Here is a 230,686-nt window from a genome sequence, read left to right on the forward strand (position 1 = left end):
GCCGTACTCGATGATCGAGCCGGTGCGCGAGATGCTTGATGCCGGTTTCCAGTCCGACCTGGACGACCAGGACGAGCGTTGGGTCAAGGCCTTGCGCGAAGACTTGCTGGACGTCGACGTGCCGCTGAGCGCCACCGTAGCCCGTCGCCAATTGCGCCTGCGGGATATTTTGCACATGCAGCCGGGAGACATCATCCCGGTCGAATTGCCGGAAGAAATGATCATGCGCGCCAACGGCGTGCCGTCGTTCAAGGTCAAGCTGGGTTCCCATAAGGGCAACCTGGCGCTGCAAGTGGTTGAGCCGATCAACCGTCGCTGATGCATCCCCTATTTATGAATGTTTGCTCCGCCGAGGACATGTAATGGCTACCGAACACGAAAACACTTCCGCCGAAGACCAGGCTCTGGCTGACGAATGGGCTGCGGCCCTGGAAGAAACCGGCGATGTTGGCCAGGACGATATCGACGCCCTGCTGGCCGCCGATGCCGCCACTGCCCCCGCAGGTAACCGCCTGCAGATGGAAGAGTTTGGCAGCGTGCCGAAGAACAACGACCCGGTGACCCTCGATGGGCCGAACCTGGACGTGATCCTCGACATCCCGGTGTCGATTTCCATGGAAGTGGGCAGCACCGACATCAACATCCGCAACCTGCTGCAACTCAACCAGGGCTCGGTGATCGAGCTGGATCGCCTGGCGGGTGAGCCCTTGGACGTGCTGGTCAACGGCACCCTGATTGCCCACGGTGAAGTGGTGGTGGTCAACGAAAAGTTCGGCATCCGCCTGACGGACGTGATCAGCCCAAGCGAACGCATCAAGAAGTTGCGCTGATATGAAGCGGCTGATGGTGGGACTGTTGGTCGCGCTGCCATTGGGCGCTTGGGCCGCAGAGCCGGTGGCCCAGGCGGCCGCCGCGGCGGCGCCGGTCGGCAGCGGCCTCGGTGGCCAGTTGACCCAACTGGTGCTGGGGCTGTTGCTGGTGGTTGGCCTGATCTTCGTGTTGGCCTGGCTGTTGCGCCGCGTACAGCAGGTGGGTCCGGGTAACGCGCAGGTGATCGAGATGATCGGCTCCCGCGCCCTCGGCCCGCGTGATCGGCTGGTGCTGGTGCAAGTGGGTGAAGAGCAGATCCTGCTGGGCCTCACTCCTGGCCGCATCACCCCGTTGCATGTGCTCAAGACCCCGGTGAACGTGGATCAGTCCAAGCCCGCCACGCCCGAATTCGCTCAGCGCCTGATGGAACTGTTGGGCAAGGATCAGAAGGATAAGAAGTAATGCGCGTGTTATTGACGCTCATGCTGTGGCTGGCGGCGCCGTTGGCGTTTGCCGCCGACCCGTTGTCGATCCCGGCGATTACGCTGGGTACCAACGCGGCCGGGGCCCAGGAGTATTCGGTCAGCCTGCAGATCCTGCTGATCATGACCGCGCTGAGCTTTATCCCGGCGTTTGTGATGCTGATGACCAGCTTCACGCGGATCATCATCGTGTTCTCGATCCTGCGTCAGGCCCTGGGCCTGCAACAGACGCCGTCGAACCAGATCCTCACCGGCATGGCGTTGTTTCTGACCATGTTCATCATGGCGCCGGTGTTCGACAAGGTGAACCAGCAAGCCCTGCAGCCCTATCTGGCGGAAACCATCACCGCCCAGGTGGCGATTGACCGGGCACAGGTCCCTATCAAGGATTTCATGCTGTCGCAGACCCGCTCCAGTGACCTTGAGCTGTTCATGCGCCTGTCCAAGCGTACCGACATCGCGACCCCGGACCAGGCGCCGCTGACCATTCTCGTACCGGCCTTTGTGACTTCCGAGTTGAAGACCGCGTTCCAGATCGGCTTCATGATCTTTATCCCGTTCCTGATCATCGACCTGGTGGTGGCGAGCGTGCTGATGGCCATGGGTATGATGATGCTGTCACCACTGATCATCTCGTTGCCGTTCAAGATCATGCTGTTTGTGCTGGTAGACGGTTGGGCGCTGATTATCGGCACCCTGGCCGGCAGTTTCGGCGGGGTATAGCGCAATGACGCCAGAAGTAGCCGTCGACCTGTTCCGAGAAGCGCTGTGGCTGACCACCATGATGGTTGCCGTGCTGGTGGTGCCGAGCCTGTTGGTGGGCCTGCTGGTGGCGATGTTCCAGGCTGCCACCCAGATCAACGAACAGACCTTGAGCTTCCTGCCGCGCCTGCTGGTGATGCTGATCACCCTGATCGTCGCCGGCCCGTGGCTGGTGCAAACCTTTATGGAATACATCCTGCAGCTGTACGGCAGTATTCCTCAGTTGATCGGCTGATCGGGTGAATTCCCTGCTGGCATTGACCGACACCCAGATCAGCACGTGGGTGGCGTCGTTCATCCTGCCGTTGTTCCGCGTGACCGCCATGTTGATGGCCATGCCGGTGTTCGGCACGACCCTGGTGCCACGCCGGGTGCGCCTGTATTTGGCGGTGGCGATCACGGTGGTGCTGGTGCCGGGCTTGCCGCCCATGCCGTCGGTGAATGCCCTGGACCTGAGTGCCCTGATGCTGATCGCCGAACAAGTCCTGATCGGTGCCATGTTGGGTTTTTCCCTGCAACTGTTCTTCCAGGCGTTTGTGATTGCCGGGCAAATCATCTCGATCCAGATGGGCATGGGCTTCGCCTCCATGGTCGACCCCACTAACGGTGTGTCGGCCGCGGTGATCGGGCAATTCCTGACGATGCTGGTGACCTTGCTGTTCCTGGCGATGAACGGGCATCTGGTGGCGTTCGAGGTGCTGACCGAAAGCTTCACCACGCTGCCAGTGGGGTCGGGGTTGGTGGTCAATCACTTCTGGGAAACGGTCGGGCGCCTCGGTTGGGTGCTGGGGGCTTCGCTGTTGCTGGTACTGCCGGCGATTACCGCATTGTTGGTGGTCAACATCGCGTTTGGCGTGATGACCCGTGCGGCACCGCAGTTGAACATCTTTTCGATTGGTTTCCCGTTGACCCTGGTATTGGGCATGGGGATTTTCTGGATCGGCCTGGCCGACATTCTCAATCAGTATCAACCGCTGGCGACCGACGCCTTGCAGTTCTTACGTGATCTGGCACGGGCGCGCTGAGCCATGGCCGAGAGCGAGAGTGGTCAGGACAAAACAGAAGACCCCACGGAGAAACGTAAAAAGGACTCCAGGGAAAAGGGCGAGATTGCGCGCTCCAAAGAGCTCAATACCGTTGCGACGATGATGGCCGGTGCCGGCGCCTTGCTGATCTACGGCGGTGGTTTGGCGCTCGACTTGCTGGAGCTGATGAAGCACAACTTCACCTTGCCTCGTGAGGTGTTGCTCAACCCGGATGCGATGGGGCAATACCTGTTGCACTCGGGCAAGATCGCGATCCTGGCGGTGCAGCCCATCCTGATTACCTTATTGCTGGCCGCGCTGATCGGCCCGGTAGCCCTCGGCGGCTGGCTGTTCGCCGCGAGCAGCATGGCGCCCAAGTTCAGCCGCATGAACCCGGGGGCCGGGCTCAAGCGCATGTTCTCCGCCAAGGCCCTGGTGGAGCTGCTCAAGGCCCTGGCCAAGTTCATCCTGATTCTGTTTGTGGCGCTGATGGTGTTGTCGTCCGACATCGACGACCTGCTGCGTATCGCCCACGAACCGTTGGAGTCGGCGATCATCCACAGCGTGCAGGTGGTCGGCTGGAGTGCGCTATGGATGGCCGCCGGGCTGATCATCATTGCGGCAGTGGATGCGCCGATCCAGCTGTGGGAAAGCCACAAGAAACTGCTGATGACCAAGCAGGAAGTGCGCGACGAACACAAGGATCAGGAAGGGCGGCCCGAGGTCAAGCAACGCATCCGCCAGCTGCAGCGGGAAATGTCCCAGCGCAAGATGATGGCGTCGGTGCCCGACGCCGACGTGGTCATCACCAACCCGACCCACTACGCCGTGGCCCTCAAGTACGACCCGGAGAAGGGTGGCGCACCGATGCTGCTGGCCAAGGGTAGCGACTTTACTGCGCTGAAAATCCGCGAAATCGCCGTGGCCCACGACATTCTGTTGCTCGAATCGCCGGAACTGGCGCGGTCGATCTTCTACTCCACCGATCTCGATCAGGAAATCCCCGCCGGGCTTTACCTGGCCGTGGCTCAGGTGTTGGCGTATGTCTATCAGATCCGCCAATACCGCGCGGGCAAGGGCAAGCGTCCGGACCCGCTCAAGGATCTGCCGATCCCGCCGGAATTGCGCCGCGATTCCTGATTATCAGCTGCCCCGAACTCTCCCTCCCGGCTCCATTCTTCCCCCTACCACTCGTCGTTGTCGGTCGTCTACCTGTCAACTTTGACAGTAGCTGCCGTCCCTTTATCGCGGTTCCATAACACTGGGTTTTCCACGCACATTGCTGTGCGTGAGGCAGAGGGTGTTGCAATGGAAGTGGTTAAAGGGACGGTCGAGGAATACGACCGCAAAACAGGGGAGGGAGTGATTGCAATGGATGGCGGCGACGAACACGTGTTGGTGGATCTCACGAGTTCTGCAGGGATTTGGCTCAGAGAGGGCCTAAGGGTGCAATTTACGAGGATCCACCGCCCTGAGGGCGTATTCGCGTCCCATATCAAGATTATCCAGTGAGTCTCGTGTGGTGTGCTGAGCGAGGTCAGGAGAGCGGCAATGTCGACAGGTACGGTGAAGTGGTTTAACGGGGAAAAAGGCTATGGCTTTATCAGTCAGGATGGTGGGGGAGATCTCTTCGTCCACTATTCGGCGATCAAGGGCGAGGGCTATAAAACCCTTGAGGAGGGGCAGAAAGTGGAGTTCAAAGTAGAAACAGGTCAAAAGGGTGATCAGGCTACCGAAGTGCAAATCGTCAGTTGAATTGCCCGGCTTGATAGTGCTCCAGCGTGCTTGGGAGCAATCCGCGTTTTTTAAAGCAAAAGTTGGAAGGCTTCTTGCAATACCGCCTCCAGGACGCCTTCCGGCGTCAAAAGTTTGCTTCAAGGAAACGAGGAATACCGGTGGTGGATCGCTCTCAAATGCTCGGCACGGCCCGTACGACCCTGACTGACCTCTCGCGGGGCAATCTGGGTGTGCCGTTGTTGTTGCTGGTGATGCTGGCAATGATGATGTTGCCGATGCCGCCGTTCCTGCTGGACGTGTTCTTCACCTTCAACATTGCGTTGTCGGTCGTGGTTCTGTTGGTGTGCGTTTACGCCCTGCGGCCGCTGGACTTTGCGGTATTCCCGACGATCCTGCTGGTGGCGACCCTGCTGCGGCTGGCGCTCAACGTGGCGTCCACCCGCGTGGTCATGCTCCACGGCCAGGACGGCCACGCGGCCGCCGGTAAGGTGATCCAGGCCTTCGGTGAGGTGGTGATCGGCGGTAACTACGTGGTCGGTATCGTGGTGTTCGCGATCCTGATGATCATTAACTTCGTGGTGGTCACCAAGGGCGCCGGGCGGATTTCCGAGGTGAGCGCACGCTTTACCCTCGACGCCATGCCCGGCAAACAAATGGCCATCGACGCCGACCTCAACGCCGGTCTGATCGACCAGAATCAAGCCAAGACCCGCCGCCTGGAAGTGGCCCAGGAAGCCGAGTTCTACGGCTCCATGGACGGTGCCAGCAAATTCGTGCGCGGTGACGCCATCGCTGGCCTGTTGATTCTGTTCATCAACCTGATCGGCGGCATGGCCGTCGGTATCTTTCAGCACGGCATGACCTTCGGCGATGCGGGCAAGGTGTACGCCTTGCTGACCATCGGTGACGGTTTAGTGGCGCAATTGCCATCACTGTTGTTATCTACAGCTGCAGCCATCATGGTGACCCGTGCGTCGGGCTCCGAAGACATGGGCAAGCAGATCAGCCGGCAGATGTTTGCATCGCCCAAGGCGTTGGCCGTGGCGGCGGGCATCATGGCGATCATGGGTATCGTCCCGGGCATGCCCCATGTGTCGTTCCTGAGCATGGCGGCCATGGCGGGCGGTGGTGCCTACCTGTTCTGGAAGAAGCAAAACGCGGTCAAGGTCCAGGCCCTGCAAGAAGTTGCGCGTCAACAAGAACTGCTGCCATCGCCAGCCCGCGCCCAGGAAACCAAGGAGTTGGGCTGGGACGACGTGACCCCCATCGACATGATCGGCCTGGAAGTCGGCTATCGCCTGATCCCGCTGGTGGACCGCAACCAAGGCGGCCAATTGCTCGCGCGGATCAAGGGTGTGCGCAAGAAGCTCTCGCAGGACCTGGGCTTCCTGATGCCCACCGTGCACATCCGCGACAACCTCGATCTGGCTCCGAGCGCCTACCGCCTGACCCTGATGGGGGTGATCCTGGCCGAAGCCGAGATCTATCCGGATCGCGAGTTGGCGATCAACCCAGGCCAGGTGTTCGGCAGCCTCAACGGCATTACCGCCAAAGATCCGGCTTTCGGCCTGGAGGCGGTGTGGATCGAAATCAGCCAGCGCAGCCAGGCGCAGTCACTGGGCTATACCGTGGTGGACGCCAGCACGGTCGTCGCGACCCACCTCAACCAGATTCTGTACAAGCACTCTCACGAGCTCATCGGCCACGAAGAAGTCCAGCAATTGATGGGCTTACTGGGCAAAGCCTCGCCAAAACTGGCGGAAGAGCTGGTGCCCGGCGTGCTGTCGCTGTCGCAATTGCTCAAGGTGTTGCAGGCGCTGCTGGCCGAACAGGTGCCGGTACGCGACATTCGCAGCATTGCCGAGGCCATCGCCAACAACGCCGCCAAGAGTCAAGATACCGCCGCGCTGGTGGCTGCGGTGCGTGTCGGATTGTCCCGTGCAATCGTGCAAAGCATTGTAGGGCTTGACTCCGAGCTGCCTGTGATCACCTTGGAACCAAGGTTGGAACAAATATTGCTCAATAGTATTCAGAAGGCAGGACAAGGCCAGGAAGAGGGCGTTCTGCTGGAGCCAAGCATGGCTGAAAAGCTGCAGCGTTCGTTGATCGACGCTGCACAGCGTCAGGAAATGCAGGGCCAACCGGTGATTCTGCTGGTGGCAGGTCCGGTCCGCGCGATGTTGTCGCGGTTTGGACGCTTGGCAGTACCGAATTTGCACGTTTTGGCTTATCAGGAAATTCCTGACAACAAGCAAGTGACTATCGTCGCGACAGTAGGGCCCAACGGCTGAGGGTAGTGGGTTATGCAAGTTAAGCGTTTTTTCGCCGCCGATATGCGTCAGGCCATGAAACTGGTCCGTGATGAGCTGGGCGCCGACGCCGCGATTATCGGTAACCGTCGTATTGCCGGCGGTGTCGAGCTGACGGCTGCCCTGGATTACACCCCCTCGGCGCTGGCGCCGCGTGTACCGAACATGGAGCTCGAAGACGAGCTGCGCAAGACCGCTTCGCGCATCGTCTCGGCCCAGGCTGAGCTGAGCATGCGTGGCGACAGCGATACCACCACCAATCGCCAGTTGTTCGCCGGGCTGCCGCTGACCGCTGCCGAACCATTGGTTGAGCCGACTTTCGTCGAGCCGCCGCGTCCTGCCGCGCCAGCCCCGGCCGCCGCAGTTGACCAGCGTGTGTTCGACTCGATGCGCTTTGAGCTCAACGGCCTGCGCGAACTGCTGGAAGTGCAGCTCGGCTCGCTGGCCTGGACGCAGCTGCAAGGCAGCAAACCGCAACAGGCCAACCTGTGGCGTCGCCTGCAACGCATTGGCTTGTCCGGCCCGTTGTCCCGCGACCTGCTGGCCCTGACCACCGAAATCGAAGAACCACGCCAGGCCTGGCGCATGTTGCTGGCCCACCTGGCGCGGATGATCGCTACCCCGGAAATCGAACCCCTGGAAGAGGGCGGTGTGATCGCCATGGTCGGCCCCGCCGGCATGGGCAAGACCACCACCCTCGCCAAGCTGGCAGCGCGTTATGTGCTCAAGTACGGCGCGAATAATATCGCGCTGGTGAGCATGGACAGCTACCGGATCGGCGCCCAGGAGCAGCTCAAGACGTTGGGCCGCATCCTCAATGTACCGGTGACCCACGTCGACCCGGGCCAGTCCCTGGCCAACGCCCTCGATCCGCTGCTGCGCAAGCGCGTGGTGCTGATCGACACCGCCGGCTTGCAAGCCAGCGACCCGGCGTTGCGCATGCAACTGGAAACCCTGGCCGGGCGTGGCATCAAGTCGAAAAATTACCTGGTGCTTGCAACCACCAGCCAAAAACAGGTTCTTACCGCTGCGTACCATAGCTACAAACGCTGTGGCCTGGCCGGTTGCATCCTCACGAAACTGGATGAAACCGCCAGCCTGGGTGAAGTGTTGAGCCTGGCTATCAGTCATGAATTACCGGTTGCCTACCTGACCGACGGGCCGCGGATCCCGGATGATCTTCATCTGCCGCGCCGTCATCAGTTGGTCAGCCGTGCCGTCAGCGTGCAAATGCAAGAAGAGCCTAGCGAGGAAGCGATGGCCGATATGTTCGCCGACCTCTACCACAACCCGGCAAAACGGGTCGGTTGAAGTCAGGATGAACACCGTGAAATGTACCTACATTGATGGTCTGCAAGCGATTCACGCGGCCAAGCCATGTAGCCTGCGTCTAAGCAAGACAAGGTAAAGAAATAAAATGGGCAGCATGCATCCCGTACAGGTGATCGCGGTGACCGGCGGCAAAGGTGGCGTCGGAAAGACTAACGTGTCAGTGAATTTGTCCCTGGCCCTGGCAGAGCTTGGCCGTCGCGTCATGCTGCTGGATGCTGACCTGGGGCTGGCGAACGTCGACGTTCTGCTGGGACTGACGCCCAAACACACCCTTGCCGATGTGATCGAGGGGCGCTGTGAGCTGCGCGACGTGCTGCTCCAGGGCCCTGGCGGGATCCGCATCGTGCCGGCTGCCTCCGGTACCCAGAGCATGGTGCACCTGAGCCCGGCGCAGCATGCCGGCCTGATCCAGGCATTCAGTGATATCGGCGACAACCTCGACGTGCTGGTGATCGACACCGCCGCCGGGATCGGCGAGTCCGTGGTCAGCTTCGTGCGCGCCGCGCAGGAAGTCCTGCTGGTGGTCTGCGATGAACCCACCTCGATCACCGACGCCTACGCCCTGATCAAACTGCTTAACCGTGACTACGGCATGAACCGCTTCCGCGTCCTGGCCAACATGGCCCAGAGTCCGCAGGAAGGGCGCAATCTGTTCGCCAAGTTGACCAAGGTCACGGATCGCTTCCTCGATGTCGCCTTACAATACGTCGGCGCAGTTCCCTACGACGAGTGCGTGCGCAAGGCTGTGCAAAAGCAGCGTGCAGTCTACGAAGCGTTCCCTCGTTCCAAATGCGCATTGGCGTTCAAGGCTATTGCCCAGAAGGTCGATACCTGGCCGTTGCCCGCCAACCCTCGTGGGCATCTGGAGTTTTTCGTCGAGCGATTGGTACATCAGACGAGCGCAGGACCGGTGCTATGACAGCGAATGGCTACAACGCCTACAAGAAATCTGCCCGTGACAGTCAGGGTGAGTTGATTGAGCGCTATGCGCCGCTGGTCAAGCGTATCGCCTATCACTTGCTGGCTCGCCTGCCCGCCAGCGTGCAGGTCGAGGACCTGATCCAGGCCGGCATGATCGGCTTGCTCGAAGTGTCGACCAAATACGACGCCAGCAAAGGCGCGAGTTTCGAGACGTATGCGGGTATCCGTATCCGTGGCGCGATGCTTGATGAGGTGCGTAAAGGTGATTGGGCGCCGCGTTCGGTGCACCGAAATACGCGCATGGTCAGCGACGCAATTCGTGCAATTGAAGCAAAAACCGGTCGCGACGCTAAAGATCATGAAGTTGCGGCCGAACTCCAATTGAGTCTCGACGATTATTACGGGATTTTGAACGATACCTTGGGCAGCCGCCTGTTCAGTTTCGACGACCTGTTGCAGGACGGCGAACACGAAGGGCTGCACGAGGACGGCGCGAGCGCGCATATGGAACCGTCACGCGACCTGGAAGATGAACGCTTCCAGGGTGCATTGGCGGACGCCATTGCCAACTTGCCCGAGCGCGAGCGGTTAGTGTTGGCGCTGTATTACGACGAAGAGCTGAACCTCAAGGAAATCGGTGAGGTCCTGGGGGTCAGCGAATCGCGTGTCAGCCAGTTGCACAGCCAATGCGCAGCCCGCTTGCGGGGGCGTTTGGGAGAGTGGCGAGCGCGCTGACAGGCAGTGTGGGGAGCATTGCAAAGCGATACCGCGAAGGTGATAGGCCTTCGTGGGTTCGATCCGTGGTGCCCCCGGCAGTCCTTTTTGTGTAATGCCTGTTGATTGAAATGGCGCGTCCAGGTGCTGGGCGCGTTTAAGACTGCTTGGAGGTCGAATTGGACAAGAACATGAAAATCCTCATCGTTGATGACTTCTCAACGATGCGGCGGATCATAAAAAACCTGTTGCGTGACCTTGGGTTCACAAACACGGTCGAGGCGGATGACGGCCTTACGGCGATTCCGATCCTCAACAGCGGGAGCATCGACTTTCTGGTAACAGACTGGAACATGCCGGGCATGACCGGTATCGACTTGTTGCGCCACGTGCGTGCCGACGAAAAACTGCGCAGCCTTCCCGTGTTGATGGTGACCGCCGAAGCCAAGCGTGAACAGATCATCGAAGCCGCCCAGGCCGGGGTCAACGGTTACGTAGTCAAGCCATTCACTGCACAGGCCTTGAAAGAGAAGATCGAAAAGATCTTTGAACGCATCCACGGCTAATGCCATCGCGGGGGAGCTATGGAGCATAAAGAAACGTCACAGGGAGACTTTGAGTCGACCCTGAAAAAGCATGCTCACCAGTTGGTCGACAGCCTTGAAAAAGGCCACTTCGGCGACGCGGTGCAGTTGATCCATGAGCTCAACCAGACCCGTGACCGCGGCCTGTACCAGGAAGTGGGCAAGCTCACACGCGAGCTGCACAGTGCGATCGTCAATTTTCAGATTGACCCGCACATGCCCCAGGCCGAAGAAATCTCGCAGATCACTGATGCCACCGAACGCCTGTCCTATGTGGTCAGGCTGACCGAAGCCGCGGCCAACCGCACCATGGACCTGGTGGAAAATGCCACGCCTCTGGTCAACGGCATGGCCAATGAAGCCCAGGCCCTCAGCGTTGACTGGGGCCGCTTCATGCGTCGCGAAGTCGGGGCTGAAGAGTTTCGTGAATTGGCCCGTCGGGTCGACGGTTTCCTGTCGCGCAGCGAACAGGAAAACCGCACTGTTTCTAGCAACCTCAATGACATTCTGCTGGCCCAGGATTACCAAGACCTCACCGGTCAGGTGATCAAACGTGTAACCCAGTTGGTTACCGAAGTGGAAAGCAATTTGCTCAAATTGGTGCTCATGGCTGGCCAGGTAGACCGTTTTGCCGGCATCGAACATGACCGCGAAGCGATCCTCTCTGAAAAAGATCCACAAAAACATCTCGCCAAGGGTGAAGGTCCGCAGATTCATGCCGATAAACGTGAAGACGTTGTGTCAGGTCAGGATGACGTAGATGACCTGTTATCCAGTTTAGGCTTCTAAGGAGCACCCACATGAGCTTCGGCGCCGATGAAGAGATCCTTCAGGATTTCCTTGTAGAGGCCGGCGAAATTTTAGAGCAACTGTCCGAACAACTGGTCGAGCTGGAAAGCCGACCGGATGATGCGAACCTGCTCAATGCAATTTTTCGCGGTTTTCATACTGTAAAAGGGGGCGCCGGCTTCCTCCAGCTCCATGAGCTGGTGGAGTGCTGCCACATCGCCGAGAACGTGTTCGACATCCTGCGCAAGGGTGAGCGTCACGTTGATTCGGAATTGATGGACGTGATTCTCGAAGCACTGGATGCGGTCAACGGCATGTTCAGCGAAGTTCGCGAACGCGCCCCGATCACGGCTGCCACCCCGGAACTGCTGGCCGCCCTGGCGCGCTATGCAGAGCCAGCCGACACCACGGCAGCGCCGGTGGTTGAGGCCGCGCCTGAGCCGGTGGCGGAGCCTGAAGCGGATGTGACGGACAATGAGTTCGAACAACTGCTCAACTCCCTCAGTGCCGTCAAGGCCGAAGCTGAAGCACCGGCCGCCGTTGCCCCGGCAGCGGCACCGACCAGTGAAGACATCACCGACGCCGAGTTCGAATCCCTGCTCGACCAGTTGCACGGTAAAGGCCAGTTCGCCGCCGATGCGGTGGCGCCTGTCGCGGCTGCCGAAGCGCCTGCGGCCCCGGCCAGCACCGACATCACCGATGACGAATTCGAAGCCTTGCTTGACCTGTTGCACGGCAAAGGCACGTTTGCGGTCGACGCCCTGCCGGAAGTGGCGGCAGCGCCTGCTGCTGCTGCGGCGGCTGCCAGTGCCAAGCCTGCGGACGATGGGTTGATCTCTGATCACGAATTCGAAGCGCTGCTGGATGATTTGCACGGCAAGGGCAAGTTCAGCGAAGTCGCCCCAGCGGCTGCAGTCGCCACGGCAGCACCGGCTGCTGCTAAAGCGGCTGCGCCTGTGGCAGCGGCCAAGCCCGCAGCCCCGGCTCCAGCTCCTGCGCGTGCGGCTGCGCCACCACCGGCGGAAAAACCCGCCAGTGAAGCCGAAACCACCGTGCGGGTTGATACCGCGCGTCTGGACGACATCATGAACATGGTCGGCGAGCTGGTACTGGTGCGTAACCGCCTGGTGCGCCTGGGCTTGAGCAGTGGCGATGAAGCCATGCAGAAGGCCGTATCGAACCTCGACGTGGTGACGGCTGACCTGCAAACCGCGGTGATGAAAACCCGGATGCAGCCGATCAAGAAAGTCTTCGGCCGCTTCCCGCGCCTGGTTCGTGACCTGGCGCGCCAGCTGAAGAAAGAGATCAACCTGGAACTGGTGGGTGAAGAAACCGACCTCGACAAAAACCTTGTCGAGGCCCTGGCCGACCCGCTGGTCCACTTGGTGCGCAACGCTGTCGATCACGGCGTCGAAACCCCTGAAGAACGCGAAGCCTCGGGCAAGTCCCGTGGCGGCAAGGTGATTCTGGCGGCGGAGCAAGAGGGCGACCACATCCTGCTGTCGATCACCGATGACGGCAAGGGCATGGACCCGGCGATCTTGCGCAATATCGCCGTCAAGCGTGGCGTGATGGACAAGGACGCCGCCGACCGCCTGACCGACACCGAGTGCTACAACCTGATCTTCGCCCCTGGCTTCTCGACCAAGACCGAGATTTCCGACGTGTCGGGCCGTGGCGTGGGCATGGACGTGGTGAAGACCAAGATCAGCCAGCTCAATGGCTCGATCAACATCTACTCGACCAAGGGCCAGGGCTCCAAGATCGTCATCAAGGTGCCGTTGACCTTGGCGATCATGCCGACCCTGATGGTGATGCTGGGCAACCAGGCGTTCGCCTTCCCGTTGGTCAACGTCAACGAGATCTTCCACCTCGACCTGTCGCGCACCAACGTGGTGGACGGTCAGGAAGTGGTGATCGTGCGTGATAAAGCGCTGCCGTTGTTCTACCTCAAGCGCTGGCTGGTTGCATCGGCTGCCCATGAGGAGCAGCGCGAAGGCCATGTGGTGATTCTCTCGGTGGGCACTCAGCGGATCGGCTTTGTCGTCGATCAACTGGTTGGCCAGGAAGAAGTGGTCATCAAGCCTTTGGGCAAAATGCTGCAGGGAACCCCGGGCATGTCGGGTGCGACCATTACCGGTGACGGTCGGATCGCGCTGATTCTCGATGTTCCGAGCATGCTCAAGCGTTACGCCGCACGGCGTATTTGATTCTGGCGGGGCAGGGCGGTAATGCCCGCCCCGCCTAACGGAGTGTTTATGGCAGTCAAGGTCCTGGTGGTGGACGATTCGGGTTTCTTCCGCCGCCGCGTCTCGGAAATTCTTTCCGCCGATCCAAGCATCCAGGTGGTCGGTACGGCCACCAACGGTAAAGAGGCGATTGATCAAGCCATTGCGCTAAAGCCGGACGTGATCACCATGGACTACGAGATGCCGATGATGGATGGCATCACGGCAGTTCGGCACATCATGCAGCGCTGCCCGACCCCGGTATTGATGTTCTCCTCGCTGACTCATGAAGGTGCCCGAGTGACCCTCGATGCGCTGGATGCCGGTGCGGTGGACTTCCTGCCGAAGAATTTCGAAGACATCTCGCGCAACCCCGATAAGGTCAAGCAACTGCTGTGCGAGAAAGTCCACAGTATTTCCCGCAGTAACCGTCGCAGCCTGTTCAGCGCCCCAGCACCCGCCCCGGCGCCGGTAGCTGCGCCGTCTGCGCCCACCAGTTCCTCGTTCAGTCGCCCGGCGCCTGCCCCGGTTACCCGGCCTGCGCCGCCGCCGGTACGCACGTCGGCACCGGCTGCCGCCCATGCCCATTCGCCAGCGCCCAAGCGCAAGGCTTACAAGCTGGTTGCCATTGGGACTTCCACCGGTGGCCCGGTGGCCTTGCAGCGCGTATTGACCCAATTGCCGGCCAACTTCCCGGCGCCGATTGTGTTGATCCAGCACATGCCAGCGGCGTTCACCAAAGCGTTTGCCGAGCGTCTGGACAAGTTATGCCGCATCAGCGTCAAGGAAGCCGAGGATGGCGACATCCTGCGCCCTGGCCTGGCGTTGCTGGCCCCAGGCGGCAAGCAGATGATGGTCGATGGCCGTGGCGCGATCAAAATCCTTCCGGGTGACGAGCGCCTCAACTACAAGCCGTGCGTGGACATTACCTTCGGTTCGGCGGCCAAGTCCTACGGTGACAAAGTTCTGGCGGTGGTGCTCACCGGCATGGGCGCCGACGGTCGTGAAGGCGCGCGCCTGCTCAAGCAGGGCGGCAGTGCGATCTGGGCCCAGGACGAAGCCAGTTGCGTGATCTATGGCATGCCCATGGCCATCGTCAAGGCTGACCTGGCCGACGCCGTTTACAGCCTGGACGACATCGGCAAGCATCTGGTGGAGGCCTGCCTCTGATGGATGTATTGAGCCTGATCGGCATCATCATGGCGTTTGTCGCCATTATCGGCGGCAACTACCTCGAAGGCGGCCACCTCGGCGCCCTGGCCAACGGCCCGGCGGCGCTGATCGTGATTGGCGGCACCGTGGGCGCTGCGTTGTTGCAGTCACCGATGAGCTCGTTCAAGCGTGCGATGCAGATCGTGATCTGGATCATCTTCCCGCCACGTGTCGACTTGGCCGGTGGCATCGACCGGGTGGTCAACTGGAGCCTCACCGCACGCAAGGAAGGCCTGCTGGGCCTGGAAGGCGTGGCCGATGCCGAGCCCGACAGCTACTCGCGTAAAGGCCTGCAGTTGTTGGTCGACGGTGCCGAGCCGGAAGCGATCCGCAGCATCCTGGAAGTGGATTTCTACACCCAGGAAAGCCGCGACATCAACGCCGCCAAAGTCTTTGAAAGCATGGGCGGCTACGCGCCGACCATCGGCATCATCGGTGCAGTCATGGGCCTGATCCACGTGATGGGCAACCTGGCCGACCCTTCGCAATTGGGCAGCGGCATCGCCGTGGCGTTCGTCGCGACTATCTATGGTGTGGCCAGTGCCAACCTGGTGCTGTTGCCGGTAGCGAGCAAGCTCAAATCCATTGCCATGCGCCAGTCCCGTTACCGCGAGATGCTGCTCGAAGGCATTCTCTCGATTGCCGAGGGCGAGAACCCGCGCTCCATCGAATTGAAGCTTCAGGGCTTCATGGATTGATGGGGAGTAATGCCAATGAGCCGTCGCCGTCGCGAGCCTGAGGAACACGTCAACCACGAGCGGTGGCTGGTGTCCTATGCGGACTTCATCACCTTGCTGTTCGCATTTTTCGTGGTGATGTACTCCATCTCGTCGATCAACGAAGGCAAGTACAAAGTCATTTCCCAGGCGCTGATCGGCGTGTTCAACGACGCCGACCGTTCGCTCAAGCCGATCCCCATTGGCGAAGAGCGGCCCAAGAGCGTCACCCCCGGCCAAGCCGCTGGTCAACGACAGCGACGAAACCGCTGCCGGCGTGGGCGGCACCAGCGATCCGCTGAAAAGCATCGCCGATGACATCAGTGCCGCGTTTGGCGACCTGATCAGCTCCAACCAGATGACCGTGCGCGGCAATGAGTTGTGGGTGGAGATCGAGCTCAATTCCAGCCTGCTGTTCGCCAGTGCCGATGCGTTGCCCAGCGACCAGGCGTTCACCATCATCGACAAGGTGGCGGCGATCCTCAAACCGTTTGAAAACCCCGTCCACGTCGAAGGTTTTACCGACAATGTGCCGATCAGCACCGCGCAGTACCCGACCAACTGGGAGCTGTCCTCGGCCCGTGCCGCCAGCATCGTGCGCATGCTCGCGATGCAGGGTGTGAACCCCGGGCGCCTGGCGTCGGTGGGGTATGGCGAGTTCCAGCCGGTGGCCAATAACGCCACCCTGGAAGGCCGCGCGCGCAACCGTCGGGTGGTGTTGGTCGTCTCACGCAACCTGGATGTGCGCCGTAGCCTGACCGGCACCGGCACCGCCAATGCAACACCGGATGCGGCCTTGAGGCGCGCTGGCACACAAACTGCACCGGCCCCTGCAAAGCCGCCGGTTCGGCAGAGTGCCGTCAATTCTCCGTCACCGGCTCAATAACCTATGCAATGTCTCGGTCGCGCACGTGCCCACCGGGAGGAACCATCCGAATGAGAGTCTGGGCAGTTGCCAATCAAAAAGGTGGAGTCGGCAAGACCACCACCTCCATCGCTTTAGCCGGCTTGCTGGCCGAGGCGGGCAAGCGTGTGGTCGTGGTCGACCTCGACCCCCACGGCTCGATGACCAGCTATTTCGGTTACGACCCGGACGCGCTGGAGCACAGCAACTATGACCTGTTCCTGCACAAGGGCAGCGTGCCGAGCGACTTGCCCGGCCAACTGCTGTTGCCGACCAGTAACGAGAGCATTTCCCTGCTGCCGTCCAGCACCGCGCTGGCCACCCTTGAGCGCCAGTCGCCGGGGCAGAGCGGCCTGGGCCTGGTGATCGCCAAGACCCTGGCGCAACTGTGGCAGGACTTCGATTACGCGATCATCGACAGCCCGCCGTTGCTCGGCGTGCTCATGGTCAATGCCTTGGCGGCCAGCCAGCAGTTGGTGATCCCGGTGCAGACCGAGCACCTGGCGGTCAAAGGCCTGGAACGCATGGTCAGCACCCTGGCGATGATCAACCGCTCGCGTAAACAGGCGCTGCCGTACAGCATCGTGCCGACCTTGTTCGATCGCCGTACCCAGGCGTCCCTGGGCACGTTGCGCGTATTGCGTGACGCCTATCCGCAGACCATCTGGAACGGCTACATCCCGGTGGACACGCGCCTGCGCGATGCCAGCCGCGCCGGGCTGACGCCTTCGCAGTTCGACGGTAAAAGCCGTGGTGTGTTGGCCTACCGCGCATTGCTCAAGCACCTGCTGTCCCAGCAGCTTGTTGCGCAGGTGGCGTGATGAATCGTCCTGTCGAACTCAAGACCCGGCCGCAACTGGCACTGGAATCCTACCTGGATGCCTTGTTGCAGGAAGCCACCGCAGAAGAATTGCCGGAACCGATCCTGGTCCTGGAACCTGCGGTAGAAGAACCGTCGTCCAGTACCCTGGATGAGTTCCAGTTGGCCGTATTGGAAGAGCAGGCGCGTGATGCCTACGTCGCGCCGGTGATCGTGCCGGTCGCCGTCCCAGTGGTCATGCCCGTCGCGCCGGTGGTGGTCGAGCCCGTGGTGGAAGTGCACCTGCCACCGAATATTACGCCGCCGCCCGTGAGCGGCGATGGTCGTCCCGCCTGGGCGGCGGAGCCTTTCGAATGCCTGCTGTTCGACGTCGCCGGCTTGACCCTTGCGGTGCCGCTGGTGTGCCTGGGCTCGATCTACTCCCTGTCCGGCCAGGAACTGACGCCGCTGTTCGGGCAACCGGAGTGGTTCCTCGGAATCCTGCCGAGCCAGGCCGGTAATCTCAAGGTGCTGGACACCGCGCGCTGGGTGATGCCCGATCGCTACCGCGACGACTTCCGCCAAGGCCTGCAATACGTGATCTCGGTGCAGGGTTACGAGTGGGGGCTGGCGGTGCATCAAGTCAGCCGCTCGTTGCGCCTGGACCCTAACGAAATCAAATGGCGCAGCCACCGGGGCCAGCGGCCTTGGTTGGCGGGCACTGTAATCGAACACATGTGCGCGTTGCTCGACGTCGCCGAACTGGCCGAGTTGATCGCCAGCGGTGCCGTCAAGTCGATGCCCGTGAACATACGCAGTTGATTGAACAATAAGGGCCGCACGCGAGTGCGGTCGACGAAGCACACACGCCGTTCGTAACGGCATTTGAAGGGGTCATGGGTATGAATAAGTCAGCATCTGCACAAGGTTTGGATGATCCGATCCTGCAATGGGTTACCTTCAAACTGGACAACGAAACCTACGGCATTAACGTGATGCGCGTGCAAGAAGTGCTGCGCTACACCGAGATCGCCCCGGTTCCAGGTGCGCCGAGCTACGTGCTGGGCATCATCAACCTGCGCGGCAACGTGGTGACGGTGATCGACACCCGCCAGCGTTTTGGCCTGGATACCGTCGAAGTCAGCGACAACACCCGCATCGTCATCATCGAAGCCGACAAGCAAGTGGTCGGGATCATGGTCGACAGCGTGGCCGAAGTGGTTTACCTGCGCCAATCGGAAGTGGAAACCGCGCCGAACGTGGGTAACGAGGAATCAGCCAAGTTCATTCAGGGCGTGTGCAACAAGAACAACGAACTGCTGATTCTGGTTGAGCTGGACAAGATGATGAGCGAAGAAGAGTGGTCGGATCTGGAGAACATCTGATTGTTCCTTGAAGCAGCAGTGATTGTCCTGGCCCTGCTGTGGGCCGGGACGCTGGCGTTTATGCTGCGCTATGTGCGCCAGCAGCGAGAATTGGCCATGCAACAGGCCGAGCGCGATGCGCTGCGCGACCGGCGCATTCTGGAGCTGGTCAAGCGGGTCGATCACTTCCAGCAAAGTGCGGTGAGGGTCGGGGATGAGGTGCATGAACTGCGCGCCATCCTCGCGCCGTTGCCGGACAAGCTGGCGCAGATTGAGCAGCGCGACCCTGCGAGCCTGTCGTTTGCCCAGGCAGCGAAGCTGGTGGGCATGGGCGCGACGGTGGATGAACTGACCCAATCCTGCGGTTTGACTCAGGCTGAGGCGCAATTGATGAGCAAATTGCACAAAAACTGAGGATTAATTTTTACACCTGAAAAACCGCTATAACCCTTGAGTTAGAGCGTTGCAATGTGACAGTCCTGGCGGTCTGCAGTGGCCGCTTTTGCGAATCAAGTCACAGTGCCATGTTTTGCTGGGGCACTTTTGTGTCGTTGTGGTGACAAAGCCTGCGCATGTAGGAAGTTTCACTCACAAGGATGCGAAATGTCTCTCGTCGCTGTATCTAGAACAAAACCATCAGTTTTGCTGCAGTCGTGCGTTTCCACCTGTACTGCAGTTGGTTTGCTAGCCAGCGCGGCTGCGTTTGCGGCCGAGCCGCAAGCGCCGGCCCAGCAATTGATCCAGCAGCAACAGCGCGAGCGTGCACAACGCGAGCAGCTGGAACCGTCGCCCGACGTTCGCCTGCAAGCGCCCCAAGACACCGAAGCCAGCCTGCGCCTGCCGCGTGATGAAACGCCGTGCTTCAAGATCGACCGCGTGGTGCTCAGTGGCGACCAGGCCGAGGATTTCCAGTGGGCCCTGCGTGCCGCCAACCCGTCCGATGATCCGGTGCAAGGGCGTTGTGTTGGCGCGCGCGGGATCAACCTGACCATGAAGCGCATCCAGAATGCGATCATCGCCAAAGGTTTTATTACCACCCGCGTGCTGGCCCAGGCCCAGGACTTGAATCAGGGCACCCTGTCGCTGGTGGTGGTGCCCGGCCGGATCAAACACATCCGTTTTGCCGCCGGCACCTCGGCCCGCGCCAACTATTGGAATGCGATGCCCGCGTCCGATGGCGATGTGCTGAACCTGCGCGACATCGAACAGGCGCTGGAAAACTTCAAGCGCGTGCCCACCGCCGAAGCCGACGTACAGATCACTCCCGCCGAAGGCGCCGATGCGCAGCCAGGTGAAAGCGATGTGGTAATCGCCTGGAAGCAGGCCGTGCCCGTACGGGTCAGCCTGTCGGTGGACGACTCCGGCAGCAAGCAGACCGGCAAGTACCAGGGCAACGTCGCGCTGTCGCTGGATAACCTGGCGACCCTCAACGACCTGTTCTACATCAGCTTCAACCACGACCTCGGCGGCGGCGAAAGCGGCGACCGTGGGTCCAAGGGCCACACCATTCACTACTCGGTGCCCTACGACTATTGGCAGTTGAGCCTGACCTCCAGCGAATACGACTACCACCAGACGATCGCCGGGGTTAACCAGGCGTATTCCTACAGCGGCCGCAGCCGGACCAATGAGGTGCAGCTGTCGCGCGTGATCTATCGCGACGCGGTGCGTAAGACCACCGTGTCCCTCGGTGGCTGGAGCCGTACCTCCAGCAACTACATCGAAGACACCGAAATCGAATTTCAGCGCCGGCGCATGGCCGGTTGGCAGGCCGGGATCAATCACCGTGAATTTATCGGTGCGAACACCCTCGACCTTGGCGTCGGCTATCGCCGTGGCACCGGTGCGCGCGATGCCTTGCGCGCGCCCGAGGAAGAAAACGGCGAAGGCACGTCGCGCTCGCAGATCATTACCGCCAACGCGCAATTGCAAGTGCCGTTCAGCGTCGGCCAGCAGAAGCTGCGTTACATCGGCGGCTGGCGCGGGCAATGGAACCGCACGCCGCTGATTCCCCAGGACCGCTTTTCAATCGGTGGGCGCTACACCGTGCGCGGCTTTGATGGCGAGCAGATTCTGTCGGCGGAACGCGGCTGGACCTTCAGCAACGACCTCGGCCTGAGCCTGGGCAACACCGGTCAGGAGCTCTATCTGGGCGTGGATTACGGCCAGGTTGGCGGGCATTCCACCGAGTACTTGCTGGGTCGCCGCCTGGCCGGTGCGGTGGTAGGCCTGCGCGGCGGCTACAAGCAGTTTTCCTATGACATCTACACCGGCAAACCTCTGGAAAAACCCAAGGGTTTCCAGACCGCCGACGTGACCAGTGGCTTCAGCGCCAACTGGTCATTTTGAAGGAGACCAGCATGTCGGATGACACCCTCGAAGTGCTCGCGCCCACCGGGCCCGACAGTCCCATCGACGAAGCCCAGGTGCTGGGTTCGGCGGTGTGGTTGTGGATGCACTCGGCGGCGCATCGCGATGCGCCATTGCACAGCCTGTCGACCCTGTTGCTGCCGGCGATCAAGCGCCGTCAGTTCATCCTGATCAGCGAAGCGGGGCGCCCGGTGTTTTTCCTGTCGTGGCTCAACCTCAGTGCCGAGGCCGAGGCGCGCTACCTGCGCGAACCAGCCGTCTGCCTGCCTGCCGCGGACTGGGACAGCGGCGACCGCCTGTGGATCAACGACTGGGTCGCGCCGTTCGGGCATACCCGACGAGTCAGCGGCCTGTTGCGACGGCGGCTGTGGCCCGGGCGGATCTTCCGTTCGCTGTACCACCGAGGCGATGAGCGCGGACTGCGCGTCATGAATTTCCAGGGTATCGCCGTCCTGGACCTGGAGGCGCAAGCCTGGTTTGCCACTCACCCGTTACCCAGCGACGCGCTCTGATCAGCCACCGCGCAAAGGACTTGCATGAATAAGCATCTGTATCGAATTGTTTTCAACCAGGCTCGCGGCCTGCTGATGGTGGTGGCCGAAAACGTCAAGAGCGCGTGCAAGGCTCCCGGCACGACCGGCGCCGTAGCGCGCCCGGGTACGGCGGTTGCCACGCTGACGCCGCTGCGGTTTGCGCTGATGCTGGGCATGGGCTGGGTCGCGCTGGCGGCGCCGGTACAAGCGCAGGTGGTGGTCGATGGCTCCGCGCCGGCGGGCCAGCGCCCGACCATCGGCGCCGCCGGCAACGGCACCACGGTGGTGGACATCACCCGGCCAAGCGGCGCGGGCGTGTCGCGCAACACCTACACCCAGTTCGACGTGGACAAGCGCGGGGTGATCCTCAACAACGGCGTGACCAACAGCCAGACTCAACTGGGCGGGTGGATCGAAGGCAACCGCAACCTGGCCAACGGCAGCGCACGGGTGATTCTCAACGAGGTCAATTCGAGCAACCCTAGTCAGTTGCGCGGCTTTGTCGAAGTGGGGGGCTCCAAGGCGCAGGTGGTAATTGCCAACCCATCGGGCATCACCTGTGAAGGCTGCGGGTTTATCAACGCCGACCGCGCGACCCTGACCACCGGGCGCGCGCAGTTCGAGAACGGCCTGATCAGCGGCTATGAAGTCTCGGGCGGCAAGATCAGCATCGGCGGCGAAGGCATGGACACCAGCCGCGCCGACTACACCGAAATCATCGCGCGCACGGTCGAGGTGAACGCGGGCATCTGGTCCAAAGACTTGACCATCAAGGCCGGCACCACCGGCGCGGCACCGACCGACACGCCAACCGTCGCCATCGACGTGGCGCAGTTGGGCGGCATGTACGCGGGCAAGATCACCTTGGTCGGCAATGGCGCAGGCGTGGGCGTGCGCAATGCCGGGCAGATCGGCTCCAGCGCCGGTGAAGTGGTGATCGGCACCGACGGCCGGATCGAAAACCACGGCCAGATCAGCAGCGCCACCGATTTGACCGCCCGCGCCGACAAGGGCATCGACAACGACGGCACGCTGTACGCCCAAGGCAACCTGGCCGTGCACACCGCTGGTGATATCGACAACCGTGGCATCGTGTCCGCCCAGGGCAATGCCGCGCTGACCGCCACCGGCGCCAATTCGGCTATTCGCAGCCACGCAGGTTCCGCATTGGCCGCGGGCGTGGACAGTACCGGCAAGCTCGGCAGCAGCGGTTCGCTGACGCTGACCTCGGCTGGCACCTTGACCGCCAAAGGCCAGAACCTCGCCGCGCAGACCCTCAAGGCCAGCGCCGCCCAGGTCGACCTGAGTGACAGCCAGACGTCCGCCCAGACCGTTGAGTTGACCAGCACCGCCGGCAATCTCGACTTGCGTCGCAGCCGCGTCACCGCCGGCCGCGCCCTCACGGCCGACGCTAACCAGGGCGTGCTCAGCGATGCTGCACAGGTAGGCGCTGCACAGATCAGCGTGACCGCGCTGGACCTGTCCAACGTCGGCGGCAAGTGGGTGCAGACCGGCAGCAACGGTATGCAGATGACCGTCGCGCGCAGCCTCGACAACAGTGGCGGTACGCTGTCCAGCGGTGGCGCCCTCGTCGTCAGCGCTGACACCCTGAACAACGCGGATGGCCTGGTGCAGTCGGGTGGCCTTGGCGACTTGTCCGTCACCGCGCGCCAGCACCTGAACAATCAGAAGGGCAAGCTGGTCACCGCCGCGCAATTGACCCTCAACGGCGGCACCCTGGACAACAGCAGCGGGCAGATCACTGCCGGCGGTGCGCTGGGGATCAAGGCCGCGCAGTTGAACAACGCCAATGGCACCGTCGCGGCCACGCAAACCTTGACGGTCAAGGCCGACAGCCTGCAGAACCAGGGCGGTACCCTCGGTTCGGTGGCCGCCGACCTGATCCTCAACAGCGACACTAGCGTGCTCGACAACCGTGGCGGGCGTCTGGAGGCAGCCAAGGCGCTGACCCTCAATGCACTCGGCCTGAACAACCAAGGTGGGGTGATCACCGGCGCGCAACTGCTGCTCAATACCCAGGGCCAGCAACTCGACAACAGTGCAGGCACCGTTAACGCCAGCGACACGCTGAGCGTCGACAGCGGCGCGTTGATCAACGACGGCGGCATCATGCAGGCCAAGTCGGACCTGCGCGTGGATACCCACGGCCAACAGCTGAGCAACCGCAATTCCGGCAGCACCGGCGGCATCCTCGGCCAGCGCGACGTCACCGTGCGCGCCGGTCAAGTGTTCAACGACCAAGGCTTTATCGGCAGCGCGCGCACCCTGGACATCAACGCCCAGCAACTGAGCAACCAGGCGGGCTTGTTGCGCGCCGACGGGCATCTGTTGCTGACCGCCGCGAGCGTGGACAACAGCGCGACCCAGGGCGCGAACCAGGGCATCAAGGGCCAGAGCGTCGATCTCGACACCGATACGCTGACCAACCGCGCTGGCTCAATCGTGTCCGACACCACGCTGAACGTGAAGGGCAGCGGCAGCGTGGACAACGACGCGGGCATCCTTTCGGCGGGCAGCGTGCTGACCCTGGCCGATCGCAACCCGGCGCAGAAAAGCCTGGCCATCAACAACGGCGCGGGCACCCTGATTGGGGGCCAGTCCGTGTTGCTCGACAGTGCCAATTACAGCGGCGCCGGCAAGGTCCAAAGCCTCGGCGACCTGACCTTCCGGTTGACTCAAAACTTCATCAACAGCGGCCTGGTGCAGAGCAACGGCGACCTGTCGCTGCAGACTGGCGGCACGATGACCAACCAGGGGGCGGTGCAGTCCGGCGCGCTGGTGCGCGTGGATGCCGGCGCTATCGACAACGGTGCCAACGGCGTGATCAGTGGGCGGCGTGTGCAGGCCAACGCGGTCAACCAATTCGACAACCGTGGCGTGGTCGACGGCGAGACGACCCGCCTCAGTGCTTCGACCCTGAACAACCTCGGCACCGGGCGCCTCTACGGTGATCATTTGTCGATCACCGCCGGTACGCTCAACAACATCCTCGAAGGCGCAACGGCGGCGACCATCGCGGCACGCAACCGCCTGGATATCGGCGCTCAGGTCATCAACAACCGTGAGCACGGATTGATCTTCAGCGCCGGCGATACGGTGATCGGCGGCTTGCTTGACGCCAACGACCAGGCCAGCGGCCAGGCACAGGTGCTCAACAATGCGAGCGCCACCGTCGAAGCGCTGGGCCATCTGAGCGTCAACGCCAAGCAGATCAACAACACCAACGAACACTTCGCAACCGACCGCGTGCTGGTGTCCAACCAAGTGCTGCAGGAGTACCTGCTGTCGGGCTCGACCAACCGTTACACGCCGGACCAGATCTCGCTGTACAACGACGAGGTGCTGCACCTGGTCACGCCGGAAGGCTACGGCACGCGCTGGAACCGCTATGACTACACACGCAGCGTCACCGAGACGCAAATTGTCAGCTCCGACCCTGCGCAGATGCTTGCCGGTGGCAACCTCACGTTGATCGCCGACCAGGTGCTCAACGACAAGAGCCGGATCATTGCCGGGCAGGCGCTCAACGGCAGCATCGGCCAAGTGATCAACACCGAAGTGACCGGCGAACGGGTCACGGCCGACAACGGCAGCGTGGCCAATTACTATCGCATCCAGCGCAAGGGCCGTGACCGCCAGGGCGTCGGCCTGACCGGTTATACGCCGGCGCCGCTGATCGAGCAGATCTCCCTTAAACCCACGGTGTACACCGAGTACGCGGCCATCAACGGCAGCGGCACCCAGGTTGGCGCGCTGGTTCTGGCCAACGTTACCGACAGCACTGCGGGTACCGGTGAGCTGGCGGGCGCTGGCCGCACCCACGCCGTGAGCCCGATCAGTGAAGTGAAGGCACTGACCCAACTGGACGCGGCAGGCGCGGTGGAGCAGATCCGCACGGGTGGTTTCAACCCCGACCTGCCCAACAGCAGCCTGTTCCAGACCAACCCGAACAGCACCGCCGGTTATCTGGTGGAGACCGACCCGCGCTTCGCTAACTACCGCAAGTGGTTGTCTTCGGACTACATGCTCGGGCGCCTGAACCTCGACCCGGCGGCCACGCAGCAGCGTCTCGGCGACGGCTTCTACGAACAGAAGCTGATCCGTGAGCAAATCGCGCAACTCACCGGCCGGCGCTTTCTCGACGGCTACGCCAGTGATGAGGAACAGTATCGCGGCATGATCGACAGCGCCGTGACCCTGGCGGATCAGTGGAAACTGATTCCTGGTGTCGCCCTGACCGCCGAACAAATGGCGCAGTTGACCAGCGACATCGTCTGGCTGGTGTCCAAGGACGTCACGCTGGCGAGCGGTGAAGTCCGTCAGGTGCTCGTGCCGCAAGTCTATGTGCGGGTTCGCGAAGGTGATCTGGATGGCTCCGGCGCACTGATGGCTGGGCGCACGTTGAACCTTGATGTGCGCGGTGATCTGGTGAACTCCGGCAGCCTGTCCGGGCGCGATGGCGTGAACATCAGCGTGCAGAACCTCGACAACCTCGGCGGCCGTATCCAGGGCAACGACGTGGCCCTGACCGCCAGCCAGGACATCAACAACATCGGCGGCCTGATCAGCGCCAACAGCCGTCTGGCCCTGAGCGCCGGCAACGACATCAATGTGCGCTCGGTCACCACCGACAGCGAGAGCGATCAGGGCACCCGCACCGGCTTGTCGCGGGTGGCGGGGTTGTACGTGTCGGCACCGGCGGCGAACCTGATTGCCACCGCCGGCAACGATATCAACCTGCAAGCCGCGCAAGTGAGCAACACCGGCGTCGGCGGCAAGACGTCGCTGGTGGCGGGCAACGACATCACCCTGACTACAGTGAAAGAGTCCTACACCCAGTCCAACCAGTGGGATGGCGACAACTGGCGCAAGGAAGCCGGACGCAATGAAGTCGGCAGTTCGGTGCAGGCCAACGGCGATGTTCGCGTGGGCGCCGGGCGTGACGTGCAGGTGCGCGGGGCGATGGTCAACAGCGACGCGGGGGCTGTTGCTGTGAGTGCGGTGCGCGACATCAATGTCGAGGCCGGCGAGCGCTTCAACAGCGCCGACGAAGCGCACAAGGTCAAGGGCAGCAACGGGATGTTTTCGAGCAAGACCACCACCACCCGCGACACGGTCAGCCAGACCACCGCACAGGCCTCGACCTTCAGTGGCGAGCAGGCGGTGATGCAGGCCGGCAACAACATCACGATTACGGGTAGCAACGTGGTTTCCACATCGGGCACGGTGCTGGCGGCGGGCAACGACATCAAGGTATTGGCAGCCACCGAGCAACTTGACGAAAAACACATGAAGGATGTGAAGACCAGCGGTATGTTCAGCGGGGGCGCCATTGCCGTCACCGTTGGTTCCAAGCAACAGACCAATAAAGACAGTAGTCAGCAGACTACGGCGGCCGCGAGCAACATTGGCGCAACCGACGGCAACGTGCTGATCAGCGCCGGCGGCGAATACCGTCAGGTGGGCAGCAATGTGAACGCGCCCAATGGCGATGTGTCGATCGACGCGTCCGAGGTCAATATCCTCGAAGCGCGCAACCTCAGTGCGCAGCAGCAGGAGCAGCGCTTCAAGCAGACCGGCGTGAGCCTGACCCTGACCAACCCGATCGTGAGTGCGGTACAGACCGGCCAGCGCATGAACAAAGCCGCTGAACGTACCGATGACAAACGTATGAAAACTTTGGCGGCGCTGAGTACTGTGTGGGCCGCCAGCGATGCGCACACTCAGGTCATGGCCGACCCGGCGGCGGCGGGCGGTATCAACTTGAGCATTGCCCTGGGCATGAACAAGAGCGAGAGCAAAAGCGAGCAGACCAGCAACACCGCAGCCGCTTCGACGGTCGCGGCGGGAGGGGATGTGACGATCGTATCCTCGGGCGGCACGCGCAACAACAACCTGACCGTGCAGGGCAGTGAGATCACGGCGGGCAACAATGCGTTGTTGAAAGCTGACGGCAACATCCTGCTGGCGGGTGCGCAGAACACCATCGAGCAACACAGCACCAACAAAAGCGTCAACGGCAGCCTTGGCATCGGCATCTCGTTTGGTAGCGAGAAAAACGGTCTGAGCTTCAACGCGTCCGCCTCTCAGAGCCGTGGCAATGCCGATGGCAATGACTTGGTGTGGAGCAATACCCACGTGACTGCTGGCAAAGAGGTCAGTCTGATTTCCGGTAAGGACACCACCCTGCGTGGTGCGGTGGTGTCGGGTGAGACGGTCAAGGCCGATATCGGCGGCGACCTGAATGTCGAGAGCCTGCAGGACACCAGCACCTTCGCGTCCGAGCAGAAGAGCATGAGCGCTGGGATCAGCATCTGTATCCCGCCGGTCTGTGCCGGTGCGGCGACCGCTAGCTTCAGCTCCACCAACGCCAAGCAGAAGTCCAACTTTGCCAGCGTGATCGAACAATCGGGCATACGTGCCGGCGACGGTGGTTTCGACATCAACGTGCGCGGCAATACCGACCTCAAGGGTGGCGTGATCGCCAGTTCCGACAAGGCCATTGCCGACGGCAAAAACAGCCTGACCACCGGCACGCTGACGGTGTCCGACATCCACAACGTGTCCGAAGCCAGCGCCAAAACTTCAGGCGTCGACCTGAGTTCGGACATGCTCGACGGCAAACTGGGCACGGCCAAGGCGCTGCTCGCCAACAGCATCAACAACGGCTCGGACTCCGACTCCGCCGACAGCGACACCCGCAGCGCGATCAGCGCCGGCACCTTGGTGATCACCAATGCCGAGCGCCAGCGTGTGGTTGGCGGCATGACGGTTGACCAGACAATTGCCAACCTGAACCGCAACACCGAGGCCGCCCATGTCGCCGTGGGACGGTTGGATGTGGCGGAAATGGGGCGCAAGGTAGCGGCTGAGCAGGAGATCAAGCGTGAGTTCTATCATCAGGTCTCGCTGCTGGCGGATGAGGCGTATCGCAAGATCTTTATCGAGAAGGCGCGGGTGTATGAGGTCTCGAAGGACAAGGAGGGCAAAGTTCAACGTCGCGAACTGAGCGACGAAGAGAAAATGAACCTCAAGAAAGGGCCGGACGGCAAAGTGCATATCGCCAACAATGGCATTTTCAACGATATCGATGGTGCGGCCAAATACGCCGAGCAGCACAGTTCGGCTGATAGCGGGCCGCAATACTTGATCCACTTCGAGCAAGCCAACAACTTCACTTCCGAGCTGATGATCGCTGCTTATCAGAAGAATCTGGAGAATGATTTCTGGGGGTTGTCCAATGCAACGGTGCAAACCAAAGACTACATGACGCAGTTCGGCCAGAGCGGGTTGCACATCGATGGTCACAGCCGGGGCACGTTGACCACTGGCAGCGCCATGGAGTCGCTGGCCCGTGATCCGGCCAACGTGGGCATTCTCGGCAAAACGTCGATGAACTTCTTCGGTGCTGCCTACAGCGTGCAGAAGGCCGACTCGTTGTTAGGGGTCTTACAGAGTCGTTCAGGGGTGAGCTCCGAATCACAGCGCGAGGCGATGGAGCTGCGCTACCAGAATCACAATCTCGATCCGGTTGCGCGCTTGCCGCTCGTAGGGTTCAACCCCGCTACGGGCGGTACGGTCCCGGACGGCAGCGTGCGTGTATGGGAATGGCTGAAAGTGCTTGGCGGCGATAAGACAGTGCACAACTGCTACGGCAATGGAGGGCCCGCCTGCAAGCCCTTCTGGAAAGATTCAACCGATGGCGTTCCACACTTTAAGCGCGCCGGAGAATAAGGAAGAACGTTATGTTGAGAAGTACGTTGCTGTTGACTATTGGCGCTGTGTTACTGACCGGCTGCACGGGGAGGGGCTTTCAACCGCCGCCGCCGGAATTCACCAATTGGAAAAAAAGTGGGGTCTCCCAAGAAGGCGTCAAGAGTGCGATGAGAGCTTGCGGGTATATCAACCTGACAGGCACGGGGGACACAACGCCTATTGACCAGGTACTCACACAGTTTTATTGCATGAAAGACTCGGGTTTCAAGCGCACAGATAACATTGACCTGTGCAAAGAAGGCCGCATTGGTGAATCACCGGTGTGCGAAGGCCGCCGTTAATCGATCACTGAAAGGTCGCAGGGAATGAACGATTTACGCAAACCTTAAGGAACACCCCTATGTCCAGGAGCGGGCTGCTGTTGAGTGTTTGCGCTGTACTGCTGGTCGGCTGCACAGGCAGGGGTTTTCAGCCGCCGCCGCCTGATTTTGTCTATTGGCAAAAGAGTGGGGTCTCTGTAGAGGGCGTCAAGAGCAGTATGCTCGCGTGCGGGTACGAGAATGTGGCGGGCACGGGCGGCGGCTCAATCGATGAGCGGCTTAGGAGCTTCAACTGCATGAAAGATGCGGGCTTCACACGCAAAGATAACTTGGACATGTGCAAGCTTGGCCGTATCGGCGAATCACCGGTGTGCGAAGGCCGTCGGTAACCCATCCCTAAAAGGAAGCAAGGAATGAACGATTTACGCAATGGACTGTACGGCGCCGCGCTGGCATTGGCGGCGACAGGGTTGGGCGGTTGCGCCTCGTCGATGACGGTCACCGGCGAGCCGGGGGTGAGGATGGGCCAGAGCTATGCACAGGTGCTCGCGGTGGTCAGCCGCAACAACGCCGTGACCAAGCAGGTCGATGGCGAAGGCTTCCGGGCGGAGGGTTACTCGTCGATGTTCAAGGACTGCCGCATCAAGTACTTCATCTTTCAGGGCGCCGATGGCTTGCAGCAGGTGAAGTACGAGCCTGCACCGCAGTTGTCGGTCAGCCAGAATTGCCGTCAGCCGTAAACAGCCCTTTATTCCTTTGCGAGTTGACTGCTGATGAGCGTTTTACGTGGGGTTCCCGTGGCGTTGCTGGTGCTGCTGACAGGCTGCGGCCAAGTGGCGAATATCCGTTCCTTGTCTACCGGCTACGTCGCACCAACGTCTGGCGAGACTGCCCGCGTGCGGTTGATCACCGATGGTCTGGTGCGCGCGGTGCCGGGGCGTGATTGCCTGGACTGGAATGTACCGGGCGCTGGGGTGATGGCGTCGACGAAAGCGGGCTTCCCCGATCACAACGGCGAGAGCCTGGGCATGCCTGGGCCGATTTACTCGTGGGCGGCTGCCGTATCGTCGGAGTTGGTGGTGCCGGCGAACACCCCGATCGCGTTTCATTACTTGGGGAAACTGCAGTATTCCCGGCAATGCTCCAGCACCATGACCTTTGTGCCTCGGCCGGGGATGGACTACATGGTGCAGGCGTCCATCTATGCGAGCTGTTCGTTCCAGCTGCACGAGCTGCCGCCGGGCGGTAAGCAATGGGTCGAGGTGGAGCCTGCGCCCAAGGGCAAGGTGTCGATGTGCAACGCGATGGATAATTTCTAGCGAGCCAATTATTTTTCGACCTTAATGACTTTTTCCTACTCCTCAAAGGTCAACATCCTTCAAGCACCATTGACTCCAGGAGTACGCCCCCCATGACCACCCCCAAGGCACTGTTGATCCTACACGGCAAGCAAGCCCTCAACGAGGACGTACGCGCGGCCGTGCTGGCCCGGCGCGAGTTGGGTTTGGAGCTGGCGGTGCGGGTGACGTGGGAGGGCGGTGACGCTCAACGGCTGGTCAAGGAGGCTGTGGACGGCGGTTACACCCACATCATTGCCGGCGGCGGCGACGGCACCTTGCGCGACGTGGCCGAAGCCATGGCCCAGGCCAAGAGCGACGCCAGCCTGGTGCTGATGCCCCTGGGCACCGCCAATGATTTTGCCAAGGCTGCCGGCGTGCCGTTGGAGCCTGCCCAGGCCCTGGCATTGCTGGATGTGCCCCCTAGGGCAATCGACCTCGGCCAGGTCGGCGGGCAGATTTTCCTGAACATGGCCACTGGCGGCTTTGGTAGCCAGGTCACGGCCAATACCTCCGAAGATTTGAAGAAAGTCCTCGGCGGCGCTGCTTATCTGTTTACCGGCCTGACGCGCTTCAGCGAGTTGAAGGCCGCCTACGGTGAGCTGGAAGGACCGGACTTTCACTGGAAGGGCGAGTTGCTGGCGCTGGGTATCGGCAACGGCCGCCAGGCGGGCGGGGGGCACATACTGTGCCCCGGCGCATTGGCCGATGATGGTTTGCTCGACGTCAGCATTCTGCCGGCGCCTCAGGAAGTGGTCGGCACGCTGCTCAATCTGGTGAGCGACGGTGGGATCGACAACATGTTCGTTCGGGCGCGCCTGCCGTGGGTCGATATCAAGGTGGCGCAGGGCTTGTACATCAACCTCGATGGCGAGCCGCTGGAAGGTGACGACCTGCACTTCGAGGCGTTGCCCAAAGCGCTTCGCGTGCATTTGCCGGTGGATTCGCCCCTAGTCGTCCAGGCTGATGATCTGCTCGCGCACAGCGAATAACACCAGGCCTGCCACATCAAATATCTGCAGACGCTTCATGATTTGCGAACGGTGGGCTTCTACGGTCTTGATGCTCAGGCCCAGGCCGTGGGCGATCTCACGGGTGGATTTGCCGCGCACGATCAGGCGCAGGATTTCCAGTTGGCGTGCCGTGAGGTTATGGCTTTGACCGGCGGGCGTGATCGGCCCCTGGCTGCGCACCAGCGCCTGGTTGATCACGGTGTGGGCGATCGCCGGGCTCAGGTAGCGCTCGTTGTTGCGCAAGGCCTGCAGCGCGTGTTCCAGCTCATTGGCGGTAGTGTCCTTGAGCAGGTAGCCATGGGCACCGGCTTGCAGCGCGCGCATGATCAACTCCGGGTCGGTGTGCATCGACAGGATCAGCACCTTGCTCTTGGGGTGCGCACTCTTGAGTTGCTTTAAAGCGTCGAGGCCGCCGGTGTGCTTCATCGACAGGTCCAGCAGCACAATGTCCGGCAACAAGCGATTGAACTGCTCCAGCAACTGGGCGCCATCGCTGGCTTCGCCCGTCACCGTGTAGCCGGGAATATCCTGGATCAGCGCACGCACGCCTGCCCTGATCAGGGCATGATCGTCCACCAGAAGTAATGTGCAGGTCACTCGATAACCTTAGGGGCGCTGGCCCGTTCGAGGGCGCGGGGCGCCCAGGGGAAGAGCGCTTCGATGCGCGTCCCGTTACCTGGCTGGCTGCTCACGGACAATGTGCCGCCAAGCTGATCAACCCGCTCGGACATGCCGGCCATGCCCCGCTGGCCTTCCAGGCTGGGATTGATGGCGGGCAAAAAACCCTGGCCGTCATCACAAATGCTCAGCGACAGGCCTTCGGGTAGACGTTGCAGGCGCACCAGCAGGTTGTGTGCCTGGGCGTGGCGCAGCATGTTGGTGACGGCTTCCTGGGTGATGCGAAAGGCCGCCACGGCCATTTCTTCCGGGATGCCGGTTAGCCGTTGCTGGCATTCCAGGCTCCAGTGTACCGGGGTGTTTTCCAGGGTCTTGAGCAGGTGCGCGCGCAGGCTGGCTTCCAGGCCCAGGCTGGCGAGCTGTCGGGGGTTGAGGATGGCAGAGACGTCGCGCACCTTGGCCAGGGTCTCGTTCAAGGTATTGCACAAGACGTTGCACTGGGTTTGCAGCTCATCCGGCATACGGCGCTTGAGCCATTCGCTTTGCAGCTTGGCGGCGGTCAACAGTTGCCCGATGTCGTCATGCAGTTCGCGGCTGAGGCGGTGGCGTTCGTTTTCCTGCACTTGCAGCAGGCGATCGGCCAATTCCTGGGGCTGGAACTTGATGGATTTGCGCGAGTACCACTGTTGCAGGCCTACCACTAATAAGGTGGCCAGGTTGAGCAGCAGTACCATCAGCGGCAGCGTTGCGGAATGGGCGTAGGCCCACAGGCTCAGCAGCAGTGAGCCAAGGCATAGCGTGAGGATCAAACGGCGTGCATTGCTGCGGGACGCGGACCTTGCGATGAATGTCTTGAGGCTGGCATGCATAGCGGATGGAGCCAATAAAGGTTCGCTGCGGGAAGACCGGTCGACACTGACCGGGCGCTGTTTGAGATACGTTATTGAATCGTTTTCAAAGTTAATAAATTCAATCACTTTGAGGGGGTGATAGTACCACTACTCTTACCGTCGGTCGCCAGGCGCCTGTCTGGCGGGATTATCTAAGCGCGCAAATATTCAGGGACGATAGTCCCAAAGTTAATGAAGGTGGGGATGTATTACTTCAACAGGAATGTAGGGGTTATGGCTAATTGATATCTACGCGTGCGCCATTCAGTTTCAATGGGTTGGTTAAACCTGTCGTTTTTAGAAAACTGCGCGTTATTTACGACCTCATAACCGCTCAGGACGAGGGGTGTAAACGCTGCTGCGGTTTATATCTGAAATCCTTTTGTGGGATTTGCAGTGTGACCGTAGCAATCAATGAGGTTTGTTCCGATTCATCCAGTGCCAATAGGCCTGTCTTTGCATCGATAAGCTCCAGTTGCCAGGCCAGCAGTCTCAGGCAATCTTCCAGGGCGCTCAGGGCCTGATCATGCAGCTGCAACGGGTTTTCGGCGTTGGCGATCACGTATTGGATATGCCGCGAAAATTCGCTGATCGCCTGTAGGGCCAGGCAATCGGCTTTTTCGGCGAGCTTGATCAGGCTGGCTTTCATGCAGTCGATGGCGTCGCTGTCGTTGCGAATCAGATGCAGGTGACTCAGGCACTCTTCCGACTTGGCCAGCAGGTTTTCAGCCTCGTGCAGGAATTCGGGAAGTGCAAGTTGCCACTCGTTACCGTCGTTCATCATGCAAGTCTCCACAACATAAGGTGGGGTGATGAGAGGTCGCATTGGGTGAGTGGCGTAAAACTACTGCTGAAAGATAACTGGAGTCTGTAGGTTGCTTCTGAGCGTTCAGTAGGACGTTTATTTGAATGATGGCGACGGCTGCGCGCGGCCCTCGTGAGCGGGCTCAATTGCACACCTTCAGTTGCCGCGACGTGAGTGTCTGGTAGACCCGTGGAACGAGGGCTTGGGATGGCAAACAAAGCCTGACTCCATTCATGCAATGAGAATGGCGTCACATTAATGACTATTAGATAAAGCGAATATCAGGTTGGGCCTGATTGCTTATAGGGGAATCCCTTACATGGCGGAACTTTACATCGCTTTGAATGTCCGGCAACGCCGATGTACCGCTGTCTGGAGAGGTTCATGCAGTAGAGCATGATGTCAGTGTGACATCAATGAATTTACGTGGCATTTTAGCAGGGGGTCAAGGTCTGGCTTTCGCCGCCGATAACAGCAGTAATGAATTGCACAATCCCTTCGCGCATCTAGCTGCGCACACCAGGAGCTTTTGATGGCCGGCATTCTCGACACAGTAGACCAACGCACGCAACTGGTGGGTGAGAATCGCCTGGAGATCCTCATGTTTCGCCTGGCCGGGCGGCAACTGTTCGCAATCAACGTGTTCAAGGTGCAGGAAGTCCTGCAACTGCCCAAGCTGACCCTGATGCCTCAGCGTCACCCCTTCGTGTGCGGCGTGGTCAACCTGCGTGGCCAGACCTTGCCGGTGATCGACCTGTCCCAGGCCATCGGCATGCGCCCACTGGTACCGGGCCCGAACAGCACCATCATCGTCACCGAGTACAACCGCTCGGTACAGGCGTTCCTGGTGGGTGGTGTGGACCGCATCGTCAACATGAACTGGGAATCCATCCTGCCGCCGCCGACCAGCGCCGGGCGTCAGCACTACCTGACCGCCATCAGCAAGGTCGATGACCAATTGGTGGAGATCATCGACGTGGAAAAAGTCCTCGCCGAGATCGTGCCCTATAACGCCAAAGTTTCCCGTGAAAAACTTGAAGACCCGGTGTTGGAACGTGCCCGTGGCCGCGAAGTGCTGCTGGTGGACGACTCCAACGTCGCCCTGTCGCAACTGCGCGACACCTTGGGTCAACTGGGTGTGAAGATGCACATCGCCAGCGACGGCCTCAAGGCACTGAACATGCTCAAGGCCTGGGCCGACGCCGGCCACGTGATGACCGACAAGCTCCTGATGATCTTCACCGACGCCGAAATGCCCGAGATGGACGGCTACCGCCTCACCACCGAAATTCGCAACGATCCACGCCTGCGCAAGCTCTACGTGGTGCTGCACACCTCGCTGTCGGGCAGCTTCAACGACTCGATGGTGAAGAAGGTTGGGTGCGACAACTTCCTGTCCAAATTCCAGCCCGACAAACTGGTGGATGTGGTGCGCCAGCGACTGATGCTGGACGAAGCCACCGCTTGACCTTAGGGTTGCATCTTTGCCCCTCAGGAATGCAGGCCCATGCTTCGTCTCAGCGCGTTGTACCGTTACCCCTTGAAGTCCGGCAAGGCCGAAACCTTGCAGCACATCGGCCTGGATAAACTCGGGTTGAATGGGGATCGACGCTGGATGCTGGTGGACGAGGCCAGCGGGCGTTTCCTCACGCAGCGGGCGGTGGCGAAGATGAGCCAACTCTCTGCGCTGTGGAACCGCACGGGCGGCCTGACCTTGAGTTCGCCTGGCTACGCGCCGCTGGACGTTGCGCTGCCCGGCAGCGACGCCGAGTTGCGCGGCGTGACCATCTGGCGCGACACCTTGCGCGTACCGGACGCCGGTGATGAAGCTGCCGCCTGGGTCAGCGACTTTATCGGCAAGACGACACGGCTGGTGCAGATGCCCTTGGACCGCGCCCGCACCACCCAGGCCGGTTTCGGGCGTGATGATGATCAGGTGGCGTTTGCCGATGGTTATCCGTTGCTGCTGATCGGGCAAGCGTCGCTCGACGACCTCTCGCAAAAAATCGGCCGCCCCATGGAGATGCTGCGCTTTCGCCCGAACCTCGTGATCGAGGGCGGCGAAGCTTTCGCGGAAGATGGCTGGAAGCGTCTGCGCATTGGTGATGTGGAGTTTCGCGCCGTGAAACCCTGCTCACGTTGCATTCTCACCACCATCGACCCGCAAACCGGTGAACGCAGCGCCGACCGTGAACCGTTTGTCACGTTGGAGGCTTATCGCAAGACGGAGGACGGCGCGATGTTCGGCCAGAACCTGGTCAACGATGGTAATGGTCGCCTGGAAGTGGGCATGCCAGTGACTATTCTCGAATAGCCTTCGGCGCCCATAAAAAATGCCCGTCTCCCACGAGACGGGCATTTTTTTGACCGGGCGAATGCTTAGCCGCGGTACTCGCACAGGTAAGCAGTATCCACGGCGACCTTCAGTTGGAACTTGCTGTTGGCCGGTACGTGGAACTGGCTGCCGGCGGCGAAGGTTTCCCACTCGCTGGCGTCAGGCAGTTTAACGGTCAGGGCGCCGGAGACTACGTGCATGATTTCACGCTGGGCGGTGCCGAATTCGTATTCACCCGGGGCCATCACGCCGATGGTCGCCGGACCTTCTGCGGTGCCGAAAGCGATCGACTTGACGGTGCCGTCGAAGTACTCGTTGACTTTGAACATGGGCGAATCCTCGGAAAAAGGGTCTGGAAAGGTCGGCCAGTATGCCCAAGGGCAGGGGAGCTGCCTAGACCGGTAAAATCAGCGGCAACAGGCGCGCGGTATTGCGTGCATCTTCCAGCGCCCGATGTTGCTGGCCATGGAACTGCATTCCCGCCAATTGAAGGGCGCCATTGAGGCCCAAGGGCTTGTCCAGGCGCCGGGCCTTGGCGAAGCGCTGCTTGAGGTTCACATGAGGTGTCTTGGCGAGTGCACTCACCAGGCTGTTGCGCTGCCATTCGAGCTCAAGCTGCGCGCGGTCATAGTCACCCCAACTCGCCCAGCCTTCCAGGCGCGGTTGATGCTGGCCCAGCCAGCGTTCGAACAGCGGCCACACCTCGGTGATGGGCGCGGCGGTGTCGATATTGGCCTGGGTGATATGGGTCAGCTGGCGGCAAAAGGGCGTCAGCAATGGGCGCCGCAATGGCCGCACAAAGCGCTGGAAGTGGTCCAGTTCGCGGCCCTGGCGGTTCACCAGGCTCGCGCCGATCTCGATGACTTCCATCTCCGTCACGGGCCAGCCGCCTTCATCCGTTGTGGCTTCAAGGTCAATAATCAGCCAATGAGGCATTGTGCAGGTTCCCGTACTCGTCCCTTCCTGATGGGGATAGAGCGTAGCCCGGCCCTGTAGTTCCGCCTAGGGACTATTCGATCTCCAGCAATACCTGCCGATTACGCACCTGATCGCCCGCCATTACCTGCACGGCCTTGATCACACCGTCGATGCCCGCCGTGAGCGGGTGCTCCATTTTCATGGCTTCAAGCACCAGCAGCAGTTGGCCTTTGCCGACACGCTCGCCTGCACGGACCCGCACATCGACAATGGCGCCATCCATCGGCGCCTTGACCGTGCCGCTGCTGGCGTCGGCCTGGCGGCGGGCGACCTGTTGGGTGCGGTTGGTCACGGTCAGGCCAGGTAGCCGTAATTGGTCGCCGTCGAGGTGGTAAGCGATACGGCGCCGGATCCCGTTGAGCACGCGCGTGGCGTAGCGGCCGTCGGTGCTGAGTTGCAGGTCGTCAACGGTGACCGTTTGAAGGTCGCCGTTGACCTCCAGGCGGTATGTCCAGGGGATGCTTGCGTTATTGCGCCATCCCGCCAGACCCAGGGCGTGCTGGTCGGCGCTGTGGTGATAAAACAGCGCGGCGGCCAGGGCAAGCTGTTCTTTCGACGCGGCGGGCGGCGGTATTTCGCGAAAGTGCTCGGCGATAAACCCGGTGCTGAAATGGCCGTCGATAAAGTCCGGTTGCTTGAGCAGGTCGGCCAGCAGTTGCTGGTTGGTATTGACGCCCAGCAGCACGGTGTCTTCCACGGCGCGCAGCAGCTTGCGCCGCGCCTCTTCGCGGGTGGCGCCGTGGGCGATGATCTTGGCTTGCATGGCGTCATAGAACGGGCTGATTGTTTGGCCTTCGCTGACGCCATGGTCAATACGTACGCCTGCGGCCGGCTCCCAGCGCAGCACCTCACCGGTTTGCGGGAGGAAACCTTGGGCCGGGTCTTCGGCGTACAGGCGCACTTCCATGGCATGGCCGCTCAGGGTCACCTCTTTTTGGCTCAATGGCAGTGGGTGGCCGGCGGCGACCAGCAGTTGCCAGGCCACCAAGTCCAGGCCGGTAATCAGCTCGGTGACCGGGTGCTCCACTTGCAGGCGCGTGTTCATTTCCAGGAAGTAGAACTGACCGTTGCGGTCGAGCAGAAATTCCACGGTGCCGGCGCCGACGTAATTCACCGCGCGCCCGGCCTTGAGCGCCGCCTCGCCCATGGCCTGGCGCAGTTCCGGGGTCATGACGGGGCAGGGCGCTTCTTCGATGATTTTTTGGTGGCGACGCTGGATCGAGCAGTCGCGTTCGCCGAGGTAGATCAGGTTGCCGTGGCTGTCGCCGAACAGTTGGATTTCGACGTGACGCGGGTCGATCAGTGCCTGTTCGAGGATCAGTTCGTCACTGCCGAAGGCGTTCTGCGCTTCGGAGCGGGCGGTGCGCAATTGCTCCAGCAAGTGCTCGGGTTTGTGCACCAGGCGCATGCCTCGGCCACCGCCGCCGGCGCTGGCCTTGATCATCAGCGGGTAGCCGATGCGGTCGGCCTGGTGTTGCAGGGTGGCGTCGTCCTGGGCGCTGCCCTGGTAGCCGGCGATGCAAGGCACTTCGGCTTCCAGCATGGCGAGTTTGGACCGGCGCTTGCTGCCCATCAGTTCGATGGCCTCGACGCTGGGGCCGATGAAGATCAGGCCGGAGTCTTGGCACGCGCGGGCGAAACCGGGGTTTTCCGAGAGGAAGCCGTAGCCGGGGTGTATGGCGTCGGCGCCGGTTTTTTCGGCGGCCTCAAGGATGGCCGGGATGTTGAGGTAGGACTGTTGTACCGGGGCGGGGCCGATGCGCACGGCTTCGTCGGCCATCTGCACGTGCAGGGCCTGGGCGTCGGCGTCGCTGTAGACGGCGACGGTGCGGTAGCCCAATGCCTGGGCCGTGCGCTGGATGCGGCAGGCGATTTCACCGCGGTTGGCGATCAGGATCTTGTTGAACTGCGGCATAGGTGTTTTCCCTGGGACTGAGTACATATCCGTTTCTTCGGTAACGGCAATCTATGGTTCCGCGCTTACAAAGGGTGGCCTTCGCCCCAACACTCGGTACCCGGCCGAGGCTCGGTGTGCCAGCTTGTTTGACTGGGCGATCGCAGTTCGAATGTGGGAGGGGGCTTGCTCCCGATAGCAGTGGTTCAGTTACACATCTGTTGGCTGATACACCGCCATCGGGAGCAAGCCCCCTCCCACATTTGGATCTCCACCTATCAGATAGGTCTCACCCTGCTTTTGACCTGCTTTTGATCTGACCCTTACATCCTTTTTGCTGACGAAGTCAGCGGTCTTTTGATCTTGATCTCAGGCGCCCCGTTAAACACGCTGGCCGCACACCGAGCCTGGGCGAGGTGCCGAGTGTTGGGACAAGAGCCTTTTGCTTGTGTGTGGCTGGGCTGGCATTCCGGCTCTTCCAAAAGTGAGTCGCCGTAAGGGCCAAACCATAGGTAGCCGTTACCCAAATAACGGATATACCCCCAATCAACGAGCCCATTCAGGCCGACGCCTCTGCAAAAAAGCCCGAGTCCCCTCAACTCCCTCCGCCCCGCTGACCGCCTCGGCAAACCACTGCGCCCCGCGATCCAACACAACCCCAATCGGCTCATCCACACTGGCCAACAACAACGCCTTGGTGCGCGCGTTGGCGCCTGGTGCGCAGCGCAGCACCTGCCCCAGGACTTCATCCAAACGCTCCGCCAACGCCTGCGGATCGCGCTCGGTGAAGTGCACCAGCCCCAGCCGTTCAGCTTCCTGCCCATCAAATCGCGCGGCGGTCAGTGCCAGTCTCCGCGCCTGGGTCAGACCGATCCGCTTGACCACAAACGGCGCAATCTGCGCCGGCAGCAACCCCAGGCTGGTCTCCGGCAAACCGAACTGCGCCTGGTGATCGGCAATCGCGATGTCGCTCACACAGGCCAAGCCAAACCCGCCGCCGAGCACCGCGCCTTGCAGCACCACGATGACCACTTGCGACACGGCTTCAACCTCTTGCAGCAACGTGCCAAAGGCCCGGTTCAGCGCCTGCAATTGATCGCCTGCGCTGACCAGGTCCTTCACGTCGGCTCCCGCGCAGAAATGCCCGCCGGCGCCGCTCAGAACCACCGCGCGGACTTGGTCGTCGAGTTGGGCCACTACCGATCGCAGTTCGTGGACCATCTCCAGGCTCATGGCGTTGCGGCATTCGGGCCGATTGAGGGTGATGTGCAGCACGCCGTTATGGGGCTCCAGCAGCAAGGTGCTCATGGTTTTTTCCCCGGTAGCGTGCCCATCAATTTGCAGATGATGCCCAGCATGATTTCGTCGGCACCGCCGCCAATCGATACCAGACGCACATCGCGATAAGCACGGGCTACGGGGTTGTCCCACATAAAGCCCATGCCGCCCCAGTATTGCAGGCAACTGTCGCTGACCTCACGGCCAAGGCGTCCGGCCTTGAGTTTGGCCATGGAGGCCAGGCGGGTCACGTCCTGGCCTTTGATGTATTGCTCGGTGGCCTGGTAAACCAGCGCCCGCAGGCATTCGATTTCGGTGGCCAGTTCGGCCAGGCGAAAGTGGATCACCTGGTTGTCTATCAGCGCTTTGCCGAAGGTCTGGCGTTCCTTGCAGTACTCGATGGTGCTGTCGATGCAGTACTCCAGGCCCTTGATCATATTGGCCGCGCCGAACAGGCGTTCTTCCTGGAATTGCAGCATCTGCATCATGAAGCCCGCGCCTTCGTGGCCGATACGGTTGCGCTGGGGGATGCGTACGTTGTCGAAGAACACCTGGGCGGTCTCGGAGCTGTGCATGCCGAGTTTTTCCAGGGGCGGGCTGACGCTGATGCCGGGGGTGTTCATCGGCAGCATGATCAGCGATTTGTTGATGTGCGGCTTGTCGTCCGAGGTGTTGGCCAGCAGGCACATGAAGTCCGCTCTGGGCGAGTTGGTGATCCACATTTTGCTGCCGTTGATCACGTAGTCATCGCCGTCCTTGCGTGCGTAGGTCTTGAGCCCGGCCACGTCGGAGCCGGCGCCGGTTTCCGAGACGCCGATGCAACCGACTTGCTCGCCGCTGATGGCCGGGCGCAGGAATTCGTCGCGCAGTGCATCGCAGCCGAAGCGGGCGAGGGCGGGGGTGCACATGTCGGTCTGCACGCCGATGGACATGGGAATGCCGCCGCAGCGAATGGTGCCGAATTCTTCGGCGGCGACGATCGAATAGCTGTAGTCCAGGCCCATGCCGCCGAACTGTTCGGGTTTGGAAATGCCCAGCAGCCCGAGGTCGCCGGCCTTGCGCAAGATCGCGTGGATGGGAAAGCGCCCGGCTTTTTCCCATTCGTCCACGTAGGGGTTGATCTCGCGATCGACGAAGGCGCGGACGGTGCGGCGCAGTTCCTGATGTTCCTGGGTGAAGATCATTGTTCTTGTTCTCCTGTTAGAAACGCGCCACACCGAAGCTGTTGGGCTGCAATTGCCGCACCTCGGCGTCATGGCAAATATCCAGCAAAAAGCCGAGCAACGTGCGGGTATCCCGGGGATCAATCAGCCCGTCATCCCACAGGTTTGCGCTGCCGTACAGGGCGGTGGATTGGCTGTCGAGCTTCTGCGCGGTGACCTGTTCCAGCATGTCCAGCACCTTGGGGTCGGGCACCAAGCCGTCTTTGAGCTGCTTGGCCTCGGTGACGATACGCAGCACCTTGCCCGCCTGCGCGCCGCCCATCACCGCCGTGCGGCTGTTGGGCCAGGCGAAGATAAAGCGTGGGTCCAGACCCCGGCCACACATCGCATAGTTGCCCGCACCGTAGGAGCCGCCGACCACCACGGTGAGTTTAGGCACCCGCGCATTGGCCACCGCCTGGATCATCTTCGCGCCGTGCTTGATTACGCCTTGTTGCTCTGACTCGGTGCCGACCATAAAGCCAGTGGTGTTGTGCAAAAACAGCAGCGGCGTGCGGCTCTGGTCGCACAGCTGGATAAACTGCGCAGCCTTGCTCGCGCCTTTGGGCGTGATGGGGCCGTTGTTGCCGATCACGCCAATGGCGCGGCCCTGGATATGCAGGTGGCCGCAGACGGTGTGGGCATCGAACTCGCCCTTGAATTCAAGGAATTGGGAACCGTCAGCCAGCCGCGCCAGGATCTCGCGCACGTCGTAGGGTTTTTTCGGATCATCGGGGATCAGCCCCAACAGTTCCTCGGCGCAGTACAGTGGTTCTTTGTAGGTGCGTTTTGGCGCAGACGGCAGGCGGTCATCCCAGGGAAGCAGGCTGACGATCTCACGCACGATACGCACGCCATCGGCGTCGTTTTCCGCCAGGTATTCGGCGGTGCCGGCCGTTTGCGCGTGCATCTCGGCGCCGCCCAGTTCCTCATCGGTGGCCACTTCGCCCGTCGCCGCCTTGAGCAGCGGCGGCCCGGCCAGGAACAGCTTGGCCTTGCCGCGCACCACCACCACGTAATCCGACAACCCCGGTTGGTACGCGCCACCCGCCGTGGCCGAACCGTGCACCACGGTGATCTGCGGCAGGCCCATGGCTGACATGCGCGCCTGGTTCGCGAAGCTGCGTGCGCCTTCGACAAAAATCTCGGCAGCATAGTTGAGGTTGGCGCCGCCGCTTTCGGCCAGGGTCACCACCGGCAATTTGTTCTCCAGCGCGATCTGCTGCAGGCGCAGGGATTTTTTCAGCCCGGTAGGAGAAATGGTGCCGCCCTTGATCGCGCTGTTATTGGCCACCACCAACATGCGCACGCCGCTGACGTAGCCGATTCCTGCGATCAACCCACCCCCGGCGGCGCTGCCGTCCTTGTCGTCGTGGAGTTTGTAGCCGGCCAGGCTGGCCAGTTCCAGGAACGGCGCGCCGGGGTCCAGCAGCAAGTTGAGGCGCTCGCGGGGCAACAATTGGCCCCGTTTGTCGAACTTGGGCTTGGCTTCCTGGGCCTTGCTCAGCAGGTTTTGCTCCAGTTGGCGCAGGTGCTGAATGCTGTCCAGCATGGCCTCACGGTTGCGTGCGAACGCTGCGCTGTGGGCGTCGATCAGGCTTTCAATCACCGGCATGATTTATTTCCCTTCCTTGAGCACGTCCGGCAGGTAAGCGCGGTGAAAACCATTGAACGGTTCGCTCGGCGGCTGGGCCTTGTGCAGCGGCCAGGCACGGCTGCCGAGGCTGGCGGCGCCGTCGATGCGCAGGGTGCTGCCGCTGATAAATGCAGCGGCGGGGCTGAGCAGGAACACAATGGCGGCGCTGACTTCCGATTCGGTGCCGATACGCTTGAGCGGCACGTGTTCACGCAGGGTGGGGATCACCGCCTTGAACGCGCCCTCGTAGGTGTCCATGCCGCTGGAGGCGATCCAGCCCGGCGCCACGGCGTTGACCCGAACCCCGGCGCAGCCCCATTCGAAGGCGGCGGTTTTGGTGAAGTTGTCCATGCCGGCACGGGCGGCGCCGGAGTGGCCCATGCCGGGCATGCCGCCCCACATGTCGGCGAGCATATTGACGATGGCGCCACCGTGTTTGCTCATGGATTGGTTGAACACTTCGCGGGCCATCAGGAAACCGCCCACCAGGTTGGTGCGCAGAACGGTTTCAAAGCCTTTCTGATTGATCGACGCGAGCGGTGATGGGTACTGGCCGCCAGCGTTATTCACCAAACCGTGGACCTGGCCGTGGTCATTCAGGATTTGGCTGACCAGCGTCTTCACCGCCTCTTCATCGCGAATATCGCAGGCGCTGCAATGGGCGATGCCGCCATCTTCGGCAATTTCCGCCGCGACCGCTGCGAGCTTGTCCGGCTTGCGTCCGACCAGGATCACCTGGGCGCCGAGCGCTGCCAGCTCATGGGCGGTGCAGCGGCCAATGCCACTGCCGCCACCGGTGACAATCACGGTGTGACCCTGGAATAGGTCGGCTTTGAAGATCGAGTCGAAGGCCACGGCAACGCTCCTGTTATTGGCATTGATCGGCAATGTGTTGCGGCACCGCAATGGGAATTTCCAGCAGTTGCTGGGCGAAAGCCTTGCCTTGGGGGTCGATGCGCAGGCTGGCAATGCCGCCGCCGCCCAACGCGTTTTCCAGCAGGAAATTCAGGCTGTGGCTGCCGGGCAGATACCAGCGCTCGACGCGGCCGTGCAGCGGGTCGAGCACGTGGCTCATCCAGTCGACGATCACCGCGGGCGTCAGCGCTTCGGCGATCCATGGCAGGTACTCGGGATCACGGGCGATCACGCCGATATTGCTGTGATTGCCCTTGTCACCGGAGCGTGCCACGGCGAGTTTCACGAGGGGCACGCTGGCGTCGGCGCGACCTTGGGGCTTGGGTGGATCCATCGGCGCGGCGGGCAGGGTTGGGGCATCGGTGATGGGTAGCGCGCAAGCGTGGCGTTCACCTTGGAAGTCGATCAGTAACTCGCATGAGGACTTGTCGATCAGAAACGAAAACAACCGAATCAACGGATACACCGTCGGGCGACCCCCTACGATTCCGGTCAACCCCGGCGCCATCCCGGTAGCGGCCTGGGCGATCTCGCGCGCGAACAGCACCAGCGCCTGCTTGCTCGGGTGTCGCACCGCCAACTTGACCACCACTTCACGACAGTCATGACGCATCGCATGTGCGCCATAGGTTGCTTCGCTGCCCAGCAGCTCGATATTCACCTCGGTGTACGGCGCCCAGCCGCGTTGGCTGAACAGTTGCGAGGTCTTGTTGATGATCGCCTGGCTGACCCGCTCGGCCTTGGCCACCGCGTCGATCCCGGCAATCAGGCAACTGGCGGTGCAACGCGAGCCATCGGGATACGTGGCGCTGACCTTGTACTGGTCGGTGGGTGGCGAACCCTTGGCGCCGTGCAGGTGCACGCGGTTTTTTCCCTGCTGCTGCAGTTTGACCTGGCTGAAATCGCAGATCACGTCGGGCAACAGATAGGCGCGTGGGTCGCCGATTTCATACAGCAACTGTTCGGCCACGCTGAGTTCGCTGATCAACCCGCCGGTGCCGTCGACCTTGGTTACGGTGAACTGGCCGTCGGCGCTGACCTCGACGATGGGGAAACCAATGTGTTCGTAGTCCGGCACATCGCGCCAATCGGTGAAGTTACCGCCGGTGCACTGGGCGCCGCATTCGATGATATGCCCGGCCAGGGCCGCTTGGGCGAGGCGGTCGTAGTCGTGCCAGGACCAGTCGAATTCATGCACCAGCGCTGCGCTGACCACGGCGCTGTCGACCACGCGGCCGGTGATAACGACATCGGCGCCCAGCGCCAAGGCTTGGGTGATGCCCGGTGCGCCAAGGTAAGCGTTAGCGGACACGCACACCGGCGGCAGCGGTGTGCCGCTGAACATATCGGTCGTGCCCGTGAGGTTTTTCAATTGGGGTTGCAGGTCATCGCCCAGCAGAACGGCTATTTTCAGCGGTACCTGGGCTTTATCGCAGGCCGCTTGCAGGGCTGCGGCGCAGCCTTGGGGATTAATGCCGCCAGCGTTGCTGATTACGCGGATGCCTTGGCCCTGGATATCGGCCAGCAGCGGCGTCAGCACCTCGACAAAATCCGTGGCGTAACCGGCCTGGGGGTCTTTCATCCGTGCGCCGGCAAGGATCGACATCGTGACTTCCGCCAGGTAGTCGAACACCAGGTAATCCAGCTTACCGCCGTGCACCAACTGGGCGGCGGCAGTGCAGGTGTCGCCCCAGAAGGCGCTGGCACAGCCGATACGAACCGTCTTGCTCATGAGAAATCCTTCCTCGAATGGCTGTTGGCGAGACTACCAAGCAAGCGCTTGGTTTGTAAACTCCAGTCACAAGTTTTAGCCAAGCGCTTGCTTGGTTGGCGGCCACGGCCTAAATTGCCGGCCAAGACGTCAGTAGAAGTAGAGGAGAGCAGCATGGATGAGCACAAAGCCCTGCGGGTGATGCGCACCATGGTCGATGGCGGCCAATTGACCGATCCCGACAGCGCCCGGGGCAAGTTGCTGCAAACGGCGGCCCACCTGTTTCGCAACAAGGGTTTCGAGCGCACCACCGTGCGTGACCTGGCCAGTGCGGTGGGCATTCAGTCCGGCAGCATCTTTCATCACTTCAAGAGCAAGGACGACATCCTGCGGGCGGTGATGGAGGAAACCATCCACTACAACACGGCGCTGATGCGGGCTTCGCTGGAGGAGGCGACAAACGTGCGCGAACGTGTGCTGGCGCTGATTCGCTGCGAGTTGCAGTCGATCATGGGCGGCAGCGGCGAAGCCATGGCAGTGCTGGTGTATGAATGGCGCTCACTGTCGGCGGACGGCCAGGCCCAGGTCCTGGCGCTGCGCGACGTGTATGAAGACCTCTGGCTGCAAGTGCTGGGCGAGGTCAAGGCTGCTGGCTACATCAAGGGCGATGTGTTTATCGCGCGCCGCTTCCTCACAGGCGCATTGTCCTGGACGACCACCTGGTTTCGCGCCGAGGGCAGCATGACGCTGGAGCAGTTGGCCCAAGAAGCTTTGTTGATGGTTCTGAAAGCCGACTGAGGCGCAAGCTATTAATTTGCTGGCGGAAAGTTGTCTCGCCAGACAAAAACGCCTAGCTTATCGCCATCAGAGTTTTGAACGGTGTGTGCCTTGATGTTTTCGCCATGGCGGCTGGCTGCAGGACTTACCTTTTGGGCACTGGGCACTGCGTGGTGGATGCCGGCGTCGGCTGCGCAATTGGTGCGCATCGGCGCGGCGCATTTCCCTCCTTATACGGTGCGCCCGGAGCAGGGCGCCGACACGGGATTGCTGCCGCAACTGGTGGAGGCCTTGAACGCCTCGCAAACCGACTACCAATTTGTGCTGGTGCCGACTTCCATTCCTCGACGTTTCCGCGATTTCGAGCAGGGCCGGATCGACATGGCCATCTTCGAAAACCCCGCGTGGGGCTGGCAGAAAATTCCCCACACCAGCGTCGACATGGGGCTGGAGGACGCGGAAATCTTCGTCGCTCAGCGTGAACCGGGTCGCGCCCAGGACTATTTCGCCGACCTTGCGGGCAAACGCCTGGCGGTGTTCAGCGGTTATCACTACGCCTTCGCCAGCTTCAACCCCGACCCCAAGAACATGGCCGAGCACTTCAACGCCACCTTGACCTATTCCCACGACAGCAACCTGCTGATGGTTGCGCGCGGGCGTGCGGACATTGCCTTGGTGACCCGTTCGTACCTGAGTGACTTCATGGTGCGCAATGCGGATATGGCCGCGCAGTTCCTGGTGTCTGAGCGTATCGATCAGGTTTATCACCATTACGCCTTGCTGCGGCCGAAGGCGCCGATCACGGGCCAGGCTTTTTCCGCGTTGCTCAAGCGTCTGCGCGATGACGGCGAGATGCTGAAGATTTTCGAGCCGTACCGCATCGACGTGATGCCGGTACCTTGATCGGCTAAATTTCCTCTCCCGGCTCACGTCACTTCTTTATCTGTCGACGGTTACCGTGAGCCCCTCCCATGTCCAATCTGAATGACCTGTCGGTCCTGCCGTTACCGGCCGGGCCTGCCTTGAATGCTGATGAAACCGAAAGCCACCTGAGCCTGACCCTGGAAGGCCAGCCGCTGGCGCGTTTGCGCCTGGAGCGTGGCGAGGACCTGCAGGTGCATTTGCAGACCCCCGCCGAGGTGCCTTCCCCCCGCGCCTTGTGGGCTGCCTGCTACTGGTTGTTTACCAAGGAGCCGACTCGGCAACGTCTGACCTGGCACCTTGAGCATGCGCCTGAAGACGCCTTGCGCAGTGGTTTGCTGGTGGCTAGCGAGATCGCCGGGCAGTACCGATGTGAGCGCACCCTGTTCTGGCAATTGCCCCAGCCGTGGTTGGGACTCTCGCCCAGTGGCAGCTACCCGCAGCAGATGATCATCAGTGCCGGCAAGCGCCACCCCGTCCGTGCGCCGAAGCCTCGGGGTGAGGTTTACCGGCGTTATGACGCACGTCTTGGGGCCTGGATTTCCCTGCGCACCGTTGAGGTCGATGTGGATTTGGCGCGCTTCAATCGCTGGCAGAACAGCACGCGCGTGGCGAGTTTCTGGCAGGAAACCGGCAGCCTGGAGCAGCACCGGGAATACCTGGATAAGCTCGCCGCCGATCCGCACACCCTCACGCTGATCGGCTGTTTTGATGACGAACCCTTTGCCTATTTCGAAGCCTACTGGGCCAAGGAAGACCGTATCGCACCGTTCTACGATGCCGCTGACTACGACCGTGGCATCCACATGCTGGTGGGGGAGGAACATCATCGCGGTCCGCACAAGGTCGCCAGTTGGCTATCGGCGCTGGTTCACTACCTGTTCCTGGATGACCCTCGCACCCAACGTGTGGTGGCAGAACCGCGCGCCGATAACGCGAAGATGATCGGCCATATGCACAACCAGTGTTTCCACTGTGAAAAGGAGTTCGATTTCCCGCACAAGCGTGCGGCGCTGATGATTCTGGGGCGGGAGCGGTTTTTTGAGCGGTGCGGGCTGGTGTGAGCGGTGGGGGCGGGCGTGCTCGCCCCCATTATGGGCAGATCCGTGTCGATCAGACGCGCCGTGCAAATGTATCGCTATGGCTGCCCGACACCTTGCGGCAGTGCACCAGCGCATCGCGAATCATGAAGTTCACCAGCGTTGGTGACACCCCCAACTCCTTGGCGATGTCCTTTTGCGGCACGCCGTGCAGACGGTACATCTCGAACGCGTAACGGGTGCGCTGGGGCAGCTCAGTCAGGGCGTCGGCGATGTTTTCCAGGGTGTTGAAATTGATGTGGGAGGTTTCCGGTGAAGCGCCGTGAATAACCACATTCAAGCCTTCCTCTTCCGTCCCGGAGTATTTGAGCTCCAGGGCCTGCTTACGGTAGTGATCGATGGCCAGGTTACGGACGATCTGGAACAGGTAACTCAATTGGGCCTTGAACGAGGATGTGATCGTCGGCGCCGATTGCAGGCGGAAGTAGGCATCCTGCACGACGTCTTCGGCGCGGGAGCGGCAGCCGGTAATTCGTGCTGCGATCTTCACCAGAATCAGTCGGTTGTCGACGAATGCCTGGAGAAGTGGTGAGTCGCACCTGCCTGTGGATACTTGTTCCGTCATGGAAATCACCTTGAAAAATAGGTTGGGGGAGGGCGTCCTTGCTGAGGCCTCCTACACATCGGGCAACAAATTAGGCTGAATGATAATGATTGTCAAATGAGAAGACGAACTAATCTTATGCTTTCTTGTTCGGCGTGAACCACGTCTCGCTCATGCCCGGCGACTAATTATTTGCCGGTGCCGTCCGTTCTTCTGGGTGAAAGGTCCGTTAGTCAGGCGGCCAAGGATCAGCACCCGCAGGAGGACGAGATGGGTTTTTATCGTGCATACAGCGTGTTTCAGTTTGGGGTCTTCGAGCGATGAGCGCGCCGACCCGACTGCGCCTGTTCTGCCTGCCCTATTCAGGCGCCAGCGCCATGGTCTATGCACGTTGGCGCCGGGTGTTGCCCGAGTGGCTGCAGGTATGCCCGCTGGAATTACCCGGTCGTGGCATGCGCATGGACGAGCCCTTGCAGCGCGATATCAAGGCCTTGGCTGCGCAACTGGCGGACGAAATCTGCCACGACTTGAGCGGCCCCTACGCGTTGTTCGGCCACAGCCTCGGCGGCCTGCTCGCCTTTGAATTGGCCCATGCGTTAAACGCACGCAACGTCCCTGCGCCGCTGGCGCTGTTCGCTTCCGGCACTGCCGGCCCGGCGCGTCGCGATGTCAGCGAATACGCCATCGAAAAGACGGATGAGCAACTGATCGCCCGTCTGCGCGAACTGCAGGGCACCGCCGAAGCGGCCCTGGCCAACCCCGAATTGATGCAACTGATGCTGCCGATCCTGCGCGCTGACTTCCTGCTGTGCGGCAGCTTCACCTACGGCGAGCGTGAGCCGCTGGGCATGCCGATCCATGTATTCGGTGGCAAGCAGGACAGCGTACGCGCCGACCAATTGCTCGACTGGCAACTCGATGCCGCCAGCGGCTTTTCCCTCGATATGTTCGACGGCCACCACTTCTTCCTCATGCAGCACGAAAGCACCGTATTGCGCTGCCTGCGGCGCTACGCCGACGAACACCTGGCCCGCTGGCGCAATGGCGCGGCGCGGCAGCTGGTCGCCGGCTGATAGCTACTCAATTTCCGAATTTCCCGTAAGCCGATTTCAGGCAGGAACCCCATGATGGACGCCTTCGAACTTCCCCGCACCCTGGTCCAGTCCCTTCAACGTCGCGCCGCGCAGACCCCGGACCAGGTGGCTCTGCGCTTCCTCGCCGAGTCCGCCGAGCACAGCGTTGTGCTCAGTTATCGCGACCTCGACCAACGCGCCCGCACCATTGCCAGCGCCCTGCAGGCCAATGCCGCGCTGGGCGACCGCGCAGTGCTGTTGTTCCCCAGCGGTCCGGATTACGTCGCGGCGTTTTTTGGCTGCCTGTACGCCGGGGTGATCGCAGTGCCGGCCTACCCGCCGGAGTCCACCCGCCGTCATCACCAAGAGCGTTTGCTGTCGATCATCAGCGACGCCGAACCGCGCCTGCTGCTGACCATTGCCAGTCTTGCCGATGGCCTGGCACAGATAGAAAATGCGCCGCCGGTGTTGAGTGTCGATACCCTCGATGCGCCAGTGGCCGATGCCTGGATCGCCCCCGACCTACAGCCCGACGACATCGCGTTCCTGCAATACACCTCCGGCTCCACAGCGCTGCCCAAAGGCGTGCAAGTCAGCCACGGCAATCTGGTGGCCAACGAAGTGCTGATCCGCCGTGGCTTTGGCATCGACCTCAACCCCGACGACGTGATTGTCAGCTGGCTACCGCTGTACCACGACATGGGTCTGATCGGCGGCCTGTTGCAACCGATCTTCAGTGGCGTGCCGTGCGTGCTGATGTCGCCTGCGTACTTCCTTGGCCGGCCATTGCGCTGGCTGGAAGCGATCAGCCAATACGGCGGCACCATCAGCGGCGGCCCGGATTTCGCCTACCGGCTGTGCAGTGAACGGGTCAGTGAGTCAGCCCTGGAACGCCTGGACCTGAGCACGTGGCGCGTGGCCTATTCCGGCTCCGAGCCGATCCGGCTCGACACCCTGGACCGCTTCGCCGAGAAATTCGCCGCCTGTGGTTTTAGCTCAGACAATTTCTTTGCGTCCTACGGCCTGGCCGAGGCCACGCTGTTTGTCGCTGGCGGCACCCGGGGTCAGGGCATCCCGGCGCTGCGCGTCGACGAGACGGCGCTGGCCGCCAACCGCGCCGAACCGGGGCAGGGCAGTGCGATCATGAGTTGCGGCACCAGCCAGCCGGAACACGCGGTGCTGATCGTCGATCCCCACACCTTGAGTGAGCTGCCCGACAACCGCGTCGGCGAACTCTGGGCCACCGGTCCGAGCATCGCCCACGGCTACTGGCGCAACCCCGAAGCCACGGCCAAGACCTTCGTCCAGCATGCCGGGCGGACCTGGCTGCGCACCGGCGACCTGGGCTTTATTCGCTTTGGTGAGGTGTACATCACCGGCCGCCTGAAAGACCTGTTGATCGTGCGCGGTCATAACCTCTACCCGCAAGACATCGAGCAGACTATCGAGCGCGAAGTGGAAGTGGTGCGCAAAGGCCGGGTTGCGGCGTTTGCGGTGAATGACCAGGGCCTGGAAGGCATCGGCATCGCCGCTGAAATCAGCCGCAGCGTGCAGAAAATCCTGCCGCCCGAGGCGTTGATCAAAGCCATCCGCCAAGCCGTGGCCGAAGCCTACCAAGAAGCGCCGAGTGTGGTGGTGTTGCTCAACCCCGGCGCATTGCCCAAGACCTCCAGCGGCAAGGTGCAGCGTGCGGCCTGCGCGCTGCGTCACGCCGACGGCAGTCTCGACAGCTATGCGCAGTTCCCCGATCTGCAAGGACTGGCGGGCGATGCTGCGCTGGAATCCGAACTGCAACAGCAGATCGCGGCGATCTGGTGCGAACAGTTGCAGGTCGCGACCGTTGCTGCCGACGATCACTTCTTCCTGCTCGGCGGTAACTCCATCACCGCTACCCAAGTGGTCGCACGCCTGCGTGAAACCCTCGGCCTGGAGCTGAACCTGCGCATGCTGTTCGAGGCGCCGACCCTGTCGACGTTTGCCGCCAATGTTACGCAATTGCAGCAGGACGGCGGCGTGGCCCAAGGTGCAATTCATGCCTTGTCACGCCAGGACGAACTGCCTCAGTCCCTGGCTCAGAACCGCCTGTGGATCACCTGGCAACTGGACCCTCAGAGCAGCGCCTACACCATTCCCGGCGGCTTGCGCCTGCGTGGCGAGCTGGACGAAGACGCAGTGCGCCTGAGTTTCCAGCACCTGATCCAGCGCCACGAAGCCCTGCGCACTCGCTTCTACGAGCGCAACGACCAGGCCTTCCAGCGTGTTGAAGCCAACGTGGCGTTCGACCTGCAAGTCATCGACCTCAGCGACCTGCCCGCTGCCGAGCGCGAAACCCGCGCGCAGCAGATCCGCGAAGACGAAGCACGCACTCAATTTGATCTGGAAAAAGGCCCGCTGCTGTGGGTGACACTGGTGCGCCTGGACGACGAAGACCATCAACTGCTGGTGACGCTGCATCACATCATTGCCGATGGTTGGTCGCTCAACATCCTTATCGACGAGTTCTCGCGCCTCTATGCCGCGGCCTCCCAGGGACAATCCCTGGAACTGCCGGCCCTGGCCCTGCAATACGCCGACTACGGCAGTTGGCAACGTCAATGGCTGGCCGAAGGTGAAGGTCAGCGCCAACTGGCGTACTGGAAAAACCAACTGGGGGACGAGCACCCGACCCTGAGCCTGGCCACCGACCATCCGCGCTCCGTGCAGCACATCCGCAGTGCTTCGCGCCATAGCGTGCGCCTGAGCGTCGGCCTCAGCGAAGCGATTCGCCAGACCGCCCAGGCCAATGAGTCCACGCCATTCATGCTGTTGCTGGCGGCGTTCCAGACCTTGCTCTATCGCTACAGCGGCCAGCGCGATATCCGCATCGGCGTGCCCAATGCCAACCGCCCGCGCCAGGAAACCCAAGGCCTGATCGGCTTTTTCATCAACACCCTGGTGCTGCGCGCCGAACTGGACGGGCGCCTGCCGTTCAACCAGCTATTGGCCGCCACCCGCGAGACCGCACTGGGTGCCCAAGCCCATCAGGACCTGCCCTTCGAACAACTGCTGGAAGCCTTTTCTCAGGCCCGCGAGCAGGGCTTGTTCCAGGTCATGTTCAACCACCAGCAACGCGACCTCAGCGCCTTGCGCCGCCTGCCGGGCATGCTCGCCGATGAGCTGCCGTGGCACAGCCGCGAAGCCAAGTTCGACCTGCAACTGCATACCGAAGAAGACCGCAACGGCCGCCTGAGCCTGGCGTTCGACTACGCCGATGAAGTGTTTGAAGGCGCAACCATCCAGCGCCTCGCCGAGCACTTCATCAACCTGCTGCACGCCATCTGCGAGCAACCCCAGCAAGCCCTCGGCGACCTGCGTTTGCTGCAAGCGGACGAACAGCAACCGTGGAGCCAAGCGCCGTGTGCGCCCGCCCAGCAGTGGTTGCCCGAGCTGCTCAATCAGCAGACTTCGGACAACACCGCGTTGGTCTGGCAGGACGGCAGCCTGACCTTCGCCCAACTGCATGCCCAAGCCAACCGCCTGGCCCATTACCTGCGCGACAAAGGCGTGGGCCCGGACGTGTGCGTGGCTATCGCCGCCGAGCGTTCGCCGCAACTGCTGATCGGCCTGCTGGCGATCATCAAGGCCGGTGGCGCCTACGTGCCGCTGGACCCGGATTACCCCGCTGAGCGCCTGGCCTACATGCTCAAGGACAGTGGCGTGCAACTGCTGCTGACCCAGACCGCAGTGTTGGAAAAACTGCCGAGCGCTGACGGCGTGTGTGTCATCGCCATGGACAGCCTGCATCTGGAAAGCTGGCCGACCCAGGCGCCGGGCCTGCACCTGCACGGCGACAACCTCGCCTACGTGATCTACACCTCCGGTTCCACCGGCCAGCCCAAAGGCGTCGGCAATACCCATGGGGCCCTGGCCGAGCGCTTGCAGTGGATGCAGGCCACTTACCAACTGAACGACACCGACGTGCTGATGCAAAAGGCACCGATCAGTTTCGACGTGTCGGTGTGGGAATGCTTCTGGCCGTTAATCACCGGCTGCCGCCTGGTGCTGGCCGGCCCTGGCGAACATCGCGACCCGCACCGCATCGCGCAGTTGGTGCAGGAACATGGCGTGACCACCCTGCACTTTGTGCCCCCGCTGTTGCAGCTGTTCATCGACGAGCCGCTGGTACCCGAATGCACCAGCCTGCGTCGCCTGTTCTCCGGCGGTGAGGCGTTACCAGCCGAACTGCGCAACCGCGTATTGGCTCAGTTGCCGGCGGCGCAGTTGCACAACCGCTATGGCCCGACCGAGACCGCGATCAACGTCACCCACTGGCACTGCACCGCTGAAGATGGCGAGCGCTCGCCGATTGGCCGCCCGCTGGGCAATGTGATCTGCCGCGTATTGGACGATCATCTCAACCTGTTGCCGGCCGGTGTGCCGGGCGAACTGTGCATTGGTGGCATTGGCCTGGCGCGGGGGTATCTGGGGCGTGCCGGTTTGACCGCCGAACGGTTTATCGCCGACCCGCTGGGCGAGGCGGGTGCGCGCCTGTATCGCACTGGCGACCGTGTGCGCTGGAATGCTGACGGCGTGCTCGAATACCTGGGGCGTCTCGATCAGCAGGTCAAACTGCGCGGCTTCCGCGTGGAGCCGGAAGAAATCGAAGCGCGCCTGCTGGCGCTGGACGGTATCGCCCAAGCCGTGGTGCTGGTGCGCAATGCCACACTGATCGGCTACTACACCGCAAGCAGAGCGCTGGACGAACAGGACGTGAAAGCCGCCCTGGCAGCCGAGCTGCCCGAGTACATGGTGCCTGCGCAACTGATGCGCCTGGACGCCATGCCCCTGAGCCCCAGCGGTAAGCTGGACCGCCGCGCATTGCCGGAGCCGGTGTGGCAAACCCGCGAACACATTGAACCCGAAACCCCGTTGCAACAGCAGATCGCCGCAATCTGGCGCGAAGTGCTCGGCCTGCCGCAAATCGGCCTGCGCGATGACTTCTTCGCCCTCGGCGGCCACTCATTGCTGGCCACGCAAATCATCTCCCGCACCCGCCAGGCCTGTGACGTTGAGCTGCCGCTGCGTACCTTGTTTGAAGCCAGTGAACTGGGCGCGTTTGCCGAGCAAGTCGGCCTGATCCAGGCCTCGGGCCAGCGCAACCAGCAAACCGCGATTGCCAAAGTCGACCGCAGCCAACCGGTGCCGCTGTCCTATTCCCAGCAGCGCATGTGGTTCCTCTGGCAGATGGAGCCGGACAGCCCGGCCTACAACGTCGGTGGCATGGCGCGCCTGCGGGGCGTGCTGGATGTGGGGCGTTTCGAGGCGGCGTTGCAGGCCTTGATCATGCGCCACGAAACCCTGCGCACCACGTTCCCCAGTGTCGACGGGGTGGCCTATCAAAAGGTCTCGCCGCAGACCGGCGTGCGCATGGACTGGCAGGATATTTCGGAGCTGAATGAAACCGAGCGCGAGCAGCGCTTGCAGCAGTTGGCTGATCACGAGGCCCACACGCCGTTCAACCTGGAAACCGGCCCGTTGCTGCGCGCGTGCCTGGTCAAGGCCGGCGAGCAGGAACACTACTTGGTGCTGACCCTGCACCACATCGTCACTGAAGGCTGGGCCATGGACATCTTTGCCCGTGAACTCAGCGCGCTGTACGAAGCCTTTATCGACGAGCGTCTGTCGCCACTGTCGCCGTTGCCGGTGCAATACCTCGACTACAGCGTGTGGCAGCGTCAGTGGCTGGAGTCCGGCGAGCGTCAACGCCAGTTGGATTACTGGACCGCGCAACTGGGCACCGAACACCCCTTGCTGGAACTGCCCGGCGACCGCCCACGACCACCGGTACAAAGCCACCAGGGCGAGCTGTACCGCTTCGATCTGAGCGACGCGTTGGCTGCCCGCGTGCGCGCCTTCAATGCCGAACGCGGCCTCACGCTGTTCATGACCATGACCGCGACCCTGGCCGTGTTGCTCTACCGCTACAGCGGCCAGACCGACCTGCGCATCGGCGCCCCCGTGGCCAACCGTATTCGCCCGGAAAGCGAAGGGCTGATCGGCGCATTCCTCAATACCCAGGTGCTGCGTTGCCAGCTCAACGGTCAGATGAATGTCGGCGAGTTGTTCGAGCAAGTACGCCACACCGTGATCGAGGGCCAATCCCACCAGGACCTGCCGTTCGACCATCTGGTGGAAGCCCTGCAACCTCCGCGCAGCGCCGCGTACAACCCGTTGTTCCAGGTGATGTGCAACGTGCAGCGCTGGGAATTCCAGCAGAGCCGTCAACTGGCCGGCATGACCGTCGAATACCTGGCCAACGATGCTCGCGCGACCAAGTTCGACCTCAACCTGGAAGTGACCGACCTCGACCATCGCCTGGGTTGCTGCCTGACTTACAGCACTGATCTGTTCGACGAACCGCGCATTGCGCGCATGGCTGAACATTGGCGCAACCTGCTGGAAGCGTTGATTGCAGACCCCGATCAACGCCTCAGCGAACTGCCGCTGCTGACCGCCACCGAACAACGCGCATTGCAGGACAGCCTGGGCGTTGAGGCCGGTTTGCATCGTCTCAACGGGTGCATTCATCAGCTGTTCAGCCAGCAGGCGCGAACGCGTGCAGAGGCTCCGGCGCTGACCTTTGCCGGCGTAACCCTCACTTACGCGGAACTCAATGCACGCGCCAATCGCCTGGCCTGGATGCTGCGCGAACGCGGCGTTGGCCCGCAGGTGCGGGTCGGCTTGGCACTGCCACGCTCCCTGGAAATGGTCATTGGCCTGCTGGCGATCCTTAAGGCCGGCGGCGCCTATGTACCGCTGGACCCGGAATACCCGCTGGACCGCCTGCACTACATGATCGAAGACAGCGGCATCGGCCTGTTGCTCAGCGACGCGGCGATGTTCGAAGCCTTGGGTGAACTGCCGGCCTCGGTGGCGTGCTGGTGCCTGGAAGACGACTCGCCAGTGCTGGTGAATTACCCGGCCGATGAGCTGCCATTTATCAGCCTGCCACAACACCAGGCGTACCTGATCTACACCTCCGGCTCCACCGGCAAACCGAAAGGCGTGGTGGTGTCCCACGGCGAAATCGCCATGCATTGCCAGGCTGTGATCGAGCGTTTCGGCATGCGCCCGGACGACTGCGAACTGCATTTCTATTCGATCAACTTCGACGCCGCCACCGAGCGTTTGCTGGTGCCGTTGCTCAGCGGCGCGCAGGTGGTCTTGCGGGCCCAAGGCCAATGGGATGCGGAGGAAATCTGTGGGCTGATCCGCACCCATCGCATCAATATCCTCGGCTTCACCCCAAGCTATGGCAGCCAGTTGGCGCAGTGGCTGGCGACTCAACACCAGACCCTGCCCGTGCGCATGTGCATCACCGGCGGTGAAGCCCTGACCGGCGAACACCTGCAGCGCATTCGCGCAGCCTTCCAGCCAGAGGTGTTCTTCAACGCCTATGGCCCGACTGAAACCGTGGTGATGCCCTTGGCCAGCCTGGCGCCGGAGCACTTGGAGGAGGGCGCCGGCAGCGTGCCGATCGGCAGCATTATCGGCGACCGTGTGGCCTACATTCTCGACGCCGACCTGGCCTTGGTGCCCCAAGGTGCGACCGGCGAGTTGTATGTCGGCGGCGCGGGCCTGGCCCAGGGTTACCACGAGCGTCCGGGCATGACGGCGGAGCGTTTTGTCGCCGATCCGTTTGCCGCCAATGGTGGCCGCCTGTATCGCACCGGCGACCTGGTGCGCCAACGCGCCGATGGTCTGGTGGAGTACCTGGGGCGTATCGACCATCAAGTGAAAATCCGTGGTTTCCGCATCGAGCTGGGCGAGATCGAAACCCGCCTGCTGGAGCACGAAGCTGTGCGCGAAGCGGTGGTGCTGGCGCTGGATTCGCCAAGCGGCAAACAGCTCGTGGCGTACCTGGTCAGCGACGCAGAGCACGGCCCGTTGCGCGAGGCGCTGAAGGCGCATCTCAAGGCGCAACTGCCGGACTACATGGTGCCCGCGCACCTGATCGTGCTCGACAGCATGCCGTTGACCGCCAACGGCAAGCTCGACCGCCGTGCCTTGCCGCAACCGGACCCCGAGGCCAATCGCCAACAGTACTTAGCCCCGCGCAACGAACTGGAAAGCACCTTGGCCGCGATCTGGTGCGCGGTGTTGAACGTGCAACAAGTCGGCCTGGACGATAATTTCTTTGAACTGGGCGGCGACTCCATCCTGTCGATCCAGGTGGTCAGCCGTGCGCGGCAGGCAGGAATTCATTTCAGCCCCCGCGACCTGTTCCAGCACCAGACGGTGCAAACCCTGGCCGCTGTGGCCACGCGCTCCGAGCAGGTCACGGCGGAGCAGGGCGTACTCACTGGCAGCTCGGGCCTCACGCCGATCCAGCATTGGTTCTTTGACACCGACATCCCGGCGCGTCAGCACTGGAACCAGGCGTTGGTCCTCAAGCCGCTGCAATTGCTCGAACCCCATCGCCTGGAGCAAGCGCTGCTGGCGGTGCTGGAGCACCACGACGCCTTGCGCCTGAGCTTCACGCGGCGCAATGCCCAATGGCATGCCGAACATTTGACCGTGCCCCAGGGCGGCGTGCTGATGCAGGCGCAAGTGCGCGATATGGCCCAGTGCACCGCGTTGTTCACCGACACCCAACGCAGCCTCGACCTTGAACACGGCCCGCTGCTGCGCGCCTTGCTGGTGGATGGCCCCGAAGGCCAGCAACGCCTGCTGATCGCGATTCATCACCTGGTAGTGGACGGCGTGTCGTGGCGTGTGTTGCTCGAAGACCTGCAGAACGTGTATCGCCAACTGAGCGAGGGCGAGTCCGTCAGCCTGCCGGCCAAGACCAGCGCCTTGCGTGACTGGGCCGCGCGCTTGCAGGCTTATGCCAGCAGCGAATCCCTGCGTGAAGAATTGAGCGTGTGGCAGGACCACTTGGCGGGCCCGACGGTGGCGTTGCCGGTGGACCGTGCACAGGGCACGTTGCGCAATCGCGATGCCGACACGGTCAGCGTGCGCCTGGATGCCGAACACACCCGTCAGTTGCTGCAACAAGCCCCAAGCGCATACCGCACCCAGGTCAATGACCTGTTGCTGACCGCCTTGGCCCGCGTGCTGTGCCGCTGGAGCGGGCATGACTCGGCGCTGATCCAACTGGAAGGCCATGGCCGCGAAACCCTGTTCGATGAGATCGACCTGACCCGCAGTGTCGGCTGGTTCACCAGTGCCTATCCACTGCGCCTGACGCCCGTGCAAATCGAAGAAGCGGCCGGGCAGGGCGCCTCGATCAAGGCGATCAAGGAGCAACTGCGGGCGGTACCCCACAAAGGGTTGGGCTATGGCGTGCTGCGCTACCTGGCGGACGACCTGTGCAAGCAGGCCATGGCCGCGCTGCCAACCGCCGACATCACCTTCAACTACCTCGGCCAGTTCGACCAGAGCTTCGGCAGCGAGGCGCTGTTCCACCCGCTGGATGAGTCGGCGGGCCTGGCCCATGACCCAGATGCGCCGCTGCCCAACGCCCTGAGCGTCGACAGCCAGGTGTATGGCGGTGAGCTGGTGCTGCGCTGGACCTTCAGCCGTGAGCGCCACGATGCAGACACCATCCGCGAGTTGGCCGAGGCCTACGTCGCCGAGCTGTACAGCTTGATCGCCCATTGCCTCAAGGATGATGCCGGTGGTCTCACACCGTCCGACTTCCCCCTGGCGAAATTGACCCAGCCGCAACTCGACAGCTTGCCGGTCCCGGCCAGTGCCATCGAAGACGTGTACCCGCTGACTCCGATGCAAGAGGGCCTGTTGCTTCACACTTTGCTGGAGCCGGGCACCGGTCTGTACTACATGCAGGACCGCTACCGCATCAACAGTGCCCTGGACCCTGAGCGTTTCGCCCAGGCCTGGCAAGCGGTGATCGCCCGTCATGAAGCCTTGCGTGCCTCGTTCTGCTGGAACGTTGGCGAAGACATGCTGCAAGTGATCCACAAACCCGGCAGCACGCCGATTGAATACCTGGACTGGAGCAACGATCCCGAGGCTGAGCAAGAGCCGCGTCTGCAAGCGCTGCTCAAGGCCGAGCGTGAAGCCGGCTTCGATCTGCTCAACCAGGCGCCGTTCCACCTGCGCCTGATCCGCGTCGGCGAAGCACGCTACTGGTTCATGATGAGCAACCACCACATCCTTATCGATGCGTGGTGCCGTTCGCTGCTGATGAATGACTTTTTCGAGATCTACATGGCCCTGGGCGAAGGCCACGACGCGCAGTTGGCCACGGCGCCGCGTTATCGCGACTACATCGCCTGGCTGCAACGCCAGAACCTGAATGAAGCGCGCCAGTGGTGGCAACAGAACCTGCAAGGCTTTGAGCGCACCACGCCGATCCCGAGCGACCGCCCGTTCCTGCGCGAACATGCGGGCCACAGCGGCGGCATGGTGGTGGGCGACTGCTACACCCGTCTTGATGCCCGCGATGGCGCGCAACTGCGTGAACTGGCACAGGCCCACCAACTCACCGTCAACACCTTTGCCCAGGCGGCATGGGCCCTGGTGCTGCGCCGCTTGAGCGGCGATCGCGACGTGCTGTTCGGCGTCACCGTCGCCGGGCGTCCGGTGGAAATGCCGGAGATGCAACGCACCGTCGGCCTGTTTATCAACAGCATCGCGCTGCGGGTAAAGCTGCCGGAAGACGGTCAACGTTGCAGCGTGCGCCAGTGGTTGAACGGCTTGCTCGACAGCAACATGCAATTGCGCGAGTACGAATACCTGCCATTGGTGACCATCCAGGAACACAGCGAATTGCCTAAAGGCCAACCGCTGTTCGACAGCCTGTTCGTGTTCGAAAACGCCCCGGTGGAAACCTCGGTGCTGGACCGCGCACAAAGCTTGAATGCCACCTCGGATTCCGGCCGCACCCACACTAACTTCCCGCTGACCGCCGTGTGCTACCCCGGCGATGACCTGGGCTTGCACCTGTCTTACGACCAGCGTTACTTCGACGAAACCACCGTGCAAAACATGCTCGGCGAGTTCAAGCGCCTGCTGTTGGCGCTGGTGCAGGGGTTCCATGGCGACATGGCCGACCTGCCGTTGATTGGCGAGCAGGAGCGTGAATTCCTGGTTGAAGGCTGCAACCAGAGCGCACACGCCTATCCGCTGGACCGTAGCTATATCGAGCTGTTCGAAGCGCAAGTGAGCGAGCATCCGCAGCGGATCGCCGCCAGTTACCTGGAACAGCAGTGGACCTATGACGAACTCAACCGCCGCAGCAACGGCTTGGGCCATGCATTGATCGCGGCGGGTGTCGGCCTGGATCAACCGGTGGCCTTGCTGGCCGAGCGTAACCTCGACCTGCTGGGCATGATCATCGGCAGCTTCAAGGCCGGTGCGGGTTACCTGCCGCTGGACCCGGGCCTGCCAAGCCAGCGCTTGAGCCGCATCATCGACATGAGCCGTACGCCGTTGCTGGTGTGCACCGAGGCGTGCCGCGAGCAGGCCATTGAGTTGCTCGACGGTTTTGACTGCCAGTTGCTGGTGTGGGAAGAAGTGCCGGCTCGTGGTGAGAACCCAGGCATCTACAGTGGCCCGGACAACCTCGCCTATGTGATCTACACCTCGGGCTCCACGGGCTTGCCCAAAGGCGTGATGGTCGAGCAGCGCGGCATGCTCAATAACCAACTGAGCAAACTGCCGTACTTGGACCTGAGCGCGGCGGACGTGATCGCGCAAACCGCGTCGCAAAGTTTCGACATTTCCGTATGGCAATTCCTCGCCGCGCCGCTGTTCGGCGCGCGGGTGGACATCGTGCCGAACACCATCGCCCACGATCCCCAAGGTTTGCTGGCCCACGTTGAGGCACAAGGCATTACCGTGCTGGAGAGCGTACCGTCGCTGATCCAGGGCATGCTGGCCCAGGACCGCATCAGCCTCGACGGCTTGCGCTGGATGCTGCCCACCGGTGAGGCGATGCCGCCGGAACTGGCGCACCAATGGTTGCTGCGTTACCCGCAGATCGGTTTGGTGAACGCTTATGGCCCTGCGGAATGCTCGGATGACGTGGCGTTCTTCCGCGTTGATTTGGCATCGACCCGTGGCACCTATCTGCCGATTGGCACGCCGACTGACAACAACCGCCTGTACCTGCTGGATGGCGCGCTGGAGTTGGTGCCCCATGGGGCTGTCGGCGAGTTATGTGTAGCCGGCACGGGGGTGGGGCGTGGTTATGTCAGCGATCCGTTGCGCACCGCTCAAGTGTTTGTGCCGAACCCGTTCGGCGCACCGGGCGAGCGCCTGTATCGCACCGGCGACCTGGCGCGTCGGCGCAGCGATGGTGTGTTGGAGTACGTCGGGCGTATCGACCATCAAGTGAAGATTCGCGGCTACCGCATCGAACTGGGTGAAATCGAAGCGCGCCTGCACGAGCAACCGCAAGTGCGCGATGCAGCGGTGGGTGTGCAGGAAGGCGTCAACGGCAAGCATCTGGTGGGTTATCTGGTGGCCGCTGATGAAACCCTCAACCCAAGCGAGCGCCTGGACCGCATCAAGCAACGCCTGCGCGCCGATCTGCCGGAATACATGGTCCCGCTGCACTGGCTATGGCTCGACCGCCTGCCGCTCAACGCCAACGGCAAACTCGACCGCAAGGCCTTGCCGGAACTGGAAATCGGCCAGTTGCACAGCCAGGATTACCTGGCACCGCGCAACGAACTGGAAACCACCTTGGCCGCGATCTGGGCCGAGGTGCTGAAAGTCGAAAGGGTAGGGGTACAGGACAACTTCTTCGAACTGGGCGGGCACTCGTTGCTGGCCACGCAGATTGCCTCACGGGTGCAGAAGACCTTGCAGCGCGATGTGCCACTGCGGGCGATGTTCGAGTGCAGCACGGTGTCGCAATTGGCCGAGTACATCGAGGGATTAGCGGCCAATGAGATCAGCGCGGAGAAGGTGGATCGGTTGAGTGATTTGATGGCGGAGTTGGAGGGGCTTTAATCTTCGCTGGGTTTGAGGGCCTCATCGGTATCTACACAACTTTCAGTGGTCTGTGCCCCAACACTTGGCACCTCGCTTAGGCTCGGTGTGCCCGAACGAAGGCTCTGGAGCCGACCGGAGTTGGGTCTGGTGTACTGGGTTAAAAATGTGGGAGGGGGCTTGCCCCCGATGAGGGGGTGTCAGTTGATGCATCTTTGGCTGACCCACTGCTATCGGGGGCAAGCCCCCTCCCACACTTGAATGTATTCACCAATAGAAATGTGTGAACCCAAACCACTGTGGGAGGGACGGTGCGACGATTCGACTTGCCCCCGATGGCGTCAGACCAGGCGCCGCTTACTTCGGCCCCATGATCTTCACCAACTTATCCGGCGACGGCGCACCCTGCTGTTGCTGCAGCCCACCCTTGTCATCCAGGTAGAAAATCGCCGGGGTGGCAGACAGTTCCAGTTCATCCATCAACTTCATATTGGCATCGAGCTTGGCTTCGATATCGGCCGGGATTTTCGGCAGTGCCTGCAATTTGCTGCTCTTGCCGGCGGCTTCGTGTTCTTCCAGGGTTTTTTGCGGGTCTTTGGCGGCGAACAGGGCGGCCGATTTCGCGGCGCTGTCTTCGCGGATGATGCCGACCATGATGTGGCGCAACTGCACCTTGCCGGCTTTGACCCACGGCCGGGCCTGTTCCCAGAACATGTTGCAGTACGGGCAGTTGGGGTCGCTGAAGAGGTAGACGATACGCGGTGCGTTTTTGTCGCCGTCCTGGATCCAGCTGCTTTTTTCCATCTTGGCCCAGACTTCCTTGGCCATCGGCGCGTACACCAGTTTTTCCAGCGGCGCGGTGCTCAGGTCATCGCCCTGGGCGTCGTACAGGTTGCCGGCGATCACGTGTTTGCCGTCGGCGGTCAGGTACAGCGCCATGCCGCGATTCTGGTATTGCGCGGCATAGCCGGTGAGGCCGCTGGGGGCGTCGAACTTGCCGATGATCTTGGCGCCCTTGGCTTCGATCTGTTTGATCGGTGCCGGCCAGTCATCGGCGTGGGCCAGGTTGGCTGCCAGCGTCAGTGGTAAGAGGCTCAACAGGTGGCGGAGGCTTCGCATGTGGGTTTCCTTGTGGCAGCAGGGGCGGTGTCGAAGGGTTCCATGGCACGGGCCAGGCTGGCCTGGGACAACTCGCCCAAGTGGCTGTTGATGAGGCGTCCATCAGCTTGGTAGAACAAGGTGGTCGGCAGGGCCATGGAGCCCACGGCCTGGCCGAGGCGACCGCTGGCGTCAAACAGCACGTTGTCCAGGTTCAGGCCTTGGGTGGCCAGGTAGGTGCTGACGCTTTGCATGCTTTCGGCCTGGTTGACGAACAGGAAGGTCACGTCAGGGCGCATGCGCTGGGCGCTTTCCAGCACCGGCATTTCGCGGCGGCATGGCGGGCACCAGGTGGCCCACAGGTTGATGACCAGAGGTCCGCCCTGGTAGTCCGCCAGTTGCACCACTTCGCCATTGGCGTTGCGCAAGGTGATGTCCGGCAGGCGTGTGCCTTTTTCATACACGCTCAAGGACAGGCTGGTCATGCCCCAGAACAGCAGGCCGGTGATGACCCCGGCGCTCAACGGCTTACGCAGCGCCGGTCGCCGCCAGCCGTAGAGCACTGCGCCGATGAGCAGGGCGATGATGCCGGGCCAGGCGAGAAAGCCGCCGTCGCGCAGGTCGACCATCTGCAGCCAGTCGCTGCTGTAGTAACTCCAGTACATCAGCACAAAGCTGACGCGGGCCGCGAGCATGCCCAGCAGAAACAGGCTGAACAGCACTGACTCCGGGTTTTCACCACCACGCTTGGCCACGCGCCAGCCCACCAGGGTGGCGAGAATCAACGCGCTGATCAGCAGGATGTGATTCAGCGCGATGGCGAAGGTGCCGATGGTCAGGGTCAGCATCAGAGGGCGTCCCGGGTTTGCGTCCAGCGTTGCAGGAAGGCATCGGCATTCACTTCGCCGGTGATACGTTGTGCGCGGCGTTCTTCACCGTCGGGGCCGATCCAGACAAAGCTCGGTGGCCCCGGCACCTTGTAGCGGCCCAGCAGTTCGCGGCTGGCGGCATTGTCGGCGGTGACGTCCAGGCGCAGCAGGCGCACGTCTTTCAGTGCGTCGAGAACTGCGGGTTTGCCGAACACCTGTTTTTCCATGATCTTGCACGACACGCACCAGTCGGCGTAGTAATCCACCAGCACCCATTGGCCCTGGGCCTTGGCGCTGTCGAGTTGGTTTTGCAGCACGGCGGGGTCACTGATGGTCATGAAGGCGTCATGGGCGGAGGGCGCCCCGGCGACCTTCGCGCCGCTGTACACCTTCAGCGGTTGCCACAGGTCGTCGCTGCCACCGGCCGCACCCACCACCAGCACCGCGCCCCACAGGCCCAGCACCAGGGAGCCGGCGCCGAATACCTTGGCCGCCAGGCCGTACTCGCGGGCGAGGGTCCAACCGCAGTAGGCCATCACCAGGGCCAATGCACCCCACAGGCCGACCCACAGGCTTTCGCCAACTACCGGGCGAATCATTAGTACGGCGGTGCCCAGGAACAGGAAGCCGAAGATGCCCTTGAGCACGTTCATCCAAGTGCCCGGCTTGGGCAGGAAGCGGTTGCCGACGGTCACCAGCAGCAACAACGGGATGCCGATGCCGATGCCCATGGCGAACAGGATCAAGCCACCGTGCAGGGCGTTGCCGCTTTGGGCGATATACAGCAGGGCGCCAGCCAGGGGCGCGGTCATGCACGGGCCGACCAGCAGGCCGGACAGCGCACCAAGCACACCGGCACCGATCATGCTGCCACCGCTTTGCTGGCGGCTGACGTTGTCCAGTCGGTCGCGCAGGAAGGCGGGCAGTTGCAGTTCAAAGAAGCCGAACATCGGCAGGGCGAGCAGCACAAACAGAGCGGCGAAACTGCCCAATATCCACGGCGTTTGCAGCAGGGCGGCGAGGTTGGCGCCGAGCAACGCAGCCAGTACGCCCAGCGCGGCATACACCAGCGCCATGCACACTACGTAGCTGCTGGCCAAGGCAAAACCACGGCGAGGGCTGGCGCCGCTGCCCACCACCAGGCCGGCGAGGATCGGCAGCATCGGCAACGAACACGGTGCAAACGCCAACAGCAGGCCCAGGCCGAAGAACACCAGCAGGCTCCAACCCAGGCTGCGCTGTTGCAGGCCGCTGGCCAGGCTCTGGTCCTGGGCTTGAGCGGTGGCCGCTACGGCAGGATTGCCACCCAGGTCCACGGTGATCGACTGCGGTGGGTAGCACAGGCCAGCATCGGCGCAGCCCTGCCAGCCCAGCTTGATCTGGCCGGTGGCGCCAGCAGGGAGCTTCACTTCCAGGCCCTGGCGGTACACTTCCTGCTCGCCGAAGAACTCATCGCTATGGGCTTCACCTTGCGGCAGTGCCGGCTGTGCGGTCAGGCCCTCGAACTTCATGCGCTGCTTGTACAGGTAATAACCGTCGGCAATCTGCCAATACAGCTGGGTCTCGCCACTTTCAAGACGTTCGGAGGTAAAGGTGAAAGCTTTGCCCACCGGGAGGAAATCGGGTTTGGTCTCAAACGGGTTGCCCGGCGCGGCTTGGGCCAACCCGGCGAACAACACCAGCAGAAAGGTAAAAAGATGCCGCATGGTCAAGCCTTAGTCCGATACAAGTGAGGCACACAATGTGTGGCGTTGATTAACCGATGATTAACCGGCGCTATTCTAAAGTGTAGGGATTATCTGAGCTTGCCTCTTTTCACGGCATAATCTGCGCTTAATCCGCTGCACCTTTAATCTCTCCCATCTTTTATGAAGGGTTCACCATGCACGTACTGGTCTGTGAAGACGACGAACTGATCGCCAGCGGCATCGTGGCCGGCCTCACCGCCCAGGGTTTTACCGTCGAGCGCGTGGCTACGGCTGCGGCTGCTCGTGCGATGCTCAAAGCGGCGACTTTCGACATCATGGTGCTCGACCTCGGCCTGCCCGACGAAGACGGCCTCAAGCTGTTGCAGCAACTGCGCAGCCAGGGCCTGGAGATTCCGGTGCTGATCCTCACCGCGCGGGACTCGGTGACCAACCGCGTCGACGGCCTGCAAGCCGGCGCCGATGACTACCTGCTCAAACCCTTCGACTTGCGCGAATTAGCCGCCCGCCTGCAAACCCTGCTGCGCCGGATGGCAGGGCGCAGCGTCAACTTGATCGAACACGGCCGGTTGACCTATGACCCCAGCAGCCGTGAAACCCTGTTGGGTGGCCAGCCGGTGGATTTGTCCCGGCGTGAGCAGGCGCTGTTGCAGGCCCTGCTGCACAACAAGGGCCGTGTGCTGTCCAGTGAGCAGCTCAAGGACAGCGTCTACGGCTTTAACGATGAGCTGGAAAGCAACGCACTCAACGTGCATATCCACCACCTGCGGCGCAAATTGGGCAATGGCATTGTCGAGACCGTGCGTGGTCTGGGCTATCGCCTGGGCCCGGCGGATGATGGAGAGAACGTTTCGTGAAGAGCCTGCGCCTGCGCCTGACGTTCAAGCTCGGCGCCGCATTCGTGTTGATCTGGGCCCTGGCAGCGGCCTGGATGCTCAACGACCTGCGCAACCAGATGATGTTCTCTCTCGACCAGCGCCTGGTGGCGTCGGCGCGCATGGTGGCGGGGCTGACCGAGCAGATGCCGGGCCTGGCCAGTGTCAGCGGCGGCGCGCATTTCAGTGCCGAGCAACTGCATGTGCCGGGCGGCATGGCCTGCCAGGTCAGCTCCTTGCGCGGGGAAATCCTCGCGCGAAGCCACACCACGCCGGATCAGGGCCTGGAGTCCCAACGCAGCGGTTTTCGCGACCAAGAGATCGACGGCGTGGGCTGGCGCAGCTTTACCCTGTCCCGTGGCGATCTGCTGATCACCACCGCCGACCGCCAGGTGGAGCGCGAGGCGTTGAATATGTCGATCCTGCTGGCGGCATCGGTGCCGGTGGGCGTGGCCATGCTCGGTTGCCTGTGCCTGCTGTGGTTGGGCATTGGCCAGAGCCTGCTGCCGCTCAACCGTATGCGCGATGCGCTGATGCGGCGCAGTGCGGACTCTCTTGAACCCCTTCAGATCCACCCGCTGCCCAGCGAACTCAAACCGCTGCTCGACACCCAGAACCAACTGTTGCAGCGTATCGCCAAGACCATTGAGCGCGAACGTCGCCTCACTGGCGACGCGGCCCACGAACTGCGCAGCCCGCTGACGGCGATCAAGACCCACCTGCAAGTGGCGCGCATGACCGAAGGTGCGGCCCGCGACCAGTCCCTGGCCCACGCTGAGGAGGGCGCCGACCGCCTGCATCGCACCCTGGAACAATTGCTGTTGCTGGCGCGAGTGGAAGGCAGCCTGTCGTTTGACGATGGCGTGCAGTCCAGCGCCGAAGACGTCGCACGGCTGGCGATCCAGGATGCCAATGCTGGCGATAACTCACGCATCGACCTGATCCTGCCGGACAACCTTTCCAACGCTCCGGTGGAAATGCCCGTTGGCCTGGCGGTTGCGGCCCTGCGCAACCTGCTGGACAACGCCTTGCGCCACACCCCGGCGGACACTCGCGTGGAACTTAGTCTGTTCACCCAGGCAGGCAACGTGGTGTTTCGCGTGCGTGACCACGGCAAGCAGATTTCCAGCGAAGACCTGCAGTACTTGACCCAACGCTTCTGGCGTAATGGCAACAGCGAAGGCTGCGGCCTGGGCTTGGCAATCGTGCAAGCGATTGTGCAGCGCTGTTCCTGCTCGTTGACGTTCGACAGCCAGGCGGATGGCCTGCGCGTCGAGCTGGGTATGCCGTTACGGCGCTGATCTTTTTTCATCTGCCAAATAGTTACCGCCCTCTTGAAGTTCAGCGCTTCAGGATGGCGGTAATTTTTTTGCACTTGAACGGGCCGAAGGACTCGGCCTGTACTGAAAAGGACAGTTCTTATGTTAGTCATCGATACCACTTTTCCTGCCAAAGGCTTCAATGAACGCAACGGTGAAACCGTGCGGCAGTTGATCCTGCATTACACCGCAGCTCCCTTCACATCCTCCTTGCAGACGCTGACGCAGGAGGGGGTCAGCGCTCACTATCTTTTGCCCGACCCGGATGAGCCTGGTTACCGCGCTGCCGGGTATGACGAACTGCGCGCGTTTCGCCTGGTGGATGAAACCAAGTCTGCGTGGCATGCCGGTGCGAGCCAATGGGCAGGGTGGGACAACCTCAATAGCCGCTCCATTGGCATCGAGATCGTCAACCTGGCACGGGACGATGCGGGTGTCTTTACCTTTCCTGAGTACTCGCACGAACAGATTGAAGTGTTGAGTGCATTGGTGCGCGACATCCTCGGACGCTACCCGCAGATCGGCCCGACCGACATTCTCGGGCATTCGGACGTGGCCTATTGGCGCAAGAGTGATCCAGGGCCTCGACTGCCTTGGCGGTGCTTGTACGACGCCGGTGTAGGTGCCTGGTTCGATGAGGCGGCGCGGGCGATGTATCAACGCCGATTTTGTGTAGGGCTGCCGCCGGAAGTGGAAGTGGAGCGTGCGTTTCAGCGATATGGGTATAGACCGGCGCAGAATCGACAGGCGTTTGAGCTGCGCACGCGGGCGTTTCAGATGCACTTTCGGCCGGGGGATTATCGTGGCGTATTGGATGCCGAGACGTGCGCGATCCTGTATGCCTTGAATGAGAAATACCGAGGACTTTGACGCAAAGCACCGTTCAACGGCATCAGTTAACGATCACCAGCCCTAAATCCCTCAGCCGCTGATGCGTTTCCAGAACAGGAAATCCGTGCGCATGCCCTTGGGCCAGACGCCAACGGATTGGCAGTTTGGTCACCATCATCAGCGTATTGAGGGATAGAGAGATGTCTGTCGCTACCAGCCGTATCGAAAGCGCCCCAGTGCATGTCAGCCCGGCGCCTGTGGAAACGCTCTACCAGTTCGACGAAACACCGCTGCTGGCCCGTCAGCGCCAGCAGGAATCCAATGCGCGCAGTTATCCGCGGCGTATCCCTTTGGCGCTCAAACGCGCCAAGGGCATCTACGTGGAAGACGTGGAAGGCCGCCAGTTCATCGACTGCCTGGCCGGGGCCGGCACCCTGGCGCTGGGGCATAACCACCCGGTGGTGATCGACGCTATCCAGCAAGTGCTGAGTGATGAGCTGCCGTTGCACACCCTCGACCTGACTACGCCGGTCAAGGATCAATTCGTGCAGGACTTGTTCGGTCTGTTGCCAGCCGAGTTGGCGCGGGAAGCCAAGATCCAGTTTTGCGGGCCCACTGGCACCGATGCGGTGGAAGCCGCGCTGAAACTGGTCCGTACCGCCACAGGGCGCAGCACCGTGCTGTCGTTCCAGGGCGGTTATCACGGCATGAGCCAAGGCGCTTTGAGCCTGATGGGCAGCCTGGGGCCGAAGAAGCCCTTGGGGGCGTTGCTTGGCAATGGCGTGCAGTTCCTGCCGTATCCCTACGATTACCGCTGCCCGTTTGGTCTGGGCGGTGCGCAAGGTGTGCGGGTCAACCTGCACTACCTGGAAAACCTGCTTAACGACCCGGAAGCTGGCGTGTTGCTGCCGGCGGCGGTGATTGTTGAAGTGGTGCAGGGTGAAGGCGGCGTAATCCCGGCCGACCTCGACTGGCTGCGCGGCCTGCGACGCATCACCGAGCAGGCGGGTGTGGCGTTGATTGTCGACGAAATCCAGAGCGGTTTTGGCCGCACCGGCAAGATGTTCGCCTTCGAACACGCGGGCATCATTCCGGATGTGGTGGTGATGTCCAAGGCCATCGGCGGTAGCTTGCCGTTGGCGGTGGTGGTGTACCGCGACTGGCTCGACACCTGGCTGCCGGGCGCCCATGCCGGCACGTTCCGTGGCAATCAAATGGCTATGGCGGCGGGTTCGGCGGTGATGCGCTACCTCAAGGAACACGACCTGCCCGGCCACGCAACAGTTATGGGCGAGCGCCTCGGCGAACACCTGCGCATTCTGCAACGCGACTTCCCGCAGTTGGGGGATATTCGCGGTCGCGGGCTGATGCTCGGTGTGGAACTGGTCGACCCGGACGGCACCCTCGATACCCAGGGCCACCCTCCGGTGCACCGCCAATTGGCGCCGCTGGTACAGCGCGAGTGCCTCAAGCGCGGGCTGATCCTGGAACTGGGTGGTCGCCATGGCAGCGTGGTGCGCTTCCTGCCGCCGCTGGTGATCACCGCCGCTGAAGTCGACCGTGTGGCCGAGATCTTCGGGCGTGCCCTGGCCGCCGCCGTGGACAGCCTCTAATTTTTCGATGGCTTGGTACGTTTCTACAGATATCAGTGCTGCGCGTGGTGCGCAGCCAGCTTTTTGCGATGGAGAACAGCAATGACCTCAGTATTTGACCGCGACGACATCCTGTTTCAGGTAGTGGTCAACCATGAAGAACAGTATTCCATCTGGCCCGACTATAAGGTCGTGCCGGAAGGCTGGCGCACCGTGGGCAAGAGCGGCATGAAGAAAGAGTGCCTGGCCTACATCGAAGAAACCTGGACTGATATGCGCCCGTTGAGCTTGCGCCAGAAGATGGATGGAGCAGCGCTCGTTTAAACATGGCGGTTTGTGTCAGGTAGTCAGGCTCTATGGGGTGAGCGCGCGTATTGTGGCAAGCGGGCCTGGTGCGGTGAGCGGGCTTGCCCCGCGCTGGGCTGCAAAGCAGCCCCACTCCAGCCACTGAGTTGTATCAGATACACCGCATTCCACCCGTTCAGGACCGCTTCGCGCTCCAGCGCGGGGCAGGCCCGCTCACCACAACAAGCCGCTCGGCAAAGGTGGGTGCGACGACTTCAAGCGTCCTTCTCTTTCTCCAGCCCACCCGAAGCTCCCGTCACCACCTGCACACTCAATCGAGGTGTTGCCAGATCCAACCCGGCCTCGTCCAGATGTCGTTTCAGCGACAGGTTGAACGCCCGTGACACTTCCCATTGCTTGATCGGCGCCGTCTTGAACCGGGCGCGCAGGATCGCGCTGCCTGACTCAAAGCTTTCCACCCCCTGGATCTCCAGCGGGGACCAGATATTGCGGCGCTGCAGCGGGTCATTGCGCATTTTCTGGCCGACATCACGGATCAGCTTGATCGCGTTATCAATGTCCATGTTGTACGGAATTGCCACCCGGAAGATCGCGTAGCCGAACTCTCGCGAGTAGTTCTTGATGCTCTTGATCTCGCTGAACGGAATGGTGTGCACAATCCCGTCGATGTCGCGCAGGCGCACGGTGCGGATGGTCAGGCCCTCGACGGTGCCGAGGTGGCCGCCTACATCCACGTAGTCATCAATCGCCAGGGAATCTTCGATGATGATGAACAGGCCGGTGATCAAGTCCGCCACCAGCGACTGCGCACCAAAACCGATGGCCAGCCCGATCACACCGGCACCCGCCAGCAGCGGTGTGACGTTCATGCCCATATTCGCCAGGGCGACGATGGCGGCAATGATGAATATCGTCACGAACAGTACGTTGCGGATCAACGGCATCATGGTCTGCGCCCGCGCATTGGCCAGGCCTTTGCGCGAGCGGGTGAGGGCGTGGTGGATCGCCGTGTCGCTGAGGATCCAGATCAGCCAGGCGAACAGCAGCGTACCGGCCAGGCCGAACAGTTTGACCGCGATTTCATGCCCCTCGCCTTCGGCAAAGCCAATCAGCGACAGGCCCCAGACCCGCAGGCCCAGCTCGATAAACACCAGCCATACCGCCAGGTGGGCCAGGGTGTAGATGAAGCTTTTCAAACGCTCGGAGTACAGCGCATGGCGCTTGTGCCCGCGTTGCGGCTTGAGAGCATGGCGGCGTACCAGGCCGTTGATGACCATGCACAACACCAGCAACACCGTGCACAGCAGCGATTGGCGCAGGGCGGTGCTGGTGTCGCCGGCAGAGACGAACGTGGCAAACAGCGAAATGCCCACCAACAGCAAGGCCGGGAGGTACCAGAACGAACCGATGATCGAGAGGGTGTCGCTGAGGGCGCGACGAGTGAGGCGGCGCGACAGCGGTTGGTTGCGTATCAGGTGGGCGATCGGGCGGCGAAACCGCAGGATAAACACGCCGGTGGACAACGCCGCCATCACATTGGCGACGGTTGCGGCGGTGTGAGACAGGTGTTGGCCGAGCGCGGTTACCAGGCGTGGGTCGCTCAGGGCTTCACCAAAAGCGGCAAAGCTGCCGATCCACCACAGCGGACGAAAGGCCTGGTGCCGCAGGATATACAGCGCACGATGGCGGTGCGGGCCGTCGAGCAAAGAGAACGCGATCACGCAGATGGCTGAGAAACAGGTACCGACCACCAGCGCGTAAGCCAACACCATCGCCAGGGATTTACCCAGGGAAGAGGGCAGTGCGTAGCTCATGTACACGGTGATCACCAGCGCGATCAGCCACGGCCCCAGTTTGCGCAGGGCAAAGCGCACCATGTCCCAGGTGCGCGGGTGTTGCGGCAGTTCTTCAGGCAGGCCGAACCGTTCGCGGACGCGGTGGCTGAGCCATATCAGCACGTAGGCCAGCAGGCTCCACACCGCGAGAATAAGCGCAAAGCCAAAAATGATTGGCAGCCATTCGTTGGCCGGCAGCATCAAAGCGTCGAGTTCGTCCTTGGCCTGGTCGATCTCATCGGACCAACGCCCCAGCGGGCTGTCGTTGCCGGAGAACTGTTGCTCCAGGGTCGACAGCGTGCTGCCGATCAGCCCAAGCACGCCCTGTTCGGCGGCCGGCTGGGCTTTTTGTGTGGCGGCGCGGAGTTTTTTCAGATCGCTCAGCAGTTGGGTGCGCTGCTGGTCGTTTTCCAGGGTCTTGATCACCTCGTCCAGCGATTGGCCGAGGGGCACTTCTGCCTGGGGCTGGGACTTGTTAGTGCTGCCGAGCAGGCCGGGCAAACCGACTGCTTGGGCAGAAGTCAGCGGCAGCAGGGTGAACAGGGCGATCAGCAGGTAGCAGGGCAGGGCAAACAGACGGGAAAGCACGAGGCGGTCAACCTTGGAAACGACGGGTTGAGCGAGTGTACGAGTGCACGCGTCATTCGGCCAGTTTGGCGAGGATCTTGTACACCACGGTGCCCAGGATCAGCAGCATACCGATCCACATGCCGAACACGCCGAGGGGCTTGTCGCGAAAGTTGAAGCCGACCGCGAGCATGATCATGCCGATCAGAATAGGGATAAGCATGGCGTGGAAGGAGGACATGGAGATCATGGTGCGACGGCCTTGTCGGAGTGGGAATACTGACAAGTCTAGGTCGGATTGCGGGAAGTGCAGGTGATATAGGTCAGGTGTACGTAAACCAAATGTGGGAGGGGGCTTGCCCTCGATAGCGGTCTGTCAGTCAGCTTGTTTTTAGCTGACCCACCGCATCGGGGGCAAGCCCCCTCCCACATTTCTGGCTGTATTCAGCCTTTGGATCAAGGCAGGTCGCGACTGGCGTAGAACGCACCCAGTACCTTCACCAGATGCGCCAGGTCATGGCTGCCGCACAGTTCACGAATGGAGTGCATGGCAAACGTCGGCAGGCCGATGTCCACGGTACGCACGCCCAGGTGGCTGGCGGTGATCGGGCCGATGGTCGAGCCGCAGCCCATGTCGCTGCGCACCACAAAGCTCTGTACCGGCACTTCTTCGGCCATGCACAGGTGGCGGAAGAACCCGGCGGTTTCGCTGTTGGTCGCGTAGCGCTGGTTGCTGTTGACCTTGATTACCGGGCCGGCATTGAGCTTGGGGCCGTGGTTGGCGTCGTGCTTGTCGGCGTAGTTCGGGTGCACACCGTGGGCATTGTCCGCCGATACCAACAGGGATTTCTGAATGGTACGTACGAATTCATCACCTTCCGGTAACAGGCGTCGCAGGGTCTGTTCCAGCATTGGGCCATCGGCACCGCAGGCCGAGCAGGAACCGACTTCTTCGTGGTCGTTGCACACCAGTACGCAGGTTTCGTCGGTCTCGCTGGTGAGCAGGGCTTGCAGGCCGGCGTAGCACGACAATAGGTTGTCGAGGCGCGCGCCGGCGATGAAGTCGCCATTGAGGCCAATTACAGCTGCACTCTGGGTGTCGTAGAAGCTCAGCTCGTAATCGAGCACCACATCAGCGTTCAACCCGTGCTCGCGCGCCAGTTGCTCGGTGAGCACGGCTCGGAAGTCCACGCGCTCGTCACCGGCAAACTGCGCGAGGATCGGCGGCAGTTCGGTCTGGGCGTTGATTGCCCAGCCCTGGTTGGCTTCGCGGTTCAGGTGAATGGCCAGGTTCGGGATGATGGCGATGGGCAGCTTGAAGTCGATCAGTTGGCTTTCGACTTTGCCGTCGCGGCGGAACGTCACGCGGCCTGCCAGGGACAAGTCGCGGTCAAACCACGGCGCCAGCAAGGCGCCGCCGTAGACTTCCACGCCCAACTGCCAGAAGCCCTGGCGTTGCAGCTCGGGCTGGGGCTTGACCCGCAGGCACGGGCTGTCGGTATGGGCGCCCACCAGGCGAATCCCGCCCTGCAGCGGCGAGTGACGGCCGAGCTTGAAGGCGATGATCGAGGAGTCGTTGCGGGTCACGTAGTAGCGACCGTTGGCTTCGGTGGCCCAGGTTTCGCGCTCGTCGAGACGCTGGTAACCGGCCGCTTCCAGGCGCTGGGCCAGGGCGGCAGTGGCATGAAAAGGAGTAGGGGAGGCCTTGAGGAAGTCGATCAGGCCTTGATTCAACGCTTCGCGCATAAATAGCTCCAGACAGCAATGCGCGGAGTTTACCGTTCGGTGACGGGAAGTGCACAGTACAAATGTGGGAGGGGGCTTGCCCCCGATTGCAGTGGGTCAGTCAACAATACAGTGACTGATTCTCCGCCATCGGGGGCAAGCCCCCTCCCACATTTGTTCTGTGTTCACAGCTTTAGAAGGGCGCTGGGCACTCGAAGCGCAAACGCTCGCCACTCTGCGGATGAGTAAAGCTCAGCATGCTTGCGTGCAAGCACAGGCGCGGCCACGCAGCCAGGGCTTGCTCATGGGCATACAGGCCGTCGCCGAGCAACGGATGACCGATCGACAGCATGTGCACGCGCAACTGGTGTGAGCGCCCGGTGATCGGCGTCAGCTCCACACGGCACCAGTCGCCGCAACGTTCCAGCACCCTCCAGAAGGTCATCGCGTGTTTGCCGAACTCGTGATCCACCACATGCCGTGGTTTGGTCGGCGGGTCGTAGCGCAAGGGCAGATCAATGCTGCCGCTGTCGAGCTCCGGCTGGCCCCAGGCCAATGCGGTGTAGGCCTTCTCGGTTTCACGGTCGTGAAACTGGCGGGACAGTTCGCGATGGGTATCGGCATCCCGGGCGAGCAGGATGATCCCCGAGGTTTCCCAGTCCAGGCGATGGACGATGCGGGCTTCGGGGTAGCCGTTTTCCTGCAGGCGGGTGATCAGGCAGTCCTTGTTGTCGTCAGCGCGGCCAGGCACCGAGAGCAGCAGGGTCGGCTTGTTCACCACCAGGACAGCGTCGTCCTGATGCAGGATATGGATATTGGACAGCGGCATTAAACAGCCTCGTAACAAACGCCAACGGCGGCTCGCCCACCCGGTTCCCGCTATGGGATCAAGGTGTGCGAGCCGCCGTGGCGGCCGCCTGTTCGATCAACGATCAGGCAGGGTGATATTGAGTTCCAGAATCGAGCAGCTGCCGTCATTTTCCAGAGCGACATGCACGTCATCGTTGCCGATGTTGACGTACTTGCGGATCACCTCGACCAGTTCCTTCTGCAAGGCTGGCAGGTAGTCCGGGGTGCTGCGTTGGCCGCGTTCGTGCGCCACGATGATCTGTAGACGCTCTTTCGCGACCGACGCGGTGCTTGGCTTTTTGTTGGCGCGAAAGAAGTCGAGAAATTTCATTGTTTAGTTGCCTCCAAAGATACGCTCGAAGAATCCCTTCTTCTTAACATCGAGGAAGCGATGTTCCACGGTCTTGCCCAGCAAGCGATCAACCGCATCGCTGTACGCCTGGCCGGCGTCGCTCTGGTCGTCAAGAATAACCGGGACACCCTGGTTGGAAGCCTTCAGGACGGCCTGGGATTCCGGGATCACGCCCAGCAGGGTCACCGCGAGGATGTCCTTGACGTCCTCGACACCGAGCATTTCGCCGTTGCTGACGCGCTCAGGGTTGTAGCGGGTGAGCAGCAGGTGCTCCTTGATCGGGTCTTCACCTTTCTCTGCGCGCTGGGACTTGCTGGCCAGCAGGCCGAGCATGCGGTCCGAGTCACGTACGGAGGACACTTCCGGGTTGGTTACCACGATGGCTTCATCGGCGAAGTACATCGCCAAATGAGCACCGGTTTCGATGCCGGCCGGGGAGTCGCAGACGACGTATTCGAAGGTTTCCTTCAGTTCAGCGAGGACTTTGCCTACGCCTTCTTTGGTCAACGCATCTTTGTCACGGGTCTGGCTGGCGGCCAGTACGTACAGGTTCTCAAGGCGCTTGTCCTTGATCAGGGCCTGTTGCAGGTTGGCTTCGCCGTTCACCACGTTGACGAAGTCGTACACCACACGGCGTTCGCAGCCCATGATCAGGTCGAGGTTACGCAAACCGACGTCGAAGTCGACGATGACTGTCTTGTGGCCGCGCAGAGCGAGGCCGGTACCGATAGCGGCGCTGGTGGTGGTCTTACCCACACCACCCTTGCCGGATGTAACCACGAGAATCTTGGCCAAGGTGTTTCACCCCTAAGGAAAAAGGACTTTTCAGTCCCTGAAAAACATCTCTTGGAACTCGCTGCAGGCGGACGGTCTTTGTAGGAAAAAGACGGGTTAGCGTAGGAAAAACGCCAACCTTCAGATGTTCCTACACAAGTATTGCCGGTTTCGCTGTGCTATCAGAGTCTAGAGATGCTTGGAAAATGCGGCAGTATCCGTTAAAGACGGATGATGTTCAACACATCGCCCGACAGGCTGACCTGCACCCCGGCCCCCCACAGCGGATCACGGCGCAAATCTTCGGAAACCTTGTACTGGCCTGCGATGGACACTAGCTCAGCGGTCAACTGCTGGCAAAAAATACGGGCCTTGGTATCACCCTTGATGCCGGCGAGGGCACGTCCGCGCATCGGGCCGTATACATGGATGTTGCCATCGGCGAGAAGTTCCGCGCCGGGACTGACCGAGGAGATGACAACCAGGTCGCCGCCTTGGGCGTAAATTTGCTGCCCACCGCGTACGGGAGAGGTGATGATCTTTGTAGGCTTTATCGTCGGCTCCGGTGGTTTTTCCGGTTTTTTCTTCTCTTCACCGACCAATGGTTCGAGCGGACGCTCGCGTGCGCCGGACGGTGGCAGTACTGGCAGTTCAATGGCGATGGCCGCGGCAATGTCTTCGATACGGCTGGCACGAATGGCGAGAGTGCGCAGGCCATGGGAGCGGCACACGCGCATCAGGCCGGGCAGATCGACAGCGCCCTGGCCGGCCGGCAGTTTGTCCAGGGCCAGCACCAGCGGGGCGTTGTTAAAGAAGTTTGGCGCCAGGGCGACCTTGGCGGCGAGCTGGCGGTCCAGGGCGTCGAGGTCGTTACGGGCGAGTTCCAGCACGGTGATGGCGAGCATGCTGCCTTTCAGCTGGAACACGGGATCTTGGTCTAGCGGTTCGGTTTGGCTCATGGTCGGCATAAAGCGGCTTGTCACGAAAAGTGTCGAGACTTATAACGAGAACATCCACTGGCCGCAAGCCGGGTCGAACCGTTGTAGAATGCGCGGCCCTGTCTTTACCGGAATCTGTAATGGATCGCCCGCGTTTTCGAGCTGCATTTTTTCACCCGCGTTTCTGGCTGCTATGGCTTGGGCTCGGCCTGCTGTGGCTGGTCACCCAATTGCCATACCGCGCGCTGCTGGCCATTGGTCGGTTACTGGGCGCGGGTATGTACCGTGTGGCCAGCGAGCGTCGCCGCATCGCCGCGCGTAACCTGGAACTGTGCTTCCCGGAAAAAACCGCTAAAGAGCGTAAGCAGTTGCTCAAGGAAAACTTTGCCTCCACAGGCATCGCCTTCTTTGAAATGGCCATGAGTTGGTGGTGGTCGCGCCAGCGCCTGTCGCGTCTGGCCCATGTCGAAGGGCTGGAGCACCTCAAGCAGGCCCAACTCGATGGCAAGGGCGTGATCCTCATGGCCCTGCATTTCACCACCCTGGAAATCGGCGCGGCGCTGTTGGGCCAAAAGCACACCATTGATGGGATGTACCGCGAGCACGGCAATCCGTTGTTCGACTTTATCCAGCGCCGTGGCCGCGAGCGCCACAACCTTGATTCCCTGGCCATCGAGCGCGAAGACGTACGCGGCATGCTTAAGCTGCTGCGCGCTGGCCGCGCCATCTGGTACGCACCGGACCAGGACTATGGCGCCAAGCAAAGTATTTTCGTACCGCTGTTCGGCATCCAGGCCGCCACCGTCACCGCCACCAGCAAGTTTGCCCGCCTGGGCAAGGCGCTGGTGGTGCCGTTCACCCAGGAGCGCCTGGCCGACGGCAGTGGTTACCGCCTGGTGATCCATCCGCCGTTGACCGACTTTCCCGGCGAAAGCGATGAGGTGGACTGCCTGCGCATCAACCAGTGGGTCGAAACCTCTGTACGCGAATGCCCCGAGCAATACCTGTGGACCCACCGCCGCTTCAAGAGCCGGCCACCGGGCGAACCCAAGTTGTACGAAAAAAGCCGCCGATAAGGCGAGATTTTCCCCACACGGAGTGATGCGATGCGCCCAGCTGAACCGGTAACAGGCTTGATTCTTTCCGGCGGCGGGGCGCGAGCGGCGTATCAGGTGGGTGTTTTGGCGGCGATTGCCGAGCTGTTGCCACCAGGGGCGCCCAACCCGTTTCCGGTGATCGTCGGCACCTCGGCCGGGGCGATCAATGCGGTGACACTGGCCAGTGGCGCGATGGATTTCACGGCGGCGATCCAGCGTCTTACTGCCTTCTGGCAGGGCTTTCGCAGCCATCTGGTGTTGCGCAGTGATTGGCCGGGGGTTATTCGCCAGGCGAGTCGTTTCCTCATCCACAGCCTGTTGGGCCTGGGCGCGCAAGTGCCGGTAGCGTTGCTTAATAGCTCTCCGCTGCGGGACTTGTTGCAAGAGCGCCTGAACCTGGGCGGCATCGACGAAGCCATCCGAAACAAGCATTTGCACGCGGTGGCGGTCACCGCGTTCGGCTATGAATCCGGGCAGGCGGTGACCTTCTATCAAGGTGGCGGCACCATTGATGCGTGGTTGCGCCATCGGCGTATCGGCGTCCCGACGCAACTGACGGTTGAGCACCTGCTGGCCAGTTCAGCGATCCCTTTGCTGTTTGCCCCGGTGAAACTCGACCAGGAATATTTCGGTGACGGTGCGGTGCGCCAATCAGCCCCGATCAGCCCGGCGCTGCACCTGGGGGCGACCCGCGTGCTGGTGGTGGGCGTCAGCGGCAACCCGCGGGGCAATGAGCCGTCGGTGCAGCGCACCTACACCGGTCAGGAACCGACCCTGGCCCAGATCGGTGGGCACATGCTCAACAGCACGTTCATCGACAGCCTGGAAAGTGATATCGAATTGCTGGAGCGTCTGAACCAGTTCAGCCATCACCAGCCAGCCGACAGCGCGGCCCGAGGCCTGGCACCGGTTGAAGTGCTGGTGATTGCGCCAAGCCAGCCGATCGATGAAATCGCGGCAAGGCATCGGCAGGAATTGCCGGCGGCGTTGCGGTTGTTCTTGCGTGGGCCGGGGGCGACCAAGACGAGCGGGGCGGGGGTGCTGAGTTACTTGCTGTTCGAGGCGGGGTATTGCAGCGAGTTGATTGAGTTGGGCAGAAAAGATGCGCTGGCCAAGCGTGAGGAGATCATGCGGTTCCTGGGCCTGCCGCCTATCTGAATGTGGGAGGGGGCTTGCTCCCGATAGCAGTGTGTCAGTCAACAAATAGAGTGACTGACACTTCGCTATCGGGAGCAAGCCCCCTCCCACATTTGTCTTGCATTGGCTTTTAGAAGTGATACTTGACCAGGAAGCTCGCCGTGTCCTGGGTGGTCTTGAATGCACCCGAATCTTCGATCCCGTACTTGTTCTTCCAGTAGTCGTACTCAAAACCCACATACAGCTGCTTATCGCCCCAATGCAGCGCTTTACCCAGGTCGTATTTAACCTGCGGGTTGAAGTGCAGGTTGGCGTGGTAAGTGCCACGGGCGTTTTTGTCGTTATCCACCACCCAATCCATGAAGCCGTCGATCAGGATGTCGGAGCTGCCGACGGGAATGGTGTAGGCCCACACCGGAGTGATTTGCCAAACGCCATCACCCGCGCGATTGCCTTCGGTCTGGCGCTGATAGAAGTTCAGTTGGAAGTAGTCGAAACCAGGGATGTTCAAGTCGAACGCCGGGCCGAGCAGGTACGACTCGTTATCGCCTTCGCCGAACTCGTAAGTGAAGGCCAGCAGCACATCCTTGATCGGGCCGAAGGACAGGTCTTTGTCGAGGATTTTACCGAATGACAACCGTGGGCTGATCTCGCCGTAGTAGGTGCTTGGGCCGACGTTGCCGTCTTCCTTGCCGTTGTAGAAGATACGGTCGACGAACACAAAGTTGTCGCCGTACTTCCACGCGTCGGCGTGTTCGAAGGTGACGGTTTGCTGGATCTGCGGGTTGACGGTAAAGCTCTTGCCCCACAGGTACGTCAGGCTGTTGTTCTGCCACTGCAACAAGTCACCGGCCACGGCCTGACCACCCGCAAGCAGGGATCCTGCCAGCATCAGGCCTTTGAACATAGGTTTCATTCGGTTGCTCCCGAGTTAAGGTTTTGTGGTTTTTCTTCTACGCAGGCGCTCTGGTGTGGCGCCTTTTGGTTCGCTGCAAAAATCGTCTGTTTGGTCAGCTTTAGTGCTTTTAGCAAGAGCTGCGCCAAGGTGTTTGAAACGCCAAAAAATCCCCGTCGGCTGCAACAAATGCAGTCGAATACAGAGGCGTTTTGTGCACCGTGGCAGCAGACATTAGGCCGGGATAAGTTGGCCTTGCAGTCAGCTTTTACATTCGCTGTTTTTTTTTGAGTCGATTCGAGCGGGCGCGGAGAATACTGGCTCCCAAGCCTTGGCTCAAGTGCGCTCTTACAGAGCGTGTCGGGCATAAATGGGGCACGGCTGATGGCCGCCCCCAGGTGGAGGGTGTGCATGGTGGGGTTCCTTGTTCGGTATTGTTTTTGTTGTCGTAACGAAGGAATCAATGCGTATGAGCGACGGCAGGGCGTTCTGAACCGCCGAGGATGTTGAACAGGATATTCAGCGACAACGCGCTGAGGGTGGCCATGGCGATTCCACTGTGGGTAATCGGGCTCATCCACAACGGCAGTTGGGCGAAGAACTCCGGGCGCACTACGGGAATCAGGCCCATGCCGATGCTCACCGCTACCAGCAACTGGTTGCGGCGGTCGGCGATGTCAGCTTCCTGAAGGATCTTGATGCCGGTGGCTGCGACCATGCCGAACATGGCAATCGCCGCACCGCCGAGCACTGCCGGTGGAATCGATGCCACCAGGTACGCCGCTTTGGGCAACAGGCTGAGCACAATCAGGAACGCGCCGGCCATGATCGTCACCGAGCGGCAACGCACGCCGGTCATCTGCACCAGGCCGATGTTCTGGGCGAATGAGGAGTGGGTAAAGGTGTTGAAGAACCCGGCGAAGAACGACGCGCCGGCATCACACAGCAAGCCCCGACGCAGCATCTTGGGGGACACTTCCTGACCGGTGATCTTGCCCAGGGCGAGGAACATCCCGGTGGATTCGACAAAGATAATCACCACGACCAGGCACATCGACAGGATCGGCGCCAACTCGAACTTCGGCATGCCGAAGTGCAGCGGTGTCACCACCTGCACCCACGGCGCCTGGGCCAGGCCGCTGAGGTCGACCATGCCAATGATGCCGCACAAGCCGTAGCCAAGCCCCATACCGATCAGCACCGAAATGTTCACCCAGAAACCGCGCATGAAGCGGTTGATCAGCAGGATGGTAGCCAGTACCAGCGCGGCAATCGCCAGGTAGATCGGCGAGCCAAATGTGGCTGCCGCGCTGCCGCCGCCGGCCCAGTTCACGGCCACGGGGAATAGCGAAAGGCCGATGGCGGTGATCACGGTGCCAGTCACCAACGGTGGGAAAAAGCGCACCACCTTGGACATGAAGGGCGCAATGATCATCCCGAAGAACCCCGCCGCGATGGTCGCGCCGAAGATACCCTGCAAGCCGATACCCGGCATGCCGGCCATGGCGACCATGCTGCCGACGGCGGCAAAACTGGCGCCCATCATCACCGGCATACGAATGCCCACCGGGCCGATGCCGAATGACTGGATCATGGTGGCGATACCGGCCACCAGCAGGTCGGCGTTGATCAGGAAAGCGATTTCTTCACGGCTCAAGCCCGCGGCCTGGCCAATGATGAGGGGTACGGCGACGGCGCCGCCGTACATCAGCAAGACGTGTTGCAGGCCTACCAGAATCAGTTGCAAGAGGGGCAGCCGCTCCATGGCAGGGGCGGCAGGAATCTGCGGTTCGACTAACTCGGTCATGCAACACCTCGGATCTTTTTTATTTTTGTGTTGTGTGGAACGCAATCTCTAAATCACTACAAGTCCCCGGTGGGATGGGGGCTTGCCCCCGATTGCGGTGGTTCAGTCACTGATGTTTTGAATGACACACGGCTATCGGGGGCAAGCCCCTCCCACATTGGAACTGTGTGAATCTGTCAGTTGGTACGCGCCCCCTGGTTGATCCACGTGCCAATCAAATCCCGCTCCTGCTGGGTCATCTGGGTGATGTTGCCCAGCGGCATGATCTGGCTCGCCACGGCCTGCGCCTGAATGCGTGCTGCCTGTTGCTGAATCTGCGCCGGGGTATCGAACATCACCCCAGCCGGAGCGGTGCTGAACAGCGGGCTGGTGGGCTTGGCCGAATGGCACACGGCGCAACGCTCCTGGATCACCCCATGCACCTTATCGAAATCAATCGTCGCCTGGGCGGGTGCCGGCTCGGCGGCGGGAGCTGCTGGAGCCGCGGGTTTCAAACCACCACCCAACGCCGTTTCAGGCAGTGGCTGGTATTCGATGGCCGCAGGTGCCTTGGCAATCGGCTCTGCCGGTTTTGGCCCAGTGACGTATGCCAGGCTGATCATCGCCAACGCGCCGACCGGTAAGGTCCATGCATACTTCTGGCTGTTGTGACGGGTGTTGAAGTAGTGCCGTACCAACACCGCCGCCACCGCGATACCCGCCAGGATCAGCCAGTTGTATTGGCTGCCGTAGGTGCTCGGGAAGTGGTTGCTGATCATGATGAACAGCACCGGCAAGGTGAAGTAGTTGTTATGGCGCGAACGCAGCAATCCCTTGGCCGGCAGGGCCGGATCAGGCGTGCGGTTCTCGGCGATGGCCGCCACCAGCGCGCGCTGCGCCGGCATGATGATGCGGAACACGTTGCCCACCATGATAGTGCCGATCACCGCACCGACGTGCAGGTAGGCGCCACGGCCGCTGAACACTTTGCTGAAGCCATAGGCCGCCGCAATCAACAGCACAAACAGGATGAAACCGAGCAGGGCAGGGCGTTTACCCAGGGCCGAGTCGCAGAGGAAGGAGTAGATGAACCAGCCGGCGAACAGTGAGCCAATGCCCAGCAATACGCCTTCGGTGCCGCTGAGGCTGCTGCCAGGTGCGAGCAGGTACAGCGTCGGGTTGAGGTAGAACACCACGCACAGCAGCGCGACGCCCGACATCCAGGTGAAATAGGCTTCCCATTTGAACCAGTGCAGGTTGTCCGGCATGGTCGGCGGGGCCAGTTTGTATTTTTCCAGGTGGTAGATACCGCCACCGTGGATCGCCCACAAGTCACCGGCGAGGCCGCTCTTGGGGTTGACGCGGTTGAGGTTGTTTTCCAGCCAGACAAAGTAGAACGAAGCGCCGATCCAGGCGACGCCAGTGATCATGTGAACCCAGCGCACGCTAAGGTTCAGCCATTCCAACAGATGTGCTTCCACAGTCTTTACCTCTCGCCTGTCACCCTTGTTGTCGGGTGATCCGGCCTTCTCTTATTGGTGGGGGGCGAGGATCAACCGCTCATCCTCTTTGAAAAAATGCTCATCGCAGTTATTGCCTGTGCCACTGCGATCAACCACCAGGAAGTCATCCCGCTTTTCGATCGTCAGCACCGGGTGGTGCCAGACGCCGCGATGGTAATTAATGCCCTGCCTGCCGTTGGTGACGAAGGCGCGGACCAAGCCCGATACAGGTGCATCGCCAAGTGGCGCGACCACGATCAGAAAGGGGTTGCCGAGCAGCGGTATGAAAGCCTGGCTGCCCAGCGGGTGTCTTTCCAGCATGCACACGGTCAGCGGCATATCCAGCGCGTCGGCGCGGAAGATGCTGATGATGGCGTTGTCTTCAGGCTGTGCGGTTTCTACCGTTGCCAGCTTGTGAAAGCGCATGGTCGACCCGTTGTTGATCATGAAGTGATCGCTGCCATCGGTTTCGATAACGTCTCCGAAAGGTGCGAAGGCTTCTTTGGTCAGGGGTTCGATCATCAGTGTGCGCATGGCTGTCTTCTTATCCGGATTCTGTGTTGGTTATGCGGTTGCTTGTGGGTGTGATGAACGTGTGTGGTGAGCGGGCTTACCCCGCGCTGGGCTGCGAAGCGGCCCCAACAAGATCACTGCGTTTCTTCTGTGAAAACGCGGTGTCTGCATCCAGGGTCGCTTCGCGCCCCAACGCGGGGCAAGCCCGCTCACCACAACAAGCTACTTTGCCACAGGATTCAGCGTTTACTTGGCGACTTTACCCAGTACACGCAGGCGGCTCACGCCCCCATCCGGGAACACGTTCAGGCGGATGTGAGTGATCGGGCCCAGTGCCTTGATCTGCTCGGCGAAGGTGTGTTCGGCGTGCATTTCCAACTTCTGCGCCGGCAGCAGTTCGCGCCAGAACAGCGATTGGGTTTCGATCTGGCTGTCGGTGCCGCCTTTCACGAAGGCGCCTTGGATCGAGCAGGTGTCCGGGTAGTTGCCCTTGAAGTGCAGGGTGTCGACGATGATCTTCTCGATCTCGCCCGGGTGGCCCAATGCGACGATCACCCAGTCATTGCCTGGTGTACGACGACGAGCGGTTTCCCAGCCATCGCCCATGTTGATGCCACGACCTGGGTTGAGAATGTTGCTCATGCGGCCGAAGTGTTCATCGGAGCACGCCAGTGCACGGCCGCCGTTCAGGGCAGACGCCAGGTCGACCTGTTCGTTGTCGCCCACCGACGACCAGTCGCGGAACGGAATACCGTACACACGCAGACGGGCTACGCCGCCGTCCGGGTAGATGTTGAAACGCAGGTGGCTGAACGCCTGATCGTTGCTGATCTCGTGGTAGTGGTGGCTGTTGCCTTGCAACTCGACGGCCGACAGCACTTCGGTCCACTGGGTGTTGTCATCCGGGTCGCCCGAGGCCAGGAAGCAGGCTTCCAGGGACGCCGACGGCGGGAAGTTGCCGGTGAAGAATGAAGTGTCGATGTCCACGCCCTTGATCGAACCCGGTACGCCCAGGCGGATCACTGCGCTGTCGTAGCCTTCGAAGCGCTTGCGGCGTGACTCCCAGCCGTCCATCCACTTGCCGTTGTCATCGAAAACGCCCTCCTTCCACACGGCCGGGGTCGGCTGGAACAGGCGGTTGGCGTCAGCGAACCAGTCATCGGTCACCGAAAGGATCTTGGTGCCCAGACGGGCGTCGGCCAGGTTGACGAACTTCTCGAAAGGTACGGCGTAAGCTTTCATTCTTCTTGTCTGCCTTATATAGAGTGGCTGGGGATGGTCGTTTAGAGGGTCAGTAAACGGAACAACGCGATCTTGTTGATCTCGGCCAGGGCGCATTTGAATTCGGCGTCCGCCGAGTTGTGAATGCGCGTCTCGAATGCGGCCAGGATCTGGTGCCGGTTGCTGCCTTTCACCGCCATGATGAAGGGAAACTTGAACGTGGCTTTGTAGGCATCGTTCAGCTCGGTGAAGCGCGAGAACTCTTCGGCCGTGCATTGGTGAATCCCCGCGCCAGCTTGCTCATCAGTGCTGGCTTGGGTGAGTTGGCCCTGGACGGCAGCTTTGCCGGCCAGGTCCGGGTGGGCGTTGATCAGGGCCAGTTGACTGGTGTGATCAGCGCTCAACAGGATGTCGCTCATGCGCTGGTGCAGGGTTTCGATCTGGTCGATCGAAGGGTCCTGGCCCAGGTCGAAGGCCTTTTCGGCCACCCATGGCGAGTGTTCGTAGATATCGGCAAAGGCGGCGACAAACTCATCGCGGCTCAAGGTCGATGGCTTCAGGGTCTTGAATGCAGTCATTTGGCCGCTCCCGTGTACGGGTGGGTTTCATGCCAGTGACGGGCGATATCGACGCGGCGGGTGAACCACACGTGTTCATGGCCCTTGGCGTATTCGATAAAGCGCTTCAGCGCAGCCAGGCGCGCCGGGCGGCCAATCAAACGGCAATGCAGGCCGATGGACAACATCTTCGGTGCCTCGGCGCCTTCGGCGTACAGCACGTCGAACGCATCCTTCAGGTATTCGAAAAAGTCATCGCCCTTGTTGAAACCTTGCACCTGGGTGAAGCGCATGTCGTTGGTGTCCAAGGTGTAGGGGATCACCAGGTGCGGCTTGCCGGTTGGGTTGTTCGGTTCCCAGTAGGGCAGGTCGTCGTCGTAGGTGTCGCAGTCGTACAGGAAACCGCCTTCTTCCATCACCAGGCGACGGGTGTTCGGGCCGGTGCGGCCGGTGTACCAGCCCAGCGGGCGTTCGCCGGTCAGTTCGGTAAGGATGCGGATGGCTTCGAGCATATGCTCGCGCTCCTGGGCCTCGTCCATGTACTGGTAGTCGATCCAGCGGTAGCCGTGGCTGCAGATCTCATGGCCGGCCTCGACCATGGCGCGAATCACGTCCGGGTGGCGCTGGGCGGCCATGGCCACGGCGAAGATGGTCAGCGGGATATCGAATTCTTTGAACAGCTTGAGGATGCGCCACACGCCGGCACGGCTGCCGTATTCGTACAGCGACTCCATGCTCATGTTGCGTGCGCCTTGCAGCGGTTGGGCCGAGACCATTTCCGATAGGAAGGCTTCGGACTCTTTGTCGCCGTGCAAAATATTGCGCTCGCCGCCTTCTTCGTAATTGAGTACGAAAGACAACGCGATGCGTGCCTTGCCCGGCCAGTGGGGGTGAGGAGGGTTACTGCCGTAACCGATCAGGTCGCGTGGGTAGTCAGCGCTCACTGCAGTCTTCCTTCTTGTTCGTGGTAGCAAGTGCGTGGCGACCGGTAGAAAAACCTGGTGGCGTCACAGCGATGAGCTGATTGTATACAACTTGATGGTCACTTTGTAAGCCTGTATTTCTGCATTTTTTCCAGGCGGTTGCCACCGATTAGCTTTGCAAGAAACTTGCCTGGTTGGTCAGTAAATGGATGAAAGGGCGTTTAAAAGCAAGGCTTGCTGAGAATTTGCAGTGAGGATAGCTGCGCAAAGTGGTGAGTAAAAGTTTGTAATTTTTATTGTGTACAATTTTTATTAAAAGTGTCTTAATCAGCGCATCGCCGGATTTTGCATGCCCTGTAAAGGTGCGGCCTATTTTCACTCTACTCAAGGGAGCTCCGTTCCATGGGACGACTGACCACACACGTACTCGATGCCGCCCACGGCTGCCCCGGCAGCGCCATCCAGGTTGAACTGTACCGCGTCGAAGGCACGCAGTTGGAGCTGGTCGCCAGCGCCCTGACCAACAGCGACGGTCGTTGCGATGCACCGCTGCTGCAAGGCGATGACTACCGCACGGGTGTTTACCAGCTGCAATTCAGCGCCGGCGATTACTACCGTGCCCGTGGCGTGCAGTTGCCGGAGCCGGCCTTCCTTGATGTCGTCGTACTGCGTTTTGGTATCAGTGCCGAACAGGATCACTACCACGTGCCTCTGCTGATTTCGCCTTACAGCTACTCTACCTATCGCGGTAGCTGAGTCGTCACCTCGCTTCACACCCCCAAAGCTCTTCGTTGGTTTCGCCCGCGCACACAGCGGGCTTTTTTTTGCGCGCAGAAACGTTCAATTATCTAGCGCCTTATTGGCGTGATTGCTCAATAGGCTAGGTGTTTTCCTCGACGAAGACACTGCCGTGACCTCACTTACCGACCCTGATGACGACGCGCTACAGGCCCTGCGTACCCAGCTCACGCTGCGTATCAACAGCAGCCTCCATCCCAGTCGCCTGGTCAATCGACTCGCGCTGGCGGACTTGGGCTGCGCCGAAGCGGCGAGTACCCTCAGCCGTCTTATCAGCGCTGCGCCCCGGGTGCTGCGGGTGGTTCGTGCCGAGCTGCGCAAAGCATTCGAACTGGACCCGGACCGCCTGCTCTTTACCGAACCCAAGCCGCCCGCCGTCGCGCAGAAAACCGACAGCCTGACCGACCGCGCCTTGCGCCTGATGGTGTTGCCGTCGGTGTCGATCAACCTCAATCAGTTCACCGCCCTGAGCGACAAGGACGACCCGAACCGCCGCTTCACGTTCACGCCCCTGGAGGCGCTGCGCCGGGTGATCGCCCTCAACCTGTTTGACCGGCTCGCCCAGGCGCACAACGGTTATTGGCAGGGGTTGGCTGCCGGCACCTGGCTGACGCGTCAGGAGCGTTGGGTGCAGGTGCATCAGCAACTGTTCGCCCACCAGGCCTTCATCGCCCGTCAATTGGACGAGCTGTCGAGCGCCGGGCGGGTCATGGTCCAGGCGTTGGTGGATGCGCCGACGGTGGAGGCGCGCCAGCGTGCGGGCGAGCGTTGGGCCAGTGTGCAAGCGTGCGAGTTGATGTGGCCTGGCGCCGGGCCGCGGTTGATGCCGATCCCTGGCGCCCTGCATATTTATCGTGAGGGCGACCCGATGGGCATGCCCCATGTGATGTATCTGCCGGGCGTGCAGCGCAACTTTTATGAGTACCCCTCGTTCGACCAATTGCAGTGCGCCCTGGTGGCGCTGATCAACGGCGCGCTGTTCGACGACCTGTGGCAATGCCTGCCCCTGCGACGTCGGCACGAGGTGTGTGAGCCGGCCTCGACCGCTGCCGCGGGTCGTGGCGTACGGTTGTCGGGCGATGCATTGGCCTACAGCGCGCAGGCGGTACTGGACGCGCAATGGGAAAACGAACTGGCCTGCGCTGTGTCGATCAACCTCAAACAGGTGTTTTCCGCCACGCCCCAGCCTGCGGTGACGAACGCCACACGCTTTCTCGCCTACATTGAACGGGCACGCCGGCACTGGGTCGGTAAACCACGGCTGGAGCGGTTGCGCCGTGAGCTGCTGGACTGGGACCAGCATCGACGACGCCAGGAAATCATCTTCGCCAGCACCGCGTCGAGCCTGGCGATCAACACGGCACTGCGCCAGGTCAAGCGTTACGAAAAGGGCCTGATGGCGCTGCTCGATCACAGCGACCCGGTGGTGGACACGCCGGCCTGGCTGGAATATGTGGCGCTTGAAGCACAACTCAAGGCCCACGAGGACACCCTGGCCGCACAGGTGCAGGACGCGCAACTGCGGCTGTTCGAGGCGGCGTACTGGGGGGAACGCCCCAGCGGCCAACTCAAGCGCGCGAGCGCTTATATCCTCGGCCTGAAGGACCTGTTGCGCGTTGAAGTTCAACTGCAGCACCGGCTCAAGCGTCTGCGCGCGCCCCATCGAGACCTGCTGCTCGAAGTATTGGAGGCACCGTTGGCCAGCAAGCGCGAGGGCAGTCTTACCCGTGTGCTGTCCGTGCGGGTGGGCGATGACTGGCCGCTGCACAGCGTGTTTGCGGTTACGCGCCAGGCTGCGCTGGATGCTCCCGAGCGGCGAGAACCGGTGGTGCTGTGTGCACTCGGGCGCGAGGGCGGTGTGGCTGGGTTTTCCAGCCTGGGGGAGTTGTCCCGCAGCGTCGAGGCCAGCCTCGGCAGTCGCGATACGTCGCTGTTATGGGGTTACGTCGAGCGACAACAGCGTCAAGCCTTACGCGCACGAGTTGCCGCGCGCACGCTGAAAGTGAGCTATCACGCCATCGACGGCAACCCCCTGCTGCTGGCACTCAAAAGGCTGCTCAAGAGCTATGTTCTGCTGCAGCACAGCGCGAATATTTTCAATGGAATTGAAGACCCTCAACTCAGCCGCCAATTGCTGGCGGTCGAGTTGCATGAGCACCTGCTTGCCCCGGCCAACCAGGCGTTGATCCAAGCACGCGACCATGTTGATCTGGTCCGCAAAGCCGCAGAAGCGAAAAAAAAGCTGCCATCGTGGCTGACTGACGCGACGGCGGCGCAGGTCAACCGCTTCAAGCGTGTGCAAGGTCGTTACCTGAGCAGCGTATTTGCCTATGAAGAGCGCCTCCAGCAGCGCTTGCCCGATGTGCACGCTTTTGCCCGCGACCTGCTGATCGCGCGTTTGCGGGAAGACGGCCTGTACCCGGAGTTGAACATCGACACGCCATTTATCGAAATGCCCGATCAGGTCGATGGCAGGTTTTGTGGCTGGGAAAGCACCTGCACAGTGGGCGATCGCAACGAAGCCCTTACTCCCAGCGCGACGCGCACGCAGTTCAGTCTGCTGCAACTGGCGCTGCACAACCTGGACCCGAAGATGCGGCCCACCTATTGGCGCTTCCGGCACGCCACCTATCTGCAACCGGCATGGAAGCAACGCCTGAGCGTCAGCTACTTGGTCAATATGGTGTCCTCGCTGGACATCGGCGGCCAGTACGAGGCGTTGATCCAGCGCACGTTCCACTCGCCTGACCCGCGTGAGCAGGGGCGCGTTCCGCCACTGTTGAGGCGCGCGTTGGGGGCGGGTATCGACGCCGACCGCTATTCGGCGCTCAGGCAGGGGGTAAGCGAGCAGGGGCTGAGTCTGTTCAATACGGCGATCGGCGCCCGCGCCCCCGAAGATCTGCGCAGAAACGGCCATCACGTGCAGCTCTATGTGGTGCATCTGGCCGGCCACACCCTCCTGCATGATCGCTACATCGCAGGGATCGTGGTCATCCATGACCAGATTTCCCAGGCCTGTGTGGTGTATTGGCCCACCGCGCCGCAGGCAGGCAGCCTTAGCGAATATGCCAGCCTGCAATTGGCGCGCGAGCATCTCAATGGCATGAGTTCGTTGCCCGCGAATGTCACGGCGTTGGCCCGGCACGTCGCGCCCGGTTGGGCGTTCGAAGCGATCGACCACCACGGCCGCAAACCGAGCAAGGGGTCACGGTTACCCGGCCCGTTGGATTTCGTGCCGACTTTCGTCATGTTGCAAGGGCTGTGGCACGTCGCCGAGTTCGTGCGTTCATTCAAGGTCAGGCACCTGGAACCCACGGCGCTTGTCGAGCAGATTGAGCAACAAATCCGTGAGCAGATCGACAGTGATCAGACGAACTGGCTGGTACTGGTGCCGACCGCACACTGGGACGCTCGCGCCCTGTTGTATGAGGCGCGGGTGCTTGAGCAGCAGCGCCGGGCGCAGGCCATCAGCAACTCCGGCAAGACCTTGGAGAAACACCGAGAGCAGCGATTGGAGGAGCGCAGCGATAGCCGTCGGCGTGCCTTGTTGTCGCTTGCCGTGCCGTTCTTCGGCCTGGGTAACCAGCTGTATGAATTGCTGCTGACGTCGCGGCGTTATCACCGCGAGGGCGACCCTCGGGACGCGGTGGCGGTGGCATTTGGTGCGGTGTTCCTGGCAGTTGACCTGCTGCTGACCTTTGTCCCTGGGCCCAAACTCAAACCGGGGAACCTCGCCCGTCCGGGGCTGCGCTCGATAGGCACGGGTCTGCACCGCCTGCATCGCGCAGCGTTCTCGGAGTTTGGCCAGGTCGCGCACGTGCCCAAGTTGCCCGGTGCGGGTACGGCGCTCAAACCCCTGGAACGCTTTCGCGTCCAGGGCCTGCCCCAAGGCGCGATCGCCTTGAAGGGGGCGGGTGAAAAAGGTGTCTACGTGAAGCGCGGCGAGCATTTCGTGGTGGACGGAACGCATCACTACCCGGTCTACCGCCGCGAGGGTGAAGGTTTTTTCCGCCTGAAGAGCAAGGACGCGGCGGGGCAGGATGAATTAATCCTGACGCTGCACGAACCCGGCGAGTGGCTGCTGGGGGCGGACGCGCCGGTCGCCGGCCCGAGCTCGGCAGTACTCAATCCGTGGCGCGCGGCTGCCACGCAGTCGGATTGGCAACCACCGGTGGTACCCACTGCGACCCGGGAACGGATTCACCGCTCAAGCGTGGCGTCCCGTCATTGGTTCGATTGGCGCCTGCACGGCGCCGATGATGTGGGCGTCGGGTCCTCGGTGAACGGCGTGTTTCATGTACACATGGATCCTCCGGGATTCCCTTACGATGCCATCTATGTCGGGAGCCGCTATGACACGCCGACGCAATCGGCTATTGGCTACTACCGGTTGTTGCATCAGGGTGAGCACGTGCCCTTGAGCGACATGGCCTTTATTTCCAGGAACGAGCCGCTGGTGTCCAGGGCTCGCGTTGATATTGAACACTGGACCAGCAGCGGCCTCGATGAACAGCCGATTCCTGTGTCGCGTACGTCAACGGGCGAATGGCAGCTGCATGCGCCGCTGTTCGATGGGCCATTGGAGCCGTCGGTCGAAAGGGCGTTCCCGACGCTGACGAGCAGCAGCCGAACCTTTGCGGTGGCAAGGCTGATCGAGTTGGCGGACTCATCCCGTTCAGTCACCGCCAGCCATCTGCTTAACGTGCGCGCAACGCTGGACAGCTGGTTAACCCCAAGCCCCGTGCAACTTGGCCAGACCGATGACCTACTGCGCATGCTGCGACCCACCGAACGGTACGGCGGCTATACCTATATCGGATTCGAAGGCCGGGCGCCGGGCTTCACACGCGTTGACTTCACGCCCACTATCGCGCTTGACGAGGTGCTCAAGGCCGGCGGCGCGCAGCATTCGGCTCAGAGGCAGATTGCCCAGGGTGCAGCCACCCGCGCGACGCTGGAGCAGCAGGGCTTCAGGGTGCAGGAGTGGAGTGTAAAGCGCGGCACGGTCCGCAGTCCCGAGTGGCTGGTGACCCACCCCCAGTCAAACGCGCTGTACTACATCACCTTCCAGTGGTTGGATCGCGGCAGCATCTTGCTCAGGTCAAAGCTCACCCACGCATGGTTCAATCAAGCCATCAAACAACATCGGACTTCCGCCATGGCCGCGTCGGTCCGGGAGGCGCTGAGCGAACAGCGCCTCGTGCGGATGATGGCCGGCATTCAATGGCCGAGGCATGGCAATCGCCCGCCCACGGTGTATTTCGTCAAAGTGAGCCCGCGCGAGCGTTGACCAGTGAAATAACGCCGGCACCACCGAACAGGCTCGCGCTGATGCGGTTGAACCAGCTCTGGCCCGCGCCGCTGCGTAGGTACCGCGCAGCGCCATGGGCGCCGAGGCCGTAGGCGAGCTTGCAGGCCAGGTCGAGCAGAGTCCACGTGGCGATCATGATCAGCAGTTGCGGGAGGAAGGCGTGCTGGCTGCTGAGAAATTGCGGCAGGAAGGCGGCGAAAAACAGGATGTCCTTGGGGTTGCTGGCCCCGAGCACAAAGGCCCGGCCAAACAGCGCGCGAAAGCGCGGCACTGGCGCAGCCTGGGGCACTGTCGCGCCCTGGGAAGGCTGGCGCGATTGCTGCCAGCTCTGCCACGCCAGGTAGAACAGGTACAGCGCGCCGACGATCTTCAGCGCGTTGAACACCTTTTCCGACGCAAGCAGCAATGCGCCCAGGCCCAGCGCCGAAGCGCTCAGCAGACAGATCGAGGCAAACACCCCGCCCAGAAACGCCGGGTACGAGCGGCGCAGGCCGTAGTTGAGGCTGTTGCTGATCATCAGCAACGACAGCGGCCCCGGGATCAGGATCACTACCAGCGCAGCGCCGCTGAACAGCAGCCAGGTTTCCAGACTCATTGCTTGCTCCTTGTTATAGAAAGACGAACTTGGCGATAAAAATCACGCACAGCACCCAAAGGCTGGCGGAAATCTCGCGGTATTTTCCGGTGCCGGCCTTGAGCGCCACGTAGGTGATAAAGCCCAAGGCGATGCCGTCGGCCACCGAAAATGTCAGCGGCATCATGATCGCGGTGACGATCGCCGGAATGCTGTCGGTGGCCTCATCCCAATTGATGTGCGCCATGCTCGCCATCATCAGCATCGCCACGTAGATCAGCGCACCGGCGGTTGCGTAGGCCGGAATCATACCGGCCAGCGGCGCGAAGAACATCGCCGCCACGAAGAGGACGCCCACGGTCACGGCAGTCAGCCCGGTGCGACCACCTGCGGCCACCCCGGCGGCGCTTTCCACGTAGCTGGTTACCGGTGGCACACCGACCATGGCGCCGAACACGCTGGAGGCGCTGTCGGCCTTGAGGGCGCGGGACAGATTGTCGATCTTGCCGTCAGCCTTCACCAGCCCGGCCCGTTGCGCAACGCCCATCAGCGTGCCGGCCGTGTCGAACATGTGCACAAACAGGAAGGCGAACACCACGCTGATCATGCTCACATTGAACACACCCTTGATGTCCATCGCCATCCAGGTCGGCGCCAGGCTCGGCGGGGTGGAGAGGATGCCGTTGTAGTGCACCAGGCCCAAGCCCCAGCCGGCCAGGGTTACGGCGATGATGCTGATGAGAATCGCGCCGAACACACGGTGGTAGCTGAGGATCGCGATGAGCAGGAAGCACACGGCCGCCAACAGCGGCGCCGGCTCATGCAGCGAGCCGAGCTTGATCAGCGTTGCCGGGCTTTCGACGATGATGCCTGCGGTTTTCAGGCCGATCACACCGAGAAACAGGCCGACCCCGGCGCCCATGGCATGGCGCAGGCTGACCGGGATGCTGTTGAGCAGCCATTCCCGCACGCGTGAGAGGGTCAGGCCCATAAACAATACCCCGGAAATAAACACCGCACCCAGCGCGGTTTCCCAGGTGTAGCCCATAGTGCCGACCACGGTGTAGGTGAAAAACGCATTCAAACCCATGCCGGGCGCCAGCCCAACCGGCCAGTTGGCGTACAGGCCCATCAGCAGGCAACCGAGTGCGGCGGCGATGCAGGTAGCAACGAACGCCGCGCCGTGATCGATGCCGGCGTCGGCCATGATGTTGGGGTTGACGAAGATGATGTAGGCCATGGTGATGAAGGTGGTGAGGCCGGCGATCAGCTCGGTCTTCACTGTGGTGCCATGCAGGCGCAGCTTGAACAGGCGTTCCAGCCAGCCGTTCGATGAGGGGGCAAGGTCCAGCGTCGGGGCTTCGGATTTGCGGCTATCCACAGCGAGTACTCCTCAAGAGTTTTATTGTTATTTCCAGCGCCGGTCACATGAGTGGGCAACAGCGCTTTGAGGTACTGGCGGGCTTTGTTGACCAATAGGTCAAGAACTCGCACGAAGCGAATTATGCTTTTGTATACAAAGAAAGCAAATAATGTTTTCTATTTTGTGTGCGAAAGAGATGAAAGGCAACTCGTGAGGCAAGCGGGCTCGCCACAACCGGCCCGTTCGCCACAGGGGTTACGGCTGACCAGACAGTGCCTGGTTCACCGCCAACCATCCATTCACAGCCTCTTCCCCGGCTTCATTGAACGCTCGTTGCAACAGCTTCACCTGTTCACGGCGCAATGACTGCTCAAAACGCAGCCCTTCCTCGGTCAATTCCAGCAAGCGTTTGCGCTTGTCGGTCTCGGACGCGACGCTGTCGACCAAGTGCATTTCCTGCAATTGGCGCAGCGGAATGTTCAGCGCCTGTTTGCTCACACCGAGCAACTCCAGCAGCTCTTTCACGCTCAAGGCCGGGTAGCGCGAGATAAAAAACACGATGCGCTGGTGCACTCGACTCAGGCCTCGACGTTCGAGCATTTCGTCAGCCTTGGCGGTAAATGCCTGGTAGCCGAAGAAGAACGCTTCCATGGCCTGTTGCTGGCTGTTTTGGTTTTTAAGGTCAAGCATGTTGACGTATCCGCTCAAGCTGTCGTAATTTCGGTCAACCAGTTTGACGTATTTCCCACAGCCTTCGCTAGCGGTGACCTCCATGGCCTTCTCCGAACGTGTTACGCGCCTTAAAAGCTCCTTGATCCGTGAAATCCTCGCCGCAGCCCAGCGTCCGGAAGTGATGTCGTTCGCCGGTGGCCTGCCGGCCGAAGCCATGCTGCCTGCGCTGAACTGGGATGACATGCCGCTAAATATCGGCCAATACGGCATGAGCGAAGGCGAACCACACTTACGTGAATTACTGGCCGCCGAGGCGCGAGCGCTGGGCGTGCCGTGCGAGGCCAGCCAGGTCATGGTGGTCAGTGGCTCCCAGCAAACCCTGGATCTGGCGGCCAAGCTGTATATCGACAAAGGCACGCAGGTTCTGCTGGAAGGCCCGACGTACCTCGCGGCGTTGCAGATCTTCCAACTGTTCGGCGCCGAATGCCTCACTGTCCAGTTGGAAGCCGACGGGCCGAACCTCAGCGCATTGCGCGCCAGCCTCGAACGCCATCGCCCGGCGTTTATCTACCTGATCCCCACGTTCCAGAACCCGTCGGCCGTGCGCTACAGCGAGGCCAAGCGCGAGGCGGTCGCCGCGTTGCTCGATGAGTTCGGTGTGACCCTGATCGAAGACGAGCCTTACCGCGAACTGACCTTCGACGGCGGCAGTGCGCGCCCCATCGTCAGTCGCCTGCAAAGGGCCAGTTGGATCTACACCGGCACTGTGTCCAAAACATTGTTGCCTGGCCTGCGGGTCGGCTACCTGATCGCCAGCCCGGACTTGTTCCCGCACCTGCTCAAGCTCAAGCAATCGGCGGACCTGCACACCAACCGCGTAGGCCAATGGCAGGCGATGCAATGGATCGGCAGCGAAAAATACCAACAACACCTGGTGGAACTGCGCAGTTTTTACCGCCAGCGCCGCGATGCATTCCAGGCCGCGCTGGAGCGCCATTTTGGCGATCTTGCCGACTGGCAAGTGCCCCAGGGCGGATTATTCTTCTGGCTGACCTTGAAACAGCCGCTGGATACCCGCACCTTATTGGCCCAAGCGCTGGGCCAGAACGTTGCGTTCATGCCCGGTGAACCGTTCTTTTCCGAGCCGGACCAACACCTCGGCTCGTTGCGACTCAACTTCAGCCATATCGACCCGGCCCGCCTGGACGAAGGTCTCAAGCGCCTGGCCGCGGTGGTCCGTCAAGCACAGCACGCGCAAGCGGCATAAGGGGAGCCCCATGTATAAGGTTTATGGCGATTACAAGTCGGGCAACTGCTACAAGATCAAACTGATGCTTAACCTCTTGGGCGTCCCGTACCAATGGGTGGATGTGGACATCCTCAAGGGTGACACCGAAACCCCCGAATTCCTGGCCAAGAACCCCAACGGCAAAATCCCCGTGCTGGAACTGGAAGACGGTACTTGCTTGTGGGAATCCAACGCGATCCTCAACTTCCTCGCCGACGGCAGCGAGTTCTTGCCGATCGAACCGCGTTTGCGCACGCAAGTGTTGCAATGGCAGTTCTTCGAGCAGTACAGCCACGAGCCCTACATTGCGGTAGCGCGGTTTATTCAGCTTTACCTGAACATGCCAGAGGATCGCCTTGAGGAATACAAAACCACCCACAAAGGCGGCTACAAGGCATTGCGGGTGATGGAGCGTCAACTGCAAACCACGCCCTATCTGGTGGGCGAGCAGTATTCGATTGCCGATATCGCGCTGTATGCCTACACCCATGTGGCCCATGAAGGTGGTTTTGATTTAGCGCCGTACCCGGCTGTGCAGGCCTGGTTGAAGCGCGTGGCCAGCCATCCCAAGCACGTGGCAATGCTGGACTGACAGGCTATGGATTTGGGGGCGATGGCTGCTCGGGCGCCAGCGCGGTGAAAGGCAATTGGCGCGCAGCGAGTGTGTAAAGCCATCGCAGGCCTGTGTCAGAGCGCTGGGATAATCGCGTCAGGCCCATGATCCAGGCCACTTCTGCGCGGGATACCTTCGAGGGGGCCTCCGGGTGTGCCTGGACGTTGCGCAGTGTCAGCAACGCCAAGCCGATGGTCCAGACCATGAACCGACGAATACCTGGATGCCTGGCTGGGATCAGCAACGCAAACTGCAGCGCTCGCTGTAAGTGAGCGTTGGCGGTGCCAACCATTTGCCTTACAACTTGGACATGCTTGGGATCACGGACTCCGGCCTGCAAAACGCAAGGCTGCAGATGATATTCGGCCAGTAGATCCTGCGGCAGCCAACAAACTCCCCGGGAGCGATCCTCCCACTGATCCTTGAGAATATTGGTCAACTGCAACCCGGTGCCGAATGAACGTGCCAGGTGTTTCAGGGTTTCGCGTTGCGTTGACAGTTGCGGCTCAAAGTCGATGAAAAACTCGGTTAGTGTCTCTCCGACAACGCCCGCTACGTAATAGCAGTAGCGGTCCAACTCCGTGCGTGTAGCCAATCCCTGTAGACCGGCCTTGTCCTGAAACTCGGCCATCCCTGTGGTCATTATGTTCAGGCAATCAAGGATCGCCCTTCGCTTGGCCGGATTGAGCGTGTCGTTAACGGCCAATATCAAAGGCATATGTCTGATCAGCTCGCGCTCGGCTGCAAGGGTTTGCTCCGTCAGGTGCTGAGTCAATTCATCGCTCAGGCATTTTGCGTCCCCCTGGCCACTGATCACCTCAAAATACCGACGTTGGTAATAGCGTTTTTGAGCGGACGTGAGACCGGGTTCGTCTTCTATCGTGTCTGCCATTCGGCACAGCAGATAGGCATTAGCTACTGCCGGGCGAAGTTCGGCCGGCAATTGAGGAATGGTCAAGGCAAACGTGCGCGATACCTGGGGAAGGATTTCATCCTGGTACGCGAAAGGCGCGCGGGGATTTTCCATCATGGCCTGCAGTCGCCAGTCTTCCAGCCGACAGGCCGGGTGAGCGAGGATGGCGTTGAACCAGGCGGTCAACGCTTCGGGCGCGGTGTCGACCCACTGCTGCAAGGCCGGGATTTCTATCCAGCGCCATTCAGAGGCCTCGGTTGGGTTGGCCTGCGGTTCGCCATCAAACGTGCCGATATAAATATGATCGAACTCATGCTCGATCAAATTCCCTGGGACGCGGGCCTGGTAGGTCAGCGTCATGACCTCACGCAAAGGGCAGGCCAAACCCATCTCTTCACCGAGCCGTCGATGGGCTGCGTGTTCAGTCTCTTCGCCGGGGCGCGGATGCCCGCAGCACGTATTCGTCCATAGGTTCGCGGAGTGATATTTGCCAGCAGCGCGCCGTTGCAGGAGCAGCCGACCTTTGTGGTCGAATATGAAAATGGAAAACGCTCGGTGCAGCAGCCCTTCACGGTGCACCTGCAGCTTTAAACCAGTACCGATTTGACGATCGTTCCCGTCCACCAGTATCAGTGTTTCTTCCATGTCTTAAATCTCGTGTTGTGCGCCGGTGGGGTCCGATTCAGTTTGCTGAAACGCGCCAGTGCCGGCAGGGAAAATACACGGCATAGCCGTGATAGTGCATCAGCCGGGCAGTGTCTGGCTCAGGAGCTCAAAACACCGCTGGGCCGCCGGGCTCAGCCCCATCCCGCTTCGACTGATCAACCCGATCTCCCTGTTCACTCCGGGATGATCGATGTTGATGCGTTTCAACCCTTCCAGACTGTCCGCCGCCGACTCCGGCAGCACACTGATTCCCAGCCCCTGGCGCACCAACGCCAGCACCGTCGACATGTAGTTGGCCTCCATGCCGGCGTTCAGCGTCAGCCGTGTTTCATCAAACAGCGCATCCACGTGCTCACGCACACTGCTGTCGCGCCCGGTGAGGATGATCGGCTGGTCTGCCAATTGCTCCAAGGTCAACTGGCGATGGTGGGCGAGGGGATGATCCAGCGGTACAAACGCACACAACCGATCATTCAGCACCGGCAGAAAATCCAGTCCATGGCTGAGTCGTGCACGTACGCCGATGCCAAAATCCACTTCCCCTGCGCGCACCTGGGCATGAATGCGGTGGGCGACCAGGTCATGCAACCGTACTTCGATGCCGGCGAAGCGTTCGCGAAACAGGCGCAAGGCCGGCGGTAAAGTGCCAGCGCACACTGAGGGCAGGGCGGCGATGGTGACCACCCCTCGGCGCAGGGCGGCGAGGTCGCGCGAGCCGGTGACAATGTTGTCCAGGTCCAGCAGCAATTTTTCCATGGGGCCACGCGCCTCATGGCCGGCAGCGGTGATGCTGACATGGCGCGGGCTGCGGTCGAGCAGGGTGACACCCAGCCAATCTTCCAATTGCTGAACTTGAACCGTGAGTGCCGAAGGCGACAGATGCAGCTCATTGGCCGCCTTGGTAAAGCTGCCGGTACGGGCGACTGCGAGGAAGGCTTGAATATGCTGGATGCTATTTTTCATAGGCGCGGCTTCATTTTGTTTTTCCGAACATACGGTGGTGAATATTCCAATTTACAAAGAGTAACGCGCTTCCAATACTCCAGGGAAAACAATAACCGGCCAAAAAGGCCGTTCTGGAGTAACCCATGCTCGCAACCCTGGGTGTCATTACCATCCTGTGCCTGCTCGCTGCCGTCATGAGCAAACGCCTCTCACCACTGGTGGCCCTGATCGCCTTGCCGATCATCGCCGCGCTGCTCGGCGGGTTCGGCCTGCAAACCAGTGCCTTCATCATTACGGGGATCAAGAACGTCGCCCCGGTGGTGGGCATGTTTGTGTTTGCGATTCTATTTTTCGGGATCATGACCGATGCCGGCATGCTCGACCCCATCATTGATCGCATCCTGCGTACGGTCGGGACGCGTCCAACACGCATCGTCGTCGGTACCGCGACCCTGGCCCTGCTGGTGCATCTGGACGGTTCCGGCGCGGTAACGTTTTTGGTCACGGTGCCCGCGATGCTGCCGCTGTACACGCGGCTGGGGATCGACAAACGCATCCTCGCCTGTGTGTGCGCTATGGCCGCCGGCGTCAACTTTTTGCCCTGGACCGGACCGGTGCTGCGCTCTTCGGCAGCGTTGCATGTGCCCGTGGCGGACCTGTTCCAACCGCTGATCCCGGTGCAGATCGTCGGCCTGATCTTTGTTTTCGCCTGTGCCTGGTGGCTCGGCCAGCGTGAAGAAAAACGCCTGGGCCTGGGCGCTGGCTCCAGCGTGGATGCGATGCCGCAACGGGTGCTTAGCGACGACGACATCAAGCTGCGTCGGCCGCGCCTGTTCTGGGTCAACCTGATCCTCACTGTGCTGGTGATGGTGGTGATGATTGCCGGTTGGGTCGACCCGGTGGTGATGTTCATGCTCGGCACCGTGGTGGCGCTGTGCATCAACTACCCGAATGTCGACGCCCAGCGCGCCCGCATCGACGCCCATGCGAAAACTGCCCTGACCATGGCCAGCATCCTGCTCGCCGCCGGGGTGTTCACCGGCATCATGCAAGGCACCGGCATGCTCAAGGCGATTGCCGAAGTGGCGGTGGCGCAGATTCCGGCCGGCCACGGAAAGCTGATCCCGGCAGTCGTGGGCTTTCTGTCGATGCCGCTGAGCATGTTGTTTGACCCCGATTCCTACTATTTCGGCGTGATGCCGGTGATCGCCGAAGTCGGCAAGGCCTTGGGCGTCGACCCGCTGCAAGTGGCCCAAGCCTCGTTGCTGGGCGTGCACACCACCGGTTTCCCGGTCAGCCCGCTGACCCCTGCGACCTTCCTGTTGGTGGGCCTGTGTAAGATCGAATTGGCCGATCACCAGCGCTTTACCATCCCTTTTCTGTTTGCCGCGTCAGTGTTGATGACCCTGACTGCGTTGCTCCTGGGAGTGATCTGAGATGAAAACCTTGCGTATCGGTTCCGGCGCCGGCTACTCCGGCGACCGTATCGAACCTGCCGTGGAACTGGCCGAACACGGTGACCTGGATTACCTCGTGTTCGAATGCCTGGCCGAACGCACCATCGCCTTGGCGCAACAGGCCCGTATCAGCGATCCACAGGGGGGCTACGATCCGTTGCTGAGTGAGCGCATGCGCCGCGTGTTGCCGTTTGTTGGAAGGCAGACCGCGCGTCGTCGCTTGCGCGTGATCACCAATATGGGCGCGGCCAACCCGGTGTCGGCGGCGCTTGAAGTGCGGCGGATTGCCAGTGAATTGGGGTTGAGCCTCAACGTTGTAGCTGTGGTGGGTGACGACGTGTTGTCAGTGTTGCAGCCCGATCACGTGCTCGATAACGGACAGACCGTTGGCTCACTGGGTGAGCGGTTGATTTCCGCGAATGCCTACCTGGGTGTCGACGGCATTATCGATGCGTTGCACGCCGAGGCGGACGTGGTGATTACCGGGCGCGTGGCAGATCCGTCGTTGTTCCTGGCCCCGCAGATGTTTGAGTTCGGTTGGACGGCGGACGATTGGCTGCGCCTGGGCCGTGGCACATTGGTCGGGCATTTGCTGGAGTGTGCAGGGCAGGTCAGCGGTGGTTATTTTGCCGATCCTGGTTTCAAGGATGTGGACGATTTGGCGCGCCTGGGTTTCCCGTTGGCCGAGATCGATGCCGACGGTGAGGCCGTGATCACCAAGGTTGCGGGCTCCGGCGGGCGGGTCAGCCGCGCGACGTGTACCGAACAACTGATCTACGAAGTGCATGATCCGGCGGCGTACCTGACGCCGGACGTGACGGCGGACTTTTCCCAGGTGGGGTTCGTCGAAGAGGGGGTTGATCGCGTGCGTGCCCAAGGGGCCAATGGCCGTGCGCGACCCGAGCAACTGAAGGTCAGCGTCGGTTATCTCGACGGCTGGATCGGTGAGGGGCAGATGTCCTACGGCGGCCCGGGTGCAGTCGCACGGGCGCAACTGGCGCGGGATGTCGTACTCAAGCGTTTGGAACTGATGGGTGTGAAGATGCAAGACCTACGCGCCGAACTGATTGGCATGGACTCGCTCCACGGTCCACGCAGCAGCGTAGAGCCCTGGGAAGTGCGTCTGCGCGTGGCGGCGCGTTGTGAAGACCGAGGGGACGCGGTGCGCGTCGGTAATGAAGTGGAAACCCTTTACACCAACGGCCCGTCCGGCGGCGGCGGTGCCAGTAAAAGCGTACGGCAAGTGGTGGCGGTGGCCTCGTTGCTGCTGCCCCGAGACGCGGTCAGCCCGAGGATCGAAGCATGAAACTGCACACGCTGGCCCATTCCCGCACCGGGGATAAGGGCGACACCTCAAACGTCTCAATCATTGCCTATCGCGCCGAGGATTATCCGTTGCTGCGTGAGCAGCTCACGGCCGAGCGTGTGGCTGCGTACTTCGCCGGGCTGTTGGAGTCGGGTGCGGCACCGGTTCGACGCTATGAATTGCCGAACGTGCAGGCGTTGAACTTTGTGCTGCCGGGGATTCTGCGTGGCGGGGTGACTCGCTCGCTGGCGCTGGATGCGCACGGCAAGTGCCTGGGCTCGGCGCTGCTGGATCTGGAATTGATAACACTGGACTGAATGTGGGAGGGGGCTTGCCCCCCCGATAGCGGAGTGTCAGCCGGCTAATCCAGTGACTGACACTCCCTCATCGGGGGCAAGCCCCCTCCCACATTAGTTTTGCGGTGTTTGTCAGATCGCGGCAAACCGCTTATCGAGGTAATCGATGATTACCTTGGAGTCATACATCCAAGTGGTCTGGCCGTTTTCTTCGATGCGCAGGCACGGCACCTTGATCTTGCCGCCTTGCTCCAGCAGGGTCTGGCGGTCCTGCTCGTTGTTCTTCGCATCCTTCAGCGCCACCGGCACATTCAGGCGGTGCAGGGTACGGCGGGTCTTCACGCAGAACGGGCAGGCGTGGAATTGATACAGGGTCAGGTCCTTGGCCGCTGCGTTCACCTGCGCCTGTTGTTCGGCAGGGCGCTGCTTTTTGCGCGGACGGGTAAGTAAGTCGCCGGCGATGATGACGTGGCCGAGGCCCACTCGAAGTGCTTTGACGAACATGGCTGAAACCTCTTGCCCATGAAGAAGGGGCCGCAGCTTACCTTAATTCTGCAGGCGAAAAAAAACCGGCGATGAACGCCGGTCTTTTTCTGCGCAGCCTATTACTTGATCAGGCTGAGGAACTCGCTGCGAGTGGCCGCGTTTTCGCGGAACTCACCCAGCATCACAGACGTGATCATCGACGAATTCTGTTTCTCCACACCGCGCATCATCATGCACATGTGCTTAGCTTCGATCACCACCGCCACGCCCAGGGCGCCGGTCACTTGCATCACGGCATCAGCGATCTGGCGGCTGAGGTTTTCCTGGATCTGCAGGCGGCGCGCATACATGTCGACAATCCGCGCGACCTTGGACAGGCCCAGCACTTTGCCACTCGGGATGTACGCGACGTGGGCCTTGCCGATAAACGGCAGCAGGTGGTGTTCGCACAGCGAGTACAACTCGATGTCCTTGACCAGCACCATTTCGCTGTTGTCGGAGCTGAACAAGGCACCGTTGGTGACTTCTTCCAGCGTCTGCTCATAACCGCGGCAGAGGTACTGCATCGCCTTGGCGGCACGTTTTGGCGTGTCGAGCAGGCCCTCGCGGGAGACGTCCTCGCCGAGTTGGCCGAGGATCTCGGTGTAATTCTGTTCCAGGGACATGAAACTACCTGTGGGATTTTCGCAAAGCGCAAGGTTACGGTGGCGGACACATCGCTGCAAGCCTGACGATGTCACTTGTTACTCGTCACGGCCTTCCATCATCGTACGCTTGAGCATCACATACACCGCCCCCGCGCCGCCGTGGCGGGCCTGGCAGGAGGTGAAGCCCAGCACCTGAGCGTGTTGGCGCAGCCAGGTGTTGACGTGGCTTTTGATCATCGGTCGCTTACCGTCCAGCCGCACGGCTTTGCCGTGGGTGACGCGTACACAGCGGATTTCGAATTTGGTGGCTTCAGCGAGAAAGGCCCACAGGGTTTCGCGGGCTTTCTCCACGGTCATGCCGTGCAGGTCGAGGCTACCTTCGAAGGGGATCTGGCCGACCTTGAGCTTGCGCATCTGGCTTTCCTGCACGCCATCGCGGGCCCACATCAACTCGTCTTCGGGGCCGACGTCGATCACGAATTGGTCCGACAGGCCATCCACGGTGGTGGCATCGGTGCGCACGGTCGCGGCCTGGCGCAGTTTGGCGATTTGCGCCCGATCAGCCTTGGGTTTGCCGGTATCGGCGCGGTCGTGCTTGATCGGCTTGACGCCGCGCAGCTCGTTTTTGAACAGGGGAAAAATCGTCGTCTTGCATGTCGGCCTCCGCGAAGGGCGGGCAGTTTACCTAATTCGCGGCGGCCGGGCGCAGGAAACGCTATCCAAGCGCCATCAGTCGTGTTTTTTCATCAGGTGTGCAGCGATATTCAGTGATAACGGCTGGCGCATTTTCCGACGGCTACGACGCCACAACCACACGCCCAGCCACAGCACCAGCACGCCGATGCCCAGCAGGAGGGCAGAGCCACCGGGGCTGGCATTCAGTTCGCCAAGGGCCGGTGAATGACCAAACAAGCCGGCGCCACCAGCGCCCGCAAGCAACAAACCTACAATCGCCAGCAACGCGGCAATGCCGGCCACCAGACGCAGACGCCAGTTACTCGGGCCCTTTGGGCGCAAGCGACGAGCGTCAAAACCATCGGATATCTTCATTCCGACCTTTCCTCCAGGGTATCGGCCCTTCGACCGGAAGATACGCAGCTTGTTCCTGTACCCGAGGCAAATGCGCCAAATCAAAAGGCTTAGCGGATGAGCGGGGCAATAAACATTGCCGCGCCGCTCATCAGAAGGGCGATCAGATCAGATCTTTGGTCAGCGCAAGGGTGGCGAAGTTGTCGGCCATGATGGCCATTTCGGTTTGCTGTACGTGCTCGGCAGTCAGGATGCCGCCTTTGTAAGGCAGGTTGCGGGTGGCGCAGGCGTCTTCCACCAGGGTGCAGCGAAAGCCCAGGTTCTTGGCCGCGCGCACGGTGGTGCTGACGCTGGAATGGCTCATGAAACCGCAGACGATCAGGTCCAGGGAACCGAGGTCTTGCAGGTGCTTTTCCAGGCCGGTGCCATGAAAGGCGCTGGGCAGAAGCTTGCCGATAATGGTTTCGTCGCCTTGAGGCTCAAGGCCGGGAATGAACTCACCGCGTTCGCCCTGAGGGTCGAACAGGCCACCGACGGTACCCAGGTGGCGCACATGCACGATCGGACGGCCAGCGTTGCGCGCTGAGGTCACAAGCTGCTTGATATGGTCGACCGCCGCGTCCATGCCCGAGAGGGCGAGTGGACCGCTGAGGTATTCCTTCTGGGCGTCGATGATCACGAGGGTCGCATGGTTCAGGTTGGCTGCTGCGTAACCGCGACCGCTGAGTTGAAACATCGTCTTTGGAACGGACATTCTGGGGCTCCTGTGAGGGGGGCTTTTGCGACATTGTCCACTGGCTGAGCAGTTCTGTGAATCGCTACCATCGTAAGCTACGCCGTTGCTGGCGTGCAGCCATGTCAAGAGGCGGGCTTGTTTAACACAATGCTGGCAAATTGGATGAAATCCGATGGGTGGCGCCAAGTTTTCGTACATCGTAGGTACAGGCGAAGGCTGTTAGAATCGCCAGTCGTTTTTTCCAGGAGTCTGCCCCCGTGATCACTTCCCGCCTGCGCACCTTGCGCGACCATATCCGTTGGGCTGTCAGCCGTTTCCATGGGGAAGACCTGTTTTTCGGCCATGGCACCGACAACGCCTGGGATGAAGCCCGGCAATTGGTGCTCGGCGCCTTGAGCCTGCCGTGGGAAATTGCCGACAGTTACCTGGACTGCAACCTGGAAGAAGAGGAAGTCTCCCATGTGCAACGCCTGCTTCACCGCCGTATCCATGAGCGCGTGCCGACCGCCTACCTGCTGGGTGAGGCCTGGTTCTGCGGCATGTCGTTTATCGTCGACAAGCGTGTGTTGATCCCGCGTTCCCCCATCGGCGAACTGATCGAAAACCGCTTCGAACCGTGGCTGGCCCAACCACCGGCGCGCATCCTCGATCTGTGCACCGGCTCAGGTTGCATCGGCATCGCCTGCGCCTACGAGTTCCAGGACGCCGAGGTAGTGTTGGGTGACTTGTCCTTCGAAGCATTGGAAGTGGCCAACCAGAATATCGAGCGTCATGGCGTCGACGAGCGCGTATACACCGTGCAGGGCGATGGTTTCGACGGCCTGCCAGGCCAGCGTTTCGACCTGATCGTGTCAAACCCGCCGTATGTGGACGCTGAAGACTTCGCCGACATGCCGGACGAATACCAGCATGAGCCGGAGCTGGGACTGGCCTGTGGCGATGACGGTTTGAACCTGGTACGTCGGATGCTCGCCGAAGCGGCGGACCATCTGACCGAGAAGGGTTTGCTGATCGTAGAAGTGGGCAACAGCCAGGTGCACGTTGAGGCGTTGTACCCAGAGGTGGACTTTGCGTGGCTGGAATTCCAGCGGGGCGGGCACGGGGTGTTCATGCTCACGGCCGAGCAGTGCCGGGCGCATCAGGCCGTCTTTGCCGCCAGGGTCTGAGTGGGTCATGCGGTCAGTGTGGGAGGGGGCTTGCCCCCGATGGTAGTGTCTCAGTCAACACATTCATGACTGAATACACCGCTGTTGGGGGCAAGCCCCCTCCCACATTTTTATTGCAGTGCAACCTATTAGCGGTGTGTCGCAATCCAGATCAACAGCCCTGCCTGGAACACCGTAAACGCCACCAGACAGGTGATGGTGAAACGTAGCCCGCTGTCCTCGCGCTTGAACTTGGTGACTTTTTCCTCTTCCTTGCGCAGCTTCACTTCCTGTTCCAACAGGTTCTGTTCGGCCTGTTGCAGCATCTGCGCGGCTTCGAGGATCTCGACGAACTGCACCTTCTCAGTGTTCCAACTGTCCAGCACATCACCGACCTTGCCTGGCTGTACGTTGCCTTTGAGGTGCTGCACATCGGCATACGCCACATCAAAACCCTGAATGCGCAAGAAGTGGTCGCGGCGCAGGCGCGTGGCTTCGTTGAGTGCGTCCTTGTTGGCCAGGTCGACGCCGTCGACGCGGTAGTGCGACCACTTCTTCTTAGCCCAGGCAGCGCCTTGAGCAACGAGGAAACGGCCGATGCCCCGGTTGGCCGGCTCGATTTCCAGGCTGTTGCCCGGACCGAAATGCACGCGATGGGTGTCGTGGTCGACCCAGATATCCAAGTGGTTTTGTTCGCGACGCACACGCTGGCCGGGCAACTGAATGACCATGCGCAACAGGCTGTGTTGCTTGTCATTGCGCTCGGCATAGCCGAACTGCACGAACCTCAACGGCCGCAGGCCAGTGGCGCGGTCTGTGGCCAGGGGGGCCAGGCGCAGCATCTTGAAATGTTCGGCCTGGACATCCGCCCACGGCAGAGGCGCCGCGTCGACGGCCTCGGTTTTTTCAGCCGGGGTGTCGGCGGTCGGTTCTGGTGTTGCTTCAGTGGTTGTCATGCGGCGCGATCCTGTCCAAGCCCAGCCAGCCGACAGTCTTTTTGCTGTCGACTCTTGGCTTATCGGCCGTTTTTACGAGGACTGGAGGCAAATTGTCGCTTAACGGGGTTGAAGTCCGGCGATAAAGCGCACCACGCGGTTACCCAGCTCTGCGGCGAGGGGTAATTGCGGGTCATTGTAGGAGGCCAATTGCTGCTTCACGTCATTGGGCACGATGCGCATGACGTGGTTCATGCCTTCGATCACCGTCAGCTCGGCATCAGGCTTGGCCCTTTTCAGTTGCTGGGCGTCACCGACACCGACCTGTATATCGTTGGTGCCCTGGACGATCAGTGCCGGCATGCGCAGTTTGGCAAAGGCCGCGGACGGATCGGCGCGGAACAGGCTGATCAGGTAAGGCTGCACACTGGGTCGGAAAATAGCCTCCAGCGGGCCAGGTACATCGGCATCCACCTGACCGGCCTTGAGGTGATCGAGGATTTCATTACTGCGCAGCAGCAGGGCAGGGGGCAAATGATCGGCCAGTTGCTGGCGGATGACCTGGTCCACCGGACGAGCGCTACCTGACAGGGAGATTACACCGGCCGGGTCGAGTTGCGGGGCGGCGAGGGCGGCGACCAGCGCGCCTTCGCTGTGGCCCAGCACAATCAGCGGGCCCATGCGTTTGTCGGCCTTGAGCATTTTGCCCCAGGCCACTGCGTCGGCCACGTAGGCGTCGAGGGTCAGGTTACGCTCGTCAGGTGTGGCGGCGAGGCTTGCAGCCACACCGCGCTTGTCGTAGCGCACGCTGGCGATGTTGTGTCGTGCCAGCACCCACGCCAGGCGCTTGAGACTGTCGTTGCGCGCGCCGTCGGCACTGTTGCCGTTGCGGTCGGTGGGACCGGAGCCCGCGATAATCAGCACCACGGGCACCGGATGGTCGGATTGGGGCAGCAGCAGCGAACCAAACAGCTCGCCGCTGCCGGTGTCCAGGCTGATGGGCCGTTGCAGTACGACGGGGGACGCGGCGTGGGCCACGGCGGTAAACAGGGTGAGGGTAAACAGCAAAACTCGCAGCATCATCGCGCCATCATTGGTGAAGTGTCGGTTGGACCTGTGCCGACCGGTAAGGTTTCGAGGATGAACTAGTCGGTTGGCCCGCGTATACTGGCGCGCTTGGTTATCACCCCCGAGTGATTACAACTGATTTCACGGAGCGCCCTGCATGTCTGGCAATACCTTCGGCAAGCTGTTCACTGTCACCACCGCAGGCGAAAGCCACGGCCCGGCGTTGGTCGCCATTGTCGACGGCTGCCCGCCCGGCCTGGAACTGTCCCTGGAGGACCTGCAGCGCGACCTCGATCGCCGCAAACCCGGTACCAGTCGCCACACTACCCAGCGCCAGGAGCCTGACGAAGTCGAGATACTCTCCGGCGTCTTCGAAGGTCGTACCACCGGTTGCGCCATCGGCCTGCTGATCCGTAACACCGACCAGAAGTCCAAAGACTACTCGGCGATCAAGGACCTGTTCCGACCGGCCCACGCCGACTACACCTATCACCACAAATACGGCGAACGCGACTACCGTGGCGGTGGCCGCAGTTCCGCGCGCGAAACCGCCATGCGCGTGGCCGCTGGCGCCATCGCCAAGAAATACCTGGCCACCCAGGGCATCGTGATCCGTGGCTACATGAGCCAGTTGGGCCCGATTGAAATCCCGTTCAAGACCTGGGACAGCGTGGATGACAACGCTTTCTTCTGTCCTGACCCGGATAAAGTGCCGGAACTGGAAGCCTATATGGACCAGTTGCGCCGCGACCAGGACTCCGTCGGCGCCAAGATCACTGTGGTCGCCGAGGGCGTCAAGCCAGGCCTGGGCGAGCCGATCTTCGACCGTCTGGATGCAGAACTGGCCCATGCACTGATGAGCATCAACGCCGTAAAAGGCGTGGAAATCGGCGCAGGCTTCGCGTGTGTGTCCCAGCGCGGCACCGAGCACCGCGATGAGATGACCCCACAAGGTTTCCTCAGCAACAATGCCGGTGGCATCCTTGGGGGCATTTCTTCCGGTCAGCCAATCGTTGCGCACCTGGCGCTCAAGGCCACGTCGAGCATCACCACCCCAGGCCGCTCGATTGACGTCAACGGTAACCCGGTGGATGTGATCACCAAGGGCCGCCACGACCCGTGCGTTGGCATCCGGGCTACGCCCATTGCCGAGGCAATGATGGCCATCGTGTTAATGGACCACCTGCTGCGCAACCGTGGGCAAAATGCTGAGGTGCAGGTGAGCACTCCGGTACTGGGCCAGCTGTGACGGGCTGGTTGTGACAGCGCTCCCTTATTGGCGCCTCTCCAGCTTCTACCTGTTCTACTTCGCCCTGCTGGGGGCGACGGCGCCGTTCCTGGCGCTGTACTTCGATCACTTGGGCTTCTCCAGCGCGCGTATCGGCGAGCTGGTGGCCATCCCCATGCTGATGCGCTGCGTGGCGCCCAACCTGTGGGGCTGGCTGGGCGACTATACCGGCCGCCGCCTGGCCATCGTGCGTTTTGGCGCAGTGTGCACCCTGGTCAGCTTTTCGCTGATTTTCGTCAGCAAGACCTACGCCTGGCTGGCTTTGGTGATGGCCCTGCATGCGTTCTTCTGGCACGCGGTGCTGCCGCAGTTTGAAGTGATCACGCTCGCGCATCTGCAAAAACAGACGTCACGCTACAGTCAGGTACGTTTGTGGGGCTCCATCGGCTTTATCCTCACCGTGGTGATCATGGGCCGGCTGTTCGACTGGCTGAGCCTGGATATCTACCCGGTGGTGGTCGTGGTGATCATGGCCGGGATTATTGGCGCCAGCCTGTGGGTGCCGAATGCGCAGCCTGCCAGCCAGGGTAATCGCCTTGCCGGTGAGGGTTTCCTCAAGCAACTGCGTAGCCCAGGCGTGTTGGCCTTTTACGCCTGTGTCGCGCTGATGCAGATGAGCCACGGGCCGTATTACACCTTTCTCACGCTCCACCTTGAGCACTTGGGCTACAGCCGTGGCGTGATCGGCATGCTGTGGGCCTTGGGAGTAGTGGCCGAAGTGCTGATGTTCCTGGCCATGAGCCGCATCCTCACGCGCTTCTCGGTACGTCGGGTGTTGATGGCCAGTTTCCTGTTGGCGGCGCTGCGCTGGTTACTGCTGGGCTCGTTTGCCGAATTTCTTTGGGTGCTGTTATTGGCGCAGGTCATGCACGCGGCTACCTTCGGCAGCTTTCATGCAGCGGCGATTGCCTTTGTGCAACGCAGCTTCGGCGATAAACAACAAGGCCAGGGCCAGGCGCTGTACGCCGCTTTGGCCGGCACCGGCGGTGCGCTGGGCGCGCTGTATTCCGGTTATAGCTGGAACCTGTTGGGGCCGACCTTCACCTTTAGTATTGCCAGCGTCGCCGCCCTGGCCGCGGCCGTTATCATGGGTCTTCGATTGCACGAACAGAACCAAGGAACCCTTCAATGAGTTATGTCGCTGTCTACCACGTCGCTTCACCGGATACGCCGAACAAGGTCTTGACCCATGCCGAAGACATCGCTGCGACCCTGGCCGAGCACGGTGTGCGGTTCGAGCGCTGGCAGCCCAGCCCGATCGAGAAGGGCGCCAGCGAGGCTGAAATGATTGCCGCCTATCAGCCGCAGATCGACGCGCTGGGCGACGTCTCGGTGGCAGTATTCAGTGTCACAAGCGACCACCCGCAGAAGGACGAGCTGCGGGCTCGGTTCCTCTCTGAGCGCCGTAACAGCGAAGATGAAGTGCGTTTTTTCATCGCTGGCCAGGGCCTTTTCAGCCTGCACATAGGCGACTACGTATATGCCGTGCGCTGTGAGAAAAACGACCTGCTGGCGATCCCGGCCGGCATGGCGCACTGGTTTGATATGGGCGAGAACCCCCACTTGGTCACACTGCACTTAGCTAAAACGGTGCAAGGGGCGGACCCGGCATTCACCGGCGATGATATTGCCAGCCGTTTCCCAGGTTTGGATGATTGAAACCAGGCAGCTGGAATGTTCAACCCCGCCAAGTTGGAAATTGTTGTGGGAAGAGGCTTAGTTGCTTGTAGGGCTTGGCTGTTTATCGCGGCCAATGCGCACTGAAACCATTCGTTATGTAACTCTTTGCGGCACCAGTTGTATCACCTGTCAATAGGAGGAATCCGAAGGGTGATAGGAGATCAGCCAAAAAGAAGGAGAAATGTAATGAATGGGCCAGAGGAGCCGTGTCCGCCGCCGTATTTCGTGCCCAACGCGCTCAGGAGACGCCTGAGCTTGTCCGGCAAGCCGCTGACCCCAGCGGAATTGGAGATCTTACGCTGGGCTTCCGAGGGCAAGACCGTCTGGGAAATCAGTCAGATCCGTGCGACGTCCGAGGCTACCGTCAAATTTCACCTGCGCAATATCTACGGCAAATTGGAAGTCACCAACCGTGTACAGGCGATGAACGAGGCCGCGCGCCAAGGCCTGTGCTGACCTCAACGAAAAAGGGCCGCGACGCTCAACGGCGTCGCGGCCCTTTTTTATGTGCAGTACTTAAGCCGAATGGTAAGTCGGCAGGGCAAAGCGGTTCTGGCTTTGCAGCATCGAAATTTGCGGCAGGTCACTGGCTTGTTCGGCCAGGTCGCGGCGAATGGCACTGATCACCCAGGTAAGTTGGTCGGCAGTGTGCAACTGCTGGTAGGAGATCGAACGCTTGACCTGTTTGCCCTCACCATTGCGCAGTGTCAGCAGGATGCCGCCGTCTGGACGTGGCTGGGTGGTGACGTCGTAGTTGGAGAATACTGAAGCGAATTTATCTTGGATCAGGCTCATGTCTATCAGCTCCGTTGGCTCAATTTGGCAAGCATGGAGTGATAGGTGCAGTGATTGTGCCAGCTCCTGATTTATTTAAATATCCTTTTAAATCAATGGCTTATAAAAAATTGAGATTTTCAGATTCGTGCAAATTGCATGAAGGGCCATCATGCATCCTGCATTTTGCGTTACTTGGCGCGGCCGGATGGGCGTGCCGCTATCCATAAAGACTCCCTTTGCGGGGCTAAATTCCCTTTTTCAGTCGTCGTCTGTTGGGATACAAAACTTTTCAAATCCCGCGTGTACAGTCGAAGAAGGGCTGACGTATTTTCCTTCAATGCACTCGGCCTCCTTCTTACGGAGAAATGGGTGCTTTTGGATCATACGAACAATAAGAAAAAGGATGTTCCACCATGAGCCACCCGCAGAACGACATGATCACCTGGGGCAAGCTGTTGCGTAAGGTGCCCTCCATTGTTCGTGCCCTGCCACGCGTTGTGCGTGGCATGCGTGCCGCCAATGTCACCGACCCCGCGCAGCCTTGCGGATTGGGCTGGCACTTTGAGCAAGCCACCCTGCGCAATCCGGATGGCAACGCTTTGTTGTATGGCGATCAGGTGCTCAGCTATACCGAAGCCAACCAGCGTGCCAACCGTATCGCCCATCATCTGCACGCCCAGGGCATCGGCAAGGGTGACGTGGTGGCTCTGTTTGTTGAAAATCGCCCCGAATTACTTTTGAACGTGCTCGCCGTGGCCAAGCTGGGTGGCATCTGCGCGATGCTCAACACTGCGCAAACCCAGGCGGCGCTGGTGCACAGCCTGAACCTGGTGAGCCCAGTGGCCATTATTGTCGGTGCGGAACTGGTGGCCTCCTATGAAACCGTGCGTGATCAGGTCGCGATCAAGGCTGATCGAACCTGGTTCGTCGCCGATCAGCAATCCACCGAGGTGCCCGACGGTTATATCGACCTGATGGCGGTCAGTGCCGAGTGCCCGCTGGAGAATCCGGCCAGCACCGCGCAGGTCTTCTTCAATGACCCGTGCTTCTATATCTACACCTCCGGCACCACCGGCCTGCCCAAGGCCGGGATTATGAAGCATGGCCGCTGGACCAAAACGGCCGTCAGCTTCGGCAGTATCGCCCTGGACATGGGGCCGGATGACGTCCTCTATTGCACCTTGCCGCTCTACCACGCCACCGGATTGTGCGTGTGCTGGGGCTCTGCAATTGTCGGCGCGTCAGGCTTTGCCATCCGCCGCAAGTTCAGCGCCAGCCAGTTCTGGGACGATGCGCGCAGATTCAAGGCAACCACCCTCGGTTATGTCGGCGAGTTGTGCCGTTACCTGCTCGACCAGCCGCCCACTGAAAACGACCGTGATAACCGCGTCACCAAGATGGTCGGCAACGGCCTGCGCCCTGGCGTGTGGGCGCAGTTCAAGGCGCGCTACGGCGTTGAGCATATCTGCGAGCTGTACGCGGCCAGCGACGGCAATATCGGCTTTACCAACGTATTGAATTTCGACAACACCATCGGCTTTTGCCTGCAGCATTGGGCTCTGGTGGACTATGACCACGAAGGCGGCGAGCCGCTGCGCGGCAGCGATGGCTTTATGCGTAAGGTGCCCTCGGGCGGGCAGGGGCTGTTGCTGGCGAGGATCGATGAAAAATCGCCCTTCGACGGCTACACCGATCCGGAAAAAAATCGCCGGGTGGTGCTCACTGACGTGTTTGAAAAGGGCGATCGCTACTTCAATACCGGCGATTTGTTGCGCAGCATCGGCTTCGGCCATGCGCAATTTGTCGATCGCCTGGGGGACACTTACCGCTGGAAGGGTGAAAACGTCTCCACCACCGAGGTCGAGAATGTCCTGCTGCAACACCCCCAGATCGCCGAAGTGGTGGCGTATGGCGTTGAGATCGAGAACACCAACGGGCGCGCGGGCATGGTCGCCATCACCCCCAGCGAGTCCCTGGCCGCGCTGGACATGCGCGAGCTGCTGCAATTCGCCCACGGCCAGTTGCCAGCCTATGCGGTGCCATTGTTCCTGCGGATCAAGGTCAAGATGGAAACCACCGGTACCTTCAAGTACCAGAAGGTCAAGCTCAAGGAGGAGGCTTTCGATCCGGACAAGGCCGGCAATGACCCGGTGTATGCCTGGCTGCCGGGTTCGGACTGCTACGTGCCGGTCACCGGGCAATTACTCGCGCAGATCCAGGGCGGTCAGTTCCGCTATTGATTGTGGCTATGGGGGCTTTTGACAAAAAAGCCATGACAGGTGGGAACTCCCTCGCGACACTGGCGCCTATTCAGTACCAGATAAGGAGCCCCACATGTCCGACCAGCCTAAACAAATGACCGAAGACGAAGCCGCCGAATTTGCCGAGCAAGTCTTCGACGTGGCCCGCCGCGGCGACGCGGCCATGCTTGCCGCGCTGTTGGCCAAAGGCTTGCCGGCCAATTTCCGCAACCACAATGGCGACACCCTGCTGATGCTCTCGGCCTACCACGGCCACGCCGAGGCGGTGAAAGTGCTCCTGGAGTTCAAGGCCGATCCACTGATCGCGAACGACAAGAACCAACTGCCGATTGCCGGTGCCGCCTTCAAGGGCAACCTGCCGGTGGTCAAGGCGCTGATCGAGGGTGGGACGCCGGTAGAAGCCGCGTCCTCAGACGGTCGCACCGCGCTGATGATGGCGGCGATGTTCAACCGCGTTGACATGGTCGATTACCTGCTTGGTCAGGGCGCCAACCCCAAGGCCACAGATGCCCAGGGCGCGACCGCGCTGGCAGCGGCCCAGACCATGGGCGCGGTGGATACGGCGGCGCAGTTGCAGAAACTGGTGTAGGCTTTGCGCCCTCAAAAACCAGCCCGTTACAGGATCGCCCCATGAAAACCGCCCTCGTCGAACTTATCAGCAAAATCAGCGCCGGGGTCATGGGCGAGGACGAGGTCGCGCGCATCGCTGATGAGGCTGCCCAGGCCTACGCCGATCCTGCTGCATTTCTGGCAGCCAACCCAGACATCAACTACGACGACACCTTCCCGATTCCTTTGGGGGAGTGGGTGGTGGTCGGCAGCCTGCCAGAGACCGTGCTGTTCCAGGCCGACACCTATGGCGATCTGTTTGCGCAGATCGTCGCCTCGTTCGGTCCGGGTGTCGCGTTCAACCTCAAGCCCAAGCAACTGGCCAAGGCTGACGGCCTCACCGCGCTGAACCGCATCCAGATCCAGATGAGCGCCCTGAGCCCGGAGGATGGCGGCTATGTGCTGCTTGATTTCAGCCTGCCCTTGGATGACGAAATCCAGACCGTATTGGTGTTTGGCAACGACCTGCCTCGGGTGCTGGAGCTGTGCGCCGAAGTCGGCATCAAGGCGGAGCCGTCCCTGGAAGCGCTGAAGGTGGAGGTCCACGTCTGAAATAAAACGGAACCCCTGCCAGGGCTGACTATCCTACAAGTGCATGCCCTCACTTAGGAGCGACACCATGGGTTCCACATTTAATGGCTTGATTGGGCTGATCATCCTCGCGCTGGATATCTGGGCGATCATCAATGTGTTTAAAAGCGGCGCGAGCACTGGCGCCAAGGTGTTGTGGATCCTGTTGATCCTGCTGCTGCCGGTCCTGGGCCTGATCATCTGGGCGATTGCCGGGCCACGGGGTAACGTGCGGATTTGATCGCTTCACTCCGTCTGGAGTGGGCACAGTAAATGTGGGAGGGAGCTTCTCCCGATAGCGGTGTATCAGCCACTCATCTGGCACTGACACATCGCGATCGGGAGTCAGTCCCCTCCCACATTTCGTTTCATGATGCCTGTGATTTTTGTATCGAAATATTCGCTGTACAGAATTTTCACAACCCATCCAAGACAATTCTCCGGCTTTTTCTGCCTGCTATTAAAGGCGGTGCAGCGGTGCACGTTCAGTAATTAATAGCCTTGCTGTGATTGATCGGGCACCATTCGCGCCACCGCGATATTTCGTCACTTAAACTTCCAATGGGTCCTGAAACGACATGGCAAACCCGGACGCCCTGAGTCAGCAGCGAGCTTCTAATCGCCTGCTGCAACCGACCGTCAAATCCCATCTGGCATACACGCTGCTCTGCGCACTGGTCATGATGGTGATGTTCTCCCTGCTGCGCCTGGCGCTGCTGGTGTACAACCGCGAGATGATCCTCGACACCCCGGCCTCGACCTTCCTGGAAGCGTTCGCCAACGGCCTGCGTTTTGACATACGCCTGGTGGTGTATCTGCTGATCCCGCTGCTGCTGGCACTGTTCAGCGTACGGGCCATGGCCGCGCGTGGGTTCTTCCGTTTCTGGCTGACCATTGCGTCCAGCATCGCCCTGTTCCTGGGCTTGATGGAGATGGACTTCTACCGCGAGTTCCACCAGCGCCTCAACGGCCTGGTTTTCCAGTACGTGAAGGAAGACCCGAAAACCGTGATGAGCATGCTCTGGTACGGTTTTCCGGTGGTGCGCTACCTGCTGGCCTGGGCCGTAGGCACGCTGATCCTGAGCATCGCCTTCAAAGGCGCTGATCGCGCGACGCGCCCACGCGGCCCATTCAGCGGTGGCAGTATCGGCACCCGCCAGGTCGCGCCGTGGTACAGCCGCATCGCGGTGTTCGTGGTCTGCCTGCTGATCGCTGTGGTTGCCGCCCGTGGCACTCTGCGTCAGGGCCCGCCGCTGCGCTGGGGCGACGTGTACACCACCGATTCCAACTTCGCCAACCAGTTGGGCCTCAATGGCACCTTGTCGCTGATCGCGGCGGCCAAGGCTCGGTTCGGTGAGGACCGCGCCAATATCTGGAAGGCCACTCTGGATCAGCCGTTGGCGACCCAGACCGTGCGCGACATGCTGGTATTGCCCCAAGAGAAACTGGTCGATACCGACACCGCCGCCGTGCGCCGTGACTACATGCCGCCGGCCGAAAAGACCCTGCCGATCAAGAACGTCGTGGTCATCCTGATGGAAAGCTTCGCCGGTCACTCGGTAGGCGCATTGGGCCGTCCGGGCAACATCACGCCGTCCTTCGACAAACTGTCCAAGGAAGGCCTGCTGTTCGACCGCTTCTTCTCCAACGGCACTCACACCCACCAGGGTATGTTCGCCACCATGGCCTGCTTCCCGAACCTGCCAGGCTTTGAATACCTGATGCAGACCCCGGAAGGCAGCCACAAGCTGTCGGGCCTGCCGCAGTTGCTCAGCGCGCGTCAGTTTGACGACGTGTATGTCTACAACGGCGACTTCGCCTGGGACAACCAGTCGGGCTTCTTCAGCAACCAGGGCATGACCAACTTCATTGGCCGCAACGACTTCGTCGACCCTGTGTTCTCTGATCCGACGTGGGGCGTGTCCGACCAGGACATGTTCAACCGTGGCCTGCAAGAGTTGAAAGCCCGCGAAGGCGGCAAGCCGTTCTACGCACTGCTGCAAACCCTGTCCAACCACACGCCGTACGCATTGCCGACGCCATTGCCCGTCGAGAAAGTCACTGACCGTGGCAGCCTCAACGAGCATTTGACGGCCATGCGTTACTCCGACTGGGCCCTGGGCCAGTTCTTTGAAAAGGCCCGCAAGGAGCCGTACTTCAAGGAAACCCTGTTTGTAATCGTGGGCGACCACGGCTTCGGCAACGAACAGCAGATCACCGAGATGGACTTGGGCCGCTTCAACGTGCCGATGCTGATGATTGCACCGGGCATGCAGGAGAAGTTCGGCGAGCGTGACCACACCGTGGGCACCCAGATCGACATCGTGCCGACCATTATGGGCCGCCTCGGTGGCGACACCCTGCACCAATGCTGGGGTCGTGATCTGCTGAACCTGCCGGAAGGCGACAAAGGCTTTGGCGTGATCAAGCCTTCGGGCAGCGACCAGACCGTGGCCTTGGTCACCGCAGACCGCATCCTTGTTTTGCCCAAGGAGATGCCACCGAAGTTGTGGGAATACGAACTGGGCGCTAACCCGACCGGTAAGGTGATTCCTGAATCGCCGGACGAGGCTGCGTTGAAGCAGAAACTTGAGTCTTTCCTGCAGACGGCCACCAAGAGCCTGTTGGATAACACCGCCGGCGTAGTTGACGGCAAGCCGGACTAATTAACCGGCAATAAAAAAGAGGCCTTTTCAGGCCTCTTTTTTTATGCGGTTTTTATATCCGGCCGAGCAACAACAACACCAGCAGGACAACCAGAACAACACCCAGGATACCCGACGGGCCATAGCCCCAGTTGCGGGAGTGCGGGAAGACTGGCAGACCACCGACCAGCAGCAGGATCAGGATGATGATTAGAATGAGGCTCATGGTTTTATTTCCTTATAGGCCTTGTGCAAGGACTGATGATTTAACGTTACGACCGCAGGTTTAATTACGAACGCCTTAACAACTCCGACTCCTGCGCTTCGCATAAAATTCCGTGTTTTTTTAAAGCATTTTGCAAACACGCTTATTTCTTTTAATGCGCTCGCAGCTGCGTCGTACTAGTTGAAAAAGATTGAACTTAGGCTGTGCGCAGGCATCCGACCCGGCCCACGGTTTGCCTGGGGCATTCATCAATCTGATGGTGCGTGGGTGCAGGAAAAACCTTCGCTACACTGCCGATCACTTCTTCTGTGAACCACAAGGCTGCTTCCTATGCAAAATCGCATGATGATCACTGGCGCCGGGTCCGGCCTGGGTCGTGAAATCGCTCTGCGCTGGGCCCGCGAGGGTTGGCAATTGGCCTTGTCGGATGTCAGCGAGCCAGGGTTGCAGGAAACCCTCAAGCTCGTGCGCGAGGCCGGGGGCGATGGCTTTACCCAACGTTGCGACGTGCGCGACTACAGCCAGCTCACCGCGTTTGCCCAGGCGTGCGAAGTGAAGCTGGGGGGCATCGATGTGATCGTCAATAACGCTGGCGTCGCCTCGGGTGGTTTCTTTGCCGAACTGTCCCTGGAGGATTGGGACTGGCAGATTGCGATCAATCTGATGGGCGTGGTCAAAGGCTGCAAAGCGTTCCTGCCGCTGCTGGAAAAGAGCAAGGGCCGCATCATCAACATCGCCTCTATGGCGGCGCTGATGCAAGGGCCGGCCATGAGCAACTACAACGTAGCCAAGGCCGGTGTGGTGGCGCTGTCGGAAAGCCTGCTGGTGGAGCTCAAGCAGCAGGAAGTTGGCGTGCATGTGGTATGCCCGTCGTTCTTCCAGACCAACCTGCTGGACTCGTTCCGTGGGCCGACGCCGGCGATGAAGGCCCAGGTGGGCAAGTTGTTGGAGAGTTCGCCGATCTCGGCGGCGGATATTGCCGATTACATCTATCAGCGTGTCGCCGAAGGGGAATTCATGATCTTGCCCCACGAGCAGGGCCGGATGGCCTGGGCGTTGAAGCAGAAGAATCCGCAATTGCTCTACGACGAAATGACTACCATGGCCGACAAGATGCGCGCCAAGGCACAGGCTGTTAAAGGCTAATCAGGTGTTGGTCTGTCAGGCAAATTACCTACTGGTGTAGGTGTTGCCTGATTTAGCTGCGTGCCATTGCTGCATCAAACTTCAGCGCGCATGGTCGAGGTCCTGTCACTCCAAAAGGACAACCGCCATGCTGGTCTTAAGCCGCGCTGTAGGCGAAATCATCTCCATCGGTGATGAGATCACCGTGCGCATCCTGGAACTGAACGGCGACCAAGTGAAATTCGGCATTGCCGCACCAGCGGGGATCAATGTGCACCGCGCCGAGGTGCATCAGAAAATGCTCGAACGCCAAGCCACTCAACCCCAACCCGCCACCAACCCCTAGAACACCCTCAGTCGAACAGATGCTTGGGCACATCGTGCTTAAGCATCAACTGGCATTGCTCGCTTTCCGGGTCGAACACGATCAGGGCCTGGCCCTTGGTCAGCGCTTGGCGCACGCGCAGCACGCGGGTTTCCAGGGGCGTGTCGTCGCCATTGTCGGTGCCGTCGCGGGTCACGAAGTCTTCGATCAGGCGGGTCAGAGTGTCGACTTCAAGAGCGTCGTAGGGAATCAGCATACAAGCCTCAGATAGAGAATCCCGGCGATGCTACTGTGCCGGGACCCGGGTTGCCAGCAGTGGCTGTTACTCGCCTGAGGACTTGTTGCCCACCAGACTGTCCACCGACGGCACGCGCGTGTCGCTTTCCATCTGTGTTTCATGCTCGATTTGATGACTGAAGCGGTCCAGTGAACCCTGGGCCGGCTGCGCGTCGCTGGCAAAGACCGGCGGGCTGAGGATGTACGCGCCGAGCAAGCGGCTCAGCGCCGCCAGGCTGTCGATATGGGTGCGCTCGTAGCCGTGGGTCGCGTCGCAACCAAACGCCAGCAGCGCTGTACGGATATCGTGCCCGGCCGTCACCGCCGAGTGTGCATCGCTGAAGTAATAACGGAACAGATCGCGGCGCACTGGCAGGTCATTTTCCGATGCAAGGCGCAGCAGGTGACGGGACAGGTGGTAGTCGTACGGCCCGCCGGAATCCTGCATCGCCACACTCACCGCATGTTCGCTGGAGTGCTGGCCGGGGGCGACCGGGGCGATGTCGATGCCGACAAACTCACTCACATCCCACGGCAGGGCTGCCGCCGCACCGCTGCCGGTTTCTTCGGTGATGGTGAACAGCGGATGGCAGTCGATCAGCAACGGCTCGCCGCTGTCGACGATGGCCTTGAGCGCGGCGAGCAGGGCGGCGACGCCCGCCTTATCGTCCAGGTGGCGTGCGCTGATATGCCCGCTCTCGGTGAACTCGGGCAGCGGGTCAAAGGCCACGTAGTCACCGACGCTGATCCCCAGGGAGTCGCAGTCGGCGCGGGTTGCGCAGTAAGCATCCAGGCGCAGCTCTACGTGGTCCCAGCTCACCGGCATTTCATCCACGGCGGTGTTGAACGCATGCCCGGAGGCCATCAGCGGCAACACGCTGCCGCGAATCACACCGTTGTCGGTGAACAGGCTGACGCGGCTGCCTTCGGCAAAACGGCTGGACCAGCAGCCTACTGGCGCCAGGGTCAGGCGGCCGTTGTCCTTGATCGCACGCACGGCGGCGCCAATGGTGTCCAAGTGCGCCGACACAGCACGGTCGGGGCTGTTTTTCTGGCCCTTGAGGGTTGCGCGGATGGTGCCGCGGCGGGTCATTTCAAATGGGATACCCAGCTCTTCGAGGCGCTCGGCGACGTAGCGCACGATGGTGTCGGTAAAGCCGGTAGGGCTGGGAATGGCGAGCATTTCCAACAGCACTTTTTGCAGGTAGTTGAGATCCGGTTCGGGGATGGTTCGGCTCATAAAGACTCCTGATGAAATAAGGGCAACCCGTGGGGCTGTAGTGGCGAGCGGGCTTTTTGTGGTGAGCGGGCTTGACCCGCGCTGGGCTGCGAAGCAGCCCCTAGTCCAGGCAACGCGCGCTTCGAGTCAACACTCATTGGCAGGTTTTGGGGCTGGTTCGCAGCCCCGCGCGGCAAGCCCGCTCACCACAGGGTTATTGAGCCGTCGGCTGGCTATGGGGAAATAACAGGTCCACAAACTTCTCTGCCGTCGGTTGCGGTTCATGGTTGGCCAAGCCGGCCCGCTCGTTGGCTTCGATAAACACGTACTCAGGTTGATCGGCAGCGGGCACCATCAGGTCCAGACCGACCATGGGAATGTCGAGGGCACGGGCGGCGCGCACGGCGGCGTCGACCAGGGTCGGGTGCAGGATTGCGGTGACGTCTTCCAGGCAACCGCCGGTGTGCAGGTTGGCGGTGCGACGCACGGCGAGGGTCTGGCCACGGGGCAGGACACTGCTGTAGTCATAACCGGCGGCGTGCAGGGTGCGTTCGGTTTCCGCGTCCAGCGGGATTTTGCTCTCGCCGTCGGTCGCCGCTTGACGTCGTCGGCTCTGCGCTTCAATCAGCGCGCCGATGGAGTGCTGGCCGTCACCGGTGACTTCAGCAGGGCGGCGGATAGCGGCGGCGACCACCTCGAAACCGATCACCAGGATGCGCAAATCCAGCCCTTCATGAAAACTTTCCAGCAGCACGCGGCTGTCAAATTGGCGCGCAGCCTCGATGGCCTGCTGCACTTCTTCGATACTGTGCAGATCCACCGCCACGCCCTGGCCTTGCTCGCCATCCAGGGGCTTGACGACGATGCGCTGGTGTTCATCCAGGAATTCCAGATTGTCATCAGCACTGCCCGCTAATTGTTGCGACGGCAGCTTCAAACCGGCGGCTTTAAGCGCCTTGTGGGTCAGGCTCTTGTCCTGGCACAACGTCATGCTGATCGCGCTGGTCAGGTCGCTCAAAGACTCACGACAACGCACGCGCCGCCCGCCGTGGCTGAGGGTGAACAAACCGGCGTCGGCGTCATCCACCTGCACATCAATACCGCGCCGGTGTGCTTCTTCAACAATGATCCGCGCATAGGGATTGAACCCCGCCTGCGGGCCAGGGCCGAGGAACAGCGGCTGGTTGATGCCGTTCTTGCGTTTGATCGCAAAGGTGGTCAGCGCGCGGAACCCGAGCTTGGCATAGAGGCTCTTGGCCTGGCGGTTGTTGTGCAGCACCGACAGGTCGAGGTAGCTCAGGCCCCGGCTCATAAAGTGTTCCACCAAGTGGCGTACCAACACCTCGCCCACACCGGGGCGCGTGCACTGCGGGTCGACCGCCAGGCACCACAGGCTGCAGCCGTTTTCCGGGTCGTGAAAAGCCTTTTGATGGTTAAGGCCCATCACGCTGCCGATCACTGCGCCGCTGTCTTCGTCCTCGGCCAGCCAGTACACCGGGCCGCCTTGATGGCGCGGCGTCAGGCGCTCGGCGTCAACCGGCAACATGCCACGGCACTGGTACAACTGGTTGACCGCCAACCAGTCGGCCTCGGTCTGCACGCGGCGAATACGAAAGCCGCGAAACACCCGGGTGGCGGGGCGGTAGTCAGTGAACCACAGGCGCAAAGTGTCCGAGGGATCGAGGAACAACTGCTGCGGATCAATCCCGAGGATCTGCTGCGGCGCGGCCACATACAGCGCGATGTCGCGTTCGCCGGGTTGTTCGTTGAGCAGTTCCCCCGCCAGGCTCGCCGGGTCCGGAAACGTATGGCCGATCAATAGCCGGCCCCAGCCGCAATGCACGGCAATGGGCTCGGCGGCCAGCGGGCTGCCATCTTCGGCGAGTCGGGCTTGCAGGCGCTCGTAGGTTGGCGCCTGGCCCTTCAGCAAGCGTTGGCTGTAAGCCGCTGCGTGGGGTTTCATCAATCAGATTCCTTGTTCGCTGAGCCACAGGTTCAGCGCTGCCAATTGCCACAGCTTGGAGCCGCGCAACGGGGTCAATTGGCCTTGGGGGTCGGTCAGCAAGCGGTCAAGCATGGCCGGGTTGAACAGGCCGCGATCCTGGCTCGGGTCCAGCAGCAATTCACGCACCCAGTTGAGGGTGTCGCCTTGCAGATGCTTGAGGCCGGGCACCGGGAAGTAACCTTTCTTGCGGTCGATGACTTCGCTCGGAATCACCCGGCGTGCGGCCTCTTTGAGCACTTGCTTGCCGCCGTCGGGCAACTTGAACTTGCCCGGCACGCGTGCCGACAGTTCCACCAGTCGGTAATCCAAGAACGGCGTGCGCGCTTCGAGGCCCCAGGCCATGGTCATGTTGTCGACGCGTTTGACCGGGTCGTCCACCAGCATCACCGTGCTGTCCAGGCGCAAAGCCTTGTCCACCGACGCATCGGCGCCGGGCATGGCGAAATGTTCGCGTACGAAGTCGCCGGCGGCGTCGTTGGCGGTCAGCCATTTGGGTGCGACGGTGGCGGCATAGTCGTCGTAGCTGCGGTCGAAGAACGCCTCGCGGTAGGCGGCATACGGGTCGCTGGCGCCGTCGACGTGCGGGTACCAGTGGTAACCGGCGAACAGTTCGTCGGCGCCCTGGCCGCTCTGCACCACTTTGCAATGCTTGGCCACTTCCCGCGACAGCAGATAGAAGGCGATACAGTCGTGGCTGACCATCGGTTCACTCATGGCGCGGAAGGCGGCCGGGAGTTGATCGATGATCTCGCTTTCGGCGATGCGCAACTGGTGATGACGGGTGCCGTAGTGCTTGGCGATCAGGTCGGAGTATTGGAACTCGTTGCCGGCCTCGCCACCGGCGTCTTCAAAACCGATGGAGAAGGTCGACAGATCCTGCACGCCGACTTCGCGCAGCAGGCCAACGAGCATGCTTGAATCCACACCGCCGGAGAGCAATACGCCGACATCCACGGCAGCACGTTGACGGATCGCCACGGCTTCGCGGGTGCTGTCGAGTACGCGGTCGGTCCAGTCTTCCAGCGTGAGGTTTTTCTCGTCCTCATGGGGACCGTATGGCAGCGTCCACCAGGTTTTCTGTTCGGTGTTGCCATTGGCGTCGATGCGCATCCAGCTCGCTGGCGGCAGTTTTTCGATGCCTGCCAGCAAGGTGCGCGGCGCAGGCACCACGGCGTGGAAGTTCAGGTAGTGATTAAGCGCTACCGGATCGAGGATCGGGTTGATATCGCCGCCCTTGAGCAGCGCCGGCAATGCTGAGGCAAAGCGCAGGCGTTGACCGGTGCGCGACAGGTACAGGGGTTTTACGCCGAGACGGTCACGGGCGATGAACAGGCGCTGGGCGTCGCGTTCCCAGATGGCGAAGGCGAACATGCCATTGAGCTTGGGCAACAGCGCTTCGCCCCAGGCGTGGTAACCCTTGAGCAGCACTTCGGTGTCACCACCGGAATAGAAGGCGTAGCCAAGGGCTTCCAGCTCTTCACGCAATTCCGGAAAGTTATAAATCGCGCCGTTGAACGCCAGGGACAGGCCCAATTGGGCGTCGACCATCGGTTGGGCGGAGCCGTCCGACAGGTCCATGATTTTCAGGCGTCGATGGCCCAGGGCAATCGGCCCTTGGGCATGGAAGCCCCACGCGTCAGGGCCGCGTGGCGCCAAGTGATGGGTGATTCGCTCCACCGCTGCCAGGTCGGCAGGTTGGTGATCGAAACGTAACTCGCCAGCTAATCCGCACATAAATTCCTTACCGGTTTTTCCGTTGGGGAGAGAAAAGGTCACCGCGCACAAATGGCGGGTACCCAGAAACTGACCGGGGTGCATCGGCGGAGTTTTAGATCAATCTGTTATAAGGCAAAAGGCCGTAGGTCGCGCATCAGCCAGGCGCCTACGCAAAACCGCAGCGCAGCAAGCGGGGTTTTTATACCGCTTTTGTCCGACATCGCCGGTTTAGTGTCGGCAGTCCTCATTCGCTACCTCAAGGACGCTTGCCGATGACACACCCCCAAACCCTGGCTCAAGCCACCGAGCCTTTGACCCAGGATCAATTGCTGGGCGCACTCCTGGATCTGAGCGGCGACCTGGACAAGGCCCAGGTGCTGCACGACACCCTGCCGACCTGGATGCTCAAGACCTCGCCGGAATTGCTCAGCGCCATCGACGAAAGCTACAGCCAAGGCCGCCGTGCCCGTGAACGCGCGGCCCGGCTACTGAAGAAACTGACGCCGCTCGATGCCTTTTGCAGGGAGCGGCTCAAGACCTTTCTGGCCGGCGAGGGCTTCAGCTATCTGGACGTCGAGTACGACCTGCTGGAAATCCCCCGGCGCACGATCAGCGGCGTCAGCCCTGATCTGGGCGGTTTGGTGATCAGCACCGCGCACGTTGAGCAACACAGTCTGTTGCAGGCGGCGATGCAGAATTTCCCGCAGGAACGCGCCGAACCCGATGGGCTGCCACGCACTGCGCAGATTCGGTTCGGGCCCCGGCGCCAGGTGCTGAAGGGCCTCAAGGCCCATGAGTTTGCCGGTTACTGCCGCGAACTCGACCTGGGCGGGGCCTATCAGGCTTACCTGCGCAATGTGTTCAATCTGCCGCAGCCGGGTGAGGGCGTGGTGGCGCTTGGACGCGGCTACAACCCGGCGGTCGAGGACATCGGCCAATCCCGTTGCAGTGACATGAACGTCGACCTGCACATCGCCTGTGCCAAAGGTGACATCAGCGAGTCGACCTACCGCCTGCTGTTGCAGGTGATCAGCAGCGCCAGGCCGGCCAGCGAGCTCAGCCATTTATTGTTCGATGGGCGCTCGCTGGTATGGCACGGCCTGAACATTCGCAATGCGTGCATCTGGAACGCGCTGGTGTTTCGCGGCGATTCGCCCGGCAACGCACTCGTGGGTCCGGTGGTGGTGTATATGCCCAACGAACCGGTGCGGCCCGTGTTCGAATACCCGACGTGGCAGGACTTCACCACCTACCTGACCCTGAAACTGCAAGTGACGAGCTATCGCAACAGCTTTACGCGCTACTTGGACGAGTCGGAGCGCTTCAGTTTTTTCGAGCAGTTTGATCGCAATAAATCCCTGGAGCCGATGGCGCTCTTGCCAGCCACCGGCAACCTGACCGAGTTCTTTTTCAACAGCTGCGTCGGCAAGCTGCAACTGGATGCAGTCGTACTGGCGGTGCCGGTCGCGCAGGTCGACGAGGACGCGCGCCAACAGCGTCTACAGAATTATCTGGATGCCGGTTTGACCTTGCTTAACCTCGCCGGGCTGGTGGTGCCGGTGCTGGGGCAACTGATGATGGGGGTGGCGGTGGGGCAGTTGCTGGGCGAGGTGTTCGAGGGCGTCGAGGACTGGTCGCACCATGACAACGCCCAGGCCCTTGAGCACCTGATCAACGTCGCGCAGAACATTGCCTCCATGGCGCTGTTTGCCGCGGGAGCCAAGGTGGTGGGCGCGGCTCGGCGCGCACTGAAAAACTCCCCGGAGTTTTTTGACCAGATGGAAGCCGTCAAGCTCGCGGACGACCGCGTGCGCCTGTGGCGCAACAACAAGACGCCATACCGTCAGTCGCTGGAGCTCAAAGGCGTTCCGGCGAATGCCAAAGGTGTGTATCAGGCCTATGGCCAATCCTTTGTGAAGGTCGACGGCGGGTTCTATTCCGTTGCCTACGATGACCAGTTTGGTGCCTGGCGCGCCCGGCATCCGAAGCGTGCCGATGCCTATCGACCCTTGCTGCGGCATAACCACCAAGGCGGTTGGCAGTTCACGTTTGAGCACGCGCAGCCGTGGGACGATCCCGACTATATTTTGCAGCGCCTCGACCCAAGTCTTGAGGCGCTGCCGACTGGGCACTTGCAAGACATCACGGCCATCACTGACACCCGGCTTGCGCACTTGCAGCAACTGGTTCGGCAAAACCGCACACTGTCGGAGCGTTTTCGTGACTGCGTGGTGCGCTTCCGGCAGAACCAGAAAGTCCGCGATCTGCGCTGGCAGATGGAGCACGATGCGCCGCTCGACCGCGCTACCGCCCAAGCGCAGTTACTGGCTCTACCGCTCATGAAGGGCTGGCCCCAGGGGCGGTTTTTCGAGGTGCTGGACAAGGACGGCAACCTGATCGAGCGCTACCCCGACACGGCGCCGTTCGACTACGAAGACATGAGTATTCACATTACCGAGCAACAGATGAGGGCCGGCGAAATAATGTCGACGGCGCTGGCCGCGTTCGACAAGGACGACAAGGCGTTTCTGTTGGGTGGCGCGGTAGAGGCTGGCGCAGAGCAGGACGTGATGAAGCAGCGCTTGTTGGCGGCCCTCGCTTACAGCCACCGCCACATTTACGAAGCGCTGTACCAGTATGGCGAGGTCATCGATCAGACCGATCATGGTTTGCTCAAGGGCCATTTCCCCCAGCTGCCACGGCGCTTGGCGTGGGAAATCATGGACCAGGCCTCGGCGGCCGATCGCTTGCATCTGCGCCAGACCGGGCGGGTGCCGCTGCGAGTGGCCCAGCAGGCGCGCCAGACACTGGACACGCTGACCGAAGATCAGGCGTTGTTGGGCTTGTATCTGCCCGAGCTCGCCAACGAAGCGACGCTGCGCGTGGTCTTCGGCCTGGTCCCGAGCCTGGAACGCTGGCCGGCGACGCTGCGCCTGCAACTGCGCGACGCCAGCCTGGTGGGGCGGCCGCTGGCCGAGGCGGGAAGTGATGCCGCCGAGACTCGGCGCACGCTGGTCAAGGTCGGTGAAAACTACCGCGCATTTGATGCTCAGGGTGCGCCGCTGGGTCCCATGAGTCAGGGCCGCGAAGGTCTTTACCACGCCATTTGCGATGCCGTGCCTGCCCGCGACTTGTTGGATATGGATGTGCAGACCCCCAGCCAGTTGCGTTTTCGCGTGATTGCCCAAGCGCAGAAGGCGCGCAAGCCGGTCACGCGGCTTGTCTGGCCCGAGCGGGCAGTGCCCAGCGAGCTGCCGGCGTCCTGCGTCCAGGCCCTAGGGACGGAGCCGCCTGAATTTCCCTCCGCTCTAGTGCGCCGGGTCCGCAGGCTCTACCCGTTGTTCGACGATTCGCGCATCGCGACATTCCTGCAAGGGCTGGGCACTGATCACCTGTCCCGCGCCCAGGCGGTCAAAGCCTTGGAAGTGCAATTTGAACACCTGCATCGCACCTTGAAAGTCTGGGCCAGTGAGCGGGTCGAATCGACTTCGGCGTACACCTCGGCGGACTATCGTCTCAGTCGTCTGCAAGCCTTGCAGGCGATTGAGCGCAGCTGGCAGTACGCTTCAATGTTGCCCGAAGGCGTCATTGGCGTGCGGGTGCCCGGCCTGATGCTCGATGGCATGGCATTGGGCACGTTGCCTACCTTGCCGCCCGGGGCCAACTTTGATCATGTCCAGTGGGTGTCGTTGAACCACATGGAGCTGGGCGACGAGGTGGCGTATTTCCTCAAGCACTTCAAGCAGGCTCGAACTGTGGAACTCACCGGCAACCAAATCACGCGCTTGCCCGAAGTGCTGTCGCACATGCCCCAACTCCAGGTGTTGTACCTGGATAACAACCGCCTGCAATTGACCGAACATACCCACGCCAAACTCGGCAACCTCAAGAACCTCAGGCTGCTCAATCTGAACAACAACCCTCTGGTGGACCCGCCGCCGATTAACCGGATGTTAGAGCTGCGCACCCTCGCGCTGCGCAATTGCCGGTTGAAGGAGATGCCGGGCGGGCTGCTGGGGATTCCCTACCTGGAACATGTCGATCTGCGTGAGAACGATATCGTGGCGTTGCCCGACTGGCTGTTCACTGCCCCTCGGAGGGTGGGCGAAGTCATTAACCTGCGACACAACCCCCTGGGCCAGCGCAGCCGTGAACTGCTGCTCAAGTATCGCAACAGTGTCGGCGTTGGCATGGGCTACCTGGAAGACGACATCACCCGCCTCAACGAGCAGAAAGCCCGCGAATTGTGGCTGAACGAGCGCTTGCCGCGCGATTCGCGCAGCATCTCCACCTGGCAGGGCCTCAGGGATGAACCGCGTTCGGATGGCCTGTTCAAGCTGCTCTCGGAGCTGGGTGGCACGGCGGACTCCATGAATGTGCGTGAAGACATGACGCGCAGGGTCTGGCGCGTGCTGCAGGCCGCCGGTGACGACACGCGCTTGCGCGCGGAGATCTTCGAGCGCGCCGCCACCCCATTGAATTGCGACGACGCCGCCGCGGTGAGTTTCAGCGACCTGGAAGTGATCGTGGAAATCCACGAGGCCTCGCAACAGGTGGAAAACGGCATCCTCGATTCCAAATGGCTGTTGCGCCTGGGCCGTGGCCTGTTTCGGCTGGACCGCCTTGAACGCATGGCCCGCGTGCACAGTGCGCAGCACCCCGGCACGGACCCGCTGGAAGTCAGCCTCGCGTACCGGACCGGGCTGGTTGATCGGTTTTATTTGCCGGGGCAACCGCGCCATATGCGGTTTTCGCGCCTGGCCGGGGTCACGCCACAGGCATTGAACTCGGCGGAGGTGCAGGTCAAGGCCGACGAACTGTCGCCTGAACTGCTGAGCTTTCTGATGGATCTGCCGTTCTGGGTGCGTTACCTCAAACGCTCTTTCGAGCACGCGTTCGAAAGCATGAACGAGCCGTTCGACCAGCGCATGCTCGACGTGTTTGAGCGCAGCACCAGCCTGGCCGACGGCGAGTACCGTGACCGCATGGACGAAATCCTGCGCGAGCAGCAACAAGCCGAAAGGACCGAACTGGAGCGCCTGACCCGCGAGGCGCTGCAATCGGAGGACGCGAGCCCGGTGTGCACGCTGGCGCCGCTGTAGCGGCGGCGATCAGCGCGCGGGCGTGTTCACGTTGCTGCGCACCAGCGCGCGCACCGCGAAGCGATTGGGGTGACACGCCTCGGCCACGCTGCGCGGTAGTGGCAGCGGTTCGTCGTGCAGCCAGGCGGCGAGCAGCTCGCCGCATAGCGGTGCGGTAATCAACCCGCGCGAACCGTGGCCGCTGTTGACGTACAGGCCGTCGAGCCACGGGCACGGCGCCTGCGGCACGTGGCGGGCATCCTTGCGCAGCGCGGCATAGGTGTCGGCGAACGGTGCGCTGTCTGCCAGCGGGCCGACAATCGGCAGGTAGTCGGGGCTGGTGCAGCGGAAGGCGGCGCGACCCTCAAGGTCCTCGGCCGGGAGGGCGTCGGCGTGCAGGCGCTGTACCAGGTCTGGGGAGATCTCGTGCAGCAGCGCCAGGTTGCCCGCGTGCTCGGCGGCGGTGGGCGTGAGGTCCTGGCTTTTGAAATCAAAGCTGGCGCCCAGGGTATGTTCGCCCAGGCGAGCCGGTGCCACGTAGCCTTCGGCGCACACCACGCTGCTCAGCGCTGCGCTGGCGGCGGTTTGCGGCAGGCGCGTGATCTGCCCGCGGATGCGTTTGAGTGGCAGCTCCGCACAGGCGGCAAACCGCGTGACATCGGCGGCGCCCGCCAGCACCACCACCGGCGCGCTGGCCAGCAGGGTTTCACCGTCCCAGGCCTGCCAGTGGTCGTCGACTTTGCGCAGTTGCAGTACGTCACGATGGGCCAGCAACTCAACACCCGGTTGTGTGGCTTGCCACTGGCACAGTGCGGGCGGATGCACCCAGCCACCTTCAGGGAAAAACAGCCCGCCGGTTTGCAGCACGATGCCGGCCCGGACCTGGGCCTGATCCTTGTCCAGCAGATGCAGCAGGTCTGGTGCAAACGCCTGCGCCAATTGCGCCTGGCGTTCGGCTTCCTTGGCATTGAAGGCCAGTTGCAGCACGCCGCAGCCGTCCCAATCCACCCCGCGTTGCAACTGCTCCAACAGGCGCCGGGTGTGGCCGAAGCCACTGACGATCATCTGCGACAACGCTGTGCCGTGGGCCGATAGCTTGAGGTACAGCACGCCTTGCGGGTTGCCCGATGCCTCTTCGGCCAAGCCGGCGTGGCGTTCCAGCAGGCTGACCTGCCAGCCGCGCGCCGCCAGGCTGGCCGCGCTGGCGCAACCGGCGAGGCCGCCGCCGATCACCAGGGCGCGGCGCTCGCCGTTAAATGCAGGTGGTCGCGCGAACCAGGGTTTGATGGCAGCCGGCGCGGGTGTCTCCGCCGGCCAGCCAAGGAACTCGCCGCGCAGGATTTCCCACTTGTGGCCAATCCCCGGCGTGCGCTTCATCTTGAACCCGGCGGCGTTGATCAGGCGCCGCACCCAGCCGGTGCTGGTGAAGGTGCTGATGGTCGAACCCGGCGCGGCCAGGCGTGCCAGCTCGGCAAACAGCTCGGCGGTCCACATGTCGGGGTTTTTCGCCGGGGCGAAACCGTCGAGAAACCACGCGTCGATCTGCGCATCCAGTTGCGGTAGCTGCTCCAGAGCATCACCGATCAACAGGGTCAGGGTGACGCGGCCATTGTCCAGCACCAGACGCTGGAAGCCCTGGTGGATGGCGACATACTGCGCCAGCAACTGCTCGGCCCAGGGCTTGAGTTCTGGCCACAGGGCCAGAGCACGTTGCAGGTCGGCGTGGCTCAGGGGGTACTTCTCCACGCTGACAAAGTGCAGGCGGGCGCCGGACACGGCGTGCTGATCAAACAACTGCCAGGCACACAGGAAATTCAACCCGGTACCAAAGCCGGTCTCGCCAATCACCAATCGTCCGCCCACGGGAAGCGCGGCAAAGCGCTGTTGCAGGTGGTTCTGTTCAAGGAACACATAACGGGTTTCGTCCAGGCCCGACTGATCGGAGAAGTACACGTCGTCGAAGACCCGCGAACGCGGGCGTCCCTGGTCGTCCCAGTCAAGTTGGGCATGTGGCGATACGGGGTTCATGGGCAACTCGGCAAAGGCAAGGCGGCCATTCTAGCCGATCGTGGCGGTGGCTACCGATCCGCGCTGGGCGGTGGTGGTAGCCCGCTGATACTTGCATGCAAAAAATGCCCGAATCGGTCCGGGTAACGATCAACTATCTGCGTAAATTCAAAGGCTTGCGTCGGGGTATGGTGAATGACTGATTAATGGGCAATAAGGGATATTGCAGATGCCGGACCAGGATGATTTGACCAAGACATGCACCCAATTGACGCAGCGCCAGTTGCAAGCCGCGCTACTGGAAATCACCAGCGACCTGCCCAAGGCCGAGGTCCTGCAAAAGCGCCTGCCGGGCTGGATGATAAACGCCCCCAAAGGTGTACTGGAGACACTGGAACGGGACGCGGCGCAGATTGATGAGGCCAGGGCCGCAGTCGCCGGACGCTTGCTCCCATTACGCTCCCTGGATGAGTTTTGCAGTGCGCAATTGAAGGCTTACTGCCAGAAGCACTGGCAGGTCACGATTGAACCGCAGAAGGACCTGTTCGTGCGGGCCTTCTATGAATACCAGAAAGAAGTCCTGCCGCTGGATTATGTCAGGACCATCAAGCTGGAACAGCAGACCCTGCTGCACATGGCCCTGCAGAACTTTACCGAGGACGAGACGCAAGAGGCGCATTTTCCACAGCAGTCGCGGCTGCAATTCGGCTCAGCCTCACGTGGGGTGATCCCCGTCTCCGTGCAGGCATTTGCCAAGGGCTGTCGCGACCTTGATGTAGGCGGCTTGTATCAGCAGCACATCAGTGACGTGTTCAACCTTGACGCTGGCGCGCCGGGAGATAACGCCTACCTCAATGGTGTAGCGCTCGACATCGGTTGGATGAAAACCCTGGATGTGAAAATCGACGCGCACATTGCCTGCATGCGTGGCGATATCACCCGCGAGACCTATGACCTGTTATGCACACTGCTGGATCGGAAGATGGATCCTGAGCAGGCCAGGGGTCTGTTGTTTCAAGGGCGCCAGGTCATCTGGCAAGGCTTGAATGCGCTGGATTGCTGCCTGTGGAGCGTGCTGGTGTTTTCCGGCTGGCCAATTGCCGATTACCCGCAGGAGCCCTGTGTGGTGTACATGCCCAATGAGCCGGGGCGACCGTTTTTTGAGTACCCATCGCTCAACGATTTCAAGGTCTACCTGGACTTGAAGCTGGAAGTCAGCACCTACCGCACGTTCTTTGCGCGTTACCTGGGCGAAATAGACCGAGTCGGTTTTTTCAGCCGTTTTGACCAGCACCGTACCTTGGGCGTGTTGGCGGCCAGGGCCATCACCACTAGCCTGGCGCAGCACTTTTTTGCGACCTATGCGGGCAAATTGCAAATAGACGCCCGCACCCTGGCGGTCCCGGTGGTGGATGTCGACGAGCAGGTGCGCAAACAGCGTCTGCAGGAGTATCTGGACGCCGGGCTGACGTTGCTCAACCTTGCTGGTTTTATAGTCCCGGCATTGGGCCTGTTGATGACCAGCGTGGCGGTGGGACAGATGCTCGGCGAGGTGTACGACGGTATCGAGGACTGGCGCCGTGGCGACAAGGAGGAGGCGCTCGGACAGTTGGTGGCCGTGGCGCAGGACATCACGTCAATGGTGTTGTTCGCTGCGGGGGCCAAGGTGGTGGGCAAGGTCTTCAAGCGCACCCGACAAAGCTATGCCGGTTACTTCAAAACGTTGGAAGCGGTGCGTTCGAGGGATGGGCAGCCACGGTTGTGGCGGCCTGACATCGGACAGTATTCCCACGATCATCACCTGATCGACGACGTGGCTGCCGACGCGCAAGGCCTCTACCAGGTGGGCGCTCGCTCATACGTCAAAGTCGGCGACAACCTGCATCAGGTGACCTATGAGCCGCAGCAGGGACTGTGGCGAGCCAGCCACCGTACGCGGCAGACGGCCTATCGTCCGGTGATGCTGCACAACGGTGAGGGGGCCTGGCGTTTTTCATTCGAAGATCCCGAGGAGTGGGAAGATCAGGACTATTTGTTTTCCCGCCTGGAGCCGAGCAGTCGTCACCCCGCATTGGACTCGCGCAAGCTGCGGCTGGTTAACGACATCATCGACAAGCCCCACCGCTGGGGGTATCACCTGGCGCAGGAATGCCTGCCCTTTGCGGCGCGCTTTCGTGATCTGTATGAGCGTTTCCGGTTGGAGCAGTCGATACGCGACCTGGTGTGGCTGTTGGAGCGCGGGGGGTACCGCAATGGGCAAAGTGCGACCGCGCAAATGCACGCGTTGCCGCTGCTACCGGGTTGGCCCCAAGGTCGTTATTTTGAGGTGCTGAATGCTCAAGGTGGCGTCACGGCGCGTTATCCCGCCGCCGGCCCGTTTGAGGCGTCTCAGGCATTGCGCCTCAGCGAGCAGGCCGTGGGTGAAGGGCAGGTGTTTGACGTGTTGCTGTCAGGCCTGGATACGCAACAAAAGGTCGGACTGTTGGGTGAAGGCGTGTCCGCCAATGAGGAGCACGCGGCGTTGGCGCGTCAATTGCTCGCACAGCTCAAGGCTGATCGAAGACCGTTGTTTGAACAGTTGTATCAGGCCTACGACGGGCCAGTGCCCGAGGAGTGGGCGCCGCTGCGTCAGGCCTGCCCGCAACTGCCCACCCGCGTGATGCGCGAGCTGATGGCCCAGGCGTCCTCCGTTGAGCGTCAAGCCCTGCGTGACACTCAGCGTGTGCCAATGGCCCTGGCAGAAGCGGTGCGCTTGAGCGCGGAGACACAGCGCCTGGATCGTGCTTTGGCCGGTTTCGAGCAGCCGGAGTTGGCCGGTCTCGACACCCAGTGTGTGGCGGTGCGCATGCTGCCGCGCGTCGAAGGTTGGGATAGCGCGTTGCAACTGGAATTGCGCCAGGATTCGCCCACCGGGTCACTGTTGGCCCTGGGCGCGAGGGAGGGCGCGAGCGTACGTCGAGTGGTGGTCAGTTCGGCGGCGGGCTTTGCGCCGTTCGACGCCAACGGCGCCAGTATGGGGCCGACCCAGGCCGGTTCCGACGGGCTGTTCGAGGCGATTATACAAACGCTCTCGGACACCCAGCGCAGCGCCCTGGAACTGCCGCTGAACCCGAGCGAAGGTGGATGGAGGCTGCGCCGCAGGGTGGCGGCCCGCGCGCAGAGCGAGCGTGTGGTGGCGGGCGAAGCGTTTTCCGACAAGGCTGGCGAGCCACTTGAACAGGAGGTCTCCTGCCGCATGGCGGACTCTCCGACCAGCCCGCTGCCGCTCGCTTCGCCTCTGGTGCGCAAGGTGCGCAAAATCTATCCGCTGTTCAGTGACGTACAGGCAGCAGAGTTGTTGCGCAGCCTGGGGACGGATGCCCTGGCCCAAGCCAAGGCCGTTGCCCGTCTGCAGGCTGACCTGGAACGCCTGCGCACGGTCCTCAAACACTGGAAGAGCAACGTCGGCGACCTGGCGGCGCAGCCGGGCATGGGGGATGTCCGCGAGAGCCGCCAGCAAGTGGCCGAGCGGATTGAAGCCTGCTGGCGCCGCCAGAGCTTTGTCCTCGACGATCAACAAGTGCCCGTGCCGGGGCTGATATTGGATGGCATGCGCGTGGGCGCATTGCCGAACCTGCCCCCCGAAATCCGCTTTGACCATGTTCGGCAACTGTCCCTGAAAAACATGCGTCTGGGCGATGATGTGGCGTATTTCCTCAAGTGCTTCAAGGGGCTGCGGCGCCTTAACCTGGACCGCAACCGCCTGAGCCGGCTCCCGGAATACCTCTCGCGGATGCCCGAACTGACCAGTTTGTCCTTGCCCCACAATCAACTGGCGCTGACGACGTATACCCAGCGAAAACTGGCTGATATGCACACGCTGCGTTTGTTGGACCTGAGCCACAACCCCATCGAGGCGCATCTGGACGTGAGTAACATGCGCGATTTGCAAACCCTGTTACTGCAGGACGCCAGGCTGGTGGACCTGCCCGTCGGGATCGCACGCCTGGCCCATCTGGAACAGGTCGACCTGCGCAGCAACTGGATCACGGTATTGCCCGACTGGTTGTTTGCGTCGACACGCAGGTACAGCCAGGCGATCAATCTGGGTGGCAACCCATTGTCCTCGACGACAATGACGGCGCTGATTCGCTACCGCGATGCAGTGGGCATTGGCATGGGCTATGTGGAGGACGATCAGTCACGTTTCACCGAGTTGAAGGCCAGGCGGACCTGGCTGCCGGACGAGGTAGCGGCCGCCGATGCCGGCAAGCGGGCGATCTGGGCCAACCTGCGCGACGATCCGGAATCGGTGCCGCTGATGACGTTGTTGGCGCAACTCTCCGGCGCCGCCGACAGCCGTTACGTGCGTGAGGACATGACCCGGCGTGTCTGGGAGGTCCTGCAGGCGACCCATGACAGCGTCGAGTTACGCGAGCAGGTGTTTCAACTGGTAGCCCATCCGGCGAACTGTGTCGATGGCGCGACAGAGATTTTCAGCCAGGTCGAAGTGCTCAAGGCCGTGGCGAACGCCACGCGCCAGGCCGGCCGTGGGCAAGGCAACTCCGGGGTGCTGCTGACCCTGGGGCGCGGCTTGTTTCGCCTCAGTGAGCTGGAAAAGATTGCCGCCACTTACGCCGCCGAACATGCCAGCGAAGACCCGCTGGAGGTCAGCCTGGCGTATCGGGTCGGTTTGGCGAAGATCCTGCAGTTGCCGGGGCAACCCAAGCACATGCGCTACGGGTCATTGGCTGACTTGACCAGCGAGAACCTGGAGCGGGCGCATGAGCAAGTCCTCATTGCCGAGCTGTCGCCGGTATTTTTGCGGTTTATTGCCCAGCTCTCGTTCTGGAAGGCCCATCTCAAACAGCAGTTTCCCGAGACGTTCAGGCGCGCTGCCGAGCCGTTTGACAGTCAACAGCAGGCGCTCTTCGAGAACAGTCAGAACCTCACCGATGGTGAATACCTGGCACAAATGGAAGGCCTGCGCGCGCCGCGCAGGCAGGCGATCAACGAGGTGATGGAGCGGCTGACCCAGCAGATGATGAAGTATCAGGACCTGGATATCTGCCATCTACCTGAAGACTAGCCGGCAGGGTTGCTGATTGATCCATGGCAAGCGCTATTCAATTGCTTGCCCGTGGTGCAGCCCAATCCGCTAGTCTTGATTGATCTTGGAAGGGAGTTGCCCATGTTCGAATCCGCAGAAATTGGTCACGCCGTCGACAAAGACACCTACGACGCCGAAGTGCCGGCCCTGCGTGAAGCGTTGTTGGAAGTGCAGTACGAGCTGCAACAGCAAAAGCGCTTCCCGGTGATCATCCTGATTAATGGCGTCGAAGGTGCTGGCAAAGGCGAGACCGTCAAGCTGCTCAATGAGTGGATGGACCCGCGCCTGATCGAAGTCCGTACCTTCGATCAGCAAACCGATGAGGAACTGGCCCGCCCGCCGGCCTGGCGGTACTGGCGGCAGTTGCCCGCCAAGGGCCGCATGGGTGTCTTTTTCGGCAACTGGTACAGCCAGATGCTGCAAGGCCGCGTACATGGGCAGATAAAGGACGCGCGTCTCGATCAGGCCATCGCCGGTGCCGAGCGCCTGGAAAAAATGCTCTGTGATGAAGGTGCGCTGATCTTCAAATTCTGGTTTCACCTTTCCAAGAAACAGATGAAGGCGCGGCTAAAGGCCTTGGCCGACGACCCACTGCACAGTTGGCGCATCAGCCCGCTGGACTGGCAGCAATCACAGACCTACGACAAGTTCGTGCACTTTGGCGAGCGGGTGCTGCGTCGCACCAGCCGCGACTACGCGCCGTGGCATGTGATCGAAGGTGTCGACAGCAATTACCGCAGCCTCACCGTGGGCAAGCTACTGCTCGAAGGCATGCAAACCGCGTTGAAACTGCCCAAAGGCAAGGCCAGCGGCATGAACCCCGCGCCGCTGATACCGTCGGTGGATAAGAAGGGGCTGCTCGACAGCCTCGACTTGAGCCAGCATCTGGACAAGGACGATTACGAAGAACAACTGATCACCGAGCAAGCGCGATTCTCTGGCCTGATGCGTGACAAACGCATGCGCAAGCACGCCTTGATCACGGTGTTCGAAGGCAATGATGCGGCGGGCAAGGGCGGCGCGATTCGCCGGGTTGCAGCGGCGCTGGACCCACGCCAATACCATATCGTGCCGATTGCCGCGCCCAGTGAGGACGAACGCGCCCAACCGTACCTATGGCGGTTCTGGCAGAAGATCCCGGCGCGCGGCATGTTCACCGTGTTCGACCGCTCGTGGTACGGCCGCGTGCTGGTGGAGCGAGTCGAAGGTTTCTGCTCTGCGGCGGACTGGATGCGCGCCTATGGCGAGATCAATGACTTTGAAGAACAACTGCGTGATGCGGGCGTGATCGTGGTCAAGTTCTGGCTGGCGATTGACAAGGACACGCAGCTGGAACGCTTTCAGGCCCGTGAGGAAATCCCTTTCAAACGCTTCAAAATCACCGAAGACGACTGGCGCAACCGCGACAAGTGGGACGACTACCGCGCTGCGGTGGGCGATATGGTTGACCGTACCAGCACCGAAATCTCGCCCTGGACCCTGGTGGAGGCCAATGACAAGCGCTGGGCGCGGGTCAAGGTGCTTCGCACGATTAACCTTGCTTTAGAAGAAGCGTTCGCCAAGTCCGACAAGCACGATAAAAAGAAGAAGAAATAACTACGTGGTTTGCGCGCCGTGCTGGTTGGGGAGCGCAGACTTTTTTTGGTGAGCTGGCTGTGTGTGGTGGATTCGCTTTTTGTAGTGAGCAGGCTTGCCCTGCGCTGGGGCGCGAAGCGGCCCCAATCCAGTCGCCGCGTTTCTCCAGGCAGAACCCAATGGCCGGTTTTAGGGCCGCTTCGCAGCCCAGCGCAGGGCAAGCCTGCTCACCACAAAGGTTGTGTTCGCCATCAGGTATAGGCTCAACGCAAAGAGCCTGTTCACCTCAACAAACGACCCCACTCGTGCTGGTTGAGGAGAGCAGGCGTGTTTGTGGTGGCTGTGCTTTTTGTGGTGAACCGGCTGTGTGTGGTGAGTTTTCTTTTTGTGGTGAGCAGGCTTTGTATGGTGGGTTCGCTTGTTGTAGTGAGCAGGCTTGCCCTGCGCTGGGGCGCGAAGCGGCCCCAATCCAGTCGCCGCGTTTCTCCAGGCAGAACCCAATGGCCGGTTTTAGGGCCGCTTCGCAGCCCAGCGCAGGGCAAGCCTGCTCACCACAAAAAAGTTGTGTTCGCCATTCAGGTATAGGCTCACCGCAAACAGCCCGTTCACCTCAACAAACGAACCCACCCGTGCGGCTTGAGGAGAGCAGGCTTTTTTGTGGCGACTGTACTTTTTGTGGTGAACCGGCTGTGTGTGGTGTGTGGTGTGTGGTGACTTTGCTTTTTGTGGTGCGCCAGCAGTGTGTGGTGGGTTCGTTTTTTGTAGTGAGCAGGCTTGCCCTGCGCTGGGGCGCGAAGCGGCCCCAATCCAGTCGCCGCGTTTCTCCAGGCAGAACCCAATGGCCGGTTTTAGGGCCGCTTCGCAGCCCAGCGCAGGGCAAGCCTGCTCACCACAGAAAGGTTGTGTTCGCCATCAGGTATAGGCTCACCGCAAAGAGCCTATTCACCTCAACAATCGACCCCACTCGTGCGAGTTGAGGAGAGCAGGCGTTTTTGTGGTGGCTGTGCTTTTTGTGGTGAACCGGCTGTGTGTGGTGTGTGGTGACTTTGCTTTTTGTGGTGCGCCAGCAGTGTGTGGTGAGTTTGCTTTTTGTAGTGAGCAGGCTTGTCCTGCGCTGAGGCGCGAAGCGGCCCCAATCCAGTCGCCGCGTTTCTCCAGGCAGAACCCAATGGCCGGTTTTAGGGCCGCTTCGCAGCCCAGCGCAGGGCAAGCCTGCTCACCACAAAGGTTGTGTTCGCCATCAGGTATAGGCTCACCGCAAAGAGTCTGTTCACCTCAACAAACGACCCCACCCGTGCGGCTTGAGGAGAGCAGGCGTTTTTGTGGTGGCTGTGCTTTTTGTGGTGAACCGGCTGTGTGTGGTGGGTTCGCTTTTTGTAGTGAGCAGGCTTGCCCTGCGCTGGGGCGCGAAGCGGCCCCAATCCAGTCGCCGCGTTTCTCCAGGCAGAACCCAATGGCCGGTTTTAGGGCCGCTTCGCAGCCCAGCGCAGGGCAAGCCTGCTCACCACAAAAAGGTTGTGTTCGCCATCAGGTATAGGCTCACCGCAAAGAGCCTGTTCACCTCAACAATCGACCCCACTCGTGCGAGTTGAGGAGAGCAGGCGTTTTTGTGGTGGCTGTGCTTTTTGTGGTGAACCGGCTGTGTGTGGTGTGTGGTGACTTTGCTTTTTGTGGTGCGCCAGCAGTGTGTGGTGAGTTTGCTTTTTGTAGTGAGCAGGCTTGCCCTGCGCTGGGGCGCGAAGCGGCCCCAATCCAGTCGCCGCGTTTCTCCAGGCAGAACCCAATGGCCGGTTTTAGGGCCGCTTCGCAGCCCAGCGCAGGGCAAGCCTGCTCACCACAAAAAGGTTGTGTTCGCCATCAGGTATAGGCTCACCGCAAAGAGTCTGTTCACCTCAACAAACGACCCCACCCGTGATGGTTGAGGAGAGCAGGCGTTTTTGTGGTGACTGTGCTTTTTGGGGGGAACCGGCTGTGTGTGGTGACTTTGCTTTTTGTCGTGAGCAGGCCTGCCCCGCGCCGGGGCGCGAAGCGGTCCCACCCCAAAGTCCCACTGCTTCAGTCAGCCATGGTTTTGTATATGCCGGGTGAATGATCATCGCGGTTGCCTGGGCCTGGATCTATCCTCGATCCATCGCCCAACAACCATAAGATCGAGGTAGCCCATGCGTGAAGTAGTCATCGTCGACAGCGTACGAACCGGCCTGGCCAAGTCCTTTCGCGGCAAGTTCAACCAGACCCGTCCGGATGACATGGCGGCTCATTGCGTCAACGCGCTGCTCACCCGCAACGGCATCGACCCGGCGACGGTTGAAGATTGCATCGTCGGCGCGGGCTCCAATGAGGGGGCCCAGGGCTACAACATCGGGCGTAACGTGGCGGTGCTGTCGCAACTGGGCACTGGCACGGCGGGCATGACCCTCAACCGTTTCTGCTCATCGGGCTTACAGGCGATTGCCATCGCTGCCAACCAGATCGCCTCGGGCTGCAGCGACATCATCGTCGCCGGTGGCGTCGAGTCCATCAGTCTGACCATGAAAAGCGTCAACACCGACAACCTGATCAACCCGCTGCTCAAAGAGCAAGTACCGGGCATTTACTTCCCCATGGGCCAGACCGCCGAAATCGTCGCGCGCCGCTACAACGTCAGCCGCGAAGAACAGGATCTCTACGCCCTGCAAAGCCAGCAACGTACCGCCCAAGCCCAGGCCGATGGTTTGTTCAATGACGAAATCGTGCCGATGGCGGTCAAGTACAAGGTCGAGGACAAAAACACCGGCGCGGTGCAGATTCTCGACGGCGTGGTCGATCGCGACGACTGCAACCGCCCCGACACCACCCTGGCGAGCCTGCAAGGCTTGAAACCAGTGTTCGCCGAGGACGGCTCGGTGACAGCGGGTAACTCGTCGCAACTGTCCGACGGCGCCTCGATGACCCTGGTGATGAGCCTGGAAAAAGCCCTGGAACTGGGGCTCAAGCCCAAGGCGTTTTTCCGTGGCTTCACTGTGGCTGGCTGCGAGCCGGACGAAATGGGCATCGGTCCGGTGTTTTCAGTGCCCAAGCTGCTCAAGGCGCGTGGCTTGCAAGTGGCGGATATCGACCTGTGGGAACTCAACGAAGCGTTTGCCTCGCAGTGCCTGTACGCGCGCAATCGTCTGGAAATCGACAACGCCAAATACAACGTCAACGGCGGATCGATTTCCATCGGCCACCCGTTCGGCATGACCGGTTCGCGGCAAGTGGGGCATCTGGTGCGTGAGTTGCAACGGCGTAACCTGCGTTATGGCGTCGTCACCATGTGCGTGGGTGGCGGCATGGGCGCCACCGGACTGTTCGAAGCCGTTCGCTAAGCAAAATGTGGGAGGGGGCAAGCCCCCTCCCACAGGTGAGCAGCGCCATATCCAAATTCGTCCACTTGCCTCTAGAATGCGGTCTCCACTTCCTCTGGCTTCTGGGGCACTCATGCACATCTCTTCCGGCCGCTGGGTCTATGGCTTTGGCTTGACCCTGCTGACCGCGTTCCTCTGGGGCATTCTGCCGATCAAACTCAAGCAAGTGCTGCAGGTGATGGACCCGATCACCGTCACCTGGTTTCGCCTGACCGTGGCCGGCGGTTGTCTGTTCGTCTACCTTGCGGCCACCAAGCGTTTGCCCAGCCGCAAAGTGCTCGGCCCCAAGGGCGGTTGGCTGGTGGCGATGGCGGTATGCGGCCTGGTGGGCAACTACGTGTTGTACCTGGTGGGCCTGAAATCGCTCAGCCCCGGCACCGCACAGTTGGTCGTGCAGATGGGGCCGATCTTTTTGATGATCGCCAGCGTGTTTGTGTTCAAGGAACGTTTCAGCCGCGGGCAAGTGGTGGGATTGGTCGTCTTGATCGCAGGCTTCGGCCTGTTCTTCAACCAGCGCCTGGAGGAATTGCTGACGTCCCTCGGCACTTACACCGCCGGGGTGCTGACGATCCTGCTCGCTACGTCGATCTGGGTGTTCTATGCCCTGGGTCAGAAGCAATTGCTGACCGTGTGGAATTCGCTGCAAGTCATGATGGTGATCTACCTCACCTGCGCCTTGTTGCTCACGCCCTGGGCCCATCCGCTGGAAGCGCTGCAACTGAGCCCGCTGCAAGGCTGGCTGCTGTTGGCGTGCTGCATGAATACGCTGGTGGCCTACGGCGCGTTTGCCGAAGCCCTGGCCCATTGGGAAGCCTCGCGGGTGAGTGCGACCCTGGCGCTCACGCCGCTGGTGACCTTTGTGGCGGTCGCCTTGGCGGCCTGGCTATGGCCGGACTACGTGCAGGCCGAAGAGATCAACGCCCTGGGCTATGCCGGGGCGCTGGTGGTGGTGCTGGGGTCGGCGACTGTCGCGCTGGCGCCGTCGTTGCTCGCCGGGCTCAAGGCCCGGCGGCTGCGTTTGGCGTCTTAATGCCCGGCTTCGAGCATATTTTCCGGGCGTACCCACTGGTCGAACTCTTCGTCAGTGAGGTAGCCCAACTCCAGCGCGGCTTCCCGTAGCGTCAGCCCCTCGGCGTAGGCTTTCTTGGCGATCTCTGCTGATTTGTCGTAGCCGATATGCGGGTTGAGCGCCGTCACCAGCATCAGTCCGCGCTCCAGGTGTTCGGCCATTTTCTCGGCGTCGGGCTCCAGGCCGGCAATGCAATGCTCCTGAAAGTTATTGCAGCCATCGGCGAGCAGGCGGATCGACTCCAGCAGGTTGTGGATGATCACCGGCTTGTACACGTTCAACTGCAAGTGTCCCTGGCTCGCGGCGATACCGATGGTCACGTCGTTGCCCAGTACTTGGCAGGCGAGCATCGACAGCGCTTCGCACTGCGTCGGGTTGACCTTGCCCGGCATGATCGAACTGCCCGGCTCGTTGGCCGGCAGCTTCACTTCCGCAAGCCCCGCGCGCGGTCCGGAACCGAGCAGGCGCAGGTCGTTGGCGATTTTCATCAGGGCCACGGCCAGGGTTTTCAGGGCGCCGTGCAACGTCACTAGCGGCTCATGGCCGGAGAGGGCGGCGAATTTGTTCGGTGCGGTGACGAATGGCAGCCCCGAGAGCGCTGCCAACTCGGCTGCAATGGCCTCGCCAAAACCATGGGGCGAATTGAGCCCGGTGCCCACGGCCGTGCCGCCCTGGGCCAGTTCACACACTTGGGGCAGGGCACTGCGGATGGCGCGTTCGGCGTAGTCGAGTTGGGCGATAAACGCCGAGAGTTCCTGGCCGAACGTGATCGGCGTGGCGTCCATCATGTGCGTGCGGCCGGTCTTGACCAGCTTCATATGCCGCGCGGCTTGCTCGGCCAGACCGCCGGAAAGCGTAGCGATCGCCGGTAACAAACGTTGATGGACGGCCTGCACCGCCGCAATGCTCATGGCCGTCGGGAAGCAATCATTGGAACTCTGGGAACGGTTCACATGGTCGTTCGGGTGTACCGGGTTCTTGCCGCCGCGTTGATTGCCTGCCAGTTCGTTGGCACGGCCGGCGATCACTTCATTGGCGTTCATGTTGCTCTGGGTGCCGCTGCCGGTCTGCCACACCACTAATGGGAATTGGTCGTCATGGTTGCCGGCGAGGACTTCATCGGCGGCCTGTTCGATCAGGCGGGCGATGTCGGCGGGCAGGTCGCCGTTGCGGTCGTTGACCCGTGCGGCTGCCTTTTTGATCAGGGTCAGGGCGTGCAATACCGGCAAGGGCATGCGCTGGTCGCCGATGGCGAAATTCACCAGCGAGCGTTGGGTCTGGGCGCCCCAGTAAGCGTCATCCGGGACATGCACTTCTCCCAGGCTGTCGGTTTCGATACGGCTCATCGGGCACACTCCTTAGGTTCGTTTGCGCAGTTTAGGCCGTGATTGACCTGGTGGGTTCCCTAAAAGACTTTTCATCGGGCAATCCGCGCCCGGCAAGGCCTGGGGTTGAGCCGCGAGGTTTTTTAGGCGCAGAATGGGCGCCCTTGGGGTCTTACCTCGCCAGCTAGAAAGGAAACTCGATGACTCGTCTTCGTGCCATCTGTACCGCGGTTGCTCTGGTTTGCGCCAGCGGCCAGGTTTTTGCCGATACCGCCAGCCACAACGCCAGTGCCGAAGCCTTCCTTACCCTGGCCCATGCCGACAAGCTGGGTACCCCGGTGTACATGCAAGTGCAGCAAATGTTCGCCCAGCGTTTCGAGCAGACTAAGGCGCCTGCCGCCAAGCAGTCCGTACTGGACAGCTACCAGGCCAAGGCCAACGCCGCCCTGGACCAAGCTATCGGCTGGCCGAAGCTGAAGCCGGACATGGTCAAGCTCTACACCACCAATTTCAGCGAATCCGAGCTCAAGGACCTGGTAGCGTTCTACCAGTCGCCACTGGGCAAGAAAGTCCTGGAAAAAATGCCGCAACTGACCCAGCAATCGGCCCAGATGACTCAGGCCAAGCTGGAAAGCGCCGTTCCGGTGGTCAACAAGCTGTTGGAAGACATGACCAACGAGCTGACGCCTAAAGCCGCTCCGGCCAAGAAGAAGTAAGCAGGAATGATCATGCAACAGCGTATCGAAACGGCGCTCGCCGCCCTGGACCCGCAACACTTGAGCGTGCTGGATGAAAGCCATATGCACAGCCGTGGGTTGCAGACCCACTTCAAGGCCGTGCTGGTCAGTCAGCAGTTCGAAGGGCTCAATCGCGTCAAGCGCCACCAGAAGGTCTACGCCACCCTGGGTGACCTGATGAGCGAGTTTCATGCGCTGGCGCTGCATACCTACACGCCTGAAGAATGGGCGACAATCGACGCAGCCCCGGCCTCGCCGACCTGCGCCGGCGGACATTGACGGGTTATCCCTGATAGAATCCGCAACGCGCCGCTTAGCCGGCGCGTTTTTTTTGCATCCGGTTCACCCTTTACGAGGGTAGCCACCTGGAGAGAACACCCATGACTCAACCGATTGTCGTGGCGGCACTGTATAAGTTCGTCACCCTCGAAGATTACGTCGCTCTGCGCGAGCCCTTGCTGCAGGCGATGGTCGACAACGGCATCAAAGGCACCTTGCTGATCGCCGAAGAAGGCATCAACGGCACCGTTTCCGGTAGCCGCGAAGGCATTGATGGCCTGATGGCCTGGCTGAAGAACGACCCACGCATGGACGACATCGATCACAAAGAGTCGTACTGCGAGGACCAACCGTTCTACCGCACCAAGGTCAAGCTCAAGAAAGAGATCGTGACCCTGGGCGTAGAAGGCGTCGACCCGAACAAAAAGGTCGGCACCTACGTCGACCCGAAAGACTGGAATGCCCTGATCAGCGACCCGGAAGTGCTGCTGATCGACACTCGTAACGATTACGAAGTGTCCATTGGCACCTTTGAAGGCGCAATCGACCCGAAAACCACCAGCTTTCGCGAATTTCCCGACTATATCAAAGCCAACTTCGACCCGGCCAAGCACAAGAAAGTCGCCATGTTCTGCACCGGCGGTATTCGGTGCGAGAAAGCGTCGAGCTACATGCTCAGCGAAGGTTATGGCGAGGTTTACCACCTCAAGGGCGGCATCCTGAAGTACCTCGAAGAGGTGCCTCAGGCAGAAACCAAGTGGCAGGGCGACTGCTTTGTTTTCGATAATCGCGTGACCGTTCGCCACGACTTGAGCGAAGGCGACTACGATCAATGTCATGCCTGCCGCACACCTGTGAGCGTCGAAGACCGCGCCTCCGAGCACTACGTGGCCGGCATTAGCTGCCCTCATTGCTGGGATAAGCTGCCGGAAAAAACCCGCCGCAGCGCGATCGACCGGCAAAAGCAGATTGAACTGGCCAAGGCCCGCAATATGCCGCACCCGATTGGCTTCAACTACAAGCAAACCCCTTCCGAGGCCTGACCTATGTCCGCGCGCCTGCTCTATGTAATGGATCCGATGTGTTCCTGGTGCTGGGGCTTTGCCCCGGTGGCGCAGGCGCTGGTTGAGCAGGCCCAAGCGGCCGGTGTGGACGTGCACCTGGTGGTGGGCGGCTTGCGCACCGGCAGTGGCGCGGCGCTGGAGCCGACGACCCGACGCTACATCCTCGAACACTGGCAGGCCGTCACTGAAGCCACGGGCCAGCCGTTCAAGCGCGAAGGCGCGCTGCCCGACGGTTTTGTGTATGACACCGAGCCGGCCTGCCGAGCCATCGTCACCGCCCGTAGCCTGGCGCCGGATTGTGCCTGGAAACTGCTGGGCCTGATCCAACGTGCGTTTTATGTGGAGGGGCGCGACGTGACCCTTGCCAGCGTGCTGGTTGAGCTGGCCGAGCAGGCGGGCATCCCGCGTATCGAGTTTGCCGGTGCGTTTGACCGCGCCGAGCAGCACGCGGCCACGGCGGCGGACTTTACGTGGGTGCAGGACCTGGGTATCGCCGGTTTCCCGACGTTGTTGGCCGAGCGCAATGGTCAACTGGCATTGCTCACCAACGGCTATCAGCCGCTGACGGAACTGTCGCCATTGCTCGCCCGATGGCTGGAGCGAGCAACCTGTGCAGGATGAGCCTAAACGCATTGACCGTCTGACCTGGGCGGAAATTCGCCGCCTGGCCTTGCGTCACAAGAAATCCCTGTGGATCGCCAATGGCGTTGCCGTGCTGGCGACCTTGTGCAGTGTGCCCATCCCCTTGCTGTTGCCGTTGCTGGTGGACGAAGTGCTGCTGGGCCATGGTGATGCCGCGCTCAAGGTGATGAATCACGCATTGCCCCTGGGTTGGCAGAAGGCCGCCGGTTATATCGGCCTGATGCTGGTGGTCACCCTGGCCCTGCGTTGCGGCGCACTGGTGTTCAACGTGGTACAGGCGCGGCTGTTTGCGCGGTTGGCCAAGGACATTGTGTACCGCATTCGCGTGCGTCTGATCGAGCGGCTCAAGCGCATCTCCCTGGGCGAATACGAAAGCCTGGGCAGCGGCACGGTCACCACTCACCTGGTCACCGACCTGGATACCCTGGATAAATTCGTCGGCGAAACCCTCAGCCGCTTTCTGGTGGCGATGCTGACGCTGGTCGGTACTTCGGCGATCCTGGTATGGATGCACTGGCAACTGGCATTGCTGATCCTGCTGTTCAACCCGTTGGTGATCTACGCCACGGTACAGTTGGGCAAGCGCGTCAAACACCTCAAGAAGTTGGAAAACGACAGCACCTCACGCTTCACCCAAGCCCTGACTGAAACCCTTGACGCTATCCAGGAAGTCCGCGCCGGCAACCGCCAGGGCTTTTTCCTCGGGCGCCTGGGCCAGCGCGCCCAGGAAGTGCGTGACTACGCGATCCATTCCCAGTGGAAAACCGACGCGTCCAGCCGCGCCAGCGGGTTGCTGTTCCAGTTCGGCATCGACATCTTCCGCGCAGCGGCAATGCTCACCGTGCTGTTTTCCGACCTGTCCATCGGCCAGATGCTCGCGGTGTTCAGCTACCTGTGGTTCATGATCGGCCCGGTTGAACAATTATTGAATCTGCAATACGCCTACTACGCGGCGGGCGGGGCGCTGACGCGCATCAATGAACTGCTGGCGCGTGCCGACGAGCCGCAATACGCCGGGGGTGAAGACCCGTTTACCGGGCGTGAAACCGTCGGCATCGAAGTGCGCGGCCTGGATTTCGGTTATGGCGATGATCTGGTGCTCGATCAACTGAACCTGCAAATTGCTCCCGGCGAAAAAGTCGCGATTGTCGGCGCCAGCGGTGGCGGTAAAAGCACCCTGGTGCAACTGCTGCTCGGGCTGTACACGCCGCAGGCGGGCACTATCCGATTTGGCGGTGCAACCCAGCAGGAGATCGGCCTCGAGACTATCCGCGAGCACGTCGCGGTGGTGCTGCAACACCCGGCGCTGTTCAACGATACCGTGCGTGCCAACCTGACCATGGGCCGCGAGCGCACTGACCAGGCCTGCTGGCAGGCCCTTGAAATTGCCCAGTTGGAGGCTACGGTTAAAGCGTTGCCTCAGGGTCTGGACAGCGTAGTGGGGCGTTCCGGGGTGCGTTTTTCCGGTGGTCAGCGTCAGCGCCTGGCGATTGCGCGCATGGTGTTGGCCGAACCCAAAGTGGTGATACTCGACGAAGCGACCTCCGCCCTGGATGCCGCCACTGAATACAACCTGCATCAGGCGCTGGCGCGGTTCCTCAGCGGGCGTACTACACTGATCATCGCGCACCGTCTGTCGGCGGTAAAACAAGCCGATCGAGTCTTAGTGTTTGACGGTGGTCATATCGCTGAGGATGGCGACCATCAGCAGTTGATTGCCGATGGTGGTTTGTACGCAAAACTGTATGGGCATTTGCAACAAGTACGTTGATTTAGCCTAGGCTGTGCTATCCGAATGAGTGTTTTGCGTGCGTATCCAGCAGTGCATATGCAAGGGAATTCATGAAGCAAAAGCGGACTCTAGGAACGCCTAGGCTGTTGGGCATTGTCTGGCCCTTTATCGCCGTCGTGCTGTTCCAGGCATTATTGGGCTGCGTCAGTCTCTACATGCTCTCAGCGGTACGAGGCTATGTGGGCGGCGAGAGCTTATGGTCCAAGGGCCAGAAGGACGCCATCTATTATCTGACGCTCTATGCCGACAACCGCGACCAAGCCACCTACCTCAAATACCAGCAAGCCATCGCCGTGCCTCAGGGCGGGCACGAACTGCGCATTGCCCTGGACCGCCCCACGCCAGACTTGGAGGCCGCACGTCTGGGCATTCTCAAGGGCGGCAACCACCCGGATGACGTCAACAGCCTGATCTGGCTGTACCTCAACTTCCGACATTTCAGCTACCTGGAAAAAGCCATCGAACTGTGGACGGTAGGGGATGGCTACCTGGTTCAACTGGATGAACTGGCCCGCGAGATGCACAGCGCAATCAGGGCTGATCAAGTCAACCCTAACGATGTGCGGCAGTGGAAGGCCCATATCACGGCCATCAACGAAGGCGTGACGCCGGCTGCCAAGGCCTTCAGCGATGCTCTGGGCGAAGGCTCGCGCATGATTCTGCGGTTGCTGCTGATCACTAACCTGGCGACCGCCCTGGGCCTGATCGTGCTGGCGCTGTTGCGTACCCATAAGCTGCTGACGCAGCGTCATGCCTTCGCCGATGCCTTGCAGGCCGAGAAGGAGCGGGCGCAGATCACCCTGGAGTCAATTGGCGACGGGGTGATTACCACCGATGTAGACGGTGCAATCACCTATATGAACCCCGCCGCCGAGGCCATGACCCACTGGAACTCTGGCCAGGCTCAGGGCCTGCCCCTGGCGGCGCTGTTCAACCTGCTGGATGACGACGCTCAACCCGATGGATTTACCCTGATCGAGCACATCGTCAAGGGGCAGTTTAAGGGGGGCAGCGAGCATTCAAAAACCATCCAGCGCCTGGACGGCAGTACGGTATCCGTCACCCTGGTGGGCGCACCGATCAGAAGCGCCGGCAAAATCAGCGGTGCGGTGCTGGTGCTGCACGATATGACCCAGGAGCGCCAATACATTGCCAACCTGTCGTGGCAGGCCACGCATGACGCCTTGACCGGCCTGGCCAACCGCCGCGAATTTGAATACCGGCTGGAACAGGTCCTGCACATGGCGCAGCAACCTGAGGGCGGGCGGCATGCGTTGATGTTCCTCGACCTCGACCAGTTCAAGCTGGTCAACGACACCTGCGGCCATGCGGCGGGAGATGAGTTGCTGCGGCATATCTGCGCGCTGCTGCAATCGGACCTGCGTGAGGGCGACACCCTGGCGCGCCTGGGCGGCGACGAATTCGGCATCCTGCTGGAGAATTGCCCGGCGGCTGCGGCGGAAAAAATCGCCGAGAGCCTGCGCCACACGGTGCAGAGCCTGCATTTTGTGTGGAAGGGCCGGCCGTTCATGACCTCCGTGAGCATTGGCCTGGTGCATATCTCGCAAACCCCGACCACCTTGGAGACTTCGCTGCGCGCCGCCGATATGGCCTGTTACATGGCTAAGGAAAAAGGCCGCAACCGCGTGCAGGTTTATCACGCTGACGACTCGGAGCTGTCCCTGCGTTTTGGCGAGATGGCCTGGGTGCAGCGCCTGCACATGGCACTGGAGGAGAACCGGTTTTGCCTGTACGCACAGGAAATCTCACCGCTGGGAAATACCGATGCTGGCAACGGGCATATCGAAATCCTGCTTCGCCTGCATGATGAGGCGGGTCGAACCATCCTCCCCGACAGCTTTATCCCTGCCGCCGAGCGTTACGGTTTGATGACGTCCCTCGACCGTTGGGTGGTCGAGAACGTGTTCAAGATCATCGCCCGTTGCATGCACGAGCGTCCGGGCCGGCCTATGGCCATGTGTGCGATAAATCTGTCAGGAATCACCATTGGCGATGATGATTTTCTCGGGTTTTTACATGAGAAATTCGGCACTTACGGCATCCCGCCAGAAATGATTTGTTTTGAAATAACTGAAACCAGCGCAATAGCAAATTTAGGCAGTGCCATTCGCTTTATTAATGAACTCAAGGCCTTAGGTTGCCATTTCTCCCTGGATGACTTTTGCGCCGGGATGTCCTCGTTCGCGTATCTGAAACATTTACCTGTAGACTTCCTGAAGATCGATGGAAGTTTCGTAAAGGATATGCTGGACGACCCGATTAACCGCGCAATGGTCGAAGTGATCAATCACATCGGCCACGTCATGGGTAAGCGCACAATTGCCGAGTTTGTTGAAACACCGCACATCGAACAGGCGTTACTCGATATTGGTGTGGATTACGCTCAGGGCTACCTGATTGAACGACCGCAATTGTTTACCTTTGATAGTTTGCAGTGTCGACCTGTGCGGCCGCAGCCTCTGTTATTGAAGGCGCCCGGCACATTCCGCTGAAACATTTGCTGGTCTGTAAATCACACTTAAAAAGGAGCCTTAACAGTGATCGACACCTTCAACAGAACCGGCCCGCTTATGGAAGCCTCAAGCTACCCCGTCTGGGCTCAGCAATTGATCCAGGACTGTAGCGAGAGCAAGCGCCGAGTTGTCGAGCACGAACTGTACCAACGCATGCGTGACAACACGCTCAGCGCCAAGACCATGCGTCACTACCTCATTGGTGGCTGGCCTGTGGTGGAACAGTTTGCCTTGTACATGGCACAGAACCTCACCAAGACCAAATTTGCGCGCCATCCAGGAGAGGACATGGCGCGACGTTGGCTGATGCGCAATATCCGCGTGGAGCTGAACCACGCCGACTATTGGGTGCATTGGGCCCGCGCCCACGGAGTCAGCCTCGAAGAGCTGCAGGCCCAGAATGTACCGCCGGAGCTGCATGCGCTGAGTCATTGGTGCTGGCACACCAGCTCATCCGATTCGTTGATCGTGGCCGTGGCTGCGACTAACTATGCCATCGAGGGGGCGACTGGGGAGTGGTCGGCCGTGGTCTGTTCCACCGGCGTGTACGCGGCGGCTTTCCCCGAGGAAGACCGCAAGCGTGCGATGAAGTGGCTGAAGATGCACGCCCAGTACGACGACGCTCACCCTTGGGAAGCCCTGGAAATCATCTGCACCCTGGCCGGCATGAACCCGACCAAGGCGTTGCAGGCAGAGCTGCGCCAGGCCGTGTGCAAGAGCTATGACTACATGTACCTGTTCCTGGAAAGCTGCATGCGCTTGGAAAAAGACAAGCCAGCCACCGCCGTGCGTGAACGCCCGCTGCGCGTCGCCAGCGAAGCTTGATGTAACGCGATGGCGGGGTTCTACCCCGCCATTGCCAAGCGGTTACGGCCTTCGCGCTTGGCCACGTACAACGCGTTGTCGGCCCGGCGCAACAGGCTTTCGACCGACTCGGCGGCCAGCAAGGTCGAACAACCGAGGCTTACCGTCAATTCGATCCGCTTTCCATCCGCCCAGTAATCCTGAGCCTGTGCTGCCTGCCGCAGCCGCTCGCCCACCATCGCCGCCGCATCCCGGCCGGTGTTGGAGAGCAGGATCAGAAACTCCTCCCCGCCAAACCGAAACACCATGTCTACGTTACGCAACTGGGCCTTGATGGCCGCTGCGACGGTGCGCAGTACGGTATCGCCGGCCGCGTGACCGTGGGTGTCGTTGATTACCTTGAAGTGGTCGATGTCCAGCATCAGCAAGGACAATGGGTGCAGGTGCCGGCGCGCCATGTCTATTTCCCGTTGCAGAGTCTGGTCCATGGCAATGCGATTGCCCGTCTCGGTCAGGGGGTCACGCAGCGCGCTACGGGTCGCGGCGCGATATAGCAGGGCATTGCGCATCGGGTAGAGCAGGGTGGCCAGCAGTGACTCAAGCTGACCGAGTTCGTCTTCGGCGAGGCGTTGGTTGCGACGGAAGATCAGCTCACCCAAGTGTTCGCCTTCATGGCTGAGGCTGTAATTCACCGAGTGGTGGCCGCGCTGGCCGAACTCCAGCCGCAGATCACTGGCCTGATGGCGATAGTGCAGGGCATCAAGGGGCACCAAGCGCTGGATCTCACGGAAGAACAACCCGAGGATGCGATCCGGCTCCAGGCTGGTCTGCAATTGCATTCCCAGTTGCTGGCGAAGTTGCGCGACGGTCGTCGGGCGGCGAGGCAGGAGCGATGGCTGGCCAAATCCCAGGCGTTGCAATTTGGCACTGTCGAAGTCAATTGCGTTGGTCTGGGTAGGTGTTTTCATAAGCGATCGGCCTCTAAGCTCTTAGCTGTCTTACAGGCTCGATGAGAGTGGCGAGTGCCAAGCGTCTAACTGTTCCTTCAGTTCCGTAAAACATTGGGAACAGTTTAGACCGCTTTGCAAAGCGTTATAACCCTTGGGTGCCCCCGCACGTCATGTCATCGCTTAGCCTGCTTGAACGTGGTTAGAGCGAGATTCATGCCATTTCGTTTACTTTAAAAATAATCCTTATAAATCAACGGTATTTTTTCACGCAGCAAAAGGCCATCGGCGCATGACGTCAGTTATTTGGCTGATTGAACCAAAGTGGTGTGGTCAATCTGGTCAATTGACGTGACGCCAGTGAGTGTCATCGCCACGCGCATTTCCTTGGCAAAGATGTCCAGCAGGTTCTCCACGCCATGCTGCCCGTCGGCGGCCAACGCGTAGGCGGTGGCACGCCCCAGCAGACAGGCCTTGGCACCTAGGGCCAGCATGCGCACCACGTCGAGCCCGGAGCGGATGCCGGAGTCCACCAGCACCGTCAGCTCATCGCCCACGGCTTCGGCAATCGGTGGCAACGCTTTGGCGGTGGACAACACGCCGTCCAACTGGCGGCCGCCATGGTTGGAGACCACGATGGCATCGGCGCCAAAACTCACGGCGTCCTTAGCGTCCTGGGGGTCGAGGATGCCCTTGATGATCATCGGGCCTTTCCAGAACTCGCGGATCCACTCCAGGTCTTTCCAACTGATGGACGGGTCGAAATTGTTCGCCAGCCAGCCGATGTAGTCTTCCAGGTGGGTAGGCTTGCCGAGGTATTTGGAGATATTGCCCAGGTCGTGTGGACGGCCCATCAAACCCACGTCGAAGGCCCATTGCGGCTTTGTGACCGCCTGCAGCATGCGCCGTTGCGCCGCAAACGGCCCGGACATGCCCGAGTGGGCATCACGGTAGCGTGCGCCCGGCGTGGGCATGTCGACGGTGAACACCAGCGTGGTGACGCCGGCCGCCTGGGCGCGCTCCAGCGCATTACGCATAAATCCGCGGTCCTTGAGCACGTAGAGCTGGAACCAGATCGACTGCGAGCTCTGGGAGGCCACTTCTTCGATCGGGCACACCGACACCGTCGACAAACAGAACGGAATACCCTTGTTGGCCGCCGCCTTCGCCGCCTGCACTTCGCCGCGCCGCGCGTACATGCCGGTCAGGCCCACGGGGCTGAGGATCACCGGCATGTCCAGTTCCTGGCCGAATAGCGTGGTCTTGAGGCTCAGGTTGTCGACATTGCGCAGGATGCGCTGGCGCAGGCTGATCTCGGCCAGGTCCGAACTGTTCGCGCGCATCGTGTGCTCGGCGTAAGCGCCGCCGTCGATGTAGTCGAACAGGAAGCGCGGGAGCTTGCGCTTGGCGGCAGCGCGGTAGTCAGAGGCGGACGAAATGATCATGCACGGAATCTCGGCAAGGCAAGGTGCCTCCAAGATAGGCAAACTTCTGTCATGATAAAAACAACTTTTATCGCTAGTAGTCAGTCGAAAAAGGAATACTGATGAACCTGAGAACACTGCGTGCCTTTGTCGAAGTGGTTCGCCAAGGCGGTTTCTCTCAAGCCGCTGAAGTGGTGTCCCTGACCCAGTCGAGTGTGAGCAAGGCGATCAAAACCCTGGAGGACGAACTGGGCATGCCACTGCTCAACCGCCTTGGCCATCGCAATGAACTCACCGCCGCTGGCGAAATCGCCTACAGCCGCGCCCTGGTTTTGCTGGCCGAACACAACGATCTGGTCGCTGAGATCAATGACTTGCGTGGTCTCAAACGCGGTGTATTGCGCATCGGCCTGCCGCCGGTGGGCTGTGGCGTGTTGTTTGCGACGATGTTTGCCACCTATCGCACACGCTACCCCGACATCGACATCGAACTGACCGAGTACGGCAGTAAACGACTGCGTGAATGCCTGGAAGCAGGTGAGGTCGACCTGGCGGCCCTCTTGCTGCCCATAGACGAAGGTTTCGACTACCAACCCGTGCGTAACGAACCGCTGATGGCCGTCCTGCCGATCAGCCACCCCCTGGCCCAGCGCAAACGAATCGACTTCACCGACCTGGCAGATTCGCCGTTTATCCTGTTCGAAGCCGGCTTCGCCCTCAACGCCAAAATCCTCGCCGCGTGCGAGCGCAAAGGCGTGCAACCGCGTGTGGCAGCGCGCAGCGCCCAGATCGACTTTATCGTCGACTTGGTATCCGCCGGCCTCGGCGCGGCCTTCCTGCCGCGCATGCTCGCGCACAAGCACCAACACCCCGGCATCGCCCTGATCCCCCTGGACGAACCTCATACCGACTGGCACATCGCCCTGGCTTGGCGCGCCAGCGCCCACTTGCCACCCGCCGCTCGGGCCTGGTTGGAATTGGCCAAGGAGTCACAGCTTTCAACCGGCCATCCGGATTAATCGCCCAAAATGTCATGGAAAGCTTGACTTCTCCTTTTCAATCAGTAACATACGGCGCATTCCGCGATAGCTCAGTTGGTAGAGCAAATGACTGTTAATCATTGGGTCCCTGGTTCGAGTCCAGGTCGTGGAGCCAGATAGAGAAAGCCTGCAGAGATGCAGGCTTTTTTTTTGCGTTGAATTTGGTAAGGCCCTGTGTGCCCGCCGACAAAGAAAGGCCCGCTGCGAGCAATCGCGCGGGCCTTCTGTGTTTTTAACTGCCCCGTAAAGCAGGATCTCGTCGATTGTTGCGCCGTTGCACCGTGCAGGTCGCGCAATCTGTGCCTATGCTGGCTTCGTTAGTATCAAAATATTCCAAAGATCTTCTCTGCAGTGTGCGTATGGGTCCCTGAAGGCAGCTACATCGAAAGGCACAACGGAACGTGTGGGCAAAACGGCTGGTGAATAGCGCAGTGATTGAGCTTCCTTCGAATAGGGAAACAGGTCTGTGTCGGCAAAAAAAATCCTTTGTGTTATCGGGACGCGTCCCGAGGCCATCAAAATGGCCCCGGTCATTCTGGCCTTGAAAAAAGAGCGTTGGGCCGATGTGCGGGTCGTTGCCACAGCGCAGCATCGTCATTTGCTCGATCAGCTCCTGCGTTTTTTCGGGATCGAGCCCGATATTGACTTGAACATCATGCGGCCAAGTCAAACCCTCGCCACTCTGACCGCCCAGTTATTGCTCGACATGGATACGGTCCTGCTGGAACAGCAGCCCGATGTCGTGCTGGTGCAAGGCGATACCACGACGGTGATGGCCTGCGCCTTGGCATGCTTTTATCAGCGTATACCGCTGGGCCATGTTGAAGCCGGCCTGCGCACCTGGGACAAGCAATCGCCCTTTCCCGAAGAAGCCAACCGGGTCATTACCGGTGAGTTGGCGCGTTGGCACTTCGCACCGACTCAAGGTGCCCGGCAAAACCTGCTGAAAGAGGGCGTCTGCAGCGCGGACATTTTTGTCACCGGCAATACCGTGATTGATGCGCTGCTCGCGACGGCCACCCTGGCTCCGCAACTGGGCCTTGAGCTTGACCCGAGCAAGCGCCTGGTGCTGGTGACGGCTCACCGTAGAGAGCATTTTGGCGAACCTTTTCGCAGCATCTGCCGAGCGTTGCGAACCCTGGCAGAGAACAACCCGCAGGTTCAGTTTCTGTATCCCGTGCATCCGAATCCGAATATCCAGGAAGTCGCCCAGGCGTCCTTGGCGGGTATTGCGAACTTCAGATTGTGCGCGCCATTGGATTACGCGGCGTTCGTGGCTGCCATGAAAGCGGCGTATTTCATCCTGACCGATTCGGGAGGCGTCCAGGAGGAAGCGCCTGCGTTGGGTAAGCCGGTGCTGGTCATGCGTGATGAAACCGAGCGGCCGGAAGCAGTGGAGCAGGGCGGGGTAAAACTGGTGGGCGCGAACTGTGAGCGCATCGTTGAAGAGGCGCAGCGCCTACTGGACGATGAGTCCGCCTATCGCGCCATGGCACGTGGTTTCTCGCCCTATGGCGATGGGCAGGCGGCCGGGCGCATTGTCAGCGTTCTACGCGAGCACTTTTCGTGAAGCGTCTGGTCTTCCTCTCGCCGTTACCCTGGGACAGTTTCGCCCAGCGGCCGCACAAGTTTGTCGAATGGGTTCACCGCCGCACGGGCGCGCAGGTGCTGTGGGTAGACCCTTATCCCACGCGACTTCCCCGGTGGAGCGATCTCAGGCGCTCATCGGTAGCCCCAACTACGCACCAGCCTGCCGGCATGCCGTCGTGGCTTAGCGTGATCAACCCCGGCGGTTTGCCCATCGAGCCGCTGCCAGGCGTCGGTTGGGTGAATCAGTTTTTGTGGCGAAACACGCTGAAGCAGATCGATGCATTCATCCACGACGTCCCTGCATTGCTTGTCATCGGCAAGCCCTCAGCGCTTGCGCACTTGCTGTTGCGGCGGCTTCCTCATTGCGCGTCTTTGTACGACGCCATGGATGACTTCCCGGCGTTTTATACCGGCCTGTCCCAGTCTGCGTTGGCGCGCTGTGAGCGGTTGATCGCTCAACGCGTGGACGTTATTTGGGCGTCCAGTTCCGGCCTCGATGCGCAGTGGAGGCGTTATCGACGTGAGGTACAACGGGTGTTCAACGGGCTCGACCTGTCGGCGATTTCCGCCGTGCAACCCGCCCCGGTCGCGTCGGCACGCAAAGTGTTCGGCTACGTCGGCACGATGGCGGCCTGGTTTGACTGGGACTGGGTCGCCGCGTTGGCCAAGGCCCGGCCGAACGATGAAATTCGTTTGATCGGGCCGGTCTTCGGGTCGCTGGGCGCTCGACTGCCGCCCAACGTGGTGGTGTTGCCCGCCTGTGACCATGGGGCCGCGCTGAGTGCTATGGCCGAGTTTGATGTGGGGTTGATTCCGTTCAAGCAGAACGCGCTGACTGCAGCCGTCGACCCTATCAAATACTACGAATACCGAGCTTTGGCGTTGCCGGTGATCTCGACTGATTTCGGCGAGATGCATGAGCGTGGTGACCTGCCGGGGGTTTTTATCAGCCACTCGCTGACTGATCTTGCTGCGTTGGCTGAGGCCGCTTTGCAGTGTGAACGCGATACCGATGAAGCCTGTGCCTTTGCACGGCAACACTCATGGGAGGCGCGTTTTGATGCCGCCAAGCTTTATTCATAACTGTGATGTGATCGTAGTTAACTACAACGCTGGCAAGCTGATCGGCGACTGCGTCGCGTCGGCGCTGAAGGAAGGCGCCTTGCGTGTGATCGTGGTGGACAACGGTTCGAGCGATGGGAGCCTGGCGCACTTGAAGGCGTATGAGGCCGATGCCCGCGTAAGCATCATCAGGAACAACCACAACAGTGGTTTTGCCGCGGCCTGCAATACCGGCGCGGGCGTTTGCGATGCGGGTACGTTGTTATTTCTGAACCCCGATTGCGTGCTGATGCCGGGGGCGCTAGGGCACATGATGGACGTGCTGCACAGCGATCCTGCCACGGGCATGGTGGGTGGGTTCCTGTGCAACCCCGACGGGTCCGAACAGCCGGGCGGACGACGGGTGTTCCCCACGCCAAGGCGTGCATTCGTACGGGCGTTTGGGTTGTCCCGCCTGGACTGGCTGTTTCCTTCTTTATGCTCGGACTTCTTGTTGCATCGCGAGCCACTGCCCGACGAACCGGTCGCCGTGGAAGCTATTTCTGGCGCCTGCATGCTGGTCAAACGTGAGGCCCTCGTCGATGTAGGCCTGTGGGACGAAGGCTATTTTCTGCACTGCGAAGACCTGGATTGGTGCATGCGTTTCCGATTGAAACAGTGGCGCGTGGTGTTCGTGCCCCAGGCGCGCGTCATGCACTGGCGGGGTGCGTGCAGCCGGAGCCGGCCATTCTTTGTCGAATGGCACAAACACCGTGGCATGGTGCGTTTCTACGAGACGTATTTCAGGGCGCAGTATCCCAAGGTGCTGTGGTGGTGGGTGGTGATGGGGGTGTGGCTGCGCTTCGGCATGGTCTCAACCTACTATGGCGTCAAGTTGATGCTGGCTCGACTGGGCGTTGGGCGTGCCTGAGGTCACGGTGGGGGTGCTGGGGGCCAGCAGCTTGGTGGGGCGTTATGTACTGGCGTTGCTTGCGCGCGAACACTGCAAGGTCGTCGCGTTTTCCCGGCAGGAACAGCACGGTACGGAGAGTGGCACGATTCGTTGGCAACGTTTAGCCGAACTGGCGAAACCTGAGCCTGTGCAGACTATTTCGTTGTGGATCTGTGTGGCGCCGATCTGGGTGCTGCCGCAGTATTTTGCGCTACTGCAGGCCTGCGGTGCGCGCAAAGTCATCGCTCTGTCTTCCACCAGTTGCTTTACCAAAAGCCACTCCGATGACCTGCACGAGCAGCACCTGGCCAGCCAGTTGCGCGACGCCGAGGTCCGCGTTGAAGATTGGGCGCTGCATCACCAGGTCCACTGGGGCATCCTGCGGCCTACGTTGATCTACGGCGACGGGCGCGACAAAAACATCGCGGAGATTGCCCGGTTTATCCGCCGGTTCGGTTTTTTTCCGGTGTTTGGCCGTGCGATGGGGCTGCGCCAACCCGTGCACGCCGAGGATGTGGCGATGGCTTGTGTGCGTGCAGTGCAGGCGCCCCACGTGTGCCGTCACGCTTATAACCTTTCAGGCGGGGAAACACTGGCGTACCGGGACATGGTGAGCCGAGTGTTCAGCGCCCTGAACCGGCGCCCGCGTTTGCTCACGGTGCCGCTTTGGGTATTCAGGATTGCCGTGCCGCTGCTGCGCTGCCTTCCGCGCTATCGTAAGTGGTCGGCGGCGATGGCGCAGCGCATGAACCAGGATTTGGTCTTCGATCATGGGGATGCAGCGCGGGACCTTGGCTTTGTGCCCAGGACGTTTTTGCTGTCGGAACAGGAACTGCGTTAGTCACTCATGCTCATGGGGCACCCACGGGCCCCACTTCGCTTCGTAAAGCGCCTTGTTGCGTTCAAACAGCGCCAGACGCTCGCCTTGGTGCATGAGTTTGAACGACGCCGACAGGTGATGATGGATGAACACATCACGCGCGCAGGCGCTCACCAATCCGGCTTGCTCGACCCGTCGGCAGTAGTCGTCATCCTCGAAGAATCCCCGTCCATACGCCTCATCCAGCGGGCCGATGCGTGTGTAGGTACTGCGCGGCATCATCACGCAGAAAAACGCCAGGGTCGGCAGCCGGACAACTTCGCCCAGGTGCCGGCAGGTATAGCGCCGAGCCGCCTGCGGCATGTCCACGAGGCTGGCGTAGTCAATGTCGACCTTGGCCTGATTGCCGATGTTATTGGTCACCGGGCCGATCAGGCCGAGTTCGGGGTGGCGTTGCAAATGCCGCTGCAATGTACTTGCCCACCCCGACGTCACCTGCGTGTCGTTGTTGAGCAGCGCGAGGTAATCGCCGTTGGCAACCGCTAAACCCTGATTGTTTGCGGCAGCGAAGCCACGGTTGTCGGTGTTGAGTATGAGTGTCTGCCCGCTCCCGGCAGCCCACTCGGTGAGAAATTCGGCGCTGCCATCATTGGAGGCGTTATCCACCACGATGATCTCCAGCGCGGGGGATTCGCGGTTGCGCTCCAGGCTGTCCAGGCAGGCGCGGGTCAGCGCCAGGTTGTTGTAGGTCACCACGATGACGCTGGTCCGTGGGGCGTGTTCGCTGTGTTCGGCCAGGGTTATGAGCGTATCGGCACGGTGTGCCCAGGTTTGTTGGGCGGCGAACGCCTGCCGTTGGGCAATCTGTTCAATGGTTGACGGCACCAGCGCTTGGGCAATGGCCGCAATAAACCCTGGCGTATCCCGCGCGACCTGCACTTGTTCGCCGAATTGCTGCATTTCTGGCAGATCCACCGTAACCACTGGTTTGCCGGCGCTCAGGTACTCATAGACTTTGACCGGGTTGGTGGCGAGTGTCAGCGGCGTCACCTTGAACGGCACGATGCACAGGTCTAAACCGTGCAGGTAATAGGGCAGTTCGGTATAGGGCACTTCACCGATAAATTCGACGTTCGGGCAGCCGCGCAATCGGGCACGAACCCCTACTGTATCGGCGCCGATCAGTAGCACGACATGCTGGGGAAAGGCCTTGGCGATCTGGACCACCAACGCGTGGTCGAACCAGTCGGCGATGGCGCCGTAATAACCAATCACCGAGCGTTGCAAGCGATCACGGTAGATCGACGCCGGCACGCTGGAGAACTGGCTGAAATCTGCGGCATTGCGCAGGACGGCGCTGGGCCTGTTGGCTTGGACCGGCCATTGCTGGGCCAGCCAGTCGGAGGTGAACAGTCGGATGTCGGCGTCCCGGACCAGTCGCTGCTCAAGGAGCAGGATGTCCGCTGCGTTGTCGCCGAAGCCTTGATGATGGTCCATGCAGTCGTAGATCAATCGGCTATCGGGTAACTCAGCGGCGACGTCGCACCAGAACGGGTGTTGCACCAATGAAATCACCCGTGCGCAGCCGGCCCAAAGCAGCACCTCGCCGATGCTGCTGCACAGCTGTTGAACCTGCGCGGTGCTCGGGGCCGCGGCGTAGATCAGCGGCGCGCCACGCGTGAACAAGTGGACCTGGAACAACCGGTGCTCTTGGTCCAGCGCCTCAAGCTCAAAGCCGGCGTGGCTGGCATCTATCAGTGACGTCGAAACGTAAATAACCCGCCGTCCCGTGGCGACCAGCGCGAGGGCCAGTTGTTGAGGGCGTTGGTGCCGGAAGTCCCAGTCGATAGCGCCCCAGATAATGTAGTCCGCCAGCCCGGCCTGCGGTGGCTGCGGGGCTGGCGAAGGGCTGACGAAACCCTGCCCGGGGTTCAGGGCGCTGCGCAGCGCGCGAACTGCTCTGAGCACTGCCCTTCGGTAAAAGGCCGCGAGCAGTTTTTTCATACTGGCCGGAAGCGGCAGCCGGTGGTAGGCCACGCGCCAGCGGTTCCAGCGTGAAGGACGCCGATCGGTCAGCATAGGGGCGGGCTGCCTTATCAGGACTTTCGCGGTGAGGCGGCGACGATGACGAAGTCGCTTTTCAGCGTGCCGGATTCGATCAAGCCGTCTTCGATGTCGAACAACATTTGCAGCACCCGTAACGACTGTGGATTGTCCTCCTTGAAATTGCCGGCGATACCGTGCATCAGGAACTGCAGCAGCGAGCCGCCGCAAAGGTTCAGTGCCCGGATATCAAAGTGCTCTCCCACCACCCGCAGAATATCCGCCGAACGCACGGCTTCCGAAGGGTCGACTTTGACCACGTCGGCCGGGTCGGGTAATGGCACGGCGTGTTGCACCTGGCCGTATGAACCCTGCACGAATGAACGGCGAAACTGCTCGGGAATCAAGCCGAACGCGTGGCTGATGGCTGCACGTTGCTGCGCATCAAAGGCGAAGTGGTTGGCCCCGACGTATTCATTGAAGAACAGCCAGCCGCCGGGTTTCAGGCTATGGGCAACGCGCTGGCAGACCACCTCCAGCTCACGGATATGGTGCAGCGAACCATTGAACCAGACCGCATCGTATTGATTGGCAGGCAGGTCAGTCTTTTCGATATCGCACAACGAGTAATTGATTGTTGACGCACCCATCGCCAGCGCTTCTGCCCTGGCGGCGTCGAGTGCGCCCGGCGCGATGTCCACGGCGTCGCAGTGTTCGAATGCGTGGAGCCTGTAGAGCTCGCGCTCCAGGGTGCCGGTGCCACAGCCGATACTGAGCATCCGAGCGCCTTGCACCGGGTCGCCCAGGAACTCTTTGAGGCAGTACTGCACCCAGCCGGGGTGGCCGCTGCCAGCCGTTGCCTTGCGCTGATGGCGCCGCTGTACCGCCGGAACGGCGAGCCAGTAGACATCCGCAGAAAAGGCATCGGAGCCGGCCATGTTTTCCGACCAGTGATCGGCCGTCACTTGCTTGTCGGCGCTTATCTCTTCCAGCTTACCGCTGAGCTTGCTCATGATTCGCTTGAACACGGAGTCCTCCTTGGGTGGGTCAGTGCGTATCCGGTTGTCGCTGTGGCTGCGGACGTGTCCAAGCCCCCCATTTGCTTTCGAAATACGCTTGGTTTTTGTCCCACAGCGCTTGGTATTCACCGCTGACAATCAGCTTCTTGAAGGAAGCTTGGCCTACGTGATGGATGAAGGCGTCCTCTGCGCACACGGTCCGCAAGCCCGCCGCCTGGATACGCCGGCTGTAATCGTCGTCCTCGAACATGCCGATGCCGAAGGCCTCATCCAGCCAGCCGATGCGCTCGAACACGTCGCGACGCATGGCCACGCAGAACATGGCGAGCATGCTGATATCGAACGTACGGCCTCGGTGCTGCGCGACGTGGCGGTCGGCGAAGGCTTCCATGTGTGCAATGTCAGCGTAGTCGACGCTGATCTTGGCTTCGTTACCCACCGAGTTGGTCATCGGGCCGACCAGGCCGATCTGTGGGTCTTGCAGGTGGCGGAGCAACGGGTCTATCCAGCCCTTGGGCACCACAGTGTCGTTGTTGAGCAGCACCAGGTAATCCCCGGTTGCCAATTTGAGCCCCTGGTTATTGGCGGCGGCGAAGCCCAGGTTACGGTCGTTGAGCACCAGGGTGAGGTTGGCGTGGGTGCGGCCCAGGTAACGCAGGTAGTTGCCCGTATCGTCCGAGGAGGCGTTGTCGACGATGATCAGCTCGTAATTAGGGTAGGTGGTGTTGCGCAGCAGGCTTTCGACGCAGGCTTGGGTCAGCTCGACATTGTTGTAGGTGACGACCACGATCGACACTTTCGGATGCAACGCCTTCAGTGCGCTGAGGTTGGCGTCGAAGCGATTGCGCCAGTCATTGGCGCTGGCGAGTGCCACTCGCTCGGTGGGCGTCGCGAGATCGGTTTCGCTCAAGGCACGGTTAATCTGCTCGATGAACGCTTGCGGCCCATCGGCGAAATACACGTAGTCGTCGTAGATCTTCATTTCTTCCAGCGGTACCGACACCACCGGTTTACCCGCGCTGATGAACTCGTAGAATTTCACCGGATCGACCGCGTGGGTCACGTTGTACAGCCGAAATGGGATCAGGCAGACATTGAAGTGGTACAGGTACAACGGCATCTGGGCATAGGGCTTTCTGCCGAGCAGGTGCACATTGGGCAAACGGTCAAGGCCGGCCAGGTCCTTGACGAAAATGTCGCCGATCAACACGAAACTCCAGTCTGTACGCTGCCGGGCGATGGTGGCGATCAACTGCAAGTCCACCCACTCGGCCAGGCCCCCGTAAAAACCGATCAAGGGCCGTGGGATGTCCGACAGCAGGCTGTTGGGCACGCAGTTGCGTTCGAAGAATCCGAAATCCACACCATTGCGCAACAGCAGGCAGTTACTGCTCGTCGTTGCCCATTTTTCGTGCAGCAGGGCGGCGGTGACGGTCACCAAGTCGGCGTCTCGAACCAGGGTTTCTTCTTCCTCCAGCAACACCTTGCCGATGCCCGGAAAGCCCACCCAGTCATCCATGCAGTCGTATTGGATTTTCCAGCCATGGTCTCGGCGCAACTGAGCGGCGAGTGGTGCCCAGAAGGCCAGGTGGACGACGGACACCGCCGTCTTTATGCGCAAGTCCTCGGCCAGTTGCTCAATCGCCGTCGAATAGGCCAGTAGATTTTTTTCCCCGATGCGGTCGTTGTAGCAGTCCACGAACTCCTGGCGCTGTAACGCAATCTCGAAGACGCCGGGCGCCACTTCAAGGCAGCTATAGGCATGGCCGGGCTCGGCACTGCGTGAGGGCACGATGTAGAAGACGCGGTAGCCATGCCGGGCGAACTGGCTCATCAACTGCTGGGGGCGCTGGAAACGCGCGGCCCAGTCGATATTGGCGAAGCAGAGGATGTCGAAGCGGTTCTCTGACGAAGCTTCGTCAGGCGCTGGCGACCCGTTGCTTATCGACGGGCTGCTAAGAGGAAAACTGTCCTGGTGCAGGAAGTCGGGAGTGTCGGGGCCGGTGTGCAGTGATCGGTATCGCAACCAATGAAGCAGTGCTCGCAACGGCTTGGTGATCCGCCAGGAGCGCGTGTTTTTTAACGTTGCGATATAGGCAATTGCTGCGTCTCGCTGCCGGCTGGCTGCATCACGCTCCATGCGCATGAGGTCTTGCTCAAGGGTAGCTTGGCTGTCCTTATCCATGTCGTTGGCCTTCACGAACGTGTTGGGTTGTTCTGCTCGCCATAAGCGTGCAGCGGTGTCTGGTCATCGGCGGGCCACATCGAACTGCTGGAGCCAGGTCGATAGAACGTGACGGTGACGCTGCGCCGAGAGGAGCGGCAACCGTCCACCACCCGTGAAACGGCATGCCAGGAATGGTCTGAGCGAACCAGAATGGCTGAGTTGCCGATCACCGGGACCACTTGCGCGACGATATCGGTGGGGGCTGCAGAGCCGAGGATTTGCAGGCAACCGCCCTCGGCCGGGTTCCACGTCTGGTTGAAATACAGGATGTGCGTGACCAGCTTGTCGCCCAGGTCCGGGTGAGGTCCCAGGTTGGCCCCAGGCCCGTAATGGAACACGTTGACCTCCATCGGCACCTGCGTCAGGTCCACGCCGGTCAACGCGGACATCGCCTGGCGGTACTTCGGCGAACGCAAGCTGTGGGTCAATGCCAGCCATTGGCGGCTTAACGTCTGTGGGTTGACCACCTCGTGGCTGCCCATTGCGATCAACTGCCGTGCCTCGTATTCGTAGTCCTTCGCCCCGCCGTAGCCGGAGACCGTCTTGAAGTGATCGTGCGGGTAGGTTTCGGCCAGCGCCCTCGCATCTTCCGGCGTATATAACTCACCGATCTCGGCCCAGGCATACGGGGCGGTGTGCAAGCGACGGGCACTTAGTTTGCTCAGGTCAATCATGTCGAAGGGCTCCCAGCCATTTCTGCAAAGTACGGCGAGCGTGGCGCAGCGGCGCCGTCAGCTTGAAAGAGTTGGAGCGATACAACTTTTCAAGCGCCTGTTGATGGTGTTCGTGTTCGGCTTGCCGCTCGGCGGCCTGGCGCTGGCTCTCTATGTATAGATCTTCGAAAACACCCCGCTCGACGGCCTGACGCTGGCTCTCTACGTATAGATCTTCGAAAACACCCCGCTCGACGGCCTGACGCTGGCTCTCTATGTATAGATCTTCCAAAACACCGGGCAAGCCTTGCCAGTAGCGGTTGAGGGCCGGGGGGGTGGGCCTGCGACCTTCGCGAACCAGCTCTGCCACACGGTCCCAGTGCGCGTCGACCTGTTCCATCGCCGAGGCGGTGACGGCAGATATCGGCTGCTTGCCCAACTGAGCGCGAAACCACTGCGGGTCAATCGCCTGGTCCCGGCGCAATTGGAAGATTCGCCCATGGCTGGGCAGTGCGGTGTATTTGCCGGTGCCCAGGTCTGCCGAGCAGAAGATCGGTACACCAAACACCAGCGAACTGATCGCCAAGTGGTAGCTGTGCCCGATCACACCTTCGGCATGGGCGATCACCTCGGCCAGCAGCAGGGGGGTGGGCCAATACGGCAGGCACCGCGAGCGCTCCAGATCATCGCCCAGGACTGAAGGGTGATCGCCCAGCACCGGCCCGATGGGCAGCAGCAATAGTTGCAGGTCCTCGAACAAGGCGGCATGTGTTCGCCACATCGCCAGGAAACTGTCCAGCCCCCACATGGCGTGCACCACCACATAGGGTTTGGTCAGGTCGGCACTGGCGCGTAATGCCAGGAATTCGGCTGACGGTGATTGGGGATCGAGCAGCCGAGGAAGACCAAAGGCGGTGTCGGGCAGCACCTGCACCGAGGCTGTTTCCGACACGCGGGCCAAGACCGCCTGCGACAGCGCATCCCTAACCCTTATGTGGGGGCTGTGATCCAGGGTCAGCTTCACCAGCGTCTCGGCCCACGGCGGTATGTCGTTGCAATGCATGCCCGGCGCATTCCAGATCAGCGGGACGCCGTGTTGCAACGCGATCAGTGCCGGCGTCAGCCAGTAACCGGTGGGGTGGTGGATGGACGCGTCCGGCGGGTAATAGTCGGTGGCCACCACTTTGTCGAAGCGAATGATGAAGCCGCCACCGATCAATACCCCGTCAAGCTGGGCGGCGATGTCGGGCAGTTGGGTCACTGAGGTGACCGCGTAAGGCCATTCAGTCTCGGCTTTGCCGTGATAGGAAAATCGGTGAAGCGTTATCGGGCCCAGACGCCTGGTCAACTCCGCCTCGGCGAGGATGGGGAACAATAAGTCGCCGTAATTGGCGACATCGAAGGTGCCGAAGATCCCGACCTGCCATTTTCGACTCATTGCAACTCCCCGGATTGGACCGTTTGAGCGCCGGGGCTGGCTTCTATTCCCAGGTCGACGAAGCCCAGGAAGTCCTTGGTGCCAGGCAAGGTGTCGAAGGCCAATAGCGCAACCTGCTTCTCGATCAACTGCGCAGTTTCTTCGGTGTGGCCGTTCATCAGTTTCAGTGTGATGTGGTACTTGCCCGCGGCGAGGCTGGCGGGGAAGCGGACGGTAATCGTCGCCCTGCGCCAGCCGTCTTGCGCGACCTCCATGTGCAGCGGCAGATTGGCCCCGCCGATCACCAACAGTCGGGCTTCCTGGATTGTCACGCTGATGGTCGGCAGCTCGATGGTTTCACGCACCCGGGTTTCGATGCGCAGCTCGATGGTTTCGCCATACACAAAGCTCGAATACAGGCTGTCAGTGTTGGTAAAGCAGGCCGCAACAATATGGCCTTCATCCGTGCCAAAGGCGATACCACCCTGTTTGGCGAGAAACGGCTTGGGGGCAACGGGCACCGTGCCGCCGCTGGCCCAGCGGCGCTGCTCGTCACGCATTTCTAGCAGGTAGAGTTCGGCCATTTCTTCGGGAGAACCGCTGGCGCGCACCTTGCCTTCACGCAGGTAAATCACCCGATTGCAAAAACGTTTGACCATGCCCATGTCATGGGACACGAACAGCAGTGTCGTCCCTTGTTGAGTCAGTGCTTCCAGACGATTGAGGCATTTGAATTGAAAGGATGCATCCCCCACTGCCAGGGCTTCGTCGACGATCAGGATGTCCGGTTGCACGCACACCGCCACCGCGAAGGCCAGCCGCACCAGCATGCCGCTGGAGTAGGTCTTGGTCGGCTGGTCGATAAAGTCGCCAATATTGGCAAAGTCTGTGATTTCGGCGAATCGCGCCTCGATTTCGGCGTGGCTCAGCCCCAGCACGGCACCGTTCATGTAGACGTTTTCGCGGCCGGTGAACTCGTGATTGAAGCCCGAGCCCAGCTCCAGCAACGCGGCGACGCGGCCATGGCTCTGAAGGCTGCCGGACGTGGCACTCAACGTGCCGCAGATCAGTTGCAGAAGCGTCGATTTGCCACTGCCGTTGCGACCGATGATGCCCACCGTCTCGCCTTTGCGCAGCTCCAGCGACACATCCTGGAGTGCCCAGAACTCTCGATAAAAATGTTTTTTGCCTCGGGATAGCATCTGCCACAGGCGATCCCTGGGCGTGTCATAGATGTGGTAGCTCTTACTCAGGTTGGCCGTTTGCACGGCGATTTCAGAGCACATCGGCAAATCCTTTGCGGGTCTTCTGGAACCAGATAAACCCCAGCCAGGCGACGCCACTGGCAACCACCAGGCCGCAGGCCCATGTGAAGGGATCGGGCACGATGCCCCAAAACAATACGTCTCGGGTCTGCTCGACCACCCGAGTGAGCGGGTTGAGGTGCAGAAGGCCTTGGTAGGCCTGGGGGAATGCGCTGGTAGGGTAAAAAATCGCCGACACAAACATCAAGGCCGTCGTCAGCACGCCGACCATCTGGCCGACATCGCGCAGGTAAACGCCCAGCGAGGCCAGCAGCCACGAGATGCCCAGGGTAAACAGCACCAGTGGCAGCAGCACCAAGGGCAAGAGCAGGCTGGTCAACGGTGGCAGGCCGAAAAACACCAGGTGGAACACCAGCCAGATCGCCAGGCTGGCCAGGGTATGGAACAACACCGCGCCCAGCACTACCCACGGCAGGATCTCCAGGGGGAACATGACTTTCTTGACGTAGTTGGCGTTGGAGATGATCAAGCCCGGCGCACGGCTCACGCATTCGGAAAACACGTTGAACACCAGCAGGCCGGCAAACACCAGCAACGCAAACTCCGTTCTGGAGCCGCTGCCTTGGGGCCAGCGCATCTTGAACATCATGCTGAACACGAAGGTGTACACCAGCAACATGAAGAGCGGGTTCAGGAACGACCACAACAGCCCCATGATGGAGCCACGATACCGACCAATTACATCCCGTTGGACCATGGATACCAACAGTTCTCTGTGTCGCCAAGGGCTGGAAAACATGCCGGCCTGCGTGTTTGTTTGACTCATCCAACGATTCCCATGGCCAGTGCAGTGCGCCCATGAGTCTAGTCAGCAATTGTCGTTTCGCTATGTGCCTTTTAAGGATTGTTCAATCGACCTTGATCAGCCCTGTATTGCTGGTGGCTCCCGCGATGGCCCTGACGCGCCGGTGCGTCAGCCGGTCTTCACGCAATTCTCGGTGCGAGTAAAATTTTTTTGTGGGCGCCGCTTGAAATTTTTTTCCCTGATCCTACTTAGATTTTACGCGATGCCGAATGCGGGTCGCGTATCAAATCACTTGGAGAAAACTCAGGAGATTTTGCAATGGCTACTACTCTCTCGTTGGCCCCACTGTTCCGTCATTCCGTTGGTTTTGACCGGTTCAACGACCTTTTTGAATCGGCGCTTCGCAGCGAGGCCGGTACCACCTATCCACCTCACAACGTCGAAAAGCATGGGGATGATCATTACCGGATCGTCATCGCGGCCGCAGGACTTGTGGAGGATGACCTGGAGATCCAGGTGGAAAAAGGCGTGTTGACCGTCGCCGGTGGCAAGCGTGAACACGATGAGGGCATCACTTACCTGCACCAAGGCATTGCCCAGCGCGCGTTCCGTCTGTCATTCCGCCTGGTCGACCACATTGAAGTGCAGGGCGCGCAACTCGCCAATGGGTTGCTGAGCATTGATCTGCTCAGGGTGGTCCCGGAGGAAGCGAAGCCTAAGCGCATTGCGATTGGCGGTGCGGCCAAGGCTGACGTGAAATCCATCAGCGAGCAGTAAGGCTGGAATGAATAAAGGCGCTCTTCGGAGCGCCTTTATTCGATGTGGCGAGGTCAAAATTAGCCGCTTTTGTGGTGAGCGGGCTCGTCACAAAAGCACAGCCGCCGCTTCATTGCATCTGCACATTTTGCGCGTTCTGCTGCTGCCCAGCCCGCCCCTCCCACTTGGCAATCACCAACGGCGCCAACGCATTGCCCAGCACATTCAGCGCTGTGGTCGGCATCTCCATCAAGCGGTACACCCCGGCGATAAACGCGATGCCTTCCAACGGCAAACCGGCGCTGGCCAGGGTGGCCGAAAGAATCACGAACATGAACCCCGGCACCCCAGCCGCGCCCTTGGAGGTGAGCACCATGGTCACCACCAGCAAGGCCTGATCGCCCAGGCTCAAATCAATGCCGTACAACTGCGCGACGAACAGGGTACCGATGCCGAGGAACAGTGAGGCGCCGTCGAGGTTGAACGAGTAACCCACCGGCACCACAAAGCTCACCAGTGAAGGTGGTACGCCGTAGGTCTCGAGTTTCTTCATCAGTTGCGGCATCACCGCCGCAGAGCTGGCGGTGGAGAAGGCCAGTACCAGTTCATCCTTGATATGACGCATCAGCGCGAACAGGTTGATCCCGCACAGGCGCGCCACCAGGTTGAGCACCACCAGCACAAAGAAGGCGATGGCCGCATAGCTGACCATGATCAGCTTGGCCAGTGGCAGCAACGAGCTGAAGCCGAAGTTGGCCACGGTCACGGCAATCATGCCGAACACGCCGATGGGCGAGTAGGCCATGATCATCGAAGTGACCTTGAACATCGCATCGCTGACGCCGCGCAACAGTGCGATGACCGGGTCTTTGCGCTCGGCGGGCAGGCGCGCCACGCCCAGGCCGAACATCACCGCAAAAAACAGCACCGACAGCAGGCTGCCCTGGGCCATGGCGTTGACCACGTTGTCGGGGATGATGCCGACGATGATCTGCCCCAGGCTATGACCGGCGCCGTTGCTGGTGGGCAGGGTGATATTCGCCGCGTGCAGGCTGGACAGTTCAGTGCCGGCGCCTGGCTTGAGCAGGTTGCCCATGACCAGGCCGATGATAATCGCCAGGGTGGTGATGCAGAAAAAATAGCTCAGGGATTTGACCCCGATACGGCCCAGGGATTTGCCGTCACCGTGCCCGGCAATGCCCACCACCATGCAGGAAAACACGATGGGCACCACGATCATTTTCATCAGCTTGATAAAGATGTCGCCCGCCGGTTGCAGGACATTGTCCACCAGCCATGGTCGGGATTCGGGAAAGCGGTGCAGCAGGGCACCAATGGCGATACCGGCGAGCAAGCCGATCATGATTTGCCAGACCAGCGCGATACGGGGCGTGTGCATGGGAATGCCTCATTTGAGATCAATGATTTTTAAATTGTTGTTCTAGGCAGTCAAAAGGCGTCCGTCCGCTGGTCGCCGGGTGTTACGGGTGGCCGTCAGCGCAGGTCGTGGCATGCGTCTTTGAGGCGACGGCACCCTTCTTCGATCACGTCCAGGGAGCTTGCGAACGACAGGCGCACATACGGCGACATGCCGTAGGCCGCGCCGCTGACCGTGGCCAGGCCGTAGTCGCGCAGCAGGTAGTCCACCAGTTGGGTGTCGCTGTCGAGGCGATCACCTTGGGGGGTGAGCTTTCCCATCAGGCCGCTGACGTTGGCGAATACATAAAACGCGCCATCCGGTGGTGTAACGCCCAATTCGGGGATGCCCTCAAGCAGCGCCAGAATCCGCGCGCGGCGTTGCTGGTATTCCCCGCGCATGCCGGCGATAGGTGCTTGATCACCCGCAAACGCGGCCACCGCTGCCGCCTGGCTCAATGAGCTGGGGCAGGTGGTGGTCTGTGACAGCAACTTGGCGATGGCCGCGATCAACCACGCCGGCCCCGCGCCAAAGCCCAGGCGCCAACCGGTCATCGCATAGCCCTTGGACGCGCCGTTGACGATCAGCGTGCGTGGCTTGAGGTCGGGCGCCAGGCGTGTCAACGGCACATGCCGGGCGTCTCCGTAGACGAAGTGTTCGTAGATCTCATCGGCCATGACCAGCACATGGGGATGGCGGCGCAACACCTGCGCCAGGGCCAGCAGCTCGGCTTCGCTGTACACCGCGCCGCTGGGGTTGTTCGGGCTGTTGAGGATCACCCATTTGGTGCGTGGGGTGATCGCCTCTTCGAGCGCGGCGGGCGACAGCTTGAAACCCAGGCGTTCATCGCCAGGAATGATCACCGGCGTGGCATCGTTGAGCCGTGCGATGTCCGGGTACGAGACCCAATACGGCGTGTGCACGATGACTTCATCGCCGCGATTCAACGTGGCGGCCAACGCGTGATAAATGATGTGCTTGCCACCGCAACCGGCGACGACTTCGTCCAGCCCATACACCACTTCATTATCGCGCTGCAGTTTCAGGCAGATGGCCTGGCGCAGCGCGAGGGTGCCTGGGGTGGCCGTGTAATGGGTATCACCGTTGTGCATCGCCAGGCTGGCGGCCTCAAGAATATGCGCTGGGGTGTCGAAGTCCGGCTCGCCCACGGTGAAGTTAACGATGTCGCGGCCTTGGGCGCGCAACTCGGTGACCAGGGCGTTGGCAGCAATGCTGGGGGAGGGCGCGATACCCAGGACACGGTCCGACAAAAATGCAGTGCTCATCTCGGACTCCTTCACACCAGGCCGGCATTGTTGAGGGCCTTGTCGATCCAGCTCTGGCGCACCGCACCGCTGGCAATTTCGGCCTTGACCGCTTCTTCGTGCTCGGCATGTTGCGCGGCGCGGCGCAGCACTTCGGCGGCGTCGGCCTGGGAGAACGCGACCAAGCCGTCTTCATCACCCACCAACAGGTCGCCGGGATTGATCACCATGCCGCCGATGGACACCGGCACGTTCACTTCGCCGGGGCCGGTTTTGTAAGGGCCGGTGTGCACCACGGCGCGGGCGTAGCAAGGGGTGTCCTCAAAGCTGGCGACATCGCGAATCGCGCCGTCGATCACAAACCCCACGCAACCACGCTGTTGGGCGTAGAGCTTGACCAGCTCACCGATCACCGCGTTGTTGGTGTCGCCTTGGCCGTCCACCACCAGCACATGGCCGGGTTGCAGCATGCTCATGGCCTTGTAGATCAGCAGGTTGTCGCCGGGACGGGTCTTGACCGTGATCGCCGTGCCCACCAGCTTGCCGCTGCGGTTGTAGCGCGTGAGTCCACGGGCGCCGATATGCCGGCCGAGGTTGTCGCTGATATGCGGCGTGACCACCTGGGCAAACGCCTCGACCAGTTCGGCCGGGGCCATGGGCGCGTTGGGAAGGATGCGTGAACCGGGCAAGGACATGGCAAATCTCCAGAATTGTTAGATAGCGATGGGCTATGGCCGGATCTTAGGAGTGATGACCGAAGAGTTTTAGCGATATTTTATGATGTGATAGCATCGCTTTTTCTCATGAATTGGTCGCCATGATCACCTTCAAGCAAATCGATGCGCTGTATTGGATTGCCGAACTCGGCAGCTTTGAAGCGGCGGCGAACAAGCTGAACATGTCTCAGTCGGCCATCTCCAAGCGCATCCAGGAGTTGGAAGACACCTTCGACGTCGAGATTTTCGACCGCAGCAAGCGCAACGCCCGGCTGACGGAGAAGGGTGGTGAGCTGCTCGACTACGCCCGCGACCTGCTCAACAGTCGCGACCAACTGCTCGAACGGGTCAGCGCCCGCGAAGTGCTGGTGCGCCGTTTTCGTCTCGGCGTCACCGAACTCACCGCATTGACCTGGCTGCCGGCGTTGGTGGAAGCGCTGCGCCAGGCCTACCCCAAAGTGCAGATCGAACCGTCGGTGGAACTGAGCAGCGAACTGTTTCGCAAGCTGGAAAGCGACCAACTCGACCTGGTGATTGTGCCGGACGTTTACAGCGACCCGCGCTTCCATAGCACCGCGCTGCAAAGCGTCGAAAACGCCTGGATCTGCGCGCCGGGCCTGATCCCCCATCCAGACCCCGTAAGCCTGGAAGTGCTGGCCGATTACACCGTCCTGACCCAGGGTTCGCAGTCGGGCACCGGCTTGATCTACGAGCGTTGGCTGGCCGCGCACAACGTGCAGATGCCGCGCACGCTCACCAGCCATAACCTGCTGGTGCAGGTGGGGTTGGCGCTGTCGGGGATCGGCGTGAGTTATTTGCCCAAGGCGTGTTTGTCGCACCTGATCGAGCACGGCGCATTACGCGCGCTGGTCACGCAGCCGGAGTTGCCGAGTATCCAGTACGTGGCATTGCACCGGGTGGACCGTCAATTCGGCTTGAACCAGGACGTGGCGCGGCTGGCGCAGGCCTGCTGTGATTTTTCGCGGTTACTGTTTTAGAACCAGTGTGGCGCGGTGCTAGTGTATCGGTGCGGTTGAACACCCTTTAAAGAGGCTCACAGGTATGGCATTCACCACCCTGATACTGGATGCTCCCGGCCCGCCGTTGCTGTTCGAGGAAGTCGACCGATTCCTTGAGTTGGGCCTGATCGTCACCCTGAATCTCTACTATTTCACGGATAAACACAGTATCCGTGAGCACTATGGCGAGCGCATCCGGTACACCGAGATCAATGGCCACGACCGGCAAGCTTTTATCGACGCCGTGACTCAGGTCGGGGGGTATAGCGTGTTGAAGACGCGCCTGAATATTCCCATTGAGAGCGAACTGATCCGCGCCGCGGCATCATCGGCCCTGCCAACGCCGCTGCGCGCCATCGCCCAAGCGGGTACAGGCGTTAACCATGTCGACCGGCAAGAGGCTGAGCGGTGTGGCGTGACCGTACTCAACACGCCGGGCTCCAACGCGTCGGCGGTCGCCGAATACGTCGTCGCCCAGGCGTTGTTTTTATCCAGGGACCTGGACCACTACAACGCCGAAACGCACAACGGCCGCTGGTCCAAGGGCACCTTGGCGCCCGGCCTCGAATTCGGCGAACTCACGCTGGGGGTGGTGGGCACCGGTAGCATTGCCCAAGCCGTCGCACGCAAAGCGGGATCGCTCGGTATCAATGTCATCGCCAGCGGTTCAGAGCGTTTTACGCAGCAGGTCGCGCGTAGCCTTGGGCTTGAGCGACGGCAAACCCTCGAACAATTGCTGGGCGAGGCCGACGTGGTTTCTATCCACGTACCGCTGACACCGCTCACCCAAGGCCTGTTCGGCCTTGCCCAGTTCAGGCGGATGCGCCAAGGCTCGATACTGATCAATACCGCTCGCGGCGGCATCGTCGACGAAGCCCAGTTGGCAAGCTTCATGACCGCGTTTCCCAGGCATATCAAAGCGGTTGCCATCGATACCTTTGTCCACGAAAAAGACCGTTTTGATTCGCCACTGGCAGGCATCAGCAATGCCCAACTGACACCGCATATCGCAGGCAACACGACGACGGCGATCCGTAAGGCTTCACGGCAGATTGTCGACAAGATCCACGCACTCAGCCTGGCTGCGGGCGCAGGTTAACCACGGACCTGTTCATGGCCATCGGCTCGTTCGCCAGCTTGCTGGTGCTGCTGACCATTGCCGAGCCGGTGCCGGTGAGCATTACCAGCGATACGTCAACGAACTGACCAACTGTCGCTCATCGCCATACCGGCAAATCGCGAATTCGCAATAGGTGTAGCGCTTGTTGGTGACGTTATTGGCGTTCAGCGCGACTTCCCAATGCGGGTCGATCTCGTAGCTGGCGCGGGCGTCGTACAGGGTATAGGCAGGCATCGATGACGGCACGCCGGAAGCCTGGGTGGTGCCTTTGTAGCGGGCGCCGCCGCCGATGCGCAGTTGCGGGATGCCGAGCGCCGCCAGGCGGTAATCGGCCCAGAGGGCGGCCTGGTGGTAGGGCGTATCTTCGCTGCGTTGGCCGATTTCACTGGCGATATCGCTTTTGGTGATGCGTGCGTCGATGTAGGCGTAGGACGAGATCAGGCTGAAGTTGGGGGTGACTTCGGTCTTGGCTTCAAGCTCGAAACCACGGGAACGCACTTCGCCGACCTGTACCGAGAAATTGAGGTCGGTGCGGTCCTGGCTCAGCACGTTTCGCTGTTCCAACTGGTACACCGCTGCACTCAGCAGCGTGGCGCTGCCTTCGGGTTGATAGCGGATACCGATTTCATACTGCTTGCCTTCGGTGGGCACAAAGCTTTGTCCCGCCTTGTCGGTGCCGGCCACCGGGAAGAACGATTCGCTGTAGCTGATGTAAGGCGCCAGGCCGTTGTCGGCCTTGTACACCAGCCCCGCGCGCCAGGTGGTAGCTTCATCGCGCTTGCTGCTCTTGGCCGAATTGCGGAACAGTTCGGTGTCCTGGTTGGCCCAGTCATGGCGGCCGCCCAACAGCAGAATCCAACGTTCGTCGAATTTGATCTGGTCCTGGAAGTAGATGCCTTTTTGCAGGGTGTCGATCTGCGAGCCACGGTCCGCGGCCGGGTTGCGATTCACTACCACCGGCTGGCCATATTGGTAGGTCGCCAGGTTCAACGGCTGTGCGGTACCACGGAAGTTGTGCGAGTCGTAGCTGGTGTCGTAACCATCGAAGCCCAGCAGGAAGGTGTGCTGCCAGTCGCCGAACTGCCATTTGCTCTCGATATTGGTGTCGCTGGCCAGGCCCCGCGAGCGTTCCTGGCGGTCGCTGTATTGGCGCCGCAGCAGGCCGGTGGTTTGCGCGGTGCCGATGTTGGCGCCGGCGATGTTGACTTGCAGGTAACGCCACGTCACATCCGACTGGTAGTAACGCAGCTTGTTGCTGATACGCGTGTGTTCATCGAAGCGGTGTTCGAACTCATAGCCGAGCGCCGACATCTCGCCGTTCATTTCGTCGTAGTCCGGCTCGCCGATAAAGTCGTGGCGGCCGATCTGGAACCGGCCTTCGCCGACGCCTTTGGTTAACTGATAGGGCAGCGGCGCGGAGAAGCCCGTTTCGGTCTTCTGGTAGAACGACAGCAGGGTCAGCGAGGTGTCGTCGTCTGGTTGCCAGGTCAGGGCTGGGGCCACATAGATCTTGTCGTTGTTGATGTGGTCGGCGGCGGTGTCGCTCTTGCGATCGAGCAGGGTCAGACGGTAGCTCAAGGTGTCGCTGTCGCCCAACGGGCCTGTGAAGTCGGCGGACAGTTGCTTGCGGTCGTTCTGCCCGGCTTGTAGGTTGATCTCGTGGTAGGGCGTCTGGCTGGCGCGCTTGCTCACGGTATTGATCAGGCCGCCCGGCGACAGTTGGCCATACAGCACCGACGCCGCGCCGCGAATCACTTCCGCCCGTTCCAGGCCATAGGGTTCCTGCACGCCGTCGTAGGAGTTGTTCTGCAAGCGCAGGCCGTCGCGCAGGGAGCCGCCGGTGGCCGATTCCACATCGAAGCCGCGAATGCGGAAGCGGTCCGAGGTGCGGTTGAAACTGGTGGGCTGGCTGGTGAAGCCCGGGGTCAGGTCGAGGGTCTGCGACAGAGTTTCCGATTGGCGGTCGCGTATCTCGTCGCTGGTGACCACCGACAGCGATTGCGGGGTTTCGATGATCGGCGTGTCGGTCTTGGTGGCGCTGAGGTTGCGCGTAGCCACATAGCCCTGGACGTGATCGGTGCTGCTTTCTTCGATCCGCCCTGTGATCGACGTGGGCCCCAGTTCCAAGGAACCTGTAGTGTTGATCGGCACCAGCACGTAGCCATTGGCGCCTTGCATCGCCTGCAAGCCGCTGCCGCGCAGCAACTGGGCAAAACCCTGGGCCACCGGGAAGTCGCCCTGCAGGCCGCTGGTGTTCAGGCCTGCGACGGTTGTGCTGTCGAACAGCAGCGCCACATGGGCCTGCTGGGCGAACAGGTTCAGCGCAGGTCCCAGGGGCCCGGCGGCGATGGCATAACGCGCCGCCTCCTGCGCCGCCACCGGGCTGCACACGCCTAAGCTCAGCGCAGCCAGGCTGACCAGGTTGATCGCCAGGGCGAGGGGTAAGGGAGAACGCTTGAGGTGGCGTGGCATGGAAGAAATTCCTGTTATTAAGGTGCTTTCTTCCTTGACGGGGCAGGTGTGAAAAGCGGAACCCGGCAGGCGAAACTATTTTTCCAGGCGATCGACCTGCAACCACAACGGGCTGAACGCGCGGATACGCACCGGCAGGCCGTCGGCAATCAATTGCAAGGCGCGCCGCGGGTTATTCAGCGGCAACACAGCGGACACGCGCAGGTCGGCCAACTGCTGGCGATCGAACTGCACATGGCCGCCGTACTGGCGCGCGAGTTCATCGAGCACCTCCGGCAACGGCCGGTCCTGCACCACCAATTGATGGTGTTTCCAGGCGTCCTCCGTGGCGCGCGGGTCGATCCTGCCCAGCAGCGCGACCGCGTCCGGGGTGATGCGTGCCTGTTCGCCGGCGCTCACCTGCACAGCGTCATGCTGGCTGGCGTCGGTGGCGGCGACGGTCGATTCGAGCATGCTCAGCAGCGTACCCGGTGCTTCGCGCTTGACCGTGAAGCGCGTGCCGAGGGCGCGCATCTGGCCGTCGTCGGTCACCACCGTAAACGGCCGCGTCGCATCGTGGGCCACTTGCACGAGGATTTCGCCGCGCAGTAAGCGCACCTGGCGCTGCTGGCCGTTGAAGGTCAGGTCGACGGCGCTGTTGCCGCCGAGGGTCAATTGCGAGCCGTCTTCCAGATTGACCTGCTGCCATTGCGCCCGGGCGGTGCGCTGGTCGGCCAGCCAGTAACTGGGCGGGTAAGTTCGCAGCGCCAGGGCCACCGGCAACGCCAGCAGCACGCCTAGCAGCACGCGGCCGGCCGGGTTGCGCCGACGTACCCGGGCGGCCTCCAGCGCGGCCTGCACCGGCGCCTGTTGCGGGCGCAACGCCTGCAAACGCCCGACAAAACCCTGCAAGCGTTCAAACGCGGCCACGTGCTGTGGGTCGGCGGCCTTCCAGCGTTCGAATTGCTGTTGCTCGCGCTCGCTGAGGTTGCCTTCATTCAGACGGATCACCCAGTTGGCAGCCTGCTGGTCGAGGTCGGCGCTCATACGTCCAGCGCGTGGTTGCAGTGCATCAGCGCGTTCATCAAGTGCTTGCGCACCATGCGCTCGGAAATTCCCAGACGGCTGGCGATCTCGCTTTGGCGCAGACCTTCGAGGAAGTACAGCAGGAACGCCTGCCGCGCATTCAGGGCCAGGCCGTCGAGCACGAAGGCAATCTGTTCCAGTGCCTCCAAGGTGACGAGGATCTGTTCCGGCGACTGCTGGCACTGCTCCATCATCTCGACGGTCAGCGCCAATTCCCGCAGGTAGGTGTCTTCCAGATGACGCCGGCGTGCGCGGTCGATGATCAGGTGGCGCGCCGTTGTGGTGAGAAACGCCCGGGGCTCGCGCATGCCACCAAGGGCGTCGCGGGAGGTGAGGATTCGCACAAACGTATCGTGGGAAAGATCCGCGGCGTTATGGGGGCAGCCCAGCTTTTTGCGCAGCCAGCCGAACAACCAGCCATGGTGCTCGGTGTAGAGCGCATGGACGGCGTGGTTCAAGGGAAGGTGGCGTGCCGACATGGGAGCATACGTCTGCGGATAAGAATTATTCGCAAGATTAGCGGTGTGCCATCAGCGAAAGCAAGCGTGGCCAGCATGGCCTGCTGAATTTATATCGCCTGGGCTGACTAACCGATGGGGAATCCAGCCCAGGCAAGCCGGTTATTTCGACGGATTGCTACGGCGCGGCACCGTCGAGGCGGCGATATCCCAGGTCATCAGAAGTTGGCTGATCGCGGCGGGCGAGGGGGCGGATGTGGCGTTGTCGCTGAACGTGGTGGCGTGGAACAGCGCAATCGCCGGCAGCGGTGTGGTGGGCGGTGTGCTGCTGGATACCTGGGGCGTGGCCTCGTTTGCGTGGGCGATGCTCGTGTTGATCGGCGTGGCGCTGGCAATTGTCTGGGCGGCGCGTGCCCATGGTTTCAGGCCGGGGCGAAGGGCTGGTGTTGAGACAGCGACTCAATAAACCTTCGGTCGAGCGCCATAGGGTGTACGCTGGGTCTCAATTCATCGGATATAAGCCCGTCATGTCCACGCTAAGCGAAGAGAGCCGCCAGATCGTAGCTTCTCTGGCGCACCGTGTTGGTCCCAGCGCTGATACCGCGCGTATCGCCGAAGTGATCGTGTCGATACTGCAAGGCATGGATGCCGCACTGACGCCGATCATCGGCCAGCAGGGCGTTGTTGCGTTGACACGCCGTAGCATCCACCTGAGCGCCTCCATTCATCCCCACCTGACCAGCACGTTTGAACGTGCGCAGGCGGCGCCGGATCTGCTCGGCCTCAAATCCGTGCTGGTTGAGCAAAGTGAAGCGGATGCCCTGCTTTTCGGTGAAGGGCTGCTGATCACCTTTTACACGCTGCTGACCACGCTGATTGGGCCTTCGCTGACTGCCCGTTTGCTGCGCGACGTATGGAAACCTTCTTTGAGCGACACCCCTTCGCAGGAAAATTCGCCATGAGCACCAAAGTAACTATCAACCGCCTGGCTACCGGCGTGCCAGGGCTGGACGAGGTGCTGGGCGGAGGATTGCCGGAGTTTTCGTTCAACCTGATCGCCGGCCCTCCCGGCTGCGGCAAGACCACGCTGGCGCATCAGATGATGTTCGCCCTAGCGACACCTGAGCGGCCCGCGCTGTTTTTCACTGTCTTGGGTGAGCCGCCGTTGAAGATGTTGCGTTATCAGCAGCAGTTCGACTTTTTCGACAACGATGCGATCAACCACTCGATTCGCTACATCAACCTGGCTGACGACACGCTGGCAGGTGACCTGGATGAAGTGCTCCGGCGCATCGTCAGCGAAGTGGAGGCGCATTCACCGTCGCTGGTGTTTGTCGATTCCTTTCGTTCGGTGGTGCTGGCCAGCCAGACTCAGCACAACCCCAACAACAACCTGCCGCAGTTCGTTCAACAACTGGGCATGTTGATGACCACTTGGCAGGCGACCACCTTCCTGATTGGTGAGTACTTCACCGAAACCGACACCAACCCGATATTCACCGTAGCTGACGGGTTGATCTGGCTGCGCCAGAGTGTTGAGCGCAATTCCATGGTGCGCAAGATGGAAGTCATGAAGATGCGCGGCCAACCGACTTTGCCGGGTTTGCATACCTTCCGCATCGCCAGTTCCGGCATCAATGTGTTCGCACCTGCGCCGCTCAACCCGGTCGAGATACCGATGACGCTGCCGATGCAGCGCTTGAAAATGGGCGTGCCACGCCTCGACGAAATGCTTGGTGGCGGTTTGCCTCGCGGCTATTCGCTGCTGGTGGCGGGGCCTTCTGGGTCGGGTAAGAGCATCCTGGCGGCGACCTTTCTGGCCGAGGGTGCGCGCAATGGCGAAACCGGCGTTATCGCGGTGTTCGAGCAACGGCCCAACCGCTCGCAAAACGCTACCCTGGCAGACCTGATCCAAAGCGGAAGGGTCAGCCTGGTGGACAGCCGGGCGCCGGATTTGTCCATCGACGAAATCGTCCAACTGTTGCTGAGCGAGATCAGCCGCTTGAACGCCACGCGGGTGGTCATCGATTCGCTGTCGGGCTTTGAGCTGGCCCTGGCGCCGACCTTTCGTGCGGACTTCCGCGAGTCGCTGTCACGCATGGTCACCGCGTTGACCCGCGCCGGGGTCAGTGTATTGATGACCTCGGAGCTGGAAGACCGCTACACCGATCTGCGCTTCAGCCCTTACGGCACGGCGTTCCTGACCGATGCGATCATCGTGCAGCGCTACATCGAAGTGCGCAGCCGCCTGTTGCGCATCATGGCCGTGGTCAAGGTGCGTGCCAGTGCCCACAGCGATGAGCTGCGCCAATATCACATCAATGACGATGGCCTGCAGATCGGCGAGATGCTCGCTGACCAGGAAGGGCTGCTCGGTGGTCGTCCGACTAGCCAGCCAATTAAGGAACGATAATGTCTGAGTTGACCCATGAGTAAACGCGCTGGAGAGGACGAGCGTGAAGCAGCCAATGCTGCCCACGAACTCTTCCTGCTCGGCCAGAAAACCGTTGAAGCCCGAGCGGTACTGGCCGCATTGCAGCAGCAACTGAGTGACGCCAACAGTTGCCTGGAGGATTCCCAGCACGTCGAGCAGTTGATCGAGGCCAACCAGCAGTTGGTGCTCGCCATACTCCTGGCCCAATCCGTACCGGTCGCCATGCCGGGCATGGAAGAGCAACTGTTTCAGGAACTGCGTGAGGCCAACGCGCAACTGGTCATCGCAGCGCTCGGCGCCCAGGACCTGCAGGCGACAGCGGAGCGAGCGTTGGACCAGCAGAAAGGCATCCTTGCGATGGTCGCCCATGAACTGCGTAATCCGCTGACCCCCATCAAGCTGATTGCCGAGCGAATGGTACGGCTGCCCAGTGATCAACTGCCGCGCATGCGCGAGTTGATCGAGGGCCAAGTCCAGCATATTTCCCAACTGGTCGACGACTTACTGGATGTCTCGCGCGCCAGCACCGGCAAGCTTCGTATCAACTGCAGTGAAGTGGACATGCTGCGTATTCTGAATGCCGCCGTTGATGCCTGTAGCCCGGTGATGATTGCGCGAAAGCAACAGTTTGATGTCGAGCTGCCTGACGCTGCTCTGATCGTCAACGGCGACCCGGGCCGACTCGCGCAGATTTTGCACAACCTGCTGGCCAACGCGGCCAAGTACACGCCCGTAGGCGGCACCATCAGCATGACGGCCACCGTGACCGCCAAAGTGTTGCGGATCAGTATTGCCGACAATGGCATCGGTGTTACAGCCAAGGCACTGCCGTTCATTTTTGACCCGTACGTGCAAGACACGCATGCCATCGGCTTCAACGTGACGGGCCTGGGCATTGGCTTGACGGTAGTGCGTGAATTGGTCGAAGCCCACGGCGGCAAGGTGACGGGGATGAGTGATGGGCATGGCAAGGGCAGCGAATTTGTGGTGACGCTGCCCCTGGTGCGTTAAGGGATCAACCGTGCTTCGCGCAACTTATCGAACACCTCGAAAAATGCCTGGTCGCTCGCCTGGTAGGCGGTGAACCCCATCTTCCGGCTCTTGGACATGTCCGTGACCACCTCGATCGGGCGCCCCAAGTCGGCATCGGTGTGCCAGGGCGAGGCGAGGCGGCTGATGTCCGTTTCCTTCAGCCCATGCTCCGCAGCGAGCTGGCTCCAGGCGGCCTGATCGTCGGCCATCTGACTCTCAAGCGGCGAGGGTTTGGCCGGGAAGTCTGCGGGTACAAGGCCAAAATAATCGGCAATCTGCCCCCACATCCATTTCCATCGGAACACGTCGCCGTTAGTGATGTTGAACGCCTGGTTGGCCGCCGCCGGCGTGGTGGCGGCCCACAGCTGTTGTTGTGCCAATTGCCGCGCATCGGTCATGTCGGTGAGGCTGTCCCATTGCACGCGGGAACCTGGGAATACAAATGGGCGCCCAGTGTGTTTGCAGACGCTGGCGTAGACGGCGAGGGTGGTCGCCATGTTCATCGCATTGCCCACGGCCACGCCGGTGACTGTGTGCGGGCGATGCACGCTCCAGGTGAAGCCGTCCTTTTTGGCGGCGGCGAACACTTCGTCTTCCTGGGCGTAATAGAAGTTCTCCACATCCAGGCGGCCTTGCTCCTCGCGGAACGGGGTTTGCGGCAGGCTGCCCTTGCCATAGTTTTCGAACGGGCCGAGGTAGTGCTTCAAGCCGGTGACCAAGGCCACATGCTGCACGCTGCCGGCGGGGCGCACGGCATCCAGCACGTTGCGCACCATGGCGGCGTTGACGCGGATGTTCTCGGCTTCGGTGGCCTGGCGCGACCAAGTGGTGATGAATACGTGGGTGGGTTTCAGATCGGCCAAGGCCTGTTGCAGCGATGCCGGGTCCTGCAAGTCGGCGGCGACTGGAATCACGCCCGGCACCTGTGATGGCTGGCGGGACAGCGCGGCGACCTGCCATTGTTGTTCAAGCAGTAGCTGGGTGATGGCGCTGCCAACGATGCCGCTGGCGCCTACGACGAGTGCTGTCTGGGTCATAAAATTCTCCCGAGGATGTAGGCTTCTGAGCCCCTGCGCGTAGGAGAGGTTCAACCTTATCCGTGAGTCTCGCGGCACCAAACAGACGAATCAGGGTCCATAAGCCCCGCACGAACATTCGCGCTTCTCCGTTACCCTCACCATAAGATTTAAAGCATGTACCTACGCAGTATCGCTGTCGGGCTGTCGGCCCTTGTTTTGTTTTCTACCGCTGTAGATGCCCGCAGTCTGGTAAACCCCTACACCCCCACCGAACAACGCGCCTCATTCGATGGCTGTGCCGATCTCTTCCCTGCCGCCGCCCCAATTAAGACAGCCACCGTTCCGGCGTCGATGAAACCCCTGGCGCTGTGTTCCGAGACGTTTGCGGTGCTCTACTCACAGACCAGCAAGACCCCGTTGGTGGTGGTCGAACGCCTGAACGCTGCGCAGTTGAAAGATGCCAAAGGCGAGGAGCGCACCAACCAGTTCTATGCCGACCCGCGCATTCCAAAAGGCGGCCGCGCGGAGCTGAGCGACTACCGCAGCCAGCACCCGGCCGTTGACCGCGGCCACCAGGCTCCGGCCGCCGATGCTCCCAACGCCCGCGCCATGGCGCAGTCGTTTGCGCTGTCGAACATGGTGCCCCAAGACCCCACCAACAACCGCAAGATTTGGAGCAAGGTCGAGGCGGACGTGCGCAAGTTTGCCAAGCGCGCCGGCGGTGATGTGTATGTGTTTACCGGGCCGCTGTTTGACCAGGGTTACAGCACCATCGGCGACAACAAGGTCTGGGTGCCGACGCGCCTGTTCAAGCTGGTGTACGACGCCTCCAGCCAGCGCGCCTGGGCCTACGTGCTGCCCAACGCTGAAACGCGCATCCAGAAGCCGATGGACTACGACACCTTCGTGAAAAGCACCGGGCTCAAACTGCTGGGTAATCTTCCGGTGTCGGGGTCGATTGGGCGCTCCTGAATACGCGGCTTACTTAGCCTTTTTCAACGCCTTCAAGCGTTGGGTTGCACGTTGCACCGCGGCCATTTTCTCGGGGCGTTTCATGCGTTTCCACTTGCGGATGTCGTCCTTGCTGCGTCCACAGCTGACGCACAGGTCGCCGCTGAGCTGACAGGTGGAGACGCAGGGGTTTTCGATGTCTTTAGCCAAGAGGTCACCTGGAGATGGGGTAAAGGGGGCGCACTCACGCCAAACGAAACTCAACGGTGAGGTGGCTCACTTCATGCACCGGCTTGAGGCGCTCGCGAATGCTGTCGGCATCCGTGCTCGCCTGGCCGACCACGCTCACAATCGCCGCGTGGGCGTCGGGGCCGACGCGCCACACGTGCAGGTCGGTAATCCTGGCGTCGCCGGGTTGCTCGACCCGCTCGCGGATTTCGGCGGCGACGTGCTCATCGGTTTGATCCAGCAGCACGCCGGCGGTTACGCCCATCAGGCTCCAGGCCCAACGCGCAATCACGATGGCGCCGACGATACCCATCACCGGGTCAAGCCACACCCAGCCCAGGTAACGCCCGGCCAATAGCGCCGCAATGGCGAGGACGGAGGTCAGCGCATCGGCGAGCACATGCACATAGGCGGATTTCAGGTTGTTGTCGTTGCTGTGGTGATGGTGCTCGTGGTCATGCTCGTGGCTGTGGCCGTGCCCCAGCAACAGCGCACTGACGATGTTCACCACCAGGCCCACGATGGCAATCAGGGTCGCGGTACCGAACTGCACCGCGGTGGGTTCAAGCAGGCGGATCACCGACTCGACGCCAATGCCCAGGGCCACCAGCGCCAGGATCAGCGCCGAGGCGAAGCCACCCAGGTCGCCCACTTTGCCGGTGCCGAAGCTGTAGCGCGGGCTGCGCGCGTGGCGTTTGGCATAGGCATAGGCTGCGGCGGCAATGCCCAAGGCACCGGCATGGGTCGCCATATGAAAACCATCAGCCAGCAAGGCCATGGAGCCGGTGAGGTAGCCGGCTGCAATTTCCGCCACCATCATCACCACTGTCAGCATCACCACCCACAGGGTGCGCCTGGCGTTCTCTTCGTGGGCAGCACCGAGGAACACATGCTCGTGGGCGTGGTTTGTCATGAGCGTCATTTGGCGTAACGCCGGATGGCTTCGAGCAGTTCTTCGACACCCTTGTTGCGTTCTTCCTCGCTGAGGGAGGGATCCGCCACGTGCGCCCTGGCGTGCTCTTCGATGATCTCTTCCATCAAGCCGTTGATGGCGCCGCGCGTAGCGGCCACCAAGTGCAGGGTCTTGGCGCAGTCAGCGTCCGACTCCAGGGCTTTTTCCACCGCCTGAATCTGCCCGGCGATGCGTTTAACCCGTTTTATCAGGCTGTCTTTGTTGGCTGCGATATGGCTCACGATATACCCCCCCTACCTATAGTGGGGCGGATGGTGTCATACCCCACCCCCCTATACAAGGACGCCGAAGCGAGGGTTACTTGGGCCGATCCAACCGATGACGCAGGGTGTAGACCGCCACACCCACTGCCAGGATGCCCGACAACGCGCCGACACCCAGTGCCCAGCGCGGGCCCAGGTGGTCCGCGACCCAGCCGACGATAGGCGCACCGATCGGTGTGCCGCCCAAGGCCACGCCGACGCGCAGGGCAATCACTCGGCCGCGCATGGCGGGTTCGGTGGTGAGTTGCATCAGGCTGTTGGTGGTGTTGCTGAAGGTCATGGCACCGACGCCGATGATCACCAGCGCCACGGCGAACAACCAATAGTTCGGCGCCAGGGCCGCCAGCGTGCAGCCAATGCCGAAGATCGCCGCACCGTTGAGCAACGACTTGAACTGTGGCCGCTCGCGTCCGGCGGCCAGCAGGGCGCCGGCAATGGTGCCGATGGCCAGCGTCGAGGAAAGCAGGCCAAAGGCGCGCGCATCGGTATGGAACGCAGTTACCGCCATGGTCGAGATAAAAATCGGGAAGTTCATGCCGAAGGTGCCGATCAGAAACAACATCAGCAGGATCGCCTTCAAGTCCGGCCGTGCCCACACATAGCGCAGCCCCTCGGTCAGGCTGCCCTTGGTGCGCAGTGCCCGCACTTTGGCGTGCTGTCCCGACACCCGTAGGAAAAAAAGCGAAACCAGCACCGCAAAGAAACTGCTGCCATTGAGCAGGAATGCCCAGCCGGTGCCCACCGAGGCGATGGTCAGGCCCGCCACGGCCGGGCCGATCATGCGCGCCATATTGAACGACGTGGAATTGAGTGCGATGGCGTTGGACAAATCCTTCTCGGCCACCAGTTCCGCGACGAAAACCTGCCGCACCGGCGCATCGAACGCCGACGCGCAGCCGGACAAAAACGCGAACACATACACGTGCCACAGTTCGACAAACCCGGTGACGGTGAACACCCCCAACGTCAGCGCCAGCAGACCCATGAGCGCCTGAGTGACCATCAGCAATTTGCGCTGGTCGTAGTGGTCGGCGGCAAAGCCGGTCCATGGCAGCAACAGCAACTGCGGCCCGAACTGCAACGACATCACGATGCCAACCGCCGCAGCGTTGTGCGGGGTCAACTGGGTCAGCACCAGCCAGTCCTGCGCGGTGCGCTGCATCCAGGTGCCGACATTAGAGACCAACGCCCCGGCGGCCCAGATGCGGTAGTTGGGGCTGCGCAGGGAGCGGAAGGTGCCGAGGAAACTCATAGCGGTATTCGTGACTCCTCAAACAGGACGAGGTGATTTGAACAGGCGCTGCCGGCGCAGTACTCAGCCACAGTGACGGTCAATGTGGGAGTTGTCGAGCCCTGGCGAGGCTGCGATAGCGGCGGCATTGCCAACCTCTACGTTGCCTGACACTCCGCTATCGCAGCCTAGCTAAAGCTCCACAACTCCCACAGGCTATACTCGCCCGTTCGCAATCCCCCCCTTCAAACAAACCGAGATACCCCATGAGCACCTCTCTCCCTATCACCCCCGCGCGCAAGCCAGTCGCGCCGTTGGTGGCCTTTGTCATCCTGGTGCTGGGCGCCTTGTTCCTGCAAAACAGCGTCGGTTCGCGCCAGGTGCTGTTGCTGGTGGTCGGCGCCGCACTGGGCTTGACCCTTTACCACGCTGCCTTCGGCTTCACCTCCGCTTGGCGCGTGTTCATCAATGAGCGCCGTGGCGCTGGCTTGCGGGCGCAGATGGTGATGCTCGCGCTGGCAGTGCTGCTGTTTTTCCCGGCGCTGGGGGCGGGCACGTTGTTCGGGCAGCCAGTGGTCGGGCTGGTGGCGCCGGCCGGGGTGTCGGTGGTGTTTGGTGCGTTTATTTTCGGCATCGGCATGCAGTTGGGTGGCGGCTGTGCTTCGGGCACGCTGTTCACCGTGGGCGGCGGTAATGCGCGGATGCTGGTGACGTTGTTGTTCTTTATCTGCGGCTCGCTGATCGCCACACACCATGTGGACTGGTGGTTTGCGTTGCCGGCGTTCCCGGCGGTGTCCATCGTCAAGAGCTTCGGCGTAGTGCCCGCGTTGCTCGCCAGCCTGGCGATGTTTGCGCTTATCGCGGCCGTCACCGTGCGTCTGGAGAAGCGCCGCCACGGCCAGCTTGAAGAAGGCGTGACCAGCGAACATCAGGGCTTGCGCCGCTTCCTGCGTGGGCCATGGCCATTGGTGTGGGGCGCGATTGGTTTGGCGTTGCTCAACTACGCCACCCTCGCACTGGCCGGGCGGCCGTGGGGCATCACTTCGGCGTTCGCCCTGTGGGGCGCCAAGGTGGCGAGCGGTTTGGGTGTGGACGTAAGCGCTTGGGCGTTCTGGCAGATGCCGGGCAATGCCAAGGCCCTGGCGGCGCCGGTGTGGGAGGACATCACCAGCGTCATGGACATCGGCATCGTCCTTGGTGCGCTGTTGGCCGCCGGCCTGGCTGGGCGTTTCGCCCCCAGCCTGAAGATCCCGGCCCGCTCGTTGATCGCTGCGGTGATCGGCGGCCTGCTGCTCGGTTACGGTTCGCGCCTGGCGTACGGCTGCAACATCGGCGCGTACTTCAGCGGCATCGCCTCGGGCAGCCTGCATGGCTGGGTGTGGCTGGTGGCGGCGTTTATCGGTAACAGCGTAGGCGTGCGCCTGCGGCCATTTTTCTTTGTGGGCGAGCGCCGTCAGGTGGCGCTGAGCGGCTGCTGAGTCAGTCTTGCGGGGAAACGCTTGGCGCCTGATCCGCTTCAGCCGCCAGCTTTTCCCGCTCTGCTTTGCTGATGTACCTGTCCTTGGATTTGGGCGCCAATTTGGCGCTGGCCTTTTTGGCCTTGGCCTTGAACAGCTGCTGCAGTTTTTTCTGGCGATTCATGGGTGTCTACCTGGGTTAAACGTGCCCGGATGATACCAGCTTAAAAATCGCAGCCAATGGCTAGCAAGGCTGCGCCGCCAAGCTGTTGCTGACCCTGCGTCCCAACACCAGCACCGTCACAAAACCGCAACCTACCAGCGCCGTGGCCAGGCTCAACAGCACCGCGCTGCCCATCTGGTCGACGATCTGCCCGCCAAAGAACGAGCCCAGGGCAATGATCACTTGGAACAACGCCACGAACAGCGGCATGCCGCGCTCGACATCCTTGGGCGCCACCACAAACATCCAGATACTCGCGCACGCCGGGAAGGCGCCAAAAGCAAAGCCCCACAGCGCGATCAGCATCGCCGCGCCGGTCATGCCGGTGGCGAAGTACGGGAACAGCGCGGTGCTGGTGCCGATCATCAACGCCACCAGCAGCAAGGTATTGCGCACGCTGCGGTTAGCCGCGAACCCGGCAAAAATATTGCCCATCACGCCTGCGACGCCATACATCAGCAACAGCGAACCAATGGTCGGCCCGTCGAAGCCAGAGCTGTGTTTGAAGAACGGCGCGACATAGGTGTAAGCCGCAAAGTGCGCCAGCCCGATCAGCAACACTGCGATCAAGCCGACCCGCGCTTGTGGGTTGATAAATAAAGCCGGCAGATCACTGATGCGAATGGCCTTCTCCGGCGTGAGTCTTGGCAGCAGGAACATCTGCGCCAACAGCACTGGAATGCCCACTAGCGCGGTCACCAGGAACGTCATGCGCCAGCCCATCAGGCCACTGAGCCAGGTGCCGACGGGCACGCCGAGTACGGTGGCCAGGGTCACGCCCATCATGATGATCGAAGTCGCCTTCGCTACGCCCACACCCTTGGGCGCCAGGCGACCGCTCAGGGCAATGGCCGTGGCCCAGAAACCGCCGATGCTGATGCCCAGCAATACACGGCCGAACAGCAGCAGGTTGAAGTCGCTGGCAAAGGCCACGACCGAGTTGGCGATGATCATGATCAACGTCAGGCCGATCAGCAGATAGCGACGGTCCATCGCGCCAATGCTCACCGACAGAAACGGTGCAGCGAGGGCGGCCATGATGCCGGGCAGCGTCACCATCAAACCCGCGTGGCCGGCACTGATACCGAGGTCGGTGGCGACATCGTTGAGCACGCCCACCGGCAGGAATTCACTGGTCACCAGGGCAAAAGCACCTACCGCGACCGAGAGAATCGCCAGCCACTGCTGTTTGACACTTTGTTGATTATGTTCGGGAAGGCCGCTGGGGGCCTGGAGGGCGCTTGGCATGATGCTGGGTTCCAAGGGGGGATGTCGCCTGAGGCCAGGCGCATGGGAAGAAGAAGTGGGAAGCGATTATAGGAAGGGCCGTTGGTCGGCCTATAGGCGAGCGGTTCGATAGTAATCATCAGTGGTATCGATGTGAGGACCTTGGGCCGCTCCCATCCATACCACTTTGAGTTGAGTGTTCCGCCTTAATCAGTTCCGAAACGACCGACTCAAAAAACCAGTAATCAGCCCCACAACCTGCTGCTGAATCACTCCCCGCGCCCGAGCGCCTTCGCCATCCCGGCAAATCATGCCATCCCCCGGCGAGCTCTCTTCAATCAACGCAATCGCCCCCGGCTTGCAGATCGACATAAAGCTGAAGTGGGTAGCGTCGGCGATCTCCACATACTGCGTCGAAGCTTTTGCCATCCGCCGGACCATATCGGCGGACTCCAATTCAGGCGCCATATCTTCCGTTGGCACACCCCCCGCAATCACCAGCGCCGGCACCGGCAATGCGGCGAGGCTGGCGTCGGTAAAGCCGCGCGACAGGCCCAGGTCCAACGACACAATGGCGGTGACGCGTTTGTCGCTCAAGTCAGCGGCCAGCTTGGCCTTGCCCTCTGGCGTGGCAGCGGGATTCATCTCGTGGTAGCCAATGCAACCGCCCAGCTTGGGATAGGTGCTGCACTCCTTGGCGAACAGGTCAGGATCGAAGCGTGCACCGGCGATTTCCAGCACGGTCCAGCCGCCGAGGGAATGGCCTACAGCGGCGATCTGTTTGTTCGCCACCGCGCCGAATTGCGTGGGCTGAGCCAACACTGCATCGATAGCACGGCTCAAGTCCGCCGGGCGCTGCCATAACTGCGCGGCTGCTTGCGGGCTGCGGTCCTTGGTGGTGGTGCCGGGGTGGTTGACCGCCGCGACGATATAGCCCTGATGGGCCAACGCACTGGCCAGCCACGTCTGTTTACCCCAATTACCGCCGTAGCCGTGGGAGAGCACGACCAGTGGATGTTCGCCGCCGGCGGGTGGTGCATCGGGTACGGCGAGGGCGCCGATGAAGACTGCGTTGTCGGCGATCAGCTTGGGTTGGGTGGTGGTGGTAGCGGGGTACCAGACGACCAGTTCGAGTGGTCGGTTGTTTTGCGCATCGGGCAGGGTGGTGGTCTTGAAGCCGACGAGGTTTTCGGCGGCGAAGGCGGGAGCGGTGAGGCAAATCAGGAACAGGGCGCGTAGAGCGGTTTTCATTGTTGTTATCGTCCTTGAAATGAGCGGCGAAGCATGACCTGAAACAAGCGGTTTTGGTAGAGGGGAGGCGGGACTAGGACGTTACCGACGTATTCCTACTTATTAGTATTACAGATCGCTCTTTCGTGAATTTAGGACGTTGCTATCTTACTTCGGTTAAAAAAGCGTGCGACGGTAGTGCCGTACTTCCTACCGTTGATTAATAAGGTGAGGGTTATGAAGATTCCAATCGGGATGTTGACTTTAATGCTTGGTTTGAATGTGCGTAAGTTCATGCTCGTTTTGTTTGCGCTCTTGCTGTTTGTGTCTGCTAGTTTGGCGTTGGCTGAAGAGCGATCTTTCACTAAAGATGATACGCCAAGTCCTGTGCTGGTTTTGTCCAATGAGGGTGTTGGATTAGCCAATTTCTACGCGAATTCGTTGGACTTTCCCAGTGGTACTTTGCCTGATCCGAAAGAGTTACTAGAGATCGCGTGGCGTACAACGTACTACCCTGAAAGTGCCAATTCAAAGGTCGAACTCTGTTACTTTCGCCCCTATAGTTCTCAACCTAATTGCGTGGATATCGCTCCTAACTCATCTGGCGTTATCTATGAATTTAATGCCCAGAGTTTCAATCACGAATCACGTGTTGTCATCAAGCATTATGTCTTAGGTGGCACACCACCCTACAGTCGTCCTGCTGGCGTTGATACAGTGACTTTTCGATATAGGTACTAACTCGTAATACCGTGCAAGGGTCACTTATTACGGTGACCTCTGCTTTGATAAATAAAAACGTGCAGTTGGTCAAATTTTAGCCGCCTCTACAGGGTGAATTCTCATGGCAACTATCCACGCTTATTCCTCAGTGCCTAACAATCGCTTGGCTAGCAGTCCGGTTAATGCCGCAACCTCGCCAGCAATGCAGACAACGGCAGACACGGCTGGTGCATCTACCGCTACACACACTGATAGTGCGCCCCACACCGTATCGGTTTTGGCTCGTCAGTTGAGCGAAGCCTCAGTGCGCGCCGACACCCGCACCGCAGAGGCACCCGCCGATCCGCCGGACTCGATCATCGGCGACAGCTACCTCACGGATAAAGCGCAGCATGACGCCGAGGTCCCAGACACCGATCTTCCAGAGCTCCTGGCCCGCGCCCGACAGGCAACCGCCTTCATCAACGGTTCCGACAGCAACCCCTTCAAGGGCTTGGGACGTGATCAGTTGATCCTGATCGCCCATGACGACAGCGGCGCATTCACCACCAACGAACGCCGTGCCGCATGGCAAGAGATGGAATCTACGGCACCCGCCCAGGCGAGCAGCGCGAGTCAGGCATCGATTGACGGCCATGCTCTGATGGTCGCTCGCGTGTTCGGCAACTACGAGCCGCCGGTGGCCCAGCCACCATTGACCTCCTACAACCTAACTCAGAGCTCTTATCATTTCCTCAACCGCGATGATCGTGCCGTGATCTCGCAGATGTACGCTTACGCGCAGGCTGAAGGTGCTGATCTGGCCTTCGTCGATGACTTGGCCTGGCAGCTCGGCCATTATCGACATCTCAGCGACGGCGGTCAGCAGCTGAGCCACAACAATGGCTATACCTCGGAGGGTTATCGCATCACCTTCCACTTCAAGGAGCAGGACGCGGCTATTGCCTCGCGCATTCTTAATGGTTCGGCCATCAACAGCACCCGTATCGACCCAGGCTTCTTAAGGCATATTCTGAACCCGGACTACGGATCTCTCTCCAACATCGGCGGAATACCGTTCCTTGAACAGATGGTGCTCAAGTTCTCTGCTGAAGGTGCTTCACAAGCCGCGCTCGGCAGCGAATTCGCCACCTTCAACCGGATCGAAAACAAGGACAACGTCCTGGTCACGACGAACACGGACACCAAACTGCCGCCCTCAAAGGTAGTTGCCACCAACGTTAATGGCGTGTGGAGCTTGACCGAACTGGGTAAGTCCGCTGGCTACACGCTGGACACCGCTACCGGCAAGCTGCACCGACCAACAATGCCTCCAGAGGATGAAGCTCAGCAGGGCTTCATCCTGGAAACCTCTGTTGGTTCCGCGCAGAGTCGCTCCCTTATGGATGCCCTTGCCGACAGCGACGATCCGCCCGCCAAGCGAGCGATCTGGATGAACAATCTGTTCAGCCTGCTTGACTCGCCTGAGTAGCCTTACAAAGTCCAAATTAAATAGCGGGCATGCGGGATTAGGAAAATACCTGCGTATTCCTACTTATTAGTATTACAGAGCTGTCCTTCATTGTTTTAGGAAGTGCGTGGGTTTCTACGGTTAATGAATCGTGCAATGGTAGAAGTGAGATTCTTACAGCTGGATCCATTGGGCTCTTACGTATTAACTCCTCAAGTGATGGTGGCGATTATGAGTAGCTCGATAGTGATTCGTTGCTCCGTAAATGCAAACAAGCCTGTGCGTGCCCTTGTTACTGCTCTGCTGGTATTGGCCAGTGGGGTGGTCGTTGCGGAGGAAAGGTCTATTTCAAAGTCTGGGGACCCCAGTCCCGTGTTGGTGTTATCCAATTCCGATACTCATCCGGGTGTAGGGTTTGCGAGTTTCAGTGTTGTTAGCTCGGACTTTCCCCCAGGAACGCTCATTGATCCCAAACAGTTAGTGGAAATTCAATGGAGTACAACGTTTTACCCTGACAGCATCAGGGAGGATGTGAGGCTTTGCTATTCAAGGCCCTTCAGCTCTCAAGAGGATTGCAGGAGAATCACTCCGCGTTCGTCTGGCACAGTGCAGGATTTTAACACTCAGTCGTTTGGTAATGGCTCGCGAGTTAGAATCTATCATGATGTATACGGGGGCACACCTCGCTATACGCGTCCTGCTGGCGTCGATTCAGTCGTATTAAAATATAGCTATTAATCAACTGAAAATTATTTTGTCCGTTTGGTTTTTTGGCTCTTTTACATGGAAAACAATGATATTAATGATGTGGCAGCGGCGCTGTCCTCCTATTTAGGAAGAGTGATCCATGATATCTATTAATCTTCATGCGTCGTCAGCCACTAATCGTATGGCAACAAGTAGTACTTCCAACGCCGAGCCCGTGTTTGCGGTTTCGTCAGATAAAGAAGAGCCCATTGCCGCGTCAACTTCGAACGGTGAAGTTACCAACAGCACCGTCTCAATCCTGGCTCACCAGTTGAGCGAAGCGGCAGCGCGTGCTGAAAAACGCGCGGGCTCGGAGAGCGAAAACCCGTTCCACTCGATTACCGGCGATAACTACATTGCCAACAAAAAACAACACGGTGCAGCGCTTCCCAATACCGATAACCCGGAACTCCTGGCTCGGGCCCGGCAGGCCAACGGCTTCGTCGATGGCACTGACAGCAACCCTTTCAAAGGGCTTGCGCGCGATCAGCTCAGCCTGATTGCTAGCGACGTTGGCGGTGCCTTCACGCTCAATGAGCGACGTTCAGCGTGGGAAGAGTTGCAAGCAACCGCAACCCCAATGGCTGCCAACCCGAAACTGCAACCTGCAAATGGGCGTGATCACCTGATTTCGCGTTTGTACGGGGGGGGTGAACCGCCGGTCGCCAAGCCACCTGCCACCGTCTATAACGGCACTCAAAACCACGCCGATTTCCTCAACCCTGAGGATCGTGCCTTGATCTCGGATATGTACGCTTACGCAGCAGCGGAGGGTGCTGACCTGCGTTTTGTAGATCACGTGGCCATAGCACTCGGTACCTATCGTCATTACAGCGACGGCCTTCAATTCGGGGGGAGTAACGTTCGCTATGACGGGGAAGGGTATCAGGTGACGTTCGATTTCAAGCCAGAGGACGCCGCAATCGCGTCAAGCGTCCTGGAGGGTTCGGCGATCAACAGCACCCGTATCGACCAGGGTTTCTTGCGACACATTCTGGACCCGGCCCAAGGTGCGTTTACAAACATTGGTGGCATACCGTTCCTGGAGAAGATGGTAAAAAAATTCTCTAATGAAGGGGCTGATCAGCCCCCACTCGCCAGCCAGTTCGCCACCTACCACAAAGTCAGGTACGAGGACCATATTGTCCAAACCACCAACAAGGACGTCAGGCTACCGCCCTTCAAGGCACTCACGGATAACGTCAACGGCGTTTGGACCCTCACCGAACACGGCAAGGCAGAAGGCTACACACTGGACAAAACCACTGGCCGGATAAGCAAGCCGGTCGCCTCTTTCGACAGTCAGACATCACAACGCTCAGTCTTGGACGACATTATTCGCCAATCGCCCAAACGCTACTTCCCGGACTTTGTTGCCGGTGACCGTGAGGCATTCGCCATGCGAAGAATCTGGCCCGGCCATTTTTTCATGCTGATGAAAAACCAATAATTATGAGGACTTGATAAGCGATGCCCTAAGGCACCGCACAGTCCTCATGCCTCAATGAGATTCCAAAGCTGACGATTTCAATAACGCCTACGCGTGCGTCAACCCCGTCAACGTATCCGCAATCGTCTTCGTCCGCTGCGCCGTGCCCTCGGTCGCACGGCTGGACGCTTCCAACGCGTCCAGCATCTCTCGCAGTGCGCCCACACCGGTGGACTGGTCTTCGATCTGCTGGGCTACCCGCTGGATCTCACTCGACAGCAGGTCAATATCCACGCCAATTTCCGCCGCATTCTTACGCGTGATTTCCGCCAGCTTGCGCACCTCGTCCGCCACCACTGCAAAGCCCCGGCCCAAGTCGCCCGCGCGCGCTGCTTCAATGGCCGCGTTGAGCGCCAGCAAGTTGGTCTGCCCGGCGATCTGCTGGATTACCTGCACAATCGACTGGATCCGCAAACTCGACCCGGCAAGCGTGCGCGCACCTTCCACCGCCACATCCGCCTGGCTCGACAACCCCTCCACCGTGGCCCCGGCCTGGGCCGATACGCTGTTCTGCTGGTCGATGGTGCTGACCAAGTCATCCATCGACGCGTGCAACTCACCGGAGTAATGCTTGAGCTGCGCCGCGATTTCTTCCTGCTGTTGCTCAGCCTGGGCCAGCACCTGGCCCAAGTCCGCCAGGCCTTCAAATACCGGCAGGATATTGTTATCCAGCCCACGGGTGTTCAGGGTGTTGGAGAAATCATTGTTCTTGAACGCAGCAATTTGCTTGACCACCACATGGTTCAATCCCGCCAGTTTCTTCACCTGACGGCGTAGGAAAAATGCCTTGAACTCGCCGTAATGAGCGATGAAATTGTCCACATACTCGTCACTGAAACTTGCGCCCTTGGCCACCCGGAAGAAGAAAATCGCGGTCAGCGTCTGGTTCAGGTTCAACCCCAGAATCTCCCCGAAGGTCGAGAATCCCGCCAACGGCACATCGCCAAACGTCCCCGCCATGCTGCCCAACTCGGCGCCGTTGTTCAGCCGGCGCAAGATGCAGTCATTCAAAATCCCCGCCACCGGTTGGCCGCCCTTGCCACGCAGGAACTGTTCATAGTCCAGGCGCGTCGCCTCACGCAACGGCGTACGCCGCACCATCACCAACTCCTCGCCCGGCGCCACGTCGCAAAACAACTGCACGATCTGCTGCTCGAAGTCGATACGCGCGATGGACCGCACAAACAACTCACTGCCTACCCGAATCGCAAACGAATAATCCGCCAGCTTCGACTCCAATGCCTGCGGCGCACAATTAAACGCATCACACAGCGCCTGCACCATGCTCTTGATATTGCCGGCGCTGTCGATCACCTGGTCAATCGTGCGGTCCTCCACCGAGGCCGTCAGCACACTGAAGGTCAAATCCGCCGGTTTGAAATTCTGGCTTTTGAACACCCCAAATCGCACCTGCGCCGCCGTCTTCACAAACACAATCTGCGCATGATTCTGATAACTGCGCTGGCCGTCATGAATCAGCGTCTTCTGGAAATCCGACTTACCCCCGGCCGATCCCCCTACAAACAAACACGGAAACCGCCCCGACTCATACAGCGCCTCCATAAAAAACGACTCCGACGCTGACAACCCGTCGAACACCACATACGCCAACGTATCGCGATGATCGATCGGCGTACGCACCTGCACCCGCTTGATATGCCCCACCAACTTGGCAATGCGCTCCTGCATCCCCAACCGCTTACCGCCGCCACGAATGTCCTCACACTCCAGCGGCACCATCACCACCTCGGCCGAGGCGATCAGACTGTCGTCGAACAGCTGCAACACCACCCGGTCCCAGCGCTCGCCGGTGGCGCAATACAGCGAATTGGGCGCATTGCAGAGTTCGCCGGAAGTGGTGCACAGGCTGATGGTGGATTGTGGGAAACGGCGTTTGAGCTTGGCGGCGACCTGATCGATGTCCAGATGCGGCGAGATAAAACCGGTGATCAGAGTAGGGGTGATGCGCAGGGCGGTGAGGGCGGCGTCCAGGTCGTTGGCAGTGCTGGTGAGCGTGGCGGTGCCTTGACGATCGGCCCGGGCTTTTTTTAGAAGGGAGAGTGGGTTCATGTGGTGGACTCGATCGAGTGGTGATGCAGGGGTAGGCATGCGGTTAGTAGGGTTATCGGCAGGTTGGGTGGGGACTGGAGGGTGGGGGATGCGACGGATGGACGCGGGTGTGGGGAGTTTTCCTATTACTGATAGGCAGCTTTCGGCCAATAGCAGACAGATCGTTCTACAGCCTCGGCGCTTTGTATCAGCCAGCAGAGCGCTAGCGCAGAGAGGAAAAATACTGAGTAGGCGGTTTACCCAGTGCTTTCTTGAACATCGTGATGAATGCATTAACAGAGTCATATCCCAGGATGCCCGCTACACGTTGCACGGATACCCCCTCCGCCAAATGACTCAGTGCGATCATCAAATGCAATTGTTGACGCCAGCGTCCGAAGCTCAGCCCGGTCGTGCTTTCTACAAGCCTGGCCAGCGTTCGTTCACTGGTTGCAAGCCGAGTGGCCCACTCGCGCAACGTGGTTCGGTCGCCTGGATCTGAGAAGAGCGTATCCGCGATTTGTTTGATCTTGGGGTGGTCTGATATAGGCAAATGCAGCTCTTTCAGCGGAGCATCGGAAAGCTGCTCAAGCAGCACTGCAACCAGCCGAGCTGTCTTGCCCTCGGAATGGTAAGCAGGTTCCTGTTCAGCGAGATGCAGGACCATCTCCCGAACAAGGGGCGTAATGGCAACCGTGCAGCATTCTTCAGGCATGGCTGCCGCACCGGGCTCAACGAACAGAAAGCAGGTCCGGGCGTTTGCGGTCACTCGGCAACTGTGCGGCGTGCCGCCAGGGATCCATATGGCGTGCTGGGGAGGGACAAGCCAGAGTGCATTTTGCACCTCACAGCTCACTGCGCCGTGCAAAGACAGGATCAGCTGGCCTTTACGATGATCATGCGGGCGGGCACCCGAATCATTGAGGTCAGGCGCAACCTTGAGGGCAATCGCTGCCTGGGCGAAAAGGTCTGAATCGAAATCTTCCGGCGAGGAAACGATATTTTTTGAGCTTGGCATAATTTAGGTATCGGGCGTCTTGATATCTATATTGTACGGGCCTGAAGTTCTCTACAGTTGTCTTCTTTCAAGAGGACAGATAGAGAATATGTCAGATACAAAAAACAAGTGGCATGCCATCGCGCTCGTCGCAGGCATTCTGCTTATCGCCGTGAACCTGCGCGTTCCCTTTACCAGCATCGCGCCCGTTTTGCCGCTGATCCAGAATGATTTTGGCTTGAGCGCCTCAGCTCTAGGCCTGCTTACTTCACTGCCATTACTTGCCTTTGCAGCCTTCTCCCCGCTCAGCGCATCGGTCGCCCGCAGGTTCGGCATCGAGCGCACGCTTTTCGGTGCACTGTTGGTCATTTCAGCGGGCATCCTGCTCCGCTCCACAGGCAGCGCGTGGGCGTTGTACGCCGGTACGATATTGATAGGCACTGGGATCGCCCTGGGCAACGTGCTGCTGCCCGGCCTGATCAAACGCGACTTCTCGACAAAAATGGCGTCCATGACCGGCGCTTATTCCATCACGATGGGTGCAGCGGGCGCTGTCGGTTCTGCCGTAATAATTCCGCTGACCCAATCATGGGGATGGCCGATTGCCCTGAGTTTGTTGGTCGCAGCCCCGTTGTTGGCGCTGGTGGTGTGGCTGCCGCAGTTGAAAAAACACGAATACGTAAATCTGTCAGGTCCAAAACAAGCGCCAACCGTGGCCGTCTGGCGTTCGCCGCTGGCATGGCAGGTCACACTGTTCATGGGGCTGAACGCGATGCCTTTTTATGTCGCCGTCGGCTGGCTGCCGACCATTCTGATGGACCATGGCATATCCCCGGAGCAAGCAGGCACGGTACACGGCACGCTTCAACTGACCACGGCCATTCCCGGCTTGATTCTGGCGGCCACGCTTCGCCGTCTCAAAGACCAGAAACTGGCAGCCGCTACCGTCAGCCTGTTAACCGCCTCATCCCTGATCGGGCTCATTTACGCGCCAGACTACGCCATGTTGTGGGCCGCGGTCCTGGGCTTCGGCTCTGGTGCCAGCATGATGCTCGGCCTGACCTTCATCGGCTTGCGCACACAAAATGCCGGTGACACGGCGGCACTTTCAGGAATGGCGCAGTGCGTCGGCTACCTGATGGCAGCCGCAGGCCCCTTGCTGCTGGGCCAACTGCACGACTGGACCGGTGGCTGGACAGCACCGCTGCTGATCATAGCCGCAATATCCGTAGCCGGCGCATTCACCGGCATGCTGGCCGGGCGCAACGTTCAACTTGAATCTGCTGAATCATCGTCGCGAACAAGCCCTGCAATCCAGTCAGCGAATGCGCTCACAGCTGGCGATAGAAAGCGCTGATGGCGGGTATAGCAGGTGCACAGGAACCGAATCCGGCCGCCAGTCAGCAAGCACTTCGACCAGCCGCCCTTCTCGCAGATGCGAGGAAACCACGTTCTCGGCGAGTTGCACTAGCCCGAAGCCTTCAAGGCACATTTTGATGTAGAGCCCAGTCTCGTTGACAGCCGCTGTGCCGTTCACCGGGACTGAGACCCTTTCGGTGCCACGGGCGAAGCGCATTTCGCTTGCTTGCCTTGCGCGGCCCGAGAAGTAATGGATGGCCCGGTGGTGAGACAAATCTAGCGGAGTTTGCGGAGTACCGTTTTCTTCGAGATAGGCGACAGACGCACAGGTTACCCAGCGAAACCGGCCGAGGGGGCGCGCAACGAGCGTTGAGTCATCGAGCTCACCTGTACGAATAACGCAATCGACACCCTCTTGAACCAGATCAACCTGCCGATCGTTGACGCCTATCATCAGGTAGATATCCGGGTAGCGCCTGTAAAAGTCTTGCAGGTTTGGCATGACGATGAAGTGTGCAATGCCACCGGGCATATCGACACGCAAACGCCCCTGTGGCCGTTTTACGGAATCCGTCAGGCTGGTCTCTGTGTGTTCGATCAGCTCCAATATTTCCCGGCATTGCACCAGATATTGTGCGCCTTCAGAGGTCAGGCTGACCCGCCGCGTTGTTCTGTTCAGCAGGCGCACCTGCAAGTACTTCTCAAGATTTTTAACGCTGCTGGTAACTGTCGAGGCCGGCAGAGAGAGCGTCTGCGCCGCCTGGATAAAGCTTCCTGCTTCAGCCACACGCACGAAAACCTTCATCGCTTGAATACGGTCCATGACTGTTAGCAGCCTCAAAGCAGTGATCGGGGGAAGTCGTTATTATTCGTAAATATTGAATAATAAAAACAGTTTAACCATCTTTTTCCCGCAGTACCGCATTGCGTACATTGCTTCCAACGAAATTTGAAGAGGTGTACAGAAAATGGCTGAATATAACCGCAGCATTGTGCAGGCCCCGGCCGCTCCGGCCGCCCGCACCCTTATCCGCGGCGCCACTGTGCTAAGCATGGACGGTGATATCGGCAATCTGGCGCGCGGCGATATCCTTATCGAAGGCAGCACCATCACGGCCATAGGTGAAAACATCGAGGCCGGCGACGCCGTTGTTATCGAGGCATCCGGCATGATTGCCATGCCCGGCATGGTCGATACGCATCGTCACTCCTGGGAAGGCCAACTGCGTCGAATCAATCCGAATGCCGAAACCCTAGAAGACTACTGCAACGCAACGCACTTCTCGTTCGCCAAATACTATCGCCCGGCTGACATGTATATCGGCAATCTGCTGACTGCATTGGGCTGCATCGATGCGGGCATCACGACCGTGGTCGATAACTCGCACAACAGCCGCACCGGCGCTCACTCCGATGCCGCGGTCGAGGCGCTGCTCGATGCTGGTATCCGGTCTGTACACGCCTCCGGTGCGCCAGTTTCCGGTGAGTGGGACAAAGCCCACTGGCCGGGCAACCTGGAGCGTCTCCAGGAAAAATACGTCAATAACGGTGACAACCCGCTGCTCTCGCTGGCGGTGATGGCGCAGCTGGAACCTGAGCTGTGGGCCGAGGCCCGGCGTCTGGGGCTGCCGATCATCACCGAATTTTTTGGCGGGGACATGGCAGCTGAGTTGGAGGGTTTGCATCGCGAGGGCCTGCTGCGCCCCGATAACATCTTCAACCACTGCACCTCGCTGCCGGACGCCGGCTGGAAAATTCTTCGCGAGGCTGGCGTGCGGGTCAACGTATGCCCGCGTTCAGATGCCCACTACGGCATTGAAGATGGAATGTTCGCCATGCAGTCGGCCCAGCGCCACGGCATCAGCCCGGGGCTGAGTGTCGATAACGAAACCTCCTACAGCGGTGACATGTTCATGGAGATGCGGGTGGCGTTCTACCTGCAGCGCGTCATGGGCATGCACCAGCAGCGCTGCTGCGGCGCAGAACATCATCCGGTGACCCTACCTGCTCATGGCCTGCTCAAAGCCGCCACTCTCGACGGCGCTACCTGTGCCGGATTGCAGGACAAAGTCGGCAGCCTGGCCCCCGGCAAACAGGCCGACCTGATCCTTATAAACGCGCAGGACATCAACCTTTACCCGTCAGGCAACGCATTCGGCACCGTTGTACACGCGGCCGAACGCAGCAATGTCGACACGGTCATCATTGGCGGTCGCATCGTCAAGCGCGGCGGCAAGGTGCTGGGCGTGGACAGCGAAAGGCTGCGTGCAGCAATCGACGAATCCCGTGAGCATCTGTTTGCTGCCGCAGGCTACCAGCCGGATATTTTTGCCGAGACATTCATGCCGCTTGAGTCAGCCAAGTAAGGAGGCGCGAAATGAACGCAGCTTACTACCTGCTGGCCATCGCCGCGGGGCTTGGCATTACCCTGCAGACCACGCTGAATGGTCAACTCGCTAAAGGTGTGGGTGGAGATTCCGTAGCGGCGGCGCTGTTCTCATTTACTGCCGGTGCGGTATGCCTGGGCGTCTTTTCATTGATGCGCGGCGGGATAGTGGCCTCACTGGCGGCTATACCTGCCCAGCCCTGGTGGAGCCTGCTGGGCGGTCTGCTGGGTGCCGGTGCCTTGCTTAGTTATGTGGTGCTTGCGCCAAAAATCGGTCTGTCAGCCCTGCTGGGCCTCGCTATCGCAGGGCAGATTGTCTCGTCACTGGTTATCGATCATTTCGGATTGATGGGGGCATCGGAAAGACCGGTGTCTCTCGTCAAGTTGGCCGGGTCAATGGTGATGCTCACAGGCCTGGCCATCGCCCTGTTCAGTGACAGGTGGTCAGCGCTTTTCCCCAACTGACTGACTTGTTTACCCCATCCTGTTTCGTAGGACGCAACCATGTTTAAAACCCTAACCGACACCACCAGTCTTCTTGGCGAGTGCCCTGTCTGGTGTGAAAGAACGGAACGCCTGTTCTGGACCGATATCCCAGGTTGCGAACTGCTTGCTCTGGACCCCGTAAGCGGTGAAGTACAGCGCTGGCGAGTGCCGGAGCCGCTGGGGTCGTTCGCCCTTACGACAAATGCAGACGTATTGCTAATGGGATTGGCCTCCTGCCTGGGTTATTACAACCTGAGTACTGGTCGCTTCACCAAAATTACCATCACGCCTGGAGTACCCGGAACCCGGATCAATGATGGCCGCTGCGACCGTATGGGCAACTTTGTGTTTAGCACTATGGATGCCGGTGAGCCGGTGCAAACTATAGGGCGATTTCACCGGTTCAATGCCGCGACGCTCAAGACTGAAACGCTGGACCTTCCCGAAGTGGCGATCCCGAACAGCATCTGTTTTAGCCCGGACGGTTCCACCATGTATTACGCGGACTCCCTGCAAGGATGCATTTTCTGCTGCGATTACCCGTCGCTAGAAAACCAGCGTGTATTCACTACAGTCAAAGGTCAGGGTGCTCCAGACGGTTCTTGTATTGATGCGCAGGGTTTTCTCTGGAATGCGGAATGGGGCGGTAGCAAAGTCGTGCGTTACGCGACTGACGGCAAAGTTGACAGCGTGATCGACTCCCCGTGTATTCAGACCACTTGCCCGGTGTTAGCGGGACCTGGTTATGAAACGCTTTACTGCACCAGCGCACGGACAGGGCTGGATAAGCCGGCAGATTTCGATGGCACGCTGATAAAAGCCGAAGCCGTTTTAGCTGCCGGATTCCCTGAAGAGCGATTTACAGGACGACTGCACTGAATAGTGGGTTCTAGCCTGTCGCGCCGTTCTGAATGCCAACTTGGTAGACGCGCATGAATGACCGCTTCTGGCCGATAGCTGCCCTTCATGATAGCCAGTTACTAGCCACTACCTGTCAGTCGACTGATTAGACCGGGACGGTTACGCTGGCGTTTTAGCATGCACGGAAGAGCGTATGACAGAGGTGTACCAAGGAAGCTGTTTATGTGCCGCTGTCCGTTATGAGCTATCCACCACACCGCAAGCAGTGAGTCACTGTCATTGCAGCCAGTGTCGCAAAGGTCATGGGGCGGCATTTGCTTCTTACGGCAGCGTTCCGCGTAGCGCGCTGCAAATACTTAGCGGCTCCATCCATATCAAAACCTATGCTTCTTCAACGACGGTATCACGCGAGTTCTGCGTGCAGTGTGGTTCGGCCTTGTTTTGGTCACGGTCTCAAGGCGAGCTTGCCAGTTGGGTTTCAATAGCATTGGGTACGCTCGATACCCCGTTTTTCCCTCTAAAGCAGAAACACGTTCATCTCGACTCCGCAGCTCACTGGTACATCCCAACCACCCCATGCCCTCCAGTTGATTGAAGTCTTCTGGGCGAAAGCTGCCTGTCGCTCTGACCCCTTGTTGTTGACCGATATAGGCATTGACGTAAAATCGCCACCCCCAAAAAATCAGCGTGCATAGCGAGAAGGAGCTTCGATGCAACGGGTGATGATTGTTGGTCAACCTGGGTCTGGCAAAAGCACTTTGGCGCGCGAGCTTGGTCAGCGCACGGGCTTGCCGGTCGTTCATATCGACACTATTCACTGGCAGCCAGGTTGGATAGAACGAAGCCGGGACGAGAAAACGCAGCTTTGCCTCGATGTCGAGGCCCGTGATTGCTGGATATTCGAAGGGGGCCATTCGGCCACTTGGGAAAATCGGATGGCCCGTGCAGATCTTTTAATTTGGATTGATCGTTCGGCGACGCTTCGATTCTTGCGCGTACTGCGCAGAACGCTGCTCCAACGGGGTCAATCTCGGCCTGACTTGCCCGAGAACTGCCCCGAACTGCTGGCGAACCTGCCGGAGTTTTTTAGATTCATGTGGCGGACGAAAAAAACAGCGCGAGCAAAGATGCAGCAACTCGTGGCAACTGCACCATCAACCTGCCGCGTGGTTTATCTGCGGTCTAATCGAGAGGCCAGGATGTTTATCGCGAGTATTGAAAATTCGGCTGGTCAGGCTCCGCGAGATTGATCGTTGGTTGGCTGCCTCGCTACGTAAACTGCGGGTCGTCATGCGGGGACAATGCCCTTCAAAATCCGCGTCGCCTGGCGTGTATCGCGCGCTCAATATCCCTCCATAAATAGCACTGCCTCCAATTGGCGTACGTTGTAGGCCAAGCCCGATCGCGTGCTAAGCGACCGCGCAATGGATGCTACAAGACGATTTGCATCGAGCTGCGCTGGCCATGACATATATGCATTGCGCCACACGGTACGAGTCGCTCGTGGCCGACTACCGCCACGTCCAGCGATCAGGCCTAGGTTGGGGTAGTGCGCTTTGAAGGAATCGAGTTCGGCGTCAACGAACACGGCCTCGGCAATACCCACCAATGCGGTGGCTACACGCGAGTCATAGATCACAAAGTCGTCTGGGTAAAACATGGCGTACAGCTTCGTCCATGCGCTGTTCATTGCAGCTGGGTTCTGAGCATTGCGGTTAGCAGCACGTTGCAGGTTGGCGACGACCGCGTCGGCATCCCGCGTGGGCAGGCGCACTCCGCCCCACTGGCAGATAGACGCGAATAATGCCAACACCGCATCGGCATTACCGGCAAGGTCAAGACTTAGCACTCGCGCCTGAGCAATAAACCCCTGTAGCACTTGCTCTGTTGCTACGAAGCTTACTCCCGGCGAGGGCCAGAAGTAGCTGCTCAATCTTGCATCCAGTCCCTGAGCTGCCTGGGCTGGGTAAACCTTCCGGCGGCGACGATCGTAAATTTGAAAGGGTTCATGTTTAAGGTAGAAGGCAAAGCGCGCTTCCCAGGGGCTCAAGTCATGGCAACCCATGGCAGCCTCAGCAGCGGGCTCGACTTCAGCGGTCAGCTCCTGCGTCTCGTCCATGCCGAGCAACTCATACAAGCCCTCGGCCACACGCCGGTAACGTGCCACCTGGCCGCTGCGCGCCCAGTAACCGGTGAGCTCACACAGGTTTGCCAACTGCGTATTGATTGTGTTGGCGGCGAAGAAGTCCAAGCCCACGCGATAGCGTTCGTTGGTATCGGTCGGGTTTAAGTAGACCTTACGGCAAGGGGTTTTAAGGTCTGCAGCGCGGAATTTTAGCGGTAGCGCGCCGGCGTGGATTTCAAGGGCGATTGCGTCGTGCAGGGCCATTAGGCATTCCAAATGCTGGGGGTAAAGAGGTGCGATAGGCTACTCGGCGTCAGGCGTGCAATCCAGTGTGGTAAGCCGATGGCTAAGAATTCAAAAAGGTCCGCGCTCAAGCCCAAACGCCCTGCGTTTGCTCTCATTTGTTAAGTCAGTAATCCGGCTGACAGGGCCCGCATGCCTGATGGTTATTCACCAACAGCGCTCAGTTGGCCCGTCGGGGCAGCAGTGCAGAAAGGTAAAGTACAGCGCCGTCGTGCCGATACAGGCGCGAGTATTGCGATGTGCTCAGGGATTTCTAACGAAAACCTAGAGGACGTTTGGGGTCATGGCTGGAAAGTTAATTACAGCTATTCATTAGACATACGGAAGCCATAATGAAACGGATTGAGCGAGACTTCGTTACGCTGTTCAACTACCTCTGGTACAAGGATTTTCCCGTTACTGAAAAAGCTGGCCTAGCGAATAGGGCCAACTGGACGATCCATATGGGCCTCGTAATTCGTCAATGTGCCAGCCTGATGGGTGCACGGGCTCTTTTCGAATCGGGCGGGCGTACCGATGCGGTGGTTCAGTACTCCGAAAAGGATATTCTGACTTTCGTGGAATGGGAGTGGAAGCGTGCCCACACGGACATCAATGAAATCCAAAAGCTGCATAGCAAGGCCGGTCAGGCAGCATTTCAGACGTTCATTGGGTACAGCCGTGTAGAAGACGTTCAAAAGGCTTTAGACCAGGCGTTGAACACATGGATCGATGCTAAAAGCCCCTTGATTTATTTTCTGATCACCTACGACGTAGTTAAAGGCAACCGCCACTTCGTTGATCTTGTGACCTATGAATTTACAAAAAACCGGTGCAAGAGAATACGCAGTCAGCCGGCGTTACCCTGGATGGTAAATCGAAAGAAGTTCATCGACGCTGATGAAAACACATAAAGCCTGAAAGACTTGGGTACTGTTGCCGATGAGCATTTCCCTGCTGGCCTCATTGGCAATACCGAGCAACGTGGTCACCGAGCCAGTGCGTGAGGTGCTACTACTCGACGACCTCGCGTGATTGGCGTGTCTAGCGATGGTCCGTCTCGCGTGTCATCAACTGATCGACCAATACCACGTCTAGTTCACTAAGTTGGTGAATCGCCAACGCCACATCCCGCTGTTTCCCTTCAGCTCATCCGACAGGCCAAGCAACAACGCAGTAACCGAAGAAAAAGTCTCATAGCTATCAGCAATCAACACTTCACTGCGAACATCGTCAGCAACGCTGAATAGCGTCGTCGTGTGCGGGGGAGGCGTCTCCAGCGGTTCTGCCCCCGCGTTGAGGTAGTGATCAATCGCACGATGCGCCGCCTGATTCAGTTTCAGGTCGGGATCGTTCCTCAGCCTTGCACCCGTGGTGGTGTGGAGTCGGATACTGGCGTTTCTGGTTCGTCAGCGAGTTGCATGGCCGACAGCGCTTTCAGCTTGTGATGGGGGCCGGTGAAGCGTGTGTCGCCATCCAGTACTGTGAGCGTGATCCGTTCTGAAACGCACCGATGGAATGGGGTGAACATGCGTTTTTTTGGGTAGTAAACGCCTTCCGACGTCTCGGAATACTTTAAGGCGATCATCACTTTTTGCAGTGCAGCGGGGCTGATACGACTGGCAACGCGCCACTCGGCAAGTGCGGCGTCGCGGTACATGTTGTAAGTCCGCCCTATGCATGCGCCCAGGGTGCCGCCGTAAAGGACGTTGCTCTTGAATGTGTCGGTTATGCCCATGATGTGTGCAGCAAACAGCAGAATGGCCGTCGCTACAAAACAGAGGAGGATGCTTTCCAGTAGTGCCAATGCCTTGTAAGGGTCAGCGGCTAGTTGGTCTTTGAGCTTAAGTCGGGTGATGGCAGTGTCGGCGTGTTTTGGCGCGTGGGTGTTAAGCGGTTTCAAGCGTTACCCCTCCTGGGTTGAGTTTTCCTGATCGAGAACAACTCGCATTCTACGTAAAGTGAAGCGGCCATCCCCGTTTTTGCTCGATTGAACTTGGTATTGCCCAGGATTGCCCCATAACTACCTCTGTCTCCATTAACCGCAAGGACAAACCATGACCAACCCAACCGAAACCGCCATCCTCGCCGGCGGCTGCTTCTGGGGCATGCAAGACCTGTTGCGACGCTACCCCGGCGTGCTGCACACGCGAGTCGGCTACACCGGTGGCGATGTGCCGAATGCCACCTATCGCAACCATGGCAACCATGCTGAGGCGATTGAAATCGTGTTTGACCCGGCGGTGATTTCCTACCGGCAGATTCTTGAGTTCTTTTTCCAGATCCATGACCCCAGCACGCCGAATCGGCAGGGCAATGATCTTGGGCCGAGCTATCGTTCGGCGATTTACTACCTGAGCGAACAGCAAAGGGATATTGCCGAAGATACCGCGGCTGATGTGGATGCCTCCAAGCTGTGGCCGGGACGTGTGGTCACGGAAATTGAACCCGCCAGGGAGTTTTGGGAGGCGGAGCCGGAGCATCAGGATTATCTGGAGCGGATACCGAACGGGTATACCTGCCATTTCATCCGGCCGAATTGGAAGTTGCCCAAGCGGGCGTCATCGGGGTCAGCTCCCTGAGCGCCTGCGCCCAGCCAAGGACGAATATGTCCAAGCCTCAAATGGCGAAAAAAACGCACACAGGGCATGCAGGATGGCCGGCGTGGTCATCATTGCCTACGTCCTTGTCGTCAGAAAAGTCGCCATTTCAGTGCTTTGGCCAAGTGCCATCGCTCGTTAGGTAGGAATGGCCAAGTCCGGTTGATTCAAATCCCTTCCTGCTCCATCAGCCTGGCCGACAGCGCTTTCAGCTTGAAATAGGGGCCTGCGAAGCGCGTGCCCCCATCCAGTGTGGTGAGCGTGATCCGCTCTGAATCGCACCGATGGAATGGGGTGAACATGCGTTTTTTCGGGTAGTAAACGCCTTCCTGCGTTTCGGAATACTTCAAGGCGAGCATCGCGTTTTGCAGTGCAGTGGGGCTGATATGCCGGGCAATGCTCCACTCGGAAAGTGCCGCGTCGTGGTACATCCAGTACGTCGCGCCTATACATGCGCCCAGTGTGCCGCTATAGAGGACGTTGCTCTTGAATGTGTCGGTTATGCCGACGCTTTGTGCAACGAACAGCATAAGGGCCGTCGTTACCAAACAGAGGAGGGTGCTTTCCAGCAATGCCAATCCCTTGTAAGGGTCTACGGCCAGTTGGTCTTTGAGCTTAAGTCGTGTGATGGCCGTGTCGGCGTGTTTTGGCGCGTGGGTGTCAAGCGGTTTCAAGCGTTACCCATCCTGGGTTGAGTTTTCCTGATCGAGAACGGCTCGCATTTTACGCAAAGTGAAGCGGCTGTGTAGGACGTTTTCCTTGGGCCCCATCTCTATCGTTTGCCGCCTCACCGGCTCCCCCTTTACTCCGGCTTCTTGTAGGCCTTGTACTCGTTCTGCAGCACGATATGGTCCGCCACGTATTTCGCGTCGTGCCACACCCCATAGATAAACGACGACGCACGGTTCACCAGATTCGGCAGGCCCAAAAAGTAAACGCCGCTTTGCGCCGAGATTCCGCGTTTGTGGAACGGCTCGCCTTTCTCATCAAACGCATCCACCTTCAACCAGCTGAAATCGAACTTGAAGCCGGTTGCCCAGAGAATGGTGGTTACACCGGCTTCAGCCAGGTTGAGGCTGAGGATCGGATCAAGCAGGCACTCCGGGTCGGGCAGCAGTTCCCAGGCTTGCGGTTCCAGCGGGAATGGCAGGCCGTTGGCTTCGATATACGCATCCGCATCACGCAGTACATCAAAATACGCACGATCCCCTTCGGCCACGTTTTCGGCCAGGCCCGGTTGGAAGGTCATGACGCCGTCCTCCCAATTCTGGGTAACGCCTACCAGGTGAATGCCTTGGTGCGCCAGTCGGCGGAAGTCGACGGTCTTGCCGCCTTCATAGCCACTCACTGCAAACGCCACGTGCTTTTTCTTCGGCTGGATTTTGACTTCGTCCCACAAACCCAATGCGCCCAGCCACCAGCAGTAGTCGCGGCTGCGGTAGGCGCGGGGTGGGCGATAGTGTTCGCCGACGGAGAGGTACACGGTTTTGCCGGCCTTTTGCAGTTCTTCGGCGATTTGTGAGCCTGAGGCGCCGGCGCCCACTACGAGTACGGCGCCTTCGGGGAGTTGGCCGGGGTTTTTGTAGGTGGACGAGTGCAGTTGGTGAATCGGTGCGGTGGTGGGGACGATGTTGGGGATTGAGGGGCGTTGGAACGGGCCGGTGGCGGCGACGACGTTGGTGGCTTCGATCACGCCCGCCGAGGTCGTGACTTTGAAGCCGGGGCGGCCGAGGTGGCGCTCTACTTGTTGCACTTCTACGCCAGTGCGCACCGGAGCCTGGAGTTTGTCGACGTAGGCTTCGAAGTAGTCGGCCATGCGTTCTTTGGGCGGGAAGGCTTCGGGGGAGAGGCCTTCGAAGGTCAGGCCGGGGAAGCGGTCGTGCCAGGCGGGGCCGTTGGCGACCAGGGAGTCCCAGCGCTCGGAGCGCCAGCGTTCGGCGATGCGGTGGCGTTCGAGCACGATGTGGGGCACGCCCATCAGGGACAGGTGTTCGCTCATGGCGACGCCGGCCTGGCCTGCGCCGACTACTAGGGTGTTGATGGTTTCGACGGTCATTGGCGTTTCCTGGAAAGTAAGAGGTTTATTAGCAACACCGAGGGTCCACATTGGGTCTGCTGTGTTTTCGAGTTCGCATTTAAGGCTTGAGCAACTCGGCCACCGCCGTCAGCGCCAATTCATATCCCAACGCCCCCAGCCCGGCGATCACACCGGTGGCGGCCCTGGACACGTAGGAGTGATGCCGAAAGCGCTCGCGCTTCCAGATATTGCTCATGTGCGCTTCGATGATCGGGCCGCCGAAGGCCAGCAGCGCGTCAAGGATCGGCACTGAGCTGTAGCTGAGGCCGGCGGCATTGATCACCAGGGCGTCGCTGTTCAGGCGCGCCTCTTGAATCCAGTCCACCAGCACGCCTTCGTGGTTGCTTTGGCGAAAGTCCAGGGTCAGGCCCAACTCGCCGGCGTGGCGTTGGCAGCGGGCTTCGATGCTGGCGAAGCTTTCGTTGCCGTAGGTGCCGTGCTTGTCCAGCCCGTAGAGGTTGGCATTAGGGCCATTGAGGAAGTAAACGCGGTGGGGCATGACGGGCTCCAGGTTATTCGGCGACGGTCAGCACGACTTTGCCGACGTTGGCGTTGGCTTCCAGCAGGCGATGGGCATCGGCCGCTTGAGACAGGGGCAACTGCGCGTGGATCTGTGGGCGCACCACACCGGCCGCCAGCCAGGGCAACACGCGCGAGCGGATACACGCCGCCAGGCGGGCTTTTTCAGCGTGGCTTTTGGGGCGCAGGGTGGAGGAGGTGAGGCTGAGGTTTTTGCGCATCAGCACCTGCAAGTCCAACTCGATGTTCGCGCCTTGCAGGAATGACAGGCTCACATGCCGCCCGCCCATGGCCATGGCCGCCAGATTGCGCGCGACATAGGGGCCGCCGACGTTATCCAGCACCACGTCGACGCCGCGTCCTTGGGTGCAGTCGTGCACCACCGCGACGAAGTCTTCCAAATGGCGATCAATCGCACGCCATACACCCAGCGCTTGCAGCATCGCGACCTTTTGCGGGCCGCCTGCGGTGGCGATCACCCGCGCCCCCGCAGCCTGCGCACACTGCACGGCAAAGCTGCCGACGCCACTGGCGGCGCCGTGGATCAGCACGCTGTCGCCGCTGCGCAGGCGCCCGAGCTCAAACAGGGTGTGCCACACCGTGAACGCCGCTTCCGGAACCGCAGTGGCAGCGTGCAGCGATAATCCCGCCGGCACCGGCAGGCAGTGCGCCGCCTGGGCCACGCAGTACTCGGCGTAGCCGCCGCCGTTGAGCAAGGCCATCACGCGATCGCCCACCGCACATTCATCCACGCGGCTGCCCACCGCGACCACAATGCCCGCCGCTTCCAGGCCCAGCACATCGGTAACGCCGGGTGGGATTGCTGAGCCGCTGCGTTGCATCAGGTCGGGGCGATTGACCCCGGCCGCCACGACGCGAATCAGCACCTCACCGGGTTGCAAAGCCGGCATAGGGCGTTCCACCACCTGCAGCACTTCAGGGCCACCGGGCTCACGGGCAATCACCGCTTTCATACGGATACGGTCCAGTCGTCCGGCACCACGGCGATCACATCGATCTCCATCAGCCACTCCGGCTGGCCCAGGCCGGAAATCACCAGGCCGGTGGAAATCGGGAACACACCTTTGAGCCATTTACCGACCTCCTGGTACACCGGCTCGCGGTAGCGCGGGTCGATCAAATAAGTGGTGGTCTTGACGATGTGCGACAGGTCCGAGCCCGCCTCTTCGAGCAGTTGCTTGACGTTCTTCATCGCCTGTTCGGCCTGGGCGCGCGGGTCGCCGAGGCCGATCAGGTTGCCGTCGAAATCGGTACCGATCTGGCCGCGCACATAGATGGTGTTGCCGGCGCGCACGGCCTGGCACAGGTCGTTGTCCAGCGCCTGGTTGGGATAAGTCTGTTTGGTGTTGAACATGCGGATGCGGGTGTGGGTAGGCATATCGAAGGGCTCGTCGTAAGCGGGATGAAACCAGCTTCACATCGCCCCCTCTCGGGCGAAACCAGCATTTGCGCGGGGTAGTGCTTAGGAAAAACCGAAGCCCCTGTAACTCATCGGCTCGCCCATGACCCGGCACGAACCCTGCAGCGCTCGCCGTACAGTCATTGTTGAGGGGCAGGCGTCATGCTCAGTCGTATTACTCAGCGTCAACTGGAGTATTTCGTCGCGTCGGGAGAGGCGGGCAGCATCAGTGCTGCGGCCGAACGCATTCATGTGTCGTCGCCGTCGATCTCGGCGGCGATCACCCATATGGAAGCTGAGTTGGGCATCCAGTTGTTTATCCGCCACCACGCCCAGGGCATTTCCCTCACGGCGGTGGGGCGTCTGGTGATGCTGGAGGCCAAGCAGATCCTGGAGCAGATGAGCAACCTCTACACCATCGCTTCGGAGTCACTGAACACCGTGCGCGGGCCATTGCGGGTCGGATGCCTGGAGTCGCTGGCGCCGATGATCACGCCGGAATTGGTATTCGGTTTCGGCCGTGCGTTCCCCGGTGTGCGCTTGACCCAGGCCGAAGGCAATCATGAGGAACTGCTGGAAAAACTGCGCAGTGGCGAACTGGATATCGCCCTGACCTACGACCTGGTGACCAGTCCGGATATCGACTTCCAACCCCTCGCGCACCTGCCGCCGTATGTGATGGTGGGCGAGTATCACCCGCTGGCGAGCTTGCCCGCGGTCAGCATGCAAGACCTCGAGGCCTACCCGGTGGTGCTGCTGGATACGCCCTGGAGCCGCGACTATTTCCTCAGCCTGTTCATCCAGGCGGGCACCACGCCGAACATCATCATGCGTTCCACCAACCTCGAAACGGTGCGCGCCATGGTCGGCAATGGCATTGGCTATTCGTTTGCGAACGCGCGGCCCAAATCGAATATGTCCCAGGACGGCAAACGCGTGATCCGCCTGCGCCTGGCCGGTACACATCGGCCGATGAAGCTGGGTTACGCCACGGCGAGCAACACCCAGTTGTCCCGTGTGGTGTCGGCGTTTGCCGAACGCTGCCGCATGTTTGTCTCCGACCAGTACATCCCCGGCATGGCGCCGCCGAGCTTTTTTGACCCGCATGCGGTGCGGGTGTTGAGTGATGTGAGCTGAGATTGCACCAATAGATGGCGTGGGCGGGGAGGCGAATTCAGACGCGCACCATTTCGGCCAGTGCATGCTCTCTCCAGAACACAGCAGGGCAAATGTGGGAGCGGGCTTGCCCTCTCCCACAGTGGATTTTTGCTTCGCTCAGGACTGCATAGGTTCTGCCTACCCAGTGCCCCGGCTTTTACGAATTGACCCCAAGACCCCGCCGCCACGACTCTCATCCCATCGAGGCAGACCCACTTCATTTTTTGCAAGGCGCAGCGACGATGACATTCGACTGGAATTACATGTTTGGTTTGCTGGCTGATGCCGAGTTCTGGCGTGCGACGTGGACGGTGATCAAGCTCAGTACCCTGACCTGGGTGTTGAGCATCGGCCTGGGCTTTCTGCTGGCGCTGGCCAAGCAGTCCAAGCATGGCCTGCTGAGCGTGCCGGCGCGGGGGTATATCTGGTTGTTCCGCAGCCTGCCGCTGTTGGTGCTGCTGATCTTTATCTACAACTTGCCCCAGGCATTGCCGGGCACCTCGGCGGTGCTGGCCGACCCGTTCTGGTCCGGCTTGTTGGCGCTGGTGATCTGCGAAACGGCGTATGTGGCCGAGATCCATCGCGGTGGCTTGCTCTCGATTCCCAAGGGCCAAGGCGAAGCGGCGCGGGCGTTGGGGCTGAGGTTTTTCGGTACCCAATGGCGCGTGGTGATCCCCCAGGCGCTGCGTGTGGCGTTGCCGTCGCTGGCCAACGAATACATTTCCATCGTCAAGCTCACCTCGTTGGTGTCGGTGATCTCTCTGACCGAGATCCTGATGGTCGGCCAGCGCCTGTACTCGCAGAACTTCCTGGTGATCGAAACCATGGCGGCGGTGGCGTTCTTCTATGTGTTTATCGTCACGGTGTTCGACTTTTTGCTCAAACGCCTGGAGCGCTTTCTCGACGTCAACCAGCGCAATGTCTCCCGCGTGCCGGATGCACACGTGCTGGCCTTGGCTACCCAACAGCGCACCGCCCTGCAACGCCCGGAAAGTAACGGCGCTGCGGCGCTGAAAGCCTCGCGGTTGCACAAGGCCTACAACGACATCGAGGTGCTGGGTTCGGTCAACCTGCTGATTCAGCCGGGTGAAGTGGTGTCGGTAATCGGCCCGTCGGGCTCCGGCAAGACCACGCTGATCCGCCTGCTCAACGGCCTCGAGCAACTGGACAATGGTGAGGTTCATATCAATGGCCTGCCGTTCATCCACCTGAACAAGGTGGGCGCGCAAAAGCCCCAGTACATCGAGCACGCCGAGCATCGCCTGAACATCGGCATGGTGTTCCAGAGCTTCAACCTGTTCCCGCATTTGAGCGTGCTCGACAACCTGCTGATGGCGCCGAAGTACCACCGCCTGGGTCGCACCGACGCGCTCAAGCAACAGGCCTACGCGCTGCTGCACAAGGTCGGCATGCTCGACCATGCCTGGAAGTACCCGCACCAGTTGTCCGGCGGCCAGCAGCAACGCGTGGCCATCGCCCGCGCCTTGATGATGCGCCCGCAAATCATGCTGTTCGACGAGCCTACCTCGGCCCTTGACCCGGAGAAAGTCAATGAAGTGCTGCAGGTGATCGAAGCCCTGGCCGGGGAGGGCATCACCATGGTGATCGTCACGCACGAGATGAATTTCGCGTTCAAGGTCTCTGATCGGATCGTGTTTATGGAGAAGGGGCGTGTGGTCTGCGATGACACGCCCGAGGTGTTGCGCCGCGGCCAGAACCCACGCGTGGAGGCGTTCCTCAAGGACGTCTCGCTGGCGTGATCTCTTTAACGTTCAGGAAAAAACAACATGATTGAGCAAGCACACATCGAACAATTCCAGCGCGACGGCTTCCTGGTGGTAGAAGGCGTGTTGTCGCTGGACGAAGTGGCCGCGCTGCAGCATGACTTCGACCAGTGGGTAGAAGAGAGCCGCAGCCATGACCAAGGCTGGGGCGCCACCGTGGATGGCCGCGCGCGCTTTGACCTGGAGGGTGACCACCGCGCCGATCACCCGTCGTTGCGCCGGGTGAGTTCGCCCACCGAGATTTCCCCGGCGTATCAGCGCGTGGCATTGCACTCGCGCATGGCGGCGATTTCCGCGCAATTGGTCGGCGCCAGCGGCGCGCGTTTTCACCATAGCAAGATCAACTCGAAACTGCCCCACACCGCCACACAGGTGAAGTGGCACCAGGACTTCCTGTTCACGCCCCACAGCAACGACGACATCGTCACCGCGTTGCTGATGGTCAGTGAAGTGACCCCGCAGAACGGCCCGCTGAATGTGATCCCCGGTAGCCACAAAGGCTCGCTGTGGTCGCACTGGCAGGATCAGCGTTTCACCGGTTCGGTGGACGATGCCGTGGTCGCGCAACACTGCCAGCATCCGGTCGCCTGCTACGGCCCGGCCGGTTCCGTGTGCTTTATGCACACGCGTCTTTTGCATGCTTCCAGCCCTAATGAGACCGAACTGCCGCGCACCCTGTTCATCAGCGTCTATGCCGCTGAAGACGCGCTGCCATTCGGCGAAAACCCGTTGCCCAGTACACACGCCGGCCTGCTGGTGGCCGGTGAAGAAAGTGGCTTGGTGCGTTCCACCAACAACCATATGCGCCTGCCACAGAAACCCCGTGGTGCGTCGTTCTTCGTGCAACAGGCCGGACAAGATTCTGCCACTGCCTAACCTCCTAAAACCTTGCGGGTAATGACCATGACAGCGTTTCGTAACAGTGTTCGCCCCCTTGCCGTGTGCCTGCTGGGCGCTGCGGTTGCAATGACCTCGTTGGCGGCTTCGGCGTTCCAGCAGGAAGGCAAGATCATCGCCGGTTCCGACGTGACCTTCTTCCCCTATGAGTACATGGATAACAACAAGCCTGCGGGCTTTGATATCGAGTTCATGGACGGCCTGGGCAAGGTCATGGGCCGCAAGGTCGAGACCCTCGACACGCGCTTCCCCAACTTGATCACCGGCCTGCAAGCCGGGCGTTTCGATGTGACCAACTCGTCGATGTACATCACCGCCGAGCGGGTCAAGGTCATCGACATGATCCCTTACCTCAAGAGCGGCGAATCGATCCTGGCCCTCAAGGACAGCGCCTTCCAGCCCAAGACTCCGGAAGAGTTCTGCGGCCACAAGATCGGCTCCATGGGCGCTACCTCGTGGCTGGCGCAGATGAACAAGCTGTCGGCCGAGTACTGCGTGGCCAAGGGTTTTAAGCCGATCCTGATCAGCGAATACAGCACTGACCCACAAACCACCCAGGCCCTGTTGGCCCACGCGGTGGAAGCGCAAATTACCGACGCCGCCGTGGCCCGCGGTGTGATCGACAAGCTCGGTAGCCGCGTGGTGATTTCCTCCGACACCCTGATCTATCCGGTGCTGAACGGCTTCGGTGTGAAGAAGGGCAATGACACGGTGAAGCAAGCCTTGCTCGACGGTCTGGAGAAATACCGCGCCACGCCTGAATACGCGGCCTTGCTGAAGAAGTACAACTTCGAGGCGCCGACTGAGGCCGACCTCGCGGCGCTGATGCCGAAGTAACCCTACCGCGCGGCCGCAGCCTTGCGGTCGCGCTCTGAGGAGTCCGATCCATGGCGTTATCCCTCGAAGAACAGACACGCATCGACCTGGCGGCGACCTTTCGCATCATCGCCCACCTAGGCATGCATGAAGCGGTGGCCAACCACTTCAGCGCCGCGGTGTCGGCCGATGGCAAACAGTTTTTGCTCAACCCGAAGTGGAAGCACTTCTCGCGTATTCGCGCCAGCGACCTGGTGTTGTTGAACGCGGACGATCCCGCCTGTGCCGACAACCAAAATGTGGATTCGACGGCCTGGTCGATCCATGGGCAGATCCATCGGCTGCTGCCGCACACCCGCGCCGTGCTGCATTTGCACCCGGTGTACACCACCGCGGTGGCGTGCCTGGCCACGCCGCATATCCCGCCGATCGACCAGAACACCGCACGCTATTTCAACCGCGTGGCGGTGGATGAACTCTACGGCGGCATGGCCGATACGGAGGCGGAAGGCGCGCGCCTGGCCGGCCTGCTTGATGGCAAAACCCGGCTGTTGATGGGTAACCACGGCGTGATGGTGACCGCTGCGTCCATCGGTGAAGCCTTTGACGATATCTGGACCCTGGAACGCTCTTGCCAGATCCTCGTGACGGCCTGGTCCACCGGGCAGCCGCTGCGGTTGTTGTCCGATGAAGTGGCGGAGAAAACTGCGCGGAGCTGGGAAGGCATCGCGGATTTCTCACGCCGGCATTTTGAAGAAATGAAGCAAATGATGATCGACGCCGACCCCTCGGTACTCGATTGAGGAACGCCCCATGACCTTTTCCGTTGTCGCCCGCTGCGCCGAGACCGGCCAGTTGGGCATTGCGATCAGCTCGTCGAGCATTGCCGTGGGGGCGCGTTGCCCCTGGCTGCGTGCGGGTGTGGGCGCGGTAGCGTCGCAGAACATCACCTTGCCGAGCCTGGGGCCGCAAGTGCTGGATTTATTGGAGCAGGGCATGGCGCCGAGTGAGGCGCTGGCGGCAGTGTTCGCAGGGCAGGAGCACAGTGATTATCGCCAGGTGACGGTGATTGACCGCCAAGGCCGTACCGCGCACTTCAGCGGTGCGCAGACCTTGGGGATTCACGCGGCGGTCAGTGGTGAACAGTGTGTGGCGGCGGGGAATATGCTGGCCAATCCAGGCGTGATTGGCGCCATGGTGCGGGCTTTCGAACAGGCCTCGGGGCACCTTGCCGACCGACTGCTGGCGGCGATGCACACGGCGGTGGCTGAAGGCGGCGAGGCGGGGCCAGTGCATTCGGCGGCGCTGCTGGTGGTCGACGACGTGCTCTGGCCCATCGTCAACCTGCGCGTCGATTGGGCGGATAAAGACCCTATCGGCACGCTCGACAAACTCTGGCAGGCCTATCGCCCGCAATTGCAGGACTACATCGACCGCGCCCTCAACCCGCACATTGCTCCCGGCTATGCGGTACCAGGGGATGACCGATGACCAGCAGTCGCGACCTGCTGGCGCAACTGGTGCGCTTCGACACCACCAGTCGCGAATCCAACCTGGCCTTGATCGACTGTGTTCGCACCTATTTGCAGGACCACGGTGTGACCTGCGAGCTGGTCTACAACGAACACAAGAGCAAGGCCAACCTGCTGGCGACCATCGGCCCGGCTGATGTGCCCGGCATCGTGTTGTCCGGGCATACCGATGTGGTGCCGGTGGACGGCCAGCGCTGGAGCGTGGCGCCGTTCGAGCTGACGGAGAAAGGCGGCAAGTTGTACGGGCGTGGTACCGCCGATATGAAGGGCTATATCGCCTGCGTGTTGGCGTTGGTGCCGGCGTTGGTACAGGCGCCGCTGCGTATGCCGGTGCATATCGCGCTGTCCTATGACGAAGAGGTGGGTTGCCTCGGCGTGCGTTCGTTGCTTGAGCGTTTTCATGGGCAGGCGGTCAAGCCGTTGCTGTGTGTGATCGGCGAACCCACCGAACTCAAGCCGGTGCTCGGCCACAAGGGCAAGTTGGCGATGCGTTGTGACGTGCATGGCGCGGCCTGCCATTCGGCGTATGCGCCGTCCGGGGTGAATGCCATCGAATATGCCGCGCGGTTGATCGGTGAGCTGGTGCGGCTCGGCGAGTCACTCAAGGCACCGCGGCATCTGGATGAACGTTTTGATCCGCCGTTTTCCACGGTTCAGACCGGACTGGTCAACGGCGGCAAGGCGTTGAATATCGTCCCGCAGAATTGCACGTTTGATTTTGAAGTGCGCGCGCTGCCGGCCCAGGATCCCTGGCAGGTGGCGCAGCAGTTACGCGCCTATGCCGAACAGACTCTGCTGCCCGCGATGCAGGCGGTGAACGGGCAGTGCGCGATCAGTATCAGCGAGCTGTCCAGCTACCCGGGGCTGGCGACTTCTCTGGACAGCCAGGCCGCCGGATGGATCGCGCAGTTTTGTGGCTCGCGAGACTTCGGCACGGTTGCGTTTGGCACCGAGGGCGGGTTGTTTGATCAAGCTGGCATTCCCACCGTGGTGTGCGGGCCGGGGAGCATGGAGCAGGGGCATAAGCCGGATGAATTTATCAGCGTGGAACAACTGGAGGCCTGTGACCGAATGCTGGAGCGGGTGCTTGCGTTCGTGCGCCCGTAGGCGGCGGGGGAAATCGCGAGAGCCTGTATAAAACGCTGAAAGGCGGTTCTAAAACGCGCTATGAGACGATTCAGAAACTGATGCTGTCGTTAGGCGTGGAACTGACGGTGCAGCCGATTGCGGCGGTGGCAAGCAAGAAAACCGCCAGGGCAAAGCGGGCTGCGGCCGGTAAACCCTGCCACGTGGTTTAGCGAGCGACCACAACCCTGAAAACACCGAGGCCCCCTGTGGGAGGGGGCTTGCTCCCGATAGCGGAGTGTCAGTCGATACATTTCTGGCTGATACACCGCAATCGGGAGCAAGCCCCCTCCCACATTGGATTGATTGTGTTTTGGAGGTCGGGCCTCCCTTAGAACCCAGCTCTTCAGCGCACCAGGCAAGGCTGCTTGTTGTTAAAACTCCACCCCGGAATCAAAAACTGCATCGCCACGCTGTCATCCCGTGCGCCAAGGCCCATGCCTTTGTACACCTCGTGGGCCTTGGCCACGGCGTCCATGTCGATGTCCACGCCCAGGCCAGGCTTGGCGGGTACCTTCACATAACCGCCTTCGATTTTCAGCGGCTCCTTGGTCAGGCGTTGGCCGTCCTGCCAGATCCAGTGGGTGTCGATGGCGGTGATGTCGCCCGGTGCGGCGGCGGCCACTTGGGTGAACATCGCCAGGGAAATGTCGAAGTGGTTGTTGGAGTGCGATCCCCAGGTCAGGCCCCAGTCGTTGCACATCTGCGCCACGCGCACGGAGCCCTGCATGGTCCAGAAGTGTGGATCGGCCAGGGGGATGTCCACCGATTGCAACTGGATCGCGTGGCCCATTTCGCGCCAGTCGGTGGCGATCATGTTGGTGGCGGTTTTCAGGCCCGTGGCGCGACGGAATTCAGCCATGACTTCGCGGCCCGAGTAACCATTTTCGGCGCCGCAGGGGTCTTCGGCGTAGGCGAGCACGTGGTGTTGATCGCGGCATAGGCGGATGGCTTCTTTGAGCGACCAGGCGCCGTTTGGGTCCAGCGTGATGCGTGCATCGGGGAAGCGTTCGGCGAGGGCGGTGACGGCTTCGATTTCTTCGTCGCCGCTTAAAACGCCGCCCTTGAGTTTGAAGTCGTTAAAGCCGTATTTGGCTTTGGCGGCTTCGGCCAGGCGCACCACGGCTTCGGCCGTCAGGGCTTTTTCATGGCGCAGGCGGAACCACTCGTCGTCACTGTCCGCCTCGTTGCGGTAGGCCAGGTCGGTGGCGTTGCGGTCGCCCACATAGAACAGATAGCCGAGCATCTTCACCGCGTCACGCTGCTGGCCCTCGCCGAGCAATGCGGCCACCGGCACTTCGAGGAACTGCCCCAGCAGGTCGAGCAGGGCGGCCTCCATCGCGGTGACGGCATGGATGGTGATGCGCAGGTCAAAGGTCTGCAGGCCACGGCCAGCCGAATCCCGTGAGGCAAACGTGCTGCGCATTTGGTTGAGGATGCGTTGGTATTGGCCGATGGGTTGGCCGATCACCAGGCTGCGGGCGTCTTCCAGGGTTTCGCGGATGCGTTCGCCGCCGGGCACTTCACCAACGCCGGTGTTGCCCGAGCTGTCCTTGAGAATCACGATGTTGCGGGTAAAAAACGGCCCGTGGGCGCCGCTGAGGTTGAGCAGCATGCTGTCGTGGCCGGCGACGGGGATGACCTGGAAGTGGGTGACGACTGGAGTATTCATGGCAAATTCCTAAAGAGGCTCAAAGAGGTTTGCTGAGGGCCGCGCCGGTTGGCGCTACGTCTGGCGACGTCAATGGGGCAGAGGGCGCGGTCTTGGCGAAAAACACCAGGATCGCCGCCAGCACTGAGGTACCGGCCAGGCCGTAGAGGCCGCCTTGGATCGAGCCGGTGGTCTGCTCCAGAAAGCCGAAAGTAGTCGGCGCAACGAAGCCGCCCAGGTTGCCGATGGAGTTGATTAGCGCGATCACGGCAGCGGCAATGCGTACATCCAGATAACCCTGGGGGATCGGCCAGAACAGCGAAGACGCCGACTTGAACCCGATGGCCGCAAAGCAGATCGCCACAAAGGCAAACACTGGCCCGCCGGTGGTGGACATGAACATGCCGGCCGCTGCAATCAACAGCGCCGCCGCGACCCAGGCCTGTTGGAACTTGAACTTGCCCGACAGCGATGCGAAGGCATACATGGCGATGATCGAGATCAGCCACGGAATCGAGTTGAAGAAGCCCACCTGCACATCACTCAAGTCGCCCATCTTTTTGATGATGCTCGGCAGCCAGAATGTCGCCGCGTAAATGGTCAGTTGGATGCAGAAGTACAGGGCGCAGAACAGCAGGATCTGGCGGTCCTTGAGCAGCTTGCCAAGGGTCGGTTTGACGCTGGTCAGCGCCTCACGCTGGCGTTGTTCCTCGTCGATGGCGCCGACCAGTGCGTCCTGTTCTTCGCGAGTCATCCATTTGGCGTCGTGGGGCTTGGAGTCCAGCCAGAACCACACGAAGAAACCGATCACCACCGAGGCCAGGCCTTCGATGGCGAACATCCATTGCCAACCGTGGAAGCCAAAGCCTTCGATCTGCAATAGCACACCCGACAGCGGGCCAGAGATCAACGAGGCCACCGCCGAGCCGCTGAGGAAAATCGCAATGGCTTTACCGCGCTCTGCGCCCGGCAACCAGCGTGTGAAGTAGTAGATCACTCCTGGGAAGAAGCCGGCTTCGGCCACGCCCAGCAGAAAGCGCAGGATGTAGAAGTGGGTTTCGTTTTGGATGAAGGCCATCATCGTCGCGACGATGCCCCAGGTGAACATGATGCGGGTCAGCCAGATACGCGCGCCGACCTTTTGCAGCAGCATGTTGGAGGGCACTTCGAACAGGGCATAACCGATGAAGAACAGCCCGGCACCGAACCCATAGGCCGCTGCGCCGATGCCCAAGTCGTGCTCCATGTGCGTGCGCACAAAGCCGATATTGACCCGGTCGATGTAGTTGAGGATGAACATGATCACGAACAGTGGGAGCACATGGCTCTTCACTTTGCGCACGGCGCGCGCGAGGACCGGATCACTGTGTGGAGCGGCAGATGCATGGCTTGAATTGTTCACAATTCAAAACTCCCCCTGATTATTTTTATGCGGGTTTGCGTGTTTTGTTGATAGACATCATACAAGTTGATTTCTGGAATTCGCAATCCAGTGATTAATGTTTTTGTGTTTATAAGGTCGTTGCTGGAATGATTTTTTTGTTATTAGCCAATGTTTATTGAGGTTTTGTCCGGGTTTTAGGCGTTTAAATGACACCTTATTGAAGGTGACGGTAACCGTCGAGCGGGTCCGCCATCAGATTGGTTGTCATACAAGTTGGATGGTTTTTCAATCAACCTCGGCGGCGTCCTTTGTCTGGGTGTTAAGCTCGCTCCAGCCCAACCCCGTGGACTTGCAGTAATGCCCAATGAAACCCCAACCCCCGTGCGTAAACGCTCCACCAACCTGGCCCAGGGCGTGGTCGACGCCCTGACCCAGCGCATCCTGCTCGGCCAGTTGAAACCCGGCGAAAAGCTGCCGTCGGAATCCACCATCGTGCTGGAGCATGGCGTCAGTCGGACGGTGGTGCGCGAGGCGCTCTCCAAGTTGCAGGCTTCGGGGCTGGTAGAGACGCGTCACGGCATCGGCACCTTTGTGCTGGAGCAGAGCGCCCAACAAGGCTTGCGCTTGCATGTGGACACGGTCGCCAGCGTGCGCAACATGTTGGAACTGCGCCTGGGCCTGGAGGTGCAAGCGGTGGCGCTGGCTGCACTGCGTCGCACCGATGCTCAACTGGCCCACATGCGCGAAGCACTGGACGACTACCAGGCCTCTCTCGCCAACAACGACAGCTGCGTGGAAGAGGACAAACGCTTCCACCAGCAGATCGCCGAAGCCACCGGCAATACCTTCTTCACCGAAATCATGTTGCACCTGGGTAACGCGATGATTCCGCGAACTCAGGTGAAGGTGGACGAACGTGGAGGGGCGGACTTTGCCAAACTCGGGCAATTGGCGAACCTGGAGCATGAGGCGATTTTCAATGCGATCAAACGCCAGGATCCGGACGCCGCACGCGCCGCCATGGTGTTGCATCTGACTAACAGCCGGGATCGATTTTCCGGGGAATGATAAGGAACACAGGTTGAACGAACACACCTTGTCCATGCGCCTGGAGCGCGTGGCAGCGCATGTGCCGAATGGCGCGCGCCTGGCCGATATCGGCTCGGACCATGCCTATCTGCCGGTGGCGTTAGTGCGCCGTGGCGTGATCGACGCGGCGCTGGCGGGAGAGGTCGCGACCACACCGTTCCAGGCGGCCGAACGGACCGTGCGTGACAATGGCCTGGAGCAGCAGATTACTGTGCGCCTGGCCGATGGCTTGGCGGCCATCGAAGCGCGTGACGGCATCACGGCCATCAGCCTCTGCGGCATGGGCGGCGAGACGATCCGCGACATCCTTGAGGCCGGCAAAGCCCACCTGAGCGGCGCTGAGCGGCTGATCCTGCAACCCAATGGCGGTGAGCAACCACTGCGCCTTTGGTTAATGCGCAATGGCTATCGCATCGTCAGCGAAGAGCTGTTGCATGAAAACCGCTTTTACTACGAAATCATCGTCGCTGAGCGCGCAGACCCTGTGGTGTATACCGCCGAACAACTATTTTTCGGCCCGTTACTGATGCAGGCCCGTAGCCCGGTGTTTTTGGCCAAGTGGCAGCGCGCGTTACGCCTGAGGCAGAAGACCTTGGCTGCCTTTGAGCGTGCGCAGGCGGTGCCCGAGGCGAAGCTCCAAGAGATTAGCCAGCAGATCCGGTGGATGCTCACACTGCTGGCTTGATACACACCCATTCAACCGTGATAAATCAGGAACCCCGCAATGGCAGACGCTACCGACCACGCCTTCTACGATCGCGCCGACGCGCACATCGAACTGTCGAACGAACAGCTGAAAACCTTCGAAGACCTCGGCCAAGTCAGCGCTTCAATGATGTTCGGCACGACGCGGTTCAACGCCTGGGCGTGCGCACGCAACTTCAAGTCCGGTGAGCACATGGCCGAGGAGCGCGAGGCGATGCTCAAGTATTTTTGTGATCAGTATCGGTTGATGCTTGAGGACAACCTGGACGATCACATCAAGAACTTCAGTCGCTACATGCAGGCCAAATAGTCATTGCTCACTGCCTCTCACATAAAGCGCGGCGCCCTTCAAGTTTGGCTGGTTTGCTGCCGATAGGATGCCTGTGAATAAAGGTGTTCTGGACTGCACCTGGGCCAGTCGTCTCCGGCGGTTACAGCAGTCTTGCCAACACTGAGTGCTTTTGCCCCATTTTCGAGCACTCCATCGGCTCCAAAAGCGTGCCGCCCGCCCTGTTTCAGGGCTGTTGTTCGGCGGCCCGTATCTTGCTAGAGCCAAGCTAATCAATGACATGGCACTTTGCCGTTAGTCATTTCACGGCTTGGCCCACCGTGCACCACGTGGGTTGTTTGAGGGAGTAGTCGGACATGCACAGCTTGTTATCACCCGGTATCCGCCTGCTCGGACGTATGGGGTTTGCGCGCAAATTCCAAGTGTTGTTTTTCCTGTTCATGCTGCCCCTGGCTGGGAGCCTCTGGATGATCGGCCAGGACTATCGCGATAAATTAGGCGTGATTTCCACCGAGCAGTCCGGCGTGCGCCAACTGTTGGCCCTGGATGCACTGGACGGTCAATTGACGGCTCAGCGCAACCTGGCTGCGCGTTGGAAAGCGGCGGACATCCTGCACGCGCCGACGCCGGCGGCGAAGGCGGCGATGGACAAGGTCGATACGAATTTCCCGCTGATCCAGCAAAGCCTGCAAGCCTTGGGCGATGAGCTCAAAGCGCAGAACGCCAGCGCCGACATCCTCGCGCGCTACGAGGCGTTGCAGGCCACCGTCAAAGGCATGGACTCCGCTTCGCTGCGCACCGTGGGTTGGTGGCCGGATGGCTACGACCGTTTCACCTCGGCGCTGAGCGCGATGCAAACCCTGCGCGAACAGATCACCCTGGACGCCGGGCTGATCCTCGACCCCTGGCTGGAAACCTACATGCTCATGCAGATGGGCACACAGCAGACGCCAGACTTGATCGAGCGTATCGGTCGTATGGCGGGCGTCGGGCAGTCGTCCATTGCTTCGGGGCAGTTCACCTTGCAAAGCCGTTTGCAGATGCGCGACCTGCGCAGCCGCATTGGCGACGCGCGCGACCAGTTGGCCAAGGCGGCGGCTGCGCTCAAGGCCAAGCAATTCGACGGCATGGAGCCCTGGACTGCGCAGTACGACAACAGCCTGCAACTGTTGGATAACGAGCTTAAAGTTCTGGACGACGGCGTCTTCGGCGGCACCATCAAGCTCGATATCGCCGGTTTCGAGCGCAGTGTCGACGCCATGCTCGGTTCGCTCAGCGCACTGCGCGTGCAGTCGCTGACCTCCCTGGACGAGCGCTTGAGCTACTACCACCGCGACGCGAACAAACGCTTCATTCCTCTGGCGATGACCTTCGGCGTGCTGGCCCTGGCCGCGCTGTACCTGTTCATGTGCCTGCAAGCCTCCATACAGCGCAGCGCAAGAGGCATCACCACCCTGGCCGAATCCTTGCGCGACGGTAACCTGTGCGTCGAAGTGGCGGTGGAAGGGCGGGACGAGCTGGCACTGATCAGCACCGCGCTGAACGTGGCGGTGGTGCAACTGCGCACCAGCCTGCTGGGGGTCAACCACGAAACCCAGCAACTCGGCTCGGCGGTCCTCACCCTCAATTCGCAATCGGGCAGCACCCTC

At 60.8% G+C, this 230,686-nt stretch carries 193 protein-coding genes, 1 tRNA gene and 5 pseudogenes (2 of these 199 cut by a window edge); 113 read left to right on the plus strand and 86 right to left on the minus strand.

Annotated features, from left to right (window positions below; genetic code table 11):
- The 30 genes and pseudogenes from fliM to yegS form a co-directional block, all read left to right on the plus strand.
- Positions 1-319: the 3' portion of a flagellar motor switch protein FliM gene (gene fliM / locus ACVWXD_RS03985; RefSeq protein ID WP_010208755.1), read on the plus strand. The gene continues 650 nt to the left of window position 1, outside the view; only the last 319 of its 969 coding nucleotides appear in the window; the start codon falls outside the window, past its left edge; its stop codon occupies positions 317-319.
- A 43-nt stretch (positions 320-362) separates the two neighbouring features.
- Positions 363-830 carry a flagellar motor switch protein FliN gene (gene fliN, locus ACVWXD_RS03990; RefSeq protein ID WP_032887893.1) on the plus strand — a complete coding sequence of 156 codons (468 nt, stop codon included), beginning with the start codon at positions 363-365 and terminating at the stop codon, positions 828-830.
- 1 nt (position 831) lies between these two features.
- Positions 832-1,272, plus strand: coding sequence for a flagellar biosynthetic protein FliO (fliO, locus tag ACVWXD_RS03995; protein ID WP_032887895.1), 441 nt, complete (start codon positions 832-834; stop codon positions 1,270-1,272).
- On the plus strand, positions 1,272-2,015 hold the full coding sequence (gene fliP / locus ACVWXD_RS04000; protein ID WP_032887897.1) for a flagellar type III secretion system pore protein FliP: 744 nt from the start codon (positions 1,272-1,274) through the stop codon (positions 2,013-2,015). The genes fliO and fliP overlap by 1 nt, the downstream gene beginning before the upstream one ends.
- Positions 2,016-2,019: 4 nt before the next feature.
- On the plus strand, positions 2,020-2,289 hold the full coding sequence (fliQ, locus tag ACVWXD_RS04005) for a flagellar biosynthesis protein FliQ (RefSeq protein WP_003214552.1): 270 nt from the start codon (positions 2,020-2,022) through the stop codon (positions 2,287-2,289).
- Between the two features lie 4 nt (positions 2,290-2,293).
- Entirely contained in the window at positions 2,294-3,079 is a 786-nt protein-coding gene (gene fliR, locus ACVWXD_RS04010; RefSeq protein WP_032887898.1) for a flagellar biosynthetic protein FliR, read from the plus strand.
- Between the two features lie 3 nt (positions 3,080-3,082).
- Complete coding sequence (flhB, locus tag ACVWXD_RS04015) at positions 3,083-4,219, plus strand: flagellar biosynthesis protein FlhB (protein ID WP_095185434.1); 1,137 nt, start codon at positions 3,083-3,085, stop codon at positions 4,217-4,219.
- 411 nt (positions 4,220-4,630) lie between these two features.
- A complete protein-coding gene (locus ACVWXD_RS04020) occupies positions 4,631-4,834 on the plus strand; it encodes a cold-shock protein (protein WP_032887903.1) in 204 nt (67 codons plus the stop codon).
- Positions 4,835-4,992: 158 nt separating this feature from the next.
- Positions 4,993-7,107 carry a flagellar biosynthesis protein FlhA gene (gene flhA, locus ACVWXD_RS04025; RefSeq protein WP_185160066.1) on the plus strand — a complete coding sequence of 705 codons (2,115 nt, stop codon included), beginning with the start codon at positions 4,993-4,995 and terminating at the stop codon, positions 7,105-7,107.
- A gap of 12 nt (positions 7,108-7,119) precedes the next feature.
- Positions 7,120-8,436, plus strand: a complete 1,317-nt coding sequence (gene flhF / locus ACVWXD_RS04030; RefSeq protein WP_032887905.1) for a flagellar biosynthesis protein FlhF — start codon at positions 7,120-7,122, stop codon at positions 8,434-8,436.
- A 106-nt stretch (positions 8,437-8,542) separates the two neighbouring features.
- Entirely contained in the window at positions 8,543-9,376 is an 834-nt protein-coding gene (gene fleN, locus ACVWXD_RS04035; protein ID WP_003192912.1) for a flagellar synthesis regulator FleN, read from the plus strand.
- Positions 9,373-10,113, plus strand: a complete 741-nt coding sequence (gene fliA, locus ACVWXD_RS04040; protein ID WP_015885174.1) for an RNA polymerase sigma factor FliA — start codon at positions 9,373-9,375, stop codon at positions 10,111-10,113. The genes fleN and fliA overlap by 4 nt, the downstream gene beginning before the upstream one ends.
- A 170-nt stretch (positions 10,114-10,283) precedes the next feature.
- The gene (locus ACVWXD_RS04045) at positions 10,284-10,658 is read left to right on the plus strand and encodes a chemotaxis response regulator CheY (RefSeq protein WP_160385018.1); all 375 of its coding nucleotides are present in this window, start codon (positions 10,284-10,286) and stop codon (positions 10,656-10,658) included.
- An 18-nt stretch (positions 10,659-10,676) separates the two neighbouring features.
- Positions 10,677-11,465: a protein phosphatase CheZ gene (locus tag ACVWXD_RS04050; RefSeq protein WP_032887907.1), complete on the plus strand. Its 789-nt coding sequence runs from the start codon at positions 10,677-10,679 to the stop codon at positions 11,463-11,465.
- An 11-nt stretch (positions 11,466-11,476) separates the two neighbouring features.
- Positions 11,477-13,675, plus strand: coding sequence for a chemotaxis protein CheA (locus ACVWXD_RS04055; RefSeq protein ID WP_457370702.1), 2,199 nt, complete (start codon positions 11,477-11,479; stop codon positions 13,673-13,675).
- A 48-nt stretch (positions 13,676-13,723) separates the two neighbouring features.
- A complete protein-coding gene (locus tag ACVWXD_RS04060) occupies positions 13,724-14,863 on the plus strand; it encodes a protein-glutamate methylesterase/protein-glutamine glutaminase (RefSeq protein ID WP_032887910.1) in 1,140 nt (379 codons plus the stop codon).
- On the plus strand, positions 14,863-15,603 hold the full coding sequence (locus ACVWXD_RS04065) for a flagellar motor protein (protein ID WP_032887912.1): 741 nt from the start codon (positions 14,863-14,865) through the stop codon (positions 15,601-15,603). Before ACVWXD_RS04060 ends, ACVWXD_RS04065 begins: the two co-directional genes overlap by 1 nt.
- Positions 15,604-15,618: 15 nt before the next feature.
- A pseudogene (gene motD / locus ACVWXD_RS04070) lies at positions 15,619-16,507 on the plus strand (flagellar motor protein MotD).
- A gap of 50 nt (positions 16,508-16,557) precedes the next feature.
- Positions 16,558-17,346 carry a ParA family protein gene (locus ACVWXD_RS04075; RefSeq protein ID WP_032887915.1) on the plus strand — a complete coding sequence of 263 codons (789 nt, stop codon included), beginning with the start codon at positions 16,558-16,560 and terminating at the stop codon, positions 17,344-17,346.
- Entirely contained in the window at positions 17,346-18,146 is an 801-nt protein-coding gene (locus ACVWXD_RS04080) for a CheW domain-containing protein (RefSeq protein WP_457370703.1), read from the plus strand. Before ACVWXD_RS04075 ends, ACVWXD_RS04080 begins: the two co-directional genes overlap by 1 nt.
- An 80-nt stretch (positions 18,147-18,226) precedes the next feature.
- A complete protein-coding gene (locus ACVWXD_RS04085; protein WP_032887919.1) occupies positions 18,227-18,709 on the plus strand; it encodes a chemotaxis protein CheW in 483 nt (160 codons plus the stop codon).
- A complete protein-coding gene (locus ACVWXD_RS04090) occupies positions 18,710-19,102 on the plus strand; it encodes a DUF2802 domain-containing protein (protein ID WP_032887921.1) in 393 nt (130 codons plus the stop codon). It abuts the gene before it with no gap.
- Between the two features lie 267 nt (positions 19,103-19,369).
- Positions 19,370-21,037 (plus strand): ShlB/FhaC/HecB family hemolysin secretion/activation protein, encoded by a 1,668-nt coding sequence (locus ACVWXD_RS04095; protein WP_032887923.1) that lies wholly within the window; start codon positions 19,370-19,372, stop codon positions 21,035-21,037.
- Between the two features lie 11 nt (positions 21,038-21,048).
- Positions 21,049-21,570 (plus strand): toxin-activating lysine-acyltransferase, encoded by a 522-nt coding sequence (locus tag ACVWXD_RS04100; RefSeq protein ID WP_032887925.1) that lies wholly within the window; start codon positions 21,049-21,051, stop codon positions 21,568-21,570.
- Positions 21,571-21,594: 24 nt separating this feature from the next.
- Entirely contained in the window at positions 21,595-29,346 is a 7,752-nt protein-coding gene (locus ACVWXD_RS04105) for a hemagglutinin repeat-containing protein (RefSeq protein ID WP_181643239.1), read from the plus strand.
- Between the two features lie 11 nt (positions 29,347-29,357).
- A complete protein-coding gene (locus tag ACVWXD_RS04110) occupies positions 29,358-29,669 on the plus strand; it encodes a hypothetical protein (protein ID WP_032887929.1) in 312 nt (103 codons plus the stop codon).
- A 59-nt stretch (positions 29,670-29,728) separates the two neighbouring features.
- Entirely contained in the window at positions 29,729-30,037 is a 309-nt protein-coding gene (locus ACVWXD_RS04115) for a hypothetical protein (protein WP_457370704.1), read from the plus strand.
- Positions 30,038-30,061: 24 nt separating this feature from the next.
- Positions 30,062-30,388, plus strand: coding sequence for a hypothetical protein (locus tag ACVWXD_RS04120; protein ID WP_457370705.1), 327 nt, complete (start codon positions 30,062-30,064; stop codon positions 30,386-30,388).
- A gap of 33 nt (positions 30,389-30,421) precedes the next feature.
- Positions 30,422-30,967 carry a hypothetical protein gene (locus ACVWXD_RS04125; protein WP_032887934.1) on the plus strand — a complete coding sequence of 182 codons (546 nt, stop codon included), beginning with the start codon at positions 30,422-30,424 and terminating at the stop codon, positions 30,965-30,967.
- A 92-nt stretch (positions 30,968-31,059) separates the two neighbouring features.
- Positions 31,060-31,977, plus strand: coding sequence for a lipid kinase YegS (gene yegS, locus ACVWXD_RS04130; RefSeq protein WP_032887935.1), 918 nt, complete (start codon positions 31,060-31,062; stop codon positions 31,975-31,977).
- Here yegS and ACVWXD_RS04135 read toward each other — a convergent pair.
- The 3 genes from ACVWXD_RS04135 to ACVWXD_RS04145 all read right to left on the minus strand — a co-directional run bounded on the left by ACVWXD_RS04135 (position 31,936) and on the right by ACVWXD_RS04145 (position 34,290).
- Positions 31,936-32,595, minus strand: coding sequence for a response regulator transcription factor (locus ACVWXD_RS04135; RefSeq protein WP_032887937.1), 660 nt, complete (start codon positions 32,593-32,595; stop codon positions 31,936-31,938). The two genes, yegS and ACVWXD_RS04135, sit on opposite strands and share 42 nt — an antisense overlap.
- Complete coding sequence (locus ACVWXD_RS04140; RefSeq protein WP_032887939.1) at positions 32,592-33,485, minus strand: sensor histidine kinase; 894 nt, start codon at positions 33,483-33,485, stop codon at positions 32,592-32,594. Before ACVWXD_RS04140 ends, ACVWXD_RS04135 begins: the two co-directional genes overlap by 4 nt.
- 355 nt (positions 33,486-33,840) lie before the next feature.
- On the minus strand, positions 33,841-34,290 hold the full coding sequence (locus ACVWXD_RS04145) for a hypothetical protein (RefSeq protein ID WP_177326444.1): 450 nt from the start codon (positions 34,288-34,290) through the stop codon (positions 33,841-33,843).
- Positions 34,291-34,843: 553 nt separating this feature from the next.
- Between ACVWXD_RS04145 and ACVWXD_RS04150 the strand changes: the two genes are divergently transcribed.
- The gene (locus ACVWXD_RS04150; RefSeq protein WP_032887940.1) at positions 34,844-35,779 is read left to right on the plus strand and encodes a chemotaxis protein CheV; all 936 of its coding nucleotides are present in this window, start codon (positions 34,844-34,846) and stop codon (positions 35,777-35,779) included.
- A 39-nt stretch (positions 35,780-35,818) separates the two neighbouring features.
- Positions 35,819-36,625: an MOSC domain-containing protein gene (locus ACVWXD_RS04155; protein WP_457370706.1), complete on the plus strand. Its 807-nt coding sequence runs from the start codon at positions 35,819-35,821 to the stop codon at positions 36,623-36,625.
- A 65-nt stretch (positions 36,626-36,690) separates the two neighbouring features.
- On the opposite strand, the gene ppnP is transcribed toward ACVWXD_RS04155, so the two are convergent.
- The 8 genes from ppnP to ACVWXD_RS04195 form a co-directional block, all read right to left on the minus strand.
- Entirely contained in the window at positions 36,691-36,975 is a 285-nt protein-coding gene (gene ppnP / locus ACVWXD_RS04160; protein ID WP_032887944.1) for a pyrimidine/purine nucleoside phosphorylase, read from the minus strand.
- A 64-nt stretch (positions 36,976-37,039) separates the two neighbouring features.
- On the minus strand, positions 37,040-37,582 hold the full coding sequence (locus ACVWXD_RS04165) for an exonuclease domain-containing protein (protein ID WP_032887946.1): 543 nt from the start codon (positions 37,580-37,582) through the stop codon (positions 37,040-37,042).
- 73 nt (positions 37,583-37,655) lie between these two features.
- Positions 37,656-39,539: an acetyl-CoA carboxylase biotin carboxylase subunit gene (locus tag ACVWXD_RS04170; RefSeq protein ID WP_122754417.1), complete on the minus strand. Its 1,884-nt coding sequence runs from the start codon at positions 39,537-39,539 to the stop codon at positions 37,656-37,658.
- A gap of 525 nt (positions 39,540-40,064) precedes the next feature.
- Positions 40,065-40,826 carry an enoyl-CoA hydratase/isomerase family protein gene (locus ACVWXD_RS04175; protein ID WP_122754416.1) on the minus strand — a complete coding sequence of 254 codons (762 nt, stop codon included), beginning with the start codon at positions 40,824-40,826 and terminating at the stop codon, positions 40,065-40,067.
- Positions 40,823-41,980: a citronellyl-CoA dehydrogenase gene (gene atuD, locus ACVWXD_RS04180; RefSeq protein ID WP_457370707.1), complete on the minus strand. Its 1,158-nt coding sequence runs from the start codon at positions 41,978-41,980 to the stop codon at positions 40,823-40,825. The genes ACVWXD_RS04175 and atuD overlap by 4 nt, the downstream gene beginning before the upstream one ends.
- A 16-nt stretch (positions 41,981-41,996) precedes the next feature.
- Positions 41,997-43,613, minus strand: coding sequence for a geranyl-CoA carboxylase subunit beta (atuC, locus tag ACVWXD_RS04185; RefSeq protein WP_095185443.1), 1,617 nt, complete (start codon positions 43,611-43,613; stop codon positions 41,997-41,999).
- A gap of 3 nt (positions 43,614-43,616) precedes the next feature.
- Complete coding sequence (locus tag ACVWXD_RS04190) at positions 43,617-44,489, minus strand: SDR family oxidoreductase (RefSeq protein ID WP_032887956.1); 873 nt, start codon at positions 44,487-44,489, stop codon at positions 43,617-43,619.
- A gap of 13 nt (positions 44,490-44,502) precedes the next feature.
- Positions 44,503-46,281, minus strand: a complete 1,779-nt coding sequence (locus tag ACVWXD_RS04195; protein ID WP_260366349.1) for an acyclic terpene utilization AtuA family protein — start codon at positions 46,279-46,281, stop codon at positions 44,503-44,505.
- Positions 46,282-46,434: 153 nt separating this feature from the next.
- On the opposite strand from ACVWXD_RS04195, the gene ACVWXD_RS04200 reads away from it, so the two are divergent.
- From ACVWXD_RS04200 to ACVWXD_RS04210, 3 genes are all read left to right on the plus strand, one after another.
- Positions 46,435-47,058 carry a TetR/AcrR family transcriptional regulator gene (locus ACVWXD_RS04200; protein WP_457370708.1) on the plus strand — a complete coding sequence of 208 codons (624 nt, stop codon included), beginning with the start codon at positions 46,435-46,437 and terminating at the stop codon, positions 47,056-47,058.
- 93 nt (positions 47,059-47,151) lie between these two features.
- A complete protein-coding gene (locus tag ACVWXD_RS04205; protein WP_099603031.1) occupies positions 47,152-47,940 on the plus strand; it encodes a substrate-binding periplasmic protein in 789 nt (262 codons plus the stop codon).
- A 68-nt stretch (positions 47,941-48,008) separates the two neighbouring features.
- Positions 48,009-49,022: a GNAT family N-acetyltransferase gene (locus ACVWXD_RS04210; protein ID WP_099603032.1), complete on the plus strand. Its 1,014-nt coding sequence runs from the start codon at positions 48,009-48,011 to the stop codon at positions 49,020-49,022.
- Positions 49,023-49,071: 49 nt separating this feature from the next.
- On the opposite strand, the gene ACVWXD_RS04215 is transcribed toward ACVWXD_RS04210, so the two are convergent.
- On the minus strand, positions 49,072-49,623 hold the full coding sequence (locus ACVWXD_RS04215) for an RNA polymerase factor sigma-70 (protein WP_005789991.1): 552 nt from the start codon (positions 49,621-49,623) through the stop codon (positions 49,072-49,074).
- Positions 49,624-49,922: 299 nt separating this feature from the next.
- Between ACVWXD_RS04215 and ACVWXD_RS04220 the strand changes: the two genes are divergently transcribed.
- Together ACVWXD_RS04220 and ACVWXD_RS04225 are read left to right on the plus strand one after the other, a co-directional pair.
- Entirely contained in the window at positions 49,923-50,675 is a 753-nt protein-coding gene (locus tag ACVWXD_RS04220; RefSeq protein ID WP_032887966.1) for a thioesterase II family protein, read from the plus strand.
- A 51-nt stretch (positions 50,676-50,726) separates the two neighbouring features.
- Complete coding sequence (locus tag ACVWXD_RS04225) at positions 50,727-63,638, plus strand: non-ribosomal peptide synthetase (protein WP_457370709.1); 12,912 nt, start codon at positions 50,727-50,729, stop codon at positions 63,636-63,638.
- A 336-nt stretch (positions 63,639-63,974) separates the two neighbouring features.
- On the opposite strand, the gene dsbG is transcribed toward ACVWXD_RS04225, so the two are convergent.
- Genes dsbG through dsbD form a run of 3 tightly spaced genes read right to left on the minus strand, consistent with a single transcriptional unit; the run spans position 63,975 to position 67,290 of the window.
- The gene (gene dsbG / locus ACVWXD_RS04230; protein ID WP_457370710.1) at positions 63,975-64,736 is read right to left on the minus strand and encodes a thiol:disulfide interchange protein DsbG; all 762 of its coding nucleotides are present in this window, start codon (positions 64,734-64,736) and stop codon (positions 63,975-63,977) included.
- Complete coding sequence (locus ACVWXD_RS04235) at positions 64,712-65,563, minus strand: TlpA disulfide reductase family protein (RefSeq protein WP_095185451.1); 852 nt, start codon at positions 65,561-65,563, stop codon at positions 64,712-64,714. Before ACVWXD_RS04235 ends, dsbG begins: the two co-directional genes overlap by 25 nt.
- The gene (dsbD, locus tag ACVWXD_RS04240) at positions 65,563-67,290 is read right to left on the minus strand and encodes a protein-disulfide reductase DsbD (RefSeq protein WP_260366352.1); all 1,728 of its coding nucleotides are present in this window, start codon (positions 67,288-67,290) and stop codon (positions 65,563-65,565) included. The genes ACVWXD_RS04235 and dsbD overlap by 1 nt, the downstream gene beginning before the upstream one ends.
- A 176-nt stretch (positions 67,291-67,466) precedes the next feature.
- Here dsbD and ACVWXD_RS04245 point away from each other — a divergent pair, with 176 nt between their 5' ends.
- The 5 genes from ACVWXD_RS04245 to ACVWXD_RS04265 all read left to right on the plus strand — a co-directional run bounded on the left by ACVWXD_RS04245 (position 67,467) and on the right by ACVWXD_RS04265 (position 72,231).
- Complete coding sequence (locus tag ACVWXD_RS04245) at positions 67,467-68,147, plus strand: response regulator (protein ID WP_032887975.1); 681 nt, start codon at positions 67,467-67,469, stop codon at positions 68,145-68,147.
- Complete coding sequence (locus ACVWXD_RS04250; protein ID WP_099603036.1) at positions 68,144-69,466, plus strand: ATP-binding protein; 1,323 nt, start codon at positions 68,144-68,146, stop codon at positions 69,464-69,466. Before ACVWXD_RS04245 ends, ACVWXD_RS04250 begins: the two co-directional genes overlap by 4 nt.
- 120 nt (positions 69,467-69,586) lie before the next feature.
- A complete protein-coding gene (locus tag ACVWXD_RS04255; RefSeq protein WP_122764599.1) occupies positions 69,587-70,354 on the plus strand; it encodes an N-acetylmuramoyl-L-alanine amidase in 768 nt (255 codons plus the stop codon).
- Positions 70,355-70,515: 161 nt separating this feature from the next.
- Positions 70,516-71,928 (plus strand): aspartate aminotransferase family protein, encoded by a 1,413-nt coding sequence (locus ACVWXD_RS04260; protein ID WP_122754410.1) that lies wholly within the window; start codon positions 70,516-70,518, stop codon positions 71,926-71,928.
- A gap of 81 nt (positions 71,929-72,009) precedes the next feature.
- Positions 72,010-72,231 (plus strand): MbtH family protein, encoded by a 222-nt coding sequence (locus tag ACVWXD_RS04265; protein WP_032887983.1) that lies wholly within the window; start codon positions 72,010-72,012, stop codon positions 72,229-72,231.
- 236 nt (positions 72,232-72,467) lie between these two features.
- On the opposite strand, the gene ACVWXD_RS04270 is transcribed toward ACVWXD_RS04265, so the two are convergent.
- From ACVWXD_RS04270 to minC, 7 genes are all read right to left on the minus strand, one after another.
- Positions 72,468-74,636, minus strand: a complete 2,169-nt coding sequence (locus tag ACVWXD_RS04270; RefSeq protein ID WP_032887985.1) for a mechanosensitive ion channel family protein — start codon at positions 74,634-74,636, stop codon at positions 72,468-72,470.
- 52 nt (positions 74,637-74,688) lie between these two features.
- Entirely contained in the window at positions 74,689-74,865 is a 177-nt protein-coding gene (locus ACVWXD_RS04275) for a hypothetical protein (protein WP_010208820.1), read from the minus strand.
- Between the two features lie 206 nt (positions 74,866-75,071).
- Entirely contained in the window at positions 75,072-76,361 is a 1,290-nt protein-coding gene (locus tag ACVWXD_RS04280; RefSeq protein WP_032887987.1) for a M18 family aminopeptidase, read from the minus strand.
- 172 nt (positions 76,362-76,533) lie between these two features.
- Positions 76,534-77,169, minus strand: coding sequence for an RluA family pseudouridine synthase (locus tag ACVWXD_RS04285; RefSeq protein ID WP_181643233.1), 636 nt, complete (start codon positions 77,167-77,169; stop codon positions 76,534-76,536).
- A gap of 96 nt (positions 77,170-77,265) precedes the next feature.
- Positions 77,266-77,520 carry a cell division topological specificity factor MinE gene (gene minE / locus ACVWXD_RS04290; protein ID WP_003175252.1) on the minus strand — a complete coding sequence of 85 codons (255 nt, stop codon included), beginning with the start codon at positions 77,518-77,520 and terminating at the stop codon, positions 77,266-77,268.
- A 3-nt stretch (positions 77,521-77,523) separates the two neighbouring features.
- Positions 77,524-78,336, minus strand: a complete 813-nt coding sequence (gene minD / locus ACVWXD_RS04295) for a septum site-determining protein MinD (RefSeq protein WP_017737535.1) — start codon at positions 78,334-78,336, stop codon at positions 77,524-77,526.
- Between the two features lie 200 nt (positions 78,337-78,536).
- Positions 78,537-79,274 (minus strand): septum site-determining protein MinC, encoded by a 738-nt coding sequence (gene minC, locus ACVWXD_RS04300; RefSeq protein WP_032888096.1) that lies wholly within the window; start codon positions 79,272-79,274, stop codon positions 78,537-78,539.
- Between the two features lie 119 nt (positions 79,275-79,393).
- Here minC and ACVWXD_RS04305 point away from each other — a divergent pair, with 119 nt between their 5' ends.
- Both ACVWXD_RS04305 and ACVWXD_RS04310 read left to right on the plus strand, forming a co-directional pair.
- Positions 79,394-80,329 (plus strand): lipid A biosynthesis lauroyl acyltransferase, encoded by a 936-nt coding sequence (locus ACVWXD_RS04305; RefSeq protein WP_032887990.1) that lies wholly within the window; start codon positions 79,394-79,396, stop codon positions 80,327-80,329.
- A gap of 30 nt (positions 80,330-80,359) precedes the next feature.
- The gene (locus ACVWXD_RS04310) at positions 80,360-81,508 is read left to right on the plus strand and encodes a patatin-like phospholipase family protein (RefSeq protein WP_032887992.1); all 1,149 of its coding nucleotides are present in this window, start codon (positions 80,360-80,362) and stop codon (positions 81,506-81,508) included.
- Between the two features lie 109 nt (positions 81,509-81,617).
- On the opposite strand, the gene ACVWXD_RS04315 is transcribed toward ACVWXD_RS04310, so the two are convergent.
- The 8 genes from ACVWXD_RS04315 to puuE all read right to left on the minus strand — a co-directional run bounded on the left by ACVWXD_RS04315 (position 81,618) and on the right by puuE (position 88,905).
- The gene (locus ACVWXD_RS04315; protein ID WP_032887994.1) at positions 81,618-82,403 is read right to left on the minus strand and encodes an outer membrane protein OmpK; all 786 of its coding nucleotides are present in this window, start codon (positions 82,401-82,403) and stop codon (positions 81,618-81,620) included.
- Positions 82,400-82,795 (minus strand): hypothetical protein, encoded by a 396-nt coding sequence (locus ACVWXD_RS04320; protein WP_143521257.1) that lies wholly within the window; start codon positions 82,793-82,795, stop codon positions 82,400-82,402. The genes ACVWXD_RS04315 and ACVWXD_RS04320 overlap by 4 nt, the downstream gene beginning before the upstream one ends.
- A 47-nt stretch (positions 82,796-82,842) precedes the next feature.
- Positions 82,843-84,189, minus strand: a complete 1,347-nt coding sequence (locus tag ACVWXD_RS04325; protein WP_032887997.1) for a nucleobase:cation symporter-2 family protein — start codon at positions 84,187-84,189, stop codon at positions 82,843-82,845.
- 176 nt (positions 84,190-84,365) lie between these two features.
- Positions 84,366-85,649, minus strand: coding sequence for a urate hydroxylase PuuD (locus tag ACVWXD_RS04330; RefSeq protein ID WP_032887999.1), 1,284 nt, complete (start codon positions 85,647-85,649; stop codon positions 84,366-84,368).
- Between the two features lie 51 nt (positions 85,650-85,700).
- Positions 85,701-86,204 (minus strand): ureidoglycolate lyase, encoded by a 504-nt coding sequence (locus ACVWXD_RS04335; protein WP_027603915.1) that lies wholly within the window; start codon positions 86,202-86,204, stop codon positions 85,701-85,703.
- Between the two features lie 225 nt (positions 86,205-86,429).
- On the minus strand, positions 86,430-87,425 hold the full coding sequence (alc, locus tag ACVWXD_RS04340; RefSeq protein WP_032888001.1) for an allantoicase: 996 nt from the start codon (positions 87,423-87,425) through the stop codon (positions 86,430-86,432).
- Positions 87,426-87,466: 41 nt separating this feature from the next.
- The gene (uraD, locus tag ACVWXD_RS04345) at positions 87,467-87,982 is read right to left on the minus strand and encodes a 2-oxo-4-hydroxy-4-carboxy-5-ureidoimidazoline decarboxylase (protein WP_032888003.1); all 516 of its coding nucleotides are present in this window, start codon (positions 87,980-87,982) and stop codon (positions 87,467-87,469) included.
- Positions 87,979-88,905 (minus strand): allantoinase PuuE, encoded by a 927-nt coding sequence (gene puuE / locus ACVWXD_RS04350; protein ID WP_032888005.1) that lies wholly within the window; start codon positions 88,903-88,905, stop codon positions 87,979-87,981. The genes uraD and puuE overlap by 4 nt, the downstream gene beginning before the upstream one ends.
- Positions 88,906-89,286: 381 nt before the next feature.
- Here puuE and uraH point away from each other — a divergent pair, with 381 nt between their 5' ends.
- Together uraH and ACVWXD_RS04360 are read left to right on the plus strand one after the other, a co-directional pair.
- Positions 89,287-89,640, plus strand: coding sequence for a hydroxyisourate hydrolase (gene uraH / locus ACVWXD_RS04355; protein ID WP_032888007.1), 354 nt, complete (start codon positions 89,287-89,289; stop codon positions 89,638-89,640).
- Between the two features lie 154 nt (positions 89,641-89,794).
- Positions 89,795-94,972, plus strand: coding sequence for a dermonecrotic toxin domain-containing protein (locus tag ACVWXD_RS04360; protein WP_457370711.1), 5,178 nt, complete (start codon positions 89,795-89,797; stop codon positions 94,970-94,972).
- Here ACVWXD_RS04360 and ACVWXD_RS04365 read toward each other — a convergent pair.
- The 3 genes from ACVWXD_RS04365 to ACVWXD_RS04375 all read right to left on the minus strand — a co-directional run bounded on the left by ACVWXD_RS04365 (position 94,947) and on the right by ACVWXD_RS04375 (position 97,620).
- The gene (locus tag ACVWXD_RS04365) at positions 94,947-95,588 is read right to left on the minus strand and encodes a LysE family translocator (RefSeq protein ID WP_032888012.1); all 642 of its coding nucleotides are present in this window, start codon (positions 95,586-95,588) and stop codon (positions 94,947-94,949) included. The two genes, ACVWXD_RS04360 and ACVWXD_RS04365, sit on opposite strands and share 26 nt — an antisense overlap.
- A 13-nt stretch (positions 95,589-95,601) precedes the next feature.
- Positions 95,602-96,948, minus strand: coding sequence for an NCS2 family permease (locus ACVWXD_RS04370; RefSeq protein ID WP_032888014.1), 1,347 nt, complete (start codon positions 96,946-96,948; stop codon positions 95,602-95,604).
- Positions 96,949-97,185: 237 nt separating this feature from the next.
- Complete coding sequence (locus ACVWXD_RS04375) at positions 97,186-97,620, minus strand: MarR family winged helix-turn-helix transcriptional regulator (protein WP_032888098.1); 435 nt, start codon at positions 97,618-97,620, stop codon at positions 97,186-97,188.
- Positions 97,621-97,702: 82 nt separating this feature from the next.
- On the opposite strand from ACVWXD_RS04375, the gene ACVWXD_RS04380 reads away from it, so the two are divergent.
- Together ACVWXD_RS04380 and ACVWXD_RS04385 are read left to right on the plus strand one after the other, a co-directional pair.
- Positions 97,703-98,869 carry an aminotransferase-like domain-containing protein gene (locus tag ACVWXD_RS04380; protein ID WP_181643229.1) on the plus strand — a complete coding sequence of 389 codons (1,167 nt, stop codon included), beginning with the start codon at positions 97,703-97,705 and terminating at the stop codon, positions 98,867-98,869.
- A 10-nt stretch (positions 98,870-98,879) separates the two neighbouring features.
- Positions 98,880-99,482 carry a glutathione S-transferase family protein gene (locus tag ACVWXD_RS04385; RefSeq protein ID WP_032888018.1) on the plus strand — a complete coding sequence of 201 codons (603 nt, stop codon included), beginning with the start codon at positions 98,880-98,882 and terminating at the stop codon, positions 99,480-99,482.
- A gap of 4 nt (positions 99,483-99,486) precedes the next feature.
- Here ACVWXD_RS04385 and idi read toward each other — a convergent pair whose 3' ends face one another.
- Positions 99,487-101,061, minus strand: a complete 1,575-nt coding sequence (gene idi / locus ACVWXD_RS04390) for an isopentenyl-diphosphate Delta-isomerase (RefSeq protein ID WP_260366360.1) — start codon at positions 101,059-101,061, stop codon at positions 99,487-99,489.
- Between the two features lie 99 nt (positions 101,062-101,160).
- Positions 101,161-102,045 carry a LysR family transcriptional regulator gene (locus tag ACVWXD_RS04395; protein ID WP_122754405.1) on the minus strand — a complete coding sequence of 295 codons (885 nt, stop codon included), beginning with the start codon at positions 102,043-102,045 and terminating at the stop codon, positions 101,161-101,163.
- 125 nt (positions 102,046-102,170) lie between these two features.
- On the opposite strand from ACVWXD_RS04395, the gene ACVWXD_RS04400 reads away from it, so the two are divergent.
- The 3 genes from ACVWXD_RS04400 to ACVWXD_RS04410 are packed head-to-tail and all read left to right on the plus strand — an operon-like array spanning position 102,171 to position 105,107.
- Positions 102,171-103,463, plus strand: coding sequence for a CitMHS family transporter (locus ACVWXD_RS04400; RefSeq protein WP_122756975.1), 1,293 nt, complete (start codon positions 102,171-102,173; stop codon positions 103,461-103,463).
- A 1-nt stretch (position 103,464) separates the two neighbouring features.
- Complete coding sequence (locus tag ACVWXD_RS04405; RefSeq protein ID WP_032888023.1) at positions 103,465-104,790, plus strand: acyclic terpene utilization AtuA family protein; 1,326 nt, start codon at positions 103,465-103,467, stop codon at positions 104,788-104,790.
- Positions 104,787-105,107, plus strand: coding sequence for an AtuA-related protein (locus ACVWXD_RS04410; protein ID WP_260366361.1), 321 nt, complete (start codon positions 104,787-104,789; stop codon positions 105,105-105,107). The genes ACVWXD_RS04405 and ACVWXD_RS04410 overlap by 4 nt, the downstream gene beginning before the upstream one ends.
- A gap of 111 nt (positions 105,108-105,218) precedes the next feature.
- Here ACVWXD_RS04410 and ACVWXD_RS04415 read toward each other — a convergent pair whose 3' ends face one another.
- The 5 genes and pseudogenes from ACVWXD_RS04415 to ACVWXD_RS04435 form a co-directional block, all read right to left on the minus strand.
- A complete protein-coding gene (locus tag ACVWXD_RS04415; protein WP_032888027.1) occupies positions 105,219-105,590 on the minus strand; it encodes a glutathione S-transferase N-terminal domain-containing protein in 372 nt (123 codons plus the stop codon).
- 101 nt (positions 105,591-105,691) lie between these two features.
- A complete protein-coding gene (gene folE / locus ACVWXD_RS04420) occupies positions 105,692-106,237 on the minus strand; it encodes a GTP cyclohydrolase I FolE (RefSeq protein WP_083357562.1) in 546 nt (181 codons plus the stop codon).
- 78 nt (positions 106,238-106,315) lie between these two features.
- Positions 106,316-106,874 (minus strand): annotated as a pseudogene (locus ACVWXD_RS04425) (Smr/MutS family protein).
- 74 nt (positions 106,875-106,948) lie between these two features.
- Positions 106,949-107,269 (minus strand): hypothetical protein, encoded by a 321-nt coding sequence (locus tag ACVWXD_RS04430; RefSeq protein WP_032888031.1) that lies wholly within the window; start codon positions 107,267-107,269, stop codon positions 106,949-106,951.
- 142 nt (positions 107,270-107,411) lie between these two features.
- Positions 107,412-108,002 (minus strand): cysteine hydrolase family protein, encoded by a 591-nt coding sequence (locus ACVWXD_RS04435; RefSeq protein WP_181643227.1) that lies wholly within the window; start codon positions 108,000-108,002, stop codon positions 107,412-107,414.
- 239 nt (positions 108,003-108,241) lie between these two features.
- On the opposite strand from ACVWXD_RS04435, the gene prmB reads away from it, so the two are divergent.
- Positions 108,242-109,150, plus strand: a complete 909-nt coding sequence (prmB, locus tag ACVWXD_RS04440) for a 50S ribosomal protein L3 N(5)-glutamine methyltransferase (RefSeq protein ID WP_122681113.1) — start codon at positions 108,242-108,244, stop codon at positions 109,148-109,150.
- A gap of 128 nt (positions 109,151-109,278) precedes the next feature.
- Here prmB and ACVWXD_RS04445 read toward each other — a convergent pair whose 3' ends face one another.
- The gene (locus ACVWXD_RS04445; RefSeq protein ID WP_032888036.1) at positions 109,279-110,085 is read right to left on the minus strand and encodes a hypothetical protein; all 807 of its coding nucleotides are present in this window, start codon (positions 110,083-110,085) and stop codon (positions 109,279-109,281) included.
- Between the two features lie 99 nt (positions 110,086-110,184).
- Positions 110,185-111,147 carry an alpha/beta hydrolase gene (locus ACVWXD_RS04450; protein WP_095185468.1) on the minus strand — a complete coding sequence of 321 codons (963 nt, stop codon included), beginning with the start codon at positions 111,145-111,147 and terminating at the stop codon, positions 110,185-110,187.
- A 142-nt stretch (positions 111,148-111,289) separates the two neighbouring features.
- Between ACVWXD_RS04450 and aroC the strand changes: the two genes are divergently transcribed.
- The 4 genes from aroC to ACVWXD_RS04470 all read left to right on the plus strand — a co-directional run bounded on the left by aroC (position 111,290) and on the right by ACVWXD_RS04470 (position 114,556).
- A complete protein-coding gene (gene aroC / locus ACVWXD_RS04455; protein ID WP_032888040.1) occupies positions 111,290-112,381 on the plus strand; it encodes a chorismate synthase in 1,092 nt (363 codons plus the stop codon).
- A gap of 4 nt (positions 112,382-112,385) precedes the next feature.
- On the plus strand, positions 112,386-113,552 hold the full coding sequence (locus ACVWXD_RS04460) for an MFS transporter (RefSeq protein ID WP_163035001.1): 1,167 nt from the start codon (positions 112,386-112,388) through the stop codon (positions 113,550-113,552).
- A complete protein-coding gene (locus tag ACVWXD_RS04465; protein WP_401380506.1) occupies positions 113,549-114,079 on the plus strand; it encodes a 1,2-dihydroxy-3-keto-5-methylthiopentene dioxygenase in 531 nt (176 codons plus the stop codon). The genes ACVWXD_RS04460 and ACVWXD_RS04465 overlap by 4 nt, the downstream gene beginning before the upstream one ends.
- 207 nt (positions 114,080-114,286) lie before the next feature.
- A complete protein-coding gene (locus ACVWXD_RS04470; RefSeq protein ID WP_032888046.1) occupies positions 114,287-114,556 on the plus strand; it encodes a response regulator transcription factor in 270 nt (89 codons plus the stop codon).
- A gap of 60 nt (positions 114,557-114,616) precedes the next feature.
- Here ACVWXD_RS04470 and ACVWXD_RS04475 read toward each other — a convergent pair whose 3' ends face one another.
- Entirely contained in the window at positions 114,617-114,895 is a 279-nt protein-coding gene (locus ACVWXD_RS04475) for a DUF3509 domain-containing protein (RefSeq protein ID WP_032888048.1), read from the minus strand.
- A 395-nt stretch (positions 114,896-115,290) separates the two neighbouring features.
- On the opposite strand from ACVWXD_RS04475, the gene ACVWXD_RS04480 reads away from it, so the two are divergent.
- The 5 genes from ACVWXD_RS04480 to ACVWXD_RS04500 all read left to right on the plus strand — a co-directional run bounded on the left by ACVWXD_RS04480 (position 115,291) and on the right by ACVWXD_RS04500 (position 120,983).
- Positions 115,291-117,117 (plus strand): long-chain-acyl-CoA synthetase, encoded by a 1,827-nt coding sequence (locus ACVWXD_RS04480; RefSeq protein WP_181643223.1) that lies wholly within the window; start codon positions 115,291-115,293, stop codon positions 117,115-117,117.
- 94 nt (positions 117,118-117,211) lie between these two features.
- Positions 117,212-117,727, plus strand: coding sequence for an ankyrin repeat domain-containing protein (locus ACVWXD_RS04485; RefSeq protein WP_032888051.1), 516 nt, complete (start codon positions 117,212-117,214; stop codon positions 117,725-117,727).
- Between the two features lie 41 nt (positions 117,728-117,768).
- Positions 117,769-118,299, plus strand: coding sequence for a hypothetical protein (locus tag ACVWXD_RS04490; RefSeq protein ID WP_457370712.1), 531 nt, complete (start codon positions 117,769-117,771; stop codon positions 118,297-118,299).
- A 67-nt stretch (positions 118,300-118,366) separates the two neighbouring features.
- Complete coding sequence (locus ACVWXD_RS04495; RefSeq protein ID WP_003172956.1) at positions 118,367-118,558, plus strand: PLDc N-terminal domain-containing protein; 192 nt, start codon at positions 118,367-118,369, stop codon at positions 118,556-118,558.
- A 337-nt stretch (positions 118,559-118,895) separates the two neighbouring features.
- The gene (locus tag ACVWXD_RS04500; protein ID WP_032888055.1) at positions 118,896-120,983 is read left to right on the plus strand and encodes an LTA synthase family protein; all 2,088 of its coding nucleotides are present in this window, start codon (positions 118,896-118,898) and stop codon (positions 120,981-120,983) included.
- Between the two features lie 52 nt (positions 120,984-121,035).
- On the opposite strand, the gene ACVWXD_RS04505 is transcribed toward ACVWXD_RS04500, so the two are convergent.
- Positions 121,036-121,188, minus strand: a complete 153-nt coding sequence (locus tag ACVWXD_RS04505; RefSeq protein ID WP_015885095.1) for a DUF3309 family protein — start codon at positions 121,186-121,188, stop codon at positions 121,036-121,038.
- 330 nt (positions 121,189-121,518) lie between these two features.
- On the opposite strand from ACVWXD_RS04505, the gene ACVWXD_RS04510 reads away from it, so the two are divergent.
- Positions 121,519-122,334: an SDR family oxidoreductase gene (locus ACVWXD_RS04510; protein ID WP_032888057.1), complete on the plus strand. Its 816-nt coding sequence runs from the start codon at positions 121,519-121,521 to the stop codon at positions 122,332-122,334.
- Positions 122,335-122,461: 127 nt separating this feature from the next.
- Entirely contained in the window at positions 122,462-122,659 is a 198-nt protein-coding gene (csrA, locus tag ACVWXD_RS04515; protein WP_095185473.1) for a carbon storage regulator CsrA, read from the plus strand.
- 7 nt (positions 122,660-122,666) lie between these two features.
- On the opposite strand, the gene ACVWXD_RS04520 is transcribed toward csrA, so the two are convergent.
- The 4 genes from ACVWXD_RS04520 to ACVWXD_RS04535 all read right to left on the minus strand — a co-directional run bounded on the left by ACVWXD_RS04520 (position 122,667) and on the right by ACVWXD_RS04535 (position 127,872).
- Entirely contained in the window at positions 122,667-122,894 is a 228-nt protein-coding gene (locus ACVWXD_RS04520) for a YheU family protein (protein WP_003192759.1), read from the minus strand.
- A gap of 66 nt (positions 122,895-122,960) precedes the next feature.
- Positions 122,961-124,154: an osmoprotectant NAGGN system M42 family peptidase gene (locus tag ACVWXD_RS04525; RefSeq protein ID WP_032888060.1), complete on the minus strand. Its 1,194-nt coding sequence runs from the start codon at positions 124,152-124,154 to the stop codon at positions 122,961-122,963.
- A gap of 193 nt (positions 124,155-124,347) precedes the next feature.
- Positions 124,348-126,096, minus strand: coding sequence for an N-acetylglutaminylglutamine synthetase (ngg, locus tag ACVWXD_RS04530; RefSeq protein ID WP_032888062.1), 1,749 nt, complete (start codon positions 126,094-126,096; stop codon positions 124,348-124,350).
- Between the two features lie 3 nt (positions 126,097-126,099).
- Positions 126,100-127,872, minus strand: coding sequence for an N-acetylglutaminylglutamine amidotransferase (locus ACVWXD_RS04535; protein ID WP_457370713.1), 1,773 nt, complete (start codon positions 127,870-127,872; stop codon positions 126,100-126,102).
- A gap of 254 nt (positions 127,873-128,126) precedes the next feature.
- On the opposite strand from ACVWXD_RS04535, the gene ACVWXD_RS04540 reads away from it, so the two are divergent.
- On the plus strand, positions 128,127-132,956 hold the full coding sequence (locus ACVWXD_RS04540; RefSeq protein ID WP_457370714.1) for an NEL-type E3 ubiquitin ligase domain-containing protein: 4,830 nt from the start codon (positions 128,127-128,129) through the stop codon (positions 132,954-132,956).
- 9 nt (positions 132,957-132,965) lie between these two features.
- Here ACVWXD_RS04540 and mnmC read toward each other — a convergent pair whose 3' ends face one another.
- Positions 132,966-134,963, minus strand: coding sequence for a bifunctional tRNA (5-methylaminomethyl-2-thiouridine)(34)-methyltransferase MnmD/FAD-dependent 5-carboxymethylaminomethyl-2-thiouridine(34) oxidoreductase MnmC (gene mnmC / locus ACVWXD_RS04545; RefSeq protein ID WP_401380500.1), 1,998 nt, complete (start codon positions 134,961-134,963; stop codon positions 132,966-132,968).
- A 208-nt stretch (positions 134,964-135,171) separates the two neighbouring features.
- Here mnmC and ACVWXD_RS04550 point away from each other — a divergent pair, with 208 nt between their 5' ends.
- The 4 genes from ACVWXD_RS04550 (at position 135,172) to ACVWXD_RS04565 (ending at position 146,022) form a co-directional block, all read left to right on the plus strand.
- The gene (locus ACVWXD_RS04550; protein WP_457370715.1) at positions 135,172-140,010 is read left to right on the plus strand and encodes an NEL-type E3 ubiquitin ligase domain-containing protein; all 4,839 of its coding nucleotides are present in this window, start codon (positions 135,172-135,174) and stop codon (positions 140,008-140,010) included.
- A gap of 102 nt (positions 140,011-140,112) precedes the next feature.
- Positions 140,113-141,627, plus strand: coding sequence for a polyphosphate:AMP phosphotransferase (gene pap / locus ACVWXD_RS04555; protein ID WP_032888070.1), 1,515 nt, complete (start codon positions 140,113-140,115; stop codon positions 141,625-141,627).
- Between the two features lie 2,141 nt (positions 141,628-143,768).
- Complete coding sequence (locus ACVWXD_RS04560) at positions 143,769-144,953, plus strand: thiolase family protein (RefSeq protein WP_181643217.1); 1,185 nt, start codon at positions 143,769-143,771, stop codon at positions 144,951-144,953.
- A 112-nt stretch (positions 144,954-145,065) separates the two neighbouring features.
- Positions 145,066-146,022, plus strand: coding sequence for a DMT family transporter (locus ACVWXD_RS04565; protein ID WP_032885947.1), 957 nt, complete (start codon positions 145,066-145,068; stop codon positions 146,020-146,022).
- Here the strand turns inward: ACVWXD_RS04565 and ACVWXD_RS04570 are convergent.
- A complete protein-coding gene (locus ACVWXD_RS04570; RefSeq protein WP_457370716.1) occupies positions 146,019-147,407 on the minus strand; it encodes a class II fumarate hydratase in 1,389 nt (462 codons plus the stop codon). The genes ACVWXD_RS04565 and ACVWXD_RS04570 overlap by 4 nt on opposite strands.
- Before the next feature lie 179 nt (positions 147,408-147,586).
- Here ACVWXD_RS04570 and ACVWXD_RS04575 point away from each other — a divergent pair, with 179 nt between their 5' ends.
- From ACVWXD_RS04575 to ACVWXD_RS04605, 7 genes are all read left to right on the plus strand, one after another.
- Positions 147,587-148,102 (plus strand): DUF2059 domain-containing protein, encoded by a 516-nt coding sequence (locus tag ACVWXD_RS04575; RefSeq protein WP_032885944.1) that lies wholly within the window; start codon positions 147,587-147,589, stop codon positions 148,100-148,102.
- Positions 148,103-148,108: 6 nt separating this feature from the next.
- Positions 148,109-148,402, plus strand: a complete 294-nt coding sequence (locus ACVWXD_RS04580; protein WP_032885943.1) for a BolA family protein — start codon at positions 148,109-148,111, stop codon at positions 148,400-148,402.
- A 101-nt stretch (positions 148,403-148,503) separates the two neighbouring features.
- Entirely contained in the window at positions 148,504-149,445 is a 942-nt protein-coding gene (gene trhO / locus ACVWXD_RS04585) for an oxygen-dependent tRNA uridine(34) hydroxylase TrhO (RefSeq protein WP_032885941.1), read from the plus strand.
- 36 nt (positions 149,446-149,481) lie between these two features.
- Positions 149,482-150,087 carry a DsbA family protein gene (locus tag ACVWXD_RS04590; protein ID WP_179180049.1) on the plus strand — a complete coding sequence of 202 codons (606 nt, stop codon included), beginning with the start codon at positions 149,482-149,484 and terminating at the stop codon, positions 150,085-150,087.
- A complete protein-coding gene (locus ACVWXD_RS04595; protein ID WP_457370717.1) occupies positions 150,077-151,879 on the plus strand; it encodes an ABC transporter ATP-binding protein in 1,803 nt (600 codons plus the stop codon). Before ACVWXD_RS04590 ends, ACVWXD_RS04595 begins: the two co-directional genes overlap by 11 nt.
- A gap of 71 nt (positions 151,880-151,950) precedes the next feature.
- Positions 151,951-154,413: an EAL domain-containing protein gene (locus tag ACVWXD_RS04600; RefSeq protein WP_095185487.1), complete on the plus strand. Its 2,463-nt coding sequence runs from the start codon at positions 151,951-151,953 to the stop codon at positions 154,411-154,413.
- A gap of 78 nt (positions 154,414-154,491) precedes the next feature.
- Positions 154,492-155,259, plus strand: a complete 768-nt coding sequence (locus tag ACVWXD_RS04605) for a TenA family transcriptional regulator (protein ID WP_185160056.1) — start codon at positions 154,492-154,494, stop codon at positions 155,257-155,259.
- A 20-nt stretch (positions 155,260-155,279) separates the two neighbouring features.
- On the opposite strand, the gene ACVWXD_RS04610 is transcribed toward ACVWXD_RS04605, so the two are convergent.
- Together ACVWXD_RS04610 and lldD are read right to left on the minus strand one after the other, a co-directional pair.
- Positions 155,280-156,206 (minus strand): GGDEF domain-containing protein, encoded by a 927-nt coding sequence (locus tag ACVWXD_RS04610; RefSeq protein ID WP_032885934.1) that lies wholly within the window; start codon positions 156,204-156,206, stop codon positions 155,280-155,282.
- A gap of 281 nt (positions 156,207-156,487) precedes the next feature.
- The gene (gene lldD, locus ACVWXD_RS04615) at positions 156,488-157,630 is read right to left on the minus strand and encodes an FMN-dependent L-lactate dehydrogenase LldD (protein WP_032885933.1); all 1,143 of its coding nucleotides are present in this window, start codon (positions 157,628-157,630) and stop codon (positions 156,488-156,490) included.
- Positions 157,631-157,731: 101 nt separating this feature from the next.
- Here lldD and ACVWXD_RS04620 point away from each other — a divergent pair, with 101 nt between their 5' ends.
- The 6 genes from ACVWXD_RS04620 (at position 157,732) to ACVWXD_RS04645 (ending at position 163,073) form a co-directional block, all read left to right on the plus strand.
- Complete coding sequence (locus ACVWXD_RS04620; protein ID WP_457370718.1) at positions 157,732-158,628, plus strand: LysR family transcriptional regulator; 897 nt, start codon at positions 157,732-157,734, stop codon at positions 158,626-158,628.
- 60 nt (positions 158,629-158,688) lie between these two features.
- A tRNA-Asn gene (locus tag ACVWXD_RS04625) sits at positions 158,689-158,764 on the plus strand.
- A gap of 351 nt (positions 158,765-159,115) precedes the next feature.
- Positions 159,116-160,219 carry a non-hydrolyzing UDP-N-acetylglucosamine 2-epimerase gene (gene wecB, locus ACVWXD_RS04630; protein ID WP_256583497.1) on the plus strand — a complete coding sequence of 368 codons (1,104 nt, stop codon included), beginning with the start codon at positions 159,116-159,118 and terminating at the stop codon, positions 160,217-160,219.
- Complete coding sequence (locus tag ACVWXD_RS04635) at positions 160,216-161,322, plus strand: glycosyltransferase family protein (protein WP_241150291.1); 1,107 nt, start codon at positions 160,216-160,218, stop codon at positions 161,320-161,322. Before wecB ends, ACVWXD_RS04635 begins: the two co-directional genes overlap by 4 nt.
- Entirely contained in the window at positions 161,300-162,211 is a 912-nt protein-coding gene (locus ACVWXD_RS04640) for a glycosyltransferase family 2 protein (protein ID WP_095185491.1), read from the plus strand. Before ACVWXD_RS04635 ends, ACVWXD_RS04640 begins: the two co-directional genes overlap by 23 nt.
- Positions 162,204-163,073, plus strand: coding sequence for an NAD-dependent epimerase/dehydratase family protein (locus ACVWXD_RS04645; protein ID WP_122754115.1), 870 nt, complete (start codon positions 162,204-162,206; stop codon positions 163,071-163,073). Before ACVWXD_RS04640 ends, ACVWXD_RS04645 begins: the two co-directional genes overlap by 8 nt.
- Here the strand turns inward: ACVWXD_RS04645 and ACVWXD_RS04650 are convergent, their stop codons facing one another.
- Genes ACVWXD_RS04650 through ACVWXD_RS04680 form a run of 7 tightly spaced genes read right to left on the minus strand, consistent with a single transcriptional unit; the run spans position 163,074 to position 172,502 of the window.
- Complete coding sequence (locus ACVWXD_RS04650) at positions 163,074-165,131, minus strand: glycosyltransferase (protein WP_457370719.1); 2,058 nt, start codon at positions 165,129-165,131, stop codon at positions 163,074-163,076.
- Between the two features lie 17 nt (positions 165,132-165,148).
- Positions 165,149-166,123, minus strand: a complete 975-nt coding sequence (locus ACVWXD_RS04655; protein WP_241089452.1) for a class I SAM-dependent methyltransferase — start codon at positions 166,121-166,123, stop codon at positions 165,149-165,151.
- Between the two features lie 19 nt (positions 166,124-166,142).
- A complete protein-coding gene (locus ACVWXD_RS04660; protein WP_457370720.1) occupies positions 166,143-168,299 on the minus strand; it encodes a glycosyltransferase in 2,157 nt (718 codons plus the stop codon).
- 11 nt (positions 168,300-168,310) lie between these two features.
- Positions 168,311-169,015: a 2OG-Fe(II) oxygenase family protein gene (locus ACVWXD_RS04665; RefSeq protein ID WP_457370721.1), complete on the minus strand. Its 705-nt coding sequence runs from the start codon at positions 169,013-169,015 to the stop codon at positions 168,311-168,313.
- Complete coding sequence (locus ACVWXD_RS04670) at positions 169,008-170,432, minus strand: polysaccharide pyruvyl transferase family protein (protein ID WP_260366382.1); 1,425 nt, start codon at positions 170,430-170,432, stop codon at positions 169,008-169,010. Before ACVWXD_RS04670 ends, ACVWXD_RS04665 begins: the two co-directional genes overlap by 8 nt.
- Positions 170,429-171,697, minus strand: a complete 1,269-nt coding sequence (locus ACVWXD_RS04675; protein ID WP_095185496.1) for an ABC transporter ATP-binding protein — start codon at positions 171,695-171,697, stop codon at positions 170,429-170,431. The genes ACVWXD_RS04670 and ACVWXD_RS04675 overlap by 4 nt, the downstream gene beginning before the upstream one ends.
- Positions 171,687-172,502 (minus strand): ABC transporter permease, encoded by an 816-nt coding sequence (locus ACVWXD_RS04680; RefSeq protein ID WP_122680469.1) that lies wholly within the window; start codon positions 172,500-172,502, stop codon positions 171,687-171,689. The genes ACVWXD_RS04675 and ACVWXD_RS04680 overlap by 11 nt, the downstream gene beginning before the upstream one ends.
- A 297-nt stretch (positions 172,503-172,799) precedes the next feature.
- On the opposite strand from ACVWXD_RS04680, the gene ACVWXD_RS04685 reads away from it, so the two are divergent.
- A complete protein-coding gene (locus ACVWXD_RS04685) occupies positions 172,800-173,258 on the plus strand; it encodes an Hsp20 family protein (RefSeq protein WP_032885931.1) in 459 nt (152 codons plus the stop codon).
- 109 nt (positions 173,259-173,367) lie between these two features.
- On the opposite strand, the gene ACVWXD_RS04690 is transcribed toward ACVWXD_RS04685, so the two are convergent.
- From ACVWXD_RS04690 to ACVWXD_RS04700, 3 genes are all read right to left on the minus strand, one after another.
- Positions 173,368-174,636 (minus strand): cation:dicarboxylate symporter family transporter, encoded by a 1,269-nt coding sequence (locus ACVWXD_RS04690; RefSeq protein ID WP_095185498.1) that lies wholly within the window; start codon positions 174,634-174,636, stop codon positions 173,368-173,370.
- A gap of 95 nt (positions 174,637-174,731) precedes the next feature.
- Positions 174,732-175,940, minus strand: coding sequence for a pyridoxal phosphate-dependent aminotransferase (locus ACVWXD_RS04695; RefSeq protein ID WP_095185499.1), 1,209 nt, complete (start codon positions 175,938-175,940; stop codon positions 174,732-174,734).
- Between the two features lie 11 nt (positions 175,941-175,951).
- Positions 175,952-176,614, minus strand: coding sequence for an RraA family protein (locus ACVWXD_RS04700; RefSeq protein ID WP_095185500.1), 663 nt, complete (start codon positions 176,612-176,614; stop codon positions 175,952-175,954).
- A gap of 122 nt (positions 176,615-176,736) precedes the next feature.
- On the opposite strand from ACVWXD_RS04700, the gene ACVWXD_RS04705 reads away from it, so the two are divergent.
- Both ACVWXD_RS04705 and ACVWXD_RS04710 read left to right on the plus strand, forming a co-directional pair.
- Positions 176,737-177,633 carry a LysR family transcriptional regulator gene (locus ACVWXD_RS04705; protein ID WP_122680471.1) on the plus strand — a complete coding sequence of 299 codons (897 nt, stop codon included), beginning with the start codon at positions 176,737-176,739 and terminating at the stop codon, positions 177,631-177,633.
- A gap of 64 nt (positions 177,634-177,697) precedes the next feature.
- Positions 177,698-178,753, plus strand: coding sequence for an NAD(P)-dependent oxidoreductase (locus tag ACVWXD_RS04710; RefSeq protein ID WP_457370722.1), 1,056 nt, complete (start codon positions 177,698-177,700; stop codon positions 178,751-178,753).
- A gap of 81 nt (positions 178,754-178,834) precedes the next feature.
- On the opposite strand, the gene ACVWXD_RS04715 is transcribed toward ACVWXD_RS04710, so the two are convergent.
- From ACVWXD_RS04715 to ACVWXD_RS04725, 3 genes are all read right to left on the minus strand, one after another.
- Positions 178,835-181,246, minus strand: coding sequence for a TonB-dependent siderophore receptor (locus ACVWXD_RS04715; protein ID WP_457370723.1), 2,412 nt, complete (start codon positions 181,244-181,246; stop codon positions 178,835-178,837).
- Between the two features lie 75 nt (positions 181,247-181,321).
- A complete protein-coding gene (locus ACVWXD_RS04720) occupies positions 181,322-182,272 on the minus strand; it encodes a FecR family protein (protein ID WP_457370724.1) in 951 nt (316 codons plus the stop codon).
- Positions 182,269-182,790 carry a sigma-70 family RNA polymerase sigma factor gene (locus ACVWXD_RS04725; RefSeq protein WP_122680473.1) on the minus strand — a complete coding sequence of 174 codons (522 nt, stop codon included), beginning with the start codon at positions 182,788-182,790 and terminating at the stop codon, positions 182,269-182,271. The genes ACVWXD_RS04720 and ACVWXD_RS04725 overlap by 4 nt, the downstream gene beginning before the upstream one ends.
- A gap of 214 nt (positions 182,791-183,004) precedes the next feature.
- Here ACVWXD_RS04725 and ACVWXD_RS04730 point away from each other — a divergent pair.
- The 4 genes and pseudogenes from ACVWXD_RS04730 to ACVWXD_RS04745 all read left to right on the plus strand — a co-directional run.
- Positions 183,005-183,235, plus strand: a pseudogene (locus tag ACVWXD_RS04730) (MFS transporter); the annotation flags it as partial.
- Positions 183,236-183,296: 61 nt separating this feature from the next.
- A complete protein-coding gene (locus tag ACVWXD_RS04735; protein WP_457370725.1) occupies positions 183,297-183,731 on the plus strand; it encodes a hypothetical protein in 435 nt (144 codons plus the stop codon).
- The gene (locus ACVWXD_RS04740) at positions 183,728-185,182 is read left to right on the plus strand and encodes an ATPase domain-containing protein (protein WP_032885925.1); all 1,455 of its coding nucleotides are present in this window, start codon (positions 183,728-183,730) and stop codon (positions 185,180-185,182) included. The genes ACVWXD_RS04735 and ACVWXD_RS04740 overlap by 4 nt, the downstream gene beginning before the upstream one ends.
- Positions 185,183-185,197: 15 nt before the next feature.
- Positions 185,198-186,214 carry a sensor histidine kinase gene (locus ACVWXD_RS04745; protein ID WP_181643209.1) on the plus strand — a complete coding sequence of 339 codons (1,017 nt, stop codon included), beginning with the start codon at positions 185,198-185,200 and terminating at the stop codon, positions 186,212-186,214.
- On the opposite strand, the gene ACVWXD_RS04750 is transcribed toward ACVWXD_RS04745, so the two are convergent.
- On the minus strand, positions 186,211-187,272 hold the full coding sequence (locus ACVWXD_RS04750) for an SDR family oxidoreductase (protein ID WP_099603077.1): 1,062 nt from the start codon (positions 187,270-187,272) through the stop codon (positions 186,211-186,213). The two genes, ACVWXD_RS04745 and ACVWXD_RS04750, sit on opposite strands and share 4 nt — an antisense overlap.
- A 156-nt stretch (positions 187,273-187,428) precedes the next feature.
- Between ACVWXD_RS04750 and ACVWXD_RS04755 the strand changes: the two genes are divergently transcribed.
- Positions 187,429-188,226 carry a DNA/RNA non-specific endonuclease gene (locus tag ACVWXD_RS04755; protein WP_457370726.1) on the plus strand — a complete coding sequence of 266 codons (798 nt, stop codon included), beginning with the start codon at positions 187,429-187,431 and terminating at the stop codon, positions 188,224-188,226.
- Positions 188,227-188,235: 9 nt separating this feature from the next.
- Here the strand turns inward: ACVWXD_RS04755 and ACVWXD_RS04760 are convergent, their stop codons facing one another.
- From ACVWXD_RS04760 to ACVWXD_RS04775, 4 genes are all read right to left on the minus strand, one after another.
- Positions 188,236-188,415 (minus strand): DUF1289 domain-containing protein, encoded by a 180-nt coding sequence (locus ACVWXD_RS04760; protein WP_032885921.1) that lies wholly within the window; start codon positions 188,413-188,415, stop codon positions 188,236-188,238.
- A 34-nt stretch (positions 188,416-188,449) separates the two neighbouring features.
- Positions 188,450-189,355 (minus strand): CDF family Co(II)/Ni(II) efflux transporter DmeF, encoded by a 906-nt coding sequence (gene dmeF / locus ACVWXD_RS04765; RefSeq protein ID WP_457370727.1) that lies wholly within the window; start codon positions 189,353-189,355, stop codon positions 188,450-188,452.
- Positions 189,352-189,627: a metal/formaldehyde-sensitive transcriptional repressor gene (locus tag ACVWXD_RS04770; protein WP_032885919.1), complete on the minus strand. Its 276-nt coding sequence runs from the start codon at positions 189,625-189,627 to the stop codon at positions 189,352-189,354. The genes dmeF and ACVWXD_RS04770 overlap by 4 nt, the downstream gene beginning before the upstream one ends.
- Before the next feature lie 76 nt (positions 189,628-189,703).
- A complete protein-coding gene (locus ACVWXD_RS04775) occupies positions 189,704-190,921 on the minus strand; it encodes an MFS transporter (protein ID WP_032885918.1) in 1,218 nt (405 codons plus the stop codon).
- A 245-nt stretch (positions 190,922-191,166) separates the two neighbouring features.
- Between ACVWXD_RS04775 and ACVWXD_RS04780 the strand changes: the two genes are divergently transcribed.
- Positions 191,167-192,378 (plus strand): YeeE/YedE family protein, encoded by a 1,212-nt coding sequence (locus ACVWXD_RS04780; RefSeq protein WP_095185511.1) that lies wholly within the window; start codon positions 191,167-191,169, stop codon positions 192,376-192,378.
- Position 192,379: 1 nt separating this feature from the next.
- On the opposite strand, the gene ACVWXD_RS04785 is transcribed toward ACVWXD_RS04780, so the two are convergent.
- The 3 genes from ACVWXD_RS04785 to ACVWXD_RS04795 form a co-directional block, all read right to left on the minus strand.
- Positions 192,380-192,541 carry a DUF2986 domain-containing protein gene (locus ACVWXD_RS04785; protein WP_081797666.1) on the minus strand — a complete coding sequence of 54 codons (162 nt, stop codon included), beginning with the start codon at positions 192,539-192,541 and terminating at the stop codon, positions 192,380-192,382.
- Positions 192,542-192,601: 60 nt separating this feature from the next.
- Positions 192,602-193,828 (minus strand): MFS transporter, encoded by a 1,227-nt coding sequence (locus ACVWXD_RS04790; RefSeq protein WP_457370728.1) that lies wholly within the window; start codon positions 193,826-193,828, stop codon positions 192,602-192,604.
- 189 nt (positions 193,829-194,017) lie between these two features.
- Positions 194,018-195,058: an alpha/beta hydrolase family protein gene (locus ACVWXD_RS04795; RefSeq protein ID WP_457370729.1), complete on the minus strand. Its 1,041-nt coding sequence runs from the start codon at positions 195,056-195,058 to the stop codon at positions 194,018-194,020.
- A gap of 216 nt (positions 195,059-195,274) precedes the next feature.
- On the opposite strand from ACVWXD_RS04795, the gene ACVWXD_RS04800 reads away from it, so the two are divergent.
- The 3 genes from ACVWXD_RS04800 (at position 195,275) to ACVWXD_RS04810 (ending at position 199,407) form a co-directional block, all read left to right on the plus strand.
- Complete coding sequence (locus ACVWXD_RS04800; protein WP_457370730.1) at positions 195,275-195,778, plus strand: hypothetical protein; 504 nt, start codon at positions 195,275-195,277, stop codon at positions 195,776-195,778.
- Positions 195,779-196,064: 286 nt separating this feature from the next.
- Positions 196,065-197,231 carry a hypothetical protein gene (locus tag ACVWXD_RS04805; RefSeq protein WP_260366390.1) on the plus strand — a complete coding sequence of 389 codons (1,167 nt, stop codon included), beginning with the start codon at positions 196,065-196,067 and terminating at the stop codon, positions 197,229-197,231.
- An 826-nt stretch (positions 197,232-198,057) separates the two neighbouring features.
- Positions 198,058-199,407: a hypothetical protein gene (locus ACVWXD_RS04810; protein WP_457370731.1), complete on the plus strand. Its 1,350-nt coding sequence runs from the start codon at positions 198,058-198,060 to the stop codon at positions 199,405-199,407.
- 87 nt (positions 199,408-199,494) lie between these two features.
- Here ACVWXD_RS04810 and ACVWXD_RS04815 read toward each other — a convergent pair whose 3' ends face one another.
- Both ACVWXD_RS04815 and ACVWXD_RS04820 read right to left on the minus strand, forming a co-directional pair.
- Positions 199,495-201,516, minus strand: a complete 2,022-nt coding sequence (locus tag ACVWXD_RS04815) for an FIST N-terminal domain-containing protein (protein WP_032885911.1) — start codon at positions 201,514-201,516, stop codon at positions 199,495-199,497.
- 202 nt (positions 201,517-201,718) lie between these two features.
- Entirely contained in the window at positions 201,719-202,513 is a 795-nt protein-coding gene (locus ACVWXD_RS04820) for an AraC family transcriptional regulator (protein WP_457370732.1), read from the minus strand.
- 88 nt (positions 202,514-202,601) lie between these two features.
- Between ACVWXD_RS04820 and ACVWXD_RS04825 the strand changes: the two genes are divergently transcribed.
- Positions 202,602-203,849 (plus strand): MFS transporter, encoded by a 1,248-nt coding sequence (locus ACVWXD_RS04825; RefSeq protein WP_457370733.1) that lies wholly within the window; start codon positions 202,602-202,604, stop codon positions 203,847-203,849.
- Here ACVWXD_RS04825 and ACVWXD_RS04830 read toward each other — a convergent pair.
- Entirely contained in the window at positions 203,811-204,674 is an 864-nt protein-coding gene (locus tag ACVWXD_RS04830; RefSeq protein WP_457370734.1) for a LysR substrate-binding domain-containing protein, read from the minus strand. The genes ACVWXD_RS04825 and ACVWXD_RS04830 overlap by 39 nt on opposite strands.
- Before the next feature lie 145 nt (positions 204,675-204,819).
- On the opposite strand from ACVWXD_RS04830, the gene ACVWXD_RS04835 reads away from it, so the two are divergent.
- The 5 genes from ACVWXD_RS04835 to ACVWXD_RS04855 all read left to right on the plus strand — a co-directional run bounded on the left by ACVWXD_RS04835 (position 204,820) and on the right by ACVWXD_RS04855 (position 208,834).
- Positions 204,820-206,217, plus strand: a complete 1,398-nt coding sequence (locus tag ACVWXD_RS04835; RefSeq protein WP_058426046.1) for an amidohydrolase family protein — start codon at positions 204,820-204,822, stop codon at positions 206,215-206,217.
- 11 nt (positions 206,218-206,228) lie between these two features.
- Entirely contained in the window at positions 206,229-206,702 is a 474-nt protein-coding gene (locus tag ACVWXD_RS04840; RefSeq protein ID WP_122822439.1) for a DMT family transporter, read from the plus strand.
- A 39-nt stretch (positions 206,703-206,741) separates the two neighbouring features.
- On the plus strand, positions 206,742-207,602 hold the full coding sequence (locus ACVWXD_RS04845; RefSeq protein WP_457370735.1) for an SMP-30/gluconolactonase/LRE family protein: 861 nt from the start codon (positions 206,742-206,744) through the stop codon (positions 207,600-207,602).
- Between the two features lie 175 nt (positions 207,603-207,777).
- Complete coding sequence (locus tag ACVWXD_RS04850) at positions 207,778-208,179, plus strand: GFA family protein (protein ID WP_099603090.1); 402 nt, start codon at positions 207,778-207,780, stop codon at positions 208,177-208,179.
- Between the two features lie 115 nt (positions 208,180-208,294).
- Positions 208,295-208,834: an AAA family ATPase gene (locus tag ACVWXD_RS04855; protein ID WP_447096551.1), complete on the plus strand. Its 540-nt coding sequence runs from the start codon at positions 208,295-208,297 to the stop codon at positions 208,832-208,834.
- A gap of 92 nt (positions 208,835-208,926) precedes the next feature.
- On the opposite strand, the gene ACVWXD_RS04860 is transcribed toward ACVWXD_RS04855, so the two are convergent.
- Entirely contained in the window at positions 208,927-209,973 is a 1,047-nt protein-coding gene (locus ACVWXD_RS04860; RefSeq protein WP_099603092.1) for a hypothetical protein, read from the minus strand.
- 371 nt (positions 209,974-210,344) lie between these two features.
- Here ACVWXD_RS04860 and ACVWXD_RS04865 point away from each other — a divergent pair, with 371 nt between their 5' ends.
- Positions 210,345-210,905, plus strand: coding sequence for a hypothetical protein (locus ACVWXD_RS04865; protein WP_181640386.1), 561 nt, complete (start codon positions 210,345-210,347; stop codon positions 210,903-210,905).
- Positions 210,906-211,035: 130 nt separating this feature from the next.
- Here the strand turns inward: ACVWXD_RS04865 and ACVWXD_RS04870 are convergent.
- Together ACVWXD_RS04870 and ACVWXD_RS04875 are read right to left on the minus strand one after the other, a co-directional pair.
- Positions 211,036-211,334 (minus strand): annotated as a pseudogene (locus tag ACVWXD_RS04870) (DUF6124 family protein).
- Positions 211,335-211,348: 14 nt separating this feature from the next.
- Positions 211,349-211,894: a hypothetical protein gene (locus ACVWXD_RS04875; protein ID WP_099603094.1), complete on the minus strand. Its 546-nt coding sequence runs from the start codon at positions 211,892-211,894 to the stop codon at positions 211,349-211,351.
- 154 nt (positions 211,895-212,048) lie between these two features.
- On the opposite strand from ACVWXD_RS04875, the gene msrA reads away from it, so the two are divergent.
- A complete protein-coding gene (msrA, locus tag ACVWXD_RS04880) occupies positions 212,049-212,573 on the plus strand; it encodes a peptide-methionine (S)-S-oxide reductase MsrA (RefSeq protein ID WP_099603095.1) in 525 nt (174 codons plus the stop codon).
- Positions 212,574-212,758: 185 nt separating this feature from the next.
- On the opposite strand, the gene ACVWXD_RS04885 is transcribed toward msrA, so the two are convergent.
- The 5 genes from ACVWXD_RS04885 to ACVWXD_RS04905 form a co-directional block, all read right to left on the minus strand.
- Positions 212,759-213,265 carry a hypothetical protein gene (locus ACVWXD_RS04885; RefSeq protein WP_181644492.1) on the minus strand — a complete coding sequence of 169 codons (507 nt, stop codon included), beginning with the start codon at positions 213,263-213,265 and terminating at the stop codon, positions 212,759-212,761.
- Between the two features lie 128 nt (positions 213,266-213,393).
- Positions 213,394-214,647 carry a flavin-containing monooxygenase gene (locus tag ACVWXD_RS04890; protein ID WP_032885900.1) on the minus strand — a complete coding sequence of 418 codons (1,254 nt, stop codon included), beginning with the start codon at positions 214,645-214,647 and terminating at the stop codon, positions 213,394-213,396.
- A gap of 79 nt (positions 214,648-214,726) precedes the next feature.
- Entirely contained in the window at positions 214,727-215,167 is a 441-nt protein-coding gene (locus ACVWXD_RS04895) for a type II 3-dehydroquinate dehydratase (RefSeq protein ID WP_032885898.1), read from the minus strand.
- A 13-nt stretch (positions 215,168-215,180) separates the two neighbouring features.
- Positions 215,181-216,161, minus strand: coding sequence for an NAD(P)H-quinone oxidoreductase (locus tag ACVWXD_RS04900; protein ID WP_181644493.1), 981 nt, complete (start codon positions 216,159-216,161; stop codon positions 215,181-215,183).
- Positions 216,158-216,586: a RidA family protein gene (locus ACVWXD_RS04905; protein ID WP_032885897.1), complete on the minus strand. Its 429-nt coding sequence runs from the start codon at positions 216,584-216,586 to the stop codon at positions 216,158-216,160. The genes ACVWXD_RS04900 and ACVWXD_RS04905 overlap by 4 nt, the downstream gene beginning before the upstream one ends.
- Positions 216,587-216,769: 183 nt before the next feature.
- Here ACVWXD_RS04905 and ACVWXD_RS04910 point away from each other — a divergent pair, with 183 nt between their 5' ends.
- The 8 genes and pseudogenes from ACVWXD_RS04910 to ACVWXD_RS04945 all read left to right on the plus strand — a co-directional run.
- Complete coding sequence (locus ACVWXD_RS04910) at positions 216,770-217,744, plus strand: LysR family transcriptional regulator (protein ID WP_032885896.1); 975 nt, start codon at positions 216,770-216,772, stop codon at positions 217,742-217,744.
- 263 nt (positions 217,745-218,007) lie between these two features.
- Complete coding sequence (locus ACVWXD_RS04915; RefSeq protein ID WP_260366397.1) at positions 218,008-219,525, plus strand: amino acid ABC transporter permease/ATP-binding protein; 1,518 nt, start codon at positions 218,008-218,010, stop codon at positions 219,523-219,525.
- A gap of 27 nt (positions 219,526-219,552) precedes the next feature.
- Entirely contained in the window at positions 219,553-220,425 is an 873-nt protein-coding gene (locus tag ACVWXD_RS04920; RefSeq protein ID WP_457370736.1) for a phytanoyl-CoA dioxygenase family protein, read from the plus strand.
- A gap of 27 nt (positions 220,426-220,452) precedes the next feature.
- Positions 220,453-221,283 carry an ABC transporter substrate-binding protein gene (locus ACVWXD_RS04925; protein WP_181644494.1) on the plus strand — a complete coding sequence of 277 codons (831 nt, stop codon included), beginning with the start codon at positions 220,453-220,455 and terminating at the stop codon, positions 221,281-221,283.
- 50 nt (positions 221,284-221,333) lie between these two features.
- Complete coding sequence (locus ACVWXD_RS04930; protein ID WP_099603098.1) at positions 221,334-222,065, plus strand: class II aldolase and adducin N-terminal domain-containing protein; 732 nt, start codon at positions 221,334-221,336, stop codon at positions 222,063-222,065.
- Between the two features lie 10 nt (positions 222,066-222,075).
- Positions 222,076-222,753 (plus strand): DUF1028 domain-containing protein, encoded by a 678-nt coding sequence (locus tag ACVWXD_RS04935; RefSeq protein ID WP_032885893.1) that lies wholly within the window; start codon positions 222,076-222,078, stop codon positions 222,751-222,753.
- A complete protein-coding gene (gene argE, locus ACVWXD_RS04940; RefSeq protein WP_032885892.1) occupies positions 222,750-223,901 on the plus strand; it encodes an acetylornithine deacetylase in 1,152 nt (383 codons plus the stop codon). Before ACVWXD_RS04935 ends, argE begins: the two co-directional genes overlap by 4 nt.
- Before the next feature lie 5 nt (positions 223,902-223,906).
- Positions 223,907-224,092: pseudogene (locus ACVWXD_RS04945) on the plus strand (addiction module antidote protein); the annotation flags it as partial.
- Between the two features lie 173 nt (positions 224,093-224,265).
- Here the strand turns inward: ACVWXD_RS04945 and gudD are convergent.
- Positions 224,266-225,591 (minus strand): glucarate dehydratase, encoded by a 1,326-nt coding sequence (gene gudD / locus ACVWXD_RS04950; RefSeq protein WP_095185531.1) that lies wholly within the window; start codon positions 225,589-225,591, stop codon positions 224,266-224,268.
- A 19-nt stretch (positions 225,592-225,610) separates the two neighbouring features.
- A complete protein-coding gene (locus tag ACVWXD_RS04955) occupies positions 225,611-226,972 on the minus strand; it encodes an MFS transporter (protein WP_099603100.1) in 1,362 nt (453 codons plus the stop codon).
- A gap of 339 nt (positions 226,973-227,311) precedes the next feature.
- On the opposite strand from ACVWXD_RS04955, the gene ACVWXD_RS04960 reads away from it, so the two are divergent.
- From ACVWXD_RS04960 to ACVWXD_RS04975, 4 genes are all read left to right on the plus strand, one after another.
- Positions 227,312-228,022, plus strand: coding sequence for a FadR/GntR family transcriptional regulator (locus tag ACVWXD_RS04960; RefSeq protein ID WP_032885889.1), 711 nt, complete (start codon positions 227,312-227,314; stop codon positions 228,020-228,022).
- Between the two features lie 13 nt (positions 228,023-228,035).
- A complete protein-coding gene (locus ACVWXD_RS04965; RefSeq protein ID WP_032885887.1) occupies positions 228,036-228,728 on the plus strand; it encodes a tRNA (adenine(22)-N(1))-methyltransferase in 693 nt (230 codons plus the stop codon).
- A 39-nt stretch (positions 228,729-228,767) separates the two neighbouring features.
- Complete coding sequence (locus ACVWXD_RS04970) at positions 228,768-229,058, plus strand: DUF3144 domain-containing protein (RefSeq protein WP_032885886.1); 291 nt, start codon at positions 228,768-228,770, stop codon at positions 229,056-229,058.
- 335 nt (positions 229,059-229,393) lie between these two features.
- Positions 229,394-230,686 carry the 5' portion of a methyl-accepting chemotaxis protein gene (locus ACVWXD_RS04975; RefSeq protein ID WP_457370737.1) on the plus strand. It continues 765 nt past the right edge of the window, so 1,293 of the gene's 2,058 nt are visible here — the first part of the coding sequence; it begins with the start codon at positions 229,394-229,396; its stop codon lies off the right edge, out of view.

This window comes from Pseudomonas sp. TE3911, from assembly GCF_054062775.1.

Excerpts from the sequence above, each read along its gene's own strand:
- fliN (WP_032887893.1), top strand. The coding sequence starts at position 363 with ATGGCTACCGAACACGAAAACACTTCCGCCGAAGACCAGGCTCTGGCT.
- fliO (WP_032887895.1), top strand. The coding sequence starts at position 832 with ATGAAGCGGCTGATGGTGGGACTGTTGGTCGCGCTGCCATTGGGCGCT.
- fliP (WP_032887897.1), top strand. The coding sequence starts at position 1,272 with ATGCGCGTGTTATTGACGCTCATGCTGTGGCTGGCGGCGCCGTTGGCG.
- fliQ (WP_003214552.1), top strand. The coding sequence starts at position 2,020 with ATGACGCCAGAAGTAGCCGTCGACCTGTTCCGAGAAGCGCTGTGGCTG.
- flhB (WP_095185434.1), top strand. The coding sequence starts at position 3,083 with ATGGCCGAGAGCGAGAGTGGTCAGGACAAAACAGAAGACCCCACGGAG.
- ACVWXD_RS04020 (WP_032887903.1), top strand. The coding sequence starts at position 4,631 with ATGTCGACAGGTACGGTGAAGTGGTTTAACGGGGAAAAAGGCTATGGC.
- flhA (WP_185160066.1), top strand. The coding sequence starts at position 4,993 with ATGCTCGGCACGGCCCGTACGACCCTGACTGACCTCTCGCGGGGCAAT.
- flhF (WP_032887905.1), top strand. The coding sequence starts at position 7,120 with ATGCAAGTTAAGCGTTTTTTCGCCGCCGATATGCGTCAGGCCATGAAA.
- fleN (WP_003192912.1), top strand. The coding sequence starts at position 8,543 with ATGGGCAGCATGCATCCCGTACAGGTGATCGCGGTGACCGGCGGCAAA.
- fliA (WP_015885174.1), top strand. The coding sequence starts at position 9,373 with ATGACAGCGAATGGCTACAACGCCTACAAGAAATCTGCCCGTGACAGT.
- ACVWXD_RS04045 (WP_160385018.1), top strand. The coding sequence starts at position 10,284 with ATGAAAATCCTCATCGTTGATGACTTCTCAACGATGCGGCGGATCATA.
- ACVWXD_RS04050 (WP_032887907.1), top strand. The coding sequence starts at position 10,677 with ATGGAGCATAAAGAAACGTCACAGGGAGACTTTGAGTCGACCCTGAAA.
- ACVWXD_RS04055 (WP_457370702.1), top strand. The coding sequence starts at position 11,477 with ATGAGCTTCGGCGCCGATGAAGAGATCCTTCAGGATTTCCTTGTAGAG.
- ACVWXD_RS04060 (WP_032887910.1), top strand. The coding sequence starts at position 13,724 with ATGGCAGTCAAGGTCCTGGTGGTGGACGATTCGGGTTTCTTCCGCCGC.
- ACVWXD_RS04065 (WP_032887912.1), top strand. The coding sequence starts at position 14,863 with ATGGATGTATTGAGCCTGATCGGCATCATCATGGCGTTTGTCGCCATT.
- ACVWXD_RS04075 (WP_032887915.1), top strand. The coding sequence starts at position 16,558 with ATGAGAGTCTGGGCAGTTGCCAATCAAAAAGGTGGAGTCGGCAAGACC.
- ACVWXD_RS04080 (WP_457370703.1), top strand. The coding sequence starts at position 17,346 with ATGAATCGTCCTGTCGAACTCAAGACCCGGCCGCAACTGGCACTGGAA.
- ACVWXD_RS04085 (WP_032887919.1), top strand. The coding sequence starts at position 18,227 with ATGAATAAGTCAGCATCTGCACAAGGTTTGGATGATCCGATCCTGCAA.
- ACVWXD_RS04100 (WP_032887925.1), top strand. The coding sequence starts at position 21,049 with ATGTCGGATGACACCCTCGAAGTGCTCGCGCCCACCGGGCCCGACAGT.
- ACVWXD_RS04105 (WP_181643239.1), top strand. The coding sequence starts at position 21,595 with ATGAATAAGCATCTGTATCGAATTGTTTTCAACCAGGCTCGCGGCCTG.
- ACVWXD_RS04110 (WP_032887929.1), top strand. The coding sequence starts at position 29,358 with ATGTTGAGAAGTACGTTGCTGTTGACTATTGGCGCTGTGTTACTGACC.
- ACVWXD_RS04115 (WP_457370704.1), top strand. The coding sequence starts at position 29,729 with ATGTCCAGGAGCGGGCTGCTGTTGAGTGTTTGCGCTGTACTGCTGGTC.
- ACVWXD_RS04120 (WP_457370705.1), top strand. The coding sequence starts at position 30,062 with ATGAACGATTTACGCAATGGACTGTACGGCGCCGCGCTGGCATTGGCG.
- ACVWXD_RS04125 (WP_032887934.1), top strand. The coding sequence starts at position 30,422 with ATGAGCGTTTTACGTGGGGTTCCCGTGGCGTTGCTGGTGCTGCTGACA.
- yegS (WP_032887935.1), top strand. The coding sequence starts at position 31,060 with ATGACCACCCCCAAGGCACTGTTGATCCTACACGGCAAGCAAGCCCTC.
- ACVWXD_RS04140 (WP_032887939.1), bottom strand. The coding sequence starts at position 33,485 with ATGCATGCCAGCCTCAAGACATTCATCGCAAGGTCCGCGTCCCGCAGC.
- ACVWXD_RS04145 (WP_177326444.1), bottom strand. The coding sequence starts at position 34,290 with ATGATGAACGACGGTAACGAGTGGCAACTTGCACTTCCCGAATTCCTG.
- ACVWXD_RS04150 (WP_032887940.1), top strand. The coding sequence starts at position 34,844 with ATGGCCGGCATTCTCGACACAGTAGACCAACGCACGCAACTGGTGGGT.
- ACVWXD_RS04155 (WP_457370706.1), top strand. The coding sequence starts at position 35,819 with ATGCTTCGTCTCAGCGCGTTGTACCGTTACCCCTTGAAGTCCGGCAAG.
- ppnP (WP_032887944.1), bottom strand. The coding sequence starts at position 36,975 with ATGTTCAAAGTCAACGAGTACTTCGACGGCACCGTCAAGTCGATCGCT.
- ACVWXD_RS04165 (WP_032887946.1), bottom strand. The coding sequence starts at position 37,582 with ATGCCTCATTGGCTGATTATTGACCTTGAAGCCACAACGGATGAAGGC.
- ACVWXD_RS04170 (WP_122754417.1), bottom strand. The coding sequence starts at position 39,539 with ATGCCGCAGTTCAACAAGATCCTGATCGCCAACCGCGGTGAAATCGCC.
- ACVWXD_RS04175 (WP_122754416.1), bottom strand. The coding sequence starts at position 40,826 with ATGAGCACCTTGCTGCTGGAGCCCCATAACGGCGTGCTGCACATCACC.
- atuD (WP_457370707.1), bottom strand. The coding sequence starts at position 41,980 with ATGATCTTCACCCAGGAACATCAGGAACTGCGCCGCACCGTCCGCGCC.
- atuC (WP_095185443.1), bottom strand. The coding sequence starts at position 43,613 with ATGCCGGTGATTGAAAGCCTGATCGACGCCCACAGCGCAGCGTTCGCA.
- ACVWXD_RS04195 (WP_260366349.1), bottom strand. The coding sequence starts at position 46,281 with ATGAGCAAGACGGTTCGTATCGGCTGTGCCAGCGCCTTCTGGGGCGAC.
- ACVWXD_RS04200 (WP_457370708.1), top strand. The coding sequence starts at position 46,435 with ATGGATGAGCACAAAGCCCTGCGGGTGATGCGCACCATGGTCGATGGC.
- ACVWXD_RS04205 (WP_099603031.1), top strand. The coding sequence starts at position 47,152 with ATGTTTTCGCCATGGCGGCTGGCTGCAGGACTTACCTTTTGGGCACTG.
- ACVWXD_RS04210 (WP_099603032.1), top strand. The coding sequence starts at position 48,009 with ATGTCCAATCTGAATGACCTGTCGGTCCTGCCGTTACCGGCCGGGCCT.
- ACVWXD_RS04215 (WP_005789991.1), bottom strand. The coding sequence starts at position 49,623 with ATGACGGAACAAGTATCCACAGGCAGGTGCGACTCACCACTTCTCCAG.
- ACVWXD_RS04220 (WP_032887966.1), top strand. The coding sequence starts at position 49,923 with ATGAGCGCGCCGACCCGACTGCGCCTGTTCTGCCTGCCCTATTCAGGC.
- ACVWXD_RS04225 (WP_457370709.1), top strand. The coding sequence starts at position 50,727 with ATGATGGACGCCTTCGAACTTCCCCGCACCCTGGTCCAGTCCCTTCAA.
- dsbG (WP_457370710.1), bottom strand. The coding sequence starts at position 64,736 with ATGCGAAGCCTCCGCCACCTGTTGAGCCTCTTACCACTGACGCTGGCA.
- ACVWXD_RS04235 (WP_095185451.1), bottom strand. The coding sequence starts at position 65,563 with ATGCTGACCCTGACCATCGGCACCTTCGCCATCGCGCTGAATCACATC.
- dsbD (WP_260366352.1), bottom strand. The coding sequence starts at position 67,290 with ATGCGGCATCTTTTTACCTTTCTGCTGGTGTTGTTCGCCGGGTTGGCC.
- ACVWXD_RS04245 (WP_032887975.1), top strand. The coding sequence starts at position 67,467 with ATGCACGTACTGGTCTGTGAAGACGACGAACTGATCGCCAGCGGCATC.
- ACVWXD_RS04255 (WP_122764599.1), top strand. The coding sequence starts at position 69,587 with ATGTTAGTCATCGATACCACTTTTCCTGCCAAAGGCTTCAATGAACGC.
- ACVWXD_RS04260 (WP_122754410.1), top strand. The coding sequence starts at position 70,516 with ATGTCTGTCGCTACCAGCCGTATCGAAAGCGCCCCAGTGCATGTCAGC.
- ACVWXD_RS04265 (WP_032887983.1), top strand. The coding sequence starts at position 72,010 with ATGACCTCAGTATTTGACCGCGACGACATCCTGTTTCAGGTAGTGGTC.
- ACVWXD_RS04275 (WP_010208820.1), bottom strand. The coding sequence starts at position 74,865 with ATGATCTCCATGTCCTCCTTCCACGCCATGCTTATCCCTATTCTGATC.
- ACVWXD_RS04280 (WP_032887987.1), bottom strand. The coding sequence starts at position 76,361 with ATGCGCGAAGCGTTGAATCAAGGCCTGATCGACTTCCTCAAGGCCTCC.
- ACVWXD_RS04285 (WP_181643233.1), bottom strand. The coding sequence starts at position 77,169 with ATGCCGCTGTCCAATATCCATATCCTGCATCAGGACGACGCTGTCCTG.
- minE (WP_003175252.1), bottom strand. The coding sequence starts at position 77,520 with ATGAAATTTCTCGACTTCTTTCGCGCCAACAAAAAGCCAAGCACCGCG.
- minC (WP_032888096.1), bottom strand. The coding sequence starts at position 79,274 with ATGAGCCAAACCGAACCGCTAGACCAAGATCCCGTGTTCCAGCTGAAA.
- ACVWXD_RS04305 (WP_032887990.1), top strand. The coding sequence starts at position 79,394 with ATGGATCGCCCGCGTTTTCGAGCTGCATTTTTTCACCCGCGTTTCTGG.
- ACVWXD_RS04310 (WP_032887992.1), top strand. The coding sequence starts at position 80,360 with ATGCGCCCAGCTGAACCGGTAACAGGCTTGATTCTTTCCGGCGGCGGG.
- ACVWXD_RS04315 (WP_032887994.1), bottom strand. The coding sequence starts at position 82,403 with ATGAAACCTATGTTCAAAGGCCTGATGCTGGCAGGATCCCTGCTTGCG.
- ACVWXD_RS04320 (WP_143521257.1), bottom strand. The coding sequence starts at position 82,795 with ATGCACACCCTCCACCTGGGGGCGGCCATCAGCCGTGCCCCATTTATG.
- ACVWXD_RS04325 (WP_032887997.1), bottom strand. The coding sequence starts at position 84,189 with ATGACCGAGTTAGTCGAACCGCAGATTCCTGCCGCCCCTGCCATGGAG.
- ACVWXD_RS04335 (WP_027603915.1), bottom strand. The coding sequence starts at position 86,204 with ATGCGCACACTGATGATCGAACCCCTGACCAAAGAAGCCTTCGCACCT.
- alc (WP_032888001.1), bottom strand. The coding sequence starts at position 87,425 with ATGAAAGCTTACGCCGTACCTTTCGAGAAGTTCGTCAACCTGGCCGAC.
- uraD (WP_032888003.1), bottom strand. The coding sequence starts at position 87,982 with ATGACTGCATTCAAGACCCTGAAGCCATCGACCTTGAGCCGCGATGAG.
- uraH (WP_032888007.1), top strand. The coding sequence starts at position 89,287 with ATGGGACGACTGACCACACACGTACTCGATGCCGCCCACGGCTGCCCC.
- ACVWXD_RS04365 (WP_032888012.1), bottom strand. The coding sequence starts at position 95,588 with ATGAGTCTGGAAACCTGGCTGCTGTTCAGCGGCGCTGCGCTGGTAGTG.
- ACVWXD_RS04375 (WP_032888098.1), bottom strand. The coding sequence starts at position 97,620 with ATGCTTGACCTTAAAAACCAAAACAGCCAGCAACAGGCCATGGAAGCG.
- ACVWXD_RS04380 (WP_181643229.1), top strand. The coding sequence starts at position 97,703 with ATGGCCTTCTCCGAACGTGTTACGCGCCTTAAAAGCTCCTTGATCCGT.
- ACVWXD_RS04385 (WP_032888018.1), top strand. The coding sequence starts at position 98,880 with ATGTATAAGGTTTATGGCGATTACAAGTCGGGCAACTGCTACAAGATC.
- idi (WP_260366360.1), bottom strand. The coding sequence starts at position 101,061 with ATGGAAGAAACACTGATACTGGTGGACGGGAACGATCGTCAAATCGGT.
- ACVWXD_RS04395 (WP_122754405.1), bottom strand. The coding sequence starts at position 102,045 with ATGAAAAATAGCATCCAGCATATTCAAGCCTTCCTCGCAGTCGCCCGT.
- ACVWXD_RS04400 (WP_122756975.1), top strand. The coding sequence starts at position 102,171 with ATGCTCGCAACCCTGGGTGTCATTACCATCCTGTGCCTGCTCGCTGCC.
- ACVWXD_RS04405 (WP_032888023.1), top strand. The coding sequence starts at position 103,465 with ATGAAAACCTTGCGTATCGGTTCCGGCGCCGGCTACTCCGGCGACCGT.
- ACVWXD_RS04410 (WP_260366361.1), top strand. The coding sequence starts at position 104,787 with ATGAAACTGCACACGCTGGCCCATTCCCGCACCGGGGATAAGGGCGAC.
- ACVWXD_RS04415 (WP_032888027.1), bottom strand. The coding sequence starts at position 105,590 with ATGTTCGTCAAAGCACTTCGAGTGGGCCTCGGCCACGTCATCATCGCC.
- folE (WP_083357562.1), bottom strand. The coding sequence starts at position 106,237 with ATGTCCCTGGAACAGAATTACACCGAGATCCTCGGCCAACTCGGCGAG.
- ACVWXD_RS04430 (WP_032888031.1), bottom strand. The coding sequence starts at position 107,269 with ATGAAGATATCCGATGGTTTTGACGCTCGTCGCTTGCGCCCAAAGGGC.
- ACVWXD_RS04435 (WP_181643227.1), bottom strand. The coding sequence starts at position 108,002 with ATGTCCGTTCCAAAGACGATGTTTCAACTCAGCGGTCGCGGTTACGCA.
- ACVWXD_RS04445 (WP_032888036.1), bottom strand. The coding sequence starts at position 110,085 with ATGACAACCACTGAAGCAACACCAGAACCGACCGCCGACACCCCGGCT.
- ACVWXD_RS04450 (WP_095185468.1), bottom strand. The coding sequence starts at position 111,147 with ATGATGCTGCGAGTTTTGCTGTTTACCCTCACCCTGTTTACCGCCGTG.
- aroC (WP_032888040.1), top strand. The coding sequence starts at position 111,290 with ATGTCTGGCAATACCTTCGGCAAGCTGTTCACTGTCACCACCGCAGGC.
- ACVWXD_RS04465 (WP_401380506.1), top strand. The coding sequence starts at position 113,549 with ATGAGTTATGTCGCTGTCTACCACGTCGCTTCACCGGATACGCCGAAC.
- ACVWXD_RS04470 (WP_032888046.1), top strand. The coding sequence starts at position 114,287 with ATGAATGGGCCAGAGGAGCCGTGTCCGCCGCCGTATTTCGTGCCCAAC.
- ACVWXD_RS04475 (WP_032888048.1), bottom strand. The coding sequence starts at position 114,895 with ATGAGCCTGATCCAAGATAAATTCGCTTCAGTATTCTCCAACTACGAC.
- ACVWXD_RS04480 (WP_181643223.1), top strand. The coding sequence starts at position 115,291 with ATGAGCCACCCGCAGAACGACATGATCACCTGGGGCAAGCTGTTGCGT.
- ACVWXD_RS04485 (WP_032888051.1), top strand. The coding sequence starts at position 117,212 with ATGTCCGACCAGCCTAAACAAATGACCGAAGACGAAGCCGCCGAATTT.
- ACVWXD_RS04490 (WP_457370712.1), top strand. The coding sequence starts at position 117,769 with ATGAAAACCGCCCTCGTCGAACTTATCAGCAAAATCAGCGCCGGGGTC.
- ACVWXD_RS04495 (WP_003172956.1), top strand. The coding sequence starts at position 118,367 with ATGGGTTCCACATTTAATGGCTTGATTGGGCTGATCATCCTCGCGCTG.
- ACVWXD_RS04500 (WP_032888055.1), top strand. The coding sequence starts at position 118,896 with ATGGCAAACCCGGACGCCCTGAGTCAGCAGCGAGCTTCTAATCGCCTG.
- ACVWXD_RS04505 (WP_015885095.1), bottom strand. The coding sequence starts at position 121,188 with ATGAGCCTCATTCTAATCATCATCCTGATCCTGCTGCTGGTCGGTGGT.
- ACVWXD_RS04510 (WP_032888057.1), top strand. The coding sequence starts at position 121,519 with ATGCAAAATCGCATGATGATCACTGGCGCCGGGTCCGGCCTGGGTCGT.
- csrA (WP_095185473.1), top strand. The coding sequence starts at position 122,462 with ATGCTGGTCTTAAGCCGCGCTGTAGGCGAAATCATCTCCATCGGTGAT.
- ACVWXD_RS04520 (WP_003192759.1), bottom strand. The coding sequence starts at position 122,894 with ATGCTGATTCCCTACGACGCTCTTGAAGTCGACACTCTGACCCGCCTG.
- ACVWXD_RS04525 (WP_032888060.1), bottom strand. The coding sequence starts at position 124,154 with ATGAGCCGAACCATCCCCGAACCGGATCTCAACTACCTGCAAAAAGTG.
- ngg (WP_032888062.1), bottom strand. The coding sequence starts at position 126,096 with ATGAAACCCCACGCAGCGGCTTACAGCCAACGCTTGCTGAAGGGCCAG.
- ACVWXD_RS04535 (WP_457370713.1), bottom strand. The coding sequence starts at position 127,872 with ATGTGCGGATTAGCTGGCGAGTTACGTTTCGATCACCAACCTGCCGAC.
- ACVWXD_RS04540 (WP_457370714.1), top strand. The coding sequence starts at position 128,127 with ATGACACACCCCCAAACCCTGGCTCAAGCCACCGAGCCTTTGACCCAG.
- mnmC (WP_401380500.1), bottom strand. The coding sequence starts at position 134,963 with ATGAACCCCGTATCGCCACATGCCCAACTTGACTGGGACGACCAGGGA.
- ACVWXD_RS04550 (WP_457370715.1), top strand. The coding sequence starts at position 135,172 with ATGCCGGACCAGGATGATTTGACCAAGACATGCACCCAATTGACGCAG.
- pap (WP_032888070.1), top strand. The coding sequence starts at position 140,113 with ATGTTCGAATCCGCAGAAATTGGTCACGCCGTCGACAAAGACACCTAC.
- ACVWXD_RS04560 (WP_181643217.1), top strand. The coding sequence starts at position 143,769 with ATGCGTGAAGTAGTCATCGTCGACAGCGTACGAACCGGCCTGGCCAAG.
- ACVWXD_RS04565 (WP_032885947.1), top strand. The coding sequence starts at position 145,066 with ATGCACATCTCTTCCGGCCGCTGGGTCTATGGCTTTGGCTTGACCCTG.
- ACVWXD_RS04570 (WP_457370716.1), bottom strand. The coding sequence starts at position 147,407 with ATGAGCCGTATCGAAACCGACAGCCTGGGAGAAGTGCATGTCCCGGAT.
- ACVWXD_RS04575 (WP_032885944.1), top strand. The coding sequence starts at position 147,587 with ATGACTCGTCTTCGTGCCATCTGTACCGCGGTTGCTCTGGTTTGCGCC.
- ACVWXD_RS04580 (WP_032885943.1), top strand. The coding sequence starts at position 148,109 with ATGATCATGCAACAGCGTATCGAAACGGCGCTCGCCGCCCTGGACCCG.
- trhO (WP_032885941.1), top strand. The coding sequence starts at position 148,504 with ATGACTCAACCGATTGTCGTGGCGGCACTGTATAAGTTCGTCACCCTC.
- ACVWXD_RS04590 (WP_179180049.1), top strand. The coding sequence starts at position 149,482 with ATGTGTTCCTGGTGCTGGGGCTTTGCCCCGGTGGCGCAGGCGCTGGTT.
- ACVWXD_RS04600 (WP_095185487.1), top strand. The coding sequence starts at position 151,951 with ATGAAGCAAAAGCGGACTCTAGGAACGCCTAGGCTGTTGGGCATTGTC.
- ACVWXD_RS04605 (WP_185160056.1), top strand. The coding sequence starts at position 154,492 with ATGGAAGCCTCAAGCTACCCCGTCTGGGCTCAGCAATTGATCCAGGAC.
- ACVWXD_RS04610 (WP_032885934.1), bottom strand. The coding sequence starts at position 156,206 with ATGAAAACACCTACCCAGACCAACGCAATTGACTTCGACAGTGCCAAA.
- lldD (WP_032885933.1), bottom strand. The coding sequence starts at position 157,630 with ATGATCATTTCGTCCGCCTCTGACTACCGCGCTGCCGCCAAGCGCAAG.
- ACVWXD_RS04620 (WP_457370718.1), top strand. The coding sequence starts at position 157,732 with ATGAACCTGAGAACACTGCGTGCCTTTGTCGAAGTGGTTCGCCAAGGC.
- ACVWXD_RS04640 (WP_095185491.1), top strand. The coding sequence starts at position 161,300 with ATGCCGCCAAGCTTTATTCATAACTGTGATGTGATCGTAGTTAACTAC.
- ACVWXD_RS04650 (WP_457370719.1), bottom strand. The coding sequence starts at position 165,131 with ATGCTGACCGATCGGCGTCCTTCACGCTGGAACCGCTGGCGCGTGGCC.
- ACVWXD_RS04660 (WP_457370720.1), bottom strand. The coding sequence starts at position 168,299 with ATGGATAAGGACAGCCAAGCTACCCTTGAGCAAGACCTCATGCGCATG.
- ACVWXD_RS04665 (WP_457370721.1), bottom strand. The coding sequence starts at position 169,015 with ATGATTGACCTGAGCAAACTAAGTGCCCGTCGCTTGCACACCGCCCCG.
- ACVWXD_RS04670 (WP_260366382.1), bottom strand. The coding sequence starts at position 170,432 with ATGAGTCGAAAATGGCAGGTCGGGATCTTCGGCACCTTCGATGTCGCC.
- ACVWXD_RS04675 (WP_095185496.1), bottom strand. The coding sequence starts at position 171,697 with ATGTGCTCTGAAATCGCCGTGCAAACGGCCAACCTGAGTAAGAGCTAC.
- ACVWXD_RS04680 (WP_122680469.1), bottom strand. The coding sequence starts at position 172,502 with ATGAGTCAAACAAACACGCAGGCCGGCATGTTTTCCAGCCCTTGGCGA.
- ACVWXD_RS04685 (WP_032885931.1), top strand. The coding sequence starts at position 172,800 with ATGGCTACTACTCTCTCGTTGGCCCCACTGTTCCGTCATTCCGTTGGT.
- ACVWXD_RS04690 (WP_095185498.1), bottom strand. The coding sequence starts at position 174,636 with ATGCACACGCCCCGTATCGCGCTGGTCTGGCAAATCATGATCGGCTTG.
- ACVWXD_RS04695 (WP_095185499.1), bottom strand. The coding sequence starts at position 175,940 with ATGAGCACTGCATTTTTGTCGGACCGTGTCCTGGGTATCGCGCCCTCC.
- ACVWXD_RS04700 (WP_095185500.1), bottom strand. The coding sequence starts at position 176,614 with ATGTCCTTGCCCGGTTCACGCATCCTTCCCAACGCGCCCATGGCCCCG.
- ACVWXD_RS04705 (WP_122680471.1), top strand. The coding sequence starts at position 176,737 with ATGATCACCTTCAAGCAAATCGATGCGCTGTATTGGATTGCCGAACTC.
- ACVWXD_RS04710 (WP_457370722.1), top strand. The coding sequence starts at position 177,698 with ATGGCATTCACCACCCTGATACTGGATGCTCCCGGCCCGCCGTTGCTG.
- ACVWXD_RS04715 (WP_457370723.1), bottom strand. The coding sequence starts at position 181,246 with ATGCCACGCCACCTCAAGCGTTCTCCCTTACCCCTCGCCCTGGCGATC.
- ACVWXD_RS04720 (WP_457370724.1), bottom strand. The coding sequence starts at position 182,272 with ATGAGCGCCGACCTCGACCAGCAGGCTGCCAACTGGGTGATCCGTCTG.
- ACVWXD_RS04725 (WP_122680473.1), bottom strand. The coding sequence starts at position 182,790 with ATGTCGGCACGCCACCTTCCCTTGAACCACGCCGTCCATGCGCTCTAC.
- ACVWXD_RS04735 (WP_457370725.1), top strand. The coding sequence starts at position 183,297 with ATGTCCACGCTAAGCGAAGAGAGCCGCCAGATCGTAGCTTCTCTGGCG.
- ACVWXD_RS04740 (WP_032885925.1), top strand. The coding sequence starts at position 183,728 with ATGAGCACCAAAGTAACTATCAACCGCCTGGCTACCGGCGTGCCAGGG.
- ACVWXD_RS04745 (WP_181643209.1), top strand. The coding sequence starts at position 185,198 with ATGAGTAAACGCGCTGGAGAGGACGAGCGTGAAGCAGCCAATGCTGCC.
- ACVWXD_RS04750 (WP_099603077.1), bottom strand. The coding sequence starts at position 187,272 with ATGACCCAGACAGCACTCGTCGTAGGCGCCAGCGGCATCGTTGGCAGC.
- ACVWXD_RS04755 (WP_457370726.1), top strand. The coding sequence starts at position 187,429 with ATGTACCTACGCAGTATCGCTGTCGGGCTGTCGGCCCTTGTTTTGTTT.
- dmeF (WP_457370727.1), bottom strand. The coding sequence starts at position 189,355 with ATGACGCTCATGACAAACCACGCCCACGAGCATGTGTTCCTCGGTGCT.
- ACVWXD_RS04775 (WP_032885918.1), bottom strand. The coding sequence starts at position 190,921 with ATGAGTTTCCTCGGCACCTTCCGCTCCCTGCGCAGCCCCAACTACCGC.
- ACVWXD_RS04780 (WP_095185511.1), top strand. The coding sequence starts at position 191,167 with ATGAGCACCTCTCTCCCTATCACCCCCGCGCGCAAGCCAGTCGCGCCG.
- ACVWXD_RS04785 (WP_081797666.1), bottom strand. The coding sequence starts at position 192,541 with ATGAATCGCCAGAAAAAACTGCAGCAGCTGTTCAAGGCCAAGGCCAAA.
- ACVWXD_RS04790 (WP_457370728.1), bottom strand. The coding sequence starts at position 193,828 with ATGCCAAGCGCCCTCCAGGCCCCCAGCGGCCTTCCCGAACATAATCAA.
- ACVWXD_RS04795 (WP_457370729.1), bottom strand. The coding sequence starts at position 195,058 with ATGAAAACCGCTCTACGCGCCCTGTTCCTGATTTGCCTCACCGCTCCC.
- ACVWXD_RS04800 (WP_457370730.1), top strand. The coding sequence starts at position 195,275 with ATGAAGATTCCAATCGGGATGTTGACTTTAATGCTTGGTTTGAATGTG.
- ACVWXD_RS04810 (WP_457370731.1), top strand. The coding sequence starts at position 198,058 with ATGATATCTATTAATCTTCATGCGTCGTCAGCCACTAATCGTATGGCA.
- ACVWXD_RS04815 (WP_032885911.1), bottom strand. The coding sequence starts at position 201,516 with ATGAACCCACTCTCCCTTCTAAAAAAAGCCCGGGCCGATCGTCAAGGC.
- ACVWXD_RS04820 (WP_457370732.1), bottom strand. The coding sequence starts at position 202,513 with ATGCCAAGCTCAAAAAATATCGTTTCCTCGCCGGAAGATTTCGATTCA.
- ACVWXD_RS04825 (WP_457370733.1), top strand. The coding sequence starts at position 202,602 with ATGTCAGATACAAAAAACAAGTGGCATGCCATCGCGCTCGTCGCAGGC.
- ACVWXD_RS04830 (WP_457370734.1), bottom strand. The coding sequence starts at position 204,674 with ATGGACCGTATTCAAGCGATGAAGGTTTTCGTGCGTGTGGCTGAAGCA.
- ACVWXD_RS04835 (WP_058426046.1), top strand. The coding sequence starts at position 204,820 with ATGGCTGAATATAACCGCAGCATTGTGCAGGCCCCGGCCGCTCCGGCC.
- ACVWXD_RS04840 (WP_122822439.1), top strand. The coding sequence starts at position 206,229 with ATGAACGCAGCTTACTACCTGCTGGCCATCGCCGCGGGGCTTGGCATT.
- ACVWXD_RS04845 (WP_457370735.1), top strand. The coding sequence starts at position 206,742 with ATGTTTAAAACCCTAACCGACACCACCAGTCTTCTTGGCGAGTGCCCT.
- ACVWXD_RS04850 (WP_099603090.1), top strand. The coding sequence starts at position 207,778 with ATGACAGAGGTGTACCAAGGAAGCTGTTTATGTGCCGCTGTCCGTTAT.
- ACVWXD_RS04855 (WP_447096551.1), top strand. The coding sequence starts at position 208,295 with ATGCAACGGGTGATGATTGTTGGTCAACCTGGGTCTGGCAAAAGCACT.
- ACVWXD_RS04860 (WP_099603092.1), bottom strand. The coding sequence starts at position 209,973 with ATGGCCCTGCACGACGCAATCGCCCTTGAAATCCACGCCGGCGCGCTA.
- ACVWXD_RS04865 (WP_181640386.1), top strand. The coding sequence starts at position 210,345 with ATGAAACGGATTGAGCGAGACTTCGTTACGCTGTTCAACTACCTCTGG.
- msrA (WP_099603095.1), top strand. The coding sequence starts at position 212,049 with ATGACCAACCCAACCGAAACCGCCATCCTCGCCGGCGGCTGCTTCTGG.
- ACVWXD_RS04890 (WP_032885900.1), bottom strand. The coding sequence starts at position 214,647 with ATGACCGTCGAAACCATCAACACCCTAGTAGTCGGCGCAGGCCAGGCC.
- ACVWXD_RS04895 (WP_032885898.1), bottom strand. The coding sequence starts at position 215,167 with ATGCCCCACCGCGTTTACTTCCTCAATGGCCCTAATGCCAACCTCTAC.
- ACVWXD_RS04900 (WP_181644493.1), bottom strand. The coding sequence starts at position 216,161 with ATGAAAGCGGTGATTGCCCGTGAGCCCGGTGGCCCTGAAGTGCTGCAG.
- ACVWXD_RS04905 (WP_032885897.1), bottom strand. The coding sequence starts at position 216,586 with ATGCCTACCCACACCCGCATCCGCATGTTCAACACCAAACAGACTTAT.
- ACVWXD_RS04910 (WP_032885896.1), top strand. The coding sequence starts at position 216,770 with ATGCTCAGTCGTATTACTCAGCGTCAACTGGAGTATTTCGTCGCGTCG.
- ACVWXD_RS04915 (WP_260366397.1), top strand. The coding sequence starts at position 218,008 with ATGACATTCGACTGGAATTACATGTTTGGTTTGCTGGCTGATGCCGAG.
- ACVWXD_RS04920 (WP_457370736.1), top strand. The coding sequence starts at position 219,553 with ATGATTGAGCAAGCACACATCGAACAATTCCAGCGCGACGGCTTCCTG.
- ACVWXD_RS04925 (WP_181644494.1), top strand. The coding sequence starts at position 220,453 with ATGACAGCGTTTCGTAACAGTGTTCGCCCCCTTGCCGTGTGCCTGCTG.
- ACVWXD_RS04930 (WP_099603098.1), top strand. The coding sequence starts at position 221,334 with ATGGCGTTATCCCTCGAAGAACAGACACGCATCGACCTGGCGGCGACC.
- ACVWXD_RS04935 (WP_032885893.1), top strand. The coding sequence starts at position 222,076 with ATGACCTTTTCCGTTGTCGCCCGCTGCGCCGAGACCGGCCAGTTGGGC.
- argE (WP_032885892.1), top strand. The coding sequence starts at position 222,750 with ATGACCAGCAGTCGCGACCTGCTGGCGCAACTGGTGCGCTTCGACACC.
- gudD (WP_095185531.1), bottom strand. The coding sequence starts at position 225,591 with ATGAATACTCCAGTCGTCACCCACTTCCAGGTCATCCCCGTCGCCGGC.
- ACVWXD_RS04960 (WP_032885889.1), top strand. The coding sequence starts at position 227,312 with ATGCCCAATGAAACCCCAACCCCCGTGCGTAAACGCTCCACCAACCTG.
- ACVWXD_RS04970 (WP_032885886.1), top strand. The coding sequence starts at position 228,768 with ATGGCAGACGCTACCGACCACGCCTTCTACGATCGCGCCGACGCGCAC.